At 66.1% G+C, this 222289-nt stretch carries 239 protein-coding genes and 1 pseudogene (1 of these 240 running past the window's edge); 152 read left to right on the top strand and 88 right to left on the bottom strand.

Translation table 11 applies throughout. From position 1 onward, the window contains the following. Positions 1 to 76 precede the first annotated feature (76 nt). The 7 genes from WFK98_RS21610 to WFK98_RS21640 form a co-directional block, all read right to left on the bottom strand. Positions 77 to 790 carry a hypothetical protein gene (locus WFK98_RS21610; RefSeq protein ID WP_336801976.1) on the bottom strand — a complete coding sequence of 238 codons (714 nt, stop codon included), beginning with the start codon at positions 788 to 790 and terminating at the stop codon, positions 77 to 79. Then, on the bottom strand, positions 790 to 2304 hold the full coding sequence (locus WFK98_RS21615; protein ID WP_336801695.1) for a DUF4942 domain-containing protein: 1515 nt from the start codon (positions 2302 to 2304) through the stop codon (positions 790 to 792). Before WFK98_RS21615 ends, WFK98_RS21610 begins: the two co-directional genes overlap by 1 nt. Continuing rightward, entirely contained in the window at positions 2301 to 3140 is an 840-nt protein-coding gene (locus WFK98_RS21620; RefSeq protein ID WP_336801696.1) for a hypothetical protein, read from the bottom strand. Before WFK98_RS21620 ends, WFK98_RS21615 begins: the two co-directional genes overlap by 4 nt. Before the next feature lie 104 nt (positions 3141 to 3244). After that, complete coding sequence (locus WFK98_RS21625; protein ID WP_336801697.1) at positions 3245 to 3685, bottom strand: hypothetical protein; 441 nt, start codon at positions 3683 to 3685, stop codon at positions 3245 to 3247. A 74-nt stretch (positions 3686 to 3759) separates the two neighbouring features. Next, positions 3760 to 4047: a hypothetical protein gene (locus WFK98_RS21630; RefSeq protein WP_336801698.1), complete on the bottom strand. Its 288-nt coding sequence runs from the start codon at positions 4045 to 4047 to the stop codon at positions 3760 to 3762. A 256-nt stretch (positions 4048 to 4303) separates the two neighbouring features. Beyond that, positions 4304 to 4597 (bottom strand): hypothetical protein, encoded by a 294-nt coding sequence (locus WFK98_RS21635; RefSeq protein WP_336801699.1) that lies wholly within the window; start codon positions 4595 to 4597, stop codon positions 4304 to 4306. Continuing rightward, complete coding sequence (locus tag WFK98_RS21640) at positions 4597 to 4884, bottom strand: DUF6874 family protein (protein WP_336801700.1); 288 nt, start codon at positions 4882 to 4884, stop codon at positions 4597 to 4599. Before WFK98_RS21640 ends, WFK98_RS21635 begins: the two co-directional genes overlap by 1 nt. 467 nt (positions 4885 to 5351) lie before the next feature. Between WFK98_RS21640 and WFK98_RS21645 the strand changes: the two genes are divergently transcribed. The 5 genes from WFK98_RS21645 to WFK98_RS21665 all read left to right on the top strand — a co-directional run bounded on the left by WFK98_RS21645 (position 5352) and on the right by WFK98_RS21665 (position 8445). Continuing rightward, positions 5352 to 5978 carry a hypothetical protein gene (locus tag WFK98_RS21645; RefSeq protein ID WP_336801701.1) on the top strand — a complete coding sequence of 209 codons (627 nt, stop codon included), beginning with the start codon at positions 5352 to 5354 and terminating at the stop codon, positions 5976 to 5978. 151 nt (positions 5979 to 6129) lie between these two features. Beyond that, positions 6130 to 6399 (top strand): hypothetical protein, encoded by a 270-nt coding sequence (locus tag WFK98_RS21650; RefSeq protein ID WP_336801702.1) that lies wholly within the window; start codon positions 6130 to 6132, stop codon positions 6397 to 6399. Between the two features lie 209 nt (positions 6400 to 6608). After that, positions 6609 to 7298, top strand: a complete 690-nt coding sequence (locus WFK98_RS21655) for a ParB/Srx family N-terminal domain-containing protein (protein WP_336801703.1) — start codon at positions 6609 to 6611, stop codon at positions 7296 to 7298. Next, the gene (locus WFK98_RS21660) at positions 7298 to 7525 is read left to right on the top strand and encodes an Acb2/Tad1 domain-containing protein (RefSeq protein WP_336801704.1); all 228 of its coding nucleotides are present in this window, start codon (positions 7298 to 7300) and stop codon (positions 7523 to 7525) included. Before WFK98_RS21655 ends, WFK98_RS21660 begins: the two co-directional genes overlap by 1 nt. Next, entirely contained in the window at positions 7522 to 8445 is a 924-nt protein-coding gene (locus WFK98_RS21665; RefSeq protein ID WP_336801705.1) for a hypothetical protein, read from the top strand. Before WFK98_RS21660 ends, WFK98_RS21665 begins: the two co-directional genes overlap by 4 nt. A 46-nt stretch (positions 8446 to 8491) precedes the next feature. Here WFK98_RS21665 and WFK98_RS21670 read toward each other — a convergent pair whose 3' ends face one another. Then, complete coding sequence (locus WFK98_RS21670) at positions 8492 to 9208, bottom strand: hypothetical protein (RefSeq protein WP_336801706.1); 717 nt, start codon at positions 9206 to 9208, stop codon at positions 8492 to 8494. A gap of 123 nt (positions 9209 to 9331) precedes the next feature. On the opposite strand from WFK98_RS21670, the gene WFK98_RS21675 reads away from it, so the two are divergent. From WFK98_RS21675 to WFK98_RS21835, 33 genes are all read left to right on the top strand, one after another. After that, positions 9332 to 10009: a hypothetical protein gene (locus tag WFK98_RS21675; RefSeq protein WP_336801707.1), complete on the top strand. Its 678-nt coding sequence runs from the start codon at positions 9332 to 9334 to the stop codon at positions 10007 to 10009. After that, the gene (locus WFK98_RS21680; RefSeq protein ID WP_336801708.1) at positions 9954 to 11993 is read left to right on the top strand and encodes a terminase gpA endonuclease subunit; all 2040 of its coding nucleotides are present in this window, start codon (positions 9954 to 9956) and stop codon (positions 11991 to 11993) included. The genes WFK98_RS21675 and WFK98_RS21680 overlap by 56 nt, the downstream gene beginning before the upstream one ends. A gap of 37 nt (positions 11994 to 12030) precedes the next feature. Further along, positions 12031 to 12246, top strand: a complete 216-nt coding sequence (locus WFK98_RS21685; RefSeq protein ID WP_336801709.1) for a phage head-tail joining protein — start codon at positions 12031 to 12033, stop codon at positions 12244 to 12246. Beyond that, positions 12246 to 13808 carry a phage portal protein gene (locus tag WFK98_RS21690; RefSeq protein ID WP_336801710.1) on the top strand — a complete coding sequence of 521 codons (1563 nt, stop codon included), beginning with the start codon at positions 12246 to 12248 and terminating at the stop codon, positions 13806 to 13808. The genes WFK98_RS21685 and WFK98_RS21690 overlap by 1 nt, the downstream gene beginning before the upstream one ends. Before the next feature lie 11 nt (positions 13809 to 13819). Continuing rightward, positions 13820 to 15898 (top strand): prohead protease/major capsid protein fusion protein, encoded by a 2079-nt coding sequence (locus tag WFK98_RS21695; protein ID WP_336801711.1) that lies wholly within the window; start codon positions 13820 to 13822, stop codon positions 15896 to 15898. 61 nt (positions 15899 to 15959) lie between these two features. Further along, positions 15960 to 16298 (top strand): DUF2190 family protein, encoded by a 339-nt coding sequence (locus WFK98_RS21700; protein WP_336801712.1) that lies wholly within the window; start codon positions 15960 to 15962, stop codon positions 16296 to 16298. A 101-nt stretch (positions 16299 to 16399) separates the two neighbouring features. Then, positions 16400 to 16696 (top strand): hypothetical protein, encoded by a 297-nt coding sequence (locus WFK98_RS21705; protein WP_336801713.1) that lies wholly within the window; start codon positions 16400 to 16402, stop codon positions 16694 to 16696. Then, the gene (locus WFK98_RS21710; RefSeq protein ID WP_336801714.1) at positions 16696 to 17535 is read left to right on the top strand and encodes a hypothetical protein; all 840 of its coding nucleotides are present in this window, start codon (positions 16696 to 16698) and stop codon (positions 17533 to 17535) included. The genes WFK98_RS21705 and WFK98_RS21710 overlap by 1 nt, the downstream gene beginning before the upstream one ends. After that, on the top strand, positions 17532 to 18125 hold the full coding sequence (locus WFK98_RS21715; RefSeq protein WP_336801715.1) for a phage baseplate assembly protein V: 594 nt from the start codon (positions 17532 to 17534) through the stop codon (positions 18123 to 18125). Before WFK98_RS21710 ends, WFK98_RS21715 begins: the two co-directional genes overlap by 4 nt. A gap of 47 nt (positions 18126 to 18172) precedes the next feature. Next, a complete protein-coding gene (locus WFK98_RS21720) occupies positions 18173 to 18436 on the top strand; it encodes a hypothetical protein (RefSeq protein ID WP_336801716.1) in 264 nt (87 codons plus the stop codon). 3 nt (positions 18437 to 18439) lie between these two features. Further along, a complete protein-coding gene (locus tag WFK98_RS21725) occupies positions 18440 to 18835 on the top strand; it encodes a GPW/gp25 family protein (protein ID WP_336801717.1) in 396 nt (131 codons plus the stop codon). Further along, a complete protein-coding gene (locus tag WFK98_RS21730; RefSeq protein ID WP_336801718.1) occupies positions 18832 to 19689 on the top strand; it encodes a baseplate assembly protein in 858 nt (285 codons plus the stop codon). The genes WFK98_RS21725 and WFK98_RS21730 overlap by 4 nt, the downstream gene beginning before the upstream one ends. Next, positions 19686 to 20795: a phage tail protein gene (locus tag WFK98_RS21735; RefSeq protein WP_336801719.1), complete on the top strand. Its 1110-nt coding sequence runs from the start codon at positions 19686 to 19688 to the stop codon at positions 20793 to 20795. Before WFK98_RS21730 ends, WFK98_RS21735 begins: the two co-directional genes overlap by 4 nt. Continuing rightward, positions 20795 to 23956 carry a DUF4815 domain-containing protein gene (locus WFK98_RS21740; RefSeq protein WP_336801720.1) on the top strand — a complete coding sequence of 1054 codons (3162 nt, stop codon included), beginning with the start codon at positions 20795 to 20797 and terminating at the stop codon, positions 23954 to 23956. The genes WFK98_RS21735 and WFK98_RS21740 overlap by 1 nt, the downstream gene beginning before the upstream one ends. Positions 23957 to 23966: 10 nt before the next feature. Beyond that, a complete protein-coding gene (locus WFK98_RS21745; RefSeq protein WP_336801721.1) occupies positions 23967 to 24869 on the top strand; it encodes a hypothetical protein in 903 nt (300 codons plus the stop codon). Between the two features lie 179 nt (positions 24870 to 25048). Further along, positions 25049 to 25528, top strand: a complete 480-nt coding sequence (locus tag WFK98_RS21750; protein WP_336801722.1) for a hypothetical protein — start codon at positions 25049 to 25051, stop codon at positions 25526 to 25528. A 27-nt stretch (positions 25529 to 25555) separates the two neighbouring features. Continuing rightward, positions 25556 to 26176, top strand: coding sequence for a DUF4376 domain-containing protein (locus WFK98_RS21755; RefSeq protein ID WP_336801723.1), 621 nt, complete (start codon positions 25556 to 25558; stop codon positions 26174 to 26176). A 133-nt stretch (positions 26177 to 26309) separates the two neighbouring features. Next, entirely contained in the window at positions 26310 to 27815 is a 1506-nt protein-coding gene (locus tag WFK98_RS21760) for a phage tail protein (protein ID WP_336801724.1), read from the top strand. 66 nt (positions 27816 to 27881) lie between these two features. Next, positions 27882 to 28424 (top strand): phage major tail tube protein, encoded by a 543-nt coding sequence (locus tag WFK98_RS21765; RefSeq protein WP_336801725.1) that lies wholly within the window; start codon positions 27882 to 27884, stop codon positions 28422 to 28424. A gap of 70 nt (positions 28425 to 28494) precedes the next feature. After that, positions 28495 to 28827 carry a phage tail assembly protein gene (locus WFK98_RS21770; protein WP_336801726.1) on the top strand — a complete coding sequence of 111 codons (333 nt, stop codon included), beginning with the start codon at positions 28495 to 28497 and terminating at the stop codon, positions 28825 to 28827. 26 nt (positions 28828 to 28853) lie between these two features. Then, the gene (locus tag WFK98_RS21775; RefSeq protein ID WP_336801727.1) at positions 28854 to 28982 is read left to right on the top strand and encodes a hypothetical protein; all 129 of its coding nucleotides are present in this window, start codon (positions 28854 to 28856) and stop codon (positions 28980 to 28982) included. A 3-nt stretch (positions 28983 to 28985) separates the two neighbouring features. Further along, on the top strand, positions 28986 to 31511 hold the full coding sequence (locus WFK98_RS21780) for a phage tail tape measure protein (RefSeq protein ID WP_336801728.1): 2526 nt from the start codon (positions 28986 to 28988) through the stop codon (positions 31509 to 31511). An 11-nt stretch (positions 31512 to 31522) separates the two neighbouring features. Beyond that, positions 31523 to 31942, top strand: a complete 420-nt coding sequence (locus tag WFK98_RS21785; protein WP_336801729.1) for a phage tail protein — start codon at positions 31523 to 31525, stop codon at positions 31940 to 31942. Next, positions 31942 to 32175: a tail protein X gene (locus tag WFK98_RS21790; protein ID WP_336801730.1), complete on the top strand. Its 234-nt coding sequence runs from the start codon at positions 31942 to 31944 to the stop codon at positions 32173 to 32175. The genes WFK98_RS21785 and WFK98_RS21790 overlap by 1 nt, the downstream gene beginning before the upstream one ends. Further along, entirely contained in the window at positions 32175 to 33275 is a 1101-nt protein-coding gene (locus WFK98_RS21795; RefSeq protein ID WP_336801731.1) for a phage late control D family protein, read from the top strand. The genes WFK98_RS21790 and WFK98_RS21795 overlap by 1 nt, the downstream gene beginning before the upstream one ends. A 4-nt stretch (positions 33276 to 33279) precedes the next feature. Then, entirely contained in the window at positions 33280 to 34845 is a 1566-nt protein-coding gene (locus tag WFK98_RS21800) for a hypothetical protein (protein ID WP_336801732.1), read from the top strand. 20 nt (positions 34846 to 34865) lie between these two features. Further along, the gene (locus WFK98_RS21805) at positions 34866 to 35204 is read left to right on the top strand and encodes a septal ring lytic transglycosylase RlpA family protein (RefSeq protein WP_336801733.1); all 339 of its coding nucleotides are present in this window, start codon (positions 34866 to 34868) and stop codon (positions 35202 to 35204) included. Positions 35205 to 35240: 36 nt separating this feature from the next. Further along, positions 35241 to 35456, top strand: a complete 216-nt coding sequence (locus WFK98_RS21810) for a DUF7940 domain-containing protein (protein WP_336801734.1) — start codon at positions 35241 to 35243, stop codon at positions 35454 to 35456. After that, positions 35449 to 36018, top strand: a complete 570-nt coding sequence (locus WFK98_RS21815; protein WP_336801735.1) for a lysozyme — start codon at positions 35449 to 35451, stop codon at positions 36016 to 36018. The genes WFK98_RS21810 and WFK98_RS21815 overlap by 8 nt, the downstream gene beginning before the upstream one ends. Next, a complete protein-coding gene (locus tag WFK98_RS21820) occupies positions 36018 to 36404 on the top strand; it encodes a hypothetical protein (protein WP_336801736.1) in 387 nt (128 codons plus the stop codon). The genes WFK98_RS21815 and WFK98_RS21820 overlap by 1 nt, the downstream gene beginning before the upstream one ends. A 153-nt stretch (positions 36405 to 36557) precedes the next feature. Continuing rightward, positions 36558 to 37049, top strand: a complete 492-nt coding sequence (locus tag WFK98_RS21825) for a hypothetical protein (RefSeq protein ID WP_336801737.1) — start codon at positions 36558 to 36560, stop codon at positions 37047 to 37049. After that, on the top strand, positions 37030 to 37443 hold the full coding sequence (locus WFK98_RS21830; protein WP_336801738.1) for a hypothetical protein: 414 nt from the start codon (positions 37030 to 37032) through the stop codon (positions 37441 to 37443). Before WFK98_RS21825 ends, WFK98_RS21830 begins: the two co-directional genes overlap by 20 nt. Positions 37444 to 37638: 195 nt before the next feature. After that, positions 37639 to 38094, top strand: coding sequence for a hypothetical protein (locus WFK98_RS21835; RefSeq protein ID WP_336801739.1), 456 nt, complete (start codon positions 37639 to 37641; stop codon positions 38092 to 38094). A 7-nt stretch (positions 38095 to 38101) separates the two neighbouring features. Here the strand turns inward: WFK98_RS21835 and WFK98_RS21840 are convergent, their stop codons facing one another. The 20 genes from WFK98_RS21840 to WFK98_RS21935 all read right to left on the bottom strand — a co-directional run bounded on the left by WFK98_RS21840 (position 38102) and on the right by WFK98_RS21935 (position 51412). Then, a complete protein-coding gene (locus WFK98_RS21840; protein ID WP_336801740.1) occupies positions 38102 to 39835 on the bottom strand; it encodes a recombinase family protein in 1734 nt (577 codons plus the stop codon). Between the two features lie 106 nt (positions 39836 to 39941). Then, positions 39942 to 40160, bottom strand: coding sequence for a hypothetical protein (locus WFK98_RS21845; RefSeq protein WP_336801741.1), 219 nt, complete (start codon positions 40158 to 40160; stop codon positions 39942 to 39944). Then, positions 40157 to 40579, bottom strand: coding sequence for a hypothetical protein (locus WFK98_RS21850; protein ID WP_336801742.1), 423 nt, complete (start codon positions 40577 to 40579; stop codon positions 40157 to 40159). Before WFK98_RS21850 ends, WFK98_RS21845 begins: the two co-directional genes overlap by 4 nt. Continuing rightward, complete coding sequence (locus WFK98_RS21855) at positions 40570 to 41325, bottom strand: hypothetical protein (protein ID WP_336801743.1); 756 nt, start codon at positions 41323 to 41325, stop codon at positions 40570 to 40572. Before WFK98_RS21855 ends, WFK98_RS21850 begins: the two co-directional genes overlap by 10 nt. Next, on the bottom strand, positions 41318 to 41587 hold the full coding sequence (locus tag WFK98_RS21860) for a hypothetical protein (protein ID WP_336801744.1): 270 nt from the start codon (positions 41585 to 41587) through the stop codon (positions 41318 to 41320). The genes WFK98_RS21855 and WFK98_RS21860 overlap by 8 nt, the downstream gene beginning before the upstream one ends. Further along, positions 41577 to 42233 (bottom strand): hypothetical protein, encoded by a 657-nt coding sequence (locus WFK98_RS21865; RefSeq protein ID WP_336801745.1) that lies wholly within the window; start codon positions 42231 to 42233, stop codon positions 41577 to 41579. The genes WFK98_RS21860 and WFK98_RS21865 overlap by 11 nt, the downstream gene beginning before the upstream one ends. Next, on the bottom strand, positions 42226 to 42435 hold the full coding sequence (locus tag WFK98_RS21870) for a hypothetical protein (protein WP_336801746.1): 210 nt from the start codon (positions 42433 to 42435) through the stop codon (positions 42226 to 42228). The genes WFK98_RS21865 and WFK98_RS21870 overlap by 8 nt, the downstream gene beginning before the upstream one ends. Then, positions 42416 to 42703 carry a hypothetical protein gene (locus WFK98_RS21875; protein ID WP_336801747.1) on the bottom strand — a complete coding sequence of 96 codons (288 nt, stop codon included), beginning with the start codon at positions 42701 to 42703 and terminating at the stop codon, positions 42416 to 42418. Before WFK98_RS21875 ends, WFK98_RS21870 begins: the two co-directional genes overlap by 20 nt. Continuing rightward, entirely contained in the window at positions 42700 to 43074 is a 375-nt protein-coding gene (locus WFK98_RS21880) for a hypothetical protein (RefSeq protein WP_336801748.1), read from the bottom strand. Before WFK98_RS21880 ends, WFK98_RS21875 begins: the two co-directional genes overlap by 4 nt. A 5-nt stretch (positions 43075 to 43079) precedes the next feature. Then, positions 43080 to 43589, bottom strand: a complete 510-nt coding sequence (gene ssb, locus WFK98_RS21885) for a single-stranded DNA-binding protein (RefSeq protein WP_336801749.1) — start codon at positions 43587 to 43589, stop codon at positions 43080 to 43082. Between the two features lie 11 nt (positions 43590 to 43600). Next, positions 43601 to 44692 (bottom strand): ATP-dependent DNA helicase, encoded by a 1092-nt coding sequence (locus WFK98_RS21890; protein ID WP_336801750.1) that lies wholly within the window; start codon positions 44690 to 44692, stop codon positions 43601 to 43603. Further along, positions 44693 to 44896, bottom strand: coding sequence for a hypothetical protein (locus tag WFK98_RS21895; RefSeq protein WP_336801751.1), 204 nt, complete (start codon positions 44894 to 44896; stop codon positions 44693 to 44695). Then, positions 44893 to 45483 (bottom strand): J domain-containing protein, encoded by a 591-nt coding sequence (locus WFK98_RS21900; RefSeq protein ID WP_336801752.1) that lies wholly within the window; start codon positions 45481 to 45483, stop codon positions 44893 to 44895. Before WFK98_RS21900 ends, WFK98_RS21895 begins: the two co-directional genes overlap by 4 nt. Beyond that, positions 45480 to 45749 carry a helix-turn-helix domain-containing protein gene (locus WFK98_RS21905; RefSeq protein WP_336801753.1) on the bottom strand — a complete coding sequence of 90 codons (270 nt, stop codon included), beginning with the start codon at positions 45747 to 45749 and terminating at the stop codon, positions 45480 to 45482. Before WFK98_RS21905 ends, WFK98_RS21900 begins: the two co-directional genes overlap by 4 nt. A 64-nt stretch (positions 45750 to 45813) precedes the next feature. Further along, positions 45814 to 46980 carry a hypothetical protein gene (locus tag WFK98_RS21910; RefSeq protein WP_336801754.1) on the bottom strand — a complete coding sequence of 389 codons (1167 nt, stop codon included), beginning with the start codon at positions 46978 to 46980 and terminating at the stop codon, positions 45814 to 45816. Between the two features lie 62 nt (positions 46981 to 47042). Next, positions 47043 to 47615 (bottom strand): hypothetical protein, encoded by a 573-nt coding sequence (locus tag WFK98_RS21915; RefSeq protein WP_336801755.1) that lies wholly within the window; start codon positions 47613 to 47615, stop codon positions 47043 to 47045. A gap of 56 nt (positions 47616 to 47671) precedes the next feature. After that, a complete protein-coding gene (locus WFK98_RS21920; protein WP_336801756.1) occupies positions 47672 to 48274 on the bottom strand; it encodes a 3'-5' exonuclease in 603 nt (200 codons plus the stop codon). Further along, entirely contained in the window at positions 48271 to 49035 is a 765-nt protein-coding gene (locus tag WFK98_RS21925) for a hypothetical protein (protein WP_336801757.1), read from the bottom strand. The genes WFK98_RS21920 and WFK98_RS21925 overlap by 4 nt, the downstream gene beginning before the upstream one ends. Positions 49036 to 49038: 3 nt before the next feature. Continuing rightward, positions 49039 to 49986 (bottom strand): YqaJ viral recombinase family protein, encoded by a 948-nt coding sequence (locus tag WFK98_RS21930; RefSeq protein WP_336801758.1) that lies wholly within the window; start codon positions 49984 to 49986, stop codon positions 49039 to 49041. 733 nt (positions 49987 to 50719) lie between these two features. After that, on the bottom strand, positions 50720 to 51412 hold the full coding sequence (locus WFK98_RS21935) for a LexA family protein (RefSeq protein WP_336801759.1): 693 nt from the start codon (positions 51410 to 51412) through the stop codon (positions 50720 to 50722). A gap of 59 nt (positions 51413 to 51471) precedes the next feature. Here WFK98_RS21935 and WFK98_RS21940 point away from each other — a divergent pair, with 59 nt between their 5' ends. The 32 genes from WFK98_RS21940 to WFK98_RS22095 all read left to right on the top strand — a co-directional run bounded on the left by WFK98_RS21940 (position 51472) and on the right by WFK98_RS22095 (position 70849). Next, the gene (locus WFK98_RS21940; RefSeq protein ID WP_336801760.1) at positions 51472 to 51855 is read left to right on the top strand and encodes a hypothetical protein; all 384 of its coding nucleotides are present in this window, start codon (positions 51472 to 51474) and stop codon (positions 51853 to 51855) included. A gap of 9 nt (positions 51856 to 51864) precedes the next feature. Further along, positions 51865 to 52278, top strand: a complete 414-nt coding sequence (locus tag WFK98_RS21945) for a hypothetical protein (protein WP_336801761.1) — start codon at positions 51865 to 51867, stop codon at positions 52276 to 52278. A 109-nt stretch (positions 52279 to 52387) separates the two neighbouring features. Then, positions 52388 to 52699 carry a hypothetical protein gene (locus WFK98_RS21950; RefSeq protein ID WP_336801762.1) on the top strand — a complete coding sequence of 104 codons (312 nt, stop codon included), beginning with the start codon at positions 52388 to 52390 and terminating at the stop codon, positions 52697 to 52699. Then, the gene (locus WFK98_RS21955; RefSeq protein ID WP_336801763.1) at positions 52696 to 53250 is read left to right on the top strand and encodes a hypothetical protein; all 555 of its coding nucleotides are present in this window, start codon (positions 52696 to 52698) and stop codon (positions 53248 to 53250) included. Before WFK98_RS21950 ends, WFK98_RS21955 begins: the two co-directional genes overlap by 4 nt. A 48-nt stretch (positions 53251 to 53298) precedes the next feature. Next, positions 53299 to 55500, top strand: a complete 2202-nt coding sequence (locus WFK98_RS21960) for an AAA family ATPase (protein WP_336801764.1) — start codon at positions 53299 to 53301, stop codon at positions 55498 to 55500. Beyond that, positions 55493 to 55990 carry a hypothetical protein gene (locus tag WFK98_RS21965; protein WP_336801765.1) on the top strand — a complete coding sequence of 166 codons (498 nt, stop codon included), beginning with the start codon at positions 55493 to 55495 and terminating at the stop codon, positions 55988 to 55990. Before WFK98_RS21960 ends, WFK98_RS21965 begins: the two co-directional genes overlap by 8 nt. After that, entirely contained in the window at positions 55984 to 56298 is a 315-nt protein-coding gene (locus WFK98_RS21970; RefSeq protein ID WP_336801766.1) for a hypothetical protein, read from the top strand. Before WFK98_RS21965 ends, WFK98_RS21970 begins: the two co-directional genes overlap by 7 nt. Positions 56299 to 56604: 306 nt before the next feature. After that, complete coding sequence (locus WFK98_RS21975; protein WP_336801767.1) at positions 56605 to 56886, top strand: hypothetical protein; 282 nt, start codon at positions 56605 to 56607, stop codon at positions 56884 to 56886. Between the two features lie 268 nt (positions 56887 to 57154). Next, entirely contained in the window at positions 57155 to 57334 is a 180-nt protein-coding gene (locus tag WFK98_RS21980) for a hypothetical protein (RefSeq protein WP_336801768.1), read from the top strand. Continuing rightward, positions 57334 to 57576 carry a hypothetical protein gene (locus WFK98_RS21985; RefSeq protein WP_336801769.1) on the top strand — a complete coding sequence of 81 codons (243 nt, stop codon included), beginning with the start codon at positions 57334 to 57336 and terminating at the stop codon, positions 57574 to 57576. The genes WFK98_RS21980 and WFK98_RS21985 overlap by 1 nt, the downstream gene beginning before the upstream one ends. Further along, positions 57576 to 57764, top strand: coding sequence for a hypothetical protein (locus WFK98_RS21990; RefSeq protein ID WP_336801770.1), 189 nt, complete (start codon positions 57576 to 57578; stop codon positions 57762 to 57764). Before WFK98_RS21985 ends, WFK98_RS21990 begins: the two co-directional genes overlap by 1 nt. Before the next feature lie 68 nt (positions 57765 to 57832). Next, positions 57833 to 58051 (top strand): helix-turn-helix domain-containing protein, encoded by a 219-nt coding sequence (locus tag WFK98_RS21995; RefSeq protein ID WP_336801771.1) that lies wholly within the window; start codon positions 57833 to 57835, stop codon positions 58049 to 58051. Further along, positions 58048 to 58350, top strand: coding sequence for a hypothetical protein (locus WFK98_RS22000; RefSeq protein WP_336801772.1), 303 nt, complete (start codon positions 58048 to 58050; stop codon positions 58348 to 58350). The genes WFK98_RS21995 and WFK98_RS22000 overlap by 4 nt, the downstream gene beginning before the upstream one ends. Next, positions 58343 to 59068, top strand: a complete 726-nt coding sequence (locus WFK98_RS22005; protein ID WP_336801773.1) for an exonuclease domain-containing protein — start codon at positions 58343 to 58345, stop codon at positions 59066 to 59068. The genes WFK98_RS22000 and WFK98_RS22005 overlap by 8 nt, the downstream gene beginning before the upstream one ends. Next, entirely contained in the window at positions 59065 to 59475 is a 411-nt protein-coding gene (locus tag WFK98_RS22010) for a hypothetical protein (RefSeq protein WP_336801774.1), read from the top strand. The genes WFK98_RS22005 and WFK98_RS22010 overlap by 4 nt, the downstream gene beginning before the upstream one ends. A gap of 248 nt (positions 59476 to 59723) precedes the next feature. Further along, complete coding sequence (locus WFK98_RS22015; protein ID WP_336801775.1) at positions 59724 to 60200, top strand: hypothetical protein; 477 nt, start codon at positions 59724 to 59726, stop codon at positions 60198 to 60200. A 125-nt stretch (positions 60201 to 60325) separates the two neighbouring features. Beyond that, positions 60326 to 61705, top strand: coding sequence for a DUF4942 domain-containing protein (locus WFK98_RS22020; protein ID WP_336801776.1), 1380 nt, complete (start codon positions 60326 to 60328; stop codon positions 61703 to 61705). Then, complete coding sequence (locus WFK98_RS22025; RefSeq protein ID WP_336801777.1) at positions 61702 to 62121, top strand: hypothetical protein; 420 nt, start codon at positions 61702 to 61704, stop codon at positions 62119 to 62121. Before WFK98_RS22020 ends, WFK98_RS22025 begins: the two co-directional genes overlap by 4 nt. Further along, positions 62121 to 64490: a DNA cytosine methyltransferase gene (locus tag WFK98_RS22030; protein WP_336801778.1), complete on the top strand. Its 2370-nt coding sequence runs from the start codon at positions 62121 to 62123 to the stop codon at positions 64488 to 64490. The genes WFK98_RS22025 and WFK98_RS22030 overlap by 1 nt, the downstream gene beginning before the upstream one ends. Then, the gene (locus tag WFK98_RS22035) at positions 64487 to 64753 is read left to right on the top strand and encodes a hypothetical protein (RefSeq protein ID WP_336801779.1); all 267 of its coding nucleotides are present in this window, start codon (positions 64487 to 64489) and stop codon (positions 64751 to 64753) included. The genes WFK98_RS22030 and WFK98_RS22035 overlap by 4 nt, the downstream gene beginning before the upstream one ends. Position 64754: 1 nt before the next feature. Continuing rightward, positions 64755 to 65060: a hypothetical protein gene (locus WFK98_RS22040; protein WP_336801780.1), complete on the top strand. Its 306-nt coding sequence runs from the start codon at positions 64755 to 64757 to the stop codon at positions 65058 to 65060. 185 nt (positions 65061 to 65245) lie between these two features. Then, the gene (locus tag WFK98_RS22045) at positions 65246 to 65734 is read left to right on the top strand and encodes an XF1762 family protein (RefSeq protein WP_336801781.1); all 489 of its coding nucleotides are present in this window, start codon (positions 65246 to 65248) and stop codon (positions 65732 to 65734) included. Further along, positions 65709 to 66047 (top strand): hypothetical protein, encoded by a 339-nt coding sequence (locus WFK98_RS22050; RefSeq protein ID WP_336801782.1) that lies wholly within the window; start codon positions 65709 to 65711, stop codon positions 66045 to 66047. Before WFK98_RS22045 ends, WFK98_RS22050 begins: the two co-directional genes overlap by 26 nt. Next, complete coding sequence (locus WFK98_RS22055; protein WP_336801783.1) at positions 66044 to 67549, top strand: hypothetical protein; 1506 nt, start codon at positions 66044 to 66046, stop codon at positions 67547 to 67549. Before WFK98_RS22050 ends, WFK98_RS22055 begins: the two co-directional genes overlap by 4 nt. A gap of 2 nt (positions 67550 to 67551) precedes the next feature. Further along, positions 67552 to 67866: a hypothetical protein gene (locus tag WFK98_RS22060; RefSeq protein ID WP_336801784.1), complete on the top strand. Its 315-nt coding sequence runs from the start codon at positions 67552 to 67554 to the stop codon at positions 67864 to 67866. Further along, entirely contained in the window at positions 67866 to 68315 is a 450-nt protein-coding gene (locus WFK98_RS22065) for a hypothetical protein (protein WP_336801785.1), read from the top strand. Before WFK98_RS22060 ends, WFK98_RS22065 begins: the two co-directional genes overlap by 1 nt. Before the next feature lie 98 nt (positions 68316 to 68413). Beyond that, positions 68414 to 69334: a glycosyltransferase family 8 protein gene (locus WFK98_RS22070; RefSeq protein WP_336801786.1), complete on the top strand. Its 921-nt coding sequence runs from the start codon at positions 68414 to 68416 to the stop codon at positions 69332 to 69334. A gap of 75 nt (positions 69335 to 69409) precedes the next feature. Then, entirely contained in the window at positions 69410 to 69661 is a 252-nt protein-coding gene (locus tag WFK98_RS22075) for a type II toxin-antitoxin system RelE family toxin (RefSeq protein ID WP_336801787.1), read from the top strand. 9 nt (positions 69662 to 69670) lie between these two features. After that, on the top strand, positions 69671 to 70042 hold the full coding sequence (locus tag WFK98_RS22080; protein WP_336801788.1) for a helix-turn-helix domain-containing protein: 372 nt from the start codon (positions 69671 to 69673) through the stop codon (positions 70040 to 70042). Between the two features lie 38 nt (positions 70043 to 70080). Beyond that, entirely contained in the window at positions 70081 to 70281 is a 201-nt protein-coding gene (locus tag WFK98_RS22085) for a hypothetical protein (RefSeq protein ID WP_336801789.1), read from the top strand. Between the two features lie 2 nt (positions 70282 to 70283). Next, positions 70284 to 70565, top strand: coding sequence for a hypothetical protein (locus WFK98_RS22090; protein WP_336801790.1), 282 nt, complete (start codon positions 70284 to 70286; stop codon positions 70563 to 70565). Next, positions 70562 to 70849, top strand: coding sequence for a hypothetical protein (locus tag WFK98_RS22095; RefSeq protein WP_336801791.1), 288 nt, complete (start codon positions 70562 to 70564; stop codon positions 70847 to 70849). The genes WFK98_RS22090 and WFK98_RS22095 overlap by 4 nt, the downstream gene beginning before the upstream one ends. A gap of 8 nt (positions 70850 to 70857) precedes the next feature. On the opposite strand, the gene WFK98_RS22100 is transcribed toward WFK98_RS22095, so the two are convergent. Together WFK98_RS22100 and WFK98_RS22105 are read right to left on the bottom strand one after the other, a co-directional pair. Next, complete coding sequence (locus tag WFK98_RS22100; RefSeq protein WP_336801792.1) at positions 70858 to 71655, bottom strand: hypothetical protein; 798 nt, start codon at positions 71653 to 71655, stop codon at positions 70858 to 70860. A 13-nt stretch (positions 71656 to 71668) separates the two neighbouring features. Continuing rightward, positions 71669 to 72028 (bottom strand): hypothetical protein, encoded by a 360-nt coding sequence (locus WFK98_RS22105; protein ID WP_336801793.1) that lies wholly within the window; start codon positions 72026 to 72028, stop codon positions 71669 to 71671. 566 nt (positions 72029 to 72594) lie between these two features. Here WFK98_RS22105 and WFK98_RS22110 point away from each other — a divergent pair. From WFK98_RS22110 to WFK98_RS27415, 36 genes are all read left to right on the top strand, one after another. Beyond that, positions 72595 to 73221, top strand: a complete 627-nt coding sequence (locus WFK98_RS22110; protein WP_336801794.1) for a hypothetical protein — start codon at positions 72595 to 72597, stop codon at positions 73219 to 73221. 514 nt (positions 73222 to 73735) lie between these two features. Continuing rightward, positions 73736 to 74431 carry a hypothetical protein gene (locus WFK98_RS22115; protein ID WP_336801795.1) on the top strand — a complete coding sequence of 232 codons (696 nt, stop codon included), beginning with the start codon at positions 73736 to 73738 and terminating at the stop codon, positions 74429 to 74431. Further along, on the top strand, positions 74400 to 76391 hold the full coding sequence (locus tag WFK98_RS22120) for a terminase gpA endonuclease subunit (RefSeq protein WP_336801796.1): 1992 nt from the start codon (positions 74400 to 74402) through the stop codon (positions 76389 to 76391). Before WFK98_RS22115 ends, WFK98_RS22120 begins: the two co-directional genes overlap by 32 nt. A 37-nt stretch (positions 76392 to 76428) precedes the next feature. Beyond that, a complete protein-coding gene (locus WFK98_RS22125; protein WP_336801797.1) occupies positions 76429 to 76635 on the top strand; it encodes a phage head-tail joining protein in 207 nt (68 codons plus the stop codon). Continuing rightward, entirely contained in the window at positions 76632 to 78200 is a 1569-nt protein-coding gene (locus WFK98_RS22130) for a phage portal protein (RefSeq protein ID WP_336801798.1), read from the top strand. The genes WFK98_RS22125 and WFK98_RS22130 overlap by 4 nt, the downstream gene beginning before the upstream one ends. A 13-nt stretch (positions 78201 to 78213) precedes the next feature. Beyond that, on the top strand, positions 78214 to 80289 hold the full coding sequence (locus tag WFK98_RS22135) for a prohead protease/major capsid protein fusion protein (RefSeq protein ID WP_336801799.1): 2076 nt from the start codon (positions 78214 to 78216) through the stop codon (positions 80287 to 80289). A 66-nt stretch (positions 80290 to 80355) separates the two neighbouring features. Continuing rightward, positions 80356 to 80694 carry a DUF2190 family protein gene (locus WFK98_RS22140; RefSeq protein WP_336801800.1) on the top strand — a complete coding sequence of 113 codons (339 nt, stop codon included), beginning with the start codon at positions 80356 to 80358 and terminating at the stop codon, positions 80692 to 80694. Further along, on the top strand, positions 80694 to 81101 hold the full coding sequence (locus tag WFK98_RS22145; protein ID WP_336801801.1) for a hypothetical protein: 408 nt from the start codon (positions 80694 to 80696) through the stop codon (positions 81099 to 81101). Before WFK98_RS22140 ends, WFK98_RS22145 begins: the two co-directional genes overlap by 1 nt. Then, complete coding sequence (locus WFK98_RS22150; RefSeq protein ID WP_336801802.1) at positions 81101 to 81886, top strand: hypothetical protein; 786 nt, start codon at positions 81101 to 81103, stop codon at positions 81884 to 81886. Before WFK98_RS22145 ends, WFK98_RS22150 begins: the two co-directional genes overlap by 1 nt. Further along, entirely contained in the window at positions 81883 to 82476 is a 594-nt protein-coding gene (locus WFK98_RS22155) for a phage baseplate assembly protein V (RefSeq protein WP_336801803.1), read from the top strand. The genes WFK98_RS22150 and WFK98_RS22155 overlap by 4 nt, the downstream gene beginning before the upstream one ends. Positions 82477 to 82529: 53 nt before the next feature. Further along, positions 82530 to 82835 (top strand): Acb2/Tad1 domain-containing protein, encoded by a 306-nt coding sequence (locus tag WFK98_RS22160; RefSeq protein ID WP_336801804.1) that lies wholly within the window; start codon positions 82530 to 82532, stop codon positions 82833 to 82835. A gap of 19 nt (positions 82836 to 82854) precedes the next feature. Next, entirely contained in the window at positions 82855 to 83082 is a 228-nt protein-coding gene (locus WFK98_RS22165) for a hypothetical protein (protein WP_336801805.1), read from the top strand. A gap of 9 nt (positions 83083 to 83091) precedes the next feature. Further along, complete coding sequence (locus WFK98_RS22170) at positions 83092 to 83334, top strand: hypothetical protein (RefSeq protein WP_336801806.1); 243 nt, start codon at positions 83092 to 83094, stop codon at positions 83332 to 83334. Further along, positions 83309 to 83734 (top strand): GPW/gp25 family protein, encoded by a 426-nt coding sequence (locus WFK98_RS22175; RefSeq protein ID WP_336801807.1) that lies wholly within the window; start codon positions 83309 to 83311, stop codon positions 83732 to 83734. The genes WFK98_RS22170 and WFK98_RS22175 overlap by 26 nt, the downstream gene beginning before the upstream one ends. After that, positions 83731 to 84588, top strand: a complete 858-nt coding sequence (locus WFK98_RS22180; protein WP_336801808.1) for a baseplate assembly protein — start codon at positions 83731 to 83733, stop codon at positions 84586 to 84588. The genes WFK98_RS22175 and WFK98_RS22180 overlap by 4 nt, the downstream gene beginning before the upstream one ends. Further along, entirely contained in the window at positions 84585 to 85700 is a 1116-nt protein-coding gene (locus WFK98_RS22185; protein ID WP_336801809.1) for a phage tail protein, read from the top strand. The genes WFK98_RS22180 and WFK98_RS22185 overlap by 4 nt, the downstream gene beginning before the upstream one ends. Beyond that, entirely contained in the window at positions 85700 to 88867 is a 3168-nt protein-coding gene (locus tag WFK98_RS22190) for a DUF4815 domain-containing protein (protein WP_336801810.1), read from the top strand. The genes WFK98_RS22185 and WFK98_RS22190 overlap by 1 nt, the downstream gene beginning before the upstream one ends. 11 nt (positions 88868 to 88878) lie before the next feature. Further along, entirely contained in the window at positions 88879 to 89721 is an 843-nt protein-coding gene (locus WFK98_RS22195; RefSeq protein WP_336801811.1) for a hypothetical protein, read from the top strand. Then, complete coding sequence (locus tag WFK98_RS22200) at positions 89721 to 90362, top strand: hypothetical protein (protein WP_336801812.1); 642 nt, start codon at positions 89721 to 89723, stop codon at positions 90360 to 90362. Before WFK98_RS22195 ends, WFK98_RS22200 begins: the two co-directional genes overlap by 1 nt. A gap of 22 nt (positions 90363 to 90384) precedes the next feature. After that, on the top strand, positions 90385 to 91014 hold the full coding sequence (locus tag WFK98_RS22205) for a DUF4376 domain-containing protein (protein WP_336801813.1): 630 nt from the start codon (positions 90385 to 90387) through the stop codon (positions 91012 to 91014). Between the two features lie 107 nt (positions 91015 to 91121). Then, complete coding sequence (locus WFK98_RS22210; RefSeq protein ID WP_336801814.1) at positions 91122 to 92627, top strand: phage tail protein; 1506 nt, start codon at positions 91122 to 91124, stop codon at positions 92625 to 92627. 68 nt (positions 92628 to 92695) lie between these two features. After that, the gene (locus WFK98_RS22215) at positions 92696 to 93241 is read left to right on the top strand and encodes a phage major tail tube protein (protein ID WP_336801815.1); all 546 of its coding nucleotides are present in this window, start codon (positions 92696 to 92698) and stop codon (positions 93239 to 93241) included. 72 nt (positions 93242 to 93313) lie between these two features. After that, complete coding sequence (locus WFK98_RS22220; protein ID WP_336801816.1) at positions 93314 to 93691, top strand: phage tail assembly protein; 378 nt, start codon at positions 93314 to 93316, stop codon at positions 93689 to 93691. 230 nt (positions 93692 to 93921) lie between these two features. Next, positions 93922 to 96342 (top strand): phage tail tape measure protein, encoded by a 2421-nt coding sequence (locus tag WFK98_RS22225; protein ID WP_336801817.1) that lies wholly within the window; start codon positions 93922 to 93924, stop codon positions 96340 to 96342. Between the two features lie 11 nt (positions 96343 to 96353). Next, complete coding sequence (locus tag WFK98_RS22230; RefSeq protein ID WP_336801818.1) at positions 96354 to 96773, top strand: phage tail protein; 420 nt, start codon at positions 96354 to 96356, stop codon at positions 96771 to 96773. Beyond that, on the top strand, positions 96773 to 97006 hold the full coding sequence (locus WFK98_RS22235; RefSeq protein WP_336801819.1) for a tail protein X: 234 nt from the start codon (positions 96773 to 96775) through the stop codon (positions 97004 to 97006). Before WFK98_RS22230 ends, WFK98_RS22235 begins: the two co-directional genes overlap by 1 nt. After that, entirely contained in the window at positions 97006 to 98106 is a 1101-nt protein-coding gene (locus tag WFK98_RS22240) for a phage late control D family protein (RefSeq protein WP_336801820.1), read from the top strand. The genes WFK98_RS22235 and WFK98_RS22240 overlap by 1 nt, the downstream gene beginning before the upstream one ends. Positions 98107 to 98110: 4 nt before the next feature. Further along, a complete protein-coding gene (locus WFK98_RS22245) occupies positions 98111 to 99676 on the top strand; it encodes an SGNH/GDSL hydrolase family protein (protein ID WP_336801821.1) in 1566 nt (521 codons plus the stop codon). 65 nt (positions 99677 to 99741) lie between these two features. After that, positions 99742 to 100050, top strand: coding sequence for a septal ring lytic transglycosylase RlpA family protein (locus tag WFK98_RS22250; RefSeq protein WP_336801977.1), 309 nt, complete (start codon positions 99742 to 99744; stop codon positions 100048 to 100050). Between the two features lie 38 nt (positions 100051 to 100088). Next, a complete protein-coding gene (locus WFK98_RS22255) occupies positions 100089 to 100304 on the top strand; it encodes a DUF7940 domain-containing protein (RefSeq protein ID WP_336801822.1) in 216 nt (71 codons plus the stop codon). Continuing rightward, the gene (locus WFK98_RS22260; protein ID WP_336801823.1) at positions 100297 to 100866 is read left to right on the top strand and encodes a lysozyme; all 570 of its coding nucleotides are present in this window, start codon (positions 100297 to 100299) and stop codon (positions 100864 to 100866) included. Before WFK98_RS22255 ends, WFK98_RS22260 begins: the two co-directional genes overlap by 8 nt. After that, positions 100866 to 101294, top strand: a complete 429-nt coding sequence (locus tag WFK98_RS22265; protein WP_336801824.1) for a hypothetical protein — start codon at positions 100866 to 100868, stop codon at positions 101292 to 101294. Before WFK98_RS22260 ends, WFK98_RS22265 begins: the two co-directional genes overlap by 1 nt. A 111-nt stretch (positions 101295 to 101405) precedes the next feature. Beyond that, positions 101406 to 101894, top strand: coding sequence for a hypothetical protein (locus WFK98_RS22270; protein WP_336801825.1), 489 nt, complete (start codon positions 101406 to 101408; stop codon positions 101892 to 101894). Further along, the gene (locus tag WFK98_RS22275) at positions 101875 to 102300 is read left to right on the top strand and encodes a hypothetical protein (RefSeq protein WP_336801826.1); all 426 of its coding nucleotides are present in this window, start codon (positions 101875 to 101877) and stop codon (positions 102298 to 102300) included. Before WFK98_RS22270 ends, WFK98_RS22275 begins: the two co-directional genes overlap by 20 nt. A 267-nt stretch (positions 102301 to 102567) precedes the next feature. Beyond that, complete coding sequence (locus WFK98_RS22280; RefSeq protein WP_336801827.1) at positions 102568 to 103833, top strand: hemagglutinin repeat-containing protein; 1266 nt, start codon at positions 102568 to 102570, stop codon at positions 103831 to 103833. 516 nt (positions 103834 to 104349) lie between these two features. Continuing rightward, positions 104350 to 104721 (top strand): DUF1214 domain-containing protein, encoded by a 372-nt coding sequence (locus WFK98_RS27415; RefSeq protein ID WP_442907475.1) that lies wholly within the window; start codon positions 104350 to 104352, stop codon positions 104719 to 104721. Here WFK98_RS27415 and WFK98_RS22285 read toward each other — a convergent pair. From WFK98_RS22285 to WFK98_RS22310, 6 genes are all read right to left on the bottom strand, one after another. Next, a complete protein-coding gene (locus WFK98_RS22285; RefSeq protein ID WP_266340301.1) occupies positions 104656 to 105492 on the bottom strand; it encodes a carbohydrate ABC transporter permease in 837 nt (278 codons plus the stop codon). The genes WFK98_RS27415 and WFK98_RS22285 overlap by 66 nt on opposite strands. Beyond that, the gene (locus tag WFK98_RS22290) at positions 105489 to 106361 is read right to left on the bottom strand and encodes a carbohydrate ABC transporter permease (RefSeq protein WP_266340302.1); all 873 of its coding nucleotides are present in this window, start codon (positions 106359 to 106361) and stop codon (positions 105489 to 105491) included. The genes WFK98_RS22285 and WFK98_RS22290 overlap by 4 nt, the downstream gene beginning before the upstream one ends. A 62-nt stretch (positions 106362 to 106423) precedes the next feature. Beyond that, positions 106424 to 107737, bottom strand: coding sequence for an ABC transporter substrate-binding protein (locus tag WFK98_RS22295; protein ID WP_336801828.1), 1314 nt, complete (start codon positions 107735 to 107737; stop codon positions 106424 to 106426). Between the two features lie 119 nt (positions 107738 to 107856). Next, complete coding sequence (locus WFK98_RS22300) at positions 107857 to 108609, bottom strand: SDR family NAD(P)-dependent oxidoreductase (RefSeq protein WP_336801829.1); 753 nt, start codon at positions 108607 to 108609, stop codon at positions 107857 to 107859. 3 nt (positions 108610 to 108612) lie between these two features. Continuing rightward, the gene (locus WFK98_RS22305) at positions 108613 to 109641 is read right to left on the bottom strand and encodes a tagatose 1,6-diphosphate aldolase (protein ID WP_266340305.1); all 1029 of its coding nucleotides are present in this window, start codon (positions 109639 to 109641) and stop codon (positions 108613 to 108615) included. Next, positions 109638 to 110945 (bottom strand): hypothetical protein, encoded by a 1308-nt coding sequence (locus WFK98_RS22310; RefSeq protein WP_336801830.1) that lies wholly within the window; start codon positions 110943 to 110945, stop codon positions 109638 to 109640. The genes WFK98_RS22305 and WFK98_RS22310 overlap by 4 nt, the downstream gene beginning before the upstream one ends. A gap of 161 nt (positions 110946 to 111106) precedes the next feature. On the opposite strand from WFK98_RS22310, the gene WFK98_RS22315 reads away from it, so the two are divergent. Next, a complete protein-coding gene (locus WFK98_RS22315; RefSeq protein ID WP_266340350.1) occupies positions 111107 to 111841 on the top strand; it encodes a DeoR/GlpR family DNA-binding transcription regulator in 735 nt (244 codons plus the stop codon). 75 nt (positions 111842 to 111916) lie between these two features. On the opposite strand, the gene WFK98_RS22320 is transcribed toward WFK98_RS22315, so the two are convergent. Further along, positions 111917 to 112678: an SDR family NAD(P)-dependent oxidoreductase gene (locus WFK98_RS22320; protein ID WP_336801831.1), complete on the bottom strand. Its 762-nt coding sequence runs from the start codon at positions 112676 to 112678 to the stop codon at positions 111917 to 111919. 978 nt (positions 112679 to 113656) lie between these two features. Continuing rightward, positions 113657 to 114454, bottom strand: coding sequence for an IclR family transcriptional regulator (locus tag WFK98_RS22325; protein ID WP_266340308.1), 798 nt, complete (start codon positions 114452 to 114454; stop codon positions 113657 to 113659). A gap of 118 nt (positions 114455 to 114572) precedes the next feature. On the opposite strand from WFK98_RS22325, the gene WFK98_RS22330 reads away from it, so the two are divergent. The 6 genes from WFK98_RS22330 (at position 114573) to WFK98_RS22355 (ending at position 119385) form a co-directional block, all read left to right on the top strand. Further along, positions 114573 to 115406: a transporter substrate-binding domain-containing protein gene (locus WFK98_RS22330; RefSeq protein ID WP_266340309.1), complete on the top strand. Its 834-nt coding sequence runs from the start codon at positions 114573 to 114575 to the stop codon at positions 115404 to 115406. A gap of 136 nt (positions 115407 to 115542) precedes the next feature. Then, positions 115543 to 116205, top strand: coding sequence for an amino acid ABC transporter permease (locus WFK98_RS22335; protein ID WP_336801832.1), 663 nt, complete (start codon positions 115543 to 115545; stop codon positions 116203 to 116205). 5 nt (positions 116206 to 116210) lie between these two features. Then, positions 116211 to 116867 (top strand): amino acid ABC transporter permease, encoded by a 657-nt coding sequence (locus WFK98_RS22340; protein ID WP_266340311.1) that lies wholly within the window; start codon positions 116211 to 116213, stop codon positions 116865 to 116867. An 11-nt stretch (positions 116868 to 116878) separates the two neighbouring features. Next, positions 116879 to 117646: an amino acid ABC transporter ATP-binding protein gene (locus WFK98_RS22345; RefSeq protein WP_336801833.1), complete on the top strand. Its 768-nt coding sequence runs from the start codon at positions 116879 to 116881 to the stop codon at positions 117644 to 117646. A gap of 95 nt (positions 117647 to 117741) precedes the next feature. Next, positions 117742 to 119001: a D-amino acid dehydrogenase gene (locus WFK98_RS22350; protein WP_336801834.1), complete on the top strand. Its 1260-nt coding sequence runs from the start codon at positions 117742 to 117744 to the stop codon at positions 118999 to 119001. Between the two features lie 24 nt (positions 119002 to 119025). Continuing rightward, on the top strand, positions 119026 to 119385 hold the full coding sequence (locus tag WFK98_RS22355; protein WP_266340314.1) for a RidA family protein: 360 nt from the start codon (positions 119026 to 119028) through the stop codon (positions 119383 to 119385). Between the two features lie 415 nt (positions 119386 to 119800). Here WFK98_RS22355 and WFK98_RS22360 read toward each other — a convergent pair whose 3' ends face one another. From WFK98_RS22360 to WFK98_RS22385, 6 genes are all read right to left on the bottom strand, one after another. Further along, positions 119801 to 120100: a putative quinol monooxygenase gene (locus WFK98_RS22360; RefSeq protein WP_336801835.1), complete on the bottom strand. Its 300-nt coding sequence runs from the start codon at positions 120098 to 120100 to the stop codon at positions 119801 to 119803. A 1-nt stretch (position 120101) separates the two neighbouring features. Then, positions 120102 to 121037, bottom strand: coding sequence for an ABC transporter permease (locus tag WFK98_RS22365; RefSeq protein WP_266340316.1), 936 nt, complete (start codon positions 121035 to 121037; stop codon positions 120102 to 120104). Beyond that, the gene (locus WFK98_RS22370) at positions 121038 to 122603 is read right to left on the bottom strand and encodes a sugar ABC transporter ATP-binding protein (RefSeq protein WP_336801836.1); all 1566 of its coding nucleotides are present in this window, start codon (positions 122601 to 122603) and stop codon (positions 121038 to 121040) included. Continuing rightward, a complete protein-coding gene (locus WFK98_RS22375) occupies positions 122600 to 123766 on the bottom strand; it encodes a Gfo/Idh/MocA family protein (protein ID WP_266340318.1) in 1167 nt (388 codons plus the stop codon). Before WFK98_RS22375 ends, WFK98_RS22370 begins: the two co-directional genes overlap by 4 nt. 126 nt (positions 123767 to 123892) lie before the next feature. Further along, on the bottom strand, positions 123893 to 125014 hold the full coding sequence (locus tag WFK98_RS22380; RefSeq protein WP_336801837.1) for a substrate-binding domain-containing protein: 1122 nt from the start codon (positions 125012 to 125014) through the stop codon (positions 123893 to 123895). A 43-nt stretch (positions 125015 to 125057) separates the two neighbouring features. Further along, the gene (locus tag WFK98_RS22385) at positions 125058 to 125870 is read right to left on the bottom strand and encodes a sugar phosphate isomerase/epimerase family protein (RefSeq protein WP_266340320.1); all 813 of its coding nucleotides are present in this window, start codon (positions 125868 to 125870) and stop codon (positions 125058 to 125060) included. 244 nt (positions 125871 to 126114) lie between these two features. Here WFK98_RS22385 and WFK98_RS22390 point away from each other — a divergent pair, with 244 nt between their 5' ends. Next, on the top strand, positions 126115 to 127407 hold the full coding sequence (locus tag WFK98_RS22390; RefSeq protein ID WP_336801838.1) for an ROK family protein: 1293 nt from the start codon (positions 126115 to 126117) through the stop codon (positions 127405 to 127407). 10 nt (positions 127408 to 127417) lie between these two features. Next, complete coding sequence (locus WFK98_RS22395; protein ID WP_336801839.1) at positions 127418 to 128449, top strand: substrate-binding domain-containing protein; 1032 nt, start codon at positions 127418 to 127420, stop codon at positions 128447 to 128449. 186 nt (positions 128450 to 128635) lie between these two features. Here the strand turns inward: WFK98_RS22395 and WFK98_RS22400 are convergent, their stop codons facing one another. The 10 genes from WFK98_RS22400 to WFK98_RS22445 all read right to left on the bottom strand — a co-directional run bounded on the left by WFK98_RS22400 (position 128636) and on the right by WFK98_RS22445 (position 141177). Beyond that, positions 128636 to 129685: an Ldh family oxidoreductase gene (locus WFK98_RS22400; protein WP_336801840.1), complete on the bottom strand. Its 1050-nt coding sequence runs from the start codon at positions 129683 to 129685 to the stop codon at positions 128636 to 128638. Positions 129686 to 129690: 5 nt separating this feature from the next. Continuing rightward, positions 129691 to 130719: a trans-3-hydroxy-L-proline dehydratase gene (locus tag WFK98_RS22405; RefSeq protein WP_336801841.1), complete on the bottom strand. Its 1029-nt coding sequence runs from the start codon at positions 130717 to 130719 to the stop codon at positions 129691 to 129693. A gap of 13 nt (positions 130720 to 130732) precedes the next feature. Next, complete coding sequence (locus WFK98_RS22410; RefSeq protein ID WP_336801842.1) at positions 130733 to 131899, bottom strand: M20 aminoacylase family protein; 1167 nt, start codon at positions 131897 to 131899, stop codon at positions 130733 to 130735. Next, positions 131886 to 132890, bottom strand: a complete 1005-nt coding sequence (locus WFK98_RS22415) for an ABC transporter ATP-binding protein (protein ID WP_336801843.1) — start codon at positions 132888 to 132890, stop codon at positions 131886 to 131888. The genes WFK98_RS22410 and WFK98_RS22415 overlap by 14 nt, the downstream gene beginning before the upstream one ends. After that, a complete protein-coding gene (locus WFK98_RS22420) occupies positions 132887 to 133891 on the bottom strand; it encodes an ABC transporter ATP-binding protein (RefSeq protein WP_266340327.1) in 1005 nt (334 codons plus the stop codon). Before WFK98_RS22420 ends, WFK98_RS22415 begins: the two co-directional genes overlap by 4 nt. A 2-nt stretch (positions 133892 to 133893) precedes the next feature. Continuing rightward, the gene (locus WFK98_RS22425) at positions 133894 to 134892 is read right to left on the bottom strand and encodes an ABC transporter permease (protein ID WP_266340328.1); all 999 of its coding nucleotides are present in this window, start codon (positions 134890 to 134892) and stop codon (positions 133894 to 133896) included. A 3-nt stretch (positions 134893 to 134895) separates the two neighbouring features. Continuing rightward, positions 134896 to 135735, bottom strand: coding sequence for an ABC transporter permease (locus WFK98_RS22430; RefSeq protein WP_266340329.1), 840 nt, complete (start codon positions 135733 to 135735; stop codon positions 134896 to 134898). A gap of 73 nt (positions 135736 to 135808) precedes the next feature. Beyond that, the gene (locus WFK98_RS22435) at positions 135809 to 137530 is read right to left on the bottom strand and encodes a hydantoinase B/oxoprolinase family protein (protein ID WP_336801844.1); all 1722 of its coding nucleotides are present in this window, start codon (positions 137528 to 137530) and stop codon (positions 135809 to 135811) included. Between the two features lie 2 nt (positions 137531 to 137532). After that, positions 137533 to 139554, bottom strand: coding sequence for a hydantoinase/oxoprolinase family protein (locus WFK98_RS22440; RefSeq protein WP_336801845.1), 2022 nt, complete (start codon positions 139552 to 139554; stop codon positions 137533 to 137535). A gap of 18 nt (positions 139555 to 139572) precedes the next feature. Further along, positions 139573 to 141177 (bottom strand): ABC transporter substrate-binding protein, encoded by a 1605-nt coding sequence (locus WFK98_RS22445; protein ID WP_336801846.1) that lies wholly within the window; start codon positions 141175 to 141177, stop codon positions 139573 to 139575. Between the two features lie 338 nt (positions 141178 to 141515). Here WFK98_RS22445 and WFK98_RS22450 point away from each other — a divergent pair, with 338 nt between their 5' ends. Further along, entirely contained in the window at positions 141516 to 142139 is a 624-nt protein-coding gene (locus WFK98_RS22450) for a helix-turn-helix domain-containing protein (protein WP_336801847.1), read from the top strand. 620 nt (positions 142140 to 142759) lie between these two features. Here the strand turns inward: WFK98_RS22450 and WFK98_RS22455 are convergent. The 12 genes from WFK98_RS22455 to WFK98_RS22510 form a co-directional block, all read right to left on the bottom strand. Further along, positions 142760 to 145630 carry an autotransporter family protein gene (locus WFK98_RS22455; protein WP_336801848.1) on the bottom strand — a complete coding sequence of 957 codons (2871 nt, stop codon included), beginning with the start codon at positions 145628 to 145630 and terminating at the stop codon, positions 142760 to 142762. Between the two features lie 835 nt (positions 145631 to 146465). Beyond that, on the bottom strand, positions 146466 to 147299 hold the full coding sequence (locus tag WFK98_RS22460) for an AraC family transcriptional regulator (protein ID WP_336801849.1): 834 nt from the start codon (positions 147297 to 147299) through the stop codon (positions 146466 to 146468). A 157-nt stretch (positions 147300 to 147456) separates the two neighbouring features. Beyond that, positions 147457 to 147795, bottom strand: a complete 339-nt coding sequence (locus WFK98_RS22465; protein WP_336801850.1) for a hypothetical protein — start codon at positions 147793 to 147795, stop codon at positions 147457 to 147459. Between the two features lie 199 nt (positions 147796 to 147994). After that, positions 147995 to 149017, bottom strand: coding sequence for a hypothetical protein (locus tag WFK98_RS22470; protein ID WP_336801851.1), 1023 nt, complete (start codon positions 149015 to 149017; stop codon positions 147995 to 147997). A 190-nt stretch (positions 149018 to 149207) separates the two neighbouring features. Then, positions 149208 to 149984 (bottom strand): DeoR/GlpR family DNA-binding transcription regulator, encoded by a 777-nt coding sequence (locus WFK98_RS22475; RefSeq protein ID WP_266341101.1) that lies wholly within the window; start codon positions 149982 to 149984, stop codon positions 149208 to 149210. Between the two features lie 138 nt (positions 149985 to 150122). Beyond that, entirely contained in the window at positions 150123 to 150896 is a 774-nt protein-coding gene (locus tag WFK98_RS22480) for an SDR family NAD(P)-dependent oxidoreductase (protein WP_336801852.1), read from the bottom strand. A 50-nt stretch (positions 150897 to 150946) separates the two neighbouring features. Beyond that, the gene (locus WFK98_RS22485; protein WP_336801853.1) at positions 150947 to 151771 is read right to left on the bottom strand and encodes a carbohydrate ABC transporter permease; all 825 of its coding nucleotides are present in this window, start codon (positions 151769 to 151771) and stop codon (positions 150947 to 150949) included. A 2-nt stretch (positions 151772 to 151773) separates the two neighbouring features. Beyond that, complete coding sequence (locus WFK98_RS22490; protein WP_336801854.1) at positions 151774 to 152718, bottom strand: carbohydrate ABC transporter permease; 945 nt, start codon at positions 152716 to 152718, stop codon at positions 151774 to 151776. Between the two features lie 78 nt (positions 152719 to 152796). After that, positions 152797 to 154113: an ABC transporter substrate-binding protein gene (locus tag WFK98_RS22495; protein WP_266341097.1), complete on the bottom strand. Its 1317-nt coding sequence runs from the start codon at positions 154111 to 154113 to the stop codon at positions 152797 to 152799. 48 nt (positions 154114 to 154161) lie between these two features. Beyond that, on the bottom strand, positions 154162 to 155409 hold the full coding sequence (locus WFK98_RS22500; protein ID WP_266341096.1) for an ADP-dependent glucokinase/phosphofructokinase: 1248 nt from the start codon (positions 155407 to 155409) through the stop codon (positions 154162 to 154164). Between the two features lie 537 nt (positions 155410 to 155946). Further along, on the bottom strand, positions 155947 to 156735 hold the full coding sequence (locus WFK98_RS22505; protein ID WP_336801855.1) for an acyl-CoA thioesterase: 789 nt from the start codon (positions 156733 to 156735) through the stop codon (positions 155947 to 155949). Between the two features lie 160 nt (positions 156736 to 156895). Further along, positions 156896 to 158065, bottom strand: a complete 1170-nt coding sequence (locus WFK98_RS22510; RefSeq protein ID WP_336801856.1) for an MFS transporter — start codon at positions 158063 to 158065, stop codon at positions 156896 to 156898. Between the two features lie 95 nt (positions 158066 to 158160). Between WFK98_RS22510 and WFK98_RS22515 the strand changes: the two genes are divergently transcribed. From WFK98_RS22515 to WFK98_RS22525, 3 genes are all read left to right on the top strand, one after another. Continuing rightward, the gene (locus WFK98_RS22515) at positions 158161 to 158709 is read left to right on the top strand and encodes a TetR/AcrR family transcriptional regulator (protein ID WP_336801857.1); all 549 of its coding nucleotides are present in this window, start codon (positions 158161 to 158163) and stop codon (positions 158707 to 158709) included. A gap of 450 nt (positions 158710 to 159159) precedes the next feature. Then, positions 159160 to 159603 (top strand): hypothetical protein, encoded by a 444-nt coding sequence (locus tag WFK98_RS22520; protein ID WP_336801858.1) that lies wholly within the window; start codon positions 159160 to 159162, stop codon positions 159601 to 159603. A gap of 5 nt (positions 159604 to 159608) precedes the next feature. Then, a complete protein-coding gene (locus WFK98_RS22525) occupies positions 159609 to 160211 on the top strand; it encodes an OmpA family protein (RefSeq protein WP_336801859.1) in 603 nt (200 codons plus the stop codon). A 60-nt stretch (positions 160212 to 160271) separates the two neighbouring features. Here the strand turns inward: WFK98_RS22525 and WFK98_RS22530 are convergent, their stop codons facing one another. From WFK98_RS22530 to WFK98_RS22555, 6 genes are all read right to left on the bottom strand, one after another. Continuing rightward, positions 160272 to 161393: an alkene reductase gene (locus WFK98_RS22530; protein WP_336801860.1), complete on the bottom strand. Its 1122-nt coding sequence runs from the start codon at positions 161391 to 161393 to the stop codon at positions 160272 to 160274. Positions 161394 to 161523: 130 nt separating this feature from the next. Beyond that, positions 161524 to 162687, bottom strand: a complete 1164-nt coding sequence (locus WFK98_RS22535) for a sugar ABC transporter substrate-binding protein (protein WP_266341090.1) — start codon at positions 162685 to 162687, stop codon at positions 161524 to 161526. Between the two features lie 41 nt (positions 162688 to 162728). After that, entirely contained in the window at positions 162729 to 164495 is a 1767-nt protein-coding gene (locus WFK98_RS22540; RefSeq protein ID WP_336801861.1) for a hydantoinase B/oxoprolinase family protein, read from the bottom strand. Then, a complete protein-coding gene (locus WFK98_RS22545; protein WP_336801862.1) occupies positions 164495 to 166618 on the bottom strand; it encodes a hydantoinase/oxoprolinase family protein in 2124 nt (707 codons plus the stop codon). The genes WFK98_RS22540 and WFK98_RS22545 overlap by 1 nt, the downstream gene beginning before the upstream one ends. Positions 166619 to 166633: 15 nt before the next feature. Further along, the gene (locus tag WFK98_RS22550) at positions 166634 to 167878 is read right to left on the bottom strand and encodes an acyl-CoA dehydrogenase family protein (protein ID WP_336801863.1); all 1245 of its coding nucleotides are present in this window, start codon (positions 167876 to 167878) and stop codon (positions 166634 to 166636) included. Continuing rightward, positions 167853 to 168191, bottom strand: coding sequence for a hypothetical protein (locus tag WFK98_RS22555; protein WP_336801864.1), 339 nt, complete (start codon positions 168189 to 168191; stop codon positions 167853 to 167855). The genes WFK98_RS22550 and WFK98_RS22555 overlap by 26 nt, the downstream gene beginning before the upstream one ends. Before the next feature lie 5 nt (positions 168192 to 168196). Between WFK98_RS22555 and maiA the strand changes: the two genes are divergently transcribed. From maiA to WFK98_RS22625, 14 genes are all read left to right on the top strand, one after another. Continuing rightward, positions 168197 to 168880 (top strand): maleylacetoacetate isomerase, encoded by a 684-nt coding sequence (gene maiA / locus WFK98_RS22560; protein ID WP_336801865.1) that lies wholly within the window; start codon positions 168197 to 168199, stop codon positions 168878 to 168880. Between the two features lie 170 nt (positions 168881 to 169050). Continuing rightward, positions 169051 to 170166, top strand: coding sequence for an ABC transporter substrate-binding protein (locus tag WFK98_RS22565; protein ID WP_336801866.1), 1116 nt, complete (start codon positions 169051 to 169053; stop codon positions 170164 to 170166). Further along, a complete protein-coding gene (locus WFK98_RS22570; RefSeq protein WP_336801867.1) occupies positions 170163 to 171407 on the top strand; it encodes an acyl-CoA dehydrogenase family protein in 1245 nt (414 codons plus the stop codon). The genes WFK98_RS22565 and WFK98_RS22570 overlap by 4 nt, the downstream gene beginning before the upstream one ends. A gap of 18 nt (positions 171408 to 171425) precedes the next feature. Beyond that, positions 171426 to 172715, top strand: coding sequence for an acyl-CoA dehydrogenase family protein (locus WFK98_RS22575; protein ID WP_336801868.1), 1290 nt, complete (start codon positions 171426 to 171428; stop codon positions 172713 to 172715). 13 nt (positions 172716 to 172728) lie between these two features. Then, positions 172729 to 174027 (top strand): acyl-CoA dehydrogenase family protein, encoded by a 1299-nt coding sequence (locus tag WFK98_RS22580; protein WP_336801869.1) that lies wholly within the window; start codon positions 172729 to 172731, stop codon positions 174025 to 174027. A gap of 23 nt (positions 174028 to 174050) precedes the next feature. Then, a complete protein-coding gene (locus tag WFK98_RS22585; RefSeq protein WP_336801870.1) occupies positions 174051 to 175139 on the top strand; it encodes an ABC transporter substrate-binding protein in 1089 nt (362 codons plus the stop codon). A 32-nt stretch (positions 175140 to 175171) separates the two neighbouring features. Further along, positions 175172 to 176344, top strand: a complete 1173-nt coding sequence (locus WFK98_RS22590; protein WP_336801871.1) for a sugar ABC transporter substrate-binding protein — start codon at positions 175172 to 175174, stop codon at positions 176342 to 176344. Continuing rightward, on the top strand, positions 176341 to 177915 hold the full coding sequence (locus WFK98_RS22595) for a sugar ABC transporter ATP-binding protein (RefSeq protein ID WP_336801872.1): 1575 nt from the start codon (positions 176341 to 176343) through the stop codon (positions 177913 to 177915). Before WFK98_RS22590 ends, WFK98_RS22595 begins: the two co-directional genes overlap by 4 nt. Next, complete coding sequence (locus WFK98_RS22600) at positions 177912 to 178925, top strand: ABC transporter permease (RefSeq protein WP_336801873.1); 1014 nt, start codon at positions 177912 to 177914, stop codon at positions 178923 to 178925. Before WFK98_RS22595 ends, WFK98_RS22600 begins: the two co-directional genes overlap by 4 nt. A 402-nt stretch (positions 178926 to 179327) precedes the next feature. After that, the gene (locus WFK98_RS22605) at positions 179328 to 180236 is read left to right on the top strand and encodes a LysR substrate-binding domain-containing protein (protein WP_336801874.1); all 909 of its coding nucleotides are present in this window, start codon (positions 179328 to 179330) and stop codon (positions 180234 to 180236) included. A gap of 159 nt (positions 180237 to 180395) precedes the next feature. Then, positions 180396 to 180884, top strand: a complete 489-nt coding sequence (locus WFK98_RS22610) for a flavin reductase family protein (RefSeq protein ID WP_336801875.1) — start codon at positions 180396 to 180398, stop codon at positions 180882 to 180884. 81 nt (positions 180885 to 180965) lie between these two features. Beyond that, positions 180966 to 181487, top strand: coding sequence for a cupin domain-containing protein (locus WFK98_RS22615; RefSeq protein ID WP_336801876.1), 522 nt, complete (start codon positions 180966 to 180968; stop codon positions 181485 to 181487). A gap of 114 nt (positions 181488 to 181601) precedes the next feature. Beyond that, entirely contained in the window at positions 181602 to 181997 is a 396-nt protein-coding gene (locus WFK98_RS22620) for a (R)-mandelonitrile lyase (RefSeq protein WP_266341074.1), read from the top strand. A 25-nt stretch (positions 181998 to 182022) separates the two neighbouring features. Continuing rightward, entirely contained in the window at positions 182023 to 182760 is a 738-nt protein-coding gene (locus WFK98_RS22625) for an SDR family oxidoreductase (protein WP_336801877.1), read from the top strand. Positions 182761 to 182811: 51 nt separating this feature from the next. Here the strand turns inward: WFK98_RS22625 and WFK98_RS22630 are convergent, their stop codons facing one another. From WFK98_RS22630 to WFK98_RS22640, 3 genes are all read right to left on the bottom strand, one after another. Further along, positions 182812 to 183369: a DsbA family protein gene (locus WFK98_RS22630; RefSeq protein ID WP_336801878.1), complete on the bottom strand. Its 558-nt coding sequence runs from the start codon at positions 183367 to 183369 to the stop codon at positions 182812 to 182814. A 116-nt stretch (positions 183370 to 183485) separates the two neighbouring features. Continuing rightward, positions 183486 to 184721 (bottom strand): HlyD family secretion protein, encoded by a 1236-nt coding sequence (locus WFK98_RS22635; RefSeq protein ID WP_266341071.1) that lies wholly within the window; start codon positions 184719 to 184721, stop codon positions 183486 to 183488. Beyond that, positions 184718 to 185233, bottom strand: coding sequence for a hypothetical protein (locus WFK98_RS22640; RefSeq protein WP_336801879.1), 516 nt, complete (start codon positions 185231 to 185233; stop codon positions 184718 to 184720). Before WFK98_RS22640 ends, WFK98_RS22635 begins: the two co-directional genes overlap by 4 nt. Before the next feature lie 328 nt (positions 185234 to 185561). Between WFK98_RS22640 and WFK98_RS22645 the strand changes: the two genes are divergently transcribed. Next, complete coding sequence (locus WFK98_RS22645; RefSeq protein WP_336801880.1) at positions 185562 to 186236, top strand: HAD-IA family hydrolase; 675 nt, start codon at positions 185562 to 185564, stop codon at positions 186234 to 186236. A gap of 34 nt (positions 186237 to 186270) precedes the next feature. Here the strand turns inward: WFK98_RS22645 and cyoD are convergent, their stop codons facing one another. The 4 genes from cyoD to cyoA are packed head-to-tail and all read right to left on the bottom strand — an operon-like array spanning position 186271 to position 190340. After that, the gene (gene cyoD / locus WFK98_RS22650; protein WP_266341068.1) at positions 186271 to 186657 is read right to left on the bottom strand and encodes a cytochrome o ubiquinol oxidase subunit IV; all 387 of its coding nucleotides are present in this window, start codon (positions 186655 to 186657) and stop codon (positions 186271 to 186273) included. Next, positions 186654 to 187352 carry a cytochrome c oxidase subunit 3 gene (locus WFK98_RS22655; RefSeq protein WP_336801881.1) on the bottom strand — a complete coding sequence of 233 codons (699 nt, stop codon included), beginning with the start codon at positions 187350 to 187352 and terminating at the stop codon, positions 186654 to 186656. Before WFK98_RS22655 ends, cyoD begins: the two co-directional genes overlap by 4 nt. Then, entirely contained in the window at positions 187349 to 189352 is a 2004-nt protein-coding gene (gene cyoB / locus WFK98_RS22660; RefSeq protein WP_336801882.1) for a cytochrome o ubiquinol oxidase subunit I, read from the bottom strand. The genes WFK98_RS22655 and cyoB overlap by 4 nt, the downstream gene beginning before the upstream one ends. A gap of 1 nt (position 189353) precedes the next feature. Continuing rightward, on the bottom strand, positions 189354 to 190340 hold the full coding sequence (gene cyoA, locus WFK98_RS22665; RefSeq protein ID WP_336801883.1) for a ubiquinol oxidase subunit II: 987 nt from the start codon (positions 190338 to 190340) through the stop codon (positions 189354 to 189356). Positions 190341 to 190631: 291 nt separating this feature from the next. Here cyoA and WFK98_RS22670 point away from each other — a divergent pair, with 291 nt between their 5' ends. Beyond that, positions 190632 to 192257, top strand: a complete 1626-nt coding sequence (locus tag WFK98_RS22670; protein ID WP_336801884.1) for a GMC family oxidoreductase — start codon at positions 190632 to 190634, stop codon at positions 192255 to 192257. A gap of 211 nt (positions 192258 to 192468) precedes the next feature. Here WFK98_RS22670 and WFK98_RS22675 read toward each other — a convergent pair whose 3' ends face one another. The 6 genes from WFK98_RS22675 to WFK98_RS22700 all read right to left on the bottom strand — a co-directional run bounded on the left by WFK98_RS22675 (position 192469) and on the right by WFK98_RS22700 (position 199157). Then, positions 192469 to 193482, bottom strand: a complete 1014-nt coding sequence (locus tag WFK98_RS22675; RefSeq protein WP_266341063.1) for a LacI family DNA-binding transcriptional regulator — start codon at positions 193480 to 193482, stop codon at positions 192469 to 192471. 89 nt (positions 193483 to 193571) lie between these two features. Then, positions 193572 to 194363, bottom strand: coding sequence for an SDR family NAD(P)-dependent oxidoreductase (locus tag WFK98_RS22680; RefSeq protein WP_266341062.1), 792 nt, complete (start codon positions 194361 to 194363; stop codon positions 193572 to 193574). 41 nt (positions 194364 to 194404) lie between these two features. Further along, on the bottom strand, positions 194405 to 195364 hold the full coding sequence (locus tag WFK98_RS22685; RefSeq protein ID WP_266341107.1) for an ABC transporter permease: 960 nt from the start codon (positions 195362 to 195364) through the stop codon (positions 194405 to 194407). A 2-nt stretch (positions 195365 to 195366) separates the two neighbouring features. Further along, entirely contained in the window at positions 195367 to 196920 is a 1554-nt protein-coding gene (locus WFK98_RS22690) for a sugar ABC transporter ATP-binding protein (RefSeq protein WP_336801885.1), read from the bottom strand. Continuing rightward, on the bottom strand, positions 196917 to 197909 hold the full coding sequence (locus WFK98_RS22695) for an ABC transporter permease (RefSeq protein WP_266341060.1): 993 nt from the start codon (positions 197907 to 197909) through the stop codon (positions 196917 to 196919). Before WFK98_RS22695 ends, WFK98_RS22690 begins: the two co-directional genes overlap by 4 nt. Positions 197910 to 198062: 153 nt before the next feature. After that, on the bottom strand, positions 198063 to 199157 hold the full coding sequence (locus tag WFK98_RS22700) for a sugar ABC transporter substrate-binding protein (protein ID WP_336801886.1): 1095 nt from the start codon (positions 199155 to 199157) through the stop codon (positions 198063 to 198065). Positions 199158 to 199800: 643 nt separating this feature from the next. Between WFK98_RS22700 and WFK98_RS22705 the strand changes: the two genes are divergently transcribed. The 10 genes from WFK98_RS22705 to WFK98_RS22750 all read left to right on the top strand — a co-directional run bounded on the left by WFK98_RS22705 (position 199801) and on the right by WFK98_RS22750 (position 211081). Continuing rightward, positions 199801 to 201264 (top strand): aldehyde dehydrogenase family protein, encoded by a 1464-nt coding sequence (locus WFK98_RS22705; RefSeq protein WP_336801887.1) that lies wholly within the window; start codon positions 199801 to 199803, stop codon positions 201262 to 201264. A gap of 3 nt (positions 201265 to 201267) precedes the next feature. Further along, positions 201268 to 202791, top strand: a complete 1524-nt coding sequence (gene xylB / locus WFK98_RS22710; protein ID WP_336801888.1) for a xylulokinase — start codon at positions 201268 to 201270, stop codon at positions 202789 to 202791. Positions 202792 to 202804: 13 nt separating this feature from the next. Then, the gene (locus WFK98_RS22715; protein WP_336801889.1) at positions 202805 to 203485 is read left to right on the top strand and encodes an HAD-IA family hydrolase; all 681 of its coding nucleotides are present in this window, start codon (positions 202805 to 202807) and stop codon (positions 203483 to 203485) included. Positions 203486 to 203495: 10 nt separating this feature from the next. Continuing rightward, entirely contained in the window at positions 203496 to 204338 is an 843-nt protein-coding gene (locus tag WFK98_RS22720) for a MurR/RpiR family transcriptional regulator (protein ID WP_266341055.1), read from the top strand. 50 nt (positions 204339 to 204388) lie between these two features. Beyond that, on the top strand, positions 204389 to 205093 hold the full coding sequence (rpiA, locus tag WFK98_RS22725; protein WP_336801890.1) for a ribose 5-phosphate isomerase A: 705 nt from the start codon (positions 204389 to 204391) through the stop codon (positions 205091 to 205093). A 260-nt stretch (positions 205094 to 205353) separates the two neighbouring features. Next, entirely contained in the window at positions 205354 to 206442 is a 1089-nt protein-coding gene (locus tag WFK98_RS22730; protein ID WP_336801891.1) for a substrate-binding domain-containing protein, read from the top strand. 88 nt (positions 206443 to 206530) lie between these two features. After that, on the top strand, positions 206531 to 208057 hold the full coding sequence (locus tag WFK98_RS22735; protein WP_336801892.1) for a sugar ABC transporter ATP-binding protein: 1527 nt from the start codon (positions 206531 to 206533) through the stop codon (positions 208055 to 208057). 57 nt (positions 208058 to 208114) lie between these two features. Beyond that, complete coding sequence (locus WFK98_RS22740) at positions 208115 to 209128, top strand: ABC transporter permease (protein ID WP_266341051.1); 1014 nt, start codon at positions 208115 to 208117, stop codon at positions 209126 to 209128. 206 nt (positions 209129 to 209334) lie between these two features. Beyond that, the gene (locus tag WFK98_RS22745) at positions 209335 to 210372 is read left to right on the top strand and encodes an amidohydrolase family protein (RefSeq protein ID WP_336801893.1); all 1038 of its coding nucleotides are present in this window, start codon (positions 209335 to 209337) and stop codon (positions 210370 to 210372) included. Further along, on the top strand, positions 210359 to 211081 hold the full coding sequence (locus WFK98_RS22750; protein WP_336801894.1) for an iron-sulfur cluster assembly protein: 723 nt from the start codon (positions 210359 to 210361) through the stop codon (positions 211079 to 211081). Before WFK98_RS22745 ends, WFK98_RS22750 begins: the two co-directional genes overlap by 14 nt. Positions 211082 to 211359: 278 nt before the next feature. On the opposite strand, the pseudogene WFK98_RS22755 reads toward WFK98_RS22750, so the two are convergent. The 3 genes and pseudogenes from WFK98_RS22755 to WFK98_RS22765 all read right to left on the bottom strand — a co-directional run. Continuing rightward, positions 211360 to 212427: pseudogene (locus WFK98_RS22755) on the bottom strand (saccharopine dehydrogenase C-terminal domain-containing protein); the annotation flags it as partial. A 133-nt stretch (positions 212428 to 212560) separates the two neighbouring features. Then, the gene (locus tag WFK98_RS22760) at positions 212561 to 213055 is read right to left on the bottom strand and encodes an Lrp/AsnC family transcriptional regulator (RefSeq protein WP_266341048.1); all 495 of its coding nucleotides are present in this window, start codon (positions 213053 to 213055) and stop codon (positions 212561 to 212563) included. Between the two features lie 90 nt (positions 213056 to 213145). Next, positions 213146 to 213625, bottom strand: coding sequence for an Lrp/AsnC family transcriptional regulator (locus WFK98_RS22765; protein WP_336801895.1), 480 nt, complete (start codon positions 213623 to 213625; stop codon positions 213146 to 213148). 139 nt (positions 213626 to 213764) lie between these two features. Between WFK98_RS22765 and WFK98_RS22770 the strand changes: the two genes are divergently transcribed. The 7 genes from WFK98_RS22770 to WFK98_RS22800 form a co-directional block, all read left to right on the top strand. Then, a complete protein-coding gene (locus WFK98_RS22770; protein WP_336801896.1) occupies positions 213765 to 215249 on the top strand; it encodes an aminotransferase class V-fold PLP-dependent enzyme in 1485 nt (494 codons plus the stop codon). 162 nt (positions 215250 to 215411) lie between these two features. After that, positions 215412 to 218636 carry an autotransporter outer membrane beta-barrel domain-containing protein gene (locus WFK98_RS22775; RefSeq protein WP_336801897.1) on the top strand — a complete coding sequence of 1075 codons (3225 nt, stop codon included), beginning with the start codon at positions 215412 to 215414 and terminating at the stop codon, positions 218634 to 218636. Positions 218637 to 218763: 127 nt separating this feature from the next. Then, positions 218764 to 219522 (top strand): DUF4198 domain-containing protein, encoded by a 759-nt coding sequence (locus tag WFK98_RS22780; RefSeq protein WP_442907476.1) that lies wholly within the window; start codon positions 218764 to 218766, stop codon positions 219520 to 219522. A gap of 18 nt (positions 219523 to 219540) precedes the next feature. Then, positions 219541 to 220182, top strand: coding sequence for a cobalt transporter CbiM (gene cbiM, locus WFK98_RS22785; protein WP_336801899.1), 642 nt, complete (start codon positions 219541 to 219543; stop codon positions 220180 to 220182). Further along, the gene (locus WFK98_RS22790; protein ID WP_336801900.1) at positions 220166 to 220783 is read left to right on the top strand and encodes a cobalamin biosynthesis protein CbiL; all 618 of its coding nucleotides are present in this window, start codon (positions 220166 to 220168) and stop codon (positions 220781 to 220783) included. The genes cbiM and WFK98_RS22790 overlap by 17 nt, the downstream gene beginning before the upstream one ends. Then, a complete protein-coding gene (gene cbiQ, locus WFK98_RS22795) occupies positions 220780 to 221550 on the top strand; it encodes a cobalt ECF transporter T component CbiQ (protein WP_336801901.1) in 771 nt (256 codons plus the stop codon). Before WFK98_RS22790 ends, cbiQ begins: the two co-directional genes overlap by 4 nt. Continuing rightward, positions 221547 to 222289: the 5' portion of an energy-coupling factor ABC transporter ATP-binding protein gene (locus WFK98_RS22800; protein WP_336801902.1), read on the top strand. 13 nt of this gene lie beyond the right edge of the window; 743 of the gene's 756 nt are visible here — the first part of the coding sequence; it begins with the start codon at positions 221547 to 221549; its stop codon lies beyond the right edge, outside the window. Before cbiQ ends, WFK98_RS22800 begins: the two co-directional genes overlap by 4 nt.

Below are 222289 nucleotides of genomic sequence, written 5' to 3' on the forward strand. Positions count from 1 at the left end.
TTCTTCTGCCAGCCAGCCCATCACGCCTCCTCCGCTGGACTGTTGAACAGGAATTCCAGAATGCTCTTCCTCCCGGTCATGCCGCCTCCGCGAGCCGCTCGACGTGATCCGTCCACTGCTGTGCCATGGCGTTCGCGATGCCTGGGAAGAACCGCGACCGCTCTTTCCAGCGCGCCGGACCGGGCGGCATCAGGTGGACCTTCGACCATTCCTTGTGCTCGGGCGTGCCGGCCTTGGGCGGCGTGAGCTTGTTCGTCGCGACGAGCGGCGGAAGGTTGCGGAGATACAGTCCGGTCGCCTTGAACGCGGGCTCTCCGAACCACCACGGCTGCACCGTTTGCGCGGCCGGTTGGAAGTCGACGATCCGCTCCTTCGCGTGTCGGTGCATCACCGGGTTCTCGATCGCGATGCGCTCGATCGGCGCATTCCAGCAGGCGGAGAAAAGCTCCGCGCCTTCGTCCAGCTTTCGCCACATGAAGGCGAGCCGCTCGTCGCGCGACATCTCTTCATAGGCAGCCGCCTCGGCGGCGCTGTAGTGCTCGGCGGCGAGCTTGGTCGGAGGTTCCGAGAGCCAGCGCACGCCGCTGTTGCAGAGCCGCGTGCAAGGCGGATGGGCGACAAAGAGCAGATCCCACCCGTCGTCGAGGAATTCGCGGATGTCGCCGATCAAGTGCTTGTTGCTGCGATCCTCCGCCGGCAGGAGGTCGTTTGACCACGCGTCGTGGCCAAGAGCTGCGAACGCTCGCCGGACAATGCCGGAGAATTCGCAGCCGATAAGAACGCGAGCCATCAGGGCTTTCTCACTTTCACGAACAGCGTGTTGACGTTGGTGCCGACCTCGGAGAACGAGCCCGGAGGAAGGTCGCGCCATTCCGCGCGAAGGCTTTCCATCAGCGCGCGGAAGGCGACCGCCTTGCGCGTGGTGCGGAACTCGGTTCCGGCCGACATGATCGCGATCAGGAGGCCGCCGGGCCGAAGGAACTTCAGCGCGTGGTTGACGTGGTCGATGTCCCGCTCCCGATCGAACGGCGGGTTCATCACGATCCGGTCGTAAGGGCCGGTCACGTCCGGGGAGAGGGTCAGGAAGTCGCGCGCGAACACACGGCCATAGATGCCTTCCGCTTCGAGGGCGGCGGCGAGATGCGGCTGGATCTCGACGCAGTCGACGATGGCGCGGCAGGAGAAGGAGACGCGCTCGCTGCCCTCCCAGGCCCATGAGGTCTGCTCGGCAGCGGCGAGCCTGGCGAGGTTGCCGGTTCCGGCCGAGGGTTCAAGAACGCGGAGCGGCGGCTGTCCCTTGTCGACGACCATCGGCAGTTCGCCGAGGATCTTCGCTGCGGCAAGGTCTGGCGTCGGGAAAAAGCCATACCGGCGCGCCGGGGTCGTCTTGACCTCGTTGAGCGGGTCCGCCTCCTGCGCCTGGCCGTCGCCGATCACCTCGCCGTACCATTCGGCCAAGAGCTTGTTGACCTTCTCCAGAAGGTCGTCGCGCTTGAACCACAGGTGGGCGTTCCCGTTCTTGAAGCCCCGGATCAGGAAGTATTCGGTGTCGACCTCGCTCTGCCGCGCGCCGCCGCCCCGACGATCGTGGTCAAGGGCATTGAGTGCCGAGGTGAACGACGCCTCCGGCTTGTCGTCGAGGACCGAAAGGACGCGCTCGATGTCCAGGAGCTTGTCGCGCGTCTCGCCGTAGTTGAAGCGCCCCCACTCGCTGAAAACGCGGGTGAGGATGACGCGGCTGCCGACCTTGAAGCCGTCATGGGAGCGGAAGCGGCGATCGAGCCGCGAGAAGACGTTCGCGAGCCCGCGCCGGAAGATCGTGCCGGCGTCGGCCATGAACTGCTCGATCGTCGCCGTGATGTTCTCGACGGTCGGCTCGGGCAGGCCCTTGGCGATCTCGTCGCGGTTGATGATCTCCCCGTCGCGGCTGACGCGCTCCGGGATGTAGGCCATCTGGTCGCGGAGCTTCTTTTTCGCCTCCGCGTCCATCAGACGTTCAAGGTCGGTGCGCTGGACGACATAAGCCCAGACATCGATATCGATCAGGCGGCGCGCCGTGCGGAGATAGCGCTCGCGCTCTGGCATCGACACGGCGTTCCGAAACGCCGCGACCTCGTCGGCTTGCGCGTATTTGTAGCCGTTGACACCTGGCGAAGCGCGCCGCGCCATGCCAGCCGCCGCGTCGACCGCCGCTTGTGCTTCGGCGATCTTCTCATAGGCGACGCCGTACAGCTCGATCGCCTCGTTTCGGAAGCGGACGATGTCCTCGACCGTCGCGCGTGGGAGAGGCAGGCTGGACGTCACGAGATCTCTCCCTTGGCGTCGTGCAGGTAGAGCGCGGCGACGAGGATGCGGCGCGCCTCGTCAGACAGCGCGCTCCGTCCGCCTTCGCGGTCCCAGAATGCGGTTCCTTGCGGAGCGCTCGACCAGGAAAACGCATCGGCGAGTTTGGTCGGCCCATACTCGCCGATGAGGATACCGCGCGAAATCTGCTCGCCACCCTCGAAGAACCGGAGCCCGCCGCCGACGCTTTCATAGTGGGCTCGGAGGGAGGCCGTTAGGATTGCGCGGGCGGTATCGGAGAGGCTGTCGCGATGGCTCTCCCCTTCCCAAAAATCCCTCCCTTGCGGGGTGTCACTCCAGCGAAATGCTGTAGCGAGAGAGAACGGGTCGTCTTCCTCAAGGATTGCCCGAACGCCCCGCGCCTGCCCATCGTTGAGCTGAACGACCCCACCGCTGTATTCGAGCGTCGGCCGCGTCGGTTCCGGTGCGGGCCGCCAAGCGATTGGGATGAGATAGTTGCTACCGGTTTCGTCGCCGTCTTCGTCGATGAGGGAGAAGTCGCCCCCAATGTACCGTGCGGTCTGAACGAGAAGCTTCCGCCCCGAGCCGTTGTATTCGGTCAAGACCTCGACGATCGCGCCGCTCTTGGCCTCACTGTCGATCGGACGCCAGCCGCCGCGATCTGCGTCGCCGCCGTCCTGATCGAGCAGCGCGAGCGCCTCGGCACCCTTGCGCCGGAAGCGCTCGATCTGCCGATTGCGCCAGTCTTCCATCGTCGCGGTAGATGCCGGAGGTTGCGGCTTGATCGTTGCTGCGGCGATCTCCGTCAGGATCGCGCGCAGGGCTGTGTTGCTCATGACTTTCTCCAAGGCGCTTGATCGCACCGGAAGCCGGAGGAGAGGCCCCTCCGGCTATGCGCTGCGGTCAGGCCGCTTCGAACAGCGCCTCGATGCTGCCGGGCTCAGCCATTGGCCTGGCCCTCCGCGACGCTCGCTCCCGGGCCGGTGTAGGGCTCGAACTGCCAGCTCTCGTTCCAATAGGCCATGATGGCGTGCTCGCCGTGCGAACCGTTGGCGAGCGTGGCGATCCGCAGGTCGAGCCGCGCACCGAAGCCCGGAGACCCGAATTCTTCGTCTGAGGTAAGCGCCTCGTCGAAGCCGACCATCTCCAGAACGACACACGGTTCGCCAACGCCATGAAGATTGAAGCCGGCGCGTGGGGTGACCAACTGGCCGACCTTAAACGGCTTCTCGGTCTGATAGCGGGCGAACAACTCGCGCAGCGTTTCGACCTGCGCCTCGTGGATCGGCCGGTTCTGCGGCTTCGGACGCGGGTCGTTGCCGCCGTTGCTGCCGCCGATCAGGTCCGCCATTGAAAACGGACCAAGCACCTTTACGTCCATGGGAAATCCCTTCCTGAAAACCGACGCATGATCACGTCCCGCTGCCGGCGGCTGGCGCCGGCAGGGAGCCAGGATCACCAGAGGGCGACCGAATGGGCGTTGAGGCGGTCGCGAAGGCTGCGGGCCTCGTCGACGGTCGAGCACTCCCGGAGGACCTCGAAGAGAACCGCCTGTCGTTCCGCGTCCGCGAAGCTGTAAAAGCCGGCCACTTGCAGGCCGAGCCGGACGTAACTGGTGAAGACCTCGCCCTCTCCACGATCGACCTTCACGACGCGCGGCTCGGCCGTCGCGATTGCAGCCTCGGTGTGGATCGTGTCGGTTGCCGGCCGCTCGACGATCTCGGCCTTAAGTGCGAACCCCATCTGCATGCCCTCCGTTGAACGCCTGATCGCGTCTCGATGCCGCCGGCGCGCGTCGGCATCAGGTCGCGGTCAGGGGATCGTCGGGAGGAAGGTGAGAAGGCTCACGAAGACGCTCACGCAGAGGAAGCCGGCGAAGCATCCCGAGGAGAATGGGTGTCTCTCGCAGTCGAAGAGGTAGGGGAGCATTGGTGGATCTCCTTCGACGCATGATCGCGTCCCGTCGCCGGCCTCGGTCGAGACCGGCGCTAGGCCGAGGTCAGGCTTCTCCCTTGATCCGCCACCAGTCGCATTCCGGGACGATGTAGAGGGCGCGCCATTGCGCGGGTGTCAGCTGGTCGCTGCTGTCGTTCTGCATTTCCCAGGACCGATTGAACGGCGAATAGGCGAGGTCGGCGACGCAGAAGCCGTCGCCGGCTTTCCAAGCCAGGACGACGTAGGCGCCATCGCTGCGCACCTTCGCGTCGGCGAGATCGTCGAAGGCGATCTGATGGCCGTAGTTGTCCCAAGCCTCGGCGAGGGTCGGCCACTTCTTGCGAGAGAGCTTTGCCATCACGCGGCCCTCTCTGAGGCTCGCGGGCGGAAGTTGTCGCCGAGCTTCCCCGTCGTCCGGTCCAGGTGTCGGGCGATGCCGGTGATGTCGTGGGTGAAGTCGAAATCGTCGAAGGAGAGGAGCCGGTCGAAGGCGAGGGGCGTCCCGTTCGCGTTCGTCGCCGTGAGATCCATCTCGCAATGCACCCGGTCGTAGCCCTCGAAGATCAGGCCCAGCCGGCGCGCCCGCCGGACGGCCCGGCGGGTCATTCGCCGTTCTTCCTCGCTACGCTTGAAGCTGACTTCCATCTGCGACCTCCGTTGTTCAATCGTTGTATTCTTACAATCAGAAAAAGCGAAATACAACGGGTCGCGTTGAAGTTTGATCGGAAAAAATGCAAGGATGACTGTGCCGCGAAGCAGGGCCGCTTTCGGCGATGCGCGTCGATCAAAAAGTCCATTTTGATTGGAAGATGAGCAGGTTGAGCGCGAAAATTTTCGAATTCTCAAGCTGCTGGCGGCTCACCGCAAAGCGTTGACAGTGAAGGATAATTCCAACGAATGGTGGGAAATGTCCGTTGACGGGTGAGACAAATCCACCCCATTCTCGCGCTCAATCAAGGACGGATCGCGCTCCACCCTGACCGGGCCGCTCCCTGCCCCCCTTGATTATTTCCTCTCGGATCTGTGACAGCCCTCGGCGAGCGATACCTGTTCGCCGAGGGTTCCGGTTTGGGATCGGAAAAGGCGAATTTTTCAGCCGAAAAGAGGCGCTGGTGGAACTCGAAATCCGGCTCGGGAACAACGCGATTGCGGCCTGGCAGCGGGCGTTTCGCGAGATGCCGGCGCAGGCTTCCAAAGAGCTTGCCAACGGGCTGAGCGATGGCGGCCTCAAGCTCAGGACAAGCGTGCGGCGAGCGCTGCGGACCCAAATGGGGACGAAGTCGGCCGCCCCGATCAATCTGCGGACGCCGTCGAAGCTCGATCGCGGCGGGCTCTCGTTCACGATCTACGGCAACGGCAAGGGTCTACCGATCTTTGACTTCCCGGTGAGGATGTCGCGGTCGAAGCGGGCGCTTGTCCGGTGGAGCCCCCGGCAGCATTGGCAACTTCAGCCCCGCAACGCCTCCGGCCAGTTCGGGCCGATCCGCGACACCCCCGAGGCCGCCGTCTCGGCCATGGTCTGGGGGAACATGCACGCGTTCCAGCGCTCGTTCGTCGGGCCTCGCGGCCCGCGTGCGATCCGTGGCGGAGCCAAGGGCGGCATGCGCCAGCTCTTCGGTCCCTCGGTCGCGAAAGAGCTTGGCATTGATCAATCGCTGGTCGCCTTCAAGACCGGCATCGGCTCGATCATCGAGCCCTCGATTTCGCGCCGCCTCGCCCGTCTATTGCCAACCGGCTAGGGCAGAGCGCGACCTCGCAACCTCGGCCCCGACGAACTCTCTTCTCTCACGCCGAGGAGAGACCAAAGACATATGCCCCGGGGCTCCCGGGCGGGGGCGTCCCGCCCCCAGCCCCGTCGATGCCGAGCCCCTAGCGAAGCGAGGCGACCCAATGAGCGATGAACCGGTCTACGTCCGACAGACCAAGGTCGAGAGCACCGAGCAGGCCAAGGCTTGGTGGAACGACGCTCGGCAAGCCGCCTCGGTCCAAGGCTGTGTGTTCTTCCGCTTCTCGATCCATGACGACGACCCCGACCTGATCCTGATCGAAGGCTGGCGCGCTCAACCCGACGACCAAGGCAAGCCGCGTTTCGAGACCACGTCGGCCGACGTGTCTGAGGCCGTGCCCAAGCCCAAGGCCCGACGCACGCCTCGTCCCTAGCCCGTCCGCCCCTGACCGCCGTGCACGCCCCCTGCCACGCTGCCCGCGAGGTGTCCCGAGGCGGTTCCGATCGTTGCCGATCCGCAACACCCCCCCGGGGCCTTGGGTCCTATCCAGGGGCGGCGGCCCCGCGCGGCGGCGGCAGCGCGGAATTTGCGCGCTTTTCAGCTCTGCGTGTTCCTGTTTTGATGGCATGACCGAGGCCCTGCATGGCTGCACGATCGTCCTCGCCGGCCCCGGCTGAAAAGCCGGGGGTGCCGGCCACCGAAATCGAGATGTGGGCGGTCGAGCACCTCGTCCCCTACGCTCGAAACTCGAAGAAGCATCCGAAGGCGCAGGTCCAGCAGCTCGCCGCCTCGATCACGGAATTCGGCTTTACGATCCCGATCCTTGCGGCCGAGGATGGCACGATTATCGCGGGCCACGGCCGGCTGCTCGCGGCTCAACTGCTCGGCATGAAAGAGGTCCCGGTCATCGTCGCCCGGGGCTGGACCGACGAGCAGCGCCGGGCCTACACGATAGCCGACAACAAGCTCACCGAGAACGGCGAGTGGGACGAGAGCCTCCTGAAGCTTGAACTCGGGGAGCTGGCGCTTGGCGGTTTCGATGTCGGCTTGATCGGCTTCTCGGCGCTCGAACTCGACCGCATCGTTCACGGCGGGGAAGGTTCCGATCCCAAGGACGAGTGGAACGGGATGCCGGAGTTCGATCAGACCGACAAGACGGCATTCCGAACGCTCCCGATCCACTTCCCGGACCAGGCCGCTGTCGATCGTTTCGCCGCGCTGATTGGGCAGAAGATCACCGAGAAGACCCGCTTCGCTTGGTATCCCGAGATCGAGATCGAGACCTATGCCGACAAGCGCTACAGCGCGCAAAAAGAGAGAGAAATGAGCTGATGTCCACGGTCGGAAGTGCTTCGGATGATCGCACCGCGAACAACGCAGTGCGCCATCAATACCGCGTGCTGTCGGACGAAGAGAAAGCGTCGATGGTCGCCATCAAAGACAAGGGCGCAGAGCTTCTCAGCCTGATCGAAGCTCTCGGTGGGAGCCGCGAGCTGAGCATCGCCAAGACCAAGACCGAGGAAGCCGTCATGTGGGCGGTCAAGCACATCACGGCATGAGCCTGACGCAGCCGCAGTTTCCGGTCTACATCCCGACCAAGGGTCGGCACAAATACATGATCACGTCGAAGGTTCTGACGACGCTCGGCGTGCCGCATTTCCTCGTCGTCGAGCCTCAGCAATCCGACGACTACCGGCGCGCCGTAGACCAAATGAAGCTGGACGCGACGGTCCTCGAAATGGATCTGACGTTCAAGGATCGTTACGAGCTGTGCGATGATCTGGGGCTCTCCAAGAGCACCGGCCCCGGGCCGGCGCGCAACTTCGCGTGGGAGCATTCAATCGCCGCCGGCCATGCCTGGCATTGGGTGATCGACGACAACATCAAGTGGTTCTATCGGCTCAACCGGAACCTGAAGGTGCCGGTCTCGGATGGAACGATCTTCCGGGTGATGGAGGACTTCGCGCTCCGGTACAGCAATGTAGCGATGGCTGGGCCGAATTATTTCATGTTCGCCTCGCGCAAGACCGCCATGCCGCCATTCGTGACCGGGACGCGGATCTATTCCTGCAACCTGATCAGGAACGACGTGCCGTTCCGCTGGCGCGGCCGATACAACGAGGACACGATCCTCTCGCTCGACATGCTCAAGGCCGGCTGGACCACGATCCAGTTCAACGCCTTTCTGCAGGAGAAGATGGAGACGCAAAAGCTCCCCGGCGGGAACACCGACGAGTTCTATCTCGCGGAGGGAACGAAGCGGGAGGGGCAGAAGTATTCGGACACCGGCACGGTCGCCAAGTCGCGGATGCTCTGCGATGTCCACCCGGACGTTGCGAAGATGGCCTGGCGCTTCAAGCGGTGGCACCATCACGTCGACTACGCCCCGTTCAAGGCCCGCAAGCTTGTGAGGGCCGAGGGGATCGTCGTACCCGAGGGCATCAACGACTACGGGATGGTTCTCAAGATCATCAAATGAACGAGCCCCGCCGTTGAGGCGGGGCCGGTGCCGATCGCGAGATCGATCAGGCGATGGTGATGAACTGCTTCCTGCGGTCCCAACTCAGGTCGGCCTTGGCCTCCCGAGCCGGAAAGCCGGCGGCGACGCAAGCATCGATGAACTGTTGGACGGTGGCGCCGGCGCGATAGAGCGCGAAGCGAGCGTGCGACCGCGAGCCGGGCTGCTTCGGGTTCGCGACGACCGCCGCGATCGTCGCGGTGGTGTCGAGCTTGGTGCGAGCGCTCTCGCCCTCGACCTTCTCGGTCTTCGGAGCTTTGGCTGCGCGGCTTGGCTTGGGCTCTGCCATCCGGCCGAGTTCGAGGGCGGCCCTACGCGCGCTCGGATTGCCGACCAGAGGGGCGAGTGCCGTTGCCTGCGCTGCCGCCGCCGCCGTCTCGCGGCGAAGTTCCTCGGCATTCCTGGCTGCGCGGAGACGAGCGAGGCCCGGGGACGGCTGGGACGGCGCGGGCGCGAAGGGGGCGACCTCTGCGGGGGGCTGGGCGTCGGCGGTGATAGCCGCGTCCCGCTCGTCGATCGCCTTCTTCACAAGCTCGACGGTCGGCTTCGCGACCTCGAAGGTCATGGCGAGAAGGTCCGGGGCATTCTCGACGCCGTTCATCTCCGCGATGGCGAGGAAGCGCTTCACCGCAACCTCCTTCGTCGCCGCGCGTGCCGCCACCCGGCCGCTTGTCAGGATGCCCGAGAGGGTCGAGATCTGCGCGCTGGTGAGGTTGGTCTGCATTTCGGTCTCCTTCAATCCAAACGGTTTCCAATCGCCGTTGTCTGAATACAACCCAAATCCGATGACCTGTAAAGGTGACGGGTGTAAATTTACAATCTTTTTGTGTGAGGGTGGTTGAGGCCGATGGCGCGCACGTCAGCAAAGGCGGCTGCCGAGCCGGAGGGAAGTCGTCTTCCGCCGGAGGCAGCGGCCGCACTTCTCGCGACGACGCCCGAAACGCTGAAGCGGCTTGCGCAGCAGGGGGTGATCCCAGGCACCGAGGGCGGGACGTACCCGGCCGGCCGACTGATCCAGCAGTACGTCGCTCACATCTCGTCAGACGAATGCGGCCTTCAGGACGCTTCCGAGCTGATCATGGTCTCGAAGGAGCGCATTCGGCAGCTCGTTGAGGCTGGCTACATCACCAAGCTCCGGGCCAACCGCTACAGCAAGCGCGGTGTCGTGCAGGGCTACATCCGGTTCCTGAAGGACGAGGAGCGCCGCTCTTCAAAGAGCGCCACGGCGAGCAAGGTCGGCGAGGCGCGGGCACGCGAGATCGAGCTTCGCATCGCTCAAAAGGAGCATCGGATCTGCGACACCGAGGACGCGATCGGCGTCGTCGAGGAGATCGTCGGCATGTACCGCTCCGAGCTGTCCGGTCTGCCGGCGCGTCTCGCTCGGAACGATCTCCCGCTGCGCCGAGAGATAGAGAAAAACGTGAATGGTATCCTCGACCGCGTCAGCGCAACGCTTGCGAAAAGGGCACTTGCTCTTCGAACGGGCGGCGAAGCTTTCGAAGCCGACGCCGAGGATGTTGCCTGACGAGTGGGGAGCCGCGAACCGGACCTATAAGAACGGCTCGGGCGTTCCCGGCCCGCGCGATCCGACGCTCACCCCCTACACAATCGCTTTCGGCCGCGAGGTCGCGGCAGCGAACTATTCCCGCTGCGTCCTGGCGATGTTCGCCCAAGGCGGCAAGTCCGAGATGCTCCTCGATCTGATCGGGGAGAGGATGGATCGCGCACCCGCTCCGATCCTTTACGTCGGCCCGACGAAGCAGTTCCTGAACGAGCAGTGGGAACCGCGTGTCGTCGATCTTCTGGATCAGGCGCCGGCGCTTATGTCGAAGGTCGCGCGCGGCAAGCGCATGACCAAGTCCCGAAAGGTCATCAACGGGAACCCGCTCCGCCTCGCCCACGCCGGTTCTTCAACCGCCCTCAAATCCGACCCCGCAGCGCTGGCGCTGACGGACGAGGCCGACGAGCTGATGGCGAACGTCAAAGGCCAGGGCGATCCGCTCGGCCTGATCGATCTCCGTGGCGAGACCTACGGCGATTTTGTCCACGCGATCGTCTCCACCCCGTCAGCAGGACCGTCCGAGGTGCAGCGCGATAGCGAGACCGGCCTGGAGTTCTGGGCGGAGCAAGATCCTGACGACCTGGAGAGCAAGATCTGGGCGCTCTGGCAGGACGGGACCCGGTATCATTGGGCGTGGCGCTGTCCGCAGTGCCAAGGCTACTTCATTCCGCGCTTCTCCTGCCTCGAAGTGAGCGGCAAGGATTGGAAGCAGGTCACGGTGGCCGACGCTCGCGCGAACGCGCGCGTCATCTGCCCGCGTAACGGCTGCATCATCGGCTCCTCTGACGAAAAGGAGGCGATGAAGATCACGCGCGATCTCAACGCGACCGGCGTCTACGTGGCGCCGGGGCAACGGATCGACAAGCGCGGGCGCGTCCTCGGCGATCCGCCAGACAGCGACACCGCGTCATTTTGGGTCTCGGGCCTCTGCTCTCCGTTTTCGACCTTCGGCGACCGGGCGGCCGACTACGTCGCCGCGCTGAAAAGCGGGGACCAGCAGAAGGTCAAAACCGTCATCAACGGCGGGTTCGGCGAGCTATGGGCTCCGCACGGCGGCGATGTCCCGGAATGGGAAGAGGTGCGCCGGCTTGCGTTGCCCTATTCGAAGGGAGATCTCCCCGAAGAGGTCGTGTTCCTGACCCTCGGCGTCGACGTGCAGAAAAATCGGCTCGTCTACGTCGTGCGCGGTTGGGGCGCGCGCCAAGAAAGCTGGTTGATCGACGCGGGCGAGCTGTGGGGTGAAACCTCCGGCATCATCGGAGAAGCGGCCGGCGATGGCGATCGAGCCGACGACGTGTGGACGCAGCTCGCCGAGCTGCTCTCGGCGCAGTATGGCGGCCTGCATATCCAGCGGGCATTCATCGATGCTGGCTTCCGGCCTGGCAAGGTCGACGAGGTCCCTGACCATCGCGTCTACGAGTTCTGCCGCCGGCACGCCCGGGTAGCGTTCGCGACCAAGGGCTTCGATCATCGCGACAAGCCTCTCTCGGTCAACCGGATTGACGTGACGCCGCGCGGCAAGACCTCGCGCTACGGCCTCGATCTCGTCCGGCTGGACAGTGATTTCATGAAGTCGTGGGTTCACCAGCGGCTTCGTTGGCCGGAGGACCAGCCCGGCGGTTGGCACCTCTACCAAGAGATCACCGAGGACTACTGCCGGCAGATCGTCTCCGAGGCGCGCGTGCGCAAGCCGAGCGGGGGCCATCAGTGGATCGTCAAGGCCCGCAACAACCACTTTCTGGATGCGGAGGCGCTGGCATTTGCGGCGGCCTACATGCTCGGCCTTCAAAGGCTTCCTGACACAGCGCGCCGGCCGGGCGCGAGAAGCCCGGCCCCGAAACCAGCCGCGCCAGAAGCAGCTACGGCCGAACCAACGAAGACGCCGCCGCCCAAGCGAGCCGGAGGCTGGCTCGAACGGGGCAGGGGAGGCCGAGGCTTCCTCGGATAGCGGCCCCACCGCTCAACTCGAAAATTGATGGTGAGAGATGTCGATCGCGGAAGAAGTCGCGGCGCTCCGCGAGGCTATTGCGTCTGGCACGAAGCGCGTGCGGACCAAGACGAACGGGGTCGAGCGTGAGGTCGAATATCCCTCCTTTGACGATCTGAAGAAGCGTCTCGACTACCTGAACGGGCTCGACGCGGCGCAGTCCGGTCGTCCGCTTTCGCGCGTCAGCCTCGCGACCTTCTCGAAGGGCCGCTGATGATGCGCGCGACATGGGTCGACCGCGCGATCGGCTTCGTATCGCCCCGGGCCGCCACTCGGCGTGTCCTGCAACGGGCGGCGCTCGACAGCCTGCTCGGGGGTCGGCGCGGATACGAGGGAGCATCGCAGGGGCGGCGAACCGATGGCTGGCGCTCCGCCAACTCGTCGGCCGACGCAGAAGTCTGGGCGGCCGGAACGATCCTTCGGGATCGCATGCGGGATCTGGTCCGCAACAATCCGCACGCTGCGAAGGCAATCGCGGTGCTGGCGACCAACATTGTCGGCGACGGTATCGTCCCGCGCGCGAAGACAGGTGACGACGAGAAAAACAAGGTGATCAACTCCCTCTGGGAGCGCTTCTCCAAGACCTGTGACGCCGATGGTCAGCTCGACTTCCTGGGTCTTCAGACGCTTGCGTGCCGCGAGATGCTCGAAGGCGGGGAAGTGCTCATCCGCCGCCGGATGCGAAAGCTCTCGGACGGGCTGCCGGTTCCGATGCAGCTCCAAATCCTTGAAGCCGACCTGCTCGATGCGAGCAGGACCTCGCTCTATCAGGACGGCACAGAGGTCATCCAAGGCGTCGAGTTCGACAAGATTGGTCGCCGCTCGAAGTATTGGCTGTTCACCCAGCATCCCGGGAACAACTTCGCGTTCTCTGTCGCTGGGCTTACCAGCAAGCCGGTCGCCGCTCGCGACATTCTTCACGTCTACGAAAAGCAGCGGACACAGGTCCGGGGCGTCCCTTGGGGAGCCCCGGCGATGTCGACGCTCCGCGACCTCGACGAATACGAAGACGCCGAGCTGATGCGGAAGAAGATCGAGGCGTGCCTCGTCGGTGTCGTCACCGGCGGAGATGAGCTTGATATGGGCGTCGGGATCGCGCTCGAAGAGAACCAGAAGCCGGGCGTCTATGACGCGGACGGGACGCTCGTTGAGCGCTTCGAGCCCGGCATGTTCTTGCACGCTCGCGGTGGACGCGACGTGAAGTTCAACGCGCCGGCTGCGACGAGCGGGCATGAGGCTTACAAGCGGGTGACGCTTCGCACCGTCGCCGCTGGCTTCCGCGTCCCCTACGAGCTGATCTCCGGCGACCTCGCCGAGGTCAACTATTCGAGCATCCGCGCCGGCCTGGTCGAGTTCCGGCGGCTAGTGTCGAGCGTGCAGTGGCAGATCTTCATTCCGATGTTCTGCCAGCCAGTCTGGGATTGGTTTGTCCAAGCGGCCTACTTCGCCGGCGAGATCGACACCGATCAAGTTCCAGTCGAATGGAGCCCGCCTCGCTTCGTTTCGGTCGATCCGTTCAAGGATGCGATGGCGGCCCTTACGGAGGTTCGCTCCGGCCAGCGGTCGCTCTTCGATGTGATCGCGGAGACCGGCCGAAATCCGCGCGATGTTCTGACCGAGATCGCCGAGGCAAATGCGCTGCTCGACCAGCTCGGCATCAAGCTCGACAGCGATCCGAGGCACACCGACAAGTCCGGCATCCTCCAAGATCCGGCCGTCATCGCAGCGGCGCTCTCAGACGGCGGCGGGGCCGCCTCTTCGAAGGCTAAAGCCTGAAAGGCACTTCCATGAGCAATACGACCATGCAGGTCCCGCCGCAGCGGCGGGGCGGCGAATTGCGCGCGGCCAGCTTCGACGAAGCTGAGAATACGATCGAAGTCGTCTTCACTACAGGCGCGACCGTGCGCCGGAATAGCTGGTGGGACGGTCCCTATGACGAGGAACTCGTCGTCGAGCCGGGCTCGATCCGTCTTGAGCGGCTCAACGCCGGCGCGCCGTTCCTCAACTCTCACGACAGTTGGGATCTCTCCGACGTGATCGGCTCCATCGTCCCGGGCTCTGCGCGGATTGAGGGCGGCCTCGGCATCGCGACGGTTCTGCTCTCGCGCGCCCCGGGCGACGCGGACAACGTTCAGAAGATCCGTGACGGGATCGTCCGAAACATCAGCGTCGGCTACCGCGTCCACAAGGTCGAGAAGACCGAAGCGGACGACGGCTCTGTCCCGGTTTGGCGTGTCGTCGATTGGGAGCCCCTCGAAGTCTCGGCCGTGCCTATCCCGGCCGATCCCGGCGCGCAGGTTCGCTCGGCGGATGACCGCCAGCGCTCCGACGCCAACCCCTGCATCGTTATCCGGGCCGAAGGCCCTCCCGCCGCGCAGTCGGCAACTCACGAGGAGACCGCGATGTCCAATCGCACCAATGCCGCTGCCGATGAAACGCGCAGCGAGGTCGAGCCCAACGCTCCGGCCACGATCCACGCGACGGCAAGCGAAATCCGTGGCCTCGACGTTCCGAGCCAGGCCGATATCGACGGTGCTGCTCGCCGCGCTGCCGAGGAAGCCGTTCGCGGCGAGCGCGACCGGTCGGAGACGATCCGCTCCCTCGCCGCAAAGGCTGGTCATGACGCCCTCGGTGCGGAGCACATCCGGGTGGGCACTTCGGTGGTGCAGTTCCGCGAATTCCTGTTCGACGCCATGGTCGCCGCTCAGGGCACCACCGAGATCCGAGGCCGTGTCCGCGTCGACGTGACTGCCGACGAAAGCCAGAAGCGCGGCGATGCAATCGAAAACGCGATCCTGCACCGCGCCGACCCGCAGAGCTTCCAGCTCACCGACGCTGGCCGCGAATTCCGTGGCATGAGCCTGATCGAGATCGCTCGGGATTGCCTCGAAGTTCGCGGCACCCGCTCGCGTGGGCTCTCGAAGCTCGAAGTCGCTCAGCTCGCGCTTGAGCAGCGCTCCGGCGGCCTGCACTCGACCGCAGACTTTCCGGCCATCCTCGCCAACGTCGCGAACAAGACCCTTCGCGCCGGATACGAGGCGATGGGACAGACCTTCCGTCCGCTCGTCCGTGAAACGACCGTGTCCGACTTCAAGGAGGTCAGCCGCGTTCAGCTCGGCGAGGCTCCGAGCTTCGAGAAGGTCAACGAGCACGGCGAATTCACGCGCGGCACGGTCGGCGAGGGTGTCGAGAAGTACAGCATCGCGACCTACGGTCGGATCGTCGGCATCACCCGGCAGGTCATCGTTAACGACGACCTTCAGGCGTTCTCGCGCATCCCGCGCGCGTTCGGTGTGCAGGCGGCGCAGCTTGAGAGCGATCTCGTCTGGGCTCAGATCCTCGGCAATCCGAACATGAACGACGGTGTCGCGCTGTTCCATGCGACCCACGGCAACCTCGCCGGCAGCGGTGCGGTGATTGGCATCGACAGCATTGGAGCTGGCCGCCTCGGCGTCTCGACCCAGAAGGGTCTCGACGGCAAGACCACGCTCAATCTGGACCCGAAGTATCTGATCGTGCCGAAGGCGCTTCAGACCAAGGCCGAGCAGTTCATCGGTCAGATCTTCGCTGCCAAGACCGCCGACCAGGTGCCGGAGAGCCTGCGCAGCCTGACGATCATCTCCGAGCCGCGCCTCGATAACGGCATCGCTCGCAGCAACATCGCTGGCTCGTCGACGGCCTGGTATCTGGCCGCTGATGGCAATCAGGTCGACCTCGTCGAGCTGGCCTATCTCGAAGGTCAGCGCGGCGTCTTCACCGAGACCCGCCAAGGCTTCGATGTCGACGGCGTCGAGATCAAGGTCCGCCTCGATGTTGGTGCGAAGACCATCGACTGGCGCGGCCTCTGGAAGAACCCCGGCGCCTGATCGGCCTAACGGCGGGGCGCTCAGCCCCGCCACGGCCCCCCCACTCCTTGGAGAAATCGCTATGAAGAATTACGTCAAGCCGGGCGACATGCTCACCCTCGCTGCCCCCTACGATGTTGCGTCGGGCGGCGGCCTTCTCGTCGGCTCGATCTTCGGCATCGCCGCCTTCTCCGCTCTCAGCGGCGCGGTAGTCGAAGCCAAGACGACGGGTGTCTTTGACCTGCTCGCCGAGGGCGCGGGTTCCGGTCAGGCATTCGCGGTCGGCGACGCGGTCTATTGGGACAACACCGCCAAGCGCGTGACCAAGACGACCGCGAGCAACACCAAGATCGGCGTCGCTGTGGCCGCCAAGGCAACCGCAGATGTGGTTGCCCGCGTCCGGCTCAACGGCTCGTTCTGATGAATTGGGCTCGACTTGACGCGCTCGCCGGCCGGGCCACGGCTCGGCAGTTTGGCGAACGCGTCAGGGTCGTCCCGAAGGCGCAATCCTCCGGGCGTCTCGTGGTCGGATCAGACGATCCCGAGCGCCCGCCATTCGAGATCGCGGCGACCCTCGATGTCACCGACCACTCCGAGCATATCGGCGGCGATGGGTCCCGCACCGCGTCGCGGCAAGATCTGATGCTTCAGGAGGTCGCCCTCCTGATCGAGGCGGGCGCCATCCTGCCGCCGAACGCGATGCCGAAGGCCGGCGACTACATCGTCGCTCTGGAACGCCCCGGCTCGCCCACGTTCAAGATTGCGACCCCGGCCGAGCAGAACGGTGGGCGCTTCCTCTTCATGATGGTGCCGGTCTGATGGGAATTACGTCCCTCGCCCTTCAGTATCTCACCGTCGCCGCTCTGCGGGGCGCGACGCTTGCCGGCGAGGCTGTGCAGCCCGGCGCGATCGACGCGCTCGACGTTGATCTCGCTCGCATGGCGAAGCCAGTCATTACCGTTTTCATTGGACAGGACGACCGAGAGATCACCGGCAAGGACCTGCGGGGCGGCGAGCATTCGGTTGAGCTGCTCATCCAGACGTTCTTGCCGGCCGAGATCGAGATCTCCGTCGAGGGATCGCCCCTCAGGCTGTCCTCCCGCGACGGGGGCTCGGACCTGATCACTGGAATGCTTTGGCGCCAGATCGAGCGAGCGCTGATGTCGAGCGATAGCGATGCGGCAACGCTATGGCGCATCCTCGTCGCCTCGGTGAAAACCGCGAACGCGACGCCCTTTCTTTTCCAGATCACGGATCAAGTGAGGGTCGCGGCCTGCGAAACATCCTACCTGGTCAACATCCTGCTCGATGAGCCGTCCTTCGGCCAAAGCTCCCTTGACGACTTCTGGCGGGCCGTGGTCGGTCTGTTCTCCGAAGACCCCGACTATGCGCCCATTGCGGCGTGGATCGAGGCCGAGATCAAAGCGCCGAACGGCCTCGCGCGCTGGCGTATCGATCAGGCCGACCTTGGCCTCTCCGCCGAAGCGCGCGCCGGCATCGGCATTGGGCCGGTCGACGCGCCGGGGGGATCTGAGGCCGTTCCGCCCTATCCGAACGCGGCCGACCCCGCATCGATCTCTGGCGCGACCGTCGAGGTTGAAGGCCAGGGCGAATGGGTGATCGATAGCGACAGCCCGGGTATGGGCGGGTCGCCGTGAGTTCCCTTGCCGACGTTCTCGAAGCGATCTTGGTTGATCTCGCCGCGATCAAGCGGCGACAGGACGGCCAGATCACGCAGGGCACGGTTCACGAGGTCGACGCGAAAGCGGGGACCGTGCGGATCAAGAGCGGCGAGGACGCGGACGGAAATCCGTTCCTGACCCCGCCAATCCCCTACGCGCAGTTCATGGGCGCGCTGAAGGTTCACTCTCCGCCCTCGGTCGGCCAGCAGATGACCGTTCTCAACGTCGCCGGCGACTTCAGTCAGGGCCTCGCGGTCCCGATGACCCAATCTGATGCGAACAAGAGCCCGAGCGAAAAGGGCGACGAGAACGTCGCGACCTATGCAGGGTTCAAGATCACGCTGGACGGCGGCAAGCTTCAGGTCACCGAGGGCAGCCTTACGTTCACAATCGGCGGTGGCAAGGTCGCAATCAAGGCCGATGTCACGATCGACGGCGACGTGAAGATCAATGGCAACTTCGACACCGAGGGCTCGTCCTTCACCAACAACGGCAAGGATGTCGGCGCGGAGCACAAGCACTCCGGCGTGACCCCCGGCGGCTCGAATACCGGCCCGCCCGCATAGCGACCTGCAACAGGGCGCACTCTCTTCTTCATCCATAGGAGGGCCTCATGGCCGAAAAGACGCTGTTCCGCGTAACGGGTGCGGCTGGCCAGTACGTGGCTGGCCGGAAGGTCAAGGTCGGCGCTGTGATCGCGCTCTCCGGGGCACAGGCCGAGTACGAACTGGCGCGCGGGATGATCGTTCCGCACACGCCTGCCATCTCGCCGGACACGCCCGAGGACGGCGGATCGATCGATCGGGCTACTCGCGGCCTGGAAACGGAAGAGGGCGCTCAGCGCGCGTCGCAGGCGTCGGCAAAGGGTCGGCGCTGAGCCATGCCCTCGACCGGCGTCGACCGGCGCACCGGCCGGCTCCTGACCGATTGGGATCACGTCCTCCAATCGCTTGAGGTGATCTTCTCGACGCGCTTCGGGTCCCGGGTGATGCGTCGCTGGTTCGGCAGCAACATCCCGGTCCTGCTCGGCCGGAACATGGTCCCCGAGACCTTTCTTCGGTTCTACGCCGCGCTTGGCGTGGCTCTCACGCAAGAGCCGCGCGTCGAGCTGATCCGCGTCTCGCCGCTGTCGGTCACTCGCACCGGCCGCGCCGGCTTCCTCGTGGAATTGCACTACCGCCCGCGCGGCCACCTCGGCGATTTCACCGTCGAGGGAACGAAGCGGATCACCGTGTCGCCGGGCTCCGGTGATCGCCTTGAGGTCTCGACCGCATGAGCATGATCGATCTCTCGACCTATCCGGCCCCGAACGCGATCGAGACGCTCGCCTACGAGACGATCCTCGCCGAGATTATGGCCGACACGCAGATCCGCTTCGACGGAGCTGGTATCGACTACGATGTCGGCGGGCTGGAGACCGACCCGGTCAAGGTCGTCGACGAGGCTGTCGCGTATCGCGATCTGATCCTGCGCGCCCGCGTCAACGATGCCATCCGCTCGAACCTATTGGCGTTCGCCACCGGCGCGGATCTCGACCACCTCGCGGCCTTCTATGATGCCTCCCGTATCCCGGGCGAGGATGACGAGCGCTTTCGTCTTCGCACGCTGCTGATCATTCAGGGCCGCTCGACCGGGGGAACCGCGCCGCGCTATCGCGCGGTGGCTCTTGGCGCGTCGCTGCGCGTAGCCGACGCTGCCGTCTACCGCGTGGGCACGTCACCGCTGATCGAGATCGCCGTGACCGCGACCGACAACGACGGCGCGGCCGACCCGTCCTTGCTTGCTCTCGTCAACGCCGCTGTCCAGGACGAGGCCGTGCGGATGGTCACCGACACGATCTCGGTTGTCGCTGCCGTCAAGACGGTTGTGAACGTCGCCGCCAATATCTGGCTGCTGCCCGAGGCGAGCGCATCCCTGCTGACGACGATCGGCGCGGCGGTGAAGGCCGATTGGGCGGCCGAGGGCGGTCTCGGCTTCGACCTGACGAAGGAATGGCTGTCCGCGCGCCTGATGCGTGCCGGCGTCTATAGGGTCGAAGTTCTCACGCCTGCCGCCACCATCGTTGTTCCGCCGTCCGAAGCTCTGGCTCTCGGCACCTTCACGTTGACGCTGGCCGGTCGCGACCGATGAGTGACCGCGTCCACCTTCTGCCGCCGTCCTCGACTGCATTTGAAATCGCGCTCTCTGAGGCGACGGACATTGCTCCGCGCTTCGACGGCGCCATCGAGGGTATGCACGGCATCAAATTCACGCCGCCGCCCTCGTTCCTGCCGTATCTGGTCTACGAGTACGGTCTGGGCGAGCTGACGCCTTATGTGCCGAACCTTTACGACCTGATCAATGAAGGCGTGAAATGGACGCGGCAGCGGGGCACGCCCGCCGCGCTCGATCGCGCGCTCGGCTGGCTCGGTTACACCGGCGAGGTCGAGGAAAGCCCGATCCGGCGCACCCGCTGGAACCTCTTCCAGATCGAACTCGGTCGCGTCCGCGACAGTGAGGATGACCTGGAAGGGATCGCGGGCGTTGCTGACCTCTCGACGCCGCTCCGCGCGGTCTTCTGGCGTGGCTTTCGTGGTTACGACATCCGCGCGTTGGAGTACGGGCAGAGCAGGTGGGGGCAGACCCTTTGGGGAGCCTATTCCGGCGCTCGCATTCGCTCCGATGGAGCGAAATGGTCCTTCGGTCGGGACTACTCCTCGGACCATGAGATGACCGAGGCGGAGCTTACCGCGCTCGGGGTCTGGATCGAACCAACCGGCGAGGTTGAACCGACCTGGCTCGACGTGGAGTGGCCCGACATCGCATGGGACGCGTTCTCGGGTGGATCTCGTTCCGTGATCATGCTTCTCGGCGTCCCCGTCGCAACGGCGTGGGCCTGCTTTCGCGACAGCAACGGTGCCGTGATCGGTTATCGCCGCGCGCGCGTCCACCACCGCGTGGAGCAGACGCTGGCCGGCCCGTACTCCTTCGGCGGCCTCCGCTACTCGCCACTGGCAACCGGCGCAAGTCTGATCCTGATCGAGGCGCTGACCGATTTCGGCGACGGCTACGGAAGCGCCGCTGCCTCCGTCTCCTTCATCCTATCCGGCGTGCCGGCTGATCCCACGAAGCCGGGCGCTTTGTGGCTCGGGCCGGGCGAACTCGATGCCGCTCTCCCCGAGGTGGGCGAGATGGCCGTGAACATCGAATTCGGCCGCACCGTGCGCGAGCGCGTCCGTATCCTCATGAGGTTCTGATGACCGATTTCTCGGACCCCTCCGGTCTTCCCGGAGCCTATAACCGTGCGCGGCTGAAGCCCGATTGGGCCGGCATCATCGCGCGCGAGAACAGGTTCGCGCAGGCCACGGATCTCAACGACTTCGCGACGATCGTTGAGCGGCGCAATCGGCGCGTCGGCAACCTGGTGGCATCGGACGGCGACCGCATCGCGGACGGCGACATCGTTGTCGACGTGAGCACTGGCACCGTCACGCTTGCGCCCGGCCTCATCTATGCGCGCGGCGACGTTCGCGAGATCGAGGGCGTCGTCCTGACCGGCGTTCCGATGGTCGGAGAAATCGTCGTCGGCGTGCGGATCACGTCGACCGTCGTCACCGAAGTTGACGACCCGGACCTTCTCGGCCTTCACCCGGGCACGGAAGGCGAGGGCGAAGCCGGTTCGGCGCGAACCGTCGAGGTCTCGACTTGGGGCCGCTCCGGCGATGGAAACGACGGCGATCTGATCGGCGTTTATCTCCTGCGCAACGGAACCGTGCTGGACCAGTCGCCGCCGCCGACGCTCTCGGGCGTGGTCAAGGTCATCGCCGTCTACGACTACCAGGCACATGGCAACTATATCGTGCAGGGTTGCCGCGTCACTGCGCTCGGCAAGACCGGCTCGGATCAGGTCTTCTCCATCGAGGAGGGGATCGCGAATATCTTCGGGTTCAAGACGACCCGCCAGACGGCGCTCCGCTACGCCCAGCCCGAACTCTATGACCTCGCGTCGGCGCAGAGCGAGCCGCATGTCTTTTCCGACAGCGGCACCGGCACTGCCGTAATCGCGCTCAACCACGCGCCGCTCTCGGCGATCGGCACCGCGATCATCACCAAGCAGGTCACTGAAACGAAGACGCGCGGCTCGCCGGCGAATTCGTCGGATCTGCTCGACCACGACAACGCGACGACCATCGTCGAGGTGAAGCAGGGCGGGTTCACCTATACCGCCGGCGTCGACTTCAATTTGTCGGGAAACAGCATTTCGTGGGCTCCGGCCGGTTCAGAGCCGACGCTCGGCTCCTCCTATACCGTTACCTACCTCTATCTGGTCGCGGTCACGCCTACCGCGACGACCGCCGACACCGTCACGCTGACCGGCGGCGTCACCGGCTCGAACGTCTTCCTGACCTATGACTGGAAGCTGCCGCGCGTCGATCTTCTCTGCCTCGATCAGGAGGGTCTCCCGGTCTACCTGAAGGGCCTTTCGGCTCGGAGCCGGCCGGTTCCTCCGATCCCGGCGGTGGACCTCCTGCCGCTCTGCACCGTCACCAACAATTGGGTGGCGAAGCCGGACATCGAGAACAGCGGCGTTCGCTCGGTCCCCTATTCGGAGCAGTGGCGATACTACAATCGGCTGTTCGATCTCATCGACTTGGTCGCGCTGGAGAAGCTCAAGCGGACGATCGACACGAAGGACCCGGTCGCCAAGAAAGGTGTCTTCGTCGATCCCTTCGTCGACGACTACTATCGAGATCCCGGCGCGGCTCAGACCGCCGCCGTGTTCGACGGCTCCTGCCAGCTCGCGATCGATCCGACCTTCTTCTCTGTCCCGATGGCTGGGCCGCTCCTCCTGGACTGGACGAAGGAAGTCATCATCCGCCAGGAGCTTTCGACGGGCTGCGTCCTGATCAATCCGTACCAGAACTTCACCCCGCTCCCGATCGGCGTGGCGCTGTCGCCCGCGACGGACTTCTGGACGACGACGGCGACGGTCTGGCTTTCGCCGCAAACGCAGCGCTTCGGCTCGGGCAACACCAGCCGCACGACGGTTCGGAATAACCTCGTCGACCAGCGGGAAGAGCTGATCGAGTTTCTCCGGCAGATCTCGGTTGCCTTCACGCTCTCAGGCTTCGGCCCGGGTGAGGCGCTCTCGATGCTGACGTTCGATGGCATTCCCGTCACGCCGGTTGGACCGCCTGTCGCCAATGCGGAAGGCAAGATCACCGGCTCGTTCACGATCCCGGCGAATGTCACCGCCGGCCAGAAGGCGGTCGTGGCCGTTGGCGCTTCGGGCAACAGCGGCACGGCGTCCTTCGTCGGTCAAGGCACGGTTGACGTGACCGTGATGCAGCGCATCACGACCACGCAATTCTTCAACACTCAGACCGAGAGCCCGACCTCCGGCGTCGATCCGCAGGCGCAGACCTATACGCTTGACGAGGGCCGGCAGCTCGCCGCGTTCGACATCAAGTTCTGCGCCATTGGCGACCGTTCGAATGACTGCATCCTAGAGGTGCGATCCGTCCAGAACGGCTGGCCGACCGGCGAGGTCCTCGCCGCCGTCCGCATCGACATGGACGCCGTCGTGATCGGAGCGTGGACCACTGTCGACTTCCCGATCCCGCTCTATCAGGCGCCCGGCACCGAGTTCGTGTTCGTCGTCAAGACCGACGATGCGGCTCACGCGATCTCGGAAGCCACGATCGGTTCCTATGACGCCGTCAACAATGCCTGGGTCTCCGCGCAGCCCTATACGATCGGCACGCGTCTCTCGTCGGCCAACGGCAACACATGGACGGCGCATCAGGATAGCGATCTCACGTTCCGGGCGGTGGCCGCGAAGTTCAGCCCCAACGCGAAGACGGTCAACCTCGGCAGCTACTCGCTGAACAACTGCTCCGATCTGATGATCTGCGGGACGGTCCTCCTGCCGACCGGAGATTGCAGCGTCTATTTCGAGGTCCAGCGGGTCTCGGGCGAGATCATCAAGCTCCTCCCGGATCAGGTCTATGAGTTCACCGAGTACGTGACGGAGATTGTTCAACTTCGTGCCGTCTTGAAGGGCACGGAGAAGGCGAGCCCCGTCCTGTTCCCCGGCGTGCAGCTTATCGCCGGAACGCTCCGGGCGACTGGCACGTACATCAGCCGGTCGATGACGATGGGAACCGGCGTCCGCGTCGCTACCAACCTGGCCACGAAGCTGCCGGCCGGCTCGACCCTCAAGATCGAGCACGACGCCAACAACGGCGTGTGGACGGAGGCAACCTTCGCCGCTCAGTCCCTCCTCGACGAGGGATGGATCGAACGCGAATACGCAAAAAATCCCTACACGGCGGTTGAAGGGCGACTGCGGCTGACCCTGACCGGCACGCCGGCGGCACGCCCGTCCGTTGCCGATCTCCGCTCGTGGTCGGTGTAAGGAACCTGCGATGATCGACAACCGCACCGCTAACCGGGAATACCTGCTCCCGGACGCTGCGAACAAGATGAGGAGCGAGGATCTTCCTCGCCTCATTGCAAGTCTCTTGGCTATCGACGCAGACGTGGCGGCACTCTTCGCAGGCCTTACCGGCAAGGCGAGTTCCGTTCACACCCACGAGATGGCCGATATCGTCGGCCTCGTGTTGGCGCTCGCCGGCAAGGCCGCGTTGATCCATACGCACAGCATTGGCTCCCTGACCGGCCTCGACTTCACCGGCGCTACGGCCGGGCAGTTCGTTCGATATAATGGGACCATCTGGGTCCCGGCTGCAATTGCTTCGGCGGATCTGCCCAACAAGGGCGTCACCAATGCCAAGCTGCGGGACAGTGATCCGCTGACCGTAATCGGCCGGGCCTCTGCCTCCCTTGGTACGCCCGGCGATATCTCGGCAACGGCAAACGATCGCATGCTGGCGCGCGTCGCTGATGCGCTCGCGTTCGTCCAGATGACGCTCGGCATGATCCCGGATGGGCTGATCACCTTCGCCAAGCTTGCCACCGCTGACGCGATTGCCCGGCTCAACACCGAGGGCCAGACCGTCGCGGGCGGCGCGAAGGTCACGCCGAAGAACCTCGGCAACCTCTCGGGGGCGAGCCTTGCGGTCAACTACAGTGCCCGGTCGCTTCAGTATTGCAGCAACAACGGCGCTGGCTCGCTCGTCCTCGGTTCCGAGGAGGGCACAACCGTCCTGCACACCACCAATGTGACCGGAGCCGGCGCCATCACTATGTCGGGCGTCACGATCCATGACGCCAGCGACGCCTTCGATACGACGGTCGGAAGCGAGTTCGTCACTTCGTTCGTCACGCGCGGCACCCGAAAGGTGGCGTTCAATTTCAAGGTGGCGTGATGGTTCTCTACGCGCCGCCTCTCATCCTGGGCCGACGAGCCCCGGTCCTTATCGGTACGCCGACGAAGGCCACGCAGAACGCGGGCGGGTCGCCGACACTCGCGCTCCCGACAGGGTGGGCGGTCGGCGATCTCCTGATGTGCCTTTGCACGATCGCGAACGGCACGAACGGAACGAGCATGACCGCGCCGACCGGATGGTCGACGCTGTACAACATGGTTCCGGGCGGCAATCTTCGGCGCGCCGGCTGCTTCTACAAGGTGGCGGACGGGTCGGAGGTGAGCATGAGGCCGACCAGCGGTAACGCCTCGGAATGGTCGCTGATTGGTCTCGCCATTCGAGGCGTCCGGGAGATCCCGGAGGTCTCCGCAATGGTGGCAGCTACGACAGCCGCACCGGACCCGGCGGCTGTTTCCCCGTCGTGGGGGAACAAGCGCGCAATGTTCATCGCTGCCGTCCACACGCTGCACAATAGCGCCGTGCCGGTCTCGGCGCTGCCAGCCGGCTACGGCAACCTAACCATGTGCAACAACACCGGCACAGCGAAGGGCACTGTCTCCTTCGGCAATCGCATTGCCCGGACTGCGTCGGAAGATCCGGCGGCCTTCACCATGGTCTCGTCGGCGGTCTGCGTCCCGGCGACGATCGCCCTTCGATAGAGAGAACCCATGGCTGTTGAACACGCCTTGATCCTTGGCGCGACGATCGTCCGCGTCTACCCGGCGACGCGGGCGTTTGTTGAGCTTGGCTCGCCCGAGGAAACGGTCAGTCCGTCGACGCCGGGCTGGACCAACGGAACCTATCGGATCGCCGAAGTTGTCCCGGCGGAGGAGCCGCCGGCGGGCAAGATCAAGACCGGCACGACCTATGCGCTGGTCGGCGGCGTCCCGGTGCAGTCCTTCCAGACGCAAGACGCGCCGCTGGAAGACCTGCGTGCGGCGAAGCTGGATGCCATCAGGGACCGGACCTCGCTCGCTCTTCAGGAGGGAGCGCCGGTCCCCGGAGGTCTTCACATCTCACTCGATGACGGGGCGAGGGCCGACGTTGGCTCGATGGCGACCACGGCTATCGCGGCTGCCGGCGGCTACGTGCCGTGGCCCGAGAGCTATATCCGGGGCTTCATCGCGATTGAGAACATCCGCATTCCGATGACGACACCGGCCGATGGCCTGGCTCTCGCGTCGGTGGTCGGGGATTTCTATGCGCAGATCCGGCAGCACTCCCGCGACCTGAAGGACGCGGCCGAGGCCGCGACCAGCAAGACCGCGCTCGCCGCAATCGACGAAACGGCCGGCTGGCCGATCTAGCGCAATCCGCTTTCACGCCGGACCTGCCGGCATCCGTTGGGCCGCCCTTTGAGGCGGCTTTTTGCTGTTCGCAACTCTCCGGCGGATCGCCGGGCAATCCGGCGGCACTGCCGCCTCATTCAAGGAGGCTCTGATGAGCGATCCGACTTTCGGTCTTTCTATCACCACGCTCGACAACGAGCCGCGTCCCGCGCTCACCGCCAATATGAGCGTGATCGGCCTTGTTGTGACGGCTCCCGACGCTGACGCCTCGATCTTCCCCGAGGACGAGCCTGTCACCTTCTATTCCGACGACACGGCGATGCTCGCCGCTCTCGGCGAGACCGGAACGGGCTATGCCTCGCTTGCCGCGATCAACGAGCAGCTCGGCGAATTCCAGGTCGCAGCGCAGGTTGTTCTCGTCCGGGTCGAGGCCGGCTCCACCGTCAAGGAGACGATTGCGAACCTGCGCGGCGACATCAACGCGCGAACCGGCATGTTCGCGCTGCTCGACGCACCGCACGTTCTCGGTGTGACCCCGCGCCTGATCGGCGTCCCCGGCTACACCTCCCAGGCAATCAACCAGGTCGCGGCGGCGATCGTCGTCACCGCACCCGGAAGCGCCTACGTCACCGCGCCGACCGTGACCTTCAGCGGCGGCGGCTCTGACCCCGGCAAGGTGCTGCCGACCGGCCATGCGGTTCTTGGCACCGGCGCGGATGCCGGCAAGGTCGTCGCCGTCGTCGTGGATACGCGCGGCGAGAACCTGACCGCTGCGCCGACGATTGCCTTCACGGGCGGTTCCGGCACCGGCGCGGCAGCCACCGCTACGCTCGACAGCGCCTCCAACGCGATCTGTGCCAGCCTGCCGACGTTGCTCGACCAGCTTCTGGCCTTCAGTGCGGTCGACGGCCCGGCTTCGACCCAGGCCGCCGCGCTGGCGTGGCGTGCGTCGATCGCCTCGAAGCGGATCATCCCCGTTGATCCCGCCTACAAGGTTGTCAACGACGAGGGCGATATCGTTATCGTCCCGAAGAGCCCCTATGTCCTTGGCGCGCTGGTCGCCAACGATCATGCTCACGGCGGGCTCCCGTCGCACTCCGCCGCGAACATGCCGATCCGGGGAATTGTCGGCACGAGCCGGCCGATCGCGTTCTCGCTGCTTGATGGCGCCAACGAGGGCCAGACGCTCCTCTCGCACAACATCGGCATCACCGTGCGGGGCGAGAACACGGACGGCGCAATTGCCGATGGCGGCTACGTCCTGATCTGCACCGACACCTGCTCCCCGGACACGCTGTGGCGGTTCTACAATCAGGGCCGGATGCGCGACTACATCCATCTGATCTTCATCAAGACCCTGCGCTTCTACCTCGGCCGCTTCAACCTGACCGGCCAGACGCTCCAGGCCGTGATGAACACGATCAACTTCGCGCTCCGCGACCTGAAGGCTCAGCAGGCGATCATCGACTACAAGCCGGTCAACTTCGACCGCGACCGGAACTCGCCGGAGCAGCTTCGCCTTGGTCGCTTTACGCTCGACGTGAAGTTCGAAGAGCCCGCGCCGCTCGTCTACCTCGGCATCCAGTCGGCGCGCTATCGCCCCGCGCTCGATGTTCTGCTGTCCGACCTTCAGTCGCAGCTCGCCCTCGCCGCGTAACGGCACGCGGCAGGCTCGCTCTCCGGGCCTGCCGCACCTCTACCCTTTCCCCGACTGGAGATCGAAATGGCCAACACCGTCTATGTGATGGAAGCCAGCAACCTGTTCTGCGGCGACCACGACCCCGAGAATTCGAAGCACCTGACGCTCGACGAGATCACCCTGCCGAGCCTTCAGGCCATGTATCAGGACCATCACCCCGGCGGCTCGTTCGTCGCTATGGAATTCGAGGTCGGCATCCAAAAGCTGACCTCGTCCTTCAAGCTGAAGGGTTGGGACCCGGACCTGCTCAAGCAGTTCGGCCTCGGAACCCCGCTCAAGCGCGTCTACACGGCCTATGGCGTCGTTCGCGACAAGCGAACCGGCCGCGCGATTGAGGCCAAGGCCATCATGGAAGCCCGGCTCGGTCAGGCCACGCCGGACGGCTTCACGCGCGGAAATCTCATGGGCTACTCCTACAGCCTGAACGAGATCACCCACTATGAGCTGTTCTTCGACCGGGAAGAGATCTTCTTCTGGGACGCCTTCACGAACGTCATGCGCACCGGCGGCCAGGACCAGAATGCCGAGGTGAACAACCTCCTCCGCATCCCGGGCGTCAGCTCCTAACCCGACCTCGAAAAAACGAGCCTGCCGGATCAACCGGCGGGCCTTTTCCGCTTGAGAAGGACACCAAGACATGAGCGAGAAGACCGAGGCGGCAGAGGCCGCAGCCGAGAAGCTGGCCCCCGCCTTCGACCGAGAGGCCGAGCGGTTCGAGACGGTCCCTCTCGATTGGCCCGTGACGATTGATGGCGTTCGCTACGAGAGCGTCACGGTGCGCCGAATGACTGTCGGCGAGATCGGCGACTTCCTCTTGGCGATGGCGAAGAGCGATGGGGAGCGCTTGCGCTTCCCGATGTACGACGTTTCCGATGCGGTCCTGGAACGGCTTGACGCTGATGACGGCGACAAGATCGAGGAAGCGGTGCAGCGTTTTTTGCCCCGCCGCTTCCGGACCGCGACGGTCTGACAGCGAACCCTCTCGGATGGCGCCGGATGTCCGGCGCGGTTCTCCACGCCATGCCGGGCATCACCCTCGCCGATACCCGGGCGATGGATTGGCACGAGCTGATCGCCTGGTGGGGCGAGGCACGGCTGATCATCGAAGGCCCAAAGAAAGACTAGCCGATGGCCTCCTCGACCGTCTCTGAGCTTATCGTCCGGCTCAAGGACGAAGTCTCCCAGAAGGCCGGCAGCGTCGCGAGCGCGCTGGACAAGATCAGCAAGGCCGAGAGCGGCATTCAGTCGGCGCAGATGAAGGCGCTGACCGAGCATCTGACGGCGGCTCAGGAGGCAGCCCGCCGGGTCTCCGTCTTCCGGGACGCGCAGGAAAAGCTCAAGCAGACCCGCCGGCAATTCCAAGAGGCAAAGACTGCCGTCGAGACGGCGGCGCGAACCCTTGCGGCAGCCGGCGACGAGGCATCTCGGAAGACGCAGGCCGCGATGCGGAAGGCGCAGTCGGAGGTCAAGAAGACCGCCGCCGCATACGACAGCGCCGCTGCTCAGGCGAAGGCTGCCTTTTCCGACATCGGCGGTTCGGTCGAGAAGGTGATCGGGGCAGAGGCGAAGCTCCGGGCCGAGATCGACAAGACCACCGAGGCGATCAAGGCGCAGGAGCGCGCCGACGATGCCGCCCGCGCCAATGCCGCCAGGCGTCAGCAGCGTCGCGACATCCTCGGCGGAGCTGCGAGCGTTGCCGGTGTCTATGTCGGCTACAAGGCCCGGGAATTGGGCAAGGACGCGATCGTATCGGCCGCCGACTTCGATATCGGGGTCCGGCGCCAGCGCGCCTATACCGGCACGTCTCAGGAGGATCAGGACAATCTTCTGATCCCGCAGGCGAAGCGGATCGGCCAGGAGACGCAGTTCTCGAACCTCGACATCGTCGAGAGCCAGACCTCCGTCATGCAGCGGCTTCCGCCGAGCCTGCCGCGCGCCAAGGTCGCTTACGGCATCACAGAGGAGGTGAAGAACTACGCCCTCGCCATGCAGGCCGACATGAAGACCTCGGCCGAGGGCATCACCGCGTTCCTTCAGCAGACCCAGAAGGATATCTCGACGCAGGAGAAAGCCGTCAAGGAAGCCCGCCGCGCCACGAACATGATGATCAAGATGGCGAAGATCGGCGGCATGTCCGACGAAGACATCCAGAACTACTTCAGCTATGCCGGCCCTTCCGCCACGATCGCCGGCCTTTCCGACACTACTCTCGGCGCTCTCGGCGTCGGTCTTCGCCGTTCGGGGTTCCGGGGCGATGTCGCTGGTGTCGCGCTGCGGTCTTTCTCCAGCAAGCTCGTCGCGCCCACGAAGAAGGGCCTCGCCGCGCTCGACAGCATGGGGATCAACTTCGACGACTACACGTCCGCGCCGGAGAGGATGACGACCGACGCGATCGGCGGGGCGCTCAAGCGGAACTTCGGCAAGGCGCTGAGCGACGAGGCGGCAGCCTTCATCGAGGCGGCCCTCGACAACCCAGATATCGTCAACAGCCGAGACGACTTTACCGCCACGATGCTTGAGGCCGTGGCTCCCATGTTCGGCGGCGACAAGATGGGGGCGAAGGACAGGAACTCGCTCGCAAAGATGTTCGGTGACTACCACAAGCTGTCCGTTGGCAGCGTGGACACCGAAGGTCTTCTCAATGCGATCCTGGCATCGAACCCATCGCTGGCACAGCTCAACGCGTTCTTCACCGACAAGCACGGCGGCAAGGCGGGCGTTCTTGCTTCCAACCTTGGGCAGGTCGCCGAGGATCGGAAGCTCCTTGGCGAGGTGCCGGACAACTACGGTTCGGAGATCGCCTCGGAAATCATGGGCGGTCTGGGCGGCTCGTTCGAGCGCCTGAAGGGCTCCGTCGAGAACGTCACGCTCGCCATGGGCGAGGCCAACGCGAAGTGGCTCTCCTACACCTTCGAGGGCGTCGGAAACACGATCGACGCGTTCTCGAACCTGAGCGCGCCGGTTCGGCAAGCGGCAACTGCTCTCGGCGCGGTCGCCGCCGGCGCAGGCTTCTTTTGGGGCTCGATGAAGCTCCTCGGAACCTTCTTCGGCGGCGGCGGAGCGCTGACCGGCTCGGCGGTCGCCCTCGATGGATCGGCGGCTGCACTCACCCGGGCGGCAATCGCTCTCGGTGGCTCCGGCGTCACCGATGGCCTCGGCGGTGCTGCCGGAGGCGGAAAGGGCAAAGGCGGCTTCTGGAAGAACCTTGGCGGGATGACCTTCCAGGGTTTGCTCTATGGCCTTGGCACGCAGGCAATCGACGCCGGCTTGGACGCTGTGCCTCACCCGGACTATCCCAAAGGCTACGACCCCAAGACCTATGACTTCAGCACTCTCGGGACGTTCAAGCGCCTCTGGAACGACATGCCGCCTCTCGTCGGTCGGCGCGACGGAACCACGGGCGTTGACGGCGCGGCGCTTGATCAGACCAAGGCGAAAGCCGACGCCGCCAGCCAAGCGGTCTACGGTCTCGGCATGACCGTGCGGCCGAACGTCGACACGACATCGCTTGATGACGCCCTCGGAAAACTGTCGGCGCTGAGCGTTGGGCTGGGCAACGTCAACGCGGGCATTTCGAGGTCCTCGGGCGCGATCGATCAGAAGATCCGGGCGATCCACGCCGACACTGGCGTGTCGGGCGTCGGCCACCAATAGGAGCATCCGCCTTGCTGGCAATTCTGGGGGCCGTGATCTTCGAGATCGCGCCAGTGAACCTCCATGCCGTCGAGCACGGTTCGGAGGCTCGGTTCGCCGAGAAACCGATTATGGGCCGCCGGCCCCCACTCGAATTCGTCGGAGAGGGAGCGGAGAGCTTCGGCCTGACCGTGAAGCTCTTCCCGGAGAAGCTCGGCGGCCTTGGAACTCTCGACGACTTGGCGGCCATGCGGGCTAGCGGGATCGCTCAGTATTTCATGCGCGGGGACGGCGTGCCGCTCGGCTGGTTCGTCGTCGAGAAGCTGAGCGAGAAATCGTCCTATCTCGGTGGGCAAGGCGTGGGCCGGGTGATTGACGTGGACATCTCGATCAAGCGCGCCGACGCGCCGTCCGGCTCCGACTTCTTCGCTTCAATCCTGGGGATGCTCTGATGGCCGCGACCTTCGAGCGCGTCGTTGTGGCGGGCGATGAGATCACGCTCGACCTGCTGGTCTGGCGACGCTTCAAGCGCCGAAAGGATGGGGTCGTCGACCGCATTCTCGCTGCCAATCCTGAGCTTGCGACCGGCGGTCCATATCTGGCGGTCGGCACCGTCGTCCTCATTCCGATCGACGCGCCGACGCCCGGGGCTCTGCGGGTCGAAGCCGTCCGGTTGTGGAACTGATGACCCAGACCCTTTGCGTCATCACCATCGACGGACAGGACGTTTCCTCCGGCGTCCTCCCTCGGCTCATCAACCTTACCGTGACCGACAAGGCGGGAACTAGTTCGGACACCTGTCAGATCGATCTCGACGACACGGACGGGCACCTCTTGCTGCCGCGAACGGGCGCGGAAATCGAGATCCTTCTCGGCGGAGCGGACGGTGTCTCCCAGGTCTTTACTGGCACGGTCGACGAGGTGAAGAGCCAAGGTTCGGCGTCAGGGATGACGCTTTCCATCTCGGCCAAGGGCTTCGATAGCCAGGGAAAGGCGAAGGAGCCGCACCGAAAGCATTGGGACGACAGCAGCCTCGCCGACGTTCTGTCCCAAGCCGGCAAGCTGGCCGGGTTGGCGGATATCGAGGTCACTGGAGCCCTCGCATCGCTCACCCGCAAATATTGGGCGATGCAGAACGAGAGCTTTCTGCACTTCGGCGAGCGTATCGCGAGAGAGGTCGGCGGCACGTTCAAGATCGTGGGCAAGCGCGCCGTTCTCGCCGAGCGCAGCGGCGGAAAGTCTGCCTCCGGCGCTGACCTGCCGGCGGTGACAGCGAGGCGAGGGGACAATCTGATCTCTTGGGAGATCTCTCCCACCCTCGGCCGCCCTCGATACAAGAGCGCCCGCGTTCGGCACTACGACCCGAAGACGGGAACTTACAAATACGAAACCGAAGAGATCGAGGACCCGGACGCGAAGGCCGTCCTAACCGATCGCTTCGATGCGCCCGACGCTGATCAAGCCAAGGCGAGGGCCGGCGCGCACAAGAAGAACGCCGAGCGCGAGAAGGGGGGCGGAATGATCTCGATCAACGGATCGACGGTCCCGCAGCCTGAGGCGAACGTGGTTCTCGTAGGCGCACGCCCCGGGATCGACGGTTCCTATCGGATCGAGACCGTCACGCACGACTTCTCGGCCGGCTCCGGCTGGACAACGCGGCTCGAAATCAAGCAGCCGCAGGGCGAGGCAGGCAAGGACGCTCGCAGCGGTTCGACGCCGGCCGCTGCGTCGGGAGCCGCCTCCGTCCGCGAGGCGGGCCAAGTTCCAAATTCCAACGTGGGATAGGCACATGACCATCAGTGATTACCAGGTCACCGACCTGGCGGGGCCGTTTGTTGCCGGAGTTCGAGTGCCGGCGAGCGGCGTCCTCCGGCTCTCTGCCGAGCAGGCAAGCTATCCGCTGGCCTTGGGCCAGATCGTTCTCGTCGGCTCGCCGGCCGCTTCCTTGCCGATCCCGGCCTATCTCCGAAGCGATCTTCTTTCGGTTCGGCGGAACGGCAATTCGCGCGATGTCAGCCTCGACACGTTGCTCAACGCCTCGATTTTCGCCGGCGCTGGCTTGTTGGTTGCGGCGGTCGGAACGAGCTTCGAGGACGGCGCCAGCCGCGATAGCCCGCCGCCGGCGACCAACCCGACCCGGGCCTTCTTCAACGATGGCTGGCTGTCGTGGCTTCGGATCTTGTCCGGGCAGCGCGTCAACCTTCCGGCCGAATACGTGCTCGGCGCGTCGGGCACGTCGTGGAATACGCCCGACACCGGGATCACGGCCCAGGTCGACGCGGTCTGCAAGCTCTACCCGAAGCCGAGCTATTGCATCGTCGGCGGCGTGCCGAACGATATCGGATCTCGTTCCTTTGCCGACATCAAGACGGACTGGACCGCCGGCATCGAGAAGCTGATCGCCAACGGGATCAAGCCGGTCACGGTTACGACGCTGCCGCGCGGGAGCGCGTCGCTGTCGGCCGCTCAGCTCGGCGTATTGCTGCAGATGAACCGGCATATCGTCGACTACAGCCGTTTGCGGGGGCTCGACGTTATCGATGCGTGGCGCCTGATGGCCGACCAGGCGTCGACCTCGTCGAATGCTCTTGCGGGGATGATCAAGACCTCGGACAATCTTCACCCCTCGACGATCGGGGCGTTCCAGTGGGGGAAGGCCGCCGCTGCGATCTTCAATCGCATCCTGAACGATCGGTGGGATCACTTCCTCGCGGCGGCCGACATCTACAACGCCACGACGAACAAGACCGGCAACCTTCTGTTCTCAGGGTCGGCCAACTACGGCTTGATGGCCGGCACCGGCGGCTCGCAGACGGCGTCGACCGGCCTGACCCATTCCGGCTCGCTTGCCACCGGCGTCACCGCCGTTCGTTCCGGCTCGTCGACCTGCGCCTGGACCCACGCCAAGGAGAACCCCAGGACGGACGCCGGACGAAGCTCCGGCGAGCGCCAGGTCGAGACCATCGCGGCGAACTCCGGCGGTGGTGCCGACGAGGTCTATAACCTTCGGTTCTCGCCTGCCTTCGCCAACTTCGCCCCGGGCGATGTCGTTGAGGCGATGTGCGCGATCGAGGTCCACCAGGCCCCATCCCGCTCGACGGCGCTGGAACTCTACCTGTTGGAGACGCGGCCGGCGAACTCGTACACGGCGATCGACGGCGCGCTGCAATCCTCGCTGTCCGGCTTCCTGCCGGCCGAGACTTGGTCGGGGGTTCTCCGTGCTCCGCCGATCCGCATCGAAGACGACGCGACGGCTGTTGCCCTTAACATCCGCGCTCGGCTCGACGCCTCGACGGCGGCGGCCAGCATCGGCTTCAAGGTGGGCGACGTGGCCCTCCGCAAGCTCCCCGCCTAAGCACCCTCATCATCTTGATCATGATCAGAACTCTGGCTCTCGCCGGATTGATCTCGCTCGCCTCCGCTTCGGCGCTCGCGGACCAGATCGGACATGCGTCCTGGTATGGAGCCGAAAGCGGCAACCGAACCGCCAACGGCGAGCGGTTTCATCCCGGGGGAATGACCGCAGCGCATCGAACGCTTCCGTTCGGCACCCGCGTTCGCGTCACGGTGCTCTCCACTGGCCGCTCGTGCGCGGTTCGCATCAACGATCGCGGCCCTTTCGTTCGGGGCCGCGTGATCGATCTCGCGCATGGCGCCGCTCGCGCTTGCGGGATCTCCGGCGTCGCTCGTGTGCGCCTTACCGTCCTCCGCTGACCGAAACAGCGCCCAAGCCAACCATCGGAGATATCCATGCTGCTCCCGAACTGGCGCGCCATTCTGGCGCGCGCTTGGAGCTTCCGGCTGATCGTCTCGATCGCTCTGCTCCAAGGGCTCGACTACGCCATGCCCTTCGTCGGCATGTCCCTGCCACTGCCGGAAGGCTGGCTTACGCCCGTCACGATCGTGATTGCGGTGCTCGCTGCGTTCTCGCGCCTCGTCCCGCAGAAGGGGCTCTCAGATGGCTAAACTCACGTCGACGAAGCGGGGGAAGGCGGCGATTGCCGGCATCGTCGCTATCGCCGTAGGCGGCCTGGTCACATTCTCCGGCGAGCGCGTCCCGGATGACGTCGCTCTCGCGGCCACCTATCTGACCAAGCCGTGGGAAGGCCGCCATCTCAAGGCCTATGCCGACCCGGCGACCGGCGGCGCTCCGTGGACGATCTGCGATGGCGACACTAAGGGCGTGAAGCCCGGCTTGGTGGAGACGCCCGCCGGCTGCGACAAGCGCACCGTTCAACGGATGCTGGAGTTCCGGGTGCAGCTCGTGCGCTGCATTCCCGGCTTCGACAAGAAGCCGCTGTCGTGGCGCGCGATGATGAACTCGCTCTCCTACAACATCGGCACCGGCGCGGCTTGCCGGTCGACAGCGGCCCGGCTCGGCATCGCCGGCCGCTATGTCGAGAGCTGCCAGGCTGCCACTGCGTTCAACAAGGCCGCAGGCCGCGTCTTTATCGGCCTCGTCAATCGCCGCGAGATGGGTGACGCCCGTCGCATCGGCGAGGGCGAACTCTGCGTGAGCGGCCTTTGATGGGCATCCCGTCCGTCTTCGGCGTGAAAGGCATGGCCTTGGCGCTGCTCGTGGGCACCGCCATCGGCGGCTACGCCGGCTATCGGATCACCAACACGTTCGACGAGGCCAAGGCGCTGCGCAAGGAGCGTGACGACCTGAAGGACGCCATCGCGGCGCGCGACGCGACCATCGCCAGCAACGCCCGCATCACGGCCGGGGTGAACACCATCGCGATCGGCGTCAATCGCGCCATCGCCCAACTTCGAGAGGAGGCCGGCGATGAGAGCACTACGCGCAGCGATCCCGGTTGTGATTATCGGGACGATGAGTTTGGCCGCGTGCAATCACGTATCAACCGCGCGGCTCGCCCCGGTCGGGCCGTCCCTTCCGCCGCTTCCCCCTGAGCTGCACGAGCAAGCGCCGCCGCCGGTTCCGAGCCGCAACCCCCAGACCATGGCCAACCGGGCGATTGACGCCTACGGCGTCTGCAACATCAAGCACCTTGGCACCGTGGCCGCATACGACGCCGCCGCGCTCGAACTCGGGAGCGCGCGGCAATGATCATCGCTAGGCTCTATCGTGGCGTCAGCAGTCACTTCCCGGCCCGAGCTTCCGAATGGGGGCTGGCGTCGATCCTGCTCCTCTGGGGGCTGAACGCGATGTTCACCCCGGACTACTTCGACCGCCCCCTCTGGCTGCCTCTGCGAGATATGCTGCCGGAGGAAATCGTCCTGCTCCCTCCGCCACTTTTCTGGGGCGGAGGGGCGCTCCTGGTCGCGGTCCTGCGGCTCGGGGCTCTGGTCGTCAACGGGACCTTTGCCGATACGGCATGGTCTCGGTTCTCGCCGCATGTGCGGATGCTGATGTCGGTCCTGTCGTGCTTCTTCTGGACGACGCAGGTCCTGAGCGTCTGGGCCTCCGAACAGGTCTGGTCCGGGCTCTCGACCTCGGCGGTGCTGCTCGCGCTCGATCTCTACAACATCGTCCGTACCTCATCGGACGCCCGTCACTCCGATGAGGTACGTCGCAATGGCATCACCGGCACCTGACCCCTCGTCGCTGCCGCCGCAGGTTCAGATCTTCGTCTACATCGGGGCCGGCTTGGCGGCCCTCTTCCTCTCCGTCTACGGATATTTCATCAAGGGCCGGAGGCGGCCCACCGAAGACTATGTGATCACGTCGGCCGAGATCGCAGACACGAAGCCGATGCGAGATCTCGCCGACGCTGTGAAAGCGCTCAAGCCAATGCATGAGCGGATCGCGACGGCTGCTGAGCGGACGGCCACAGCGGTTGAAGCGATGAGAGAGTTGTTCGAGCGCGAGGCCGACGAAGAGGATCGGCGACGCATTATTCAGGAAGAGGTTGCGCGCGGCGTCGCCGAGGAACTGGCTCGACGTGCTTCGCCGAGCCCCCGGCCGCGCAAGCCGCCCTCCCTTCGCTAAGGACCGGTCGCGCCTCCGGCGCGCCTTACCAGGCCCCTCGGGGCTCCTCCCAAGCAACTTAGCCCCCTCCTGCGGTTCACCGCAGCGAGGGGGCTTTTTTGCGTTTTCGGCTTGCGTCTTCGACCCGCCAATCTGCTCTATTCGTCGAGCAGGATCTCGCTATTATCATTCCACCAATGGGGGAAAGAGATCGCTATGACTACCGAACCGCGCGACGACCGAGCTTGGTGGCAAACCGCGCTCCATATCGGCTTGGCAGCGGTCCTATTCATGCCGGTGCTGGCGATCCTTGGTGCGGCGTTGGCGCTGTCGTCAATCCAAGTGCCAGCCGTGGAGTTCCTGTTCCTGGTCGGGCAGTACGTCATCACAGCCTTCATAAGCCTCTACCTGCCCACCCGGCTATTGACGCGATCTCACGTCGCGATCGCTGCGGCTATCTGGGCAACGGGGTTCGTGACCCTCATGCTGAGCGACGTTGTTCGGAATACCGGCTCGGATACGACCCTGTGGCAATGGGCGGTCATCGCCGCGATCGTCGGCGGAACAGTCGCCGGCGCGATTGCCTTCGTCTGCATTCGGTGGGATCGGGTGGAGAACATGAAGGCTGCTTGGCCGCCCGCTAAGGGTCCCGTAGCCGGTTCAGGTCCCTGAGCGGGACCTATATCGCGACGGCGCGCGCGGCAGCGGCCGACATGCTTCCGAACCCGGTCGCATACTCGATTTCGGGGTCTTTCCCCCACACCGGATAGGCGACAAAGCGGACGAGCGGGACGATCAAAAGGTTGCTATTCCGCTTGCAACCCTCCTCCGCTACCATCGATCCCCCCAATTGCTCGGCGCCTTGGCCGAGCAGGGCGGACAGATGGCCGATGACTTCGGCCGAGACCCCTCCTGACTGCGTGTCGTGCACGACGACACGATCGACGAGCGCGCGGAAGGCCTCGATCGCCCCGGCGTCGGCGCGGTCGTCAAGCTCGCTGAGGCGGCCGGCCAGATTTTCGACGGCTGCCTTGTACTGGCGGACAGCGTGCGGGTGCAGCTCGACGGCGTCAGGCATGGCGATCGTCGCGAGATCTGCCGCGAGCCGGTCCCGCTCCGCCATAAGCGGCCCATATTGGCTCTCGACAGCCTCGACCGGCAACACGCCGCGCGCCAGTGCGCCCATCAGCCTCTCCATCTGGGTTGTCAGATCAGCGACGCGCCGCTCGACTGTCGCGCGCTCTCTTGCAGCCTTGGCGGCCTCGTCCCGCCGCTCCTCACGATAGGCTCGGACGTATTCGGCCAAGAGCTCCGGATGGGCGAGCTGTTGGCGCAGGCCCGCGATCACCGCGTTCTCGATCTTTTCGAGGTTGTACTTTTTCCGGTTGTCGCAGGTGCCCCCCTCGACTGACCGCGTGCACTTGATGCGCGTCGTGCTCTTGTTCCGGTCGTGGATCGACATGCCACCGCCGCAGTGGCCACACCGTAGCAGGCCAGACAGCAGGCGCTTCGGCCGGCGGACGTACTCGCCGCCCTTGGCTCGTTTTGCTCTGCCTTCCACGATGGCCGCGACCGCCTCATAGGTCTCTGCATCGACTAGGGCCAGGTGCGGGGCTTCGGCCTCTCGCAACTCGCTCGCGTCGTTGACGCGGCTCACCCTTTTGCCGGTATCAGGATCCCGAACCATCTGAACGCGGTTCCAGACGATCTTGCCGGCATAGAGGGGATTGCGAAGGATGCCATAGCCGCGCTTGGCGGACCCGGCGATGGTGCTGGCGTTCCACGAGACGCCGCGCGGGGCGGGAACACCATCTCGGTTCAGGCCGGTTGCGATTTCACGGGCAAGGCGCCCTGCGGCAGCCTCTCCGAAGATGCGCCGGACGATCTCCGCCTCCGGTTCGTAGATCTCGAGCTCGCCCGGATGGCCGATGACGGGACGATACCCATACGCGCGGCCGCCCGCATGGCGGCCGTCCCTGACGACGCCGGCCATGCCGCGTCGCACCTTGTGCTTGAGGTCAGCCAGAAACAGGGTCGACACCAAGCCGCGAATGCCGACCTGGATTGCGTCGGCGGCGCCGTCGTGAACGGCGACGATCCTGACCCCCATGAAGGTGAGCCGCTTATGCAGCCCGGCGAGATCTTCCTGGTCGCGGGAGAGGCGGTCTAGCGCCTCGACGATGACCGTGTCGAACTTGCCGGCGCGGGCGTCGTCCATGAGGCCGAGTAATCCGTCTCGTCCGAAGACCGAGGCGCCCGAGCGCGCCTTGTCGAAGTGCTGGGCGACGACTTTGAGCCCGGAGCGGGCGGCGAACTCTCTGCACAGGGCGAGTTGGTCGTCGACGGATCGCTCGCTCTGGAGGTCGGTCGAGAACCGGGCATAGATAGCCGCTCGCGTTCCTTGGTCGTGCATTCGCCTTCACCTTCAATCAATCCGGCCCGCGCGCGATCGCGGCGAGCATCAGCCTTAGCCAAAGCGCGCACGAACGCAACCAGAAGCGGATCGGGCGGCGGAAGGCTCACGCGAGGACGCCCCCTGCTTCGAGGGAAGCCTCGATGCGCCTGTCGGTCGGGACCAGGCCGCTGGAAGCCGCATCGTGCTGGCGTTCGCGGTTGCGGCGGCGCGCTTGGGCGCCTCCCTTATCCCAGCGGACCGCGCCGCCGTTGTCCTCGCGCCAGTGCAGGAAATGATTGGCGCGGTGACGGAACGGCCGCGACTGCGTCGAGGTGCTCGTCATGCTGATGCTCCGGCAATCTGCCGCTCAATGCGAGCCAGCAGAGGCCGCGCGTCGATCACGATCGACATACGGAGGCACGGTGCGTGCTTGCATGCGTCGACGACATCGGCCGCCAAGTTCCCGGCTGCGTCGACGGAGAGCACGATCTGTGGGCTGCTGATGTCGGCCATGTGCGCATGGAGGTCATTTGTCAGACCCTTGAGGCTGGCGAGGGCATCGCTGATGCGGGGTTGATTGAGCCCAAGTCGCGCCAGCTCGCCGGCGATTGCAAAGCGGAGAGCATCGGCCTTAACGAAGCGCCGACCTTCTCCCGGCGCGGCGCGGCCGCGCACCGCGACGCCGTGGCGCGAGATCAAGAGGTCGATCTGGGCACGGCTCAAGCCGCTCAACGCGACAACATCGTGGATCGTCAGGAACATGGCTTTCCCTCATCGATGTTCTGATGCGCGACGGTGAACGTGTAGGCGGCGACCCAAGGGTTATCCTCCCAGGCGCCGGGGCCGTTGATGGCATTCCAGAGCATCAGGTAGCTGTCGTGCGCCGTCCGGCAGCACTGAGCCGGGACCTCGCGCCCTTTGACGACCATCGTCATGAAGGTGCTGATGCCATAGGGAAACCATCCGTGGTGCAGCCGTTCGACGCCTTCGGCGATAGCGTCTTCCTCGCTGATGTCCTGCAGCCGCTCGACGCGGACGTCGGTCACGGTGAGCGTCAGCCGGGATGCCCAACGCGGGAGGAACATCCCAGGCCGATAGCGACCGACCCATCCCGCGTGCTTGGGCTCCGGCTCATAGTCGGATGGGCGCCAATGGCCGTCTGCCTGGTTGGCGATCGATCCGCCGGCCTCGAAGAGGACGGTCATCTTGCGCGGCGGCAGGTCACGCGGGGGCAGCGCGTCGTAATTCTTGCTGACACGCCAAGCCTCGCGGACCCAAAGGCGGTCGCCGGGCTGATAGCGCGCATGGATTGCCGCCGTCTGGGGAAAGCCATCGTCGACATGGGTGCCCATGGCGCCGACGAAGCCGCCGTTGCGGCCTTCCCAGCGCCACGCGCCATTTGCCTGCACGATAGGCTGCGGCTTGACGGGGCGCCGTGTCTGGAACTTGGTCCCGGCGAGCAGAGCGCGGACCATTGGCCCGGTGAAGGGGATGTAGAGGTCAGCCATCGGCCCGCTCCTCGAAACGAACCGAACGCTGCCAAGCCTCATCCATCGACAGACCGAGCTTGCGCTCAAGCCACCGATCGCTACTGCAATTTCCGATGTTGGCGTGAAGGACGAACCCGAGCGGGCCGACCAGCAAGTGCCAATCGCCGCCGTAGACGTCGGCCTCGCGCTCGAACCCCAGCCTCCACGAGAGCGGGAAGAAATGAATGCTGACGCCGACGTCGCGGCAGTTTCGCCAATGCCAGTGCGGCTCATTTTCCATTGGTCGTCTCCTGGTCCGGCATCGCCTCGCGGCCGACCACGGCGCAGTTTCCGAGCCGAGTGGCTCGCATTTCTCCGGCGCCGGCGCGCTGCAGCAGATGCAGCGCCATCGGCCCGCTGAACTTCGCGCACTCGAAGCCGCCGGTTCCCATCGTCAAGAAGATGCAGCAATCCGCCTCGCCGGCCCGGCAGACGATACGCTCGGCGCCATCCGGCACGCGGGCGGAGTTGCCTCGGCCGAAGTAGAGGACGTGAGGGACCTTCTCCGTCCGATCGGCGATGATCTCGATCTCGTCCGGCGAGGCTTTGAACTCGACAAGCCGGCCGGCGAGCGCCACGAGGATCTGCTCGAAATATGCGGCGATGTTTGACCAGCCGGCATTATCGAGGCGGCTCTCGATGATGCCGCAGTCGATCTCCCGCGCCAGGATCTCCCGATCCGATCGAGGCTCCAGATAGATCCGCATCGACGGAAAATGGTGGCCGACATAGTCGTGACCGCCGCGCTTGCCGGCCATCGAGAGGATCGCCTCCCAGAATGCCGGCTTGATATCGACGGCCGAGCCGTCCGGCTGCAGCAGATCCCACGTCGGATGCGTCCATCCGTAGAACCGTAGCCGGCCAGAAACCTTGAGGAGGTCAGCCATGGTCGCGGCCTCCCATGACCTCGGCCAGCGCTGCCTCGGCGCTACGCGCGCGCATCAGCAGGCGATTGTTCGCTTCGAGGAGCTCGGTCTGGCGGCGCTCGAAAAGCGACCGGGGAACAGTATCAGCGGCGATCGCGCGGACGGCCTCGCCGACGGCGAGCAGTTGGTCGCGCAGATCCTGGTCAATCGCAGACTTCGGCATTTGCGTCCTCCCCTTCGTGCGAGCTGGCCTTACTCTTGCGGCGTGCGCCGGGATCGCGTCCGATCTTGTCCTGGCGCGCGCGTTCGGCTGCGAGCCACGCCTCGGCGCTGGCCCGAGCCGTCTCCGCTGTGGCGCTGTGGAAGACCATCGGGAGCATCTCGGCGATCGGCTTGCCCTTCGCGCCGGTGCCGGGGCCGATCAGGTGCGCCGCGAAGCGAAATGCTTCGTGGCAAGGCTCGTCGGTGCTGTAGACGATGACCTGGATCATCTGTTGCTCCCTTGGTGATCGCTGGCGTCGAGCCCCGCGAGCTTCCGGATCTCGCTCGCTCGCTCGATGGTCATCCCGTGCTGTTCGGCGAGGTGATGCGCCGGCGTGCCGTCCACGACCTCCGCGAGGGCTGCGCGCAGGCTGTCGACGAGACCTGCCTGGGCCATTACGAGCGAGGAGGCTGTCGCGCGGTGTGGCAGGTTGACCTTCTTCACTCGTGCGAGGTTCAGCAGCGCAACCCGGTATGCGTCTGCGGTCGTCGCCGAGCAGAGCGCGATCATGGTTTCGGATGGGAACTCGCTCGCCGCCCGTATCCAGAACCGGAATAGGATGGCGTCCAGGTCGTCGTTGTTGAGGTCCAGCGTCGACATGACCGTCACCGCCATTCCGGGGCGAATGGGATGTCGTCGTCGATGTCGGCCGAGTAGCCGCTCGACGGGCGCCCGCCACCGCTGTAGCTGCTGGACGACTGCCCGTTGCCACCGCTGGACGCGCTCGACCGCTGCGACGAACCGCCGGACGAGCCGCCGCCGTCGTCCTTTGAGCCGAGCAGATAGACGGTCCCTCGAAAAGCGGTGACGACGACCTTCGTCGTGATCCGCTTGACCCCGTCCTTCTCCCATTCCTCGTTCTGCAGCTCGCCCTCGACGCCGACGAGAGAGCCCTTGCGTAGGTATTGCTCGATGACGTTCTTGACCAAGGAGTTGTTGAGCACCTTGATCCGGTGCCATTGCGTCTTCTCTTTGCGCTCGCCGGTCTGCTTGTCGCGCCATGTGTCGGAGGTTGCGACCGAGAACTCGCACATTTGGTCGCCGCTCTGAAATGTCCTCATCTCCGGGTCGCCACCCATGCGGCCGACGATGATCACCTTGTTGATGCCTGCCATTTTCCGGCCTTTCAGATTGCAACGATGACGCGCTCGGCGGCGCGTGTAAGGGCGGTGTAGAGGTGCTTGGCCGCGTCTTCGCGGAACACGCGGCTCTCGTCGAAGATGAGGACGCTCTGCCACTGCGAGCCTTGGGCCTTGTGAACGCTGAGCGCATAGGCGAAATCGAACGGCTGATAGGCGCGCTGCTCCTGCCAATGGAGCTCCTTCTCCCGCCCATCGAGCCAGGCGTGATGCGTCCGCACCTCCACGGCGTTGGGCATGCCGGCGTCGATCGGCTGGACGACCATCTCGGTCTCGTCGATGTCCTGATAGGAAACCTCGTCGACTTCCCAGAGCGCTCCGTTCAGCAGGCCCAGGTCCTTGTCGTTGCGGAGCGAAACGACGCGGTCGCCGGGAACGAAGCGACCTTCGCGACCGAGAAGCCTCCGGATCCGCTCGTTGGTGACCCTGCGCGTCTTGTTCGTGCCGCAGAGAACCTGGTCGACGCCCAGCACCATCTTCTGGCCGACCTGATCGCGGCGGACGACGAGGCTGGTGCCATAGGATCCGAGCTCAAGCCTGCCGCCCTGACGCACCTTGGTCGCGAGCTGCAGCACCGGATTGCCAGCTGCTTGGCGGTGAACCTCGGTCAGCATGAAATCGGGCGCGCCGGCGGTGAAGAAGCCTTCACCGCTGACCGGCGGAAGCTGGGCCGGATCGCCCAGGACGAGGATCCGCTGGCCGAACGAAAGCAAGTCGCGGCCAAGCTCCTCGCCGACCATCGACACCTCGTCGATCACGATCAGGTCGGCGTTGCAGGCCGGGCTATCCCTCGTGTTCAGCACGAAGGTCGTCAGGCCTCTGGCGTCCTGTTCCGCGCGATAGATCAGCGAGTGGATGGTTGACGCCTTCGCGCATCCTTTCGAGCGCAGGACGAGAGCCGCCTTGCCGGTGAAGGCGGCGAAGACGACCTTACCGGCATCCTCCGCCAACCGCTTGGCGATCGTCGTCTTGCCCGTTCCAGCATAGCCGGCGAGGTAGAAGACCTGCCTAGCCGAGGGGTCGGCCAGCCAGGCCGAGACGGCCTTGATGGCGGCGTCTTGCTGCGGGGAGAGTGCCATCTATCCCATCTCCATCAGCAGCTCGTCGGCGCCGTAGACGGCAGCCTCGCCGCAAGACTGGCATTCGTATTCGCGGGCGTCGGGCTCGCAACCATCGGCTTCCTCACCGCAGGCGATGCAGAGGCCGGGATTGTCGAGGCTGAGCATCCGCCGCTCGACAGCGTGCTCGACCCGGCGGCGGGTAATGGTGGGATGCAGCTTCATTGCGCCGCCTCGGCCAGCGCTTCGTCGCGCGCGCGGTTGAGTTCGGCCATCGCCTCGGTCGAGCCGCCGGGCATATCCGGGTGCCGCTTTTTCGACAGATCACGGAAGGCATTCTCGATCGTGGCCTTCGCGATATTGACGGTCGGCACGCGCTCAAGTCCGAGGACGGTCTTCCAACTGGGCGGACCGGCCGGCGCCGGCAGTGCAGCGAAGCCAGCGAAGCTCGCTCGGACGAGCGCCAGCGTGCCGTGACGAAGCTCCACGCGTCGCGCCTCGATGATGAGGTGGATAGCTTGCAGGTTCGCTTCGACCGACACGTAGCGGTCGACGGGAATGCAGACCTGCAGGCCATCCCAGACGAACCAGACCGCGACCCCAGCGTCGGCCGGCTTCATCGCGCCGAGCGTGACGTTGGAAGAGATCACCAGACCGTCGATCCTCTTGCCGCTATCGCGGGAGAAGAGGCGAAGGCTCTCCTCGACGTTCTTCAGCGCGCCGGCAAGAGATGTCCGGAACGCGCCCTTCTCACGGTTCTTGGCTCGGGGGAAGGTGGGCGGCCAGGATAGGGGAAAGCCGGCGGCGCTCATGCTGCACCGCCCTTGAAGCTCTCTTCGCCGGTCAGGACGGCGGTGGTGATGCCCAGAACCCGAGCCGCGAGCATGAGCTGCACGGCGGTCATTGCGCTGTTGCCGCTTTCGAAGCGGGCGATCATATGGGTCGACACGCCGAGGCCGGAGGCCAGCTTGTCGCGCGACCGACCGGTCGAGGCCATGAACGCGGCCAGGCGAACGCCGATCATTCGGTTGACCTCGGGCGCATCATCCGGCCCGAGCTTCCTGTCGATTGCTGTCATGCTCGAAGTCCTGTCTGAGGAGGTGGCGCGGGCTCCCTGGCCCGCGCCGGTGGCCCGGATCGGCCTAGGCGCCGGTGAAGCCGCGCACCCAAGCGTCAGCGAGGGGCTCGAACCCCTCGGCCTTCCACTCGGGCGGCAAAGCCTTGCGGCTCATGCCCTTGGCCTTAGCTTCCTCGCCGCGCTGGAACGCGCCCTCGATCTCGGCATCGGTGAAGGTGCGGGGTTCGGCGCCGGCCGCGCCCTCGTCATCGGTCGGGCCGTCGTCGGGAGAGCGGCGGTCTTCGCCAGAGCTGATCTGCGCCTGTTCCGCCTCGGCCGCGTTGTGGGTGGTCGTCCTGCCGGAGCCGGCAGCGGGCTTCTTGTGCTCGGCGCTGTCGTCCCGGTTGGCGCTCGCGGCTCCCTCGGCGATCTTGCCGAGCTTGGCGGCCGTGCCCTTTGCAGCTTCGACCGCCTTGTCTCCTTCGACCTTCGCCGGGAAATAGTCCTCCACCTTCTGCTCGCCGCCCTTGATGGCCTTGTGCATCGCGGTGAGCGTCGCGAGCTGGTCCAAGCCGACATCGTCGAGACCGCCGACCTCCAGGGCCGCAAAAATCTGTTCGGGCTTCACGCCCCAGACGGCGAACGCCTTGATCGCGTCGTCGCGACGAACCGCCAGCGTTTTGATGTCGCCTGCGATCACCCCCTCGCACCGCTCGTAGGCCTTACGCCAGACCGCCTTCGGAATGCCTTTGAGGATGGCCTCACGCATTGCGATCGAGGCCGCCGCGTTGCCCGTCACGGTGATCATGTCGTCGTTGAAGATGCGGCCGTTCTTGTCGCTGATGCGGCGCCGGATCTGCGCGGTGCGCTTCATGCCTGTTTCGAGATCCAGGAAGACGCCCTCCGCGATCACGACCTTCTCGAACCGGTCGACGGCGACGATCCTGGAGCCGGTGTGGCAGTTGCCCCACTGGCTGGCGACGATCTCTGCGAACCGGATCGAAGGGCCCTTGATGGGCTTGCCTCCACGCGGCAGGGCATAGACGCTCTCTTTCGCCGCCTCTTCGTCGAGCGTCGCGAGGCTCATGATGTTCTGCACTGCCTGCGTGATCGATCGCGGAAACGCCTTTGCCGTCGTCACCGCCTGATTGAGCTCTGCCTGTGCCAACTGCACGGCGAGCGGCTGGGCTGTCTCGGTGAACAGGATCACTTCCCCGGTCTCGGGGTCGATCTTCTCGATGTCCTGGGCCACGTTGGGCCTCCATTTTCACGTCGGGAGGGGAAGCCGGGGCGCGATGGCGCCCTCGGCGCTGGTCATCCGGCGGCGCGGGCCTTGCGGACGGCTTTTCCGGACGAGGCCGGCGGCGATACGGCTGCCGCTTCGCCGCCCGGTGCCGGCCCTTCCTTGGTCTTCAGGACCTTGCCGCTGACCGTCTCGATGCGATCGAAGCGGGCATAGAGGGCCACAGGGCCACTCGGCCGAGCTTCGTCGGCGGCATCCGGGATAATCAGCGCGCCGTCGCTGTCGCGGATCGTGAAGCCCTCCGGCAGTTCGGACGGCATATCGGCGCTCGGCTCGACGACCGGCTCGGGCAGCACTTCTGCCTCGTCCGCATGAACGGCGCCGGCCGTGGTCCGGAAGTCGTGAAGCGTGCCGGTGGATGCGAGCCCGGCCTTGATGTCGGCGGCGCGAGCGCTCACGCGCTGCGCCTGGGACGGGTCGGTGAAGTCGATCTTGATGGCGTGCTTCAGCAGAAGCCGGCCGCTGGAGAAGCGAGCGCCGAACGCGTCCGTCTCTGCAAGCACCGCGTTGATCATCACGCCGGCGGTCGGCTGATTGGGCGTCCACGACGCGGCAATCTTTAAAGCCTGGACAGTCTTCGCCATGGGTCTCTCCTCGTGGCTGTTACAGGGCATGTCGGGGAAGGTTCGGGAGACCGGTGCTACGGCCGGTTCTTCGCGTAGTGGACCGCTGGCGCCGGCAGGGCGCCCAGCTCGTGCAGCTTCAGGAAAATGGCGAGCGCGTCTTCGGCGTCGCCGAGCGCGTCGTGCGCGCCGGATCGGGCAATGCCGAAGTGCGCGCAGCAGTCCGAGAGCTTGGGATAGCCTCGGCTGGATCCGGCCTTCTGCACCCCGAGTTTCATCATCGGCCGCATGACGCAGATATTCCGCGTCCGCTCGAACAGGTCCGGGCGACCAGACCGCCGAAGTTCGGCTCGCATCACCTTCGTGTCGAATTGGGCGTTGAACGCGACGACGACACGGCCTTCGTCAATGGCCTGCTCGTAGGTGTCGAGGATCATCTCGACGTCGGTCCCATGCTCGCGAAGGAACTGGTCGGTGAGGCCGTTGACGGCGCTCGCGCCGGCCTCCATGGACCAGCCGTTGGGGCGGACGTAGGCCCCTTTGCGTCGCGGCGTGGCGCCGACATGATCGAGGTAGATCAGGCCGACTTGAGCGAGGTGCGGCTGCCCCGGCGCGTCGGCCGGTTGGGTGAAGTCGAACAGGCCGGATGTCTCGGTGTCGAGGATCAGGAAGCCGCTCATCGGAACGCCGCCTTGGTCTCCTGGAAGACCTCCACGCCGACGAGGCTGGTGTTGCCCTTCTGGACCCGAACCATCGAGCGGATGCCCGCCTCGACGTGATCGCGGTTGAGGAACGGGCGGAGCTTGTTCAGATCGATCGCATCATAGTCGGCGATGCGGAAATCCCACTTCGCCGAGGCGGTCGCGACGCCGCCGCCGGCGACGCGAGTGCGGACGACGTCGGCAGCCGACGTGCTGCTCGTTTCGATGGCTTCCGCGCGCTCGGCAAGCGCCTCCGCGCGATCCTCGGCGCGACCTGCGACGGCGGTCCGGCCCGCCGCCTCGGCCTCCTGCGCTTTGCGCCGCGCGTCTTCTTCCTTTTCACGCAGCTTGCGAGCCTCTTCTTCGCGTTCGCGCTTCTCCTGCGCCTGCCTCTCCCGAACATACGTGTCGGCGGCGCTCTGGAGCGGCGCGATCGCAGCCGTCACCCGATCAGCCATCGCGTCGAAGTGCGCCTTGATCGACTTCTGCGCCTTGAACAGAGGGTCGGTCTCGTCCTTGCGGGCTTCCTCAACCTGCTTGCCGATCTGGCGGGCGCTGATGATCAGTTTGCCGAGGGCCTTGAAGTCCTCCTCGGTCTTGCACTTCGCCGGCGTCTTGCTGAAGAGCTCAACGGCGTCGCCGACGAGCTTTTCAAGGTCGCGAAAGTCATTCGCGAGGACGTCCGCCAGCGGCGCCTTGTTGTGGCCGAAAATCTGTTCGGCGACGGGTTTCCGTTCCATCGTCTATCGTGCCTTTTCGTTGGGGTAGCGAAGCGCGCGGATGGTCTTGGGCTCCACGAAGAAGCCGGCGCGCTTCTGCGGCTTCCATGTGATCTTCTGGCCGCCGGGGATGTGCGCGACTTGGGCGTCGCGCATCTTCGATTTGATCTCGGTATCGATCGCCTCGACCTGGCGGTTGGCCGTGGCAATCGCGTCCCGGTAAAAGGCGCGCTCGGCCACGAGCGTCGGGATACGGTTGTCCGCCGAGAGGTCGACCTCGGTTGCTTCGTCACCTTGGGCGTAGATGCGATCGAGAACCTCACCATCGCGGCGGTAGTCGACAGGAGGCTCCTCGCCGGCGGCGACCAACCGCCAGAACTCAGCGGCCTTGACTTTCATGGCCTCGACGACGCCGGGGACGAGCGGGATGTCGATCAGCGGCATCTCGAGGCCGTGGCCAATCACCAGAGGGGCAACAGCCGCCCAGGAACTGGACGTCAGATAGGCTTCCAGGGTCGCCTGCAGGGCTATCCAGAGCGGCGGCTGCGGCTCGTCGACGTCCGCGTCATGCCACTTGTGACGGAAGACCGAAGCCTCGACGCTCTTGATCTGGATGACCCCTCGACCGCGATCTGGGGCGTTGACGATGACGTCCGGGGTGCCGCCGAGCCTCGCGGCGGGGTCTCTGAAATAGATATTGGCGGCGGCGTTGTGCTCGACCTTCCACTTTGGGAAGCGCTCGCGCAGGAGCTGGACGGCGACGGGCTCAAGCAGGCGTCCGCGCTGCATTGCCGGCGTTTCCTCGCTGGATCTCGCCAAGCGGCCGGTCTTCGTGGCCCAAATCTCGAAGGTCGTCAGAAACTCGTGCTCTCCGAAGAGAGCGCCAATCTGAGAAGCGGTCACATCCTGTCCACGAGCGGCCAGCCATGCGGACCGATTGCGCGGACGGATCATTTCAATGTCGCTGGTCACTGGGCCGCTCTTCTCGCCGTCGTTTCTTGGAGGGGCTTGCACGGCCCGCGAGGCGTCGGTTTCATGGAGATCCTGGCCGGCGCCGTAGCCATCGACCGAGCCTGGCTGGAGAGCTCGGCAATAGACGCCGAGCCAAATCCGCTCGCGACCAAGATCCGAACACAGGCCTCGTCGTCTGTAAGATCAATGCTCGCGGCGCGAAGCGTTGCGGCCATCTGATCTTGAATAATCGCGCGAGTGATCGCGGCAAGATCGTCGCTTGCAATGTGGTGTCTGACGCTGTTCTTAGACATTTCTGCCCCCTAGGCTAATTATGCTTCGGCATGATGGGGCTCAGACGCGAGTATTGTCTCGCAGTCCGAATTTTATGCTGACCTTATGGTTAGCAATCTCGAAGGATGTGCTGCCGAGGGCCGGCGTCAGGCGCGGCTCGTCTGGCTTTCTGCATCGGGTCGCCTCCAATCAATCCACCCTGGCGCGCCGCAATCAGGTTCGGCGCTTCGGTCACTGATTGGATTTAAAACTCCTTAATGGAGATTAGCAACCTATTAATTGGATTTAATCCCACTGAAAATGTGCGTTACCGGCGTTGACGGTGGCGCGGTCAGGGGCTACGTGCGCGGGCTGCGCATGACACGCGGGCGGGATGCGCGCGCGGATAGAAATAAATATAATAAAAAAGGGGAAGGGGTTTATACCCCTTCCCCCTTACATAAATATTCGAATTTCTAGATTAGTTGGATGATCCAAAAACTCGGAAGGTACTAATCACGCGCCCGATGATTTCACAGTCATCGATCGGTACTGAGATCGGATCGCCTTTCAGCGGGCGGGAAGCGAGCGACTTCCCCGAAACAACCTTGATGGAGATCTCTTCAGACCCGTTTGCCTCGACTTGCTTTGCCAGCACGACGTCGCCATCGCGGGGCTGGGCCTGTTCGCCCGTTAGGATCGTGATGATGGACCCGTCAAGGATCCCCAGGCCGCCGGCATGATCTCCTCGAACGAGATAGGCCTGCAGTCGATCAGCATCGAACCGAGGATCCAGGGGGATCGGAAGCGGCGCAGTTGGAAGCCCGGCCGCGCCCGGCGCGCGCCAGGCTCCTGCCTCGGCAATGCCAGAGATTTTCAGGCCTGAAGGCGCACCGACTGGGGCGTCCTGCGTTCCAATCAGGAACTCATAGTCGCACTCCAGAGCCTCGGCGAGAGCAGGCAGCGCCTTCTCGCGGAGCATGTCCTTTTTGCCTATCAGGAGGTCATTCAGATAGCCGCGCTTGAGGTTGGCGCGTCGCTCCGCCTCGAACGGGTTGATGCCCAGATCGTCGAGCCGCGATCTGACGCGAGCGCGCAGGATGTCACCCAACATATCGCCCAATCCTTCAATCAATCCACCAATGGGGCGGATAATAATTTTTATTTGGAACAAGCGCCAGTGTGATTTATCCCCCTTGAATATTGGGATTTAATCCAATTCTATCGGCGGCCATGACACAGCCGCTTGATCCTCCGCTCATCGACGTCGCCCGCAAGGCCATCGCCGCGCTCTTCCAGGCGTACTGCAACGCGACGCGCATGCCCCTCACGCTCGTGTCTGAAGTCGTGTCGGACGACCGGGCGTTCGTCTCCCGCTACCACCGGAGCGACCTGCGTATCAGCTCCTACGACCGGGTGGTCGGGCGCTTCTCGGCACTCTGGCCCGCGCATGTCGCGTGGCCCCGCAGTGTCCCGCGCCCGCCGCCGCTGGAGGTCCCCCCTGAGCTGATGAGCAAGCTCTCGACCCGCGAGATCCGCTACTCGCGCGCGCTTCCACCTCCCTCCAGGTGGACCGCTGACATTCCTCCGCCTGCCTCTGCCAACCCCGAAACGTAGGAGGCCGCAATGGCCAAGAAGATGAAGCCTGCCGATGCCGCCACTGTTCGCGGCGTTGCCGCCTCCGATCTCAAGCGGGTGGTGAAGGACATCAACCGCCACAAGGAGAACGCCAGCGAGAACTCGGGTCTGGCAGGCCAGGCGACGAAGCAGGCGATCGAGCAGTACGGCCTCGATCGGAAGGCCCTCACGTTCGTCGTCGGCCTCTCGCGCAACGAGACCGCGAAGCAGCAAGGGACCCTTCGCGGCGTCCTCGACTATGCCGACAAGCTGGGCATGTTCGATTGGATCGACATGTTCGACGACATGATCCCCACGCTTGAGCGGATCGTGCAGCGCGCGCGCGATCGCGAGGGCGCCACCGAAAAGGGCGATCCCGTCGTGCAGGGCATGCTCGGCACGCAAGCCCCCTCGACCCACTGAACCCGCCGCGCGCACCCCACTCCCCCCTGGGAGATGGCGCGCGGCTGTGGCGGCCCCTCCCGCTCCCCTTCAGTCGGGTTGAAGCGGGAGGGGCTGGACCAAGCCGTTGATGAGCAGCGGCGGTCCTTTTGATTGCAAGGATTTCACCCGCATGATCTCTCAGGTCACTATCAAGATCTCCCAGAACGGCCAGGCCCGCGACATCTGGTTCCTGTTCGAGACCGACCACCACACCCTCTTCGACCTCAACGAGACCTTGGCTGCGGACGGCACCGTCTACGGCTCGCGAATTGATAGCGAGCCGGCTGGAGCCGGTCGCCGGCGCGAGGTGGGACGGAGGGATTGCATCCTCATCCGCGAGGCGATCGTCTCGATCATCCCCCCCGACGTCGCCCTCCTGCCGCCTGAGGCGCACGCATGAGCGCCCCGGGCAAATCGATCTTCTTCATGGACCTGGCCCGTAACGCCGGATGGTGCGAGGGCCGGGTCGGCGAGCGGCCGATCTATGGGTCGGAGCGGCTCGCTCCTGAAGGCAGCGACAGTCCGGCGGTATTCGCCGGCTTGCTCCGGTTCATCGGCGGCCGGCTCCAGGCCTTCAAGCCCAACCTGTTCATCTACGAGGCGCCTCGCGATCCGAGGCACATGGGCGGCCAGACGAACCTTGCCGCGATCCGCATGCTGATTGGTCTGCCGGCCGTTGCCGAGGCGACCGCCTACGCCTGCGGCGTCCTGGATATCCGCGAGGCGGAAGCCGCATCCATTCGCTCGTTCCTCCTGCCGCCGCGCCCGAAGGGCTCCGGCCGCCGGAAGGAAGGGGAGCTCAAGAGCGACGTTTTCAAGCAGATCGTTTCGCTCGGTTACGAGCCCAAGAACACCGACGAAAGCGATGCGATCGCGGGCTGGCTCTACGCCTGCTCGATCCTCGACGGGCGGGTCGGCGCGGCGGCAACGCCGCTCTTCTCACAGACGTGACGGCACCTCTCGCCAACGCGGGAGGGGATTGATTGACCAGGGGCACCGATGACAAACGACAGGGGCGACCAGTTCGCCCAGCACGCCAGGGCGGTCGCGGCTGATTTGTATGGAGAGCCCAACAAGCACCTCTCCAGCAAGGACGAGCTGCGCTTCGGAACCAATGGATCCCTATCGGTCGACGTAAAGGCCGGGACCTTCTTCGACCATGAGGCCAAAGAGGGCGGCGGCGTGCTCTGGGCAATCGAGCGCCAGACGGGCCTTGCAGGAGGAGACGCTGTCCAGTGGCTTCGCGATCACGGATACCACATTGAGGATCGCGACGATGGCTGGCGTCCTACCCACGGCGGCGGCGATCGCGCGCCATCGCGGCATGATCCGGCCGGAAACTGGCTGCCGCCGCAGGTCCCTGACCACGCGCGTCAGACCGCCGTCTACGACTATCGGGAAGCCGACGGCACCTTGCGATACCAGGTCGTCCGATTTGACTGGGACGATGCGGAGAATGCCAAGGGGCACAGCAAGTCCTTCCTGCAGCGCAAGCCGGACCCTTCGAAGCGGAACGGGTTTACCTGGAAGGTGAAAGGCACCGTGCCACTTCCGTACCGGCTGCCGGAGCTGCTGGAGGACATCGCGGACGGGGCCGAGATCTTCATCGTCGAGGGCGAGAAAAAGGCGGACATGCTTCGCGCGATCGGCGTGCCGGCGACCTGCAATAGTGGCGGCGCCGGCAAGTTCCCGGACGACCTGCTCGAATGGTTTCGCGGCGCCAAGGTCACGATCCTGGCCGACAACGATGTTGCCGGTCTTGAGCATCGCGGGATCGTCGGCAACAAGCTTCTCGGTGTCGCGGCCCGCGTTCGAGTGCTGGACTTGCCGGATCTGCCGCTCAAGGGGGGCGTCGATGACTGGCTCCCTGCCGGCGGCAGCGCCGAGCAGCTCTACGCGCTGGCGATCAATGCCAAGCCCTTCGAGGCCGTGCCGTTCCAGAGCCGCTTCGGCGCCGTGCAATGGCTCGACATCAACGAGCCGGGCCCGGTCTATGAGCAACTGATCAAGGGCGTCCTGACCAAGGGCGAGCTATCCTTCCTGCTGGGCGAAAGCCAGAGCGGGAAATCGTTCCTCGCCATCGACATGAACATGGCCGTAGCGCGGGGTGTGGATTGGTTCGGCCGCCGCGTCCGGCGCGGCCTCGTCATCTATCAGGCGGGTGAAAGTGCGACTGGCGTTCGCCGCCGGCGCCTGCCGGCTTATCAGCAGCACTTCGACGTCGCGAACGAGCCGTTGCCCTTCGTGCTGCTGCAATCGCCCTTGGACCTGTATTCGAGCGACGATCCTACCGACCAGTTCATCGAGGAATGCTTGTACTGGCAGAGCCACTATGGCTTGCCGATCGAGCTGATCACGATCGACACGTTCAACAAGGCCACGCCCGGCGCGAACGAGAACGACGGCAAGGACATGGGGCTCGTCCTGGCGCGCTGCGACCGGATCCGGAAGGCGACCGGTGCGCATGTGATGCTGGTCCATCATCTGAATGCTGGGGGCAGCAAGGCGCGCGGACACACCTCTCTTTTCGCGAATGTCGAGAATGTCCTCCTCTGTCGGGTGGTGCCTGACCATGCCGATGCCAGCGGGCGCAAGATCCGAGAGGCGGTCATTGCCAAGCAGAAGGACGGCGAGGACGGCGTCTCGATCCGCTTCGTGCTGCCGCAGGTGAAGATCGGCGTTGATCCCGAAGACGGCCAGGACGTGACCAGCTGCGTCGTCGCGGCGCCAGGCGGCGACGCGAGTGCGAAGCCTTCGGCGACGGGTGCCGTGCAGCTCGGCGGCACCAACGCCAAGGTCTTCCGCATCCTCTACGAGATGCTGGCGGACCAACTCGTCTACAGCCACGCGCCGGCCGAACTCGGGCTGCAGCAGGGCGCCCGGGTCGTCTCCGGCAAGGCCATGACGACGCGCTTCGCCGAGTTGGAGAAGCCCGACAACTTCGACGATCTGACCGAGGACGAGAAGGAGAAGGAGCGCGCGCGGATACGGCAGCAGATCAAGCGCGCCAGGGATCACCTCTACGCAAAGAACATCATTGGGATCCGGAACGATCACGTCTGGGCCACCGGCAAGGCGGTCATGGGTTTCGGCCTGCCGCCAGGCATTCGCCCCCGCCGCCCGCGCGCCGAGGCGACCGATGCGCCGGTCGACGACCTGCCGTTCTCTGACGACGACGTCGAGGCCTTTCTGAATGCCTGATGAGCGCGCGCTGTCGATCGAAGCGAGAGAACTTGCCGACGTCTGGACGCCGAAGATGGTGCGCGAGTGCCTGGTCGAGGCTATCCGGTGGGCGCGGTATCATGCCGGACCGACCGGGCCTGCGGCGGTTCGGTCGACCTTCCCCGCCTTCGTGGCCGGCCCCGAGGACTTCGAGGCCGAAGGCTGGGGCATCCGCGAAAGCGCAGACGATCCGACAGAGCCGCCACCAACCCGAAGGCGGCTATCGCCGCGCGAGGTCTCCCAGCTCACGGACGCGCTTTTCTGGACGACCCGGTACGTCATCGCCGAGCTGCCGACCTCTGCCCTCGTCCTGAACCTCTGGCTGCGCTGCAAGGTCTATCGCCGGAACTTCGACGACGCGATCGCCAGTCGGCAGGAAATGAGCCGCGCCAGCGCGTACCGGTATCGCGACCGGGCAACAGCCGCGATCGCCATGGGACTGACCAGGGACGGTGTCGAGCCATGGTGAGCGACGACGAGATCGAGCGCGATCTGGACCAAGGGCTCGACGAGCCGGCGCTGGCCGACGTGTTCCCTCAGAAGGTCGAGAAGCCACGCATCAACCCGAAACAGGGCCTGGCGGCCATGGTCTATTTCGTCATGGATCTGCGCCTGCGCGGGCAGACGCGTTCCGGTATCGATGCCGACGAGACCTGGGTCCTCCTGAAGCCTGCCGAGTTGGAAATGCTGGAGGATATTGCGGGAACGTTGGAATGGTTCCGACAGCAGCGGGCTATGGAGAAGGCTCGCGCCTCGGGACGTCGGTCATGGAAATGAACCTCGCTCGCTACCTTGCTGGATCCGCCTTTCATGCGCGGACGCTCTATGTCGGAGGCGGTCGGCGGGTCCAGGTCTTCGACAGAACCAAGAGATGGCGCCAGTCCGCGCGCTCGATGCGCGCCGGCGGCAGGACCGACCATCAGATCGCGCACGCGCTTGGCATAACGCGCGAGCTCCTCGATCGGGCCCTTGCATTCGGCTGGCGGTTCTAAATTTTGTTGGATTAAATCCAACTTAACGATGGACAAAAGCCGACATCCTTCGCTAACCTTCAGTCGTTGGATTGATTGAAGGAGCAGCGGAATGATCCGCATCGAAATGGAGCGCCAGCTTCCTCCGCACCTCGCCAAGGCGAAGGGGCGCAACAAGGTGGCGAAGGTTCTGATCCAGACCGAGGCCACGATCGATGAAGCCGTCGACTACGCGCTCGGAGTAGCTGCGTCGGCCGACTATCTCCCCATCATCGAGATCCGCCTTTTCGACTTCGCCACCTATTGCGGCTGGGTCCGCAACGGTGGGATCGCGCCCGCGCCGATCCGAGTGATCGGTCGCGACGAATTCTCCTTCGCCCAGACGCAGGCCTGAGCGCCATGCGTATCCCCGCCATCCAGCGTCGCATGCGCGAGCTCGCGACGGCTCACGGCCTGGCCGAGCTTGCGGACCTCGCTGACGCCCTCTCACGGCGCCGCCCTCGGCGGATCGCGCCGGCTTCCAGCACCACGATCACTCCCGCCCTACGCACGGCATTGCGCGCCTATTCCGTAGCGCACCCGCAGATGTCGCAGGTCGAAATCGCTCGGCTCTTCAACGTCAATCCGGGCCGCGTGTCCGAGGCTATCCGAGGGCTCCGGCAATGAGGCGCCTCGTGATCTCGGCCGTCGCCGCGACGTTCCTCGCCGGCTGCGTCTTCCATGCCGTCACGGCGTTCGGCGGCAGCGCCACGGCGGCCACCATCGCCTCGATCTTCGCGGCTGTCTTCACCTTCATTTTGGCCGGCTGCGAGTTGGCGCTTTCTGACGAGGAAAAACCCTGATGTGCCGTCTTTGCGAAACCCGCCTGCTGGCCGACCGCGTCGCGCGCCAGATCAAGAACATCGACGAAGGCGGCGCGGTGAGCTTGGACGCCATCCGCGAGATCCTCGGCGCGGCGTATGGCGAACTGCGGCGCACCATTCAGATCCAGCAGGTGACGATGGGGATGCTGCTGGGCGACCTCGTCGCCGAGGGCGGCGGCATTGACCTTGAGAGCGTGATCCAACGCGAGGGGCGGCACTGATGGTCGCCGCGTCCTTCTGCTCAACCCCGCATGCGATCGCGGCATTGACGGACGCGCGCGAGCGGGCTCGTCAGGGGGTGGATACGTCTGCCGCGCAGGAGGAGGCTGTCGCGTTCATCCTGGACCGTTGCGGTCCCGCGCAACGCCGGCGCGGAAAGCAATGCGTCGACGGCGGGACCGTCGAATGACGGCGCTTCCCATAGCAAGGCCTCGAGCGCCGCTGCCTAAGCCGCGCTCCACAAAGCCCGCTCGGACGGTGTCGCCGATCATCCGCGAGATCTTCGATGAGCTCGACCGGCAGGGCGTGCCCTACAGCGCCGCCGGCAAGCGCGCCGGCTTGGGCGGCCCGCAGCTCTCGCAATGGAAGCACGGCCTGCGTGCTCCCCGATTGGACGACATCGAAGCGCTTGTCCAGGCCTGCGGCTTCCGGCTGCGGCTCGAAAAAATCCCCTCACACGGACCGAAAACCAGATGAGCCATTTCCGCTCGACAATCGATCTTCGACCCGCGCAGACCGACGCCTACCGCTCGGCCGTGATGGAAGCTCTTGAGCGCGCCGGCGGCCCGCAGGGCGTGCATGACGAGGCTGCGGCGATCGCAGCCCTCGCCGCCGTGCAAGGCCATCTGATCGGCAAGATCCGAGACCGAGAGGCCCGACGCGCCATGCAGGCGATGAGCGTCAAGGTCATGGAGGCCAGCACGGCGACTTTCGTCGCGCAGCGTATCGCCGGCGATATCGATGCGCGCGCAGCCGGGAGGGCGGCGCGTGGCTGACCTCTTCCCCAACACCGGCGGCAGTCCGCGCCGCGTCCGCGTGATCGATTTCGAGACGACAGGAACGCCCGAGGACGAAGGCGCCGAAATCATTGAGCTCGGTCGCATCGATGTGGACCTCGTGACGCGCGACATCGGCAATGCCTGGACATCGCTTGCCCGCCCTCGCAGCCCGATCCCGCCCGTCACAATGGCGGTGCACCACATTACCGACGAGGACGTCGCGAGCAGCCCGCAACTGGCGACGCTCTGGCAGCCGTTCTTTGAGGGGTGCGCGCCGGAGGACCTGCTCGCGGCTCATAACGCGCAGTTCGAGCAGCACTTCCACAAGGGGAACGGCCGTGCCTGGATCGACACTTACAAGTGCGCGCTCGTCGTCTGGCCCGATGCCCCGACGCACAGCAACCAGGGCCTGCGCTATTGCCTGGGCCTTGATCTCGATCGCGAGCTCGCGTCGCCGCCTCATCGGGCGCTGCCTGACGCGTATGTGACCGCGCATATCCTCAACCGGCTGCTCGACGAGAAGAGCCCCGACGAGCTCGTCCAGATCTCGAAGTATCCCGCCCTGCTGCGGCGCATCACCTTCGGCACGAAAGCCAAGGGGCAGCTCTTTTCTGAGGCTCCGCTCGACTACCTGGAGTGGATCGCCGCCAAGAGCGACCTGAACGCCGATACCAAGTTCACTGCCCGGTACTGGCTGAAGAAGCGGGGCTGGTGATGGCCCGATATCTTATCAGCTACCGCCGGCCTGGCGAGAGCGTCGAGACTTACGAGATCAGCGGGAAGAGCGAAGCCGAGGCCCGCACTCGCTTCCTCAATCTGGGCTGGGTCGTCTTCACCGAGATCTCCATCATCGCTGCCGAACCGATACTTGCGGTTGAGCCGGCAGCGGATCCGGCGCCGCCGGCCCAGGCGCCGGTCGTTCGCACCGCGCCCCAAAGCCAGCCGCCCGTCGACTGGCGCGCCGAGTGCGACGCCCTCACCGAAGACATCGGCCGGCTGGCTGACCAAGCCCAGGCGGACGATCGCGTAGGTCGACATGCGGCGGCCAAGCGGAAGCGGCAGCGCGCCAAGGATCTCGCTGCCACCCGGGCAGCAATCACCAAGCGAAGCAAGGGGAAGTAACTCATGATCGTGCCATGGATGCTTACCTATGGGACAGATTGGCAGCCGACTGGTCGTCGACGGCATCGCATCGCCAAGATTGGGTTCTGGCCTGACCGTGAAGTGGTCATGGTCCTGCAGCTCGAATTTGAGCGCGACGAGTGGCAGGCCAGCCCGCCAAACGGCCATGTGAGGCCGGCCAACGCACATCGAGTTGCTGTATGGCGTGACGCCACCCCGACCGACCTCTTGCCGGTCGAGGCTGGGCGATGATCCTGACCGACCGCCAGCGGGTCGAGATCCTGCTGCCAGCCCAGATCATGCTCGGCGTTCTGATCGCCGGTGTGCCCGAGGACCAGCAGGCCGGACCTGAGTTCGCAGAATGCCAGCGACACCTGCTCGACGCAGCGAAGGAGCCGGTGGCGGACCTGCTGCCGGGCCAACAGCGCAAAATCCTGAACCGGGTAACGAGGGTCCACCGCGAGGTGTCCGCGCCCTTCACCCCTGAAGGTTCCGAGGTCTCGAAGTTCGGCCTGATCGCCTTCTACTGGATCAAGGCGCTGGTCGACTGCGAGTTCTTCATCTTCGCCGCCGGGTCGTCGATCGACCGGGCCATCGAGCTTTTCATCCCTGCGATCGAGCACGCGGCCCAGATCGAGGCCGTCGACCGCTCTGCGCAAAAGCAGGCCCGCCGGATGATCGGGCATTTCCAGCGTCTCGGATTTTACAGAGGGGTCGTGGCATGACGGCCCTCATCCCTCGCGCGACGGTCGAGGACATCGTTCGCTTCCGCAACGAGGCTATCGCGCTCTACGGCGTTGCATACGAGAAGATCGCGGAAGCGCAGGCGGCGGTCGAGGCGGCGTCCGGCATGGCGCGCCGCGCCTCGCCTGGCATCAACGGCTACAACTATGCCCAGGCCGACGAAGTCGTAGCGTTTCGGAACGCCGTGTCGATGCCGGAGCGCGAACGGTATCTCCGCACGGCGCGTCGGCTGATCGATATCGATGTCTGGGCCTATGTCGTCCAGCGCACCGACCTCGAGCGGCTGATGGATACCGAAGCGAAGAAGAAGCTTCGCGACCAGATGGCCTATATCCCGGAGCGCGTCAGCCGCGACGGCGAGATCATCAACGGCGACGAGATCGCCAAGGGCTTGCCTGAGCCGACCGTCGAGAACATCACGGCGACGATTGAGCAGTTCGTGGCCGACGCCGGCACGATCTTCCGGCGCGGGATCGCGAACGTCTTCTCGAAGCTCGATCGGCGCTTCCGTTCGCATGACGGGTTCAAGGTCGGTTCGCGCGTAATCCTCACCCGCGTGTTTAGCGAGTGGGGACGCTTCAGCTATGGCGAGACGCGCGACAAGCTCGTGGACATCGAGCGCGTCCTCTCTGTCCTCGACGACAAGCCGGAGGCGTCGTTCACATCGGCCCTCAATGCCCTTGAACATGACCGCCGAGGCGGCGGCGCGCGGCAGAGCGAGGTCGAGACCGAATACTTCCTGATCCGGGGCTTCAAGAACGGAAACGCTCACCTATGGTTCAAGCGCGACGATCTTCTGGAGAAGGTCAACAAGCTCTTGGCCGAATGGTACGGGGAGGTCATCGGCGACGGCCAGGCTCAGGAGGCCGATCCACTCAACGAGATTAAGACCACGCCGGCAAGGCGTTACGGCTTCTTCCCCACACCAGCGAGCGCGGCCGAAAAAGTCATCGGTGAGCTCCCTCTGTCGACGCCCAAGGGTGCGCCGGCCTTGCGGGTTTTGGAACCATCGGCCGGGACGGGCAATCTCGCCCGGCTCGCGGCAGCCGAGCAATCCACGTGGAATTGGGAAGGTCGCGAGCGCGTCGAATATGCCTGCCGCGCGATCGTCGATTGCATCGAGATCCAGCCGCACCTCGCCGCCGCCCTCGAAGCGGAAGGCATCTATGGCCGCGTGTTCGCGCGCGACTTCCTCACCCTCTCCCCCGACGTGACCGGCCTCTACGACCGGATCGTGATGAACCCGCCGTTCGATCGGGAGCGGGATATCGATCACGTCAACCACGCTTTGAAGTTCCTCCGGCCCGGCGGCGTTCTGATCGCGATCATGTCGGCCGGCACCGAACACCGCACCACGCGCAAGGCGGTGGCCTTCCGCGCGCTCATGGAAAGCCTGCGCGCCGACTGGCGCGACCTCCCCGCCGGCTCGTTCTCCGAGGTCGGCACCAACGTCAACACCCTCTTCGTGAAAGTGAAAAAGCCATGACGGACCGGACGTCACCGCGCGCGCTCGCGAGCGATGCGCTCCTCGAGAGCGCAGAACGAGTTCTTGGCTATGACATTCGGGGCGAGGCGCCGGCATATACCCTCGGGGCGTTGCTCGACCTGGTGGAAGCTATGCGCGCTGACGCAGAGCGTGAGCGGTCGCGTCCCGCTAACACGCTCGCCCTGATCCACCTGCGGACGGGCGGCGGCCCCAGCCATGGCGGCTGGCGCGTCTATCGCTATTTCGCGCTCTACCTGAACGGCATCGAGATCCGGCGCTATTCCGACTTCTCTGCCCTGGACGGCTACGCCGCCGGCCCGGAGCTCGACCGCCGCATCGCTGAGGACGTGCTGACGTTCGAGCGGGCGCTGGGCTGCAAGTCGCTGCGCGGCCGCGCCCGGTCGGAGGCGCTCTGATGGACCTCCTCTCAAGCCTGATCGATGCGCCGCCGGCGCAGGCGAAAAAGACCGCGAAGGGGCTTCCCGCGACGGGTTTCATTCGAGGCGCGCGGATCGCGCCGCCGGCAGCGCCGCCGGCCAAGGCGGGCCCGCGCAGGGTCCGCATCGTCGACAGCTTCGCCGGCGGAGGCGGGGCATCAAACGGCATCGCGCTCGCCATGGAGCAGTTGGCCGGCCTCGGCCTGCTGCCCGGTGGACATCCGATGGATGTCGACTTCGCCGTCAACCACGACGAGGCGGCGCTGGCGATGCACGCAGCCAATCACCCGACCACCGTCCACCTGCCGCACAACGTCTGGAAGGTGAACATGTGCGATCTCCTGGGCGACGACTGGTTCGGACTGCTCTGGCTTTCCCCCGATTGCCGCGACCATTCGAACGCCAAGGGCGGCCCGATCACGTCGAAGTCGGTGCGCGACTTAGCTTGGGTGCTGGTGCGCTGGTTGAAGGAGCTGCCGGACTGGCAGCGGCCTTGGTCGATCTTCCTGGAGAACGTCGGGGCCTTCTCGAAGTGGTCGCCGCTGATCCTCCAGCCGGACGGCACCTATCTGCGCGACAAGGAGCGCGAGGGTGAGATCTTCGCCAGGTTCACCCGCGCCGTCGCCGACTTCGGCTATTCGATCGGCTGGCAGGAGCTGGTCGCCTGCGACTATGGCGACCCCACGATCCGCAAGCGGCTCTACATGGTCATGCGGCGCGACGGTGGACGGACTGACTGGCCGGCGCCGACGCATGGAAATCCCAAGGGGGATGCGGTCAAGGCGGGCCAGCTGGAGCCTTGGCGGGTGGCGGCCGATATCATCGACTTCGGCCAGCCTTGCCCGTCGATCCTCATGACGAAGGACGAGGCGCGCGCCTATACCAAAGCGACGGGCAGCCGGATCATTCGGCCGCTGGCGCCCAAGACGATGGCCCGGATTGCAATGGGCGTGAAGCGGCATGTCCTCGATGCCGCCGAGGCCGACGAGGCGTTCGTCGTCACCTGCAATCACGGTGGCGCTGGCTTCCGAGGTCAGCCCCTCGACGAGCCGTTCGATACCGTGGCTCGGGCGCGTGATGCACACGGCCTTGTCGTGCCGCATGTGGCGGCGTTCCGGGGCGACAGCATCGGGCGCCCTGCGACCGAACCTGTCGCAACCGTCACCGCGAACAGCTTTGTCAAGCGGCCGGGTGGTGCGTCGCCAATCGGCTTGGTTGAGACCGCAATCGTTCCTCACCTGACCACGATGCGGAACTCGGGACGGCCGGACGCCGGCGCTGATGAGCCTGCGCGGACTGTCACCGCCGGCGGCGCGGGTTTGGGCTGGGTCGAAGCCTCGATCGCGCCGTTCGTCTCGCGCGGACAGCACGGCGGCGGCAACCGGCGGGCGGATGTCCCGCACCACACCGTCGCGGCATCTGACGGCGATCAGAACCAGGTCGTCGTGCCGTACCTGGTTCCCCGCTACGGCGAGCGCGACGGCCAAGCGCCGCGCTCGATTGGCGCCGACCGCCCTCTGCCGACGCCGGTCCCAGGCGGCAACCAGGGCAGCCTTGCGGCCGTCTATCTCGCGCAGCACAACGGGGGCGATCGAGCCCCGATTGGCCGTGATGCGTCCGAGCCGCTTTCGACTGCGACGCAGACCGGCTCGCAGCAGACTGTCGTAGCCGCGCACATGCTCTCGCTGAAGGGCAGCGATAGGCGGGACGGCTCTTGTGAAGCCCCGCACGCCGCGATCTGCGCCGGGGGCCAGCACTCGGCGGTGGTGCAGGCGGCATTCGTAAAGCGGGACTTTGGCAACTCGATCGGTCAACCGGCCGAGGAGCCTTTGGGTTCGATCACGGCAGGCGGCGGCGGCAAGGCGGACGTCGTCACGCTGCCTCTGGTGACCGCCTACTATTCCGAGGGAGGCCAAAGCGCTGCAGCCGACGCACCGATGCTCACGGTCCCGACCAAGGCGCGGTTCGGGCTCACCCAAGCAGACGCGACCCCGCCGCCGCTCAGCACCGAGCAGCTCGCCGGCGCCCGGGCCGTCGCTGCCTTCCTTCGTTCGCACGGTTGCTGGGACGACCGCGAAGTCGTCACGCTGCAGATCAAGGGCGTGACCTTCGTCATCGTCGACATCGGAATGCGCATGCTCACGCCGCGCGAGCTGGCCCGCGCCCAAGGCTTCCCCGACAGCTACGTCCTGGCGGCACCCTACAAGGGCGGCGTCCTTTCGGAGACCGAGCAGCGGCACAAGATCGGCAACAGCGTCTGCCGGCGGCCGGCAGCAGCAATCATCGCCGCGAACTATCGGCCCCCTGCGCACTGGTTCTCCGACGAAGCGCTGGAGGCCGCCGAATGAGCACCCTCGTTGCCCGCCTGAGAGAGCGCGCCGTTGCGGCGCGCGCCGAGATCACCGCAACCGGCCTCGCCGACGCGCTGCACTTCGAGGAAGCGGCCAACGAGATCGAGCGGAGAGATGCGGCCTTGAGAGAGTGTCAGGCCGTGCTCGCCATGATCATCGCGCCCAAGGACATACAGCAGACCACCGTCGTCGTCGCCTTCGCTGCTGCGACGGCCGCCGAGGCGAAGGCCCGTTCTTTTCTCACCTCGGAGGCCCGCTGAAATGGCAACCGCCCGGAATAAAGTCGACCTGCAGTTCTCGACGACGCTCACCCTCAACGAGGTGGAGATCCGCGCGCTCGATGCACTGGTCGGCTACGGCGATGACGCCTTCCTGAAGGCGTTCAAGGAGCTCCTCGGGTCCGCTTACATCCGCGACCATGAGCCTGGCTTGCGCTCCGCCTTCGAAGCCATTCGCCGCGACGTCCTCCCGGCTCTCGCCGAGATCAAGCAGGCACGCCGGGATCTCGGCGAAGCGGCGCAGCGCCGTCTCGGTGTCACCGACCGCAGGAGCGCTGACAATGTGTAACGCCTGCGGCTTCCTGTGCTGCGGGTCCGACGAGTTCGCCCGCTGTGGCTGCGATTGGTGCGACGAGCCCGATTGCCGGACCGAAGAAGAGCTCGACGACGATGACGACGGTTACGAGTGCCGTTCGGTGTCGGCGCGCGTCTTCGTTTGCGATGGGCCCGCCCTCGAACAGGGGGGTGCTGAGCATGGCGCGCCTCCGGTCATTCCCAATCGACCTAGAGGGCGCCAATGAGTTTGTCCGGCGCCACCATCGGCATCATCAGCCTGTTGTCGGGCACAAGTTCTCCATCGCAGCGGCAAGGGGCGAAAAGATCGTTGGCGTCGTCATTGTCGGTAGGCCAGTCTCCCGTCACCGCGATGACGGGCTGACGCTGGAAGTCACCCGGCTTTGCACCGACGGCGCCCGCAACGCTTGTTCGTTCCTATACGGCGCGGCTGCGCGGGCGTCGTTCGCGCTCGGCTATGCCCGGCTCGGGACATATATCCGCGCCGACGAGCCGGGGACATCGCTCCTCGCGGCAGGATGGCGAATGGTCGCTGAGGTCTCGGGCCGCTCTTGGGACACGCCGTCGCGCCCCAGAAAGGACAAAACCGACCTATCGCCGCGCCTTCTGTTCGAAGCCCCCTCCCTTACCCCGGAGCCCAATCATGACGACCGCAACACCGCAGATTGAGACGCTATGGACGGAGGACGGCGAGGCATGGGCCGCGCTGATCATCGATCCGCCGGCAGGCTTCGTTCTGCCTTCTCAGGCTGACTTCATCACAGCGGCGCGCGAGCAGGCCAAGATCGTCAGCCTCGACCTGGATGAAGCCTGCCCTGATGGCGATTTTCCTGAGGTCGAGACGCATTGGGTGGTTCGCTCCACGATCGACCCCGACATCGCGCAGGGAATGTCCGAGGACGAAACCGAGCCTCGATATTGGTGGGGCAAGGAAGGTGACGACGACGCAGTCATGGCCATTGGCATGAGGTTCACGACATGACGACCGCAATTGAGCCGAGCGCCGACGAGATCGAGCGGGTGCGAAATGCGATTGAGGAGGCGGCACGCCTTGCAAAGCCGAGGTATCACCCGCCCGGCCGAATTTTCATGGACATGATTTCCCGCGCCGCGATCCTCGCCATGGACCGCCGCGCCGAGGTGGTGGGGGAGCCGGCGGCATACATGCACAAGAATGGCGCGATATGGCGGCTCGACAATTGCCCCGCCGGCATGGATTTCAGCGAGCCGGGCTGGACGGCCCTATATCCGCACGCCTCCCCGCCCGCGCCAGCCGTGGCGCCCCAACTATCCGGAAATCCCGGAGAGTTGCCCGCGCCAGCCGTGGCGGTGCCGGAGGATGTCGAGGATCTGATCGAGCGCCTTCTCGACGCACAGCAGGATATCAACCTCGCGGCAAACGAGCATATGAGCCAGCCGCTTTGCGATGCCTCAGCGTTGATCGATGAGGTGGAGAGGGTTCTACGCAAGCTCGCCGCCGCGCCCGCACCTCCCGCCACCCGGAGCGAAGCGCCGTTCGAGCCCGCCGACATGTTGGAGGGGCGCGAGCCCTGGATCAGCACGCACGAACGGATCGGGGCGGCTGTCGCAGCTCGTTCGATCGCCAAGATGGTGATCGAGTGGTTCGCAGGGCCGAAGCCGAATGACGAAGACGCGCTTTCTCGGCTGATCGAGCGGCGCTTGTCCAGGTTCTCGCCTCCCGCCTCGCGACGCCTATCCAATCCGGTGCCGAGGTCGGCGCTGGTCGATCATCTTCGGTCGGAGTTCTCCAACACCTACGACTGCACCCGCGCCTGGAGCGCGTGGGAGGTCGGCACGATGTCGGTAGACGATTTTGAACCGGTGACGGACCGGGTCGAGCAGATCACGGACGAGCTTCTCGTCCTGCTCTCTGGCTTCCTGCCGGAAGCAGACCCGGCAGAGGTGGACGCGGCTGGCGTCCGCGCCAGTATCCAGGTGGCAACGTGGCCCGCGCCGGCGGCCGTGGCGTGGCGATATCAGCACCTCTTCGGTGACAAGCCGCTGCCGTGGCAATTGACCGATGCCGGCTGGCTCGCGGCCCGTGAGCGCGGCAAGGGGGCGAGGGTCGAGCCTCTGGGCGTGATCGATCCTGCAGCCGATCGCTTCACGCCGGCCGAGCGCGCCTTCTGGGATGCGTCCGTCGACTTCATGAACCGGCGCGTCAAGGTCGAGGACACGCTGCTCGCGGTCGCCGCCGGCAAGCGCGGGCCGATAGAGGCGGCTGAGGCCAAGGAGCTTGCGGTGCGGCTGGGCGTGCCGACGCAGCCAGGTCAGCCCGTTGAGGTGCTGTACACCAACTGGCGCGGCGTGACAGGCGTCCGCTCGATCATCCCGAAAAGCGTCTGGTACGGCTCGACGGAATGGCACCCGGAGCCGCAATGGCTGCTGCGAGCCTTCGACGTCGAGAAGCAGGCCGATCGGGATTTCGCGCTGATCGAATTCGGCGGCGGCAAGGGGACTTAAGCATGGGCAGCGTCAACAACACCGGCGGCTATGTCCTTGGCGTTCGCGAGAAGAGGGCGGACGCGCGCACCAAGCGCGCCGCCGGCGCGGATCTCAACGGCAACTATGACACCCGGCATCGCGCGGTCAGGACGACAGTCCCGCCGGGCGTCGTCGACAACCTGAGGGCGCTCGCCGTCTTCGACGACATCACCATCTCGTCGCTGCTGCGGACCTATATCGCGGATGGCCTGATCCGTGATCGAAAGCGCCTCGAGCGGGCGCGCGCGGCCGAAAGGAAGCAGCGCCAGACCGTGCGCCAGCCGGAGGACGCATAATGCGGATCTTGGTATGCGGCGGCCGCAACTATGGTCGCGTGAAGGGCAACACGTCGAAGGCGGATCGGCCGGCGGCGGAGGCTTTGGCGGCACAGCAGCGCGAGCGGGTCGAGCAGGTGCTGGCGGCCGCTGTCGAGCGCCTCGGCATGCGGGAAATCATCGCCGACAATGGCACCGGCGCCGTCGCCTGCGCTCAGGCCTGGAGCGATCGGAAAGGCTTCCCGATGGGCCTTTATGAGATGGATACCGCTCGCTACGGCAAGACGGCAGAGCCTCTCAACCACGACAGGATGATCCGCGAAGGGAAGCCCGACGCGGTGATCGTCTTCCCCGGCAAATGGGAGACGGAGGATGTGATCGAGAAGGCGACGGCGGCCGGGATCCGCGTTATCGAGATCGATCGCAAATTGCAGAGCAAGGGATCGCACCTTGATGGGCGCGGGCTTTGACAGGGTGGCTCCGTCTCTGCCTTAGCCATTCGCTCTTGCCGTGCTAAATGATGCCCGCTCGGAAGTCCGAGCATGGATTGATGGCATAGACTGGTCTCATGGTAATCGTCAGCGGAAGCGACACGAAGTTCGTTCCGGGCGTGCTGATCCTCATCTATTCAGCATGGCTCAACAATCCCGACGCGCAGTTCTACGTGATCGACGCCGGCATCAGCGCCAAAGGGCGCGACCGGATTGACGCGTTCTGTAGGCGGCACGGAATTCGCTGCGGCCTCCTGAAGGCCGACCCCGCGCTTCTGGCGCGACTGCCCGTCGCTATCCACTGGTCGCAGGCGGTCTATGCTCGCCTTCTGATCCCCGAATTGCTTCCGCAGCACAGCCGCGCCATCTACATCGATAGCGACGCGGTCGTGACAACGAGCCTCTCCGAGCTTTGGGATCTCGATCTGGGCGACAACCTGGTCGCCGGCTGCCTTGATGGGATGATGGATCCGGCCTTCCTCGCCGGCGTGGGGATGCGCGCCGACGAATATGTCAACTCTGGCGTGATCGTTATGGATCTCGACCGCTGGCGAGCCGAGCGCGTGAGCGAACAGGCGATCGCCATTCTCGATGCGCGGCCGGATCTGGGCTACCCGGACCAGACTGCGCTCAACCTGGTCACGCGCGGCCGGGCGAAGTTGCTGGACCGGCGGTTCAACTTCCTCGCCCGGGAAATTACGCGCTTCGAAAAGATGACGCCGAGCATCGTCCACTATGCAGGCCCCGACAAGCCATGGGCGAACAAGCGCTGCCCGCTTTCGGAGATCTTCGAGGCATACCGCATCGCGTCTGGCGCCGACATCCCCGAGCCGCCGCGCGGATGGGAGTTCAAGACGTTCCGCCGGACGGTCATGGGGTTGCTGTCCCTTCGGCCGAAATATTGGCGACGTGTTGCATTTGGTCGCCACTATCGGGCCGCGTTCGTCGACCCGCATATCGCCATGGTGAAGTCGAAAGCCGCAGCTCTGATGCGATAGATGGCGGGGTCAAAATTAGTTCGCTTTCTGCAAATTTCTCTTGCACCAGAATTCGCTAATTGCTAATATCTGGACATGAAAACGATCACCTTCTCCCGCGAAGCGACAAAGACCCTCTCCCGGATCCCGGCGAACGTCGCCAAGCTGATCCGGGCGAAGATTGAGCAGTACGCCGCCGATCCGGCGAGCCTCGCCAACAACGTCAAGGCCCTCAAGGGCGTGGACGCCTCGCGGATGCGGGTCGGTGACTGGCGAGTGATCTTCTCGGAAACCGGCGAAGTCATCGCCATCATCAAGGTGGCCCCGCGCGGCGGGGCCTACGACTGAGGGAACGACATGAACAAGCAGATCATCACCACCCCGGGAGGGGAGCGCCTCGTCGTCATCCCTGAGGCCGAATTTGACGCCATGCGGGAGGCGATCGAGGACGCGCAGGATGCGGCCGCCGTGGTCGAGTACCGGCGCAAGCTGGCGGCCGGCGAAGAGGAGCAGATCCCCTCCGCCATCGTCGACCGCATCCTTGCCGGCGAGAACAAGGTGCGCGTCTGGCGCGACCATCGCGGCATCTCGGCGCGCGAGCTCGCCGTGAAGGCGGCGCTTAGCACCGCCTATCTATCCCAGATCGAGACCGGCGCTCGAGCCGGCACGATCGACGTCATGAAGCGGATCGCCGAGGCGCTCGGCGTGACGCTGGACGAGTTGGCCTAGCGCTTCGCGCTGCGGCCAAGCGAGGGTAGGACGACGCCATGATCCTGATCTATGACCTGATCGGCGCCCATGTCGCCGGCGAGCAGCGCGACGCCTTCGACCACATGCGTGCGCTCGGCGTGCAATGGTCCCGGCATGAGGCCCAGCCGATCGCCGACCAGATTGTTTTCTATGACTGCGCCGCCGTGCCCGCCGAGCTTCCGGGCTTCGTGCGCGCCCCCAGGTCGAGAGGGACCTGATCATGTCGCCAGCGAGCTATGCCCCATGCGCGGTCGGCCTGCATGTCTGCGGAATGTCCGAGGATGGCACCGAAGCGGTCACGGTCCTGAACATTCCGACGCGCACCGCCGCTGAGGCTCACAGGCTGTTCTATCGCGCCAAGGCCGAGTGCCAAATCGCTGGCGAGGAGCCGCGCTCGCTGGTCGTCGACCTGTGCCTCGGCGCGAACGAGCATGGCGCCGACGACTTCAGCATGTCGCGGCAAATGCTGGATCGCCTTGTGGTGCTGGCCGCGCAATCATGAGCAGCTTGATCCTCCGCCATGAGCCCGGCGCGGCCGGCAGCGAGATCTATCGAGTTTGGAGCGGCGACGAGCGCGTCGGCACCATTCGCCGTGAGGACGTTCACGCGGCGACCTACTGGCCTTGGCACATCACCGGGCTGATCGAGACGGGCGAGCGCACCATCGGCCCCAGCGGCCGCGCCAGCTCGCGCGAGGAAGCGATGGAGCAGTTCCGCTCGGCCTTCGTTCGGCTCCTCGCCGTGCCACACCACCGGCCGGGCGATTACCCCTACAGGAAGGGGTGACCGGCGCTCTATCCAACGGATGTCGCCCGTCGCTCCATTTCGTGGATTTTTGTCCAGAGGGCTGTCACGTCGGTCCGCAGCTTGGCCGAGTATGCGTCTGCCGCAGCCTCCCATTCGACGTAGCTTTCTGCGACGCCATTTAGGGCCATCGCGAGGGATCGTTGGGCCTCATTGATGACGTCTCGGCCATCTACCGGCAGGACATCCTCGTCGCTGACCTCGATAAAGAATTGCGTGACCTGGGTCTCCAAGATCAGCACATGCTGAAAGAGCGCCGTTCTAAGGTCTGCCATCTCTCCCGGCTCAGGATTTTGTCGGAGGCATGTGGACAGTTGGAGATGCATCGAGACGAGTGCTGCGCGCGCCGCCGCGAGTTGCTTCTCGCTAACGGCCTTTTTGGGGTCGATGGTGAACCGCCCGTTCCTCAAGGAGGGTACGCGAAGTGCCCAGACATCGGGCCGCAAGGCAGTGTGAGCGACAAGCTCGGCCTCCAACGGTGCGACCACTTGCCGAAGCGTGCCGGCGGCGGTTGCTGCGGCTTGCCGGCTATTCTCCCGCATGCCTCGGAAAACCGGATAAGAGACTACTACGGCGGACACGACGGCGATCGCCGAACCCACCAGCGTTTGCCATCGCTCTAACCAATCCCAGAAGCTGCAATCGACCATGCGATCTTGCAGAACTTCGGGCTTGCAGGCCTCGGGCGGGCTCTCCGTTGAAGCCATCCCCGGTAGCGTGTTCAGCATCAGGAAGGCCGTCGCTATCAGAGCCGATCGCACCGGGCCCAAGGTACGCTTCGCGAACATCGTCGGCACTCGATCACCGGGGCTGCAAATGGGCACCGGTCAGGATCGGCGTATTGGCCCCCATGAACCGCTCGATCTTGCCGGTCATGACAGCCTTGCAGGTGTCAGCGGTGGAGCATTGCGTGATCGCGAATTTGCGGCTCTCGCGGTCGGCCGACTGCAGGTCGACCATCATCATGATGGCCTGGCCCTCGGCACCGAAGCAGGCGAGCGACGAGCTGCCGCTGGCGAACAGCCGGTCGCAGTTGATCGAGACGGTTTTCCCGACGAGATCCGGGAAGTCGACGAGCGCCTCGGCGAGCGTCATCGTCTCGGCCGACGCGCTGCCGATCGTCGCGAACAGCGCAAGTGCCCCAGCAAATACCCGCTTCATTGTCGCCTCCCGCCCTCACTTCCGGGACCCTACGCAAAGCCGAGATCGATGGCCAGTGCCGATGCGCGCGTGACGTGCAGCGTGACAACGCAAGAATGGCGCGGAACCGAGCATTGCGCCGCGCCGTGACGGCTCGCGTGACGCATTCCGTGACAGGCCGTCACGCCCAAAAAGCTAGGGTTTCTGCGGTCAATCCCCATTCGGTCGCCTGCGCCGTGACAATTCCGAATGTTGGAAATTTCCAATCGGCCGGCAAAGCTGCAGAGTTCCGCCATTTCGCCAGCGTGACGTGCGTGACATTGCGTGACATGTCACGCCTGTCACGCCAAAAACCCTCTTGCGCCGTGAGACAAATCACGGCTTTCTCTCACGCGAACAGGCTAGAGATACGCGCCCAGCAGAAATGAGGGTTGCGGAGGAGGCAGCGAGCGAGGCCCCTCAAGGGCCTCAGCGAGGCCAGCCGATACCTAGTTCCGATGATACCCGCACGAGAGCTGAAGGCTTTCGGATAGCGGTTCCGGTTCAGCTTCCGAAAAGCTGAAAATCTCCACCGAAATGGCGACACCATGGAAATCGAGATCAGCCTGAAGGGCGGAGCGCTCGAAGGATGGGCGCGCGCCTTTCGCGAAATGCCGACGAAGGCGAAACGCGAGTTCGAGAACGGCCTCAGCGATGGCGGCCTCAAGCTGCGCACACAAGTCCGGCTTGCACTGCGCGCCCAGATGAGCACGCGGACAGCCGCCCCCATCAACCAGCGCACGCCTTCGAAGCTCGATCGATCTGGCCTCACGTTCACCATCTACGGCGTCGGCAAGGGCCTGCCAATCAATGCCTTCCCTGTCCGAATGAGCCGCTCGAAAAGGGCTATGGTCCGGTGGAGCCCGCGCCAGCACTGGCGGCTGCAACCGCGCGACGCCGCAGGTCGCTTCGGCAAGATCGAAGACACGCCGGACGCTGCCGTCTCGGCCATGGTCTGGGGCAGCCTGCACGCTTTCCAGCGATCCTTCGTAGGGCCTCGCGGTCCCCGCGCTATCCGAGGCGGAGAGAAGGGGCGCGTTCGCCAGCTCTACGGCCCCGCCGTCTCGAAAGAGCTCAACCGCGATCAGTCGCTCGCCGCCTTCCAACGCGGCATCGCCGAGATCATTGAGCCCTCGATCGCTCGTCGCCTCGCGGCACTGCTGCCCGGGCGTTAGTCCCTCACCAGCCAGCACTCCGGAGCGAAGCCTTGAGCTATCGACCAATGCCTCGCGTCAAGGGCTGCCCCAACTGCGGGCAGCAGCCCTCCGTCAGGCACCGCCTGTTCCATGGCATGCGCGCCGAGTGCCGATGCGGCGTCTCTGGTCCGTTCGTCGCCTTCTCGGCCGAGCCTGAGCGCGACGCCCTCGACGCATGGGCCAAGGTCGCAGGCGAACCCGACCCGCTCCCCATGCCGCCCCCAGCGCCTCGGAAGCGCTGATCCGAGGGCGCGAGCCGAAGGAATGGCGGAAAACCGACATTCCGGCCAACCCACCCCCCTCGAAGGTACTTCCAGGGGGCCTGGCGCCCGCACTGCGGCGGCAGCGTTGATTTTGAGCGTATTCCCGCTTTCGAAAATCGGGGTTTAGTTCAGATCGGAAGGGCTTTTCCCGCCGTCTTTGCGCGCGGCCCGGTTTCTGCCGCGCTGGGAGCAAGGATCGAGAGTTCATCGTCGCCAGAGGACTAGTCCCCATGCCGAAAGTCGCGGCTGCCGCTGGCAGGGCGAAGGCGCAGAGCACGCCTGACGCCATCGCCTCAAGGATCTCGCTGACAGAGGCGGCGGCGCTCGTGGATGCGCCGGAAATCGAACTGAAGCGAGCCGAGCGCTGGGGCTACATCAAGCGGGGAACCAAGGGGCAATACTCGACGCCCAGCCTGATTGCAGGGTTCTGCCGCTACCTGGCATCGGGCGAGATGACCGTGGCCGACGCGGCGCTGCTGATTGGGAATTCGGCCGTTTGGGCCAAGAAGCTGATCGACGCCGGCTATATCGCTCGCAATACGCGGGGAAACGTCATCAGGACCGATGTCGTGCAGGGGCACATCCGCTTCCTCCGCGATGAGGAGCGCCGCACCTCCCTTGTTCAGAACGAAAGCGGTCTACGAGCAGCCCGGCAACGTGAGGTCGAATTGCGGATCGCCGAGCGCGAGCGCGAGCTCGTTCCGAGGGATGAAGCCGAGGCCGCGATGGATGTCGTGGTCGGCAAGGTCAATGCGGAGATGAACGGTCTCGCCGCGCGCGTGACCCGCGACATCGAGATGCGCACCAAGATCGAGACCGAAGTTCATGCCAGCCTCCAACGCATCTCGGAAGCCCTCGAGGCCGGATCGGAAAATCTTGCTTCGGGCGGCGCTGATGCTGCGGCCGACACCGAGGACGACGCCTGACGCCTGGGCTATCGAACACCGCGTCTATCCGACCAGCTCGGGCAAGCCGGGACCGCGCGATCCCTTCCTCACACCCTACATGGTGCCGTTCGGACGCGCCGTCGCCGCGCGCACCCATCGACGGGTGGTGCTGGCGTGCAGCGCGCAGATGGGGAAGAGCGAGACCTTTCTGGACGTCATCGGTCAGCGTCTGGACCAGGCACCGGCACCGATCCTCTATGTCGGCCCTTCGAAGCAGTTTGTGACCGAGCAGTTCGAGCACCGCATCATGGGGCTGCTCGACCAGGCCGCATCGCTGTCCCGGAAGGTGGCGCGCGGCAAGCGCATGAAGCAGACGCGCAAGCTGGTCGCCGGCGTGCCGCTGCGCCTCGCCCATGCCGGCTCGTCGACTGCATTGAAGTCGGACCCGTTCGCCCTGGCGCTGACCGACGAAGCGGACGACCTGCTTGCGAACGTCAAGGGTCAGGGCGACCCGATCAGCCTCGTCGATCGCCGAGGCGACACCTATGCGGACTTCGTTCACGCGATTGTCTCGACGCCGAGCGTGGGAGCGAAGGAAGTGACGCGCGACCCGGAAAGCGGCCTCGAGTTCTGGGCCGTGCAGGAACCCGACGACATCGACAGCAAGATCTGGTCGCTGTGGCAGGAGGGCACCCGATATCATTGGGCCTGGCCTTGCCCGCATTGCGGCGAGTTCTTCATCCCGCGTTTCGAGTGCCTCGACATCCCGCGTGGCGCTGATCCGGCTCGCGCTGGCCGCGAGACGAGGATGATCTGCCCGCGCAACGGTTGTCTGATCGAGGACAACCCGAACGGCGAGAACCTCAAGGCCGAGATGAACGCACGGGGCGTCTACGTCGCGCCCGGCCAGCGCATCGAGGCCAATGGCGAGGTGATCGGCGCGGCACCGGACAGCTCGACCGTGTCGTTCTGGGTGTCCGGACTATGCTCGCCCTTCGTGACGTTCGGCCAGCGTGCCGAGGCCTATGTCACGGCGGTTCGCTCCGGCAACGAGAGTGAAGTCCAGACGGCGGTCAATGGCGGTTTCGGCGAGGTCTGGGCGCCGGCCGGCGGTGACGTTCCGGAGTGGGAGGAGATCAAGAAGCTCGCCTTGCCATACCGGCGCGGCGACGTGCCGGACGGCGTGCTGTTCCTGACCAAAGGGGTCGACGTCCAGAAAAACCGCCTCGTCTACGTCGTGCGCGGCTGGGGCGTTCGCCAGGAGAGCTGGCTGATCGATGCCGGTGAACTCTGGGGAGACACATCGCACGATGAAGTCTGGGCCGACCTCGCAACGCTCCTCGATGGGGAGTATGGGGGGATGCCAATCTCGCGGACGTTCATCGACGCCGGGTTCCGGCCTGGCAAAAAGGACGAGGTGCCGGAGCATCGCGTCTACGAGCTCTGCCGCCGGCGTCCGCGCCAGGCCTTCGCGACTAAGGGCTTTGACCACCGGGACAAGCCGCTTTCGGTGAACCGGATCGACGTCACGCCGCGCGGCAAGACGACGAAGTACGGCCTCGACCTGGTGCGTCTCGACAGTGATTTCATGAAGTCGTGGGTTCACCAGCGCCTGCGCTGGCCGGTCGATCAGCCGGGCGGCTGGCACGTCTTTGAGTTCAAGAGCGACGAAAACCCTGACGGCCTCACCGAGGATTACTGCCGGCAGATCGTTTCGGAAGCGCGCGTGCGCAAGCCGAGCGGCGGGTTCCAGTGGATCCCCAAGTCGAAGAACAACCACTATCTGGACGCGGAGGCGCTGACCTTTGCAGCGGCATACATGCTCGGCGTCCAGCGTCTCCCGGATGCGGCGCGCCGGCCGGAGGCGCGAGCCACGGAACCGGCCCGATCGCCCCCAAGCGCCGCGCCCGAACAGCCCAAGCCGTCGCCACCGCCGAAGCGGAGCGGCTGGCTCGACGGCGGCGGGCGAGGCGGACGCGGCCGGGGCTTCCTCGGATAGCGGCGGCCCGCCGCGCAACCCAAAACCATGGTGAGAGATGTCGATCGCTGATGAGATCGCGGCGATCCGCGAAGCTATTGCTTCGGGCGCCAGGAAGATCCGCACCAAGACCAACGGGGTCGAGCGCGAGGTCGAGTACCCGTCGTTCGACGACCTCAAGAAGCGGCTCGAGTACCTCGAAGGCCTCAATGCCGGCGCTGGCCGATCCCGCGTCAGCCTGGCCTCGTTCTCGAAAGGCCGATGACGATGCGCGCAACGTTCATCGACAAGGCCATCAGCTATGTCTCCCCGCGCTTTGCCGCGCGACGCGTGCTGCAGCGGGCGGCCTTCGACAAGCTGGTCGGCTCGGGCCGGCGCGGCTATGAGGGCGCGTCAAAGGGGCGCCGCACTGAAGGATGGCGGACCGCGTCGACCTCGGCGGATGCCGAGATCGAGATGGCCGGGCCCGTCCTGCGCTCGCGCATGCGAGACCTTGTGAGGAACAACCCGCATGCGGCCAAGGCAGTGTCGGTGCTTTCGACCAACATCATTGGCGACGGCATTCTGCCGCGCGCCAAGACCGGCGACGACAAGCTCGACAAGAAGGTTAACGACCTCTGGGACGAGTGGTCGAAGCGCTGCGACGCGGACGGCCAGCTCGACTTTCTGGGTCTCCAGACGCTCGCCTGCCGCGAGATGCTGGAAGGCGGCGAAGTGCTGGTGCGGCGCCGGGCCCGAAGGGTCTCGGACGGCCTGCCGGTGCCGATGCAGATCCAGATCCTCGAGGCGGACCTGCTCGACAGCAACCGCACGCTCACGGCAGTCGGTGGCGCGAACATCGTCCAGGGCGTCGAGTTCGACAAGATCGGCCGCCGGTCCAAGTACTGGCTGTTCTCGTCTCACCCCGGCGACAACCACGCCTACACGGCGGCCGGCGTGACGAGCAAGGCTTACCCGGCCGCAGACATCCTGCATGTCTACGAAAAGCAGCGCACGCAGGTGCGCGGCGTCCCGTGGGGATCGCCGGCGCTGATCACCCTTCGCGACCTCGACGAGTACGAGGATGCGGAGCTGATGCGGAAGAAGATCGAGGCGTGCCTGGTCGGCGTCGTCACCGGCGGTGACGAGGCGGACATGAGCCTCGGCATTCCGCTCGGGGAGGATCAGAAGCCCGGCATCTATGACGCCGATGGCACGCTGGTCGAGCGCTTCGAGCCGGGCATGTTCCTGCATGCGCGGGGCGGGCGGGACGTCAAGTTCAACGACCCGGCAGCCAAGAGCGGTCACGAGGCCTACAAGCGCGTCACCCTCCGGTCGGTCGCCGCCGGCTTCCGCGTTCCCTACGAACTGATCTCGGGCGACCTGGCCGAGGTCAACTATTCGAGCATCCGCGCCGGCCTGGTCGAGTTCCGGCGGCTGGTGTCGAGCGTCCAGTGGCAGCTCTTCATCCCCATGATGTGCCAGCCCGTCTGGGATTGGTTCATCGAAAGTGCCCAGACCGCCGGGCTGTTGCCGGACGGCAAGTTCCCGGTCGAGTGGAGCCCGCCTCGCTTCGTCTCGGTCGACCCGTTCAAGGATGCGATGGCGGCCCTCATGGAGGTGCGCTCGGGCCAGCGCTCGCTGCTCGACGTGATCGCCGAGACCGGCCGCAACCCGCGCGCCGTCCTGAACGAGATCGCCGAGGCGAACAAGCTGCTGGATGACCTCGGCATCAAGCTCGATAGCGACCCGAGGCACACGGACAAGTCCGGCATCCTGCAAGACCCTGCCGTCATCGCGGCGGCGCTCTCAGACGGCGGCGGGACCGCCAACTCCAAGGCCAAGGCCTGAAAGGCAAACTCTCATGCCCCAGAACACTGTGAACGTCCCGCCGCAGCGGCGGGGCGCTGAATTCCGTGCGGAAAGCTTCAATGAGGCTGACAACACGATCGAGGTCGTCTTCACCACCGGCGCGACGGTGCGCCGCTACAGCTGGTGGGACGGCGAGTATAACGAGGAGCTCGTCGTCGACACCGGATCGGTCCGCCTTGAGCGGCTGAATGCCGGCGCCCCCTTCCTCAACACCCACGGAAGCTGGGATCTGTCCGACGTCATCGGTTCGGTCGTGCCCGGCTCGGCGCGGATCGAGGGCGGCCAGGGCATTGCCCGTATCCTGCTGTCGCAGGCGCCCGGCGATGCCGACAACGTCCAGAAGATCCGCGACGGCATCATCCGCAATGTCAGCGTCGGCTACCGGCTGCACAAGGTCGAGAAGACCGAAGCCGATGACGGCACGCTGGCACACTGGCGGGTCGTCGATTGGGAGCCGTTCGAGATCTCGGCCGTGCCTGTTCCGGCCGATCCCGGCGCCCAGGTGCGCTCTGCCGATGAGCAACAGCGCGCCGAAGCCCAGCCCTGCATCGTCATCCGTGCCGATGCTCCCCCCGCCGCGCAGTCGGCACCCAAGAAGGAGACCGCGATGGCAAATCGCACCAATGCCGCTGCCGAGGAAGCACGCGGCAACGAGACCACCGTCGACACCCGCACGCCGGCACCGGCTCCCGCCTCGACTGCGGCGCCGGCTCCGTCCGCCGACGTCGATGCGCAGATCCGTCGCGCCGTTGAGGACGCCGCTCGCGCCGAGCGCACCCGTATCGATACGATCCGGACGCTGGCGGCCAAGGTCGGCCGTCCCGATTTCGCGGACGCCCATGTGCGCACCGACACGACCGTCGAAGCGTTCCGGGTGCTGCTGATCGACGAGATCGCCGACCAGCAGGAGCGCGGCGGCAATCCGACCTCTCATGCCCGCGTCGAAGCGCAGGCCGACGAGATGGAAAAGCGGGGCGCCGCGATCGAAAGCGCGCTGCTGCATCGCTCGGATCCGCGCACCTTCGAACTCTCTGCCGCCGGCCGCGACTTCCGGGGCTATACCCTGCTGGAGATCGGTCGCGAATGCCTGGAACGTGCCGGCGTGCGGACGCGCGGCCTGTCGAAGCTGGAAGTGGCGCAGCGCGCGCTTGAACTCCGCAGCGGCGGCATGATGTCGACCAGCGATTTCCCCGGCATCCTCGCCAACGTCGCAACCAAGACGCTGCGGGCCGCCTATGAGGCAGCGCCGCAGACCTTCCGCCCGCTCGTTCGGGAGACGTCGGTTTCCGACTTCAAGCAGGTCAGCCGCACGCAGCTCGGCGACGCCCCGGGCTTCGAGAAGGTCAACGAGCATGGCGAGTTCAAGCGCGGCTCGATCGGCGAGGGCGTCGAGAAGTACGCCGTCGAGACCTATGGCCGTATCGTCGCCATCACGCGGCAGGTCATCGTCAATGATGACCTCGAGGCATTCTCCCGCCTGCCGCGCCAGTTCGGCGTGCAGGCCGCGAACCTCGAAAGCGATCTCGTCTGGGCGCAGATCCTCGGCGCCTATGCGATGGGCGACGGCAAGGCGCTGTTCCATGCCGATCACGGCAATCTCGCCGGCACCAACGCGGCCATCACCGTCGATAGCATCGGCGTTGGCCGCCTCGGCATGTCGAAGCAGACCGGCATCGACGGCACGACGCTGCTCAACATCGACCCGCAGTATCTGGTCGTGCCGAAGTCGCTGCAGACCAAGGCCGAGCAGTTCGTCGGTCAGATCTGGGCCGCAAAGACCGCCGACCAGGTGCCGGAGAGCCTGCGCAGCCTGACCATCATCGCCGAGCCGCGCCTCGATGTCGGCATTCCGAAGCTCGGCATCGCCGGCTCGGCGACGGCCTGGTACCTGGCTGCGGCCATCAGCCAGATCGACCTCGTCGAGCTTGCCTATCTCGAAGGCCAGCGCGGCGTCTTCACCGAAACTCGCCAGGGCTTCGATGTCGACGGTGTCGAGATCAAGGTTCGCCTCGATGTCGGCGCCAAGGCGATCGACTGGCGCGGCTTCTTCAAGAACGCCGGCGCTTAAGGGCGCTGGCCAGCGGCGAGGCTTCGGCCTCGCCATTCCCTCCCTCCCATCTGGAGCATCTCTTCGATGAAGAACTTCGTTCAGCCGGGTGACATGCTCACCCTCACGGCCCCCTACGATGTCGCCTCCGGCGGCGGCATCCTCGTCGGCTCGATCTTCGGCATCGCCGCCTTCTCCGCGCTCAGCGGTGCGGGTGTCGAGGCCAAGACGACCGGCGTGTTCGACCTGACTGCGGAGGGTGCGGCTTCCGGCCAGGCCTTCGCAGTGGGCGATGCCGTCTATTGGGACAACACGGCCAAGCGCGCCACGAAGACGTCGGCCAGCAACACCAAGATCGGCGTCGCAACCGCTGCCAAGGCCTCGACCGACGTCGTCGCGCGCGTCCGTCTCAACGGCGCGTTCTGATGTCCTGGGCTCGACTTGACGCGCTCGCCGGCCGGGCGAGCAATCGCCTGTTCGGGGAGCTCGTTAGGGTCGAGCCGCAGGCCAACAGCAGTCGCATTGTGGTCGGGGGCGCGGATCCCGATCGGCCAGCCTTCGAGGCGCGGGCGACGCTCGACATCACCGACCACTCCGACCATGCACGCGGCGAAGGCACCCGGACGGGCTCCCGGCAGGACGTGGTGGTCCAGGAGGTGGCTCTTTTGATTGAGGCGTCTTCCATCGTCGCCCCCAACGAGATGCCGAAAATAGGCGACTACGTCGTGGCGCTCGATCGGCCCGGCGCTCCCAAGTTCAAGATCGCAACGCCCGCCGGGCAGAACGGCGGGCGCTTCCTGTTCATGCTCGTTCCAGTGGCTCCGGTGGTCTGATGGGCATCACTTCACTTGCGCTCCAATGCCTGACAGTAGCGGCGCTGCGCGGCGCAACGCTGGCCGGCGACGCGGTCCAGTTCGGGGCGATCGACGCCCTCGACGTCAACGCCGCGCTGCTGGCGAAGCCGCTGATCGCGGTTTTCCTGGGCGAGGACGATCGCACGCTTCAGGGGCGGGAACTCGTCGGCGGCGAGCACCGGGTCGAGTTGCTCATTCAGGCATTCTTGCCAGCCGAGATCGACATCACCATCGACGGGTCGCCTCTTACGATCAGCTCGCGCCAGGGCGGCGCCGATGTGATCATGAGCATCGTGCGCCGACAGATCGACGCGGCGCTCGCGGCGAGCGACAGTGACGCGGCCTCGCTCTGGCGCATCCTTGTCGCCCAGATCGAGAGCACGTCGGCGATCCCGTTTCTCTTCCAGATCAACGATCAGGTCCGGGTCGCCGCGAACGAAGCCTCCTACATGTGCCGGCTCGGGATTTTCGAGCCCTCGTTCGGCAAGGCCGTCGAGAGCGATTTCTGGCGGGCCGTGATCGGAACCATCTCCGAGGATCCGGACCTCGCTCCGCTCGCGGCGTGGATCGAAGGTGAGATCCGAGGGCCGCAGGAGCTCCCCTCTTGGCGCGTGGCGCAGGCCGATCTCGGCTTGACGCAGGAAGGCCGCGAAGCAATTGGGATCGGCCCGATCGTCCTGCCCGAGGCCCCGTCATCGGAGGCTCCCCCGATTTCCGAGGCCGTCGTCGATACAGGCGACGGCGAGACCTGGCGGCTGCCATGACGTCGCTCGGGGACCTCTTCGAGGCGCTGTTCCTCCGTCTGGCAGCGGTCGAGCGGCGCCAGGACGGGCAGATGACGCAGGGCACGGTCGAGGAGATCGACGCAAAGGCGGGGACGGTCCGGATCAAGATCGGCGAGGACAGCGACGGCAATCCGTTCCTTACACCGCCGATCCCCTATGCGCAGTTCATGGGTGCCCTCAAGGTTCACACGCCGCCCTCGAAAGGGCAGCAGATGACGGTGCTGAATGTCGCCGGCGACTTCAGCCAGGGCCTCGCCGTGCCCATGACCCAGAGCGACGCGAACAAGAGCCCCAGCGAGAAGGACGACGAGAACGTCGCCACCTATGCCGGTTTCAAGTTCACGCTCGACGGCGGCAAGATCCAGATCACCGAGGGCGGCCTGTCGGTCACGATCGGCGGCGGCAAGGTCGCGATCAAGGCCGACGTCGCAATCGACGGCAACGTCACGATCAAAGGCAACTTCGACACCGAGGGCTCGTCCTTCACCAACAACGGCAAGGACGTCGGAGCGCAGCACAAGCACTCGGGCGTTACGCCTGGCGGCTCGAATACCGGCCCGCCGGCCTAGCCATCTTCCTTCACCGATGAGATCGCCCGATTGGGCCAGAGAAAGGACGTGTCATGCGCTTTGTCGGCAGCACTTCGGACGACCGCGTCGTCAACAACACCCTGCGTCACAGCTACCGCGTGCTGTCGGACGAGGAAAAGGCGGCTATGGCCGCGATCAAGGATAAGGGTGCCGAGTTCCTCGCGCTGATCGAAAGCCTGCGGACAGCCCCTGAGCCGCTGCTGGAGGATGACGGCGCGCCGACCCTCGACGCCGAATTGCGGCCCATGGCCATAGGCACCTTCGATCGCGAGCTCAACATCGCGGTCGAGCGCATCGAGGAAGCCGTCATGTGGGCGGTCAAGCACGTTACGGCCTGACCTGAAGGGCAATCGGACAATGACCTTCGAGCAGTTTCTTCGAGACCGAGGTCACCATGCGCCCTCAACGCTGGTGATGATCAACAAAGAGGACGACTTGCTCCTCGCGTTTTTCGAAGACGATCGCCGAACCGGCGAGAGACCGTTCCAAAAGGCTCATTTCCTGGTCCTCGGCGATCAGGTGATCGAGCTCGACGCGACCGACCCCGACTGCCTCGCCAAGGCTCGGGCCAAAGCCAACCCATAGGAGGGCCGCATGGCCGAGAAGAAGCCGTACCGCGTCACGGACGCGGCCGGGCCGTATGTCGCTGGCCGAAAGGTCAAGATCGGCGCCATCATCGACCTGACGAACGCGCAGGCCGAATATGAGCTGCTGCTCGGCACGATCGCGCCGCACAGCGCCGTCCCTCCGCTGCGGACGCCGGAAGATGGCGGCGCCGTCGATCTGACCGTTCGCGCGGGGATCGGCGGAGGTGGCGGCGGCGGGCGCAAGCGCTGATGCCATGGCGTCGACCGGCATCGACCGCCGCACCGGGCGGCTACTGACCGATTGGGACCATGTGCTCCAATCGCTCGAGGTGATCCTCTCCACGCGCTTCGGCTCCCGCGTCATGCGCCGCTGGTTCGGCAGCAACGTCCCGGTCCTGCTGGGGCGCAACATGGTCCCCGCCACCTTTGTCCGCTTCTACGCCGCCGTTGGCGTCGCGCTGACGCAGGAACCGAGGGTCGACCTGATCCGGATTTCGCCCCTGTCGGTTTCGCGCGAGGGCCGCGCCGGGTTCCTCATCGAAATGCACTACCGGCCGCGAGGGCACCTCGGCGACTTCGCGGTCGAGGGCACCAAGCGGATCACCGTGTCGCGCGGCGACGGCGACCGCCTTGAGGTTTCATCGGCATGACCACCATCGACCTCTCTTCGTTTCCAGCTCCCGAGGCGATCGAGACGCTGGAGTTCGAAAAGATCCTGGCCGATCTGATGGGCGACACCCAGGAGCGTTTCGACGTTGCTGGCATTCCCTATGATGTCGGCGGCCTTGAGACCGACCCGGTCAAGGTGGTGGACGAGGCCGCTGCCTACCGCGAGCTCTTGGTGCGAGCGCGGATCAACGCCGCGTTTCTCGCGAACCTGCTGGCATTTGCCACCGGCAGCAATCTGGACCATCTCGCGGCGTTCTACGACGCGGTGCGCCTGCCGGGCGAGGACGATGAGCGCTTCCGCCTCAGGACGGTTCTCATCATCCAAGGCCGCTCGACTGGCGGCACCGAGCCGCGCTATCGCGCGGTCGCTCTCGGCGCGTCGACGCGGATTGCTGACGCGGCCGTCTATCGGGTCGGGACCTCGCCCCAGATCGAGGTCGCAGTGACAGCCACGGACAACGACGGCGTCGCGGATCCGGCGCTTCTGGCGCTCGTCGATGCGGCCGTGCAGGCGCCGGCGGTGCGCATGGTCAACGACACGATCCGCGTCGTCGCTGCCGTCAAGGCGGTGGCCAATGTCGTCGCCCGCATCTGGCTCCTTCCAGAGACCAGCGGAACGATCATGGACGCGCTGGGCGCGGCGGTGAAAGCCGATTGGGCCAAGGAGGCAGGCCTCGGTTTCGACCTGACCCGCGAGTGGCTCGTCGCGCGCCTGATGAAGACCGGCGTGCAGCGCGTCGAGATCGTCGAGCCTGGCGCCAACATCATCGTTCCGAACTCTGAGGCGCTCGCCCTCGGGACCTTTACGCTCACCCTTGCAGGACGCGATCGATGACGATGCCCGTCGACCTTCTGCCGCCGGAGGCCACCGCATTCGAGCGGGCGCTTTCCGAGGCGATCGACATCACGCCGAGGGTCGACGGTGCCATTTCGAGCCTCTACGGCATCAAGTTCACGCCGCCGCCGCCGCTGCTTCCGTTCCTGGTCTACGAGTACGGTCTCGGCGAGCTGACGCCGTATGTCCCGAACCTCTACGACCTGTTGAAGGAAGGCGTGGCCTGGACCCGCGTTCGTGGCACGCCTGCGGCCGTCGAGCGGGCGCTTGGCTGGCTCGGCTACACCGCCGCGATCGAAGAGGCAGCCGTCCGCCGGGCGCGCTGGAACCTGTTCCAGCTCGCGCTTGATCGCGTCCGCGATGATGAGGATGACCTCGATCCGATCGACGGCGTCGCCAACCTTTCGACGCCGCTCCGCTCAGTCTTCTGGCGCGGCTTTGCGGGCTATGACATCCGTCCGCTGGAATACAGCCGGAACCGCTGGTCGCAGACGCGTTGGAGTTCTTCGTCGGGCGCGCGGCTGCGTGCGGACGGTGCCAAGTGGTCATTCGGGCGGACATATCCCTTCGACCACACCATGACCGAGGCCGAGCTGAAGACGCTCGGCGTCTGGGTCGACCCGCCGGCTGAAGGCGAGGATGTTGAGCCGGCATGGCTCGACATCGAATGGCCTGACATCGCCTGGAACGAGTTCGGCAATGCGCGATCGGCGCTGATGCTGCTCAGCGTGCCGAATGGCACCGCCTGGGCCTGCTTCCGCGACGCCGGCGGCAGCGTCATCGGCTATCGCCGGGCGAAGGTGCAGCAGCGCGTCGCCGTCGACCCGACCGGCCCCTACCAGTTCGGCGGACTGCGGTTCGCAGCGGTGCCGACCGGCGCCGAGATGATGCTGGTCGAGGCCTTGACCGACTTCGGCGAGGGCTATGGCAGCACGGCTGCGAGCGTCTCGCTGATCCTCGCGGCCGAGCCTGCGGATCCTGCCCGGCCAGGCGCGCTCTGGCTCGGCCCCGGCGAGCTCGGCGCGGGCCTGCCCGAGATCGCCGTGACCCCGCTCGATATCGAATTCGGCCGCACCGTGCGCGAGCGCGTGCGCTTCCTCTTGAGGTTCTGATGACCGATTTCTCCGATCCCTCCGGCCTCCCGGCTGCCTTTGACCGGGCGCAGCACAAGCCGCTCTGGCAGCGCGTCGTCGGGCGCGAAGACTGCTTTGCCGAGGCGTCCGACCTGAACGATATTCAGACGATCGTTGAGCGGCGGCACCGCCGCGTCGGCGACCTGGTGGCCTCGGATGGCGACCGCATCGCCGATGGCGACATCGTCGTCGACGTCGCCGGCAGCTCCGTCCAGTTGGCCGCTGGTCGGGTCTATGCTCGTGGCGATGTGCGCGACGTGGCGGCTGCCGTGCTCACCGACGTGCCGATGACCGGCGACGTCGTCATCGGCATCCGCATCGTCTCGACCGTGGTGACCGCTGTCCAGGATCCGGACTTGCTCGGCCTCTATCCAGGGTCCGAGGCCGAGGGCGAAGGCGGTTCCGCTCGGATCGCCGAGACCGTTGCCTGGGGCCGTTCGGGCGATGGCGAGGCCGGCGACCTGATCGCCGTCTACCTGCTGCGCAATGGCACGGTGCTCGACCAGAGCCCGCCGCCGACGCTCTCCGGCATCGTCAAGGTGATCGCGGTCTATGACTATCAGGCGCACGGCAACTACATCGTGCAGGGCTGCCGCGTCACGGCGCTCGGCAAGAGCGGCGGCGCCCAGGTGTTCTCGATCGAAGAGGGCATCGCCAACATCTACGGCTTCAAGACGACGCGCCTGACCGCGCTGCGCTTCGCCCAGGCCGAACTCTACGATCTCGCCTCGGCCCAGAGCGAGCCGCACACCTTCGACGATGCCGGCACCGGCACGGCCAAGATCCTGCTGAACCATGCGCCGCTCTCGGCGCTGGCGGTCGCGATGATCACCAAGGAGGTGACAGAGACCAAGGTGCGCGGCACGCCGGCCAACTCGTCGGACCTGCTCGACAAGGACAATCCCCGCGCCATCATCGAGGTGAAGTCGGGCGCGACGACCTACGCCGCCGGCACCGACTACAATCTCTCCGGCGGCTCCATTTCCTGGGCGCCGGCTGGCGCCGAGCCGAGCTCGGGCCAGAGCTATACCGTCAAGTACCGCTATCTGGTGGCGGTGACGCCGACTGCTGTTTCCGACACCAGCGTCACGCTCGCGGGCGGCGTGACCGGCACCGACGTCTTCTTGACCTATGACTGGAAGCTGCCCCGCATCGATCTGCTCTGCCTCGATCAGGACGGCTTGCCCGTCTATGTGAAAGGCCTCTCGGCGCGGTCGCGTCCGGTCGAGCCGGCGCCGGCGGCGGATCTGCTGCCGCTCTGCACCGTCACCAACACCTGGATCGGCAAGCCCGAGATCGTCAACAGCGGCGTCCGCTCGGTGCCCTATTCCGAGCAGTGGCGCTACTACAACCGGCTGATCGACCTGATCGATATGGTGGCGCTGGAGAAGCTGAAGCGGACGATCGACACCAAGGATCCGGTCGCCAAGAAGGGGATGTTCGTCGACCCCTTCGTCAACGATCTGTATCGCGATGCCGGTGCGGCCCAGACGGCCGCCGTCTTCGATGGCTCCTGCCAGCTCGCGATCGACCCGACCCTCTACTCGGCCGCCCTTGCCGTGCCGGTGCTGCTGGACTGGACCGAGGAGGTGGTGATCCGGCAGGAGCTCGCGACCGACTGCGTCCTGGTCAACCCGTACCAGAACTTCAATCCGCTGCCGATCAGCTTGGCGATCACCCCGTCGACGGACTTCTGGACGGAGACGTCGACGCAGTTCCTGTCGGCCCAGACGCAGCGGTTCGGCTCCGGCAACACCAGCCGCACGACGGTCTCGACCAACGTCGTCGACCATCGCGAGGAGATGATCGAGTTCCTGCGCCAGATCCCGGTCGCCTTCACGGTGAAGGGCTTCGGCAATGGCGAGATCCTCGCCTCGCTCACCTTCGACGGCGTCGACGTCACCCCGGCGGGACCGCTCGTCGCCGGCGCCGACGGCAAGGTGTCGGGAACCTTCACGATACCGGCCAACGTGACGGCGGGGCAGAAGTCCGTCGTCGCCACCGGCGGCACCGGATCGAGCGGTTCGGCGTCCTTCGTCGGCCAGGGCAAGATCGACGTCACCGTCATGCAGCGCGTGACGACGATCCAGTTCTGGAACGTGCAGCAGGAGGTGTTCCAGCAGACGCACGGCGTCGACCCGCAGGCCCAGACGGCCACCCTCGACGAGGGCCGGCACATCGCCGGCGTCGACATCAAGTTCTGCGCGATCGGCGATCGCACCAAGGCCTGCCTGGTCGAGGTGCGCACCGTCGAGAATGGCTGGCCGACCGGCGAGGTGCTAGCCGTGGCGCAAGTCGACATGGCGACCGTGCTGGTCAATGCCTGGACGAATGTGCGCTTCGCGCTGCCGCTCTACCAGCCGGCCGGCACCGAGTTCGCCTTCGTGGTTAAGACCGACGATCCGCAGCATGCGATCGCGGCCGCGACCATGGGCTCGTTCGATGCTGGCAACCAGGCATGGGTTTCGGCTCAGCCCTATACGATCGGCGTGCGGCTCTCGTCCTCGAACGCCAGCACCTGGACGGCGCATCAGGACAGCGACCTGACGTTCCGGATCGTGGCGGCGAAGTTCAACCCGGTGACGAAGGCGGTGAACCTCGGTTCATTCGCTCTGGTCGACTGCTCCGATCTGATCGTCAGTGCAGGCGTGCTGCTGCCGACCGCCGAGACCAGCCTCTACTTCGAAGTCGAGCGCGCCTCCGGCGAGATCATCAAGCTGCTGTCGGACCAGGTCTACGAGTTCATCGAATATGTGACCGAAACCGTGAAGCTGCGGGCGATCCTGAAGGGCTCGGCCAAGGCGTCGCCGATCCTGTTCCCGGGCGTTCAGCTCCTCGCCGGCAAGCTCCGGGGAACCGGCACCTACATCTCGCGCGCCATGAAGATGGGCACGGCGGTGCGGGTGATGACCAACCTCGCCACCAAGCTGCCGGCGGGATCGACCCTCAAGGTCGAGCACGATGCCGGCGACAACAACTGGGTCGAGGCGACGTTCCTGGCGCAGTCGGTGCTCGAGGAGGGATGGATCGAGCGCGAATACAAGAAGGATCCCTATTCCGCGACCAAGGGCCGGATCCGGCTGACGCTGACCGGCTCGCCGGCGGCGCGGCCGTCGCTGGCCGATCTTCGGTCCTGGTCGGTTTGAGGTAAGGAAGCATGCTCGACATTCGCACCGACAATCGGGAGTACCTGCTTCCGAACGCAGCAAACCGGATGAAGAGCGAGGATGTGCCTCGCCTAATCGCCTCGCTGCAGATGATCGACGCCGATATCGCGGCGATCATCACCGGCATGGTCGGGTTCGCGCCGAAGGACCATCAGCATGCCATTGCTGACATCATCGGCCTTGCTTCGGCGCTGTCGGGCAAAGCCGACTACATCCACACGCACAGCATTGGAAGCCTCGGCGGCGTCGATTTCTCTAGCGCCGCGAGTGGGCAGTTCATCAAGTACAACGGGAACCTCTGGATCCCGGCGAGCATCGTCGCGGCGGATATCTCGAACGCTACCACCATCGGCCGCGCCATCCTGTTGGCCGCCAATGCCGCCGTCGCACGCGACCTTGTCGTGCCGGACGGTACGCTCGCCTTCGCGAAGATTGCTGCCGCCGCACTCGCCGCTGCGGCTGACATCCGCGAGGCAAATGCCGGGAAGCTCCTGACGCCTGACGTCGTCCTCGCGGCGATGTCGTGGGTGCCGCTGGACGACGCGGCGACGATTGCCATCAACCACGCTGCCGGCGTCAACCGTGCCGTGACCATCGCCGGCAACCGTCTGTTCGGCGCGCCGACAAACGCCAAGCCCGGCTTCCCCTGGAACGTTCGCATCAAGCAGGACACCACCGGGTCCCGCATCCCCACATGGTCCGCCGACTTCGATTTCGGCGACTTCGGCACGCCGGTTCTCAGCACGCCGGCGGGCGCAGAGGATCTCTTGGCGTTCGTCTGCATCGCATCCGGGAAATTCGCCTTCATGGGTATGCGCCGGAGGGTCGACTGATGCTGCCAGGTTTGGCGCCTCTGATCTCCCCCCGGAAGGTCATCACTCCCTACTCGGTCACGCTGACGACAGGGTCGGGGAACTGGCCCCTGCCGGCAGATTTCAACGAGATCACGGTCGAGGGCTGGGGCGGCGGCGGCGCGGGCGGTGGCACCGTACAGGGCGGCACTGGCGGCACGACCACCTTCGGCCCTTGCACAGCCACCGGAGGGATCGGCGGCTCTATCGCCCAGGGCGCCAGCGGCATAAGCGCGGCGGGTGGCGCTGGCGGCACATCCACAGGAGGTGACGTAAATTATCCCGGAAATCCCGGCACGGACGGCCTGACATGGAACTACGCCGGAAGCGGCGGCGACGGCCCTGACGGCGGCGGCGTCGGCGCGGTCGGCAGAGTGCAGCCAGATCGAAACATCGCCGCATTGACGCCGACCACCCCTGGCGCGGGCGGCGCAGGCAAGTTCGATAGCAGCGGCTCGACTGCCTACAACGGCGGTGGAGGCGGCTCCGGGGCGAAGTTCAAGCGGGTCTTTCGGTACGGCGATCTGACCTCTGACCCCCCGTATTCGCTTGGGGCCGGCGGCACGAAAACCGGCAACGCATCTGCAGGCGCACGCGGAGAAATCCGGATCACAGTGAGCTAGGACGACAATGTATGCACGAAGGTTGAACTCGACCTGGACCGAATGGGACGGGAAGCCGCTGCCGATCGTCGGTGGCGATCCAGCGCTGAATTTCCATGTCCCGCCGCAATGGTCGGATGCCGAGAAGCGCGAGCGCTTCGGCCTGCACCTCGTTCGCGAGACCTCGGTGCCGGCAGGGAAGCGCATCATTTCCTACAGCCTGATCGACGAGGATGGTGAGCCTCGAAAGCTCGACGCGCTCGTGGATGTGGCGACCGATCCTCTCACGTTGGATGAAACGCGCGCAGCCAAATTCCTCGCGATCGTTGCGCAGACCGAGGCGCGGCTCGCCGCCGGCGCGCCGGTCGGCGGGCTGCATGTCGCGCTCGACGCGGATGCCCGGGCCGACATGGGCGCGGTGGCAACCACTGCGATTGCAGCCAGGGAGGGAGCCGTGCCGTGGCCGGAGGGCTACGCACGAGGTTTCATCACCATCGAGAACGTCCGCATCCCCATGCCTACGCCTGCCGAGGGCCTGGCCGTCGCAGCCGTCGTCGGGGACCACTATGCCGCCCTGCGGCAGCACAGCCGCGACCTGAAGGATCTCGTCGAGGCTGCCGAGACGATCGCCGACGTCGATGCGATCGACGAGAAGGCCGGCTGGCCCGGCTGACGAGACTGCGATCTCGCCGGTTCACCCGGCGCTCCACCCAGGCCGCCCTTTGAGGCGGCTTTTTCTTTGCCCTCAACGCGGCGGATGCCGCTTCCAAGGAGACCGCGATGAGCGATCCGACTTTTGGACTTTCCATCTCGACGCTCGACACCGAGCCCCGCCCGGGGCTGCGGTCGAATATGAGCATCGCCGGCCTGGTGGTAACGGCGCCGGCGGCCGACGACACGATTTTCCCGCTGGATACGCCGATCACCTTTTTCTCGGATGACGCGGCGATGCTCGCGGCTCTCGGCAAAGAGGGCAACGCCTACAGCGCGCTCGCGGCCATCAATGAGCAGCTGTCCGAGTTCGAGGTCGCCGCTCAGGTCGTGCTGGTGCGCGTCGAACAGGGCGCGACCGTCAAGGAGACGATCGCCAACCTCCGCGGCGACATCAACGCCAAGACCGGCATGTTCGCGCTGCTCGACGCTCCGCACGTCCTCGGCGTCACCCCGCGCATCGTGGCGATCCCCGGCTACACCTCGCAGGCGATCAACCAGGTCGCGGCGGCGATCGCCGTTACGTCGCCCGGCAGCGCCTATGTCACGGCGCCGACCGTCACCTTCAGCGGCGGCGGCTCTGATCCCGGCAAGGTGCTTCCGACCGGTCACGCGGTTCTCGGCACGGGCGCGGACGCCGGCAAGGTCGTCCAGGTCGTCGTTGACACGCGCGGCAAGAACCTCACCGTCGCGCCGACGATCGCCTTCGCCGGCGGCTCCGGCAACGGCGCGGCGGCGACGGCGACGCTCGACAGTGCCACCAATGCCATCTGCGCGAGCATGCCGGCCCTCCTCGATCAGCTCTTGGCCGTGGGCGTCGTCGACGGCCCCGCGTCGTCGATGAACGCCGCCGTCATCTGGCGGGCATCGCTGTCCTCGAAGCGCCTGATCGCCGTCGATCCCGCCTACAAGCGGATCAACGACGAGGGCGACATCGTGACGGTGCCCAAGTCGCCCTATGTCGTCGGGCAGCTCATTGCCAATGATCATGAGCATGGAGGTTTGCCGTCGCACTCGGCCGCCAACCGCGCCGTGCGCGGTATCGTCGGTACCAGCCGTCCAATTGCCTTCTCGCTCCTGGATGGCGCCACTGAAGGCCAGACGCTGCTCTCGCACAATATCGGCGTGACGGTGCGCGGCGAGAACACGGACGGCGCCATCGCTGACGGCGGCTTCGTGCTGATCGCGACCGACACCTGCGCGCCCGATACCTTGTGGCGCTTCTACAATCAGGTGCGGATGCGCGACTACATCCATCTGATCTTCATCAAGACCCTCAGGCAGTACCTGGGCAAGTACAACATCACCGGTCAGACGCTTCAGGCGGTGATCAACACGATGAACTTCGCCCTACGCGATCTGAAGGCGCAGCAGGCCATCCTCGACTACAAGCCGGTCAATTTCGACCGCGACATGAACTCGCCCGAGCAGCTGCGTCTCGGCCGGTTCACCCTGGACGTGAAGTTCGAGGAGCCGGCACCGCTCGTCTACCTCGGGATCCAGTCGGCCCGTTACCGGCCGGCGCTCGACATCCTGCTCTCGGATCTTCAGTCGCAGCTCTCGTCGGCCGCGTAACCGCTACTGCCGGCCGCCGACCGGCTGCCGGCTTTCCCCCTCTCACTCCTTGATGGAGACGACCGCCCATGTCGACGAACACCGTCTACGTGATGGAGGCCGCGAACTTGTTCTGCGGCGATCACGACCCCGAGAATTCGAAGCACCTCACCCTCGACGAGATCACGCTGCCCAACCTGCAGGCGATGTATCAGGACCACCATCCCGGCGGATCGTTCGTCGCCATGGAGTTCGAGGTCGGCATCCAGAAGCTCACATCGAGCTTCAAGCTGAAGGGCTGGGATCCGGAGCTGCTGAAGCAGTTCGGCCTCGGGACCCCGCTCAAGCGCGTCTACACCGTCTACGGCGCCGTGCGCGACAAGCGGTCTGGCAATGCCGTGCAGGCCAAGGCGATCATGGAAGCGCGACTTGGCCAGGCGAACGCCGACGCCTTCCAGCGCGGCAACCTGATGGGCTTCGGCTATTCGCTGAACGAGATCTCGCATTACGAGCTTCACTTCGGCAGCGAAGAGATCCTGTTCTGGGACTTCTTCACGAACGTCCTCCGCGTTGGCGGCGAGGACCAGAACGCCCAGATCAACAACATCCTGCACATCCCCGGCGTCTCGTCCTAACGGGCCGCCCAACAAGTCAGCCAGGCCGCCGGATCAACCGGCGGCCATTTTGCCTTTTGAAGGATCCTCCCCATGTCCAACGAACCCGTTCCGACCGGCCAGCCCGCTGGTGCGCCGGCGGCCGCCGTCTACGACAACGAGGCGGCGCGCTTTGAGGTTGTGCCGCTCGAATGGCCCGTCACCATTAACGGCGTCCGCTTCGAGCGGATCGTCGTTCGCCGCATGACGGTCAACGACATCGCCACCTTCATCGAGAACGCGGCGAAGTCGCCCGACCAGATCACGCGGTTTCCGATGTACGACGTTCCCGATGAAGTGCTCGGCCTGCTCGATGCCGATGACGGCGAGCGCATCGAGGAAGTCTCACAGCGTTTTTTGCCCCGCCGCTTCCGGGCCGCAAAGGCGTCGCAGCCAATCCCTTCGGATGGCGCCGTCTCTCCGCAACCGTAATGCACGCGATGCCCGGCATCACCCTGGCCGAAGTCAGGGCGATGGACTGGCATGAGCTCATCGCCTGGTGGGGCGAGGCCCGATTGATCATCGAGGGGCCTGGAAAGGAATAGGACATGGCCGGATCATCGACGGTCGCCGAGCTCATTGTCCGACTGAAGGACGAGGCCTCGAAGCAGGCGGCCAGCGTCGCCACGGCGATCGAGCAGATCGGCAAGGCCGAGGGCGGTGTGCAGTCCGCCAAGATGAAGGCGCTGACCGACGAGCTGAACAAAGCTCAGGCGGCCGCGCGCAACGTCGCCGTTTTCCGGGATGCGCAAGAGAAGCTCAAGCTTACCCGCCGCCAGTTCAACGAGGCGAAAACCGCCGTAGAGCAGGCCGCGAAGACGCTGGCATCCGCCGGCGAAGAGGCGTCGACGAAGATGCGCACCGCGCTCACCAGGGCGCAGCGCGAGGTCCGGAACACAGCGACCGCATACCAGACGGCCGCATCCAAGGCCAAAGAGGCCTATGCCGGCATAGGTGGATCGATCGACAATGTAATCGGCGCCGAGGCGAGGCTGCGAGGTTCGATCGAGCAGACAACGGCCGCCATCAGGCAGCAGCAGGCCGCCGAGCGCGAGCAGGCGGGGCTCGCCGGCCGCCGGCGGTTCAATCGCGAGGTTGCCGGCGTCATCGGCAGCGCAGGTGCGATCTATCTCGGCCAGAAGACCAACGAGGCCGTCCGCTCCTCCGCTGAGACTTATAAGGAGTTCGACGACACCCGCCGCCTGCAGAAGGCGATCCTCGGCCTGACGCCGGAACAGCAGCGGCCGTTCCTCGACCAAGCGTTCCACATGGGCGCAACGACGCGTTTCAATGACCTGCAGGTCATGGAGGCGCAGACCAGCCTTGCGCAGCGCGGCGTGAAGCGGGATTTCATCATCCCCTTCGTTGGCGAGGCGGCGAACTATGCCGGAGCCATGGGCACAGACCTGCCCGAGGCCGTGAAGACGCTCGAAGGCATCATCTTCGGCACCGGCAAGCATATCGAGGACGCCGGCGAGGCCATGGCAACCATGCGCCGGGTCGTCGACCAGTCCGTGAAGCTCGCCAAGATCGGCGGCCTCGATGACGACGACATCAAGGACTTCTTCAAATTCGGCGCGATGCCGGGATCCACCGCCGGGCTCTCCGACGAGACCATGGGCGCCATCGCGGCGCTGATGAAGCGCGCCAACATCCCGGGCGCCGAGGCTGGCGTCGCCATGCGGACCGCATCGGCTAAGCTCGTCTCCCCGACGAAGAAAGGCATCGATGCGCTCTACTCGATGGGGATCGACTACTCCGACTTTGCCAAGGGCGGACCGATCGATGCCGGCAGCGCCGAGAAGGCGTTCCGGGGGAATTTCGGCAAGAGCTTGACCCCAGAAGGACGGGCCGCGCTCGCCGCCGCTCTCGAAGATGGCGATGTGATGGGAGATCAGGGCGCCTTCGTTGAGGCGTTCACGGCCGCCGCGTCGGGCAGCTTCGAGAAGAAGAAGGACGGCTCCCTCCGAGCCTCGGATGCCAACAAAATCGCCAAGTTCGCCCAGACCTATTGGAAGAACTCGGTCGAGAGTGTCGACACCGAGGGGTTGCTCCGCGCGATCATGGCGGCCAACCCGACGCTCGCGCAGCTGAACGCGTTCTTCACCGACAAGCATGGCGGCAAGTTCTCCAAGGCATTCGGCAGCCCGGAGATGTTCGAGGACTATCGCAAGCTGCTCGCCACCGCGCCTGAGAACTTCGCCGGATCGATCAGCGATGAGCGACAGGGTGGCTTCTCCGGCGCGGCCGATCGGCTCTCGGGCTCCATCAAGAACCTTGAGACGGCAATCGGCAGAGCGTTCGACGCCAATGGCGAAGGAGGCGTTCTCACCACGGTCACCGACCTGACCGCCAAGACGGTCCAGCACCTTTCGGAAATCAACCCGAACCTGCTGGCGTTCGGTGGCGCTCTCGGGGCGATCGGCAGCAAGGTGGCCGAGTTCACAGCAGCCTGGAACTTGACCAGCACGCTGCTCGAGTTCCGGGCGTCGACGGCTCTGTCGGCCTCGGCGGCCGAGCTGACGGCTGCCGCAGGAGCTCTCACGCGGGCGGCGGGTGCGCAGGCCGGTGGGGCTGCGGTTGGCGGCGTTGGCGGCAAGGGCGGTTTCCTGTCCAACCTGCTGGGCGGCATCAGCACTGCCACGATCCTCGGAACGCTCTACTACGCGGGCTCGACCGGCATCGATGCAGGTATGGACGCCTTGCCGCACCCCGACTATCCGCAGGGCTACGACCCCAAGACCTACGACTTCAGCACCTTGGGCACGCTGAAGCGTCTTTGGAACGACATGCCTCCGCTCGTCGGCCGCCGCGAAGGGGCTGGCGCTGGTGTCGACGGATCCGCGCTTGATGAGACCAAGGGCAAGGCCGAGGCGGCAGGCGTCGCCGTCGACGCCCTCAACACGACGGTTCGCCCGACCGTCGACACGACATCGCTTGACGAGGCGCTGGGCAAGCTAGCGGCGCTGAGCCGAGGGCTGGGCGGTCTGAGTTCTGCCGCGTCGCGCGTCTCCTCAGGCGTCGACCAGAAACTTCGCGCGATCCATGCCGACACCGGTGTGACGGGCGTCGGTCATCAATAGGAGGGCGCCCTTTGCTGGCAATCTTGGGAGGCGTGGTCTTCGAGATCGCGCCGGTCAATCTCACGGCGATGGATCGGAGCACCGAAGCTCGGTATGCCGAAAAACCGATCCTCGGCCGCCGCCCGGCGCTGGAATTCATCGGCGACGGGGCCGAGACGTTTGGCCTGACCGTGAAGATCCTTCCGTATGAGTTCGGAGGGCTCGACGGGCTGACCAACCTGGCGGCCATGCGCCAGAGCGGGATCGCTCAGTATTTCATGCGCGGCGATGGCGTACCCATGGGTTGGTTCGTCGTCGAGAAGGTCGGAGAAAAATCGTCCTACCTGGGCGCCCAAGGCGTCGGCCGGGTGATCGATGTCGACATCGCGATCAAGCGTGCCGACGCCCCGACCGGATCGGACTTCTTCGCGTCGATCATGGGGATGCTGTGATGGCCACCACTTTCGAGGAAGTGAAGGTCGCCGGTGAGTTCATCACCATCGATCTCCTCGTCTGGCGCCGCTTCAAGCGTCGCGCAGACGGGATCGTCGACCGGATCCTGATGGCAAATCCCGAACTCGCGACGGCCGGCGCCTACCTGCCGGTCGGAACGATCGTGAAGATCCCGATCGACGCGCCGACGCCTGGCGCCGTGCAGGTCGAAGCAATACGGCTGTGGAGCTGATGACCCAGACTTTCTGCGTGATCACCATCGACGGGCAAGACGTCTCGTCCAACGTCCTGCCTCGCCTTCTCAATCTCTCCGTCGTCGACAAGGCCGGGTCTAGTTCTGACACCTGCTCGATCGAGCTGGACGACACCGGCGGCGTTCTGCTGCTGCCGCGAACCGGCGCGGCGATCGAGGTTTCGCTCGGCGCCGCTGGCGTCTCGACCGTCTTCACCGGGACGGTCGACGAGGTGCAGAGCCAAGGCTCTGGATCCGGCATCACCCTGACGGTCTCAGCCAAGGGCTTCGACAGCCAGAGCAAGGCGAAGCAGCCGCAGCGGAAGCATTGGGACGAGAAGTCGCTCGGCGACGTCTTGAGCGAGGCCGGGCAGCTTGCGGGCATCGGCGATGTGCAGGTCGCCGGAGCGCTTGCATCCCTCACGCGCAGGTATTGGGCGATGCAGAACGAGAGCTTCCTGCACTTTGGCGAGCGGATCGCGCGCGAGGTTGGCGGAACGTTCAAGATCGCCGGCAGCCGGGCAATCCTCGCAGAGCGGAACGGCGGCACTTCGGCGTCCGGAGCGGCGTTGCCGGCAGTCGTCGCGGCCTGGGGCGACAATCTGATCTCCTGGGACATCTCTCCTGTTCTAGGCCGCCCGCGCTTCAAGGAAGCCCGGGTTCGGCACTACGACGCCAAGGCCGGAAAATACGTCTACGAGACCGAGCAGGTCGAGGATCCGGATGCGAAGGCGATCCTGACCGACCGCTTTGACGCGGCCGATGCCGACCAGGCGAAGGCAAAAGCCAAGGCGCACAAGACGAGCGCAGACCGCGAGAAGGGCGGCGGCACGATCGTCATGAACGGGACAACGACGCCCCAGCCGGAGGCAACCGTCACCCTCGTCGGAGCCCGGCCCGGTATCGACGGCACCTACCGGATCGAGACCGTCACCCATCAATTTGACGGTAACGGCTGGACGACGCGGCTTGAGGTCAAGCAGCCACAGGGCAGCGCCGGCAAGGACCGACGCGAAAGCACGACGCCGGCGGCGGTGTCGAGCTCGAGTTCGGGCAGCGTCCGCGAGGCGGGCCAAGTTCCAAATTCCAACGTGGGATAACCCAATGGCAACCAGCGAATACCAGGTCACCGACCTGGCGGGGTCGTTCGTCGCAGGCATGAGGGTGCCCGACAGCGGCGTCCTCAGCCTGTCGCACGAGCAGGCGAGCTATCCGCTCATCCTCGGCCAGATCGTTCTCGTCGGCTCGCCGGCGGCGGCCATCCCAAGCCCCGCCTACCTGCGGACCGACCTTATCGGGGCGAAGCGCAACGGCATTGAGCGAGCCATCAGCGTTGACACCATCCTGAACGCCTCGGCCTTCGCGCGAGCCGGGCTGCTGATCGCGGCGGTCGGCACCAGCTTCGAGGATGGCGCCAGCCGCGATACGCCGCCGCCGGCCACAAACCCGACGCGCGCCTTTTACAACGATGGCTGGCTGTCGTGGCTGCGGATCCTCACCAATCAGCGCGTCAATCTGCCGGCCGAATACGTGCTCGGCGCGTCGGGGACGTCGTGGAATACGCCCGACACCGGCATTACGGCCCAGGTCGACGCCGTGTGCCGTCTCTATCCGAAGCCGACCTATTGCATTGTCGGCGGCGTGCCGAACGACATCGGCGCTCGCTCCTTTGCCGATATCCGGACGGACTGGACGGCGGGCATCGAGAAGCTGATCGCGAACGGCATCACCCCGGTGACCGTGACGACGCTGCCGCGCGGAAGCGCATCGCTGTCGGCGGCCCAGCTCGGCGTGCTGTTGCAGATGAACCGACACATCGTCGACTACAGCCGCCTGCGCGGGATAGATGTCATCGACGCATGGCGCCTCATGGCCGATCAGGCATCGACCTCGTCCAATGCGCTCGCCGGGATGATCAAGACCTCGGACAACCTGCATCCTTCGACGATCGGGGCCTTCCAGTGGGGCAAGGCAGCAGCCGCCGTCTTCAACCGTATCCTGAGCGATCGCTGGGACCACTTCCTTGCGGCTGCGGACATCTTCAGCGCGACGACGAACAAGACCGGCAATCTGCTGTTCTCCGGCTCGGCCAACTACGGCCTTATGGCGGGAACCGGTGGATCGCAGACCGCGTCGACGGGCCTGACCCATTCCGGCTCGCTGGCCGCCGGCGTCACCGCCGTGCGCTCTGGCTCTTCCACCTGCGCCTGGACGCACGCCAAGGAGAACCCGCGCACCGATGCGGGCCGGAGCTCTGGCGAACGGCAGGTCGAGACGATCGCGGCGAACTCCGGCGGCGGTGCTGATGAGGTCTACAATCTTCGGTTCTCCCCGGCCTTCGCGAACTTCTCGCCGGGCGACGTCGTCGAGGCCATGTGCTCGATCGAGGTTCACCAGGCCCCGGCGCGCGCGACGGCACTAGAGCTCTACCTGCTGGAGACGCGGCCGGCCAACTCCTACACCGCGATCGACGGCGCGCTGCAGTCCTCGCTGTCCGGCTTCCTGCCGGCCGAGACATGGTCCGGCGTGCTTCGCGCGCCGCCCATCCGGATCGAGGACGACGCCACGGCCGTCGCGCTCAACATCCGGGCCCGGCTCGACGCCTCGGCGGCGGCCGCCAGCATCGGCTTCAAGGTGGGCGACGTGTCCCTCCGCAAGCTCGCTGCCTGATCGCAGCCGCACCACTCCCTGAGAAATCCAGACCCATGCTCAGAACTCTGGCCATCGCCGGGGCGATGTCGATCGTCCCGGTTTGGGCGCTCGCCGACCAGGTCGGTCATGCCTCTTGGTACGGCGCGGAAAGCGGCAATCGCACCGCCAACGGCGAGCGCTTCCATCCCGGTGGCATGACGGCGGCGCATCGGACCCTGCCATTCGGAACGCGCGTCCGGGTCACGGTCATCTCGACCGGGCGCTCGTGCGCGGTCCGCATTAACGATCGCGGCCCCTTCATTCGGGGCCGCGTCATCGATCTCGCCCATGGCGCCGCGCGCGCCTGCGGGATCTCGGGCGTCGCTCGCGTGCGCCTGACCATCCTTCGCTGAGCCCTCGGCGAACATTTCCCACCAACCGGAGAAAATCCATGCTGCTCCCGAACTGGCGCGCAATCCTCGCGCGCGCCTGGAGCTTCAGGCTGATCGTGGCGATCGCTCTGCTCCAAGGTCTCGACTACGCCATGCCGTATGTCGGGATGTCGCTCCCGCTTCCCGAAGGCTGGCTGACGCCGGTGACGATCGTCATCGCGGTGCTGGCCGCGTTCTCCCGGCTCGTCCCGCAGAGGGGGCTCTCCGATGGCTAAGCTCACCGCGACGAAGCGAGGCAAGTCCGCGATTGCTGCTGTGATTGCCGCCGCCGTCGGCGGGATGGTGGTGATGTCCAGCACGGTCGTCCCTGACGATGTGGCGCTCGCCGCCCAGTATCTCAACGGCCCATGGGAGGGCCGGGAGTTGCGGGCCTATCCCGATCCGGCCACCGGCGGCGCGCCGTGGACCATCTGCGACGGCGACACCAAAGGCGTGAAGCCCGGCATGGTCGAAACGCCGGCAGGCTGCGACAGGCGCCTCGTGCGCCGCATGGAGGAGTTCCGGGCGCAGCTCGTCGCCTGCATCCCTGGCTTCGACAAGAAGCCTCTCTCCTGGCGGGCGATGATGAATTCGCTCTCCTACAACATCGGCACCGGCGCCGCTTGCCGGTCGACGGCGGCTCGGCTCGGCATCGCGGGACGCTTCGTCGAGAGCTGCAACGCTGCGACCGCGTTCAACAAAGCCAATGGCCGCGTCTTCGTCGGCCTCGTCAATCGCCGCGAGATGGGCGATGCCCGCCGCATCGGCGAGGGCGAGCTCTGCGTGTCGGGTCTGTGATGGGCATTCCCTCTGTTTTTGGCCTGAAGGGAATAGCAGCCGCGCTGGTGATCGGCGCGGTCATCGGCGCCTATGCCGGCTATCGCGTGACCAACACCTTCGACGAGGCCAAGGCCCTACGGAAGGAGCGCGACGACCTGAAGAATGAGGTCGAGGCGCGCAACGAGACCATCGCCCGCAACGCTCGGCTGACCGCCGGCGTCAACGACATCGCGATCCGCGTGAACCGCGCGATTGCTCAACTGCGAGAGGCGGACCCCGATGACACCGAACCAGCTTCGGGCAATCCCTGCAGCACTTACTCTGATGCTGATTTTGAGCGGGTGCAGCAGCGGATCCGGCGGGCGGCCGGCGCCGGCCTTGCCCTCTATCCCTCCGCTGGCTCCGGAAATCTCGGAGCCGGCGGCGCCGCCAAAGCCCAGCCGTGACATGCCGACCATGGCGAACCGCGCGATTGACGCCTATGGCGTCTGCACGATCAAGCATGCGGGGGCGGTCGCCGCCTATCGCAGCGTCGAGCTCGAGCTGGGGGCCCGGCGATGATCATCCTTCGGCGCATCGCGACCGGCATCACCAGCCACATGCCGTCCAGGGCATCCGAATGGACCCTCGCGGCAATCCTCCTGAATTGGGGGCTCAACGTGGCGATGACGCCGGGCTACCTGGACCGCGAATACTGGACGACGCTTCGCGACCTGCTGCCGAGCGAGCCCTTCTCGCCGGTCGTCTTCTGGGGCGGCGGCGCCATCGTTGTCGCCGCGCTCAGGCTGCTCGCTCTGGTCATCAACGGGACGTTCGCGACCACCGCATGGTCTCGCTATTCACCTCATGTGCGAATGCTGATGGCGACGTTCTCATGCTTCTTCTGGATGACCCAAGTCCTTAGCGTCTGGACGGCCGAGCAGTTCTGGACTGGGCTGTCGGCGTCGGCGTTCCTGCTGCTTCTGGATTTCTACAACATCGCTCGGACCTCGACCGACGCACGCCACTCCGACGAGGCCCATCGCAATGGCATTGCAGGCACCTGATCCTTCTTCTCTCCCTCCTCAGGTGCAGCTCTTCGCATACATCGGGGCAGGCGTGGCGGCCGTCTTCCTCTCGATCTACGGCTACTTCTTCAAGGGCCGAAAGAGCGCCACCGAGGACTTCGTGATTGCCGGCGCAGATCTGGCCGATGCCAAGCCGCTCCGCGATCTGGCAGCGAGCGCCCAAGGCCTGTTGGCGCTGTCGGAACGATCGGCCGTGGCCCAGGAGCGATCAGCCGCCGCGCACGAGAGGATTGCCGGCGCGGCCGAAGCCATTCGTGAGCTTTTCGAGCGCGAGGCTGATGAGGAGGAGCGACTTCGCGTCATCCGGGACGAGGTTGCGCAGGAGTTCGCCCGTCACCCGCGCGCGCCGGGCCACCGGCAGAGAAAGCCCTCACCGCACCGTTAGGATTGGACGCGCCCCGCGCGCCCTACGACGCCCCCATGGGGCTCCTCCCTAAGGCAACTTGCCCCCTCCCAGGCTCCGGCCTGGGAGGGGGCTTTTTGTCGTTTCTGGGTCCCGCTATGCCGGTTCAGGTCCCGGCGAGGATCCAAGTCGCGCACCTTGATGGGGCGCGCCCGATGTCGAGCGCTTGATCGGGACCGGGCCGTGAGCGATCCTATTCGTGACGCATCCCTCTTTCAGAGGGTGATGATCTCGGGGGGGGGAGAGCCTATGAAGATCACGGAGATATTTACGCCGTTCGATACGCCTACCGTGACATATGTGGAGCGCGGCGAACACAAGTTCGAAGCCCGGCTCAGGGATGCCTATGACATTCCTAAGATGGTGCTTTCCCTATCTGGACCGTCAAAGTCTGGCAAAACCGTCTTGGTCAAGAAGGTTGTTCCGGAAGAAAATATCATAACTATTTCGGGCGCCAGCTTGTCGACAGCGGATGACTTGTGGATCAAAGCTCTGCGCTGGATGGATGTTCCTTCGACAACCGCGAAGTCAACCGAGCAGGCAAGTTCGAAGTCATTGAGCGGATCGGTCAATAGCGGCGTCTCGTTCCTTGCGAAGGCTGAAGTCACCGCCGGGGGCGAGCTCGCAAAATCAACTGGATCTAGCGAGGTTTCTACCTACGAATACGTTTCGATGGAAGACGTCGCCCGGGAAATTGCGGGAAGCGATTATGTGGTCTTCATCGACGACTTCCACTATATCAGACCCGAACTGCGCAGCGATGTCGGCCGGCAAATCAAGGCTGCTGCCGAAGCCGGCATAAGGATATTCACCGCGTCGGTACCGCATCGGTCGGACGACGTCGTGAGAAGCAATCCCGAACTTCGTGGAAGAGTAGTAGCCCTCGATCTGCCCTACTGGTCGGAACACGAACTCTCGCAGATTGCGGAGAAAGGCTTCGCTGAACTGAAGGTCAGTTTGGGCGACGGAATATACCGCCGCCTGGCAGCTGAAGCGTTTGGATCCCCTCAACTGATGCAAAGCATATGCCTGAGCCTTTGCCAGGTATTGGGCTATAGGAGCCCACTGACCGAATTAATGACCCTCAATGATCTTCCCGATGGTGCGTTCAACGACGCGATGCTGGCGACCTCTTCATTTGCTGACTTCTCGAAGTTGGTGTCGGCTCTTCACATCGGCGCCAAGACACGAGGAACAGAGAGGAAGATCCACTCATTCAGCGACGCCACCAAAGGCGACGTGTACAGAGCGGTTTTGCTCGCGATTACATTGGAGCCGGCGTCGCTTTCACTGCCTTACGACGAAATTCTCTCGCGCGTGAAAGGCATCTGCATAGGCGACGCCCCAGTGGGATCCAGCATCAATTCTTCTCTCGAACAGATGGTAGCTATCGGAGAAGACATATCGCCTGGAACCAACCCGATTGCCTGGGATGGTGATCGGCTCGACATCACCGACCCCTATTTCCTTTTCTATCTCCGCAACTCTGACAAGCTGAGCTTGCTCGCGAGGTAGAGACCAGTCCGACAGCAGCGGGCGGCCGCTTACGCCGCCCAATGTCCGAACGAAATTGGCTGGGGGGATCGGTGTGTACGGCCCTCCGCTACCAACACCCCTCCATGCGAGTTCGCCGGCGTCCAGGACGCGGCGAAATCCGTCGATCTCCCGCCATTTGTCGTCCCGTGCAGGGTTTGGCTGTCGCCGTGCAGCCAGGCGGCCGACAGGGTATCGGGCAGGGTAGCGAGGCATTCGCGAAGCGTTTGATGTCCTGCGGCGGAGGCGATGGCGCTTACGGATGCTGCGCGCAGGAACGCCAAGTCTGCCGAAAGAGGCTTCAAACTCCACGATTCCTGCCGGCTCTATGCGCTGGTTCGCCCCGATGGGTCAAACTCCGGCGCCTTAACTACAGATTTCAGGGTAAGGCCAAGACCCTCTCCATCGGCGCATAGCTGATGGCGAAGGAAGGCCGCTGACGGGCAACGATCGTCATGCGCTGCTCTTCGGGAAGGACAAGCTGCTGCGGGCCGCGTTCTGGTCGATCCCCATGCGCGACATGGACGGCTCCAGGCGCCCAATGTCATCAACCGCTTCGGCATCGGCGGTTACGACAAGCTGACCCTCGACGAGGACGGCCCGCTCGGCAGGCCGGTACAGGCCGCATCGCCAGGCGCGGACAAGGAGGCGAACTGGCTTCCGGCGCCCAAGGGACGGTCCAGCCCAGCATGCGGATCTGTTCGCCGCGCGTCAGCGACAATCGCTACGTCCTGCATTTCGCCAAGGACGAGATACCGCCGGTTCTCGGCTGCTGGCCGCTGTCCCGGTCAATCGTCTGCAGGGCTATTCTTTGACCGCGCCTTGGGTGAGCCCGTCGATGATATGACGCTGAAACAGGAGGACCAATAGCACCAGCGGGATGGTCACGACGATCGACGCGGCGGCAATGTCGCCCCAGGGAATGTAGTGCAGGTTGGTGAAGTTCGCGATTCCGACCGGCACAGTCTGATGGTCGATGTTCGACGTGAAGGCGAGCGCGAACATGAACTCGTTCCAGGCGGCGATGAAGGCCAGCAGGCCAGTCGTCACCAGGCTTGGCGCCGATATGGGCAGGATGATGCGCCAGAAGAGACCGAAGGAGGAACAGCCGTCCATCCGCGCCGCCTCGTCAATCTCACGCGGCAGCGTGTCGAAGTAGCCGAACATGACCCACGTAACGAGGGGGACTCCAAGCGCCACATAGGTAATGGCGAGGCCGGCATATGTATCGAGAAGCGAGAATTCGGAAGCGATGAGATAGAGAGGGCCCACGATCGCGATCTGCGGGAACATGGACACCGAAAGGATCGTCGCCAGAATGCCGAACCGACCGCTTATGTCGAGCCGCGACAGCGAAAAGCCGGCAAGTGCCCCCACCGCGAGGCAGAAAAAGGTGGTGAGACCGGCAACAATGAGAGAGTTGCGCAAATAGAGCTGGAAGCTCTTCTCGACGAAGATGTTGAAGTAGTGGTCGAGTGTCAGTGGCGACGGAATGAAGGACGGGGTAGCCGCTGTCAATTCGACATCGTTCTGGAATGAGGTGGAAAGCTGCCAGAGGAAGGGAGCCGCCGACCAGAACAGGATTAGGAAGCCGCCGAGATAGATGAGGGCCACCTGCAGACGAGTGCGTTCGTAAATCATCTCGGCATCCGCATCTTGCGCATGATGAAGAATCCGAAGCCGATCGCGATCAGCATTTCGGTGATGAACATCGCCGTAGCCATGGCCGAGCCATAGCCAAACTGCAGCGCCGAGAAGAGCGTCTTGTAGGACAGGGTCGACAGAGTCTCCGTCGCATCTGCCGGACCGCCCCCCGTGAGCACGTAGACAAGATCGAAGACCCGGAAGGCGTCCAGCGCTCTGAACATCCCTGCAATCAACAGGGTCGGCATGAGAAGGGGCAGCCGCACATGGAAGAAGGTAGCGACGGCGCCGGCGCCATCCATGCGAGCCGCCTCAATCAGCGATTTTGGGATCGTCTGCAAGCCTGCCATCAGCAGAAGCGCCATGAAGGGCGCCGTCTTCCAGACGTCGGCAATGATGATCGTCGTCATCGCATGGTCAACCGAGCCGTACCAATTGATGTTTTCGGCGATGAGGCCCGTGCTGCGCAGCACCCAATTCACGACGCCATACTGGCCATCGAACAGCCAGCCGAACATCTTGGACGTCACGACGGTCGGCATCGCCCACGGTACGAGCATCGCGGCGCGCACCAGCGAGCGACCGGCGAAACGCTCGACGAGCAACAGGGCCATGATGAGGCCGAGAGCGGTTTCGGCCAGCGTGGAGACGAAGGTGAAATAGACGGTGTGCTGCCAGGCATTCCAGAAGAGTTCGTCGCCGAGCAGCTGCGCGTAGTTCTCGATGCCGACGAAATCGTTTTCCTGCGTCACCAGCGAGGTGTTGGTGAACGATAGCCGAATGCCGTTCAAGATCGGATAGAGCGATACCGTCCCAAGCGATACGGCGATCGGCAGCAGGAAGAGCCAGGGGGTGAGGCGCGGCATGTACCGGCCGATTCCCCGAAGGGAACCGGCCGGCGTCGCGGCAGGGAGGGTCCGCGCTGTCATTACTTCGAGACGATCGCGTCGATCTTCTTGCTCGCCGCTTCCAACTCTTCCTTGACCTTGCCGGTGACGAGGGCGCGGGAGATGCCGGACTGCGCGGCAAGTGAGACCTGCGGATATTTCGGTGTCTTGGGACGCGGCGTGGCGCCGGTGAATACCGGCTTGAGGGACTGCATGAAGGGTTGCTCCTTGCCCAGGGTCGCGTCGTCGAATACGGCGGGTCGGGTCGGGGCGATGCCCATCTTGAGCGCGAAGCGCAGCTGCGTCTCCGGCGACGCCATCCAGGTCAGAAATTCGACGGCGGCCTCACGCTGCTTCGTATTGGCATTGATGCCATACTGGTAGCCGCCGAGGCAGCCTGCGCTTTTTCCGCCGGGGAAATGCGGCAGCGGGGCGACGCCCACCTTGCCGGCGACCTTGGAGGCCTTTTCGTCCTGAGCCAGCACATAGACATAGGACCAATTGCGCAGGAAGGCCGCTTCGCCCCCGGTGAAGGGTGCGCGCGACGGTTCCTCATCCCATGACAGGACGTCAGCCGGGCTGATCTTGTATTTGTTGATCGTGTCGTGAAGAAACTGGATCGCCTCGACGGCCTTGTCCGAGCCGAGCGTCGCAGAGCGCCCGTCGGCCGACAGGATCGACGCATTGTTGGAGGCGAGCACCGAGACGGCGTCGCACACCAGCACCTCTGCCTGCTTGCCCTGCCACAGGAAGCCGAATTTGGTCTTCTTGTCTGCCTGAAGCTTCATGGCCGCGGCGACCATGTCGGCCCAGGTCTCGGGCACCTTGGCGCCGATCTCGTCCAGCAGGTCCTTTCGGTAGAACAGCATCCCCGAATCGATACCCCAGGGCAGCGCCGTCAACTTGTTGTCATAGGTGCAGGCGTCGATCGTACCGTCGAAGAACTGGCCCTTCACGGAACCGAAATATTCGTCGAGGGGCAACGCCCAGCCGGCCGCGGCAAACTCGGCGATCCAGATGACGTCCTGCGTAAAGACATCCGGTGAACCGTTCTTGCGCGCGAGCTGCTGCACCAGGCTCTGATGCACCTCGGTCGAGGAACTTGGCGGCGGAAGCTCGATATATTTGACGAAGATCCTGCTCTGCGACTCGTTGAAGGTGTCGACGACGTTCCCGATCGTCTCGGTCCCCTGGAACTTGGCACTGGCAAAACTGATTTCGACGCGGTCGGCAGCGCGCGCAAAGCGTGGCATTCCGATCGCAGCGGTACCCGCGGCAAGACCTGCCCCCATCATAAACTGGCGACGGGCGATACCGCGGCTCCCTCCAGAGGAGGTCTTCGTTATCTTGGTCATTCCTCTCTCCCTGCTATGCCGACGATCCTTCGCCGGCTGTTTTTTGCATTATGCTCGCCGCGCTCCTCCGCGAGTCAAGCATAAAGACGCAAAATTATGCAAATATACGCTATGCGTGCCTAGAAGGCCCCGAGACCTCCGTTGATCTCCATGATCTCTCCGGCGATGAAGCCGGCCGCTGGCGAAGCCAGATAGAGCACGGCGCCAGCCACATCGGCCGGTGTTCCCTCGCGCCGCACCGGCGTGCGGTCGACCGTCGCCTTGCGGCCCTCCGGCGTCGAGAACCGATCATGGAACTGCGTGCCGATCAGGCCTGGCGCAACGCCATTGACGCGGATTCCATCGGGGCCGACTTCTTTTGCGAGCGCCCGGACGAATGTGGTCACGCCCCCCTTGGAGGCCGCGTAGTGGGAGGCTCCCATGCCGCCGCCATCATGAGCGGCGAGCGAACTCATCAATACGATCGCACCCGACTTGGCCTCGGTCATCTGCGGCAGCACCGCGCGCGCGAGCAGGAAGGCGCTGGTGAGATTGACGGCGAGTGCGTCATTCCAAAGCGAGATCGGGCAATCGATGACCTTGCTTCGCTTCAGCAGGCCGCCCGCATTGGCGACGGCAATGTCGATGCGGCCGAAAGCGGCGTTGGTACGGGTGACGGCGTCGGCGACGGCCGCCTCGTCGGTCGCATCCGCCGGCACGGCGAGCACGCGCGCTGCGCCATGGATGCCGACGATCTCCGCAGCGGCGTCGCCGCTTGAGACATAGGTGAATGCGACGCGCGCGCCCGCCTCGACGAACGCCTCGACGATTCCCCGGCCTATGCCGGAGGCGCCGCCGGTGACGAGCACCGTCTTTCCTGCGAAATCCGGCACGCCTCAGCCCTCCTGCCAGCTGGAGTACCAACCGTCGGGGAAGGTGGCGGCGAGTTGGTCGCCGGTGACGGCCGGCAGATAGGGACGCCCGTGGCGGCGTGTGACCTCGGTAAGTTCGGCCAGGCGCGCGGCCGCCTCGTGCGCCGCGATCGAGCGGGCCGCGGGATCACGGGTCGAGACGGCGTCCTGCCAGATCGAGCGGCCGCCCAGGAACCCGGATGCGCCGGCATCGCAGGCGACCTCGACCTGCGTGCGAAACTCCTCATAGCCGACGCCTGCGGAGAGGATCACCCAAGGTTGGGCCATGCCGTCGTTGAGGCGCTGGCAGGCCTTGGCGGCGGCCCGCCGTCCCTCTGGCGTCGAGACGTCGCCTGGAAACTCGACTTTCAGCATGTCTGCGCCGAATTCCGCGGCGATATGGGCGGATTCGATGATCCCTTCGACGCGGCGCTCGAGCCAGGCCGTGCTCTTGGTGTCCTCACCCGGCAACGCATACCAGATGGGCTCGACCACAAATGGTATCGACTGCTCCGCGCACTCGACGACAAGGTCGCGGACAACCTGTCGCTGCGCTTCGGCGGTCTTCGCATCGGAACGATAGAACCACAGCAGCTTCACCATATCCGCGCCGAGCAACTTGATCTTGCGCGTGGTCCAGTGATTGCGGAATCGCGTGCGCCGCTCGCCGTCGACCGTGTCGAAACCCTCGCCCTCGATCGACGAAATGAGGCCGACCGAGCCGGGCAAGGCACGGGACGCGATGACCTGCGCCAAGCTGAACTGCGCCTCCAGCAGAAAGGCGCTGGCCACTGGCGCGACCGCGCGCACGAGCTCCAGTTTTGCGTCCACCGCCTGCTGGTAGCTGACCTTGGAACGGTCGTCGGCCAGGAGGTCCTTGAAAGAGATCAGATGATCGAGCGCCAGCACGACGAAGAATCCATCGGCCGTGCTGATACGCTGCAGCCCCCGCATCTTGCCGGGATCGAGCGAGGGTATGGAGCCCTGGAGGCGGGAAGGGACAGGCGACGTCAAGTGCTTAGCTCCTTGATGGGATGGTCCGGGAATGAATCGTCGTTCAGGCCGCTGCCGAGCGGCTGGGAAAGCACCAACATCGTCCCCGCGAGGAAGGTGTCGCCCAGCCCGATCGTGCTGGCCGGACGCCGAAGCCACGGCGCGGGGCAGGCAATGGTGTGGAAGTCTTCGGCAGCAGCGCCAAAATCGGGCAATCGGGAGAAGACGGCCTCGTCCGCCACGGCTGCGGGCAGCACTGGCTGGCCGGCCGCGGCTCGTGCGCCGGCCAACAGGCAGCCAGTGAGCAGGGCCAGCTCTTCCCGCTTCGGATCCCCCGCCGTCACCGCCAGCGCGAAATCGTCGGCGTGAATGCACAAGCGCGAAAGGCCGTGGCGACGAGCAAAGCCGGCGAGCGCCACCGACTCGACGGGTTGCCCACCACCGATCACCTTCCATTCGGAGAGGCTCATGCCGACCGAAGTCGCGATGCCCGAGAGAGCCTCGAGGATCCGCATCGGCAGATGTGGACGGGGACCGTAGTCGGCGAGTTCGATGTGAACGAGCCCGAGCCCGGCCGAACGCCAGCTTCGGGCAAGGCCGGCAACGCGAGCCAGCACCGTGGGGAGAATGGCATCGGGCGTTGAGACGAGGCTCGACAGAGCGGCGGCGCCGCAATCCGCCGCCATCATCGCGCTGAGGACGGCGAAGTCGGGGTCGTTTTCCGGCGCGTCGTCAACGAGACGCACGATAACGCGGGTTGAGCGCTGCACGGTCTCGCCGGCTATTTCGGCGCCAGCCGTCGATTCGAAGATCCAGTGACGGGCCTTCGCATGGCCGGGGTCTGGCGCAACCTCGGCAAGGCGGCGCGGGCCTCCGCGCTCCGCGACGAGAATGTCGCCGGAGAGAACGTCGATCTGGGCGGGGCTTCGGTCGGCGAGCGCGAGCAATACCGGCGCGCCGAGCAGGGCGAGGGCCTTGGCGAGCTGGGCCGAGGTGCCGCCGGCGCCTGTGCTGTGCGCCAGGTTGGCCGCGAGCCACGCATCGCCAGAGGGCCAGTCGATGAGATATTCGCCGCCCGTCCCGGAGCGCAACCGCGCCACCAGTTCGCCGGCAAGCCGCACAGCCGGTTCCGGCGCATCCGGCGAGAAGAGCGCCGCCGCATCATCGAGGCGCACATAGGCATCCACGAAAGCCGAATAACCTGCCAGCACCGGTCGGGCCGACGCGGCAAGAGCCGGCACGCTGGCCAGCAGCGAAGCGTAGCGGCGGCGCCAGTCCCGATCGTGGTCCCTCGGGCCCACGCTATCCAATTCCGAGGCATCCATGGTCGGCTCAATGCATGTTTATATTCTTGTTTGCGGTATTTTGCTGTTTTATGACGAGACAGTGGTGTCGTCAAGCGAGTTCCGCTAGCATGGCCAAAAAATGGAGTTACAACATGCCAAGACGACCGGCCGCAGTTCTGCCGCTCAGTCGGCGTACGGAAATGACGCGACTTGTATCCGAGCGGGGTAGCGCTTCCGTGCCCGAGCTTGCTGATTTGTTTCGTGTCTCGACCGACACAATCCGCCGCGATCTCGATGCGCTCGCTGATGATGGGGCCGTCCTGCGCACCCATGGCGGGGCCGTGCGCGCGGATACCAGCAAGATCGTTCCCGTCGCGGACCGAATCATCGCGCAGGCTGACGCGAAAACCCGCATCGCTGCGGCGGCGGCCGCGTTGGTCGACAGCGGTGAGACGCTCATGGTGAATGGCGGCTCGACCACACTGGCCTTCGCCAAGATGCTACCGCCCGATCGCTCGCTCGGCCTCATCACCAATTCGGTCTCGATTCTCGATCAAGTCGATACGACTGCCTTCACCAACGTCTATGCGATCGGCGGTGAACTCCTCAGCATATCCGGCGTGATGATCGGTCCCGTCGTGTTTCCGCATTCTGATCGCATTCACGTAGATACCGCCGTCATCGGTGTCAGGGCGGTGCATCCCACGCGGGGCATCTCAACCGCAACGGTAGCGGAAGCCGCGATGATTTCCGACATGATGCGCGCCGCGCGCCGCACCATCGTCGTTGCCGATTCCACGAAGTTTTGGCAAAGCGCGTTCGCGACCATCGCGCCGCTGTCGGACATTCACATACTGGTCACCGACGAAGCGCCGCCGGCACCGCTTGTCGAGGCGCTCGATAAGGCCGGTGTGCAGGTGATCATCGCTCGCTGAACGTGGCCTCAAGCGCGCCGGTCCGGGCCGGGCGCGCCTCGGAACGCCGCCCCTCGGCGGCTTTCGCCGTTGCCCTCAGACCCAGCCGCCGTCGACGACGTAGGATTGGTTGGTGCAGGCGGAGGCGTCGTCGGAGGCGAAAAAAAGTACGGGACGCGCAATGTCTTCGACCTGCAGCTTGCGCTTTAGGCATTGGCCCTGCATCAGGTCGGCTTCGCCTTCGGGCGTGAGGTAGAGACTCACCTGCCGCTCCGTCATGATCCATCCCGGCACGACAGAGCAGACGCGGATATTGAACGGGCCAAGATCGCGAGCGAGCGCACGAGTGAGGCCGACTACCGCAGATTTTGCGGAGGTGTAGGCGGGCATGCCGCCGCGGGACTGCATCCAGGAGTTAGAGCCGATATTGATGATGGCGCCCTGGCCGGCGGCCTTCATGTCCTCCATCACCGCCTGGGCCGCGAAGAACTGATGGCGCAGATTGACCGCGTAACGCTGGTCCCAATATTCGGGCGTCACATCCTCGATGGCGTGGCGCGCGTCATGGGCGGCATTGTTTATCAGGATTGTCAGGGGGCCGAGCGATGCCCGTACCCGCCCGATGGCCGCCCGTAGCGCTGCGATGTCAGTGAGATCGCACGGCTCGAAGTGCACGGTTCCCTCGGTGGCCAAGCTTGCAACGAGCCTGGTGGAGCTATCGACGTCGACGTCCAGGAACCCGACCCTGGAGCCTTGGGCAACGAAATGCCTTACGATGGACGCTCCAATCCCCCCTCCGCCGCCCGTGACAAGGACGTTCCGACCTCTCAAGCTCGGATACACCGCACCTGTGCTCATGCTTCAGTCCTTCACGTTGCGACCGGAGTGGATTGGAAACGCGAACCTTGCCTGTCGAGTCTGCGCCGTTTCTCTTTTAAGAGCGGTTTCGCTGAAATAGGCAATCAGGCAATCGCATATTTCTCAGTTTATATGCCAGTTTATGCGTCAAATTGCATTTTTGTGAACGAGTTCTGTGTCGCGTCGACCCGTGCGGTGCGCCGCGGCTGGAACGGCGCAATACTCCTCCCCCGGCAACCGTGCGAGCGCCTGGCCGCCTCTGAAAAAACATGAGGCCAATGTGAATCATCGGCTATGCCTAGCGAATCTGCTGCATATAACTTGTGACTCTTCGCCCGAAGGCGAAATTCTTACTATATTTCCAATATATATTAAAGAATAGCCCGAAATTTTCGATGAAATCTAGCGACAACTTCATACTATTGACGTAAGTGTCGCTAAATCTGCCAGGCGACATCTACTTCAAGGTGGGATGGATTGGCGCTATCGGAGTCTCGGCCGAGAATACCGTTCTGACCGGCGATTTCACCAGGGGCTGCTACGCTTGGGATTTTTCGTTGTCGAGAACCGCCGTCGGCGCTTCATGAGGGGCCGACCGGCTTCATGACCGCGTTGGCATTCGAGCTCGGCGTAGTCCTCCTTGCGATTGCGGCGGGCCGAGCGCCCCGTGTCCAAATGCCATTGGCACCGGCGATGGGTCGGTCAAATAATTATATGTGGTGATCTCGGCAGTGAAATAATGGATGGTGGCCTGCGACTATCCGCCAGACCGCCGACAAATATTCAGGCGGCGGTGGGGAGTTCAATAATTTCGGTGGCCGGCGTTTGAAAGCGCCCTGACAGGCCGAGATACTATCCGCGTAGATCGCATATACGAGCTCTCTCAAACATGTCGGGAAGTTGGAGCCCTGTCGGCCGCAGCTTTCTGAGCAGATTGAAGAGCGTTTGCGCTGGACGTAGAGGTGTGGAACTGACTCGTCAGGCTTTCGCGTTCTTTATCTTGTCATACGCGCTTTGTCCCAGATCCCAGGGAGTCAGCTTGAGGAAATCGCTGATCTGTTCGGCGGTTCGTCTGAGTCTGTCGACGAGATTCTGTACGTCGGACTCCAGGTGCGACGTGGGCATGACGATGCTGACCGCTCCGATGCGCTCGCCCCTCTGGTTGTAGACGGGCACGGCGATCGTGCTCACGAAGTCGTCGATCAGCTTGTAGCCGACGAAATAGCCATCTTTCTTGGCTTGTTCGATCTCTGCCACGAATTCGTCCAGCGAGACCCGGTTGCCGGAGTTCAGGGTGAAATCGCTGGCGGGTACATGCCTTGCGATGATCGCAGCCGGGATGTCGGTGAGCAGGACACGCCCGGCCGCCGTGGCTGGTACCGGCACCATGGCACCTTCGACGGTGCGCAAATAGCTGTGCTCCTTGAGCGTGGCCGACAGAACGATCAACTGCTTCCAATTGTCGATGATGTTGAGCTCGATGACTTCGCCGGTCTCCTTGGCGAGATTGCCGATGATCTCGCGGGCGATCTGCTCGAACTTTGCATGGCGCGCGTAGGCGAATCCCATGCGAGCAAATTTGTTTCCCGGCGAAATCTGCCCATCGGAAGTCTGGTTCAACCAGCCGCGGTCGATCAACGTATCAACAAGCGTATAGAGCGTTGAGCGCGGACAGGAGATGGCCCCGGCGATGGCGTTTCTCGTCACTGGCCCATCCGAATTCTCGAAGAAATCGAGAATGTCCAGGATGCGGTCCGTTCCCTTTGCGCGCTGCATCTGATTCCCCCTGTCGGCTCCATTTTTCACAAACGCGCTTGACATGCCATATCCCCTATAGTGAATACTTGCCCTTACAAGGACATATGTCTCTTGTAAGAGAAAGAGGGGACGTGCAATGAAAAAAACGCTCGCAGCAACCTTGATCGCAGCCGCAGCCGTGGCCGCATCGGGCAGCGTGGCTTTCGCCGGCAAGCTCGAAGAAGTGCAGAAGCGCGGGAAGATCATTGTCGGCACCGGCAGCACCAATGCGCCGTGGCACTACATCGACGAGAAGGGCGAGCTGAAGGGCTTCGACGTCGCGGTCTCGAAGATCATCGCGAAGAGCCTGTTCAACGACGACACCAAGATCGAGTTCGTCGATCAGTCGGCCGACGCGCGCATCGCCAACCTCGTGACCGACAAGGTCGACATCACCTGCCAGTTCATCACGGTGACGCCGCAGCGCGCGCTGCAGGTCGAATTCACCGCGCCGTACTATCGCGAGGGCGTCGGCCTGCTGGTCAGCCCGAAGTCGAAGTACAAGACGCTCGAGGAGCTGAAGGCCGCCGGCAGTTCGGTGACGGTCTCCATGCTGCAGAACGTCTTTGCCGAGGAGTTCACGCACAAGGCGCTGCCCGAGGCGACCGTCGACCAGTACGAGAGCCAGGATCTGGTGGCCCAGGCCGTGAACAGCGGTCGTGTCGACGCGGCCGTCATCGACGCCTCGAACATCCGCTGGCTCGTCAAGCAGGATCCGGAGAAGTATATCGACATCGGCTATTACTGGCAGCCGATGACCTATTCCTGCGCCGTCAAGAAGGGTGATCAGGAGTGGCTGAACTGGCTGAACACGACCATCCAGGAGGCAATCGCCGGCGTCAACTTTGACGACTATGCCAAGGCCTATAACGAGTACTTCGGCATCGAGCTGGCGCCGCCGGCCATCGGCGTGCCCGTCGAATTCCGCTAGGCGGAACGGTTCGCTGTCCGGCCGCGTCACTTTGGCGTGACGCCCGGCAGGACTGAAGCATGCGTGGGCGCCGCTCTCCCCGTTGCGGGGAGGGCGGCGCATCCGGTCACCATCGACAGCTTCGACGGAAACCTGAATGAACTACTCCTTTGACTTTGTGCCGATCTGGCGCAACTTCGACACCCTGCTGTATGGCCTCGGGATCGGTCTCTCGCTGGCGGCATTGTCGATTCTGATCGGCATCGTCATCGGCGGCGTCGTCGCATTCGGCCTGGTTTCGAAGAACAAGCCGACGGCTTGGATCGCTGGTCTGTATGTTTCCTTCATCCGAAACATCCCCATCCTTCTCGTCATCTTCTTCATGTTCTTCGCCCTGCCGCAGCTGGGCATCCGCTTCAGCAAGATCACGTCGTTCGTCGCGGCATTGTCGATCTACGCCGGCGCCAATCTGGCGGAAGTGTTCCGCGGTGGCCTTCAGGCGATCCCGAAGGGCATGACCGAGGCGGGGCTGGCCGTCGGCCTGCGCCCGATGCAGATCCGCCTCTCGATCATCATTCCGCTGATGCTGCGCTCGACGCTGCCCTCGATGGGCAACGCGTTCATCTCGCTCTTCAAGGATACGTCGCTGGCGGCCGCGATCGCGGTTCCGGAGCTGACCTTCTACGCCCGCAAGATCAATGTGGAGAGCTTCCGCATCATCGAGACGTGGATCGTGACCAGCCTGCTCTACGTGACGGCGACCTTCACCATCGCCTCGCTGCTCCGCCTCGTCGAGGCGCGTCTGGTCATCAAGAGGTGACGGTCATGGATCTTTCCGCCTTCTTCGCCGAACTGGCCAATGTCTGGCCGCGCCTGCTGCAGGGCTCGATCGCGACGATCACCGTCTCGTTCCAGGCCATCGCGATCGGCAGCGTCTTCGGCTCGCTGCTGGGCCTGGTGATGTTCTACGGCCGCATGCCGACGCGCATCTGCGGCTGGATCTATCTCGACTTCATCCGCGGCACGCCGGTCCTGGTGCTGATGCTGGCGAGCTTCTACATCGTGCCGCTCGTGGGGCTCGGACTGTCGTCGACAGGCGCCGGCATCCTGGCGCTGTCGGCCTTCTGCGCCGCTCATGTGGCGGAAGTGTTCCGCGGCGGCCTGGCGGCCGTTCCGCCGGGCCAGGCCGAGGCCGCCAAGAGCATCGGCCTGACCTTCCCGAAGATCCTGTTCTACGTGCTGCTGCCGCAAGTGCTGCGCCAGGCCCTGCCGGCCTGGATCAACGCGGCGGTCGAGATCGTCAAGGCGTCGTCGCTCCTCGCCGTCATCAGCGTTCCCGAACTTCTGCTCACGACGCAGCAGATCGTCTCGCGCAACTTCATGAACGCCGAGTTCTACCTGGTCTGCGGCCTGATCTATTTCGCCATCAACCTCACCCTGTCGAAGTTCGGCAAGCTGGTCGAAAAGCGTCTGGCATTTTGAGGAAATCCATCATGAACAGCATTCTCGAAATATCAGGCCTGCGCAAAAGCTATGGCCCGCTCGAGGTCATCAAGGGCGTCGACCTGTCCATGAAGCCGGGTGAGGTCGTCTCGATCATCGGCTCCTCCGGTTCCGGCAAGACGACGCTGCTGCGCTGCATCAACCTGCTTGAGGAGTTCCAGGGCGGCGATATCCGCATCGACGGACAGCTCATCGGCTACAAGACCAGCAACGGCAAGCGTATCTCGCTGCCCGAGCGCGAGAGGGCCAAGAACCGCGCCCTGACCGGCATGGCGTTCCAGCAATTCAATCTCTTCCCGCACATGACGGCGCTTGGCAACGTGACGCTCGGCCTGCGCAAGACCCGCGGCATGGGCAAGGACGAGGCGATATCCGTTGCCGAGAAGTGGCTGGAGCGCGTGGGCATGTCCCAGCGCAAGAACCACTATCCGATCCAGCTTTCCGGCGGACAGCAGCAGCGCGTGGCCATTGCCCGGGCGATCGCCATGAATCCGAAGCTGATGCTGTTCGACGAGGTCACCTCGGCGCTCGATCCGGAGTTGGTCAACGAGGTCCTGAACGTCATTCAGGATCTCGCCAATGACGGCATGACCATGCTTCTCGTCACCCACGAGATGCGCTTCGCCTACCAGGTGTCGAGCAAGGTCATCTTCATGGAGCACGGCGTGATCGCCGAAGAGGGCGATCCGAAGGAAATGTTCCACAGCCCGAAGTCGCAGCGCCTGGCCGAGTTCCTCGGAAAGTCGAAGTTCCAATAGCCGCGGCGGCGCGGGGCGGCTGCCCCGCGTTTGCCAATCCGGCCCGGTCTCCTGGGGCGGTTTCTCCGAGCACAGTTCATTCTGGAGTCTTTCATATGCGTATCATTGTGCTCGGTGGCGGAGTCATCGGCGTCACGACGGCCCATGCCCTTTGCCAGGAAGGACATGAGGTCGTCCTCCTGGAGAAGGAGCCCGCCGCCGGTCTCGGCACCAGCTACGCCAACGCCGCCCAGATCTCGCCGGCGCTGTCCGCTCCCTGGGCGGTGCCTGGCCTGGTCGGCAAGGCGCTGCACTGGATGTTCGAGAAGTATCCGCCGCTCATCATCAGCAAGTTTCCCGATCCCGAGATGGTCCGATGGCTGTGGCGCATGTGGCGCGCCGCGTCGCCGGAGCAGTATGAGCGCTCCAAGCGGGCGATGGTGGCGATTGGCGAGTACAGCCGCGACCGTTTCCGCGAGCTGCGCAACACCATCCCGATCGACTATGACGGGCGCGATCGCGGCACGCTGGTGCTCTTCCGCTCCGAGAAGCAACTCGGCATCTACGAGCGGGACATGAAGACCCTCGCGGCCATGGGCGTGCCGGCGGAGACGCTGCGTCCGGATTCTTTGGCACTGCGCGAGCCGAACCTCGCCATCCGGGAGAATGGCATCGTCGGGGCCGCCTTGCTGCCGGGCGACGAGACGGGCGACTGCCACCGGTTCACGCAGGCGCTGGCCGCGCTCTGCGCGCAGGACGGCGTCATCTTCCGCTACGGCGAGATGATCCGAGAGCTGAAGGTCAGCGGCGATCGCGTCCGCTCCGTGATCACCGACAAGGACGAATATACGTGTGACGCGGTCGTCACCTGCCTCGGCGTCGGAAGCGCCAGGCTGCTGGCGCCGCTTGGGATCAGGCTGCCGATCTATCCGCTCAAGGGCTATTCGCTGACCATCCAGGCGGACAGCGATGCGATCGGGCCGCACTCGACCGTCTCGGACGAGACGCACAAGATCGGCGTCACCTATCTCGGCGATCGCATCCGCGTCGGCGGAACCGCCGAACTGGCCGGCTACGACCTTTCGCGCCCGGAGCATCGCTACAAGGGTCTCGAATATGTGGCGCAGGCGCTCTATCCGAAGATCCCGCGCGAGGCGATCGCCAATGCCGAGCGCTGGAGCGGCCTGCGTCCGATGACGCCGGATGGCCCGCCCGTCATCGGCAAGACCGGCATCGGCAATCTCTACCTGAATACCGGGCATGGGACGCTCGGCTGGACCATGTCCTGCGGCGCAGCCGGCATTCTCGCCGACCTGGTCGCCGACCGTCGGCCGGCCGTCGACATCTCAGCCTTTTCGGGCACCCGTTACCAGTAACCCTTGAACGAGAGAGGACATTTCATGATCAACCGTCTGCACCAGAACCAGCGCATGAGCGGCGTCGTCACCTGGCCCGCCAATGGCTCGATGGTCGTCGTCTCCGGCCAGGTCGCCGACGACAGGTCGCTTGACGTCGCCGGCCAGACCGCCGATGTGCTGGCGAAGATCGACCGCTTGCTTGCCGATGCCGGCGTGTCGAAGGCCGATGCGCTCTATGCCTATATCTGGCTGCCGGACATTGGGGATTTTGACGCCATGAACAGCGTCTGGGACAAGTGGATCGTCCCTGGATCGGCGCCAGCCCGCGCCTGCGTCGAGGCCAAGCTCGCCGATCCCGCGCTGAAGGTCGAAATCCAGGTCTTCGCGCACAAGGCGTCGTAAAAGCGACGTGTGGTTAGCCGGTCCCGATGCGCGGCCGGCTAACCAAGCAAAATGATTCGATCACGGGCGGAATGGGCGGCGACCTTGGCGGTCACAAGGCAAGCTCCTTGTCCGATCAGGGCGCCTTGGGTGGCCGGGCCGGTGCGTTCAGCAACCTCCGGGAATCCGGAAGAACAGCCGCTTCCGCATCGGCTTTCCGCATGCCGATTGTGATGCTCCAGCTGGAGCATCAAGTCAGTATTCTCCGAGCAGCTGGGCACCTAAATACGTGGACAGATGTCCAGCCGCTCGGTCTTAACCCGAACGGTCAGCAGTTCTTCGTCCGTCGCTCAAGGAAGGAGCGATTTGCGAAGAGGTGGAGAGGCTCAAGTTCCGTTCTGGAGCCACAAGGCGTGGCGCCCGGGCGCGAACTCCCTCAGGCCAGATCGCTGATCATCGTCAGCCTGCGGACATCGACCGGTTCGGCCAGCAGGGCATCGGCCTGCTTCAGGAGAGGCTGCAGATGCGGCATCTTCATATGCGCCTCGAGGTCGGCGTCGCTGCGCCAGTTCTCGTAGAAGACGAAGACGCAGGGGTCGGCCGCATCGACATGGAAATCATAGTTGATGCAGCCGGGCTCCGCCCGCGTCGGCGCCACCATGGCGGCGAGGACGCCTTGCAGCTCATCGCGCCGCTCCGGGCGCGCCTTGAGGGTGCCGATGACGGTGATGGCCATGTCAGGCTCTCTTCTGGCTGAGGGCGACGGCGAGGATGATGATGCCGCCGCGGGCGATCAGCTGCTGGCTGAATTCGAGGCCCATGAGGATGAGGCCGTTATTGATGAGACCGATCATCAGCGCGCCGACGATCGTCCCGATCACCGTGCCCCGGCCGCCGAAAAGGCTGGTCCCGCCCAGCACAGCGGCTGCGATCACCGAGAGTTCGTCACCCTCGCCAAGCTGGAACCGGCCGGATTGCAGGCGGCCGGCATAGAGCATTCCGGCGAGCGCCGCGGCCATGGACGAGATGACCAGCACCTTGAACTTGATCGCCTTGGTGTCGATTCCCGAGTAGCGCGCTGCCGTCTCGCCGCCGCCGGTCGCCAGGACCCGCCGGCCGAAGCCCGTGCGGCGCAGGACGATGTGGCCGATCGCGCCGAGGATCACCATCCACAGCAGCAGGACCGGGACCGGCCCGACATTGCCGCCGCCGAACAGCCAGGAATAGCCGGGCGAGAGGATCGGCACGGCCGCCGTCGCGGAGATCCACATCGCGACGCCCTTGGCGATTCCCATCATCGCGAGCGTGGTGAGGAAGGAGGGAATGCCGACGCGGGTGGTGAGCCAGCCATTGAACATGCCGACGGCAAGGCCGGTGGCAAGGCCGGCGATCACGCCGACGACCGGCCCGCCCACGGCGATCGCCATGGCGACCGTCACGGTGCTGAGGCCGGCGACGGCGCCGACAGACAGGTCGATCTCGCCGGCCGAAAGCACGAAGGTCATGGCGATGGCCATCACGGCGATCATCGCCGTCTGGCGCACGATGTTGAGCAGGTTGTTGGGGTTGAGGAACCCCTTGTCGGCCAGCGTCGCCGCGAAGACAACGAAGATCACCAGGAAGCCGATATAGATGATGTTCTGACGCCAGTTGGCGAAGAAGGCGCTAGCCATTTATTTCTCCTGAACCGCGAGGGCCTTCTGGATTTCGATCTGCAGCCGCTGTTCGGCTGCCTGGAGACGGTGTGCGAGGTCATCGGCGGGGACGTTCGGATCGTCCAGCGCCTCGCGCGGCATGTCCTGATGCACGCGCCCGTCGGCCATCACGAGGATGCGGTCGCAGGCTGTCAGCAATTCCGACAGTTCGGAGGAGATCATGATGATCCCTTTCCCGGACGCCGCCAGTTCACGCACGAGGCGGATGATCTCGGCCTTGGAGCCGATGTCGATGCCCGCCGTCGGCTCGTCGAGAATGAGGATGTCGGGATCGGTGGCGAGCCACTTGCCGATGACGACCTTCTGCTGGTTGCCGCCGGACAGCGTGGCGACGGCATGATCGCGGCTGGCCGTCTTCACCTTCAGGCGCTCGATATTCGCATCGGTGAGCGTGTCGGCCGCCTTGGTGTCGACGAAGCCGGCCTTCGACAGGCGGTCGATGACGGCGAGGATCATGTTGGACGCGACGGAGTGGGCGGGAATGATGCCCTGCGTCGCGCGCGCTTCCGGCACCAGCGCGACGCCGGCCGCAATCGCGTCGCTCGGCTTGCGGATGGCGACGGCCTTGCCCTTGATGCGGATCTCGCCGCTGGCGACGGGATCGATGCCGGCTACCGCGCGCGCCAGCGACGAACGGCCCGAGCCGAGCAGGCCGGCAAGACCCAGCACTTCGCCGCGATGCAGCGTTAGCGAGACATGCTCGGGCTTGTGGACGCCGCTGACATCCTTCAGTTCGAGCAGCACCTCGCCCTTGTCCGCCTGGACGCGCGCGACATCGGAAAGCCCCATCGAGCGCTTTCCGACGATATGCTCGATCATCGTGTCGATCGGCAGTTCGGAGAGCGGCGCCGTGATGACATGGCGGCCGTCCCGCAGGATGGTCGCGCGGTCGGCGATGCGGGCGATCTCGTCCATGCGGTGGCTGACATAGATGATCGCGACGCCCTTGGCCTTCAGCTTGCGCAGGAAGACGAACAGCCGCTCGACGTCGGAGACGGCGAGAGCCGTCGAGGGCTCGTCGAGCACCAGCACCTTCGCGTCCTGCGAGATCGCCTTGGCGATCTCGGTCAGCTGCTTCTGGCCGGCCCCTAGATCGCCGACGATCGCCTTCGGGTCCACGAAGACCTCGAGCATCGCGAAGATTTCCGCGGCGCGGCGCTCGGCCTCGGCATCGTCGATGAAGCCGACGCCGTCGCGCCATTCGCGCGTCAGGAAGATGTTCTGGGCCACGGTCAAGGTCGGGACCAGGCTCATTTCCTGATAGTTCATGGCAATGCCGGCGGCCCGTGAGGCCTCCGGCGTATGCGTCGTGAGCGGCACGCCGCCGACCTCGATCGTGCCCTGATCGGGGCGATGAACCCCGTTCAGGATCTTGAGGATCGTCGACTTGCCCGCACCATTGCCGCCGAGCAGCGCATGGACCTCGCCGGGAAGGACTTCGAGGTTGACGTCGTCAAGCGCCCGCACACCCCCAAAAGCCTTGGAGATGCCGGTCATGCGGACAGCGGCGGCAGTGGCAGTCATCCAACCTTCTCCCAGACGCCGCTTTCGCCCGAACGGATGAAGGCGTCGGCGACGAGTTCCGTCAGCAGGCCGTCGTTGAAGTTCGGGCTCGGCTGCTGCTTCTTCGCGATTGCGGAGAAGAAGTCATAGCACTCGACGATCTTGGTTTCCGAATAGCCGATGCCGAGTCCGGGGATCGGCCACAGGCCGGAGCCGTAGGGATGGGCCGGGCCGGTATAGATCGTGCGGAAGCCGCGCGCATCGGCCGGATCGTCGGCGAACATCACCTGCAGCTCGTCGCGGCGCTCGTAGTTGAAGTGGATCGAGCCTTTGGTGCCGTGGATTTCCAGCGTGATGAAGTTGTTGCGGCCATAGGCGTTGCGGGTCGCCTCGAGGCTGCCGATGGCGCCGTCCCTGAAGCGCAGCATCGAGACGAGTTCGTCGTCCACGTCGACTTCGCCGCGCTCCGCGTCGGCCGACTTTTCGGCGGCGCCCAGCTTGTCGACGCCGCCCTGCTGCAGCGGACGGGTCTTGTTGTAGGTCGGGGTCATGGCGATCACCTCGGCGATCGGTCCGACCAGGTAGTGCGCGAGATCGACCACATGCGTGCCGATGTCGCCGACGGAGCCGGAACCGGCGATCTTCTTCTGGAAGCGCCAGGACAGCGGCGAGTCGGGATCCGCGGACCAATCCTGCAGATAGGTGCCGCGGAAGTTCAGGATGCGGCCGATCCGGCCTTCCTCGATGAACTTCTTGGCGAGCGCCACGGCGGGCGTACGCCGGTAATTGAAGGCGACCATGTGGATGACGCCGGCGGCCTTGACGGCCTCGACCATCGCCCGCGCCTCATCGACGGTGCGCGCAAGCGGCTTCTCGCAGATGATGTGCTTTCCGGCCTTGGCCGCCGCGATGGCGATCTCGGCATGGACGTTGTTGGGCGTGCAGATGTCGACGACATCGATATCCGGCCGTTCGACCACGGCGCGCCAGTCCGACGACGCCTCTTCGAAGCCGTAGCGGCGGCGTGCTTCCTCGGCCGCGCCGTCGGTCACGTCGACCACGACCTTGCGATGGGGAATGGCCGGGGCAGGCCAGAAGAACATCGGCATGGAAGCATAGGCCATGGCATGCGCCTTGCCCATGAATCCGCCGCCGATCATGGCGACGTTCATCACTTTGGTCATCGGTTTTCTCCTGAAAGAGAGCGGCTTTGGCAAGCAGCAGCCTTCCGCCGCTCTGGCTGAGGCCGGTGCAGGTCGGACCGTTCAATGCGGCACGGGGCGCACAACGGCGCCCCGTGCGCCCGGGCCTTACTGGCCGAGGCTCTTCTTGACGTTGTCGGTCGCTTCGGTCGAATAGACTGCCTTCCAACCGTCGAGCAGCGTGTCGCGCGTCACCGGGAGAGCCGGAAGCGCGACGAAGGCGGGCGCCTCCTTGCCAAGCAAGCCGTAGCCGGCGAGCTTCGCCTCGACGACGCCGGCGTCATAGGGACGCTGAGCGCCGAGGCCCTTCACGAAGCCGTTCTGGGCCATGGAGATCGCGACATTCTCGCCGAGGTCGATCGTCGTGATGACGAGGTCGTCACGGCCGGCGTTGCGCGCCGCCGAGATCACGCCCTCGGCCGGCACGTCCCAGACAGCCCAGATGCCCTGGACGTTCGGGTTGGAGGTCAGGATCGCCGAAGCGGCCTTCTCGGCGTCGCCCGAGAAATCGGGGCCGCCGATGCCTTGCTCCGCCACGATCTTGATGTCCGGATAGTCGGCGGCGATCGTCGCCTTGAAGGCGTCGTAGCGCTGCTTGGTGACGAAGAAATCAGCAGCATGGAACACCACGCCGATATCGCCCTTGCCGCCAAGCGCCTTGGCCATCAGATGCGCGGAGGCAACGCCGTTGCCGTAATTGTCGGCCGAAACCACGGACACATAGTCCTTGCCGCCCACGAAGCCCGTCGGGACATTGTCCATGAAGACGAGCTTGGTTCCGGCTTCCGCCGCTGCCTTGTAGGCCGTGGCGGTCGCGGTCGGATCCGTCGGGATCGAGACGATGATGTTTGGCTTCTGGGCCAAGATCGTCTCGATATCGGCGACCTGCTTCTCCGGCTTGAAGCCGGCATCGGTCACCGCGAGCACCTTGATGCCCATCTCGGCGAACTGCGTCTGCAGGCCGTTGATCTGGGCGCGCGACCAGTCATTGCCGCCGTAGTGCATCACGATCGCGGCGGTCGCGTTCATGCCCTTGATCTTGGCGAGCTCCTCCGGCGTCAGCACGACGCTGGATGCGGGCGAGGGGGCCTCGCCCGAGGGGCCCTTGGAAAGAACCGTCTTCTGCAGGTCGGCAAGCGCCTGGTCCGGATCGGCGAATGCCGGCCCGGCACAGGCCAAGGCGAGCGTCAGCGCGGCGGCCGAACCCAAAAGGGTGCGTCTGGAAATCATCTTTAGTCCTCCCGGAAGTGGGGCCTCGCCCCGGTCGCGGCCCTCAGGCCGATTCGAGATAGCGCCTGCTGGCCTTCGCGCCCTCCAGCGGATCAGGCCAGGAATCAAGCTCCGTGCACACCCAGCCGTCGAACCCGATCTCGCGAAGCGCCGCGATGATCGCGTCGGTCGGAACATCGCCCCGGTCGAGGGGGGTGAAGGCGAAGGGCTCCCTCTGGAGGCCCTTGAGATGCACGTAGGAAATGCGCGCCGCATGCTCGCGGATCAGCGCGGCCGGATCGCCGCCGGCGCCGGCGAGATGGGCTGTGTCCGGGCAGAAGTCGATGCCGGTCAGCTCGAAGATCTTGCGCACTTCCTCGGGCCCCTCGACGATGGTCGACAGGTGCGGGTGATAGTGAGCGGTGAGGCCGCGCTCGTCGGCGATTTCCTTGACCCGGTCGAGCGCCGCGGCAAGTCGCGGGTAATCCGTCTCACGGATGCCGTCGAAGCGCTTGGCGCCGCCGCCGATGACGAGGTGAGGCGCGCCGAGCTCGGCTGCCCGGTCCGCCGCGCGGATGATGCGGGCCAGCTCTTCCGGCAGGATGTCGTCGAAAATGAGATTGCCGCCAGCATAGGTCGCAACGAGCGTCAGCCCGTTGTCAGCGAGGAGATCGCGCATCTCATCGGCGGTGAAATCGAGAAGGTTGCCGTCGAAGAGCTCGACGCCCTGATAGCCGGCCGCCGCGATGTCGGCAAAGGCCTGACGCATGTCGCCGAAGGTGCGGTAGGTGAGGTTGGTGATCGACGTGACGCCGACGGCGTCCCCGCCGAGCTTCCCCCAGCAATTCGCATGATAGGCGAGCTTGAAGCTCGACATCGGCATCTCCTCCCAGTGCTTCCACGAACTATGCCGATGGCTTAAGGCGGTAAAAAATCGATGTCAACATTTTAGAATCATATAAGCTGCCACTTCTGCAGATTTAATGCATAAGTGTGTCGTTGCCAGCCGAAACGGCCGGTCTTATGAAGGAGCAAACGCGACGTCGAGGAGAGGACGAGACATGTCGACGCCGGCCCTTGCGGAACCCGCTTCCCCTCCGCGCCGGAAAGGCCGTCCGCGCGTGTCCGAGACGGCCTCGCCGAGCCTCGTCCAAATCCTCAATCTGGTCCGTTCCGAGCAGGCCACCACGCGCCAGGAAATCGAGCGCTACAGCGAATTGGGGCGCGCCGTCGTGGCGGATCGACTCGGCACGCTCTGCGAACTCGGGCTGGTCAACGAGAGCGAACTCGGTGCCGCGACCGGCGGCCGCGCCCCGCGCCTGGTGCGGTTCAGCGCGGATCGCGGCAGGATCCTCGTCGCGACTCTCGATCAGACGGCGCTCGGCGTCGGGATCGCCGATCTCGACGGCGCCCTGATCATGGAACATCACGAGGCGAGTGAACTCACACAGCCCGTATCGGCGCTTGCCGAGAGGCTGACCGCGCTGTTCCGCTGGATTCTCGAACGGCAGGGAAACCCGCCGCTCTATGGCATCTCGATCTCGGTGCCCGGTGCCGTGCCCGACGGCGGCGAGGCGCTTTTTCTCGGGACCACGCCCGCAATCCTGCCCGGCTGGGAGAGCTTCCCGCTTGTCGAAACGCTGGTCGAGGCCTTCGACGCCCCGGTCTGGCTCCGTTCCAGCGTGGAGACCATGACGATGGGTGAACTGCATGCCGGGGCCGGAAGTGGCCACCGGACCATGCTGTTCGTCAAAGTCGGCAAGCGGATCGGCGCAGGCCTCGGCAGCGACGGTGCGCTGTTCCGCGGCGCGCAGGGCGCCGTCGGCCTGATCGGGTCCGTTCCCGTTTCGGCGGCAGGCGGCGCCGGCACGCTCGAAGCCATGGCAGGCTCGGATCATATCGCCCAGGAAGGCAGAAGCGCCGCCGAGCGCGGGGCCAGCCCGGTGCTTGCCGAACATCTGCGCCGCGGGGGCGAGATAACCGCTCTCGAGGTGGCGCAGGCGGCGCAGATCGGCGACGCGGCCGCGATCGAGATTCTCTCGCAAAGCGGCCGGTTGATCGGTCAGGTCGTTGCGACGCTCGCGAACATGCTGAACCCGGCGCTGATCGTCCTCTCCGGCTCGATCGCCCAGACAAATGACATCCTTCTCGCCTCCGCGCGCGAGGCGATCTATGGCGCCTGCCACCCGCTGGTGAGCCGGGACCTGCAGGTCGTCCGTTCCCAGATGGGAAGCTCGGCAGGCCTTGTGGGCGCGTCCATTGTCGCGGTCGAAGGCATGTTCTCCCCATCCATCCTGAGGGACTGGATCATGGCGGGACGGCCCCAGGCGCATCCGCTCTTCCAGCGGATGAAGGACGAGATCGCGCGGAAGCGGGACGTGCAGGCGAGCACGATCCGGCCGCCGGAGGCGTGAGGAGGAAGCAATGACGATTTCTGGTCTCGGCCCTCACGGGGAGCGGGCGTCGGCTCCCGAACAGATCCTTCTCCTGCCGGAGGACATCGTAAAGGCGCGGGCGGGCGGCTTCCGCGTTGCGATCGTGCTGCACACATTCGCGAGCGACTGGGCCAAGCAGCAGCTCTCGGGAATGATCGGCATGTTCGGCGACTGCGGTGTCGCGGTCATCGACGTCGTCGACTGCTCCTTCACGCCGGAGGTGCAGATCGATGCGCTCGACCGTCTCATTGCCGAGGCGCCGGACGCGATCGTCTCGCTGCCGGTCGCCAACGCCAAGGTCGCGGCCGCCCATGCGCGCGTCGCGGCGGCCGGCATCAAGCTGGTCCTGCTCGACAACGTGCCAACCGGCCTCCTGCCCGGCAAGGACTACACCTCGCTGGTCTCGGCCGACAATTTCGGCCTCGGCAAGATCGCGGCCGAAAGTCTGTCGCCGCACGTCCCTGAAGCCGGTGAGGTTGGCGTCCTCGGCTATGAGGCGGACTTCTTTGCGACCAACGAGCGCGAAATCGCGTTCCTGAAGTGGATGCGGATCAACCGCCCCGATGTGCGGCTGCACGTTCGGCGCTTCCCGTCTCTCGCCGACGCGGGCCGCGTGACGCGCGCGCTTTTCGACGATCATGCCGCCATCGCCGGCCTCTTTGTCGTATGGGACACGCCGTCGATTGCCGCTGCCGGCACGCTGACCACGATGGGTCGTACAGTTCCCATGGTGACCGTGGATCTCGGCCAGGACGCCGCGATCGGCCTGGCCGCGAACAATTCGCTCGTCGCTATCGCGGCCCAGCAACCGTTCCGGCAGGGAGAGACGGCGGCTTCGGTCACGGTCAGCGCCCTTCTCGGACGCCTGACACCGGATTGGGTTGCGCTTCCCGGCCTTGCCGTCACGGCCGAGAACGTCGTCGAATGCTTCCAGACCGTCTGGCGCAGGCCGGCCCCCCGAGAGGTGCTGCAGATGCTGAGCCTGGTCAGTCCAGCCCTGCAGCGAGCCATGCCGCCGTAACGAAGGCGGAGCGCTGGTTGTGTCAAACCTCTTGCGATGCGACCCCGCAGATCATGATCACGCGGCGGAGGCTGCGTTGGCAGCCACCGGTGCGTCAACGAACACGCCAAGGGCGATCGTCAGACTGCCAGATGCGAGAGTTGGCACGCGACGCCTCAGCCAAATGGGCACGATAGGGAAGCCGGATCAGGCGCCATCGGCCCGTCGACGCAGGTCCTCCAATTGCTGCAGGGGCATCACGATCCCGTCGCGCAGACTGCGCCGCCTCGTCACCTGGCGCCGGTCACCGGGCAGCCGGCTGACGCCGCTCATGCGCAATTGCTCGACGAGCCCGTTCACGCGCCTTCCGAAACTGCTGTCTCGCCGGCCGAAATCCGGCGAGATCACGATCAGCACCTGTCCGGTATGGGGGGTCTGCGCCCCGCTATGGGTCGACCAGTCGACTTCGAAGGAGAACTTTCCGCCGGTCAGGGCCGCCCCGAAGATCTCGATCATCATCGAGATCGTGCTGCCCTTGTAACCGCCAAAGGGCAGCAGGGCGCCGCCGTTCAGCACGGCTGCGGGGTCGGTGGTGGGACGGCCGGCACTGTCGACGCCATGCCCAGGGGGCAGGGAGCGCCCCTCGCGGAAAGCGATCTGCACATCGCCATTGGCCATGGCGCTGGTGGCGAGATCCGCCACCAGCGGAGGCGCATCGGCGCGCGGGGCGGCAAAGGCGATGGGGTTGGTGCCGAAGACGGGAGAATGGCCGTTGAACGGGACCGTGCAGGCGAAGCTGTTGACCATTGTGAGAGCCAGCAATCCCGCTTCCGCCAGCGGCTCGACATCGGGCCAGAGGGCGCTGAAATGATGCGAGTTGCGGATCGACAGCAAGGCGATGCCGTCATTGGCGGCTTTTTCGATCAGGATGGGCGTCACCAGCTCAAGTGCGGGCTGCGCAAAGCCGTTCATGGCGTCGACACGCACGACGGCGCCTTCGGCGCTTTCGATGCGTGGTTCGGCCCTGGCATCGACCCAGCCACTGGCGATCGATGCGAGATAGCCCGGTATGCGGAACACGCCATGCGAGGTTGCGCCGTCGCGCTCGCAACCCGCACAATTGGCCGCCAGCAGGCTGGCCACCGTGGGGCTCGCGCCCGCGTGGCGAAATATCGTCGCCAGCAGTTCTGCCAGATCGCCATAGGAAATCGTGGCCGTGTTGCGCGGCGTTCCGAAAATCTCTGGGTTTGCTGTCATGCTGTTCAGGCACCGGGCCAGGTGTCGCCAACCCTGTAGCCCCTTGGGAACGGATCGGACGGATCGAGCAGGAGCTGTTTGGTCTCGGTGATCCAGGCTCTGCCGGAGATGGAGGGAATGATCGCGGGAGTGCCGGCCAGGCTGGTGATCGCTTCGATCCGGCCGTCGAACCGGGTGCCGATGATGGAAAGTCCGCGATAGGCTTCGCCTTGCTCGAGCAGCCCGCGCCGGTGGAGCACCGCCATGCGGGCCGAGACGCCGGTGCCGGTCGGCGAGCGGTCCAGCTTGCCCGGCTCGATCGCAACCGTGTTGCGGCCGGTCTTGATGCCGTCCACGACTTCGACGGGGCCCGTGAACTGGGTGAAGGATATGTGCGACCAGTCCGGATGCTCGGGATGAACAAAGCCGAGTTGTTCGGTCGCCGCCCGGGTGATCTTCATGCCGGTTGCGGCGAGGTCGGGCGCTTCGTCCGGCGTAAGATTGAAGCCGAGCGACCGGGCATCGACCAGTGCGAAGGTGTCCCCGCCATAGGCGGTGTCTACGCGAATCGTGCCCAATCCGTCGACTTCCAGCCTGGCATCCAGTTGACCGACAAAGCTCGGATGGTTGGTGACCCGGATGGAGCGGGCTTTGCCGTCTCGGCATTGTGCGACGACTTCCACCAATCCCCCCGGGGCCTCCAGGAAGAAGCGCGTCTCGGGCTCGGACATCGGCACCAGGCCGATATCGAGCGCGACCGTCGCCACGCAGATCGAGTTGGAGCCCGACATTGGCGGCGTATGGACCGGCTCCATGATGATGAAGCCCGCCGCGGCGCGCGGGTCCTTGGCGGGGACGAGAAGATTGACGTGGCGGAAGAGCCCGCCTCTGGGCTCATTGAGGACGAAGTCGCGCAATTCGCCGTCGGCGGCGATGAACCTCGATTGATCCCACAAGGTTTCGCCCGGCGGCGGCGCGACGCCACCGGTAATGACGTCGCCAACCTCTCCCTCGGCATGGCAGCCGACGATGTGAATGACCTTGCTCGAACGCATGACGAGGCTTTCCTTACAGCGATGAGGACGAGGCGGCCTGGACCAGCCGCACCCAGTAGGCGACGCCGAGCGGGATCAGACGATCGTTGAAGTCGTACTGGACGGTGTGCAGCGCAGCGGTATCGCCGTTTCCAACGAAGACGTAGCTGCCGGGCCGATGGTCGAGCAGATAGCAAAAGTCGTCCCCGCCCATCAGCGGATCCATGTCGGTCGTCACCTTTTCAGCGCCCACGAGCGCTGTCGCGACGTCGGCGCAGAACGCCGTCCGCGACGGATCGTTGGCCACGGCGCCGCAAATCCGATCAATCGTGACCGTCGCCCGGACGTTGAGCGCAGCCGCAATACCTTCGCTGATTTCGACCAGCCGCTTCTCCACCCGGTCTCGCACGCCCGTGTCCAGCGCACGGAACGTACCGGACAGCCGCGCGGAATCGGGCATGACGTTGTAGGCGCTTCCCCCCTCGAGCCGCGTCAGGGACAACACGGCCGACTTGAGGGGGTCTGTCTCGCGGGAAACGATGGTCTGCAGCGCGGCGATGATCTGCCCTGCCGCAACGATCACGTCCGCGATCGTGTGAGGCCATGCGGCGTGGCCGCCCTTGCCCTCGATGACGATGTCGAACGTGTCGGCTGAGGCCAGGATGGCATTTGGCCGGGTGATGAAATGCCCTTCCGGGACGCCGGGCATATTGTGCAGAGCGTAGACCTCCTCGATCGGCCAGCGCTGGAACAGGCCATCCTCCGCCATGGCGCGGCCGCCGGCGCCTCCCTCCTCGGCCGGCTGGAAGATCAGCGCGACGCTGCCGGCGAAGTCACGCGTCTCGCTCAGAAATTTCGCCGCGCCGAGCAGCATGGCCGCATGGCCGTCATGACCGCAGGCGTGCATGCGGCCCGGATAGGTCGAGGCATAGGGAAGCCCCGTCGCCTCGGTCATCGGGAGGGCGTCCATTTCAGCCCTGAGGCCGATGGTCTTGCCAGGCCGATTTCCGTGCACGATGCCGACGACACCGGTGACGCCGATGCCGGTCGCGACTTCGTCGACCCCGAAGCCGGTCAGGAGCTCCGATATACGGGCCGCCGTGCGGTGCACCTCGTAGAGGACTTCCGGATGGGCATGAAAATCGTGACGCCAGGCGGCGGCTTCGTGAGCCAGATCGGCGATGCGGTTATTGAAGGGCATGTTCAGGCCTCGGCAGGATGTCGTCGCGGATGCAGGCCTTGAAATGGCCCGGTCCGGCCTCGGCGAGAGGCGGCACGGCCGCCGCGCATGCCGGCAGGGCATAGCGGCAGCGGGTACGCAGCACGCATCCGGACGGTGGATCGATGGGAGACGGAACGTCGCCTTGCATGACGATACGCTCGCGCCGTTGCGCAGGGTCGGGAATTGGCGCCGCTGAGAGCAGGGCCTCGGTGTAGGGATGGCGCGGCTGCGCGAAGAGAGTCTCGCGCGGCGCCAGTTCCATCAGCCGGCCGAGATACATCACGGCTACCCGGTCGCAGAAATGCTCCACCACCGCCAAGTCGTGGCTGATGAAGAGTATCGTGAGGTCGAGTTTTTCCTTGAGATCCTGGAGCAGGTTGAGAACCTGTGCCTGCACGGACACGTCGAGCGCGGATACCGGCTCGTCCGCCACCAGCACGTCCGGCTTGACGGCAAGGGCGCGCGCGATGCCGATACGCTGACGTTGGCCGCCCGAGAATTCGTGCGGAAATCGGTTGGCCGCATCGGAAGGCAGCCCCACGAGGTCCAGCAGGCGGGACACCTCGGCGCGTTGCTCGGCCCGGGTGCCGATCCGCTGTATCTCCAGGCCTTCGGCGATCAGGTCGCCCACCCTGCGCCGTGGGTTGAGGCTGGCGAAGGGATCCTGGAACACCATCTGGATGCGGCGGCGGACCGACAACAGCTCCGCCCTCGTGCCTCCGCCGATCTCCCGCTCGTCAAACAGAATGGTTCCCTCGGTGGGCTGTTCGAGCCCCATGATCATGCGACCCACCGTGGTCTTGCCGGAGCCGGATTCGCCCACGAGGCCCAGCACCTCTCCCTTTGCCAGTGAGAAGGAGACGGATTCCACCGCATGGACCTGCCGGCGCGGGCCGAAGAGACCGGATGGCGCGGCGAAACGCTTGGTCAGGCCGACGGCTTCGAGCAGGGGACGTCCCGGCCTCGTCATCGCTTCACCTCCTGCCAGCGAATGCACCGCGCCTTGTGTCCCGGCGCCACCTCGGTCAGCTCCGGAACGCCGGAAAGGCACGCGTCGACCGCCAGCGGGCAACGCGGCGCGAAGCGGCAGCCGGCTGGCCGCGACATCGGGCTGGGCGGCGCGCCGCCGATTGTCGGCAGCCGCCGATCGGCGGTCGGCTTCGCCGTTCCGGGAATGGAAGCCAGCAGGCCGGCCGTATAGGGATGGAGGGGAGTGGCAAAGATCTGCGCGACAGGGGCCTCTTCCACCACCTGGCCGGCATACATCACCGCAACCCGGTCCGCGATCTCGGCGACCACGCCCAAATTGTGGGTTATGAACAGAACCGACATGCCGATCTCGGCCTGCAGACGGCGGATGAGATCGAGAATCTGCGCCTGTATGGTGACGTCGAGCGCCGTCGTGGGCTCGTCGGCGATGAGCAGGCCGGGCCGGCAAGACAGGGCGATGGCGATCATCACCCGCTGGCGCATGCCGCCGGAGAGCTGATGCGGATAGTCGTCCACCCTCCGCTCCGGCGCCGGAATGCCAACCAGCCGCAGCATTTCAATGGCCTGCTGTCGGGCTCGCGACCGTCCCGCACCCTGATGCAACCGCACCGATTCTGCGATCTGGGCGCCGATCGACCACACAGGATCGAGCGATGTCATCGGTTCCTGGAAGACCATGGCGATGTCGCGGCCGCGCACTTTTCGCATCGCCGCCTCGGGCAGCGTAGCCAGATTGATGACGTCGCCGTCGCGGCCCTTCAGCGATATGGTGCCGCCATCGATCCGCCCTCCGCCGCGCTCGACCAGCCGCATGAGCGAGAGGCTGGTGACGCTTTTTCCGGAGCCCGATTCCCCCACAAGGCCGAGGGTCTGGCCGCGCGCTATGGAAAGGCTGACGTCGTCGACACTGACCACCTGGCCGGTTGGTGTGTCGAATACTGTCCGGAGATGGCTCACGTCGAGCACGGGGCGATCCGACATCTTCAGCTCCGTCTCACGCGGGGGTCGACATAGCCGTAGAGCAGGTCCACGGCCAGATTGACCACGATGTAGATCATCGCGGAGAGCAGGATGAAGCTCTGCACGACAGCATAGTCCTGACGTGTGATCCCCTCGATCACCAGCGTGCCGATGCCCGGCCAGGTGAAGATCTGCTCGACCAGCACCGATCCCCCGATGAGCTGTGCCAGGATCAGGCCGCCGGCGGTCAGGGTGGGGAGGAATGCATTGGGCAGGATGTGCCGGAAATGGGTGTCGACCGGTGCGACACCCTTTGAATGCAGCACCGTGACGAACGGTTCGTGCACGACGTCGAGCAGATTGGCGCGCAGCAGGCGCACCAGATAGCCGAAGGATCCGAGCGCGAGGGCAAAGGCGGGCAGGGCCAGATACCACAGCGCGCGCACCGCGCCCGGCACGTCGCCGGCCAGCAGGTAGTCGATTGTATAGAAGCCCGTGACCAGGCTGGGAGCGGGGCCTCGGCCCACCGGGCCCGGAAACCACCCCAGGCGCTCGAAGAAGAACATCAGAAGGAGCAACGAGATCCAGAAGGGTGGCACGCCGACGCTCATGAAGGAGACCATGCGCAACATGCCGTCCAGCAGGCGCGAACCGGTGAAGCTCACCAGCACGGTCAGCAGCACGGTGGCGGCGAAGGCGCCGATGAAGGCCACGACGGCGAGTTCGGCGCTCGCCGGCAGGCGCTCCATGATCAGAGGGAGGACCGGTTTGCCGGAACCATAGGAGAAGCCCCAGTCGCCGCTGAGGAAGTTCAGGATGTAGTTGAGGTACTGAACCACCAGCGCCTTATCGAGTCCCATCTGAGATCGCACCGTGTTCAGCACCTCGTCCGTGGCGAACGGGCCGGCGATCAACCGGGCGGGGTCCGTCGGCAAGGCGCGCAGGACGATGAAGGCGAGGATCGAGGCGCCCAGAATGGTAAGGATGGCCGAGCCGATGCGCTCGAGGACGAATCTGGCCATGGTCTAGCCTCTCATTCCAGATCTCGGGTCGTAGAGGTCGCGCATCCGGTCGGCGATGACATTCCCGGCAACCGCGAGGGCGAAGATGCCGAGGCCCGGAAAGACGCCCAGCCACCACTGGCCGGTCAGCGCATAGGCCAGCCCCTCGGTGATCATCGTTCCCCATTCGGGAACAGGCGGCTGGATGCCGAGCCCGACGAAGCCCAGCGCCGCCATCGTGATGATCGAGAAGGAAAATACCGACGACGCCTGCACGAGAACGGTGGAGAGCGTCTGCGGCAGGATGTGGAGGCGGATGAGGCGCATATTGGTGGCGCCGAGGGCGCGCGCGCTCTCGACATACATCAGCCCGCGCAGGCGCATGACCTCACCGCGCAGCAACCGGAAATACCAGGGTATGGCGGCCAGGACGACGCCGATCATCGCCGAGACCATGCCGGCACCGAGGCCGATGGCGACCGCCATCGCCAGGATCAGCGGCGGAAAGGCAAGGACGGCATCCATGATGCGGGACAGGACGGCATCCACCCAGCCCCCGGTGAGGCCGGCGAGAAGGCCCAGCAGCCCGCCGATCACCGTGCCGACCAGCGTGACGGTCAGCGCCACGCTCATGGAGACCTGCGCGCCCCATATGAAGCGGGCGAACACGTCCCTGCCCACGTCGTCCGTGCCCATCGGATGCTGGAGCGAGGGCGGGGCCAGGGAATCGAGGACGCTGACCGCGAGCGGATCGACACGCCAGAGCAGGGGGCCGAGCACCGCGATGAGGATCAGCGCCACCAGGATCAGAAGGCCCAATGCCAGTTCGGGGTCGCGCAGGGTCTGGACGATCAATCGCGGCACAGGTGCGGCTTTCCGTTGCTCGGGATGTGGCGAGGAAGGGCAGCGCGGAAGCGAGGCCGCGCTGCCCCGAACCTTAAGCGAAGGCGTGAGGATAGTGCCGGCGGGCGAACGCCTCGCTGATGTAGCCTTCGGCGATGTCTTCCAGCACCGCCTCGACCGGACGCTCCGTTGGATCGCCGTAGCCGCCCCCGCCGCCGGTGCGCATGTTGAGCACGGTGCCCTTGGGCATGTGGAAATGGGTGGCCTTGGAAATCAGCTGCTGCTCGCCGTCCGGCATGGTGGCGAGGCACTGGTTCGGCCTTGCCTCCTTGCCGCCCAGGAGGCCCCAGGGAGCATTGAGGGTGCGCTCGAAGACGGTGGTGATCAGATTGTCCTCGGTCATGCGAATGTCGAGGTTGAGACCGGGGCCTCCGCGCCACCGGCCTGGCCCAACCGAATCCTCGGCCAGTGCCAGTTGCTCGACGATCCAGGGGTTGCGGTGTTCCCAGACTTCGGCCGGGGTGAAGCGGGTGGCGGACTCGGAGATGTGCAGCATGATGCCGCCATCGCCGCCGTTCCAGGCGCCCTGTCCGGTCGGCAGGGGGGTGCCATCGGCCCAGGGGTCGCCGCTCTCCTCGCGGTGGCCCCACGCCACGAGCGAGCAGATGCAGCCGCCGGAGCAGGCCGGGACTGCCGTGGGCATGGCGCTCGCCACCGCGTTATAGATCACCTCGATCGCCTGCAGTCCCGGCCAGCCATAGATGAAGGACGGCGCCGGCGGCAGCGGGTCGAACATGGAGCCGGGCCGGGTAATGACCTTGAGCGGCCGGAAGTGACCCTCGTGCGGCGCCTCGCCATAGCCGGCGAGCATGGTGATGGCGACGCGGCTGGCCGAGATGGTCGTGGGCAGCGGTGAATTGGTTGGGCCACCCTGCTGGTCGGGGACGCCGGAGAAGTCCAGCGTCACGTCGGATCCCTTCACGTCGAGCACGATCTCGAAGGGGATGCGATCCTTGGTGACACCGTTATTGTCCATTTCGCCGCGGCCGACATAGCGGCCATCGGGGATCTTCTCGAAATAGGAGCGGACGATGCGTTCGCCATGGTCGAACATGTCGTCGACCGCGGCCATGTAGGTATCGAGGCCGAAGCGCTCCACCACTTCGAGCAGCGACTTGACGCCGACCCGGCAGGCGGTGACCTGGGCGTCGAGATCGCCGCGCACCATCTGCGGCACGCGGGTGTTGGCCATGATCATGCGGAAGATGTCCTGATTGAGGACGCCCTCCTTGTAGATCTTGACGCCGGGGAAGATGCAGCCTTCCTGGAATACGTCGGTGGTGTCGGTGCAGTAGGGATCCTTGGCGCCGATGTCGAGCCAATGGCCCTTGATGGCGGTGTAGCCGATCAACTCGCTGCCGAGAAACGCCGGCATGATGATGACCATGTCCTGCGGGTGCGACCCTGTGCCGAACGGCCAGTTGTAGATGAGCGCATCACCGGGGTTGAGGCTGTCCGGGCCGCCATTTTCCTTGACCGCGAAGTCGATGCAGAACGAGAGCGTGCCCATGAACATCGGCAGGGACGGCGCCTGGCTGAGCAGGCGGATGTCCTTGTCATAGATCGCGACGGCGAAATCGAGGACTTCGTAGATGATGGGCGAGAAGGACGTGCGGATCAGCGCGCGCTTCATCTGGTTGGCGGCCGAGTTGAGGGCATGGCGGATCACCTCGGTGGTGATCGGATCCGCCTTGGCCTCGGTGATGCGGCCGAACCTGCCCGCATTATGGACGACGGGCTCGTATGTCTTGGCCATGATTATGCAATCCGCTCCAGAATGAGTTCGCCGGCCTTGCCGCTGGAAACCGTCCATTCCACGTCGACATAGGTCGTGCAGGTTTCTTCCGTGATGATGGCGGGGCCCTTGACCTGTCCCAGGATCCGGCCGCGGGGAATGATGCGGAAGGGGACGCGCGCCTTCCGTTCGAAGGAGTAGACGTCCATCATCCGATCGTCGGCGCCATCGGCGCGTTTCGGCGTGTAGCTCAGCTCGCGGCGCGGCAGCAGAACCGTCGTGGAGGCGCGGGTCGAAACCAGCTCCACGTCCTGGTTCATCGTCGAGCCGAAGGTGCGGGCATATTCGCTGATGAAGTGGTCGAGAACGGTCGGTTCCGTTTCCGAGAGCTTGCCGCCCTCGACCGCGACTTCAATGGAGAGCGTATGCTCCTGCCCCTTGTATCGCAGATCGAGGCGGGCCGACTTGATCGAGCCCTCGGCATGCGCGGTGCTGCGTTCCTCCAGCGTGGCGAAGAGCTCACCCAGAAGGGCATTCACCGTCTCGAAGGCGCCGGGCACGAGATCGAGCACGCGGGTCCTTGCCGCCGATTGCACCATGTCGGCGCCCAGCAGGCCCCAGGCCGAGAAATTGCCGGCCAGTGGCGGAACCACGATGTGGTTCATGCCGAGTTCGTCCGCCAGAAGCGTGCCCATGAGGGGGCCGGCTCCGCCGAACGGCAGCAGGGTCATCTCGCGCGGATCGAGGCCCTGGTCGAGCGAGATCTCGCGCATCGCATTGGCCATCGCGGCCGAGGAAATGCGCATGACGCCGGCGGCCGTCGCCTCGGTGTCCTGCTCGATATGCACGCCGACGCTGTTGATGGCAGCCTCGGCCTTGCCGATGTCCAGATGGATGCCGGAGGCGAGATCGCCGGGGCCGAGCATACCGAGCCAGGCGGCCGCGTCGGTCATGGCCGGCTCGACGCCACCCTTGCCATAGCAGGCCGGGCCCGGCACGGCGCCCGACGATCGGGGGCCGACGCGCATAAGTCCGCCGGCATCGATGTGGGCGATCGATCCGCCGCCCGAACCGATGGAGCGCACGTCCACCCAGGGGGACTGGATGGGCATGTTGTCGATCATGCCCTCGAACAGCACCTGCGGCTTGGTGTCTATGACCAGCGCGGTATCGAAGGAGGTACCGCCGACATCCGCCGTCACCAGTTGCTGGATGCCGAGCATCTTGGCGAGTTCGGAGGCACCCTGGGCGCCGCCGACCGGGCCGGACATGATCGTCTCGAACGGCCGGTCCTCCGCCTCCTCGAAGGTCATGGAGCCGGAGCCTGAGCGCGTGATCAGCGACGTGCCCTTGAAGCCGAGCTCGCGCAGCTTTCCGTCCAGGCGGCGCAGATAGTTGGCCATGCGGCCGCGCACGAAGGCGTCGATGCACGTGGTCGACGTGCGCTCATATTCCCGATACTCGCCGGAGATCTTATAGGACAGCGAGATGCCACCGGCGAACCCGGCCGCGCGTATCATCGATTCGATGCGGATCTCATGTGCCGGATTGGCATAGGAATTGATGAGACATACGGCGATGGCGTCGACCTTTTCCGCCATGAGCGTTGCGATGGCGGAGGCGACGTCGTCTTCATCGAGCGGAGCATATTCAGCACCCGAGCCGAGCATGCGGCCGCCCACTTCCAGACGCAGGCGCCGCGGCACAAGCGGCACCGTCTGCTTCCAGAACAGGTTGTACATCTCGGCCCGGTCGCCGCGACGAATCTCCAGGACATCCCGGAAGCCCTTCGTCGTGATGAGGCCCACCTTGGCGCCGCGGCGCTCCAGCAGTGCGTTGAGGCCGACCGTGGTGCCGTGCAGGAAGAACTCCGCCCGGTCGATGACCTCTTTCGGCACATGCCCCGTGATCGCCGCGACGACGCCCTCCTCGGGCGCCGACGGGACGGTTGGGACTTTGCCTTCCACGGTCTGGCCGGTCGCCTCGTCGAAATAGACAAGGTCAGTGAACGTGCCGCCGATATCGACGCCAATACGAGTAGCCATTGAAAGGAATATCCTTGCTTACTTCTTCGCCCAATAGCGGTAATCGGGCAGCGGCGAGAATGTGAAGCTGGTCACGGCATCGCTGAGAACAACCACGGGCTTGTCTTCGTAGAACAGGATCTTTGGATACTGTTCGCGCCACATGGTGGTGACCTTGTCCATGATCTCCTGGCGTTTTGCCGTATCGGAAGACGCGCGCATCTCCGCTATGAGCGGATCGGCGGCCGGCAGGCAGGTGTCGGTCAGGTTGAACGAGATCCCGCAGATCAGGTCATATCCCCAGTAGTAGCCGGTCTCGAAGACGCCCGGGCCGTCGAGGCGCATGAAGGCGGGGATCTTGTGGCCCTGGGTCAGGTCCTGGAACTCGGCCGCCGGCGCGACGCGGATCGAGAGGTCGATGCCGATTTTCGCCCAGGTGCTCTGGACGATGGTGGCCAGCTGCTGCTGGGCGGCGTCGCCTTCCTGGATGGTCAGCTCGGCCTTGATCGGGGTCGCGACGCCGCTCTCGGCGATGAGCGCCTTGGCCTTCTCGATGTCGAAGCCGAGCGGCTTGGAAAGCTCCGCATTGAAGCCGGGCAGGCTCGGCGGGATCGGGCCGTAGTAGGCCGTGCCCCAGCCATAGGCCAGCTTCTTGACGATATCGTCATAAGGTATCGCGAGAGCCGCGGCCTCGCGCACCTTCACATTGTCCCAGGGCGCCTGCTTGTTGTTGATCATCAACTGCTGCACGAAGGGATTGGAATAGGCGATGACCCGGGTGCCGGAATTGCCTTCGAGGGAGCGTGCCGCCTGCTTGGAGAGGTCGAACGTGATGTCGGCCTGCCCGGTACGGGCCTGCAGCAGCAAGGTGGGGGCGGCCGAGATCCAGTTGACGTTGATCGCGGGCGATGCGGGAGGCGTGCCGGCGAAGCCGGGGTTGGCCACCATGCGGGCCTTCTGGTTGGGCGAATAGCTCTCCAGCAGGAAGGGGCCGGACGGAGCCACGTTGGACGACATCCACTCGTTCGGTGCGCCGGCCTTCACTCCGCCATTGGCTTCAACCAGCGACGGATCGACAATGGAGCCCGCATGGGTCGCCAGGTCGCCGAGCATGTTCCCGTTCGGGGCATTGAGCGTAATCTTGACCGTCTTGGGGTCCACGGCTTCGATCTTCTCGATGATCACCGGGTCCAGGTGGCCGTCGGTCAGGAAAAAGCGGCCGCAGCCGGCCATGTCCAGCACGCGTTGCAGCGAGTAGCGCACTGCCTCGGCGTCGACAGGCTTGCCGGACGGAAACTTGAAGCCGTCCTTGAGGTGGAAAGTATAGACGAGGCCGTCGCTGCTCTGGTCCCACGAGGTGGCGAGATAGGGCTCGATGGTGGAGTAGTCGACTTCCTTCGTATTCTGCGGCCCGTCCTTGACGCCGTGCTGCACGAGGCGAACGTAGAAATTCTGCAGGAAGCTGATCTCGGGCAATCCGCAGGCCCAGGCGGGATCAAGCGTCGACGGGGCAACGCCAGCATTGACGACCAGATCAGAAGACTGCGCGAAGGCACCTGGGGCGGGCCAGGCCAGGCCCGAGGCCAGTAGAAGGCCGACGGAAGCCCGGACGGCAGGGTCCTTGATTCTGCGTAGCGACGACATGAACGATCCTTTCAGGAGCGATTTCGACTGACCTAGGCCGCCGGGGTTGCATCCGGCACATCGTGATCTGGAAACAATTTTTCCGATACGACAAATTTACGGCATAGTTCTTTGGTGCTGTCAATTCTGAAAAGTCGTTCCCTGTCTACCGAGGGGCACGAATATTTGTTGTCTAGATGCGATCAGGCATGGTCCGAAACGGGAATTCGTGGCACAGCTTGGACAAGTCGGGTAGCTTGCGTCGCGGAATAATTTTCATATGATAAAATTTTCAGCATGGTGGCTATGCGCTATGCATATCGCGACGTTCTAGATCGGCAGTGAAAGGTACTTGAATCATGTCCGACGACGCTTCCGCCCCTGCGGCCGTCTCTTCCCTGAGGCGGCGCGGGGAGCGATCGATTGCCAAGACGCTTCGGGCCTTGCGCAAGCGAGCGGATTTGACGTTGAACGACCTGGCTCAGCGCGCGGGTCTGGCCGTCTCGACTCTCTCCAAGATCGAGAACGACCAGATGTCGCCTACCTACGACACGCTACTGGGTCTGGCGGAAGGGCTGGATGTCGACATCAGCGAACTGGTGACGGGAGGGCGCGGCGTCTCGGTCAGCGGTCGTCGTGCGGTGACCCGCAAGGGGCAGGGCGTCGTGCATTCCACGTTGCTCTACGACTATGAAATGCTTTGCAACGACATCGCCAATCGACAGTTCGTGCCGCTGCTCGCCGAGGTCAAGGCGCGGTCCCTGCATCAGTTCGAGGGACTCCTCAGTCACCCCGGCGAGGAGTTCATCTACGTCCTCAAGGGCAAGATCGAGCTCCATACCGAACACTATGCCGTCACCTTGCTGGACGTCGGCGACTGCGCCTATTTCGACAGCACGATGGGGCATGCTCTCGTCAATCCCGCGGACGATCCCGCGCAGGTGCTTTGGATCTGCTCGCGCGTCGTGGCGCCGTTGGCTTGAGGTAGGCAGAGTCTCTGCTTTGGCCCGCGGTCGAAAGTCCTGTCTCGAATTCTGAGGGCACGACTTTCAACGGGGGTGGATGGGGCAGGGCCGCTACCGCCCGGGTAAGTCGTGCTGGTGTCCCCGGCGCGGCGCGGGCGTCGAGGGCATCCATGCTGGATCGGGCGCGTGGCAGTGCCAGAACGGATGGCAGGGCAACGTCGGCCGTTGCTGCCAGATGGATTTTCGTCTCGATACTTCACATGGCGATGCACATGGTGTTGGTGACCGATGGCGGGATAGCGCCGCTGGCGTGGTTCTGCTGGTCGCCAGGCTCCGGGGTGGCGCTCCGGCGGTATTCGCTTTTGCGGTCAAGCTGTTCATGCCAGTCTTGGCGCTGGTCGCTTTGGCCAATCTCTGGGTCGGCGTGACGCGCGCCGGCTATTCGGTGAAGCAGGAGCTGCCGATCCTTGTCATCGTCTTCAGGGTGCCGGCGGCGCCGGCTCGGTCGCCGGCCAGGAGGCGCAATAAGCGACGGCCACCACGGAAGCGGCCGGTGCGGACGCGGAGCCGGTTGCGACCCGGGATAAAAGGAAGCGGCCGGGCATGGCCCGGCCGCTTTCCGTTTTCGCGGGCGCGGCTCAGAAGCCGATATTGAGCCCGAGCGTGCCCTTGTAGGCGTAGGAGCCGTCGAAGCTGGTCGAGGCGAGCGCCTCGCCATGCAGCGCGTATTTCTCGTTGCCCCAGTTATAGGTGCCGCCGAGGCCGAACTCGGCGCCGAACTTCTGCGGTTTCGCCACCAGGTCGACGCCGGAGACCGCGACGGTGGCGCCGTCCAGGAACTCGTAGGTCAGGCTGGTGATGCCGTAGAAATGCGTGCGCGCCACGCGGCCCTGATCGTCCTGCCAGTTGGCGTCGCGGCCGAGCGCGGCGCCGATCCGGCCCTTCAGGCTCTCGCCCTTCGAGAGCGATACCTCGGCGCCAAACGGATCGACAAAATCGTCGAAATCGGCAGAGGCGTAGGAAAGCTGGGCCTGCGGCGTCACCGTCCAGCCCTCCTTCACCGCGAACTCGCGGCCGGCCTCGATCGACAGCGCGTAGCCGGTGCCGTTGTTGCCATCGACGAGCTTGCCGACCTCATCGGCGGAAAGGTCGGTGTCGAACCAGGCCACCTGTGCCTGGCTGTCGACATAGACGCCGTTCGCGCCATACCAGGTCAGCGTCGCGCCGATGCCATAACCTTCGGTGGTGTTCGAGCCGTTGCCGAGATCGGAGGAGACGCCGGCGCTGGCGCGGCTGTACTGCGCCGTGATCCCGGCGACGAGGGCACCGGAGGCGCTCTCCAGCACTTCGCCGTCGAAGCCAACCTGCAACTGGAACAGATCGCTGTCATAGGACGCTTCGGTCGTCGAGCTGTCCGCCTTGACGCGGGAGTGCACACCCTCGATCCGGGTCCAGAGCGCGGTGTCCGCCGTGTCGCCGGCCTTGTCCGGCCGGCGGTCGCCGACGCGCTGCTGCAGGGTCGGCAGCGAGATCAGGCCGAGCATGACGGCGGGATAGCTCTCATAGGTCGGCAGCGTCGGCGCGAGGCCGTCGGTGCGCAGATACCAGTCGCCATCGTCCTGGGTGCCGGTCACGTCGTTCTGGAACAGGTTGTAGCGATAGGCGCCGGCGATCGCCGGGCCGGCCAGCACGAAGGCGTCGGCGGCCGAGTCGCCATCGACCTGCACGATCCGGATGCCGTCGCCGGCGGTCAGCGCCCCCGCGCCGCCGAGATTGACGACCCGCACCTGCGTCGCGCCGGTGCCGCGCACGCTGTCGCCGATGATGTAGAGCTCGTCCGTCGGCGAGTTGTCGGTTCCCAGCACCGCCTCGATCTCGAGGACACCGCCATTGCTGGTGTAGTCGCCGGCGACCGTCAGCGTGCCGATCGAATTGCCCGGCGCGATCACGCCGCCCGCATAGTTGGCGGTATCGCCGACCATGCCGGTGCCCTGCAGGCGGCCGCCGCGCACGTCGACCGTGCCGCCGAGGGTGCTGTTCACCTCGAGGGTGCCGCCATAGACGGTGGTCAGGCCGTAGAATCCGGCCTGGCTGGCGTCGAAGATGGTGTGGCCGGCGATCTGGTTGATCGCGCCGTCGCCATTGATGGGCGTGTCGAAGACATAGTCCGTCTCCGTGTGGTTGAAGTTGATCTCGGCGCTCGCGGCAAGCGTCACGGCCGAGGCTTCGAGCGTGCCGGCGGCGGTCGCCGCCTGGCCGACCGCGCCGCCGATGTTGAGTGTGGCGTGGCTGTCCGCGAAGGCGCCGCCGACGGTGAGGGCCGAATTGCCGCCGTTCACCACGACGCGGCCATCATTGGCGATGGTGAGGCTCCCGGTGCGCCGCGTCGCAAGGGTGATGGCGTTGGCGCTCAGCGTCGACCCATCACCGGAGACGAGGACGTCGAAATCGGCGGCGACGGCGTTGGTGTTGGTGGCGATGCTCACCGTCGCGGCGCTGACGACGCCGCCATCGAGGATGGAGAGCGACCCCATCTGCATCGCGAGCGCTCCGCCGGTGTCCCACCGGGATCCCTCGCCGGAAACGATGGCCGTGACGCTGGCATTGGCATAGGCGTTGTTGGCGTTGAGGCCGCCGAAACTGGTGCTGCCCGTGATGTCGACCACGCCGCCGTCGAGAACGTTGATGTAGGTGGTGCCGTTGTAGGAGCCGAACGAGCCGGCCTCCAGCGTCGAGCCATCGTCGCGGACCGTCAGGTTGGCGATGCCGCCGCCGGCCGCAGTGTGCGCGTTGACGGCGCGGTCGGTGATGTATTCGCCGCCGTCCTCGATCGTCAGCGTCGCTTCGACCGATGCCGAGCCGCCCAGGACCGTCGCGTCGGTGCCGGCGGTGGCCACCCGCGTACCCGCGCCCGAGATCGTCAGGCTCGCAACCTCTCCGGCCTGCACGGCGATGCCGAGCTGAGCAAGGGAGCCGCCGCTCGACGTGCTCAGGGTGATGTCGCTGCCGCCGGTGATCACGACCGTGCCGGCCTCGACGCCGAGCCGGGTGACGTCGGTGCTGGTCACGCCGTCGAGCACGAGCTCGCCGGCTCCCTTCTTGCCGATCAAGCCGGTGTTGAGGACGCCGGTGCCGTCAATGTTGCCCGAGATCGTCAGGCTTGCGCCGCTGGCGACGTCGAAGACCCGACCCGTCGTGTAGGAGAGCGTGTTCGCGCCGGTCTCGATGGTGATCGCCTTGCTCGAAATCGCGGGCAGGGCGCCGCTGAGCGAGAAGCTGCCGGTCAGCGTGATGGTCGAGCTTGCGTCGGGGCTCGCCTGCGCGTCGGTGATCGCCTGCGCGAGCTCGGTCTCGTTGGCGGCGGTGTAGGTCGCGGCCTCGGCCGAATGCCCGAGGCCGACCGCCAATCCTGCGGCGAGCGCAAGCTGGGATGCGTTGGACCGAAGCCGCCGGCCCAGCGTGCCGCTCGATCGAACCGATCCTGCGTCCGGCATGGAGTTCAATGTCATCAATGTCAGCCCCATTGTCGCCCAAGGCGCGACCAGGGGCGCCGTCAACGCATGTGGAATTAGTTCAAAACGCGAACTAATGCGTTGCAACGACGACAGAATCCGGCCCCACGCCCATTCGGCCGACACCTTATGTCAGACTTATCGATCCCGTAAGCGGACAAAGCACATCCGATCACAACCCTTCCGTGCTGTTGCGGATGGGCAACGGTGGCGGCTGTGGCACGGCAACGGGGAATGGGGTTCGTGTCTACCGCGAGTTTCGAGCCGCTTCCGGGACACGCCCGGCCATCATGGCCTGGGCAATGGCGACCATGAGTGGATCTATGGCGCGATCCTCCAGATGCATGCCGCGCATGCCGCGACTTTCGTGAAATACCCCAAGAAGGATGTCGGCCTCGCCGTCGGGGGGCTATCCGCGATAGCGGTGCGCCTCAACCAGGCTCGGTCCCAAGGCCGCCCCCCCGGGGCGGCCTTTTTGCTGGACGCTGCCGCGCCGAGGCGGCTCGACAGGCTTCTCGCGATGGTCTGGCGCTGCGCCGAAAAGCCTTGTCCATCGCGCCCGCCCAGGCACGCGAGGTGCCCGCTAGCCCAGGGCTCCAGGACTAGCGGGCTGTGACTGCCATCCAGCCGGGGTGGGCAAACGCAGCCACAACTCATAGGTAGCATTTGTTCGGAAATAGCAACCCATGATATTGGCTGCGCGCCGGGAATATCCCGGTCGCAGGCAGGCCAGATCCGCTTCAGCGTTTCGCGCAAACGCAGAGACGATCTAGCTCCTTGTCTTGCCGGGCTTTCTTCGCGCGAACCGGTATCCCCCTCGCTCGAGAACGCTCTAGCTGCGGATCGGAATCCAGATCTCGACCTCTCCGTTCCCCGTCGTCGCGTCGAAGCGCTGGTCGTAGAGCTCGAAGTCCGACGAATCCGCGACCTCGTGGCCGGATTCCGGCAGAGAGCGGTTCCAGATCGTGTAGACCGTCTTGCGGATCCCGGCGATGTGGCCCCGATGGACGAACACCAGGTAGCGCTGGGCCGGGATGCGCAGGCTTACAAGCTCCGGGCCGATATCGGCATCGTCGGCGACCTCGACGCCGGAGATGTAGTCGAAGCCGCAGGCGTCCTCGAGGCTGCGGCAGACCCCATAGCTCGTCCATCCGATCTGCCCGGATATGTTGCCGAAATGCGGCGCGAAGCGCTGCCATTGCGCTGGAATGCCCTGGTTCGTCTCGAAGGTGTAGCGGCCGGAAAGGCCGGCGATCCGCAGCGGGCGGCCTGCCTCGACGCGCGGGGCGTCGAGGTCGACGAGAAGCGATTCATCCATCTGATACGGCTCCAGAAGTTCGAGGTTGTCGAGATGACCCTGCATGCGGACCTGCTCCGGCGTCAGGCCGAACAGGTCGCGGAAGGCCCGGGAGAAGGCTTCGTGGGAACCGTAGGAAGCGTCGAGCGCCACCGAAAGTATGTCGGGTGCGCCGCCCGACAGCGCCCGCGCCGCCTCGGTGAGGCGACGGCGGCGCAGATAGCCCATCACGGTGTGGCCCGTCGCCCTGCCGAAGCTGCGCGACAGGTCGAAGCGGGAAACGCCGCTCGCCTCGGCGATCTCGCCAAGCGTGATCGCCTCCGCGAAATGGCTCTCCATGAACCAAAGGGCCTTGCCTACCGGATCCATCGTTCCTCCCTGACCTTCGTCCTCTATGGACGGTTCCGGATCCCTCCACTTGATCGCCGTTGCGGAGGGCGCGGTCCTCGTTGCGGCGCGGGCCGTCGGGGGGGCAGGATGACGGGAGCGGTCGCGACGGTCGAGGGGAGGGTGGGGGCGCGCTTTACTACCGGAACTGGACGATGGCGAGGCCGACGAGGATGAAGCCGCCCGGCAGTGTGCCGAAGCGGCCGACATCGATGCCGCCGAAGCGGATCCGCGTCGCGCGGAGGCCGAGCGCCACGCCGAGCGAAATGGTCAGCAGGCTGCCGATCGGGGCCGAGAGGGCGATCGCGAGCGGCGGCATTTCCATCAGCCCGGCGCCGACGGCATTGGCAAGCGCATCGGCCGACAGCGCCACGCCGAGGATCAGCGCCTCGACGGGGCCGATCTTGCCGCCCTCGACGGCGATCACGCGCGAGAGCCAGCGTGCGACCTCGGCATCGCCGGTGCTGGAGCAGGCCATCGGGCCGGGCGCAGCTCTATATCGGCGCCGGCGGACGAAGACCCGGAGATCGACGGCCCCATCGAAGCCTTCCGTAAATTATGCCTGTCCAGGACGGTAGATGGTCGCCTTGCGCGACCATCTCTGTTTCTGGCATTGCCGACCGCCATCTCGGAGAGGGCGGCGGGCCGCGCTCCGGTTCTTCTTGCCGGGTCCGGCGCTAGGCTGCCTTGCGGATCGCCGCCTGCTTCAGCGGCTCCTCGGTGATGACAAGATCATCGTCCAGGCTGCGGATCGGCGTGATCGAAAGCTTCTTCAGTTCGCCGTGATAGGCGCGCACGGCTTCCTCTGCGGTAAGGTCGCCATCGGCAACATGGCGCATCATCGCAATGATCGTCCGCTGCGATTCCGCCAGATTGATCTTGCGGCCGAACAGGGCCAGGCGCCCACCATGCCGTTCGGCCTGGGCGATCAGTTCGAAGGTGTCGCGCGTGGTGCCGGCGCCGCCGCCAAGCACGCCGACGACAAGGCTTGGATCGAAGGAGGCGAGTTCCTCGAGGGCTGCGGGGCCATTGAACGGGATCTTCAGGAATTGCGGCCGGTCCGGCTTCATCACGCCGCCGAGCACGCGCAGGATGCTGTCATTGACGAATTCGGCTGTCGCCTGGCGGTCGAGGCCAATATCGGTGTTCGGGTTGAAGACCTCCAGGAAGTACTTGAAGCCATTGCGTGCGGCGTCGGCCCGGAAATCGGCAAAGGCCTCGCCCGCGGCGCGGTCCATATCCACGTCGTTGACGAAGGTGACGGAGTAGAGGCCGAGATCGGTTCCGATGGCGGGCGCCCGCTCGACAAGGCGGCGCAGGTCGGCCGAGCGATGCGGCTGCGAGGGCGACTTGGTGTAGCGCTGATGGCGCACGCCGCCCCAGCAGTCGGTGGCGTCGTTGGCGCGGATCGCCGGTTTCACCCGGCTATCGCTGAAGGTTCCACGCTCCTGCAGCAACTCCAGATTGGAGGCGGACACCAGCATGATATCGACGATGTCCTGTTTCACCACCTTGGCAATCTGATCGAGGAACTCGGCGCGGGTGCGGTAGCGGGTCCAGGAACCATCGCGATTGCGGTTCGGCGCCGTGCAGGTGATGCCCGAGCCCATGTCGCCATCCTTGGCGTCGGCAATGATGAAATCCGATCGGCGGTACTGGCCGTTGCGGATCCTGGCTAGCTTTTCGTCGAGGCGGGTCAAGGGGCGGTTCCTTTCTGCAGCTCGAGGTTGGGCCGCTCGCGGACGATCCCTCGAACTTTTGTTGACGCCGGTCCGAACCATCGCCACCCGATGGAATGCTGTCGCCATGGTTGACCGTGATTGATCCTAACATGATCAAACTCTATCAATCCATACCAAAACATTCCGAAAATGAGCGTGAACGTTCCAGTCAGCTCATGCTGGCAGAGCCGTTCGCGTTGACCGGAACCACCGTCACCTTGACGCTGAAGGCGCGTAGCGCCGCCAGATGTTCCGGCGCGATGCCGTCATCGGTGATGACCTCGTCGATGTCCTGGATTTCGCAGAAAGTACTGAAGGCCGGCGCCTGGAATTTGGAACTATCGACGAGAAGAAGAGTCCGGCGCGCGGACTGGATCATCGCCCGCTTCAGCGAGGCGACCTCGATGGTCGCGTCCGTCAGCAGGCGACCGGTGACGGCATAGGCGCCGATCAGGCAGACGTCGACATGAATGGTCTTGAGGAATGCTTCGCCCGGTTCCCCTACCATACTGCGCGTGGTGGGGCGTATCGTGCCGCCCGGCATGATCACGCGCCAGGACGGGCATTGCGAGCAGACGAGGGCGGACTCCAGGTTGTTGGTGACCGCCGTCAGCGGAATGTCGCGCAGGACGGCGGCGCGGGCCGCCTCCAGCACGGTGGAGCTGGAATCGAAAATGACGCTGTCGCGCGGATTGAGCCGTTGGGCGGCCACCTGGCCGATGGCAATCTTCTGGTTGTGCTGAAGCTGCGCGTCGAGCGAGGGTTCACGCTCGAAGGTCGAGCGGAGCGGCGGCACCAGCAGCACGCCGCCATGGGTGCGCTCCAGATAGCCTTCCTCGGTCAGCTGGTCGAGATCGCGGCGGATGGTGGATGGCGAGGCGTGAATCTCGTCGGCCAGTTCCTGGATCGTGGCAGAGCCGTTCTGGCGCACGCGTTCCAGTATCATCGCGCGCCGCTTCGCCGGAAGGATCTCGACGCGTCTGCTTGGAATATCCATGTGCATGGCCCTGTTTTCGGATGGTGGCCGTCGCGCGGGCGACAGCCACCAAACGGCCATGCGACCTGTCGCGACGGAGTCCTTCTACTACCAGATCGTGTAGCCGCAATCGACGACGACGATAGATCCGGTCATGGCGCTCGAGGCGTCGGTGGCCAGGAACAGGATGGCCGAGGCGATCTCGTCGGCCCGCGCAACGCGCTTCATCGGGGTGTTCTCCATCCAGATCGGGAACAGGGTCGGATCGGTGAAGCCGCCACGCGACATGACGGTGTCGACATAGGTCGGGGCGACTGAATTGACGCGAACCCCACGCTCTGCCCATTCGCCCGCCAGCGAGCGCGTCAGGTGATGCACGCCGGCCTTGGCCGCGTTGTAGTGCGCCTGGCGCTGCGGCTTGTTGGAGATCAGGCCCGACATGGAGCCAACCGTGACGATCGCGCCCCTGCCACGCTCCAGCATCGCCCGCCCGAATTCGCGGCACGACCAGTAGCAGCCGTTCAGGTCGATATCGACCACCTTCAACCAGACTTCGTCGCTCATGCTTTCCCCGCCCGTGTCGGGCCAGGCGATGCCGGCATTGGCGACCAGAATGTCGATCCCGCCATGCCTGGCGTTGGCCTCGGCGGCGACGCGCGCGACATCGGCGGAATTGCTGACGTCGAGCACCATCGTGTCGACCGTGAATCCTTTTGCGGAAAGCTCGCTGCGGCCGGATTCCAGGACGTCGGGATTGATGTCCGAGATGACGACGTTGGCGCCGGATTCGAGCAGCGCCTGTGCTGTGGCCAGACCGATGCCGCGTCCGCCGCCGGTGATGAAGGCCGTCTGTCCGTCCAGCTTGTACTTGTTGATATACATGGGGATCGCCTGTCTGATGAGTCGTTCAAATAGCGTTCGTCTTGTTTGGTTTACTTCACCGCCCCGAACGTCAGGCCGCGGACCAGCTGCTTCTGCGTCAGCCATCCAAACGCGATGATCGGTCCGATGGCGAGTAGTGACGCGGCCGACATCTTGGCCCAGAACAGCCCTTCGGGACTGGAGAAGGACGCGATGAAGGCCGGCAGGGGCGTTGCCCGCCAAGCGGTCAGGTTGATGCTCCAGAAGGCCTCGTTCCAGGTCAGGATGATGGCGAGGAGGGCGGTCGATGCGATGCCGGGCGCCGTCAGCGGCAGCAGCAGGTACAGGATCTGAAGCAGGGGGGAGGCGCCGTCGATGCGGGCGGCTTCCAGGATTTCCCGCGGCACTTCCCGCAGAAAGGTGAACAGCATCCATACGATGATCGGCAGGTTGATCAGCGTATAGATTGCGATCAGCCCGGTGACGGTGTCGAGCATGCCGGTCTTCTGGAACATGAGATACATCGGCACCAGCACGCCGACGGCCGGCATCATCTTGGTGGACAGCATCCAGACCAGTAGGTCACGCGTCTTGGGGCCGGGATGAAAGGCGAGCGCATAGGCGGCGGGCAGGCCGATCAGGATGCCGAGCGCGGTCGAGCCAACGGAAACCAGCACGCTGTTGGTGAAGAAGTGCAGGTAGTCGGCGCGCCGAAGCACGGCAATGAAATTCTCGAGCGTCGGTGTGAACCACAAGATCGGCGGCGAGGCTATCGCCTGCGTTTCGGTCTTGAACGCTGCCATTGTCATCCAGAGGATCGGAAAGAACATCAGCAGGGTTGCACCCCAACCGAGCGTGGTGATGAGCGCCTGACGTCGGAAGGATTGCTCCAGCATGATCAGCGCTCCAGATTGTGTGCGATCGAACGGATCAGGAAGAATGCGACGATGTTGGCCAGGATGATGGCGAACACGCCGCCGGCCGAGGCTCCGCCAACGTTCCAGTCCTGAAGGGCGATCTTGTAGATCAGGAAGGGCAGTGTCATCGATTGCGTGCCCGGGCCGCCGGAGGTCGTGACGAGGATTTCGGCGAAGATCGAGAGCAGGAAGATCGTTTCGATCATCGCGACGATCGTGATCGGGCGGTAGAGATGCGGCAGGATGATGTGGCGGAAAAGCTGGAAGCCGCGCGCGCCGTCGATGTTGGCGGCCTGCATCTGCTCGTGATCCAGCGACTGCAGTGCCGTCAGCAGGATCAGTGTGGCGAAGGGGATCCATTGCCAGGCGACGATGATGCCGATCGAGAACAGCGGATAATTGGTGAACCAATCGATCGCCGGTAGCCCGAGCAGCGACGCGATCCAGGCGAACAGGCCATTCACCGGGTGCATGAGCAGGTTCTTCCAGACGAGAGCGCTCACCGTCGGCATCACGAAGAACGGGGCGATCGCCAGCAGGCGGCAGAGATTGCGACCGGGAAAGCGCTGATCGAGAAGGAGCGCGAGCAACACGCCGCAGACGACCGAGACAATCAGAACGCCGCCGACGAGCAGGACCGTGTTGATGACGGCACCGAGAAGGGCGGGATCGCGAAGCAGATATTCGTAGTTTCGAAAGCCGACAAAGCCGCCGATGCCAGGATTGAGAAGATTGTATCGCTGGGTCGAAAACCACAGCGTCATGGCGAGCGGAACGATCATCCAGATCAGTAGCAGCACTACCGAGGGCGTCAGCAGAATGCGGGGATTCACCCCCGGCGCATTGGCTTCCGGCTTCTGTTTCGGCTTGGCGATGGAGAGCTTGCGGTCGAATTGCGTCGCCGTCGGGATCGGTGCCACGGTCATGGTCGGCCTCGATGGAATGGGACGGATTTGGAAGGGGCAGCGGCGGGGGGAGGGTCCCGCCGCTGCCAGCGGGGCCGACTACTTGATGTAGCCCGCCTGATCCATGGCGCGCAGGGTCGAGGCTTGCGCGGATGCCAGGGCTTCATCCACCGTCTTCGAGCCGGCGATCACAGCGGCGACTTCCTGGCCGACCGTCGTTCCGATGCTCTGGAACTCGGGAATGCCGACATAGGAAATGCCGACATAGGGCACTTCTTCCTGCGTCGCGTCGTGCGGGTTCGCCGTCTCGATGGTCTTGAGCGTCAGCGCGGCGAAGGGAGCCGCCTTCAGATATTCCGGGTTCTCATAGGTCGAGGTGCGCGTGCCGGGCGGGACGGTGGCCCAGCCGGAGCGTTCTGCGACCAGCTTGATGTAGTCCTTCGAGGTCGCCCAGTAGATGAACTTCTGCGCGGCTTCCTTGGACTTCGAGCTCACCGGGACCGAGAGCGCCCACGACCAGAGATAGTGATTGCCCTTGTTGAACTTGCCATAGGGCGGCAGCGCGTAGCCGACCTTGCCGACCACGGTGCTGTGCTGCGGGTCGGACAGGAAGCCGGCGGAGACGGTGGCGTCGATCCACATCGCGCATTTGCCGTCGGCGAAGAGCGCGAGATTTTCATTGTAGCCATTGGAGGCCGCGCCGGGCGGGCCGAACTTCTTCAGGAGATCGACATAGGTGGTGAGGCCTTCCTTCCAGGCAGCGGTTTCGAGCTGTGGCTGCCAGTTCATGTCGAACCAGCGGCCGCCATAGCTGTTCACCACAGGCGAGATCTGGCCCATGTTCTCGCCCCAGCCGGGCTTGCCGCGGAGGCAGATGCCGTACACGCCCTTGTCCGGCGCATGAACCTTGGCGGCGGCGGCGCCGATATCGGCCCAGGTCGGCTGCTCCGGCATGGTGACGCCGGCGGCGTCGAACAGGTCCTTGCGATAGAAGGTCATCTGGCTTTCGGCATAGAAGGGCAGCGAATAGAGCTTGCCGTCATGCGAAAGGCCGTCGCGCACCGACTTGAAGACATCGTTCAGGTCATAATCGGCGGGGACGTTGTCGAAGGGCTCCAGCCAGCCGCGCTCGCCCCACATGGGAGCTTCGAACAGGCCGATGGTTAGGATGTCGAATTGACCGCCGCCGGTGGCGATGTCGGTCGTAAGCCGTTGGCGCAACGTATTTTCTTCGAGGATCGTCCAGTTCAGCTTGATGTCGGGGTTCGCTTCTTCGAACTTCTTCGACAATTCCTGCATGATTACCATGTCGCCATTGTTGACTGTGGCGATGGTGACGGTTGTCTGCGCCAGGGCGACACTCGACATCAGGCCGGCCGAGGCAAACGCCAGGACAGCCGAAATTGACTTCCTCATGGTAGCTCCTCCAGTTTTTATCGTGAGCCGGACGGAATGTCCGACGGCTTATCCCGACGCTTCGGCCGAGGCCGATGAAGCGGGGCATTGTCCGAGGATCAGCAGGCACCCTCCGGTGAAGCTGTCCCCTAGTCCCAGGGTGGTCGCGGGAGTGTCCAGATAGGGGGTGGCGCAGGACAGGAGCGTCCAGTCGCCGATCCGTTTTGGCGTGTCGAACGGACCTTGGTGGAATACCGCCGCGCTGGGCAGGGCGGTCGGTCGGACCGGCTTCCCTGCCTCCGCCCGAGCGGATGCCAGCAGGGATCCCGTCATGAGAGCCTCCCGCTCCCTGGTGCCGTCGCCGAGCGTCGCTGCCGCCGCCCAGTGGTCGGCATGCACGATGAGGCGCTGCAACTCCAATTCCCCGGCCAGCCGGACCATGCTGGTTGCGAGGTCGCCATCGCCGCTCAGCGCGACGAATTCGGAATGGCTCATGCCGAGCGTGTCATAGGCGCCCTTGAGCCCGTGAAGCGTTGCCAGGCATGAATCGATGCTGTCGAAGCCGCCGAGCTCGAGATAGACGGTGCCGAGGCCACGTGAACGCCAGGTGCGGGAGAGTGCGCCGACACGCTCGATCTCGCCGTTGAGGCGCTCCCGGGCCACGCCGCTGAAGCCAGAGATGAGGCCTGCTCCGGCCTGCTCGGCCATGGTGGCGGTCAAGCTCGCGAAATCCTGATCATTCTCCAGATCGGGATCCGTGAAGCGGACGATGATCCTGGATGAGCGAGGTGGCGAGGCTCCGCCGAGTTGCATCCCGGCAGTGTATTCGAAGATGAAGATCTTGGGTCGCGGTTCGCCGCGCGGCTTGATCGCGCCGACGGGCACGGTCTGGCCGCGCTCGACGACCAGGATATCCGAGGGGATGTGGCGCACCATGTCCGCGCTGCGATCCTGCAGCGCCACCAGGGCAGGAGCGCCGACCGCGGTCAGCACCCAGGCGGCATGCGGGCCCGTGCCGCCCAGCGAGGATCCAAATGGCAGATTGTCGGTCAGCCAGGCCGGGCCCTCCGGCCACTCTACCCTTATCTCGCCGCCCACGCCCCGATGCGCGCGGTCAACGAGCATGTCTATGAAGCTGCGCGCGTCAGCCGGAATTTCGGACGCCAGAAGCGCCGCGGCATCCTCCATTTCGATCCTTGCGTCTATGCAGGATCCCATGCCGCAGAATGTGAGGCGCGAACTGGCGATGAGCTGGGGCAAGCGCCCCAACAATCCATCATATTCGCACGCCCAGAATCCATCCTCCTCCCGAACCATCGCTTCCTCCTTCGATGGCCTCGTTCATTTTCCAAAGTTTTCCAAAATATCCCAATAAGTGTCAAGCGATATCGTGCGCGTGCCATTTTGGCGGTCACGGGAGCCCATCAACCGCGTCCCGCGGCTGGGAGCCGGCACTTCATTGTCGCGTGGCTCAGCCGTCCGTCGGTGGCGGCTTTGCGACTTCAGGGTCGTGGCCGCAGGCTCAGGCGCTCGCTCGTCGGCGCGGCCGGTGCCTCCTGACCGGAGGTTCGCCGTCATCGTCCGGGCTGGCACACGGAGGGAGGCGGCGGCTTCGATCTGTATTGGTGAGAACAGACTGCAGGAACCGCTTGTCCGACCACGACCGGGTCAGCGCTTGGTGCAGCGCAGTGGGCTCCGGCAGATGTCGGCGGCGTTGGTCTTTCCGAACGAGCCGGCAACAACGCCGAAATGCGCCGGCTTTCACCAAACCGTTCGGTCGGGCGAAAGTCGTGCGCGAGTGGGGCGCTGATCCGCGCCGATGGAATCGCCGGTGCGGCGCGATCGAGACCGCGCCTAGGCGGCCTCGCCATCGACCGGCTGCGGGCGGCCGTTCGCGTCGACGGCGACCATGACGAAGCTGCCCTGGCCGCTGCGCCGGCGCTCGCCGGTCGTCAGGTTTTCCGCCCAGAGCTCAACGGCGACCGTCAGCGAGGTCGTGCCGACCTTCTCCACCCGGCCGATCAGTTCCATGACCTCGCCGTTGTGGATCTGGCTGCGGAAATCGACCCGCTGCGAGGCGGCCATGACGACGGCCTTGCGGCTGCGCCGGGTGGCGGCGACGAAGGCGGCCTTGCCCATGGCGGCCAGCGCGTTGCCGCCATAGAGGCTGCCATAATGGCTGGTCACGTGGGGGAAGACGAGCTCGACCATCCGAAGGTCGGCATCGGGTTCCTCGGGCCGCGCCTCGGGCATCGGCGGAAGGCGCCAGCCCTCGCGTTCCGGCTCGTCGCCGATTGCGACCATGTTGAACATGCCGCGCGTGCAGAGCCGCCGCTCGCCGGTCAGCGGGGCCTCGGCGGTCATGTCGACCTCGACGCTCAGCGACCGCCGACCGACGCGGGTCAGCCGCCCCGTCAGCTCGACGATCTCGCCGAGGCGGGCAGGGGCCTTGAAATCGATCCGCTCGCAGGAGGCCGTCACGAAGTCGACATGGGCATGGCGCGCGGCGACGATGAAGGCGACCTTGTCCATGTGCGAGAGGCCGACGCCGCCGAACAGCGTGCCATGATGATTGGTGTCGCCGGGAAACACGATGTCGATCAGGTGCGTGACCGCGCCTGCTTCCGAATATGCATTCGTCACGCTGGGATACCTCATGATGCTGGCCGCGCCCCGGGGGGACGGTTGCGGCCGGAAAGCGGGCGCGGGCCTGCCGGCTGCGCCGGCGTCGTTCTAGCCGATCCGTGCGCCCGCGTATGCGCGCAGTTTGCCGCCGGCCGCAAACGTGCGCCGGTTCGGGCGGCTATCGCGGCCGGCGGAGGGCCAGTGTGGAGATGGCGGCCGTGACCACCAGTATCAGCACGATCAGCATGGCGCCGCGAAGCCCATAGGTTTCGCCGACGAAGCCGAGCATCGGCGGGCCGACCAGGAAGGCGACATAGCCGCAGATCGCCACCAGCCGGACGCGCTCGGCCGGGTTGGGGCCGGAATCGCCGGCGGCCGAGAGCGCGACGGGAAAACCGAGCGAGGCGCCGATGCCCCAGAGCAGGACGGCGGCGCCGGCCAGGATCGGATTGTGCGAGAAGATGACGGTCGCGAGACCGATGGCGCCGATGACCGCGCTGCCGCAGAGCACGGCGGCGCGGCCGTAGCGGACGATGAAATAGCCGCCGCTGAACCGGCCGATCGTCATCGCCGTCGCGAAGACGAGGAACACCAGCGATCCCGATGCCGCGTCGAAGCCGAATTCATCGACCATCAGGATCGGCAGCCAGTCGTTCGCGGCGCCTTCGGCCAGCGCCATGCCGAGTACGATGAGGCCGATGAAATAGAGGCGCGGGTCCTTCCAGGCCGAGGCGGCGCCGTCCGCCGCCGGCGTGTCGCTGCCGGGGATGCCCGCTCTTCCGGTATCGGCGGGGATATATCGGATCAGCGTCACGATGATCGCGATGTCGATCGCGGCGATGATCAGCAGATGGCCGATGACGCTGAAATGGAGGGCGTTGAAGAACAGGCCGACGGCGCCGCCGACCACCGTGCCGAGGCTGAAGAAGCCGTGCAGCGCGTGGATGAGGGGACGCTTGGCGATCGCCTCGACTTCGGCGCCTTCGATGTTCAGCGCGATCTCGGCGCCGCCGCCGCCGAGGCCGAACAGGAACAGTCCGAAGGCGACGACGGGCGCCTGGCCGAGCGCGACACCGACGCTCATCGTGGCGAGCGACAGCACGACCAGCCAGAGGCCGATCTGCGTCGTCCGCCGCGCGCCCAGCCGGCGCAGCAGCCAGCCGGACGAAAGAATCCCTACCATCGAACCGACGGACAGCCCGAACAGCACCATCCCCATCTCGGCGATCGAGGCGCCGATGGCGTCGCGGATCGCCGGCGTCCGCGTCACCCACGCCGCGATCGAGATGCCGAAGAGCAGGAAGAAGGCGCACAGCGCGAGCCGGCGGCGTTTGACGGCGATGTCCATGGGATGTTCCAAATTTTGTACGCCTGTACACGTATGGAACAGATGTACACAATAGGCCCGCAGGAATTTTCCGCCGAGGCTTCGTAGGTCGAGCGATGCAGATCAAGGCCCAGAGACGTTTCGAGCCCGATCGGCGCGGCCGCATCGTCGAGACCGCGCTCGACGTGATCGCCGAGCACGGCGTCGCCGGTACGACGCATCGGCGGATCGCCGAGGCGGCGTCGGTGCCGCTCGGCTCGATCACCTATTATTTCGACGGCATCGACGCGCTGATCGCCGAGGCGTTCCAGAAGCTCTCCGACGACATCGCCGGCCGTTACCGGGCTGCGCTGGAGGCCGCGACCTCGCGCGAGGCGGCGATCGAGGCCGTGGTGCAGCTCGCCTGCGGCGGCTTCTGGCAGACCCAGCGCAACATGACGCTGGTGTTCGAGCTCTATGCCTACATGGCGAGGCGGGCCGAACTCCGGCAGCTGGTCGCCAAGTGGATCGACAGCAGCCACCGGGCGCTGGAACGGCATTTCGATCCCCGGACCGCCCGGGCGCTCGACACCATGCTGGAAGGGATCTCGATCCAGAACTTCGTAGAGGCGGAAACGCTTCCCGAGGACGAGGTCCGCAGCATTATCGGGAAGCTCGCCGGGTGACCGGCGCATCCGGCCACCGAGCGTCGCCCGGACTCGCGGCAGCTTTCACCTTTTGGGAGGGGGCAATCCTGTTCCGTCTCGTCCCCGGTGGCGCCGTTTTCCCTTGGCGCCGCCACTTGCCATGCCGGCTATATCGATGACGTCGTCGCGCGATGCCCGCCTGGCGTGTGCATTTCGCGATCGTCACCGAAATTGATGCCGACTTCGCCGAATCTGTGCGTAAATGGCGCGCATGCCGTAGGGGAGCGCGACGATCCGGCTGGGACGGAGCGGGTTTTCCGTGCGGCATCACGGGGTCGTGGACGGCAATCGGTATCGAGGGACTAGCGGGCGGGGCCGCGGAGGCCGCGCCGCCGGTGTCGGATTGTCGCCAGGATCCATGTCAGAGTGGAAATGTCGGCCGCCGCGCGGGCATCTACCCGCACGTCGCGGCGACGGTTTAGCGGGGGAATGGCAACCATGCGTTTTTCAAGTCGAGGGCTGGTTCGCGCCGGGTTCGCGGCCGGGCTCTTGTTGGGCCTGGCCGGCGCGGCATCGGCGCAGACGATCAGCTTTTCAGAAGCGGGGGCTCTGCTCGCCCAGAGTTGCGGCAAGGACATCGAGAAGTACTGTCCCAAGGTCAATCTCGGCGGCGGGGCGCTGAAAGACTGCCTGGCGCAGCGCGCCGACAAGATCAATCCGCAGTGCATCACCGACTACAAGACAGTGGTGGCGTCGCTCGATGCGCGCCTCGCGGCGCAGGCGGCCGTGACCAAGGCCTGTCGCGGCGACGCGACGCAGTTCTGCCAGGGCATGGTGCCGGGTGACGCGCATCTGCTCAGCTGCCTGAACGCGGCCAAGAAGGTTGTCAGCAAGCGCTGCACCGCGGCCATCACCAACGCCGGCTGGAATTGAGCGTCATGTCGAGATCGATCCGGACTGTTTTCGCCCTTTCGCTCGCCCTTGCCGCCATCGGCACGCTGGCTCCCGCCAGCGCGCAGACCTCGCTGACCGGCAGCCAGATCGTCCAGACCATGGGGAGCGCCGCCCGCGCCGCGCCGCCCGGACTGTCGGCGGCGTTGATCCGCCAGGCGGTGCAGCAGCACATGATCGATAATCCTGGCCTGCCGATCACCTGGAAGCCGCTGGAACTGCTGAACAATCTCGCCCAGATCGACGTCCAGATCCAGTTCGCCCTCAATTCGGCGATCATCCGGCCGGAATCCTATTCGACGATCGGCTCGATCGCCGATGCGCTGCATCATCCGATCCTGGGCGGATACAAGTTCGTCGTCACCGGCAACACCGACACCACCGGCAACCGCAAGGACAATCTGGCGCTGAGTCAGGCCCGCGCCGACGCCGTCGTCGAGGCGCTGACGACGACCTTCCATGTCGATCCCGCCCGCGTCGAAGCGGTCGGTCTCGGCGAGGAGGCGCTCGAGGACGTCAAGAACCCGAAGAACCCGATCAACCGGCGCGTCCAGTTGATCAACATCGGCAAGTACCTGCCGGGCAAGTAGCCCCGCGCCAGAACCGCCTGAGTCCAAGACCGGCCGCGCCGAAAGGGCGGCCGGATCCTCTCAGGCGAGCGTCGGATAGTCCGTGTAGCCGCGCTCGTCGCCGATGTAGAAGGTGTCGGGATCGGGCGCATTGTAGACCGGCTCGGCGAGGCGGAAGCGCGCCACCAGGTCGGGATTGGCGATGAACAGCCGCCCGAACGCGATCGCGTCGGCGCGGTCGTCGCGCAGCACGGCGCTGGCCCGCTCCAGGGTGAAATCCTCGGCCAGGATCAGCGCGCCGGAGAACCGCGCGCGCAGCCGCGGCGCGAAGCGCTTTTCGGCCGGAACCGCGTCCGATTCGATCAGATGCACATAGGCGATGCCGCGCGCGTCGAGCGCCTGCGCGACGTGGTCGTAGAGCGCGATCGGGTCGCTGTCGTCGATGCCGTCCTGGGTGAAATGGGGCGAGAGGCGGATGCCGACGCGACCGGCGCCGAAGATGGCGATCGCGGCATCGATCACCTCGAACAGGAAGCGCGCCCTGTTCTCGATCGAGCCGCCATAGCGGTCGTCGCGGCGGTTGGCGCCGTCGCGCAGGAACTGGTCGATCAGGAAGCCGTTCGCCGCGTGGATCTCGACGCCGTCGAAGCCCGCCTCGCGCGAGAGCTCTATGGCGGTGCGGAATTCCTCGACGAGGTCCGGGATCTCGTCGAGCGCGAGCGCCCGCGGCACGGGGAAGGGCTTCGGGCCCTCCGGCGTCGGCACCTGGGCGTCCGAGGCGATGGCCGAGGGGGCGACCGGCGGCAGGCCGCCCGGAATGCGGGTGGGATGCGCCTTGCGGCCGAGATGGAACAATTGCTGGAAGATGCGGCCGCCGGCGGCATGCACGGCGTCGGTGACGGCGCGCCAGGCGCGGGACTGGGCGGCATTGTGCAGGCCCGATCCGCCCGGCCGGCTGACGCTGAGCGGCGAGACATGCACGGCCTCGCTGATGATCAGTCCGGCCGAGGCGCGCTGCGCGTAATAGGTGGCGACCCGGGCGCCGGGCTCGCGCTCGGGCTCCTGCGAGCGGGCGCGGACGAGGGGCGGCATGACGATCCGGTTGGGCAGGGTCAGGTCGCCGAGCTGCAGCGGCGCGAAGAGCGACGCCGCGCCGGTGTCGGCGCCGGGCTTCGGATCGGCGGAGGAGCGGGGGTGGGTCATGCTCGGATTCCTGTTCGGAGGCGGCGCCGCCGCGAGGGGCGGGGCGCGGTCCGGGTGCGCGCCCGGGGGCGCGATGTCGTCGGGGAGGGATCCGCGCCGCGCCGGCGCGGATCCCGGGCCGGAAGGCGCGCTACTGGAGCTTCCACACCGGCTTGAACAGCGCGCCGTAGTCGATGCCGTACCAGTTCAGGTCATTTTCCTTGGAGACGTCGAGGCCCTGGACGTTGTCGTGGGTGAAGATCTTGTAGCCGATCTTGTAGTCGTGGATCGGCTCCTCGCCGGTCAGCACGCGCAGCACGTTGTCGACCACGGCATAGCCGAGCCAGACATTCGGGCCGCCGAGGTCGATCTGCAGCGGCGTGCCGCCCTTCTGCAGGTTCTGCATCTGCGGGATGATGGCGTTGAAGCCGGCCGTCTTCACCTTGGCGCCGGCCGGGCCGAGCTGGGCGAGGCCGGTCTGCGCGAACAGCGCCAGGCTGTCGAAGGGCGGGATGACGTAGTTGATCGAGGGGTCGCGCAGGATGGCGGTGCTCACCGCATTGGCCACGTCCGCCTGTAGGTTCTGGCCATAGCTGGTGGCGATCTCGGTGAACTTCGCGCTGGTGCCGAGGCGGGCGAGTTCGTCCTTGAAGCCCTGCAATTCCCACTGCGAGCTCGGAATGCCCTGGAGATCGACCAAGAGCGCGTGGCCTTCGCCGTTCGAATCCGCCACGAACCAGTCGGCCAGAAGCTTGCCGGCCTCGGGATAATTGTAGGAGATGTCGGCGACGAGCCCTTCGACGCGCGGTTCGGTGTCGGCGCCGAGCGGGTGGCTGACGACGCTGAAGACCGGGATGCCGGCGTCCTTGGCCGCCTTGACCTGCGCCGCATAGGCGAGCGCGGCATGACCGTCGGCCAGCACGATCGCGTCCGCCCCGGCGGTGATCGCCAGGTTGAAGCCGCGCACATGCTCGGGCGCCGACGCGCCGGGATCGAACAGGTTCAGCTTGATGCCGGCGAGCGCGGCCGCTTCCTTGGCGGCGTCGGCCCATTGTTCGGTGATGTTGCTGCTCTGGTCGGCGATCCACCAGATCGTCTTGCCCTTGGCCTTGCTGATGTCGAAGGCCGGCGGAGCCCAGAATTCCGGCGACTTCAGATGCGCCTCGACGATCCCTGCGGCTTCCTTGACGGCGGCCGCCGGGTCGGCATGCGCGGCAAGCGGCGCGGCGGCGATGAGCACGGCGGTCGAGAGGCCGGCGAGCCAATGGCGCGCGTGGCCGAGCCCGCCCGTGAAACGGGGCAAGTGGATGGACATGGAAAACTACCTTTCGTTGGAAATCGGTTCGGGTTCGAAAATCAGGCGGGCACGGCTTCGCGGATGACGCCGGTGGGCCGGCTGCGCTGGCTGGCCGTGGCCTCGGCATCGATCTCGGAAGTGCCGGGCCTCAGGACGACGCCGTAGAGGTCGCGGGCGGCGGCCTCGGAGACGACGCCGTTGCGGACGTCGCCGGCGACCTCCAGCGCGTCGCGACGGAGCGGATCGCCGAAACCGCCGCCGCCGGCGGTGTGGATCTCGACGACGTCGCCGCGATTGAGCTTGACGATCGTGTTGATCAGCACCGGCTCCGCGCGGTCGTCGGCATAGTGGATGCGGGCCCAGCTCGGCCTGGCGGCGGCGCCGCCCCCGAGGCCGAACGGCGCGCTCGCCTCGATGCCGCCCGAGCCGTAGCAGACGACGCGCAGGTCATCCTGGTCGACGCGCCAGAAGGTGACGCTGCCGAGGCCGCCGCGCCATTCGCCCGCGCCGCCGGAATCGATCTCGTATTCGTGGCGGATCACGGTGCAGGGCGCCCCGCGCTCATGGATCTCGACGTCGGCGGCGCGCATGCCACCCATGGTGACCGGCGTGCCGATGCTGTCCCAGCCGTCGAAGCCCGCCGTGGCGCCGGAGCCGCCGCCGGTGAAGGCGAAGGCGGCGAAGGGCTGGCCGGTCCGCTCGCTCCGGCCCGACACGCCGAACGACCAGGAATGGCACCAGCCGGCATTGGAGATCTCCGGCGCGGCCGTGCCGAGGGCGAGCCAGATCGAATCGATGATCGCCTCGCAGGCGGAGAGCGTGCAGAGCGTGGTCGCCGCCGGCTCGACGGCGTGGGCGATCGTGCCCGGCGTCGTCAGCACGCGGATCGGTGCGATCGAGCCGCTGTTGCGGCGGAGCGTCGGATCGACGGCGCCGAAGATGCCGATGAGCGACGAGGCGATGGTGTTGGCCAGCGTCGAGTTGGCATAGCCGACGACTTGCGGATCGGAACGGCGGAAGTCGAGCGTGACTTCGCCGTCCCGCTTGACGAGGTCGAGGCGGAAGGCGACCGGCGCGCGGTGATAGGCGCCGCCGTCGTCGATAAAGCGCTCGGCCGTATAGGTGCCGTCCGGGATCTTGCGGAGCTCCGCCTCCATGTGCTGGCGCGAGGCGAGCAGGAAGTGGTCGATCGCCGCCTGCACTTGGTCTGGCCCGAACGCGTCGAGCAGCGCGCGCACCTCGCGCGCGCCGACCTCGGCCGCGCCGATCTGGCATTCGAAGTCGCTCTGCACCAGCGCGCGCAGGGGGATGTTGAGGAGGATCAGCTCCCAGACGTCCTTCTGCAGCACGCCCTTGTGGTAGATGCGGACCGGCGGGATGCGGAGCGAATCCTCCCAGACGTCGCGGGCATAGGGGTTGTATCCGGCGACGCCGCCGCCGCCGACATCGGCGTTGTGGCCCTTGGTCACGGTCCAGAAGCGCAGTACGCCTTCATGGAAGACCGGCTTCAGGATGCTGACATCCGGCGGATGATTGTTGCCGTGGTAGACGTCGTTCAAGATGAAGACGTCGCCGTCATGGATGTCGCCGGCGAAGCGGTCGGCGATCGCCTGGTAGGCGCTCGGCAGCGAGCCGGCGAGGACGGGGATGTAGTCCTTGGTCGCGACCCACTGGCCGCTGGCGGTGAAGATGCCGGTGACGAAGTCGCGCACCTGGAAGATCAGCGAGCGCGAGGTCAGGAGCATCGTCTCCGCCATCTGGGTGGAGATGGCGATAAGCCGGTTCTCGATCACCGTCGCCAGGATCGGGTCTACGCGGGTGCTCATCAGTGGGGCGCTCCTGTCGCGGATGCGGCCGGGCTGAGCCGGGCGCGGATGGCGTCGAGCGACCGGGAGGCGTCGTGCAGCAGGTAGTCGCCGGTGGCGGCGACGACCAGGCGGAACGCCTCGGGCACGACGATCGTGCTGGTGGGAAGCTCGACCAGGGCGGGGCCATCCACGGCGGCGCCGGGATCGAGCGTCTCGCCGTCGAGGACGGGCACGTCGCGATAGGCGCCGCCGAACCAGGCCGATCGCCGCGAGGGCGCGGTCGTCGCGCCGGAGGGCGCGGCGATCTCCCCCGAGGGCGCGGCCGTCACGGCGCCGCGCGCCAGCAGGCGGATGTTGACGATCTCGACGGCATCGGCCGGCTGCGAATGGCCGAAGCGCTCGTGGTGGCTGCGGTGGAACTGGGCGACGAGCGCGGCTGCGTCGGTGAACGGCACCGCCACCTCGTGCACCTGGCCGATATAGCGCAGATCGGCCGAGCGGATGAAGGAGAGCGCCTCGCGGTCGATGCCCTCGGCGGTGAATTCGCGGATCGCCAGCGCCTCCAGCGCGGCGAACTCGCTTTCGAGGTCGAGGCGCGGATCGTGCGGGTCGGCGATGGCGAGCGTGCGCACGTAATAGCGCGCATAGTCGGAGAGCAGCATGCCGCCGGCGCAGAGCACCGAGGCGTTGCGCGGCACGATGACGAGCGGAATGTCGAGGTCGCGCGCCAGCGCCGCCGCGTGCAGCGGGCCGGCGCCGCCGGCCGCCACGATGGCGAAGCCGCGCGGATCGAGGCCCCTGCGGATCGTCGCCAGGCGCAGGCTGTCGGTCATTTCGGCATTGATGGTGCGATAGATGCCGTCGGCCGCCGTCTCGATGCCGAGGCCGAGACGGGCGCCGACCGCGCCGACGGCCTCGCGGGCCCGGCCGACGTCGAGCGCGACGCTGGCGTTGAACTTGTCGGGGTTCAGGTAGCCGAGGACGAGATTGGCGTCGGTGACGGTGGCCTCCGTGCCGCCGCGGCCATAGCCGGCCGGCCCGGGCGAGGCGCCGGCGCTCTGCGGACCGACGCGCAGCAGCCCGCCCGCCGTGATCCAGGCGATCGAACCGCCGCCGGCGCCGATGGTGCTGATGTCGAGGATGGGCGTCGAGATCGGGTAGCCGTCGATCTCGCCGCCGCTGGAAATCTCCGTGCGGCCGCCGCGCGACAGGCTGACCTCGAAGCTGGTGCCGCCCATGTCGATGGTCATGACGCTGTCGATGCCGAGCGCGGCGGCGCGGCTGGCCGCGGCCGGCGGCGCGCCGGCCGGGCCGGATAGCAGCGTGTTGACCGCGCGCGCCGCCGCGTTGGCGAGGCTCACCACGCCGCCATTCGACTGCATGATGTAGAGCGGGCGATCGAAGGCATCCTCGGCGAGGCGGGCGGAGAGGCGGTCGAGATAGCGCTCCAGCACCGGGCCGACGGCGGCGTTGAGCACGGTGGTGCTGGTGCGTTCGTAGAAGCGGACTTCCGGCGCGACGCGCGACGACAGGCTGATGAAGACGCCCGGCAGCTCGGCCGCGAGGATCTCGCCGGCGCGCCGTTCATGCGCATCGTTGAAGAAGGAGAAGACGAAGCTGACGGCGACGGCGGCGACGCCCTCGGCCCTGAAATAGGCGGCCGCCGCCCGGACCGCCGCCTCGTCGAGGGCGAGCGTCACCGTGCCGTCGCGGTCGAGCCGTTCCGGCACCGCCACCACGAGCGCGCGCGGCACCAGCGGCTTCGGCGGCCTGGCCTTGGAGTTGAACTGGTCCTCGCGATGGCCCTGCCGCGCCAGCAGTATGTCGCGAAAGCCGTCCGTCGTCAGCAGGCCCGTCTTCGCCGTCGCCCCGGTCAAGAGGGCATTGGTGGTGATGGTGGTGCCATGGACGATCGTGTCGACCCGCGCCAGCAGGTCGCGCCGGGAGGCGAGGCCGAGATCGCCGGCGATGAGGTCGAGGCCGGCGAAGAAGCCGTCGGAGGGATCCTGCGGCGTCGAGCTGGTCTTGTAGGTGCGCTCGCGGCCTGTCTCGTCGCGCAGGACGAGGTCGGTGAAGGTGCCGCCGATGTCGATGGCAAGGCGCAGCGGGCGCGTCCGGCCGGTGGGGAAGGGGGCGTTCATGCGGTTTCGGGCGCCTTACGCGTTGGAGGGGCTGGCGGGCGGCGCGGCGGCGACAAGCGCGGCCCTGCCGGCGTTGAGCAGCGCGAAATCGGCCTGCGGCGTGTGGATCCGTCCGGTCAGCGCGTCGCGGTGATGCCGCTCGAGCGGATTGTGGCGGCTGTGGCCGGGATTGCCGGTCAGCTCCAGCGCGGCATTGGTGATCGCGATGGCGTTGCTGGTGACGAGATGCTTGAGCAGCGGCGCGAAGGCCCGGGCCTGGCGCTGCTCGGCCTCCGTGCCGGCGTCGATCGCGGCGGCGACATCGTCGAGCAGGCGGTCGCTCGTCTGGCGCTGCAGCTCGATCTGGCCGACCGCGGTCTGGAAGCGCGGCAGCGTCGCGAGCGGCGCGCCGAGGCCCGACGGCGTGCGGTGGTTCAGATAATGCAGCAGCCAGTCGCGCGCCGCGCGGGCGACGCCGTTATAGAGCGAGGCGACGAGGACGCAGGCCCAGCCCTGGCGGCGGGCGTCGTAGAGCGGCCGCGACGAGGGGCCGTCGGAGACGACGAAATCGGCCGGGATCTCGACATCCTCGAAATGGACGTCATGGCTGCCGGAGGCGCGGAGGCCGATATGGTCCCACGTCGCCTCGACGCGAATGCCGGGCTGGCGGGCGTCGACCAGCACGATGCCGGAGCGCTGGCCCTTTTCGTCGTCGAGCGTGACCGAGAGCAGGATCCAGCGCAGCACCGGGATGCCGGTCGCGTAGATCTTGCGGCCGTCGAGCCGCCAGGAACCCCCGGCGTTTCGGACCGCACGTGTCGTCGGAAGGCCGCCGCGCGCCGGCGTGCCGAGCTCCGGCTCGACGTTGACGGCATTGATCCAGGCGCCTTCGTCGCGCACCGAAGCGAGCACGGCCCGGCGCGCCGCCTCGGGCCAGCCATGATCCTCGCGCGCCAGCTCGGCCAGGAAGAGCAGCTGCCAGACGGTCACCAGCGCGACCGAGGGATCGGCGGCGCCGAGCCGCTCCACCACCTGCCGCGCCCGCGCCAGGTCGAGATTCCAGCCGCCATGCGACTGCGGCGCCGTCAGCCTCGGCACGCCGAGCGCGACCAGCTTCGGGAATGCCTCGGCGGGAAACGTGCCGTCGCGGTCATGCCGGGCCGCACCGTCCGCGAGTTCGCGCAGCAGATGCTCAAACCCGGGTTCGAAGCCCGGCGGCCAATCGGCGCCGTCAGGACGCGGGACCAGGCCAGCGTCACGCGCTGCCGCACCAAAAGCCATGTCGTCTATCCATCTGCGGCGCCCGGAGAGCGGCGCCGTTCCTCATCGAGGCGAAGATAGGGAAGACGTATTCAGGCGCAATTTGAAAGTTTTGTCCCGACAGTTTTGAAAAACTAAACTGTTCCACCGGAATGAAGCGCGTTGTCTTTGTTGCAATCCGGTATTCAAGGGATGAAATGAGCGACAATTGATGATTTTTGCTAAAGTACGACTGCAAGAATACCAATTTGACGGAAAAATCAATTCGCCCTAGCGATCCCATACGGTCGCATTCGGCTTGGTCGGCGGCCTCCCGATCCCCTTTCGTCAGCATGCATCATGAACATCAGCCAAACTCCGGTCGTCCCGTCGAACGCAAGCCATGCCGTTCCGATCGCGCGCGTCTTCGACAATGACCGCTCGTCCGCCGCCTACCGGCTCCGCATCGCGCTGCATCTGAAGCAACTCGACCCGAAGCGGGACCCGGTCGTGATCCATGGCGCGGCCGCCACCCATCGCGAGCCGGTCTATGCCGGCATCAATCCGCAGCGTCTGGTTCCGGCGATCGAGCTCGTCGACGGCACGGTACTAACCCAGACGCTGGCGATCATCGAATATCTGGACGAGCTGGTTCCGGCGCCGCCGCTTCTGCCGAAGGGCGCCGCCGCGCGTGCCGCCGCGCGCTCCGTGGCGCTTGCGGTCGCCTGCGACATCCATCCGTTCGGCACGCCGCGCGTCGGCCTCTATCTCGGCGAGACCGCCGGTCTCGCCGCCGACGCCGTGCGCGACTGGACCCGCCATTGGGTGGGGGAAGGGCTCGACTCGGTCGAGCGCCTCGTCGCCCTCCACCGCAAGGGCCGCTACGCGATCGACGATGCGCCGGGGATCGCCGACATCTTCCTGGCGCCCCAGGCGCTGGTCGCCGAGCGCCTGGGGTTCGACCTCGGGCGGTGGCCGATCCTCGCCGAGGTCGTCGCTTCGCTCCGCCGTCTGCCGGCCTTCAGCGAGACGGCTCCGGCCTGAGGCTGATGCGGCGGCGCCGTCGCGAGGGCTTGTCCGGCGCGCCGGGGCGGCACGGATGATTTTTCCGCTTGTCGCTCGCAACGTGGCAATTCTGATTTTGTCTATCAATTTAATCGTTATTACGTTCGGCCTCACTCAGTCCAACGTCCTGGATGAATTGGTGGCTTGCTTTGTCCGATAGGCAAATCTGGTATACGCGCTGCCCGGTGCCGACCGCGCTCGGTGTCGCGGTGCGGCGCGGGAATCTCGACTTGGCGCTGGCGCATCTCGGTGTCGGCTTCGCCTCGATCCAGCTCTCCGGCGATCGCGTCAAGCAGGCTTCCCACTTCACCCATGTGCTGCCGGATTCGATCCGGCACGGCGGCAATACGCCGGCCATCTTCGCCCGCTCGCAAGGCGCCGATACCCGCGTCGTCGCCCTTTCCTGGACGCCGACCGCGCATCCGATCCTGACCCTGCCGCAGAGCGGCATCCGCTCGGTGCGCGATCTCAAGGGCCGTCGCCTCGCCCTGTCGTCGCGGCCGAACGAGCCGATCGATTTCTGGCGCGCCGCCGCGCTCGCCGCCTATGAAACGGCTCTGGCCAGCGAGGGGCTGACGCTCTCCGACGTCGAACTCGTCGACCTCTCCGTCGCGCGCGCCTATCTCGACGATGGCCGCCTGCTTCCCGGACGCCTCGCCGCCGGCGGCGACCTGCAGCGCGAGGAAGTGTTCGCGCTGATCCGTGGCGAGGTCGACGCGATCTATTCGCAGTCCTCCTTCGCCGCCGAGGTCGTGTCGTTCACCCGCGCGCAGGTGATCTACGACGTCGGCAGCCATCCCGATCCGCTGGCCCGCGCCAACAACGCGCTGCCCGAGGCCTTCACCGTCTCGGCCTCTCTGATCGAGCGGGAGTTCGAGGCCGTCGCGACCATCCTGGCGCATTCGCTCGCCGCCGCCGAATGGGCTGCCGGCCATCACCGCGAGGCGGTGCGCATCGTCGCCTCCGAACAGCGCGTCGCCGAGGAGACCGTCGAGGTCGCCTATGGCGACCAGCTCACCGGCCGGCTCGACATCGACCTGTCGCCGTTCCGCCGCACCGCGCTGGCGCGGCGGAAGGATTTCCTGCTGCGGCACGGCTTCATCAGGGCCGATTTCGATCTCGACGGCTGGATCGATCCGCGTCCGCTCGAGCGCGCGCGGGAGATCGTCGCTTCGTGGCGTGCGGACGGACTGGAGCCCGGCGAACTGCCGGAGCCGCCCTTCGTCGCCACGCCGGAGGCCCGCGAACGGGTGCATCTCGCATGAACCAGCATGTTTCCCCGCCGGCCGGGGCCGGAACCGACGCCTTCGATGCCGCCAGGGTCCTGCCGCCCGCTTCGGTCGATGCGGCGGCGCCCGTCCGGTTCGCACGCGCCTTCGGCGCCCATCTCGCCCGCCAGGCCACGTCGCGCGAGCGCGCCGGTGTCCGGCCGACCGAGGAAGTGGCGATCCTGAAGTCGAGCGGGCTCGTCAACCTCCTGATCCCGGAACGCTTCGGCGGCCTCGGCGCGACCATACCGACGGCGTTGCAGGTGCTGGTCGAGCTCTCGCGCGGCGACGCCTCGATCGGCGCGCTGCTCTGCTATCACTATACGAATTCCGGCGTCGGCCGCCTGTTCGACATCGACGGCGACGCCGAGGCGCTGGAGCGCCGTTCGGCGGCGGAGCGCTGGTTCTGGGGCAATGTCAGCCAGCCCGGCGCGCGCGGCCTGAAGGCGCGTCCGGATGGCGACGGCTTCCGGCTGAACGGCGTCAAGCACTGGAGCACCGGCCCGTCGCTGGCCGACGTCACCACGGTGCTGTCGCACCGCGACGACGTCGCCGAACTGCTCTATGCCTATATCCCGGCCGATCGGCAGGGCCTGCGCTACGAGAACGACTGGGACCATCTCGGGCTCCGCCGCGCCGAGACCGTGACGATCGGTTTCGACAACGTCGAGGTTCGGCCGGAGGAAGTCTTCAAGTCGAGCTACGGGCCGGTGACTTCGTTCCCGCCGCTCTACGTGGCGATCGGCGAGCTCTATTTCGCCAGCGTCTATCTCGGCTCGACCCTTGGCGCACTCGACGCGGCTTCGGCCTATGCGCGCGAACATGGCCGCCCCGCGCCGGGTTCGGGCGTCGAGCGGGCGACGGGGGACCCCTATGTCCTGCATCAGTTCGGCTCGTTCTGGACCGATGCCGAGGCGGGCACCGCCTTCCTGCGCCAGGTCGCCGGGGAGGTCCAGGACGGTTTCGACCGCCGTCGCACGATCACCGCGCCGGAGCGCGCCGCGCTTGGCGTCCGCGCCAGTGCGGTTCGCGCCTTCCTGACCAAGGTCGGCCTCGACGTGACGCCGCGCGTCTACGAGCTGACGGGCGCGCGCGCCTCGCACAATGATCTCGGCTTCGACCGCTTCTGGCGCGACATCCGCATCCACACCCTGCACGACAGCCAGCACTACAAGCTGCGCGCGATCGGCGACTTCGCGCTGAACGGCGAAGCGCACGAGCCGCCGTCCTTCGCCTGATTGCCCGGATCCCCTGCGATGACCATCCAATCCCCCATCAAGATCGCGGCGCGCCCCCTGGTGCCGCCGCGCAATGACGATCACCTGCGGGCGCGCTCGCTGTTCGACCGGCCGCATTCGCCGCTGGAGGCGAAGTGGCTCGCCGTGGCGCGCGAGGTCTCGGCCGAATTCACCGCTGCCGCCGTCGAGGGCTACAAGACGCGCCGCCGCCCGACGGCGGAGATCGAGCGGCTGAAATCCTCCGGCCTCTCGACGCTGCTGATCCCGGAAGCGCAGGGTGGCGGCGGCGGCGACTGGCGCCTCGTCGTCGAGGTGATCCGCGAGATCGCCGCCGGCAACGGCTCGCTCGGCGTGCTGCTGACGCACCATTATTTCGGCATCGAGGGGCTCGGCTCGCTGCCCGAGCCGGCGCGCAGCCGCGCCTATGCCGAGGCCGTCACGACCAAGCCGTTTCGCGGCGTGATCGCCAATCCGCGCGATCCCGAGATCGTCGCGACGCCGATCGGCGGCGGCAAGTTCGCGCTGAACGGCCGCAAGAGCTTCTGCACCGGCGCCGCCTTCGCCGACATCATCGGCGCGCAGGTGCGCCGGGCCGATACGCGGCAATATGTGCTGGCGGTGCTGCGTCCGCCGCTCGAAGGCCTCGTCCATCAGGGTGACTGGGACAGCATCGGCCTGCCGCAGGGCGACAGCGGCTCGTTCACGCTCGACAACGTCATCGTCGACGAGAGCGACCTGCTCGCCTTCGGCCCGGCGCCCGAGGGTGACGAGACGCCCGAACCGAGCCTCGGCCCGCTTGGCGTGCCTTCCGGCAATCTCGCCTTTTCGAACGTCTATCTCGGCACCGCCGTCGGGGCGCTCCGCGCCGCGCGCAGCTACATCCAGAACGAAACCCGGCCCTGGATCCTGTCGCCGGCCGACCGGGCCGCCGACGATCCGCTTGTTATCAACGCCTTCGGCGATCTGTGGCTGCAGCTCGAATCGGCGCTCGCGGTCGCCAATCATGCCGCCGAACGGGTGCAGGCCGCCAAGAACCTGCCGCGCGAGGCACTGACCGAGGAACAGCTCGGCGAGCTTCGGGTGGTGGTGGCGGCGCTCAAGGTCGCCGCGACCCGCGCCAGCGTCGACATCACCTCGAAGATCTTCGAGCTGATGGGCGCGCGCGCGGCCGCCAACAAATACGGCTTCGACCGCTTCTGGCGCGATGCCCGCACCTACACGCTGCACAGCCCGGTCTTCTACAAGGTCCGTGAGCTCGGCGAATGGGGGCTCAACGGCGCCTATCCGCCCGCGACCTTCTACACCTGAGGGGAGGCGGGCCATGAACAGGCATCAGAGCTTCGACCGTCTGCCCGGCTCCTATGACGCGGCCGAGCGACGTGCGCTCGCCGCCGAATATCGCGGCAGCTTCCTGCCGACGCGGCGGTCGCCCGTCCTGGACGATCCGGCGGAGGCGGTGCAGGTCGCCCGCCAGTTCGCCGCCGAGATCACTGAGACCTCGGCCGATCGCGAGATCGAGCCGATCCCGCCTTTGGTCGAGCTGGAGCGCGCCTCGGCGCTCGGCCTGACGAGCCTGTTCGTGCCGCGCTCGCATGGCGGGCCGGAGGCCGGCTACTGGACGCTCGCCCAGGTGATCCGCACCGTCGCCGAGGCCAATCCGAGCGTCGCGCAGATCCTGATCGCGCAGTATTCGCTCGGCGACGTCATCACCGACCAGGGCACGGTCGCGCAGAAGGACCACTTCCTGCCGCTGATCGTTGCGGGCGCCCGCATCGCCAACGCGCTGACCGAGGCGCGGACGAAATCGGCGGCCGATTTCACCACGCGGCTGTCGCGCCGACCCGAGGGCGGCTGGCGGCTCGATGGCGAGAAATTCTATACGACCGGCTCCTATGTCGCGCATTTCTTCCCGGTGCTCGCCACCGACGAGGATGGTGCCGTCGTGTTCGCCTTGGTGGCGCGCGACGCGGTTGGCCTCACCATTCTCGACGACTGGCGCGGCGTCGGCCAGCGCGCGACGGTGAGCGGCACCGCCCGCTTCGACGGCGTGCCGGTCGAGGACATCGCCGTCATCCGGCCGGACGGGCCGTCGCTGCCGCATAGCGGCAATACCTTCGCGCAGCTGCTGCACGCGGCCGTCGATGTCGGCATCGCCGAGGGCGCGCTCGCCGCCGCCGCCGATTTCCTGACGCAGAAGGCGCGCGCCTGGCCGGAGGCAGGCGTCGAGCGTGCCTCGCAGGAGCCGCACACCATCCGCACCTTCGGCGAGCTGAAGGTGCTCGCGCTCGCCGCCGACGCGCTGGTCGAGCGGGCGGCCGGAATTCTCGACCGGCTGCGCCGCACGCCGCGCGATGCGGGGCTGCAGACCGAGGCGGTGCTCGCCGTCGCCGCGGCGCGCGCGGCGGCCGACCATGCCGCGCTCACCGTCTCGAACGAGATCTTCGCGCTCGGCGGTGCCCGCGCCTCGCTCGAGGCCTGGAACCTCGACCGCTTCTGGCGCAACGCCCGCACCCACACCGTCCACGATCCGATCCGCTGGCGCCACCACGCTATCGGCGACTTCCACCTGAACGGCGCCGTGCCGCCGGACAATGCCCGTAGCGCGCGCCGCGGTTCGTGACCGGGGCGAGAGCAGGAGGTTTCATGGCTAAGGAAATCAGGCCGGGCAGAGCGGTCGATACGATCTGGTACACGCGCTGCCCGGTTCCGACCGCGTTCAGCCTGGCGATCCAGTCGGGCGCGCTTGAACGGGAATTCGCCGCCGACGGCATCCGCATAGCCTCGCTGCAGCAGGTGGCCGATCGCAGCGTGCTGCAATCGCACTTCAATCACAGCCTGGAGGACTCGTTCCGCTATGGCGGCAACATCCCGCCGATCTGGGCGCGCTCGGAAGGCGCCGACACCAAGCTGATCGGGCTGGCGCTGATCGACGCGCCGCATGTGGTCCTGACGCTGCCGGAATCGGGCATCCGCACGGTCGCCGATCTCAAGGGCAAGCGGCTCTCCGTGCCGCGCCGCGTCAACGACCAGATCGATTTCTGGCGCGCCGGCGCGATCCGAACCTATGAGGTGGCGCTGGCGAGCGAGGGGCTGAGCCTCGACGATGTCGAGCTCGTCGACGTGCCGATCGCCCAGGGCTACATCGACCCGAATGGCGGTTCCGCGCTGACCGGCTCGATCTTCGCCTCGGCGCGGGGCAGGGGACCGCTCTCGGGCGACCTGTTCGCGCTGGTGGAAGGCCGCGTCGACGCGATCTTCACCGAAAGCTCGTTCGCGACCCACCTCCGCCGCTTCCTCGGCGCGCATGTCGTCTACGACGTCCACAGCCATCCAGATCCGCGCGTCCGGCACAACAACGCCATCCCGCAGGCCTTCACCGTCAGCGCCGCGCTGGTGCGCGACCGGCCGGATCTGGTGGCGCGCGTCGTCGCGCAGGCGATCCTGGCGGCGGAACGGGCGCGACGCGAGCGCGAGCACGTCATCCACGTCACGGCGCTCGAGGCCAATGTGCCGGAGGAGGTCGCCGACGCCACCTATCCGCTGCTCGAACAGCAGCTGGCGACGTCGCTCTCGCCCGAGCTTCGCGACCTGATCCATCTGCGCAAGCAGTTCCTGCTGAGCCACGGCTTCATCCGCACGGATTTCGATCTCGACGACTGGATCGATCCGCAGCCGCTCCGCGATGCGCATGCCCTTCTGGCCGAGCGCGGCCTCCTGCGTTCCGCCGCCTGACCCTTCCCTCCAGCACCACGGATCTCCGCATCATGTCCGCGACCTTGCCTCGGTCTCCTTCCACCCGCGCCCGGCTGCTGCGGCTCGCCGCCGCGATCGTCGCGCCCGCGCTGCTTATCGGCGCGGCGGCGGGCGCGCGCGCCGACGACGCCGCCACGGCCAAGGCGGCCGCCGAGGCGGCGAAGATCGTCGAGGCGCATCGCGGCACGCCTGAATTCTGGGCGCCGCCGGCCTTCGATGCCACGCCGGCGCGCGGCAAGACGGTCTGGTGGATCTCCGACTACAAGACCAACATCCTGAAGCAGTGGGCGCTGCAGGGCGAGACGGCCGCGGCCGAGGCGGGGCTGAAGTTCCACCTCTATGACGGCGGCGGCTCGGTGCCCGAGCAGGTGCGCGGCTTCGAGCTCGCCATCGCCGCCAAGGCCGATGCCATCGTGCTCGGCACGGGCTATCCGGCCGTCGCCTTCACCGCGCAGGTGGCGCAGGCGAAGGCGGCCGGCATCCCGGTCTTCTCGATCAACAGCCATCCGCTCGGCCCGGACGCGCCGCCGCGCGTCGACGGCCACGTCGCCGACATCTCCTATGACTACCCGGCGGCCGGCCGGTTGCTGGCCGACTGGTTCGTCGCCGATTCCGGCGGCAAGGGCCACGTCCTCCTGGTCGACATCACCGGCCTGCCGAGCGCCGGCTGGACGCTGGACGGGTTCCGCGCGGAGACGAAGCGCCTCGGCGTTCCCGTCACCATCTCGGAGGCGGCGACCAGCCTCGGCCCGTCGGTGCAGACCGACCTCGCCAATCTGGCCGGCACGTCGCTGCTGCGCGATCCGTCGATCGGCTACATCATCCCGCCCTTCGACGATTTCGCGCTGTTTATCCAGACCGGCCTTTCGCAGGCCGGCGCTTCCGGCGCCAAGGTGAAGACGGCCGGCTTCAATGCCGTGCTGACCCAGGTCGGCAACCTGAAGCGCGGCGGCACGCAGCTCGCCATCGATCTCGGCGGACCGAACCAGTGGTTCTCCTACGCCGTCATCGACAATGTCCTGCGCGTGCTGTCCGGCCAGCCGGCGATCCACGACTACCGGATCGGCTACAAGGTCTTCGATCACGAGAACACGCAGTCGATCGATGCCACCAGGGAGGTCGCCACCGACTGGTATGGCGTCGATTATGGCGCGCGGTTCAAAGAGCTCTGGGGCGCGAAGTGACCGTCGCCGGGCTTGCCGTCGACCACGGCGCGGGCGGGACGCCGGCGCTGCGCCTCGCCGGGGCGACCATGGCCTTCGGCGGGGTGACGGTGCTGCGCGATGCGGCGATCGGCCTCGGGCGCGGCGAGATCCGCGCCCTCGTCGGCAAGAACGGCTCCGGCAAGTCGACGCTGATCAAGATCCTGTCCGGCTATCATCGCCCGCAGCCGGGCGCCGTGCTGGAGATCGCCGGCCAGCGCTACGCGTTTCCGATCCGGCCGGAGCGGCTTCGCGCCGCCGGCCTTTCCTTCATCCACCAGGATCTCGGCCTCGTTCCCGAGGCGAGCGTGCTCGACAATGTGCTGGTCGGCCGCTTCGCCGGCGGACGGGTGGCGCCGATCGGCTGGCGCGGCGAGCGCGAGCGGGTGCGCCGGGTGCTGGCGCGCTTCGAGCTCGACGCGCCGCTCGACCGGCCGGTGCGGCTCCTGTCGCCGGTCGAGCGCGCCTTCGTCGCGATCGCGCGCGGCTTCATCGACGCCGAGGCGCAGGGCGGCGTGCTCGTGCTCGACGAGCCGACGGCGTTCCTGCCGCAGGAGGATGTCGGCCGCCTGTTCCAGGCGATCCGCGGCCTCGCCGCCTCCGGCCAGGCGATCCTCTATGTCAGCCACCGGCTCGACGAGATCCTCGACCTGACCCACACCGTCACCGTGCTGCGCGACGGCAACATCGTGCATGACGACGTCACGGCCAACCTCACCGAGGACGAGCTCGTCCGCCACATCCTCGGCGAGGACGTCCGCACCTTCTATCCGGCGCTCGCCGCCGCGAAGGCGGAACCGGCGCTCGCCGTCGACGGCCTTTCCGGCCGTGGCGTCGCGGACGTCTCGTTCGCGTTGAAGAAGGGCGAGATCCTCGGCGTCTCGGGCCTGGCCGGCGCGGGCTGGGAGACGCTGCCCTATCTGCTTTCCGGCGCCACGCCGGCCCGCGCCGGCACGATCCGCACCGAGGCGGGCCGCACGGACGCCGCCGCCCTGCGGCCGGATCGCGCCCGCCGGCTCGGCATCGCGCTCTTGCCGGCCGACCGCCAGAAGGCGAGCGGCGCGCAGGCGCTGTCGCTGCGCGAAAACGCCAGCCTGCCGGTGCTCGGCCGCTATTTCCGTCGTGGGCTGATGCGGCGGGGCGCCGAGCGCGCCGCGACCGCCGAACTGCTGCGCAGCTTCCAGGTCCGCCCCGCCATTCCCGAGGCGCCGCTCCGGACGCTTTCCGGCGGCAACCAGCAGAAGCTGCTGCTCGGCAAATGGATCCAGACCAAGCCCGGCGTGCTCGTGCTGCACGAGCCGACGCAGGGCGTCGATGTCGGCTCCAAGCAGGACATCTTCCGGAAGATCGAGGAGATCGCCGCCTCCGGCGTCGCGGTGATCCTCGCCAGCGCGGAGAGCGAGGACCTGGCGCGTCTCTGCCATCGCGTGCTCGTGCTCCGGCGCGGTGCGGTCGCCGGGATCCTGGAGGGCGACCAGCTCTCCGAAACCGCCATCAACGATCTGAGTTTCCGCGGCCACGGCGCAGGCGGGGCAGCTGGAGGTACGCAATGACCGACGATACCATCGCCATCGGCCGCCCCACCGGCGGCACCTTCGCCTTCGCGCGCGGCCTGCTCGATTTCGAGCGCTACGGCCTCGTCTATGTCTGGCTGCTGCTGATCCTCGTGTTCAGCCTGTTCGTTCCGTCCTTCTTCCGCCTCTCGACCTTCCAGATCATCCTCGGCTCGCAGGCGACGCAGATCATCGTCACCCTCGCCGTGGTGGTGGCGCTGCTCGGGGGCGAGTTCGATCTTTCGGTCGCGAATGTCGTGGCGGTGGCCGGCACGGCGACCGTGACGCTCAACACCGATTTCGGCTGGCCGATCGGCATCACGCTCGTCGCCGTGCTGGCGGCGGCGATCGCCTTCGGCGCGCTGAACGCCTTCGTCTCGGTGGCGGTCGGGGTGCCGTCGATCATCACCACGCTCGGCTCCGGCACGCTGCTGATGGGCCTTTCGACCGGCTGGGCCGGCTCGGCGCCGCGCGGCGGCGTCGATGGCGGCTTCGTCGCGCTCGCCTCCGCGCCGATCTTCGGCCTGCCGCTGTCGATCTACACGACCTTCGCGATCGGCATCGCGCTCTACTACGTGCTGGAGCACACGCCGCTCGGCCGCGCCTTCGTCTTCGCCGGGCAGAATGCCGAGGTCGCGCGCCTCGCCGGCATTCGCGTCGACCGGCTTCGCGCCGCGTCGCTGGTCTGGTCGGCGGTGTTCTCGGCGCTGGCCGGCATCCTGCTGGTCGGCATCACGGGCGCCTCGGTGCCGGCCGTCGCCAGCGGCTACCTGCTGCCGGCCTTCGCCGGCGCCTTCCTCGGCAGCACCGTGATCCGGCCGGGCCGCTTCAACGTGCCGGGTGTCTTCGTCGCGATCTATTTCCTCGTCACCGGCGTCACCGGCCTGCAGCTGCTCGGCTATACCGGCTGGGTCAACGACGTCTTCTACGGCGCCTCGCTGGTGATCGCCGTGCTTCTGACCCAGATCGTGGCGCGCCGGCGGCGCAACCGGGCATTGGCCGGCGGCTGATCCGACGCCGAAACGGATCCTTGCCAGGGCGCTTCGTCGTTTCGCGCGAAACGGGAAGCGCCCTGCCGCGTTTCAGAACGGGGCGTTCCGGTCCGGCACGACGATTTTTCAGCAGTCGTCCGTAGTCGTTCGCGCCCGGTTCGCTGGAAAACTATGTCCCGGTCCCGCGATCATTTGGTAATTCTTCCGTTACATCGGCTATTCTTGATAAATTCTCATAGGATCGTGTCAATTAACAAAATTGACCTCAATCAGGATCTCTCGTCTATTGGCGCGGCTCAACGATCGGGGCGAGATCTCGTCCTTGGGGCCGATCGTCCAGCCGGGGCCCGCCGGCGACCACGGCGCCGGGTAGTTCCTTTGGGAACGCTCGCCGCTTCTTCCGTTCGACAGGGATGACCCATGCGCCTGCCGCCCAATCTCGACATGGATGTGCTGCGCAGCTTCGTGCTCGGCATCCAGCTGAACAGCTTCGCCCAGGCGGCGCAGCGCATCGGCCGGTCTCAATCGGCGGTCAGCCTGCAGATGCGCAAGCTGGAACAGCAGGCGAATTGCGAGGTATTCCGCAAGAACGGCCGCGGCCTGCAGCTGACCGAGGTCGGCGAGACGCTGTTCCGCTATGCCCAGCGCATCCTCGAGCTCAATGACGAGGCGATCAGCGCCGTCGATCGCTCCGACATGTCCGGCCGGATCTCGATCGGCATGCCGCCCGATTTCGCCGAGACCTGGCTGCCCGGCGTGCTCGGCCGCTTTGCGCGGGTGCATCCGAACGTGCTGGTCGAGGCGCGGGTCGATCGCGGCGCGACGCTGCTGGAGGATCTCGGCGCCGGCCAGATCGATCTCGTCCTGCTCTGGGGCGACACCCAGGCCGAACCCAACCGGCCGGGGCGGAGCCTCGCCGAGTTTCCGATCGTCTGGGTGGGGCCGGAAGGTTTTGATCCCGACGCGGCCGATCCGCTGCCGCTGGTGATGATGGGCGCGCCCTGCATGTTCCGCTCCGCCGGCATGTCGGCGCTCGACGCCGCCGGCCGGCCATGGCGCCTGGCCTTCACCAGCACCAGCCTCTCCGGCCTCTGGGGCGCGGTGACCGCCGGCCTCGGCGTCACCATTCGCACGCCGGAGGGCATTCCGCCACATCTGAGGATCCTGCGCCATCCGTCGCTGCCCGATCTCGGCCGCACCCGCCTCCGGATCCACACCACGGCGAGCCCGTCGCCGCCGGTCAAGCGCTTCACCTCGATCCTGGAGGAATACATGTCGATCCATTTCGCCAAGACCAACCTGCTGCCGCGCCTCGCCGCCGTCGGCTGAAGGGGGCAGGGCCGTCGGGCTTCGCCGCGCCGGCCTTGCATTGGAACCGCTGCCGCGCTGCACTGCGCGGACCCGCCGCCGCCGGGACCCGGCACCGAACTTCAGGGAGACCCAAGCCATGTCCGAACCCTTCCGCCAGCCTCGCCCGGGATCCGGCGCATGACCGGGCAGGCCGCGATCGATCCCGGCACGTTCTGGAAGGTGCTCGGCGAGCGCGCCATCGGCATGACGCTGGTGACGACGACAGGCAGCGAGGGGCCGATCGGCTTCATTGGCCTTTCGGCCGCGCATGTCTCGGCCTCGCCGCCGACCCTGCTCGTCTCGCTCGACCACAAGACGGCGGCGCGTGCGCCCATTTTGGAACGGCGCCATTTCGCGGTTCACTACCTAGCCCGCGAGCATCAGCCGCTGGCCGAGCTCTTCGCCGATCGGCAGAGCGACCGGGCGGCCCGCTTCGCCTCGCCGGACTGGTCCACCCTCGGCACCGGCGCGCCGGTGCTGAAGACGGCGCTCGGCGTCTTCGATTGCGCCGTGACCGACGTGGTCGAGCGCGAGAACACGACGGTCGTCTTCGGCCGGGTAGTCGACTGGCTCACCCGCGGGAACGGCGATCCGCTGATCTATTTCCGCGGAAAACACCTGGCGTGATCGGCCACCGGCCGTCGGGCACGCCACGCGGCCGCCGCTATCCCTTTCCCGCTTGCGGGACCCTGTTCGAAAGGACCCACCATGAGCCACGACAGCCACGGTCACACGCACGACCATGACGCCCATCCCGATCACGACCATGGCTCCGGGCGCTGGAAGCATGACGGCGTGCGCGTGATCAAGGGCGACAAGCTCGATGCCAACACCGCCCAGACGCCCGGCATGCTGCGGCAGGCGGCGATCAACCAGGCCCGCGTCGGCGCGCAGAAGATCTGGGCCGGGACGGTGCGCATCGAGCCGAACGCCAAGACCGGCGTCCACCATCACGGCGAGCTCGAAAGCGTGATCTATGTCGTCAGCGGCCGGGCGCGCATGCGCTGGGGCGATCGGCTCGAATATGTCGCCGAGGCGGAGGCGGGCGATTTCATCTTCGTGCCGCCCTTCGTCCCGCACCAGGAAATCAACGCCGACCCGACCGAGCCGCTGCAATGCGTGCTGGTGCGCTCGGACAATGAGGCGGTGGTGGTGAACATCGATACGGTCGACCCCGTCGAGAAGCCCGAGGCGGTCTACTGGGTCGACCCGATCCACAAGCACCCATAGCCGACGCGGGGGGCGGATCCATCGCCTCTCACGATGGCGTGCGGGTCATACCTAGCCAGCCGCCGGGTGGCGCCTTAGGTTTTCCCTCACCGTCATCCGTCGAGAGGAACGACCATGGAAATCAGACGATCCGGCTCCCAGCCCTCCGGCAAGGGACCGGCGGATTGGTTCACGGGCAGCGTGCGGGTCGACCCGTTGTTCAACGGCTTCGATCCGGCGCGCGTGCAGGGGGCGCATGTCACCTTCGAGCCCGGGGCGCGGACCGTCTGGCACACGCATCCGCTGGGGCAGACCCTGATCGTCACCTCGGGACGCGGCCTGGCCCAGCGCCTCGGCGGCCCGGTCGAGACCATCCTGCCGGGCGACGTCGTCTGGTTCCCGCCCGGCGAAAAGCACTGGCACGGCGCGGCGGCGACCACCGGAATGACGCATATCGCCATCCAGGAGGTGCTCGACGGCAAGGTCGTCGACTGGATGGAGCCGGTCACCGATACGCAATACGGCGGCTGAACGCCTTTCGTCCGGGAGGAACGCCATGACCCAGAACATCGCCAACAAGGTCGTCGTGATCACCGGCGCCAGCAGCGGCCTCGGCGAGGCCGCTGCCCGCCAGCTTGCCAGCCATGGCGCCAAGCTCACGCTCGGCGCGCGCCGTGTCGACCGGATGCGGGCGCTCGCCAGCGAACTCGGCATTGGCGAGAAGGCCGCATTGGAAACCGACGTCACCGACCGCGACCAGGTCAAGCGCCTGGTCGATCACGCGGTGGCGCTGCACGGCCGGATCGACGTCATCATCAACAACGCCGGCCTGATGCCGAGCTCGCTGCTGGAGCGGCTGAAGGTCGACGAATGGGACCGGATGATCGACGTCAACATCAAGGGCGTGCTCTACGGCATCGCGGCGGCGCTGCCCTACATGCAGGCGCAGAAGAGCGGCCACGTCATCAACGTGGCGTCGGTCGCCGGCCACAAGGTCGGGCCGGGCGGCGCCGTCTATTCCGCCACCAAGCATGCCGTGCGGGTGATTTCGGAGGGGCTGCGCCAGGAAGTGAAGCCCTACAACATCCGCACGACGATCATCTCGCCCGGCGCGGTGGCGACCGAGCTGACCCATACCATCACTGATCCGCAGGTGAAGGCGGGGATGGACAAGACCTACGAGCTGGCGATCCCCGCCGATTCTTTCGGTCGGGCGGTCCTGTTCGCGATGAGCCAGCCCGACGACGTCGACATCAACGAGATCCTGTTCCGCCCGACGGCGCAGGTCTACTAGCACCACCAGCGCAGGTTCGGGCGAGGTTCCGCCCGTGCCTGTCCGAACGACTCAGCCGACCAGCTTGCGCACCCAGGCGGAGACCTCGTCACCGCTGCTCATGTCCGCCTGCACCAGCCCGTCGATCAGGAAGGTCGGCGAGACGTGAATGCCGTTCTGGCGGGCATATTTGCAGTGCCACTTCACCTCGCGGTCGAGGTCGGTAATGGCGAAGGCAGCCTTGAGGGGCACGCCGCTATAGGCTTCCATCCGCTCCAGGATCTGGTTCGGCGTTGTGTCGAGGTTCGGGCCGCCGCAATGATGGTCGAACTCGAACTCCTCGCGATGCGCGCCGACGGCGGCCATGACCTTCTTCGCCGTCTCCTTGCCGCCCGCAAGCGTCGACGCCGCGACGATGGCGCGGGTGATCACGCCGGAATAGAGGTGCCAGGGCTGCGACTGCAGGCGGATCTTGATGGTGATGCGGTCGGCGCCGGCCTGCTCCAGCAGCGCGTCGAGCTTGCCGAAGGCCCGCATCGAATAGGGACAGGTCGGCTCGAGGAAGACCTCCAGCACGCGCGGGCCCGTGCCCCAGGTCAGCGGATCCGCCTGCCAAGTATTGCCAGTCATGCGACGTCTTTCCCTGCTCGAGATAAAGTCATGCAGCCTTGGTTATCCGCCCGGACAGGGTGCGGTCAATCGGCGGCGACGGAGGACGTTCGCCACCGGACGAAGGGGGGCGCGCTTCAATGACCGCCGGAGAACACCAGCGTTTTGAAGGGCAGCACCAGGGCCTGGATCCGCAGCACGATGGCGTGGACCACGCCGACCGTGTCGACGACATGCAGGGCGATCGATTCGAACGTGCCGACGTCCTTCTCGGCCAGCCGGTCGTGATTGTCGGTATAGGCGTTGACGAGGCAGGTGCTGCCCGGCGGAATGCCCTCGAAGCCGCTCTCGTAGAGGGGTTCGAGATAGGCGGTGATCGTCCCCGGCTGCGCGACCTGCTGGACGTCGATCAACTGGTCGGATGCCCGGATCTGGCCCGAGGCGATCAGGCCCTGGACGTTCGACACCACCATCGGAATGATCTTCAGCGGATTGGTGACGCAGGAGGCTTCCGCCAGCATGCCGCGGCGGATGACCTGGGCCTCCAGCTGGTTGAAGCCGGCGATCAGCCCCCATTGGCCGGCCTCCGACGGGATGAGGACGCCGGCGGGGCGCATCAGCGGGTTGACGATGTCGCCCTTGCGAAGGGTGAACTGCTCCAGCCGGCCGTCGACGCCGGCCCGGACTGTCGTCTTGTCGAGATCGACCTGGGCCTCGGCGGCCTGGGCCCTGGCGCTCTCCTGCTGCGCCGGCAGGACCGAGGCGATCTGCGTCTCGGTCGTCTGCTTGCTGGCGACCGCCGCGGCCACCGCGGCCTGGCGACCATTGGCGATGTTCTGCAGCCGCTCCACTTCGCGCGGCGCCACCGAGGGAGAGCCGCGCGACAGCAGCGTCGTTTTCGTCTCCAGTTCGTCGAGGGCCTGCTGATAGGCGCTCTGCGCTTCCTGGATCTGCGCGTCCTGGACCACCAGCTGGGATTTGGCCAGCGTGATCGCCGCGTCGACCTCGGCGAGCCGGCGTTGCGCCGTCTCCAGCGCCGCCGTCTGCTTGGTGCTGTCGAGCAGGAAGATCGGCTCGCCTGCCTTGACGGTGTCCTGGACCGAGACCAGCACCTTTTCCACCCGGCCCGATCCCTCGGGCAGGATCGGGACCGTCCGATAGAACGAGATGGCGTTGGTCGCCGAGGGGTGGAAGTAGAGGATCATCGTGAACAGGGCGATGGTCAGGAAGACGCAGGCCGTGATGCCGTATCGAAGCTCGAACCAGATCGAATAGAGCGTGATCTCCCGGCCGAGCCGCTTGCCCTGGACGAAGCGGCGAAAGAGATAGTCGGGAAGGATCGTGACCAGCGAGCAGAGAAGCAGCTCGATCATGTTTCGCGTCCCTTGTCCGGACCTGCGTTCCCGTCCGTTTCGATCGCCGCTGCCGCGGGGGCTTCCGGTCCCCTGGCCGGGGGCGGCGGTTCCGGCGCCGGACTGGCCGAGACCGCGCCGGCGGCGGGAGGCGGCGGCGCGTCGGGCGGGGCATTCCTGCGGCGCCAGCCGGCGATGTGGGAGAGCGAATTCGCCATGCCGGCGAATGGCGTGTACAGGTCCGGGATCGGAATCAGCGCCAGCAGCAGGGCTGCCACCCAGAACGTCGTGTTGTGGGTAAACAGCCCGAGCAGGGCAAGCACCGCCACCACCTCGAACTGGAGCTTCCCGGCATTGCCATGCGCGATGTGCTCCGGCAGCGCGTGCAGCCGGAAATAGAGGGTGCCGAGGGCGAACAGCAGCACGACCAGGAAGATCGCGCAGCCGATCAGGAAATAGTCCGGCTGGCCGGGCTCGGTGATGAATATCGGCAGGATATGCGGTGCGGCCGGGTGAGTCGGGAACGAAGACATGCATGCCTCCCAGTCCGAATCTCGATCGGACGATGTGACCCTTGCGCAGCGCACCGAAATATGGCCGGCGGTTGCCGGGCCGCAGGTTCGGGGCCGTCCGAAAGCCAATCCTTATCCAATTTCGCGGCGCTCTCAAGAGAGACCGCGATCGAAACTTCCGTAACGTCGCCCGGAGGTCCCTTCGGGGCCGGGGGCGGGCGCGCTGCCTCGGGCGAGCGCAATTTCCGCTTGTGGGGCTGACAGCGGCGCGCGGCGCGGTTAAGGGTCGCTGCGACGGGTCCCGGTGCCGCGCTCGGCCGCGCCGCCGTATTTCATCATGAGGGTTTCGATGACGACTGATGCGCTGTTCGGCGGACGATCCTTTGCCGCGTTCCTGTTCGACATGGACGGGACGTTGCTGACCTCGATCGAGGCGGCCGAGCGCGTCTGGTCGGACTGGGCGCGCCGGCAGGGGCTCGACGTCGAGGCCTTCCTGCCAACGCTGCATGGCAAGCGCGCCATCGACACGGTGCGCCAGCTTGGTCTGCCCGGGATCGATGTCGAGGCGGAAGCCGAGGCGATCCTGCAGGCCGAGATCGACGACGTCGACGGCGTGCGCGAGATAGGCGGCGCGGCGGGCTTCCTCTCGGCGCTGCCGCCGGATCGCTGGGCCGTCGTCACCTCGGCGCCGCGCCTGCTCGCCATCCGCCGGCTGGAGGCGGCCGGGCTGACGCCGCCGGCCGTGTTCGTGACGGCAGACGATGTGACGATCGGCAAGCCCGAACCGGATTGCTACCTGCTCGCCGCCAGCCGGCTCGGCGTCGCGGCGTCGGATTGCCTGGTGTTCGAGGACGCGCCGGCCGGCATCGAGGCGGGCGAGCGGGCCGGGGCCAGCGTGCTGGTCATCCAGGCGACGCATACGGCGCCGGCGGCGACGGTTCATCCGGGCGTTGGCAGCTATGACGGCCTGCGGGTCGCGACCGACACCGAAGGTCGGCTGATCCTGGAGCGCGAGGCCGGCTAGGGTCCGCGGGCGCGCGGCCGCTCCGGCGCGGCCCTCACATGTTCTGCATCTGCTCCATCATCTGGGCCGGCATCAGGTTGTGGTTGAGGTTCGCCATGATCCAGAGCGAACCGGCCAGCACCAGGAAGACGATCAGCACGCCGAAGGCCAGCGCCAGCACGTTGTTGGTGCTGTCCGGCGAGGTCGTGATGTGCAGGAAGAACACGAGGTGGACGCCCATCTGGGCGATCGCCAGCACGACGAGGCCCATGGCGATGCCGGGTCCCCAGAGCAGGTCGGATTTGGCGACGTAGAAGGAGATGGCGGTCAGGAGCACGGCGAGGATAAAGCCGACGAGATAGCCGCGCACGCCGCTCGCGATCGTTTCCGAGATCTGTTCCTCGCCGGGGGCGACGTCGTGCTGGTCGGGATGTGCGGTCATGACGTCGTTCCGATCAGGTAGACCACGGTGAACAGCGCGACCCAGATGATGTCGAGGGCGTGCCAGAACAGGCTGAAGCACATCAGCCGGCGCAGGATGCGGGGATGGAAGCCCTTGACCGCCACCTGCGCCATCATCGTGCCGAGCCAGAGCAGGCCGGAAAAGACATGCAGGCCGTGCAGCCCGACCAGGGCGAAGAAGGCGGAGAGGAAGGCGCTGCGCGTCGGGCCGGCGCCTTCGGCGATCATGAGCGCGAATTCCTGCACTTCGAGCACGAGGAAGACCAGGCCGAGCAGGCCGGTGGCCAAGAGGCCGATCTGGGTCCAGAGATGGTTGCGGACCTGGCTGGCGATCATGGCGAGGCCGCAGGCGAAGCTCGACGTCAGCAGCGCCGCCGTCTCGATCGCCACGCGCGTCAGCCCGAACAGCTCGTGTCCCGTCGGGCCGCCGGCCGTCGCGTCGACCAGCACCGCGTAGGTCGCGAAGAAGGCCGAGAACATGACGATGTCGCTGAGCAGGAAGATCCAGAAGCCATAGGCGACGACGACTCGCTTCGAGGCCGGACCGCCCTCGCCATGGCCGGTGGCGTCGTCGCCATGGTGGCCGTGACCATGACCATGGCCGTGGCCGGGAGCGTGGGGGTGATGTCCGACCCGGTAGGGGTCCGTGCCGGGGCTGACCGCGACGTCGCTCATGCCGGTTGCCTCAGGGTTGCGAGCGCTTCCTCGCGCTGGCGCCGCCGCTCGCGGTCGAGGCGAGCCACCTCCTCGGCCGGGATCTCGTATTCATCGACATCGCGCCAGGCGAAGACGACGAAAGTGGCGAAGGCGCCGACCAGGCCGAGCAGCACCATCCACCAGATGTGCCAGATCAGCGCGAAGCCCATGATCGTCGTGAAGAAGGCGGTGACGACGCCGGTCGGCGAATTGCGCGGCATCTCGATCGCCTCGTAATCCGGCTCCTGGACCAGTCGCTGTTCGGCGAGCGCCCGCTGCTTGATTCCCCAATAGGGCTCCTCGTCCTCGACATTCGGCAGCACGGCGAAATTGAAGGCCGGCGGCGGCGAGGTGGTGGCCCATTCCAGCGAGCGGCCGTCCCACGGATCGCCGAACACGTCGCGCAGCCGGTTGCGATCGCGGATGCTGACAAAGAGCTGCGCCGCCTGGGCGACGATGCCGGCGAGGATGAACAGCGCGCCGACGGCGGCGAGCAGAAGCCAGGGCCGCCATTCCGGCACGTCGTAATGCTGCATGCGCCGCGTCATGCCGAGCAGGCCGACGACGTAGAGCGGCATGAAGGCGAGGTAGAAGCCGACGATCCAGAGCCAGAAGGCGAGCTTGCCGAGCCTCTCGTCGAGAGTGAAGCCGAAGGCCTTGGGGAACCAGTAGGTATAGCCGGCGAAGGCGCCGAACAGCACGCCGCCGATGATCACGTTGTGGAAGTGGGCGACCAGGAACAGGCTGTTGTGGACGAGGAAATCGGCCGGCGGCACCGCCATCAGCACGCCGGTCATGCCGCCGATGACGAAGGTCACCATGAAGCCGACCGTCCACAGCACCGGCGAGGTGAAGCGGACGCGGCCGCCATACATGGTGAAGAGCCAGTTGAACACCTTCACCCCGGTCGGCACGGCGATGATCATCGTGGCGATGCCGAACACCGCGTTGACGTTGGCGCCGGCGCCCATGGTGAAGAAGTGATGCAGCCAGACCAGGAAGGAGAGCACGCAGATCGACATCGTCGCCAGCACCATCGAGCGGTAGCCGAACAGCGGCTTGCTGGAGAAGGTCGAGATCACTTCCGAGAAGATGCCGAAGACCGGCAGGACGAGGATGTAGACTTCCGGATGGCCCCAGATCCAGATCAGGTTTACATACATCATCATGTTGCCGCCGGCTTCATTGGTGAAGAAGTGGAAGCCGAGGTAGCGGTCGAGCGCCAGCATCGCGAGCGTGGCGGTCAGCACGGGAAAGGCGGCGACGATCAGCAGGTTGGAGGCGAGCGAGGTCCAGCAGAACATCGGCATGCGCAGATAGCTCATGCCGGGCGCGCGCATCTTCAGGATGGTCGTGACCAGGTTTATGCCGGTCATCAGCGTGCCGGCGCCGGATATCTGCAGCGCCCAGATGTAGTAGTCGACGCCGACGCCGGGCGAATATTGCAGCTCCGACAGCGGCGGATAGGCGAGCCAGCCGGCTTGCGAGAATTCGCCGACGACGAGCGAGACGTTGATCAGCAGCATGCCCGAGGCGGCGAGCCAGAAGCTGACGGAGTTCAGCGTCGGGAAGGCGACGTCGCGCACGCCGAGCTGCAGCGGGATGACGACGTTCATCAGCCCGATGACGAACGGCATCGCCACGAAAAAGATCATGATCGTGCCGTGGGCGGAGAAGATTTGGTTGTAGTGCTCGGGCGGCAGGTAGCCCTGCGACTGGAACGCCACGGCCTGCTGCGTCCGCATCATCAGCGCGTCGACGAAGCCGCGCAGCAGCATCACCATCGCCATCAGCGTGTACATGACACCGATCCGCTTGTGATCGACGGAGGTGATCCATTCGCGCCAGAGATAGGGCACATGGCCCTTGGCCACGACCCAGACGAGCACGGCGAACGCCACCACGATCACCAGGGCGGAGGCGAGCAGCGGGATCGGCTGGTCGAAGGGGATCGCGGCCCAGGTGAGCTTGCCGAGCATCCTATCCCTCCTGCTTCGACGATAGGGACGCCGGCATCATGGAGTGCGGCGCTTCGGCATCCGGCATTCCCGGCGTGGCGGGCATTTCGACTTTTGGCGCTTCGGCGCCGGCGGGCGCGGCGTGCATCGGACCGGTGGCGGGTCCGGGGCCCGGGGGGAGCTTCTGCGTCAGGATCGACCGGAAAAGCTCCGGCGAACCGAGCTTGTAGATCGTCGGCGGCACGTTCTGGGTCGGATGCGACAGCGCGATATAGGCCGCGTCGTCGAGCACTTTGGTCGATTGCTGCGCCGTCTGCGTCCAGCTCGCGAAATCCGCCGCCGGGATGGCGCGGACAGTGAAGTGCATGCCGGAAAAGCCGTTGCCGCTATAGTTGGACGACAGGCCGTGGAACTCGCCGGGCTCGTTCGCCAGCAGGTTCAGGTTCGTCCGCATGCCGTTCATCGTGTAGATCATGCCGCCGAGCTGCGGCACGAAGAACGCGTTCATCACCGAGGACGAGGTGAGCTCGAAATGCACCGGCGTCGCGGCCGGGATGACCAGCTGGTTGATCGTGGCGATGTTCTGCTCGGGGTAGATGAACAGCCATTTCCAGTCGAGCGAGACGACCTGCACCTCGAGCGGCTTGACGTCGGCGACCAGCGGCTTCGGCGGGTCGAGGTCATGCGAGCCGATCCAGGCGATGCCGCCGAGCAGCACGATGACGAGGATTGGAATGGCCCAGACGATCAGCTCGACCTGGCCGGAATAGACGAACTCCGGCTGGTATTTCGCCCGCGTGTTGGAGGCGCGGAACCACCAGGCTACGCCCAGCGTGACGAGGATGGTCGGGATGACGATCGTCAGCATGATCGCCACCGAATTGACCAGGATCAGCTTCTCGGCATGGCCGACCGGCCCCTTCGGGTTCAACACGCCGATGCAGCCGCTCAGGGTCAACGCGACACCCGCCAGGGCAACCCATCTGAGGCCGGCGTTTCGGCGTCGCATCCACTCCGTCATTCAAGCGCTCCCGTGCTGTTGCGTGCGTGGGATCGGTCCGGAAGGCAGACAAACGGCATCTGGCTCGGCGCTGACGGGGCGCTGGCATGAGGCCACATAGGGGGCGGCCTTCGACCGGCAAGGGAGATGCGCCGCGTGTCGCAGGGCGTCGTCCTGACCGATAGCGCTTTCTTGCCGCGAACCGCTTTCCACCCGGCCTGAAAACGCTCTACGCTTCGCGGGATCGGCGCGGCGGCGGGGGGAGACTGCCGGCGCGCCGGAACCGATCGGAGGAACGGAATGCCGGACTACATCATCGTCGGCGGCGGCTCCGCCGGCTGCGTCATGGCCGCCCGGTTGAGCGAGGATGCCGATGTCTCGGTGCTGCTCATCGAGGCCGGTCCGCGCGATACCGACCGCTACATCCATATGCCCGTCGGCTTCTTCAAGATTTCCGCCGGTCCGCTTTCCTGGGGCTACGAGACGGAACCCGGCCGCGCCATCGACGGCCGCACCATCCCCTATCCGCAGGGGCGTGTGCTCGGCGGCGGCAGCTCGATCAACGCGCAGGTCTTCACCCGGGGCTGTCCGGAGGATTATGACGCCTGGGCCGAGGAGGAGGGCTGCGACGGCTGGTCGTTCCGCGAGGTGCTGCCGCTGTTCCGCCGCTCCGAGGATAACGACACCTTCGCCGGTCCCTTCCATGGCCATGGCGGCCCGCTCGGCGCCAGCAGCGGCCATCCGCATCCGCTGACCCGCGTCTTTGTACAGGCGGCGCAGGAGGCCGGGCTGCCGTTCAATCCGGATTTCAACGGCGATCACCAGGCCGGCACCGGCTTCTACCAGACGACGACGCGAAACGGCCGGCGCTGCAGCACGGCGGTCGGCTATCTGAAGCCGGCGCTTGGCCGGCCCAATCTCGCCGTGCGCACCGACGTGCTGGTGCGGCGGATCGTGGTCGAGGCGGGCCGCGCCGTCGGCGTCGAGATCGCCACCGACGGCCGCAGCGAGATACTGCGCGCCGACCGCGAGGTGATCGTCGCCGCCGGCGCGATCGGCTCGCCCAAGCTCTTGATGCTCTCCGGCATCGGTCCGGCGGCGCCTCTCGCCGGGCATGGCATCGCGGTCGTGCATGACCTGCCGGGCGTCGGGCAGAACCTGCAGGACCACACCAATATCGACATCGTCTACCAGCTGAACGGGCCGCACAGCTTCGATAAGTACAAGAAGCCGCACTGGAAGCTGATGGCGGGGCTCGAATATCTCGCGCTCGGCAAGGGACCGGTGGCGTCGAACATCGTCGAGGGCGGCGCGTTCTGGTGGGGCGACAAGGCGGAGAAGACGCCGGACCTGCAGTTCCATTTCCTGCCCGGCGCCGGCGTCGAGAAGGGCGTCGGCTCGGTGCCGGGCGGCAATGGCTGCACGCTGAATTCCTACCACCTGCGGCCGCGCTCGCGCGGTTCGGTGACGCTCCGCTCGGCCGACCCGGCCGCCGCGCCGCGCATCGACACCAACGCCTTCGCCGATCCCTACGACCTCGACCGCGCCGTCGATGGCGTGAAGATCAGCCAGGAGATCATGGCGCAGGAGGCGTTCCGGCCGTTCATCGCGGCCGAGCATATTCCCGGCAAGGGCGTGCGCAGCCTCGCCGAATACCAGGCCTTCGCCCGATCGGCGGCGCGCACCGCCTATCACCCGGTTGGCACCTGCCGGATGGGGCACGGCGAGGACGCCGTCGTCGATCCGCAACTGCGCGTGCGCGGCATCGAGGGGCTGCGCGTCTGCGACAGCTCGATCATGCCGCGCCTCGTCTCCTCCAACACCAACGCGCCGACGGTGATGATCGGCGAGAAGGCGTCCGACCTGATCCGGGGCAACCGCACCGGCGCAAGGCAGGCCGCGCCGGGCGAGGCGGTGGGGGCGTAGGGCGGGGGGCGGCGCAACGCCTGAGTTCGGGGCTACCCCCGCGTGCCTAGCTCGCCGTCATCCCGGCCCCCGAGCCGGGATCCATGCGGCCGGGTTGTCGGTCGCGCTAGGCTGCCGATGGCGCGGCTGCGAGGATCCCTGCTTCCGCAGGGATGACGACGGAGGACAGCGAGACAGGGCCGGGGAACACGCCGAGGAGGGCGCGCCTCCGTCAGCGCCGCGTCGTCGCCCGCTCGGCGAGGCGGACCGGCACCGTGGTGGTGACGCCGTCGGCGGGGTCGGTGCCGCTGTCGGTCATGCGATCATGCAGGATGGCGATCGCGGCGGCGACCATGGCCTGGTGGTCGTGCACCACGGTCGTCAGATCGAACGAGCCCCATGTTGCTGCCGGCACGTCGTCATAGCCGGCGACCAGCACGTCGTCCGGCACGCGCCATCCCGCCCGCCGCAGCGCGTCGAGCGCGCCGAAGGCCATCATGTCGTTGGCGCAGAACAGCGCGTCCGGCACCAAGCGCTGCCCGGTCATCGCCTGGGTGGCGGCGAAGCCGCCCTCATAGGCATAGTCGCCGCGCGCGGTCTGCACCTCGTCGAAGCCGTGCGTCGCGAGGCGCTCGCGAAAGCCGCGCAGGCGTTCGTCGCTCGCATAGTCGCCGCGCATGCCGCCGATGAATCCGAACGAACGGGCGCCGCGCAGGACGAAGAGATCGGCGACCAGCGCGCCGCCGCCGGCATTGTCGGAGCAGACCGAGGAGACCCACTGGTTCCGGGCCGGCGTGTTGAAGGAAACCGTCGGGATGCGGATGCGCGCGAAGGCCTCCGCCGCCTCCCGCGTGACGACGGGCAGCGCGCTGACGATGGCGTCGACGCGATAGCTGGCGAGGCGCGGCAGGACGCCGTCGAGCGCGTTGCCGCCGCCGACGCTGAACAGCAGCACCTGGTGGCCGGTCTCCTGCAGCGCCTTCGAGAAGGCGTCGACCGCGACCGCGTAGAAGGAGTTCGCGCTGTCGCTGATGACGATGGCGACGAGGTCGGAGCGATGCTTGCGCAGCATGCGCGGCAGGAAGTTCGGGCTGTAGCCGAGCTGCTTCGCCGCCTCGAACACCTTGCGGCTGGTCTCTTCCGAGACGCTGGTGCCCTTGTTGAAGGCGCGCGAGACCGCCGATTGCGAGACGCCGGCAAGGCGCGCCACATCCGTCGACGACGGGTACTTTCTCGGCGATTTCATGGTTGCAACCACAGTCGGAAATGACGGGCACCTGCGTAGCGCCCGTCAGCGCGTCGTTCAACGGAAACCGGGTTTCCGTATCGATGAATTCAGATCGTCTTCAGCATGCCGCCATCGACGAAATAGGTGGAGCCGACCGAATAGCTCGCCCGGTCGGAGCAGAGGAAGACGAAGAAGTCGGCGACCTCCTCCGGCGAGGCGAAACGGCCGATCGGCGCGTTTTCGCGCGCCAGGCCGTCGAGATAGCCCTTCCAGTCGCCGCCCTTGTCGGCGGTCAGCTGCGTCGCCGTCTTGATCCAGTCCGGCGTCAGCACGAAGCCCGGATTGACGGCGTTGACGCGAACGTTGTCCTTGATGAACTCGGTCGACATCGTCTTCGAGGCCATGATCAGCGCCGCCTTGGTGACGTTGTAGATCGGCTCGTACCAGAGCGGCTGGGTGGCGCAGATCGAGGCGTTGTTCAGGATGACGCCGCCGCCGCGCCGCTTCATCGAGGGCACCAGCCCGCGCGCCAGGCGGATCGCCGCCATCACGTGCAGGTCCCAGTAGAACTGCCACTTGTCGTCCGGCGCATCCATGATGGTCTCGTTGCTGCCGGTGCCGGCATTGTTGACCAGGATGTCGGCGCCGCCGAAGGCTTCCTCGGTAGCCGCCAGCAGGCGGTCGCAGCCGACCGCCGTCGCGACGTCGCAATCGACCGCGAGGACCTGGACCGGGTGCGCGCCGAGGATCTCGTCGCGCGCAGCGGCGAGGCGGCCCGCGTCCCGCGCCGCGATGACGACATGCGCGCCTTCCGCGGCAAACCCCTTGGCGACCGCCAGGCCGATGCCGATGCTGCCGCCGGTGATGACGGCGACCTTGTCGCGCAGTCCGAGATCCATGCTTTTGCTCCTTTTTGTTGGCCGATGGATGCGGGTGAAACCTATTTGACGATCGGGATCTTCGACCGGTCGATGGTGATGGCGACGGCCGCCACCAGCACGACGCCGAAGACGATGTTCTGGGCAAAGATGTTGACGCCGAGGAACGTCATGCCGATCCGCACGACCGAAATGATCAGAGCGCCGACGAGCGTGCGCCAGATGCTGCCGACGCCGCCGGTGATCGCCGTGCCGCCGACGACGACGGCGGCGATCGACGGCAGCAGCAGTTCGCTCGCCAGCGTCGGTGAGCCGCTGGCGAGGCGGCCGACGAGGACGATGCCGGCCAGGGCCGCGCAGGCGCCGGACAGCACGAAGGCGATCACCTTCTGGCGGTCGACCTTGACGCCCGAGGCATAGGCGGCCGGTTCGCCGGCGCCGATCGCCGCGCTGTAGCGGCCGAAGCGGGTGCGGCTCTGCAGGACATGCGCGATGACGAGGACGACGAGGCCGATGACGACGACGTTCGGCACGCCGAACAGCGTGCCGGTGATCCAGCCGAGATAGCCGCGCTCGCTTTCGCCGAGCGTGATCGAACGCTCCTTCGAGATGACGAGTGCCGCGCTGTAGAGCACGCCGCCCATGGCGAGCGTGGCGATGAAGGAGGGAATGCGCAGCTTCACATGGGCGATGCCGGAGAGCAGCCCCGCCAGGATGCCGAGACCGAAGGCGAGGGCGAAGGCGCCATAGCCGAAGCGGGCGAGCGTCAGCGCCACGACGACGCTCGAAAGCGACGCCATCGACTGGATCGACAGGTCGATGCCGCCGAGCATGATGACGAAGGTGACGCCGGTCGCCAGGATGAACAGCACCGCCGTGTCGCTGGCGAGCTGCAGCAGCGTGCTCGGATCGAGGAAGGCTGGCTGGAAGGCGCCGACCAGGATGACGAGGATGACGAGCGTGGCGAGCGGCAGCCATTGCCTCAGCCCGTCGGAGCGGAAGGTGTCGAGGATGCTGTTCATCGTCAAACCATGTGTCCGATGAGATCGACCTGCTGCGGCTTGTGGCCGGGTTCGGCGCCGACACGGTGGGTGATGGCGCCGTCGCGCATCACCAGCACCGTGTGGCTCAATCCGATCGTCTCCTCCAAAGTGTCCGAGGTCAGGATGACGGCGACGCCTTCGGCGGTAACGGCCCGGATCAATTCGTAAACCTCCTCCTTGGCGCCGACGTCGAGGCCGCGCGTCGGGTGGTCGAGGATGAGGATGCGCGCTTTGGCGTTCAGCCACTTCGCCAGTACGACCTTCTGCTGGTTGCCGCCGGAGAGGTTGAGGCAGAGCGTGTGGATGCCGGGGGTGCGGATCCTCAGCTTCTGCACCCAGTTCTGGGCCAGCCGCTTTTCCTCGCGCGTGTCGATCAGTCCGTTCTTCGTCAGCGTGCCGAGGTCGCCGAGCGTGATGTTGGCGGCGACGGGCAGGAACAGCACCAGCCCCTCGACCCGGCGCTCGCGCGGGATGTAGCCGATGCCGATATCGACGGCCTCGGCCGGCGTGCGCAGCTTCACCTCGCGGCCGGCGGCGAGCAGCCGGCCGGCGTCGTGCGGCGCGAAGCCGGCGAGGGTACGGGTCAGTTCCTCGCGGCCGGAGCCGATGACGCCGGCGATGCCGAGGATCTCGCCGGCATGCAGCTTGAAGCTGACATCGCGATAGGCGCCCTGGTGGCCGAGCCTGTCGAGCTCCAGCACGATTTCGTCGCGATAGGGCTTCTGCAGCGGCTCGCGATAATATTCGGCCTGCAGGCTGCGGCCCACCATCCAGTGGTGCAGCTGCGTGACGTCGGCCTCCGCGGCCGCGAGTTCGGCGACGACGGCGCCGTCCTTCATCACATAGATGCGGTCGGAGAGTTCCAGCACCTCGTCGAGCCGGTGCGAGACGAAGATGAACGAAGCGCGGGCCCGCAGCGCGCGGACGCGGGCGAACAGGATGTCGATCTCGGCCCGCTCCAGCACCGAGGTCGGCTCGTCGAGCAGGATGACGAGATGGCCGGGCGCGTTCTCCTCCAGCGTCAGCGCCTTGGCGAGCTCGACCATCTGCCGCGCCGCGAAATCGAGATCCTCCGCCCGCGTGCGCGGGTCGGCGTCGATCTGCACCTTGGCGAGCTGGCGCGAAGCGGCGGCGTAGAGCGCGCGCCAGTCGACGATGCCGAAGCGGGTGAACTGCGCCTCGTTGCCGAGATAGATGTTCTCGCCGACGGTCAGGTTGGTGAGCAGGGACTGCTCCTGGAACACCATGCCGATGCCCTGGCGCATGGCGTCCGAGGCGCTGACGAAGCGGGTCTTCTGGCCATTCAGGCGGATCTCGCCCGAATCCGGCTGGTAGACGCCGCTGAGGATCTTCATCAGCGTCGATTTGCCGGCACCGTTCTCGCCGACCAGGCCGACGACCTCGCCCGGACGGATCTCGATCGAGACGTCCTTCAGCGCATGGACGCCGGGAAAGCGCTTGTCGACATGGTGGAGGGCAAGCGCCGGCGGCGTGTCGGAGCCGGGCGGGGCGGGGCGGATGATCGGCGCGCTCATTTGACGATCCGCATGCGCTTGCGGTCGATCGAAAGCGCGACCGCCGCGATGATCATCAGGCCCTGCACGCCGATCTGCACGCTGGGCGGCACGCCCATGAGCACCATGCCGTTCGACAGCACGACGACGATCAGCACGCCGACCAGCGTCTGCAACACGCTGCCCTGGCCGCCGGAGAGGGCCGTGCCGCCGACGACGACGGCGGTGACGGTGGTGAACAGGCGGCCATTGCCGATCTGGGCGTTGCCGAGGCCGAGCTGGGCCGCCGCCAGAACACCGCCGACGGCGTAGAACACGCCGGCGAGCGTGAAGGTCAGGATGCGGACGCGGCCGACCGGGATGCCGGAAAGCGCCGCCAGGTCCTCGCCGCCGCCGAGCGCGTAGATGTAGCGGCCGAGGCGGGTGTGATTCTGGATCACCAGCGCGACCAGCAGGCAGAACAGCGCCAGCCAGACGCCCCATGGAAAGCCGAGGAAGCGCTCGATGGCGAGGCTGCGGATCATCGGGTCGTTGATGCGGATCGCCATGCCGCCGAGCAGCGCATTGGCGGCGCCGACGCCGACGAACCACATTCCCAGCGTCACCATGAAGGAGGGGATTTTCAGGCGGACATGGATGACGCCGTTGGCGAAGCCGACGCCGGCGCCGACGAGAAGCACGATCAGGATGCCGAAAACGCCGAAGGCGTTCGCGTTGGCGCCGTTCAGCACCAGCATCGACAGGATGACGGCGGAGAGCGTCAGTCCGCCCTCGACCGACAGGTCGATCGAGCCCATCAGGATGATGAAGGTGGCGCCGAGGCCGAGCACCAGCGGGATCATCGCCGCCTGGCTGATGCGGACCATGTTGCCGAAGGTCATGAAATTGGGATTGATCGCGGTGATCAGGCCGCAGAGCAGCACCAGCACGATCAGCGGCGCCCAGGCGGCGATGCGCCAGCGGCGCCGCGGCGCGGGCTGGCTGGCGGAGATGGAAGCATCGATGGTCATCGGCAGGAACGCCTCATGCGAAATCAAGCGGGAGCGCGGGCGCGGCGAACGCCGAGGCTCGCGGAGGACGCCGCGCCAGGTCGCCGGCTCCGTTACGCAGGAGCCGGCGATGGGCGCGCGGAGGTCGTCAGGCGGCGCGCCCGCCCCGGGAGGTCAGTCGTAGGCGATCTGGCCCGTCACCCGGCCCCAGATATCCGACCAGTCCATCTTGGGCTCGGAGGCGATGTTCTCGTCGTAATAGGCCTTGGCGTTGTCGGCGGTGATGATGACGCCCTTGCCGTAGAACTCGCGATGGTCCTTCGGCTCCTTGGCCGGGTCGAAGACGCCGGTCTTGGCGGCGTAGCCGATGGCCAGGCCCATGCCGCCCTGCCAGTAGGGGTCCCAGGCGACGGTTCCGGCGAGTTCGCCCTTCTGGATCGCCTCGACGGCGAGCTGGATGCCGTCGATGCCGGTCACCGGCACCTTGCCGGCGCGGCCATCGGCGCGCAGCGCCTCGACGGCGGCGAGCGCCATGTCGTCATTCGCCGCCCAGATGCCGCCGATCTGGTCGCCGAACTGGGTGAGCCAGGCATTGGTCTTCTCGAGCGCCTCGGTCGCCGACCAGTTGGCGACCTGGTAGTCGAGCAGCTTGATGTCCGGATTGGCGGCGAGCGCCTCCATCAGGTCCTTCTTGCGCTCGATCGCAGGGATGTTCGATTCGATGCCGCCGAGAGCGACGATGCCGCCCTTGCCACCCATCTGCTTGATCAGCGTCTCGGCCATCGCCTTGCCGTAGGGCACGCCGCTGAAGGAGATGTGGGCGACGTAGTTGGGATCGAAATCCCAGGGATGCAGGTCGGCCGGCTTGTTCCATTGCGTGACGACATAGGCGCCGGCGGCCTTGGCCGCCTCGACGATCGGGCGGGCGTCCGGGCTGTCGTTCGGGTCGACATTGATCACGGCGTTGCCGCCCGTCTTGGCCAGGATCGCCTTGATGTCGGCGATACCCTTCTCGCTGTTGCCCTCGGTAACGAGGGTGACGTAGTCGGCCCCGACCGACTTGGCGAAGGCGGCGCCGCCCTTGTTCCAGGTCGCATGATAGGGATTCGAAAGCGACCGGATCGAGTTGACGACGGTCGGCTTGTCGGCAGCGAAGGCCGGCCCCGTGAGGATGGCCGGGAACACGCCCGCCATGCCGATCAGGCCTGCGCCCTTGAGGATGTCGCGCCGCTTGATGCCTGGCGCGCCGGAGATGAGCTTATGGACCATGAACCACTCCTCCCTTGATGGAGCGCCCTGGCCGCCGGGGCTCCGTTCTTGTCGTCTCCGGCTGTCCGTCTTCCCTCGTCTTGATGATTCCGCCCGCCGGCGAATAGGCGTTGGCGCGCCTGTCCTCCGGCTCCAAAACCCGGCGGCTGTCTCTCGGACTTTCCGCAACGACCCGTTATGTTTTGTGGCCTTGCATAGCTATGCACGCGATGCCGGGACTGTCAATCGGCCGGCGAGCGCCGCGCGCCCCCGGGAGGCGGCGGCGGTTGCGACGCGGCGCCTCCTTCAGGGATGGCAGCGCCGACATCGTGCCACGGCGATAGAGAACCGGCTTCCCGACGTGTCTTCGTAGTAAAACTATAAATCTGGCTAGCGATTGGTTCTGAAGCGGCCCGAAACCGCCCGGGAACCGTTGGTGCAGGGGGCGGGACCTCCTCGCCGAACATGCTGAAAAACCGATGCAATGCAAAGATTTGGCTGATCAGACCCAGGGCGTCTCACCGCTTCCACAACTCGCTCGGCCAGTGGCCTTGTGCTTGCGTAGTAATGCTATATTCTGACCGAATGTTCGGCTCCGATGGAGCTTTGTCGCGACGGGTTTTGGCTTGGGCGGGCCGTTCGCCGGGCCGCAGGGACGGATGCAATGATCTCGGAATTGAGTGGAAAGCTGTTCATCGGCGGTCGCTGGAATGCAGGCGCCGGTGCGCGCATCGCCGTGACGAATCCGGCGACCGGCGAGGTCATCGGCGAGATCGCCGCGTCGACCGCGGACGAGATCAACGACGCCGTCGCGGCGGCGCGTTCGGCGTTTCGCGGCTGGGCCGATTTGCCGGCCAAGGCGCGCTCCGCCGCGCTGCACCGGCTGGGTGATGTGATCGCCGCCGATGCCGACCGCATGGCGCGGATCATGACGATGGAGCAGGGCAAGCCGCTCAACGAGGCGCGCGGCGAGATCCTGAAGCTGGCCGAGGCCTGTCATTTCTATGCCGAGGAGGCGGTGCGCGTGCATGGCGAGATCGTGCCGGGAGACACCACCGATCACCACAGCCTCGTCCTCCGCGAGCCGATCGGCGTCGTCGGCGCGATCACGCCGTGGAACTATCCGGCAGAGCTGGTCGGCTGGAAGCTGTGCGCGTCGCTCGCCGCCGGCTGCACCATCGTCATCAAGCCGGCCGATCTGACGCCGTTCACGGCGCTGGCGATCGCAGAGAAGGTCGAGGAAGCCAAGATCCCGGCCGGCGTCGTCAATGTCGTCACCGGGCCGGGTTCGGTCGTCGGCCAGGCGCTGGTCGAACATCCCGGCGTCGACAAGATCGCCTTCACCGGATCGAGCGGCGTCGGCCTGCGGATCCAGCAGTCGGCCACAACCGTCAAGCGCATGTCGCTGGAACTCGGCGGCAATTGCCCGATGATCGTGACCGAATCCGCCGATCTCGACGCGGCGGTGAAGGGCGCGGTGCGGCGATCGTTCCGCAACATGGGCCAGATCTGCATCGCGATTAACCGCGTCTATGTCGCCCGCCCGGTCTACGAGGCGTTCCTCGCCAAGGTGAAGGTGGCGGCGGAGAAGCTGACCATCGGCAACGGCCTCGACAGGCCGGATGCCGATCTCGGCGCCATGGCCTCGGCCGAGCCGCTCGCCAAGACGAAGGACCATCTCGCCGATGCGCTCGCCAGGGGCGCGCGGCTGGTGACCGGCGGCGCGGCGCCGGAAGGCGACGAATTCGCGCGCGGCCACTTCTTCCGCCCGACCGTGGTCGCCGACTGCACGCACGACATGAAGGTGATGAGCGAGGAGACGTTCGGGCCGCTGCTCGGCGTCGCCCCCTATGACGGCCTCGACGAGGCGATCGCCCGCGCCAACGACACGCCCTACGGGCTTGCCTCCTATGTCTACGCCAAGGGCATGGACGAGGTGCGCTACCTGACCACCCGGCTCGACTATGGCAATGTCGCCGTCAACAATGTCGATGCCGGCGTCATGAACGCGCCCTATGGCGGCCGCAAGCAGAGCGGCGTCGGCTATGAGCACGGCCGCGAGGGCATGCTCGAATATTTCAACTTCAAGCACGTCCGCATCCGCCATGACGAGCCCGAGGGGCGATAGGCGATGACGACGGCGCTTCTCGGCATCGATATCGGCACGTCCGGCTGCAAGGCGCTCCTGATCGACGCCGACGGCTCGGTGCTGGCCAGTTCGACGGCGACCTACGGCCTGTCGCAGCCGCGTCCCGGCTGGACCGAGCAGGATCCGGCGCTCTGGATCGAGGGTGCCCGCCAGTCGGTCGCCAGCGTGCTCGCCGAGCGGCGCGACGTCGAGATCGCGGGCATCGGCCTGTCCGGCCAGATGCACGGCCTGACGCCGCTCGACGAGGCGCATCGCGTGCTGCGGCCGGCGCTGCTCTGGAACGACCAGCGCAACGGCGCCGAATGCGCCGAGATCACGGAGAAGGCGGGCGGCCTCGAGGCGCTGCTCGCGCTCACCAACAACCGCATGCTGGTCGGCTATACCGGCGGCAAGATCCTCTGGATGCGCCATCACGAGCCGGAGCTCTATGCGAAGCTCCGCCATGTCGTGAACCCGAAGGACTATCTGCGCCTGGTGCTGACCGGCGAGATCGCCACCGAGGTATCGGACGCCTCCGGCACCGGCCTGTTCGATGTGCGCAAGCGGACATGGTCGACGCCGCTGCTCGACCGGCTCGACATCGGCCCGGCGCTGCTGCCGGCCTGCCATGAATCGCAGGTTGTCACGGGGCGGGTGAACCGGTCCGGCTCTGCCCTTTTCGGCCTGCCGGAAGGCATACCGGTTGTCGGCGGCGGCGGCGACAGCGTCATCCAGACGCTCGGTTCCGGCGTGATGATGCCGGGCGAGTTGCAGACGACGATCGGCACGGCCGGCATTGTCGCCAGCGCCCTTGAAGCGCCGGAGGATAATCCTGGCGGCCGGCTGCAGGTGTTCTGCAATGTCGCGCCGGATAGCTGGCACTGCATGGGCGTCTCGCTCAATGCCGGCGGCGCGATGTCGTGGTTCCGCGATGCGATGGGTTCGCTCGGGCAGGGGGCGGAAAAGCCCTCCTTCGACGAGATCGTGGCGCGGGCGGCGGCGAGCCCCGCCGGCGCGAAGGGCCTGTTCTTCCTGCCCTATCTCTATGGTGAGCGCTGCCCGCATCCGGACCCGATCGCGCGCGGCGCCTTTGTCGGCCTGACCGCCCGGCATGATGGCGGCGACATGGCGCGCAGCGTCATGGAGGGCGTCACCCATGCGCTCCGAGACATTCATGGCCTGATGCAGCGGATCGGCATGCAGCACAGCGTCATCAAGGCTTCGGGCGGCGGCGCCCGCTCGTCGCTGTGGCGGCAGATGCAGGCCGACCTGTTCGACTGCGAGGTGGTCACCACCGAGGGCGCGGCCGAGGGGGGCGCGTTCGGCGCGGCGCTGGTCGCCGGCGTCGGCACCGGCATCTGGCCCGACGCGAAGACGGCGGCGGCGCTCTGCCGGCCGCTGACGCGCCAGCTTCCCGACCGCGAAACCGGCGACACGCTGCGCCGGGCCTTCGCCATCTTCGAAGGCCTCTATCCGGCATTGTCGCAGAGCTTCGCGGCGATCGCCGAGGCGAGGCTCGACGCGTGACTGAGAGACTGACATGACCAAGCCGCTCGCCACCTTCGGGGCGCTTATCTTCGACCTCGACGGCACGCTGATCGACAGTGCGCCGGACATCGCCGCGGCGGTCAACGCCTATCTGCGCTCGCGCGGCTGGCCGGAGCAGGAGACGGAATTCGTCGAGCGCTTCATCGGCAATGGCCCGCGCCGGCTGCTGCTCGACATGCTCACCGAGCTCGGCCTGCCGAGCGACGACGCGACCATCCGCGCCGCGCACGCCGCCTATCTCGCCCATTACGGCGAGGCACCGGCCCGGCTGACGAAGTTCTACAGCCATGTCCGCGAGGACCTGGCTGCGCTGAAGCAGGCCGGATTCCGGCTCGGCATCTGCACCAACAAGCCGCATGCGCTGACGCTTCGCGTGCTCGACCTGCTCGGCATCGCGCCGCTGTTCGACGCCGTACTCGGCGCCGATGCGGTGCCGGCCTGCAAGCCGGACCCGGGCCACCTGCTGGCGGTGGCGAAGCGGATGCAGCTTGCCGATGGCGGCTGGGCCTATGTCGGCGACACGGGGGTCGACCAGGCGACGGCCGTCGCCGCGAACGCTCCGTTCTTCGTCGTTCCCTGGGGCGGCGGCAAGCTGGTTTCGACGGAGCCCGGGCAGCGACTGGAACGGCTGCTCGATCTCATGGCCTATAGGCCGGTCCAACAGGCGATCTGAGGGAGCCCCGATGTCGACCAACAGCCTGCTGCAGCGCATCCTCCAGGAGCACGACCGGATGGGCCCGGCCGAGCAGCGGCTCGGCGATTTCGTCAAGGCGCATCCGGGCCAGGTCATCCACATGAGCATGGCGCGGCTGTCGCAGGAATGCGACGTCAGCGACCCGACCGTGATGCGCTTCTGCCGGCGCTTCGGCTTCGAAGGCTACCAGGATTTCAAGCTCAACCTGGCGCAGAGCCTCGTGCCGTCGGCGCCGTTCGCCTATGAGCAGATCGTGCCGGGCGACTCGATCGAGAACATCGTCCGCAAGACGGCGCGCAATTCGCTGAACGCGATCCAGCGCGCGCTGGAGGACCTGCTGCCGGCGCAGATCGAGGAAGGCGCCAAGCTGCTGCAGGCGGCGAGCTGGGTCGGCATCTATGCGACCGGCATTTCCGAGGTGACGGCGGTGGACGCCGAGCACAAGTTCCAGCGCCTCGGCATGCGCTGCGCCGCCGTCATGGGCCGCACCAAGCAGTGGCTGCACGCGGAAGCCTCGCGGCCCAACGAGGTGGCGCTGATCTTCTCGCAGTCCGGCCATACCAAGCAGATGATCGAGCTCGCCATCGCGGCCCGCACTGGCGGCGCCCGCGTCGTCTCGATCACGGCAGCGGAGAGCCCGCTCGCGCGCGTCTCCGACGTGCTGATCGCCGTGACGCCCTATGACCGCACCGAGCTGCTGACGCCGCTCGCCTCGCGGCTCAACCATCACCTGGTGATCAACATGCTGGTCACCTCCATCGCCGTGACCAGCGGCAGCGAATTCCCGGACCAGCTTCCGGCGCTCGATTCCTGGCAGACCGACAAGATCTGAGCCGGGCCGCCGGCGCGCCGCACCGATAAATTTCATACCGAGGACAGGACATGACCGCACAGGATGAGGCCAAGAAGGTTGCCGGCCGCAAGGTGATCGAGGAATTCGTGCGCGACGGCATGAAGCTCGGACTCGGCTCCGGCACGACGTCGCACTTCTTCGTGCGCGAACTCGGCAAGCATGTCGCCGCCGGCCTCAAGGTGACCTGCACGACCACGTCGCGCGCCACCAACGACGTCGCCCGCGAAGTCGGCATCAAGATCACCGACCCGAACGACATCGGCGAGCTCGACCTGACCGTCGACGGTCCCGACGAGATCGACCGCCAGTTCCGCATGATCAAGGGCGGCGGCGCCTGCCTGCTCTGGGAGAAGATCGTCGCCCATGCCTCGAAGCGGATGATCACCATCTGCGACGAGACCAAGATCGTCGACCAGCTCGGCGGCTTCCCGCTGCCGGTCGAGGTGGTGCAGTTCGCCTGGAAGCAGACCGAGCGCATGGTGTCGCGGCTGCTCGCCGAGCACGGCATCGCCGACGCCGTGATCGTGCGGCGGATGCGCGACGGCCAGCCGGTCGTCACCGATAGCGGGAACTTCATCCTCGACTGCCGCTGCGCCGCGATTCCCGAGCCGGAGCGGCTGGAGATCGAGCTGAACCAGATTCCCGGCGTCGTCGAGAACGGCCTGTTCACGCGGGAATCGCAGGGCATGGTCGTCGGCTGCTTCGACGGCACTGCCTATGTGGCCATGCGGTGATGTAGTAAAACGAAAATCCCGCAGGGCCACGACATCGCTACGTCAACGGCGCCGCCTCGCTCCAGCGGGACGGCAAGGGTTTCCGCTTGTCCGGAAGTTCTATAAATTTGGCATTCAAATCAAGTATTTGACTAGAAAAATCCCCTTGTGCGACGGTGTCTATCCGCCGCCGTGCCATTGACAGTTCATCGTCATGTAGTGAAACTAGATATAGACCGGTCGGCAGGGAACAGGGAGCCGACGGGACATGGGAGGATTGAGTGACAAACGTGAACAACCTCAGCCGCCGCGGCCTGCTCAAGGCGGGCGCGGCCCTCGGTGTCGGAGCCATGGTGGGCGGGAGCAACAGTGCTTTCGCGGCCGACCGCGTCTTCGTCCCCTACAGCAACAAGAGCCTCGACTACTACTTCTTCGTCATCCAGGAGGAGGCGGTGAAGCGGGCGGTGCAGGCGAATTCCTGGGAATTCCAGGCGACCAACGCCAATTTCGACAATACCCGCCAGCTGGAGCAGTGGCAGAGCCTGATGCTCTCCGACCCCTCCGCCATCATCAGCGACCCGATCGACAGCCAGGCGATCGTCTCCGCCATCCGCCGGTATAACCAGAAGGGCATCCCGGTCGGCATCATCGACACCCCCGCCGATGGCGGCGACGTGGCGATCACCGTTTCCTTCGACAACTACCTCGGCGGCCAGATGGCGGCCCAGGAGATCATCAAGCGCCTGACCGCCAAGTATGGCAGCCCGAAGGGCACGGTGCTGAACTGCTTCGGCGCGCTGCAGAGCGTGGCGTGGCGCCTGCGCAAGGAAGGCATGGACGCCGAGTTCGCCAAGTATCCGGAGATCAAGTATCTCGCCCGTCCGACCGAAGGCGCGCTCGACCAGATGCTGGCCGTGACGCTCTCGACGCTGTCGGAATTCCCGGATCTCGACGCCGTCCACGCCCCATCCGACTCGCCCTCGCGCGGCATCGTCACGGCGCTGCAGCAGAAGGGCCGCTGGAAGAAGGTCGGCGAGGAAGGCCACGTCATCTTCGTCAACATCGACGGCGAGCCGGTGGCGCTGAAGTGGATCCAGGACGGCTTCATGGATGCCTGCGTCTCGCAGGACCCGATCGCCTATGGCCAGATCGCGGTCGAGATGCTCGGCAAGTACGCGATGAAGAAAGAGGCCGTTCCGATCGGCCCGTACGAGAACAAGAAGTACTTCTGGGAGAAGGGCGAGATCGTCGCCGGCAAGACCGGCCCGACCCTGATTATTCCCCCCTTCATCATCGACAAGTCGAATTCGGCCGATCCGCGCCATTGGGGCGCGATCGCCGAAATCGAGTGGAAGATCCCCTACACATAGTCGGGCCATGGCGTCGCGCTCTTCGGGCGCGACGCCACCTTCTGTTTCAGCCGCGCTCGCTGCGCGGCCGTTCCGTTTTTGACAGGAGATGCGCTTGACCGTGCCGATGACAGCGGGATCGCAGGCCGCGAACGACCATGTTCTGCGGGTCGAGAACATCAGCAAGGCCTATGGCGGCGCGGTGGCGCTGCGCGATGTCAGCCTCGCCATCCGGCGCGGCTCGATCCATGGCCTGCTGGGCGAGAATGGCGCCGGCAAGAGCACGCTGGTCGGCATCATCTCCGGCCAGCGCCAGCCGACGACGGGCACGCTCTATCTCGACGGCGTCGCGCTCGCCCATGCCGACGTGCCGTCGATGGAGGAGGCCGGCGTCTTCCTGGTGACCCAGGAGCCGATGATCATCGATCACCTCTCCGCGGCCGAGAACCTGATGCTGGGGATCTGGCCGCGCCGCTTCGGCTTCGTGAACTGGCGCAAGCTGCGCCAGGACGCGGCGCGCATGCTGGCCGGCACCGGCATCGATCTCGACACGCCGGCCGGCAAGCTCGACGCCGTGGCGCGCCGCAAGCTCAACATCCTCCGCGCCATGTTCAGCGGCGGCAAGGTCATCATCCTCGACGAACCGACGGCGGCCCTGACCGTCGAGGACCGCCAGCAGCTGTTCGATTTCATGCGCCGGCTCAAGGCGGACGGCGTCACCTTCATCTTCATCTCGCACTACAATGACGAGATCCTCGACATCTGCGACGCCGTCTCGGTGCTGCGCGACGGCGTGCTGGCCGGCGGATCCGAGGATGTCGGCAGCCTGACCTCGGCGCAGCTCTCGGAGCTGGTGCTCGGTCGCGGCCTGGTGCTGTTCCAGCGCGAGCGCCGCAGCTTTGCAGACGATGCCCCGGCCGTGCAGCTGCGCGACGTCGTCGGGCCGAGCGTGCGCGTGCCGGCGCTCGACATCCGCCCCGGCGAGGTGGTCGGCTTCACCGGCCTGCCCGGCGCCGGCGCCAAGGAACTGGCGCGCTGCATCTTCGGCCTGACGCCGGTGCAATCCGGCACCATCCGCTTCGCCGATGGCAGCGCGCCGCAGGGCCTGCCGACCCATCCGCGCGACGCCTTCGAGGCGGGCATCGCCTTTCTCTCGGACGACCGCCGCCGCGACGGCGCCATCGGCCAGATGTCGATCGGCGCCAACATCTCGCTGTCCTCGCTCGCCTCGGTCGCCCGCTCCGGCTTCCTGAGCAGGGACGCCGAACTGCGGCTCTCCGATCGCTATTTCGCCGCCATGGGCATCAAGGCCGCCTCGGCCGCCGTCGCCGTCGACACGCTTTCCGGCGGCAACCAGCAGAAGGTCTGCCTCGGCCGCGTGCTCGCCACCGGGCCGCGCGTGCTGATCCTCGACGAGCCGACGCGCGGCATCGATGTCGGCGTCAAGCAGGACGTGCTCCGGATCGTCGACGAACTGAGCCGGACCGGCGTCGCCGTGATCATCGTCTCGACCGATACCGACGAGATCACCCGCGCCGCCGATCGCGTCTGCATCTTCGAGAACGGTGCCATCGCCCGCGAGCTGACGGGCGCCGAAATAACCAATGACCGGCTCCGTGGCCTCGAGCCGGCCTAGGGTTCCGCTGGAACCCGGGCCGGACGCCCCGGACGCCATGATGACAACGAGGACAAGATGAGCCGCACGATGACCGTTGCCGCCAAGACCGCGAGCCCCGCCGGCGCCGCCCCGACCGCCGGGAAGGGCGGTCGTTCCGTTCTCGGCTGGGTGCTGCACAACGTCGTCTGGATCTGGCTGATCGCGCTGGTCGTGATCTTCGGCCTGTTCAACCAGTTCTTCTTCACCGTCAACAACATGCAGAACATCATGGTGCAGGCCACCGTGCTCGGCATGCTGGGGCTGGCGGTGGCGCTGCCGCTGCTCGTCGCCGAGATCGACCTGTCGCTGCCGGCCAATCTCGGCTTCTCCTCGGCGATCGGCGCCATGGCCTATTCCGACTGGGGCCTGCCCTGGTTCCCGGGCATGCTGGTCGGCGTCGGCGTCGCCACCTTCATCGGCTTCTTCAACGGGCTCTGCATCACCAAGCTGAAGATGGTGTCGCTGATCCAGACGCTGGCGATGATGATCATCCTGCAGGGGGCGCTGCTGGCGCTCACCCAGGGCCGCACCATCACCAACCTTTCCGACGGCTATGTCTGGATCGGCCAGGCGACGATCGGCGGCTGGCCGATCATGCCGTTCATCTTCGTGGTCGCGCTGGTCGGCGTCGGCATCCTCCTGACCCGCACCGTGTTCGGCCGCCGCGTCTATGCCGTCGGCGGCAATCCGGTCGCCTCGAATTCCGCCGGCATCCGCGTCGACCGGGTCAAGATCCTGACCTACACGCTGGCGGGCTTTCTCGCCGGCTGCGCCGGTTTCCTGCTGGCGTCGTGGCAGATGGCGATCACCTCGAACCAGGGTTCGAGCTACCTGCTCTATGCCATCGCGGCGCCGATCATCGGCGGCGTCAGCGTGTTCGGCGGTCGCGGCAATGTCGTCGGCGTGCTGGGCGGCGTGCTGCTCCTGACCATCATCCAGGTCGGTCTCGCCATCATCTCGGTGCCGTCCTTCTATGTCGGCATGATCGGCGGCGTGATGATCTTCATCGCGGTTGCCATCGACGCCATTCGCGTCCGATACTTCAGCTGAGGAAGCATCGCGGGTTCGCCTCTCGCGGCAATTCGCAGTGCGACAGAATTCGGGAAGCAGTGCAGCATCGCTGGACCGCTTCTCGACTTGACCGGGCCCGGGATAGACCAGGAAGGCGCGAAGGGCTGCGTGTCGTCGGGATGCCGGCTCGTATAATCGGTGTCGCGCGGCCAGGTCTCTGCCAGGAGGATTCGAGGGAGGGATAGATGTTTGTCACGCCGGAGGGTGAGCGCGTTCTTGTCGTCGATGGCCACACTCATCTCTGGGATGGGCGGCCGTCGAACTGGCGCAACGATTATGGCCGAACCTTCATCGATACGTTCTGGAGCGGCCATGTCGGCTTCACGCCGACCGACAAGCGCTGGTCGCAGGAGCAGTTTCGCTATTACGGCGCTGAAAAGGCGGCGCGCGATCTGTTCGTCGACGGCTATTGCGACGCCGCCATCATGCTCCCCGTCGATCTCCGCGATTTCTACAAGGACGGCTTCAACACCACAGACCAGTGCAGCGAGCTGAAGGCGCTTTGCCCGGAGCGCGTCGTGCTGAACGGCCGGATCGATCCGCGCGAGGGGGCTCGCGGGCTGGCGCGGCTTGAGAGCGACCACGATCGCTTCGGCTTCAAGGGCGTCAAGCTCTATACGGGCGAATGGAACGGCATCTCGCGCGGCTATCGCCTGTCCGATGATTTCGTGAGGCCCTATCTGGAGAAGTGTCGCGAGCTCGGCATCGACATCGTGCACGTCCACAAGGGGCCGACGACGCATCCCCTCGACTATGACGCCTTCGACGTGCGCGACGTCGACCAGGTCGCCACCTCGTTCCCGGACCTGAAATTCGTCGTCGATCATTGCGGCATGCCGCGCATCGACGATTTCTGCGCCGTCGCCGGGCAGGAGCCGAATGTCTATGGCGGGCTGGCGCTGGTCACCTCGTTCATCCGCGCCCGGCCGCGCCACTTCAAGGCGATGCTGATCGAGCTGCTCTGGGGCGTCGGCCCGGACCGGCTGATCTTCGGCTCCGACTACGCGATCACCAGCCCGGACTGGATCATCGAGGCGTTCATGGCGTTCGAGCTGGACGAGGCCGATACGACCGAGGCTGGCCATGCGCTCGATCTCGCAGCCAAGCGCAAGATCCTCGGTCTCAACGCCGCCAGGCTCTACGGCCTCGACGTCGACGCGCTGATGAACCTGCCGCCGGTCGACCTGCCGGCCGCCGAGGCGTCCCGTCATGCGGCCGAGTGAGGGTGCGCCGCTTGCTCCTCTGCCGGACGCGCTGACCGCCGCGCGGATTGCCGAGGTGCATGGCGCCCTGGAGGCGATCCGCGATCCCGAGCTGGACGAAACCGTCACGGCGATGGGTTTCATCCGGTCGATCGAGATCGACGGCGGATCGGTCGCGGTGGCGTTCCAGCTGCCGACGCAATGGTGCGCGGCGAACTTCGCCTTCCTGATGGCCGTCGACATCAAGGCGGCCGTCGCGGCCTTGCCCTGGGTAGGCTCGGCCAAGGTCGTGCTGCGCGAGCACTTCGCCGCGCGGCGGATCAACGAGGCGGTGGCGCAGGATCTCTCCTTCGTCGAGGCATTTCCGCAGAAGGCCGAGGGCGAGCTGGACGGCCTGCGCCATACCTTCCTCGACAAGGCATTTCTGGCGCGCCAGCATGCCGTTCTCGATATCCTGCCCAAGGGTGGGAACCTGCCGCCGCCGGCGATGTGGAGCATTGCCGAGCTGGAGCGGATGGCACGGGAAGAGCGCTCCCTGGCCGAGCCGGTGGCGCGCTATCTGGCGCTGCGCCGGAACCTGCCGGGCGAGGCCGCCTTCGTCGCCGCGCATGGCGAGCCGGTCGACCCGGCGCAGTGGCCGGCGCACTTACGCGAACTCCGGGGAACGGCGGTCACCCTTGCCGCCAATGCCGAGCACTGCCGCGTGCTCGCCGCCGCCAATCCTGGTTGACGCCGACGCGCGGGGGATGCGGCGCGGGCGGGACAGGGGCTCGACTACCGTTGCGTTGGTCAGGGCGGGAAACCGGAAAAACCACCCTGTTCCCCATGCCGCCACGTCCGGTTGACGCGCGCCGCATCCGCAAGGCCAACCCCGCAGCAACGCAATGGTTCCAGCTTTTCGCCTTAGGCGGGCAGGAGGCCCGCCGCCTTGTTCGGGCGGCGGGCGCCTTCGGCAGGATGCGGCTCTGCCGTCTTTTCCTGCCTCCCCTGGCCGTTGCTGGAGCCGGATTCGTCCGGCCGGTAGATTGCGCCGAAGCGGTTGGCGAGGAACGCCGCCATCGGGATTTCCTCCTGCCGGACCAGGCCGCGCTGCGGTGATTGTCCGGAGGCGAGCAGGTCGAGCACGGCGCAGGCCGCCGAGGCGGTCGTCAGCTGGATGGCGCTGCATTCGGCGTGGCTGTAGATCTTCTTGGCGTAGATCTCCTCGACCAGCCGGCCTCCCTTCATGCCGCTGACCGTGACGAAGACGACGACGACGTCCTGACGGGTCGTGGGCAGCGCCTGCTCGAGGATGTCCTTCAGCAATTCGCGCCGGGCGCCGAGGCGGAGGTCGTCGAGCAGCACCTTCATGATCGCGGCATGGCCGGGATAGCGCACGGTCTTGTAGTTGAGGCGTCGCACCTTGCCTGCCAGCGTCTCGCAAAGCGTGCCGAGACCGCCCGATGTGTTGAACGCCTCGTAGAGCACACCGTCGAGCGAGAATTCCTCGCGTTCTTCCAGCGGCGGCACCGAGACGAGGCGGCCATTGGCGATCGCCTCGCAGGGCTCGCAATATTCGTTGATGACGCCGTCCGTGCTCCAGGTCAGGCTGTAGTTGAGTCCGTTGGAGGGAAACTGCGGCAGCGCGCCGACCCGCATGCGGATGCTGTCGAGGCTGTCGAAACGGCTGGCGATGTCGCTGGCGACGATCGAGATGAAGCCGGGCGCGAGGCCGCATTGCGGGATGAGCGCCGCTTTGGCATTCGCCGCCATGCTCTTCACGAACCGGGTGCTGGCGACGTCCTCGGTCAGGTCGAGATAGTGCACGCCCGCGTCGATCGCGGCCGAGGCAACGGCGGTCGTCAGATGGAAGGGCAGGGCGCTGATGACGGCGAAGGAGCCCGCCAGCATGTCGGCGAGCGCGCCCCTGGCGGTTACATCGACGACGTGATGTGTCACGCCCAGGCGCACCGGCAACCCATCGAGGCTCGCTTCGCTGCGATCGACCAGTTCGACGCGATAGTCGCTCGTCTCCGCCAGCATGGCGGCGATCGTGCTGCCGATCTTTCCAGCTCCGACGACGGTGATTGTCTTCATGGCGGCGGCTCCCCTGATCCTCGGAGCCGATTGTTCCGTTCACGTCATGCGGCCGCCAGCGTCGAAACTGCGCTTTCCTAGGTCCCGATCCGACGAAATGACGGCCGCGGCGACGAAATGACGGGCGGGCTTGTCAGGCCTTGTCGAAATTGGTGGTCATGATGATCGAGCTGCGGCATCGCTCGACGCCGGGCAGGTTTATGATCTCGTCGAGCACAGCGTCGAGATCGTCCATCTGCGGCGCCTCGATCATCAGGGCGAGGTCGAAATCGCCGCTCACCGTGTGGCAGGTCAGCACCTCGGGCAGGCGCCGCAACCGCTCCATCACGGCCGACTGCATGCGCTGCACCAGGCTGAGCATGACGATCGCCCGGCTCGTCGGTGCGCCGGGATCGCGCGAGAGAATGGTCGAATAGCCGAGGATGACGCCGTTCGCTTCCAGCTTGGCGATCCGTTCGTGCACGGTGGTGCGGCCGAGCTTCAGCTGGCGCGCCAGGTCGGAGATGGAGGCGCGCGCATTCTCCTGCAGCAGCGCGATCAGCTTGCGATCGATGCCGTCGAGGGTCGCCTTCCTTTCCCGCGTGCGGGCTTCGGTGGCCGCAGGCTTGCCGCTGTCGGGCGTATCCATCGGCTCGTCACCCTCCCTGGTCGTCGCGCCCGCTGCGCCAATTGATAGCCCCGCGCCGGCCATCGTCAATCGGCGCGGGTGTCCCGCCTGCTAGCCGCCGGTGTCGCGGATCGGCAGCGGCCGCTGCTCCTCGATCGCCTCCATGGCGAAATAGGAGGTGACGGTGTCGAGCTCGACCTTCTCGATCAGGCGCTGATAGGTGCGGTCATAGCTCGCGAGGTCACGCGTCACGATCTTCAGCATGTAGTCGTAGTCGCCGCCGATCCGGTAGAAGTCGATCACTTCCGGCATCGAGCGCACATGCTGGCGGAAGGTCTCCAGCCATGCCTTGGAGTGGTGGCGGGTGCGGATCATGACGAACACGACGACGTCGAGGTCGACCGCGGCGCGATTGAGCCGGACCGAATAGCCCTGGATCACGCCGGACTGGTGGATCGCCTGCAGGCGGCGCCAGCAGGCGTTCTGCGAGAGGTTGACCGTCTCCGCCAGCTCGCGCTGCGACAGCGATGAGTCGTTCTGCAGGGCGCGCAGGATGCGCAAGTCCATATGATCGAATTTTTGCTTCGTCATTCGATCAAATGATCGACCCGCGTCGATAAAGTCAATCAGGACGGTGGTAATTCCGCGATCCGGAGGTGGGAATGTAGCGATCGCTGACCGCCCGGCGCCTCGCCGTCGACGGCGCCCCAGTCGAGGAAGGCACGCGGACATGAGTGGCGATCGCAACACGATTGAAGTCGACGGTGCGACGCCGCTGTCGCGTTTCCGCGCCGGCCTCGCCGGCGACGATCCGGTGCGGGACCTCCGCGCCGGGCTGATCGGCGAGGGGCGGCCTATCGAGGGCCCGTTCGGTCCGAAGCCGCTTGTCTATGCCGACTACGTCGCCTCGGGCCGGGCGCTGCGCCAGGTCGAGAACTTCGTCATGGAAGAGGTGCTGCCCTTCTACGCCAACAGCCACACCGAGGCCTCCTATTGCGGTTCGGCGATGACGCGGATGCGGCGCGAGGCGCGTGCTGTCATCGCGGGTCTCGTCGGCGCCGATGCGGGCTGCACCGTGATCTTCACCGGCTCTGGCGCCACCGCTGGGATCAACCGGCTTGTGAGCCTGTTCGGCGTCGCCGAGGCGGCGCGGCGCGGCGAGGCGCCGCTGGTGCTGGTCGGACCGTATGAGCATCACTCCAACATCCTGCCCTGGCGCGAGAGCGGCGCCGAGGTGATCGAGATCGCCGAGGCGCCGGCGGGCGGCCCCGATCTCGCCGAGCTGGAGGCGGCGTTGGCGCGGACCGGCGACAGGCGGCTGCGCATCGGCGCCTTCTCGGCCGCCTCCAACGTGACCGGCATCCTGACCGACACCGACGCCGTCACCGCCATCCTGAAGCGCCATGGGGCGCTGGCGGTCTGGGACTATGCCGGCGGCGGTCCCTATCTCGCGATGCGGATGGCGCCGGCGGCCGGTCTGGAGAAGGACGCGATCGTGCTGTCGCCGCACAAGTTCGTCGGCGGACCCGGCGCGTCCGGCATTCTCGTCGTGCGGAAATCCGCCGTCGAACGGCAGGCGCCGAGCTGGCCGGGCGGCGGCACCGTCAGCTTCGTCTCGCCCTGGCGGCACGACTACGTGCAGGATCTCTCCGCGCGCGAGGAGGCGGGGACGCCGAACGTCATCGGCGACATCCGCGCCGCGCTCGCCTTCCTGGTCAAGGATGCGATCGGCCAGGATTTCATCGACCGCCGGCATCGCGAGCTGAACGCGCGGGCGCTGGCCGTCTGGGAGCGCAATCCGGGGCTGCAGCTGCTCGGCGTCGACAAGGCGCAGCGCCTGCCGATCTTCTCGATGCGGGTCGGCGACGGGAAGGGCGGCTTCGTCCATCACCAGCTCTTCACCCGCATGCTGAGCGATGGCTTCGGCATCCAGGCCCGCGGCGGCTGCGCCTGCGCCGGGCCCTATGCGCATCGCCTGCTCGGCATCGACGAGGACGCCTCTGACGCCATCCGCGCCGGGATCGCAGCCGGCCGCGAGATCGAGAAGCCGGGCTGGGTGCGGCTGAATTTCAGCTTCCTGCTCGACGACGCCAAGGCGGATTTCATCATCCGTTCCGTCGATGCGCTGGCGCGCGACCCGTCCGCCGCCTCGGCCTATCGGGAGGACGCGGCGACGGCCCGCTTCCGGCCGGCCGGATCGGTCCGCGCCGCCTAGCCGCGCCGCCCGCGAACCGAAAAAGTCCACCGCGCGTCGATCGGCGGGGACGGGCAACCAATTGTTAACCATAGTTTAAGTCGTCTCGCGTCACCTATCGTCGGGGGCCCGGATGCCGTTTCGAGGCGGTTCGTGTCCCGGGAAGCGATGCGGGGCGACGACATGGTTGGGCGACGAGATCAGAGTTCAGGGCGGGATGCAGCGGATCGCCTTGCGGCCGCCCGCCGCGCGGCGCGCCTGCGCCGCCTGGCGCTCGGCTGCGCGCCGCTCTGGATCGGCCTCGCGCTGCCGGTCTCGGTGCAGGCGGCTTCCGTCCGCGAGTTCAACGGCAGCGAATCGGCCGGCTCGGAGCAGATCACCGCGAATGACGGCGATAGCGTCCGCTTCAACGACACCAGCACCGCCGACCAGGCCAATATCATCACCAATTCCGGCGGCTCGAGCTATTTCTACGACGACAGCACCGCCGCCGACGCGATCCTGACCAACAACGGCACCGGCAGCCTCTCCTTCGGCGACAACAGCACGGCCGGCAATTCGACCATCGTCAACAATGGCGGCGCCTCGTTGGGTTTTAGCGGCACGGCGACGGCCGGCACGGCCAAGGTGACCAACAACGGCACGACTTTGTTCAGCGGTTCATCGACGGCCGGCGGCGCCACCTTCGTCACCAATGCCAGCGGCACGCTGACCTTCGCCGACGACAGCACGGCCGGCACCGCGAAGCTGACCGTCAACGGCAAGATGGAATTCACCGACGCTTCCAGCGCCGATGCGGCCGAGATCACCAACAACACCACCGGCGTGGTCGATTTCCTCGACGCCAGCACGCTTTCGAGCGCCTCGCTCAACAATAGCGGCATTGTCAATTTCTCCGGCAGCAGCCGGGCCGGCATCGCGACGCTGACCAACAACGCCACCGGCGCCATCATCTTCTCCGAGCAGGCCTCGCTCGACGCCGTGGCGCTGCTCTCGAACAGCGGCCAGGTGACGTTCAAGGGCTCCAGCACCGCGGGCACCGGCTTCGTCGCCAACAATGAAGGCGGCTCGATCGTCTTCACCGAGACCAGCACGGCCGGCAGTTCGCGCATCGGCAATAGCGGCTCGGTATCGTTCTCCGGCTCGAGCTCGGCCGGCAGTTCCGACCTGATCAACAATCTCGGCTCGGCGATCGCCTTCTCCGGCGACAGCACGGCGGCGCAGTCGACGATCAACAATGCCGGCACGCTCGCCTTTTCCGGTTCAAGCTCTGCCGGCGAGGCCCAGATCACTACGGGCGGCGGCGGGCTTACCACCTTCGCCGGCAACGCTTCCGGCGGGACCGCCTATCTGATCGCCGACCAGGGCGCGACGGTCGACTTCTCGCAGGTCACCAGCGGCATCTCGGTCGGCACGATCGAGGGCGCCGGCACCTTCCGCCTCGGCGGCAAGGTGCTGACCGTCGGCAGCGGCAATCTCTCGACCACCGTCGACGGCGTCATCGAGGATGGCGGCATCGGCGGCGGCACGGGCGGTTCGCTGGTCAAGGTCGGCACCGGCACGCTCAGCCTCGGCGGCGTCAGCCTCTATACCGGCCGCACCGAGGTGCAGGAAGGCACGCTGCAGGCGGCGGCCGACGACGCGCTGGCGGAAAAATCGGCTTTCACTATCGCCGCCGGCGCTACGCTGGATCTCGCCGGCTTCAAGGCGACGATCGGCTCGCTGGCTGGTGCCGGCGCGGTGACGCTGAACGCGGCGACGAGCGAGCTCTCGGTTGGCGGTGACGGCACCTCGACGGTGTTTTCCGGCATGATCTCGGGCGAGGGCGGGCTGAACAAGTTTGGCTCCGGCACCCTGGCGCTCACCGCCGACAACAGCTACCAGGGCACGACGACGATCACCGGCGGCACGCTGCAGGTCGATGGCAGTATCGCGGATTCCTCGGTTGTCGTCGGCGCCAACGGCACGCTGTCCGGCATCGGCACGGTCGGCGCCACCACGGTGGCCGGCATCCTCTCCGGCGGCAATGCCGCCAACCCCGCCGGCACCATCACCATCAAGGGCAACCTCGCGCTGCAAGCGACGGCAACGCTGACGACCACCGTCACGGCCAATGGCATGAGCCAGGTCGCCGTCGAGGGCGACGTCGATATCGACGGCAGCACGCTGAAGCTGGCGATTTCGTCGGTGCCGCTGCAGGTCGGCACCTCCTACACCATCCTCTCGGCGACCGGCACGATCACCGGCACCTTCGGCAATACGCTTTCCGACTACGCCTTCCTCGATCCGACGCTCGACCAGACGACGCAGATGATCAGCCTGACGCTCGATCGCAACGACACCACCTTCGCCTCGGTCGGCGCGACGCCGAACCAGAAGGCGACGGGCGGGGCGGTGGAACAGCTCGGCTCCGGCAATGCCGTCTATGACGCGGTGTTGCCGCTCGAGGTGGCGACGGCGCGCCAAGCCTTCGACAATCTCTCCGGCGAGATCCACGCCACCGCGCTCGGCACGCTGCAGGCGCAGAGCGAGCAGACGCGGACGACGCTGCTGAACCGGATGCGCAATTCCGGCTGGGTCGAGGGCTATACGCCGTGGCTGAGCGGCTATGGCCAGCGCTCGGATTTCGATGGCGACGGCAATGCCGCCGGCGGCTCGCGCAATTCGGCCGGCGTCATGGCCGGCATCGACCGCACCACGGAGAATGTTCGCGTCGGCATCGCCGCCGGCATGGACAAGGGCAAGATCTCGCTCGACGACCGCGACAGCTCGGCCGACCTGCAATCCTTCATCCTGGCCGGCTATGGCCAGTGGAACTACGACGCGCTGCGGGTTCGTGGCGGCGTCGCCATGGCGCTGCACCAGCTCGACGTCGAGCGGCACATCAACGTCTCCTCGCTCTCCGGCACGGCGAAGAGCAGCTATGACGGCTGGACGGCGCAGGCCTTCGCCGAGCTCGGCTATGTCGTGCGCTTCGGCGCCAGCGAGGTCGAGCCGATGGCAGGGCTCGGCTGCGCCCGCACCGATCTCGACGGCTTCACCGAGGATGGCGCCGGCGACGCCGATCTGAGTTCGTCGGGCGGCGACCTGTCCGGCTGTGTCACCACGCTCGGCCTGCGCGCCAGCCATCGCTTCGCGCTGGACAACGGCCTCTGGATCAAGCCGCGCGTCGCCGTCGCCTGGTCGCATTCGCTCTCCGATGCCACGCCGACGATCGGTATGGCCTTCGCCGGCAGCGACAAGTTCGAGATCGCCGGCGTCGGCCTCGCCAGGGATGCCGCGACCGTCGACGCCGGCTTCGATTTCGGCGTGACCTATGGCGCCAGCGGCTTCGTGAACTATGCCGGCCGCTTCTCTTCCGGCGAGGACAGCCACGCCGTGCAACTCGGCATGCAGGTTTCGTACTGACGAGAGCCGGTTGTAGAAACACGCTCCATGCGAACGAAAACGTGCATGGCGCGCTTGACGCGTATGATGTTCTGATCCACTCCTCACATGAGTTGCCATGCCATGCGGGGATTGGGACGTGCGGTTCATTCGAGTTGCGGCGCTTGCGGCAGTAATACTTCTTCCAGCCGCTGCGGCTCAGGCCCATTTCCAGGAAATCCTGCCCTCGACCGACAATTTCGGCGCGGAGGACAAGGAGCTGGCGCTCGATTTGGTCTTCACCCATCCGATGGATCGCGGCCCGACCATGGACATGGCGAAGCCGGCGCGCTTCGGCGTCGTCACGTCGGCTGGCGAGACCGACCTGCTCGGCACGCTGGTCGAGGCGCCGCGCGACGGCAAGTCGGCCTGGAGGGCGAGCTACAAGCCGGCCAAGCCGGGCGCCTACACCTTCTTCGTCGAGCCGAAGCCCTATTGGGAGCCGGCCGAGGGCAAGTCGATCATCCACTACGCCAAGGTCGTCGTCGATGCGTTTGGCTGGGGCTCGGACTGGGACCGGCCGGTCGGCTTTCCCGTCGAGATCGAGCCGCTGGTGCGCCCGAATGGCCTGTGGACCGGCAATCTCTTCAGCGGCGTCGTGCGCCGCAACGGCGAGCCGGTGCCGTTCGCTGAAATCGAGGTCGAGTGGGTCAATGATGGCTCCGTCACCGCGCCGGCGGATGCCTTCGTCACCCAGGTGGTCAAGGCCGACGGGCAGGGCGTCTTCCACTACGCCATGCCGCGCGCCGGCTGGTGGGGCTTCGCCGCGCTGGTCGACGCCGACTACCAGTTGCCCGATCCGGACGGCAAGCCGATGCCGGTCGAGCTCGGCGGCCTGATCTGGGTCCAGGCCCGGGACATGAAATAGCGCCACGGAGCATCCAGCATGGCCCATATCCCGGATGGCGTGCTCTCGGTGCCGGTGCTGGTCGGCGGCGGCGTCGTGACGGCCGCGTCGCTTGGCTATGCGCTGAAATCGCTCGACGAGGACAGGCTGCCGCGCGTCGCCGTGCTGGCGGCGCTGTTCTTCGTCGCCAGCCTGATCAGCGTTGCCGTCGGGCCGACCAGCGTGCATCTGCTGCTGTCGGGGCTGATGGGGCTTGTCATCGGCTGGGCCGCCGTGCCGGCCGTGTTCGTCGGGCTGGTGATGCAGGCCGTCTTCTTCGGCTTCGGCGGCCTCACCACGCTCGGCGTCAACACGATGAACATCGCACTGCCTGGCGTGCTCTGGGCGGTGCTGTTCGGACCGCTGCTGGTTGACGCCACGCCGCGCCGCGCCGCCTGGGTGGGCGCCGTCGTGGCGGCGCTCTCGGTCGCGAGCACCGCCCTGATGGTGGCGCTGGCGCTGACCCTGAGCGATACCAGCTACACGCTGTCGGCCCGGATCGTGCTGCTCTCCTATGGGCCGCTCCTGGTCGGCGAGGCCATCATCACCGGCTTCGCCTGCGGCTTCCTCGCCCGCGTCAGTCCGGACATGCTGGCGGCGCGCGCCATGCGGCGGGGAGGACGGATTGCCGTTTCGTCCTGATCCGCTGCGGGCCGGCCGCTTGGCCCTGCTGGCGACGGCGGCGCTTCTCGCGGCGGCCGGGCCTGCCTCGGCGCACCGGCTGAAGGTGTTCGCCTCCGCCATCGGCAGCAGCATCGAGGGCGAGGCCTATTTCGTCGGCAGCGGCCCCGCCGCCGGCATCGACGTCACGCTGCGCGACAAGGCCGACAAGCTGCTGCAGAGCGGCAAGACCGGCCCGGACGGCAAGTTTGCGCTGCCGGCTTCCGGCAGCGGCGACATCACAGTCACCGTCGACGCCGAGGACGGGCATGTCGCGCGCTTCACCGTCGCGGAATCCGAGCTCGATCCCGCCCCGCCATCGTCGCCCGTCGCCGCGCCGGCCGCCATGCCCGCTTCGGACAGTTCCGCCCCGGTCGTCGCCGCCGTCGCGCCGAGCGTGCCGATGGCCGATCTCGAAATCGCTGTCGCCCGCAAGGTCGCGCCGCTCGCCGCCCAGATCGATGCGCTGCAGTCCGCCCTGCGGATCCAGGACATCGTCGGCGGCATCGGCTACATCGTCGGCATCTTCGGTCTGGTCGCGTTCCTGAAATCGCGCCGCCCCGCCAAGGATCGCCGGTCATGAGCGGCAAGGCGAGCGCCGCCGCCATCTTCGCGGAAAACCGCGATGTTGGTCCGCTCGCCTCGATCGATCCGCGCGTCCGCCTCGCCGCCGCGATCACCTTCCTGGCGCTGCTGGCGCTCCTGCATTCGGCCGCGGCGCTGGTGGCGGCCGTGCTCGCCGCGCTCGCCGTCGCCGTCTTCGCCCGCCTGCCGCTCAAGCCGACGCTGCGCAGGCTGACGGCGGTCGAAGGCTTTCTGCTGTTCCTGCTTTTGACCCTGCCGCTGACCATGCCGGGCCATGCGGTGTTCAGCCTGTTCGGCCTGCCGGTGTCGGAGGAGGGGCTGCGCCGGGCGATCGTCATCATCGTCCGGGTCAATGCCGGCGTGCTGATGGCGGCGGCGCTGCTCTCGACCATGGGGACGATGCGGCTTGCCGGCGCCATGAGCGGCATCGGCATCCCGCTGCGCATCGCGCATCTGTTCCAATTGACGGTGCGATACGTCGCCGTCTTCCACGAGGAATATGCGCGGCTCCGCCGCGCGATGCGGGCGCGCGGCTTTCGCGCCGGCAGCAATCGCCATAGCTGGCGCAGCCTCGGTCATCTGCTCGGCATGCTGGTGCTGCGCAGCGCCGAGCGATCGGAGCGGGTCGCCTGGGCCATGCGCGCGCGTGGCTTTTGCGGCCGCTTTCCGGCCTTCGTCCAGCGCCGGCTGGAGCGGGCGGACCATCTTTTTATCCTCTTCTGGCCGGTGCTCCTGATCGCGCTCGCCTGGCTGGAGTTCTCATGACCGCGCCCGCGCCGCTTCTCCGCCTTTCCGGCATCGTCGCCGGCTATGCCGCCGCCAAGCCGGTGCTCGACGGCGTCGACCTCGCGCTCTATCCCGGCGAGCGCATGGTGCTGCTGGGCGCGAATGGCGCCGGCAAGAGCACGCTGCTGCACGTCGTCACCGGCTTTATCCCGGCCCGCGCCGGCACGGTCGAGGCCTTTGGCGAGATCCGTCGCAGCGAGGCGGATTTCCGCGCCGTGCGGGTGCGCGCGGGACTGGTGTTCCAGGATGCCGACGACCAGCTCTTCTGCCCGACGGTGATCGAGGACGTCGCCTTCGGCCCGCTCAATCTCGGCCAGTCGCGCGAGGAGGCCTACGAGACGGCGCGGGCGACCCTGCGCTCGCTCGAACTCGGCCACCTCGCCGAGCGGATCACGCACCGCCTCTCCGGCGGCGAGAAGCGGCTGGTCTCGATCGCCGCCGTGCTGGCGATGCAGCCGGAAGTGCTGCTGCTGGACGAGCCCACCGTGGGACTCGATCCGGACGCCTATGCCCGCCTCAGCGCCATCCTCGACGCGCTGCCGCAGGCGATGATCATCGTCGCGCATGACGCGCATTTCATGGCCCGCTTCGCCACCTGCGCGCTGCTGCTCAAGGACGGCCGCAGCCATCGCGGCCAAGTGCACCAGCACGCCCACAGCCACAGCCACGCGCATGTGCATTTCGAGCATGACGCCGGCGGCGAGATCGAGGTTGGCGT

The sequence above is a fragment of the Kaistia sp. MMO-174 genome (assembly GCF_037147815.1).
Taxonomy (GTDB): domain Bacteria; phylum Pseudomonadota; class Alphaproteobacteria; order Rhizobiales; family Kaistiaceae; genus Kaistia; species Kaistia nematophila.

What these genes read in the sequence shown, in the direction of transcription:
- WFK98_RS21610 (WP_336801976.1), bottom strand. Translation starts at nt 790, where the DNA reads ATGGCTCGCGTTCTTATCGGCTGCGAATTCTCCGGCATTGTCCGGCGA.
- WFK98_RS21620 (WP_336801696.1), bottom strand. Translation starts at nt 3,140, where the DNA reads ATGAGCAACACAGCCCTGCGCGCGATCCTGACGGAGATCGCCGCAGCA.
- WFK98_RS21625 (WP_336801697.1), bottom strand. Translation starts at nt 3,685, where the DNA reads ATGGACGTAAAGGTGCTTGGTCCGTTTTCAATGGCGGACCTGATCGGC.
- WFK98_RS21630 (WP_336801698.1), bottom strand. Translation starts at nt 4,047, where the DNA reads ATGGGGTTCGCACTTAAGGCCGAGATCGTCGAGCGGCCGGCAACCGAC.
- WFK98_RS21635 (WP_336801699.1), bottom strand. Translation starts at nt 4,597, where the DNA reads ATGGCAAAGCTCTCTCGCAAGAAGTGGCCGACCCTCGCCGAGGCTTGG.
- WFK98_RS21640 (WP_336801700.1), bottom strand. Translation starts at nt 4,884, where the DNA reads ATGGAAGTCAGCTTCAAGCGTAGCGAGGAAGAACGGCGAATGACCCGC.
- WFK98_RS21650 (WP_336801702.1), top strand. Translation starts at nt 6,130, where the DNA reads ATGAGCGATGAACCGGTCTACGTCCGACAGACCAAGGTCGAGAGCACC.
- WFK98_RS21655 (WP_336801703.1), top strand. Translation starts at nt 6,609, where the DNA reads ATGGCTGCACGATCGTCCTCGCCGGCCCCGGCTGAAAAGCCGGGGGTG.
- WFK98_RS21660 (WP_336801704.1), top strand. Translation starts at nt 7,298, where the DNA reads ATGTCCACGGTCGGAAGTGCTTCGGATGATCGCACCGCGAACAACGCA.
- WFK98_RS21665 (WP_336801705.1), top strand. Translation starts at nt 7,522, where the DNA reads ATGAGCCTGACGCAGCCGCAGTTTCCGGTCTACATCCCGACCAAGGGT.
- WFK98_RS21670 (WP_336801706.1), bottom strand. Translation starts at nt 9,208, where the DNA reads ATGCAGACCAACCTCACCAGCGCGCAGATCTCGACCCTCTCGGGCATC.
- WFK98_RS21675 (WP_336801707.1), top strand. Translation starts at nt 9,332, where the DNA reads ATGGCGCGCACGTCAGCAAAGGCGGCTGCCGAGCCGGAGGGAAGTCGT.
- WFK98_RS21685 (WP_336801709.1), top strand. Translation starts at nt 12,031, where the DNA reads ATGTCGATCGCGGAAGAAGTCGCGGCGCTCCGCGAGGCTATTGCGTCT.
- WFK98_RS21690 (WP_336801710.1), top strand. Translation starts at nt 12,246, where the DNA reads ATGATGCGCGCGACATGGGTCGACCGCGCGATCGGCTTCGTATCGCCC.
- WFK98_RS21695 (WP_336801711.1), top strand. Translation starts at nt 13,820, where the DNA reads ATGAGCAATACGACCATGCAGGTCCCGCCGCAGCGGCGGGGCGGCGAA.
- WFK98_RS21700 (WP_336801712.1), top strand. Translation starts at nt 15,960, where the DNA reads ATGAAGAATTACGTCAAGCCGGGCGACATGCTCACCCTCGCTGCCCCC.
- WFK98_RS21710 (WP_336801714.1), top strand. Translation starts at nt 16,696, where the DNA reads ATGGGAATTACGTCCCTCGCCCTTCAGTATCTCACCGTCGCCGCTCTG.
- WFK98_RS21720 (WP_336801716.1), top strand. Translation starts at nt 18,173, where the DNA reads ATGGCCGAAAAGACGCTGTTCCGCGTAACGGGTGCGGCTGGCCAGTAC.
- WFK98_RS21725 (WP_336801717.1), top strand. Translation starts at nt 18,440, where the DNA reads ATGCCCTCGACCGGCGTCGACCGGCGCACCGGCCGGCTCCTGACCGAT.
- WFK98_RS21730 (WP_336801718.1), top strand. Translation starts at nt 18,832, where the DNA reads ATGAGCATGATCGATCTCTCGACCTATCCGGCCCCGAACGCGATCGAG.
- WFK98_RS21735 (WP_336801719.1), top strand. Translation starts at nt 19,686, where the DNA reads ATGAGTGACCGCGTCCACCTTCTGCCGCCGTCCTCGACTGCATTTGAA.
- WFK98_RS21740 (WP_336801720.1), top strand. Translation starts at nt 20,795, where the DNA reads ATGACCGATTTCTCGGACCCCTCCGGTCTTCCCGGAGCCTATAACCGT.
- WFK98_RS21745 (WP_336801721.1), top strand. Translation starts at nt 23,967, where the DNA reads ATGATCGACAACCGCACCGCTAACCGGGAATACCTGCTCCCGGACGCT.
- WFK98_RS21750 (WP_336801722.1), top strand. Translation starts at nt 25,049, where the DNA reads ATGACCGCGCCGACCGGATGGTCGACGCTGTACAACATGGTTCCGGGC.
- WFK98_RS21760 (WP_336801724.1), top strand. Translation starts at nt 26,310, where the DNA reads ATGAGCGATCCGACTTTCGGTCTTTCTATCACCACGCTCGACAACGAG.
- WFK98_RS21765 (WP_336801725.1), top strand. Translation starts at nt 27,882, where the DNA reads ATGGCCAACACCGTCTATGTGATGGAAGCCAGCAACCTGTTCTGCGGC.
- WFK98_RS21770 (WP_336801726.1), top strand. Translation starts at nt 28,495, where the DNA reads ATGAGCGAGAAGACCGAGGCGGCAGAGGCCGCAGCCGAGAAGCTGGCC.
- WFK98_RS21775 (WP_336801727.1), top strand. Translation starts at nt 28,854, where the DNA reads ATGTCCGGCGCGGTTCTCCACGCCATGCCGGGCATCACCCTCGCCGAT.
- WFK98_RS21780 (WP_336801728.1), top strand. Translation starts at nt 28,986, where the DNA reads ATGGCCTCCTCGACCGTCTCTGAGCTTATCGTCCGGCTCAAGGACGAA.
- WFK98_RS21790 (WP_336801730.1), top strand. Translation starts at nt 31,942, where the DNA reads ATGGCCGCGACCTTCGAGCGCGTCGTTGTGGCGGGCGATGAGATCACG.
- WFK98_RS21795 (WP_336801731.1), top strand. Translation starts at nt 32,175, where the DNA reads ATGACCCAGACCCTTTGCGTCATCACCATCGACGGACAGGACGTTTCC.
- WFK98_RS21800 (WP_336801732.1), top strand. Translation starts at nt 33,280, where the DNA reads ATGACCATCAGTGATTACCAGGTCACCGACCTGGCGGGGCCGTTTGTT.
- WFK98_RS21805 (WP_336801733.1), top strand. Translation starts at nt 34,866, where the DNA reads ATGATCAGAACTCTGGCTCTCGCCGGATTGATCTCGCTCGCCTCCGCT.
- WFK98_RS21810 (WP_336801734.1), top strand. Translation starts at nt 35,241, where the DNA reads ATGCTGCTCCCGAACTGGCGCGCCATTCTGGCGCGCGCTTGGAGCTTC.
- WFK98_RS21815 (WP_336801735.1), top strand. Translation starts at nt 35,449, where the DNA reads ATGGCTAAACTCACGTCGACGAAGCGGGGGAAGGCGGCGATTGCCGGC.
- WFK98_RS21820 (WP_336801736.1), top strand. Translation starts at nt 36,018, where the DNA reads ATGGGCATCCCGTCCGTCTTCGGCGTGAAAGGCATGGCCTTGGCGCTG.
- WFK98_RS21825 (WP_336801737.1), top strand. Translation starts at nt 36,558, where the DNA reads ATGATCATCGCTAGGCTCTATCGTGGCGTCAGCAGTCACTTCCCGGCC.
- WFK98_RS21830 (WP_336801738.1), top strand. Translation starts at nt 37,030, where the DNA reads ATGGCATCACCGGCACCTGACCCCTCGTCGCTGCCGCCGCAGGTTCAG.
- WFK98_RS21835 (WP_336801739.1), top strand. Translation starts at nt 37,639, where the DNA reads ATGACTACCGAACCGCGCGACGACCGAGCTTGGTGGCAAACCGCGCTC.
- WFK98_RS21840 (WP_336801740.1), bottom strand. Translation starts at nt 39,835, where the DNA reads ATGCACGACCAAGGAACGCGAGCGGCTATCTATGCCCGGTTCTCGACC.
- WFK98_RS21845 (WP_336801741.1), bottom strand. Translation starts at nt 40,160, where the DNA reads ATGACGAGCACCTCGACGCAGTCGCGGCCGTTCCGTCACCGCGCCAAT.
- WFK98_RS21850 (WP_336801742.1), bottom strand. Translation starts at nt 40,579, where the DNA reads ATGTTCCTGACGATCCACGATGTTGTCGCGTTGAGCGGCTTGAGCCGT.
- WFK98_RS21855 (WP_336801743.1), bottom strand. Translation starts at nt 41,325, where the DNA reads ATGGCTGACCTCTACATCCCCTTCACCGGGCCAATGGTCCGCGCTCTG.
- WFK98_RS21860 (WP_336801744.1), bottom strand. Translation starts at nt 41,587, where the DNA reads ATGGAAAATGAGCCGCACTGGCATTGGCGAAACTGCCGCGACGTCGGC.
- WFK98_RS21865 (WP_336801745.1), bottom strand. Translation starts at nt 42,233, where the DNA reads ATGGCTGACCTCCTCAAGGTTTCTGGCCGGCTACGGTTCTACGGATGG.
- WFK98_RS21870 (WP_336801746.1), bottom strand. Translation starts at nt 42,435, where the DNA reads ATGCCGAAGTCTGCGATTGACCAGGATCTGCGCGACCAACTGCTCGCC.
- WFK98_RS21875 (WP_336801747.1), bottom strand. Translation starts at nt 42,703, where the DNA reads ATGATCCAGGTCATCGTCTACAGCACCGACGAGCCTTGCCACGAAGCA.
- WFK98_RS21880 (WP_336801748.1), bottom strand. Translation starts at nt 43,074, where the DNA reads ATGTCGACGCTGGACCTCAACAACGACGACCTGGACGCCATCCTATTC.
- ssb (WP_336801749.1), bottom strand. Translation starts at nt 43,589, where the DNA reads ATGGCAGGCATCAACAAGGTGATCATCGTCGGCCGCATGGGTGGCGAC.
- WFK98_RS21890 (WP_336801750.1), bottom strand. Translation starts at nt 44,692, where the DNA reads ATGGCACTCTCCCCGCAGCAAGACGCCGCCATCAAGGCCGTCTCGGCC.
- WFK98_RS21895 (WP_336801751.1), bottom strand. Translation starts at nt 44,896, where the DNA reads ATGAAGCTGCATCCCACCATTACCCGCCGCCGGGTCGAGCACGCTGTC.
- WFK98_RS21900 (WP_336801752.1), bottom strand. Translation starts at nt 45,483, where the DNA reads ATGAGCGCCGCCGGCTTTCCCCTATCCTGGCCGCCCACCTTCCCCCGA.
- WFK98_RS21905 (WP_336801753.1), bottom strand. Translation starts at nt 45,749, where the DNA reads ATGACAGCAATCGACAGGAAGCTCGGGCCGGATGATGCGCCCGAGGTC.
- WFK98_RS21915 (WP_336801755.1), bottom strand. Translation starts at nt 47,615, where the DNA reads ATGGCGAAGACTGTCCAGGCTTTAAAGATTGCCGCGTCGTGGACGCCC.
- WFK98_RS21920 (WP_336801756.1), bottom strand. Translation starts at nt 48,274, where the DNA reads ATGAGCGGCTTCCTGATCCTCGACACCGAGACATCCGGCCTGTTCGAC.
- WFK98_RS21925 (WP_336801757.1), bottom strand. Translation starts at nt 49,035, where the DNA reads ATGGAACGGAAACCCGTCGCCGAACAGATTTTCGGCCACAACAAGGCG.
- WFK98_RS21940 (WP_336801760.1), top strand. Translation starts at nt 51,472, where the DNA reads ATGACACAGCCGCTTGATCCTCCGCTCATCGACGTCGCCCGCAAGGCC.
- WFK98_RS21945 (WP_336801761.1), top strand. Translation starts at nt 51,865, where the DNA reads ATGGCCAAGAAGATGAAGCCTGCCGATGCCGCCACTGTTCGCGGCGTT.
- WFK98_RS21950 (WP_336801762.1), top strand. Translation starts at nt 52,388, where the DNA reads ATGAGCAGCGGCGGTCCTTTTGATTGCAAGGATTTCACCCGCATGATC.
- WFK98_RS21955 (WP_336801763.1), top strand. Translation starts at nt 52,696, where the DNA reads ATGAGCGCCCCGGGCAAATCGATCTTCTTCATGGACCTGGCCCGTAAC.
- WFK98_RS21960 (WP_336801764.1), top strand. Translation starts at nt 53,299, where the DNA reads ATGACAAACGACAGGGGCGACCAGTTCGCCCAGCACGCCAGGGCGGTC.
- WFK98_RS21965 (WP_336801765.1), top strand. Translation starts at nt 55,493, where the DNA reads ATGCCTGATGAGCGCGCGCTGTCGATCGAAGCGAGAGAACTTGCCGAC.
- WFK98_RS21970 (WP_336801766.1), top strand. Translation starts at nt 55,984, where the DNA reads ATGGTGAGCGACGACGAGATCGAGCGCGATCTGGACCAAGGGCTCGAC.
- WFK98_RS21975 (WP_336801767.1), top strand. Translation starts at nt 56,605, where the DNA reads ATGATCCGCATCGAAATGGAGCGCCAGCTTCCTCCGCACCTCGCCAAG.
- WFK98_RS21980 (WP_336801768.1), top strand. Translation starts at nt 57,155, where the DNA reads ATGAGGCGCCTCGTGATCTCGGCCGTCGCCGCGACGTTCCTCGCCGGC.
- WFK98_RS21985 (WP_336801769.1), top strand. Translation starts at nt 57,334, where the DNA reads ATGTGCCGTCTTTGCGAAACCCGCCTGCTGGCCGACCGCGTCGCGCGC.
- WFK98_RS21990 (WP_336801770.1), top strand. Translation starts at nt 57,576, where the DNA reads ATGGTCGCCGCGTCCTTCTGCTCAACCCCGCATGCGATCGCGGCATTG.
- WFK98_RS22000 (WP_336801772.1), top strand. Translation starts at nt 58,048, where the DNA reads ATGAGCCATTTCCGCTCGACAATCGATCTTCGACCCGCGCAGACCGAC.
- WFK98_RS22015 (WP_336801775.1), top strand. Translation starts at nt 59,724, where the DNA reads ATGATCCTGACCGACCGCCAGCGGGTCGAGATCCTGCTGCCAGCCCAG.
- WFK98_RS22020 (WP_336801776.1), top strand. Translation starts at nt 60,326, where the DNA reads ATGGCGCGCCGCGCCTCGCCTGGCATCAACGGCTACAACTATGCCCAG.
- WFK98_RS22025 (WP_336801777.1), top strand. Translation starts at nt 61,702, where the DNA reads ATGACGGACCGGACGTCACCGCGCGCGCTCGCGAGCGATGCGCTCCTC.
- WFK98_RS22030 (WP_336801778.1), top strand. Translation starts at nt 62,121, where the DNA reads ATGGACCTCCTCTCAAGCCTGATCGATGCGCCGCCGGCGCAGGCGAAA.
- WFK98_RS22035 (WP_336801779.1), top strand. Translation starts at nt 64,487, where the DNA reads ATGAGCACCCTCGTTGCCCGCCTGAGAGAGCGCGCCGTTGCGGCGCGC.
- WFK98_RS22040 (WP_336801780.1), top strand. Translation starts at nt 64,755, where the DNA reads ATGGCAACCGCCCGGAATAAAGTCGACCTGCAGTTCTCGACGACGCTC.
- WFK98_RS22045 (WP_336801781.1), top strand. Translation starts at nt 65,246, where the DNA reads ATGGCGCGCCTCCGGTCATTCCCAATCGACCTAGAGGGCGCCAATGAG.
- WFK98_RS22050 (WP_336801782.1), top strand. Translation starts at nt 65,709, where the DNA reads ATGACGACCGCAACACCGCAGATTGAGACGCTATGGACGGAGGACGGC.
- WFK98_RS22055 (WP_336801783.1), top strand. Translation starts at nt 66,044, where the DNA reads ATGACGACCGCAATTGAGCCGAGCGCCGACGAGATCGAGCGGGTGCGA.
- WFK98_RS22060 (WP_336801784.1), top strand. Translation starts at nt 67,552, where the DNA reads ATGGGCAGCGTCAACAACACCGGCGGCTATGTCCTTGGCGTTCGCGAG.
- WFK98_RS22065 (WP_336801785.1), top strand. Translation starts at nt 67,866, where the DNA reads ATGCGGATCTTGGTATGCGGCGGCCGCAACTATGGTCGCGTGAAGGGC.
- WFK98_RS22070 (WP_336801786.1), top strand. Translation starts at nt 68,414, where the DNA reads ATGGTAATCGTCAGCGGAAGCGACACGAAGTTCGTTCCGGGCGTGCTG.
- WFK98_RS22075 (WP_336801787.1), top strand. Translation starts at nt 69,410, where the DNA reads ATGAAAACGATCACCTTCTCCCGCGAAGCGACAAAGACCCTCTCCCGG.
- WFK98_RS22080 (WP_336801788.1), top strand. Translation starts at nt 69,671, where the DNA reads ATGAACAAGCAGATCATCACCACCCCGGGAGGGGAGCGCCTCGTCGTC.
- WFK98_RS22085 (WP_336801789.1), top strand. Translation starts at nt 70,081, where the DNA reads ATGATCCTGATCTATGACCTGATCGGCGCCCATGTCGCCGGCGAGCAG.
- WFK98_RS22090 (WP_336801790.1), top strand. Translation starts at nt 70,284, where the DNA reads ATGTCGCCAGCGAGCTATGCCCCATGCGCGGTCGGCCTGCATGTCTGC.
- WFK98_RS22095 (WP_336801791.1), top strand. Translation starts at nt 70,562, where the DNA reads ATGAGCAGCTTGATCCTCCGCCATGAGCCCGGCGCGGCCGGCAGCGAG.
- WFK98_RS22100 (WP_336801792.1), bottom strand. Translation starts at nt 71,655, where the DNA reads ATGTTCGCGAAGCGTACCTTGGGCCCGGTGCGATCGGCTCTGATAGCG.
- WFK98_RS22105 (WP_336801793.1), bottom strand. Translation starts at nt 72,028, where the DNA reads ATGAAGCGGGTATTTGCTGGGGCACTTGCGCTGTTCGCGACGATCGGC.
- WFK98_RS22110 (WP_336801794.1), top strand. Translation starts at nt 72,595, where the DNA reads ATGGAAATCGAGATCAGCCTGAAGGGCGGAGCGCTCGAAGGATGGGCG.
- WFK98_RS22115 (WP_336801795.1), top strand. Translation starts at nt 73,736, where the DNA reads ATGCCGAAAGTCGCGGCTGCCGCTGGCAGGGCGAAGGCGCAGAGCACG.
- WFK98_RS22120 (WP_336801796.1), top strand. Translation starts at nt 74,400, where the DNA reads ATGCTGCGGCCGACACCGAGGACGACGCCTGACGCCTGGGCTATCGAA.
- WFK98_RS22125 (WP_336801797.1), top strand. Translation starts at nt 76,429, where the DNA reads ATGTCGATCGCTGATGAGATCGCGGCGATCCGCGAAGCTATTGCTTCG.
- WFK98_RS22130 (WP_336801798.1), top strand. Translation starts at nt 76,632, where the DNA reads ATGACGATGCGCGCAACGTTCATCGACAAGGCCATCAGCTATGTCTCC.
- WFK98_RS22135 (WP_336801799.1), top strand. Translation starts at nt 78,214, where the DNA reads ATGCCCCAGAACACTGTGAACGTCCCGCCGCAGCGGCGGGGCGCTGAA.
- WFK98_RS22140 (WP_336801800.1), top strand. Translation starts at nt 80,356, where the DNA reads ATGAAGAACTTCGTTCAGCCGGGTGACATGCTCACCCTCACGGCCCCC.
- WFK98_RS22145 (WP_336801801.1), top strand. Translation starts at nt 80,694, where the DNA reads ATGTCCTGGGCTCGACTTGACGCGCTCGCCGGCCGGGCGAGCAATCGC.
- WFK98_RS22150 (WP_336801802.1), top strand. Translation starts at nt 81,101, where the DNA reads ATGGGCATCACTTCACTTGCGCTCCAATGCCTGACAGTAGCGGCGCTG.
- WFK98_RS22155 (WP_336801803.1), top strand. Translation starts at nt 81,883, where the DNA reads ATGACGTCGCTCGGGGACCTCTTCGAGGCGCTGTTCCTCCGTCTGGCA.
- WFK98_RS22160 (WP_336801804.1), top strand. Translation starts at nt 82,530, where the DNA reads ATGCGCTTTGTCGGCAGCACTTCGGACGACCGCGTCGTCAACAACACC.
- WFK98_RS22165 (WP_336801805.1), top strand. Translation starts at nt 82,855, where the DNA reads ATGACCTTCGAGCAGTTTCTTCGAGACCGAGGTCACCATGCGCCCTCA.
- WFK98_RS22170 (WP_336801806.1), top strand. Translation starts at nt 83,092, where the DNA reads ATGGCCGAGAAGAAGCCGTACCGCGTCACGGACGCGGCCGGGCCGTAT.
- WFK98_RS22180 (WP_336801808.1), top strand. Translation starts at nt 83,731, where the DNA reads ATGACCACCATCGACCTCTCTTCGTTTCCAGCTCCCGAGGCGATCGAG.
- WFK98_RS22185 (WP_336801809.1), top strand. Translation starts at nt 84,585, where the DNA reads ATGACGATGCCCGTCGACCTTCTGCCGCCGGAGGCCACCGCATTCGAG.
- WFK98_RS22190 (WP_336801810.1), top strand. Translation starts at nt 85,700, where the DNA reads ATGACCGATTTCTCCGATCCCTCCGGCCTCCCGGCTGCCTTTGACCGG.
- WFK98_RS22195 (WP_336801811.1), top strand. Translation starts at nt 88,879, where the DNA reads ATGCTCGACATTCGCACCGACAATCGGGAGTACCTGCTTCCGAACGCA.
- WFK98_RS22200 (WP_336801812.1), top strand. Translation starts at nt 89,721, where the DNA reads ATGCTGCCAGGTTTGGCGCCTCTGATCTCCCCCCGGAAGGTCATCACT.
- WFK98_RS22210 (WP_336801814.1), top strand. Translation starts at nt 91,122, where the DNA reads ATGAGCGATCCGACTTTTGGACTTTCCATCTCGACGCTCGACACCGAG.
- WFK98_RS22215 (WP_336801815.1), top strand. Translation starts at nt 92,696, where the DNA reads ATGTCGACGAACACCGTCTACGTGATGGAGGCCGCGAACTTGTTCTGC.
- WFK98_RS22220 (WP_336801816.1), top strand. Translation starts at nt 93,314, where the DNA reads ATGTCCAACGAACCCGTTCCGACCGGCCAGCCCGCTGGTGCGCCGGCG.
- WFK98_RS22235 (WP_336801819.1), top strand. Translation starts at nt 96,773, where the DNA reads ATGGCCACCACTTTCGAGGAAGTGAAGGTCGCCGGTGAGTTCATCACC.
- WFK98_RS22240 (WP_336801820.1), top strand. Translation starts at nt 97,006, where the DNA reads ATGACCCAGACTTTCTGCGTGATCACCATCGACGGGCAAGACGTCTCG.
- WFK98_RS22245 (WP_336801821.1), top strand. Translation starts at nt 98,111, where the DNA reads ATGGCAACCAGCGAATACCAGGTCACCGACCTGGCGGGGTCGTTCGTC.
- WFK98_RS22250 (WP_336801977.1), top strand. Translation starts at nt 99,742, where the DNA reads ATGTCGATCGTCCCGGTTTGGGCGCTCGCCGACCAGGTCGGTCATGCC.
- WFK98_RS22255 (WP_336801822.1), top strand. Translation starts at nt 100,089, where the DNA reads ATGCTGCTCCCGAACTGGCGCGCAATCCTCGCGCGCGCCTGGAGCTTC.
- WFK98_RS22260 (WP_336801823.1), top strand. Translation starts at nt 100,297, where the DNA reads ATGGCTAAGCTCACCGCGACGAAGCGAGGCAAGTCCGCGATTGCTGCT.
- WFK98_RS22265 (WP_336801824.1), top strand. Translation starts at nt 100,866, where the DNA reads ATGGGCATTCCCTCTGTTTTTGGCCTGAAGGGAATAGCAGCCGCGCTG.
- WFK98_RS22270 (WP_336801825.1), top strand. Translation starts at nt 101,406, where the DNA reads ATGATCATCCTTCGGCGCATCGCGACCGGCATCACCAGCCACATGCCG.
- WFK98_RS22275 (WP_336801826.1), top strand. Translation starts at nt 101,875, where the DNA reads ATGGCATTGCAGGCACCTGATCCTTCTTCTCTCCCTCCTCAGGTGCAG.
- WFK98_RS22280 (WP_336801827.1), top strand. Translation starts at nt 102,568, where the DNA reads ATGAAGATCACGGAGATATTTACGCCGTTCGATACGCCTACCGTGACA.
- WFK98_RS22285 (WP_266340301.1), bottom strand. Translation starts at nt 105,492, where the DNA reads ATGATTTACGAACGCACTCGTCTGCAGGTGGCCCTCATCTATCTCGGC.
- WFK98_RS22290 (WP_266340302.1), bottom strand. Translation starts at nt 106,361, where the DNA reads ATGCCGCGCCTCACCCCCTGGCTCTTCCTGCTGCCGATCGCCGTATCG.
- WFK98_RS22295 (WP_336801828.1), bottom strand. Translation starts at nt 107,737, where the DNA reads ATGACCAAGATAACGAAGACCTCCTCTGGAGGGAGCCGCGGTATCGCC.
- WFK98_RS22310 (WP_336801830.1), bottom strand. Translation starts at nt 110,945, where the DNA reads ATGGATGCCTCGGAATTGGATAGCGTGGGCCCGAGGGACCACGATCGG.
- WFK98_RS22315 (WP_266340350.1), top strand. Translation starts at nt 111,107, where the DNA reads ATGACGCGACTTGTATCCGAGCGGGGTAGCGCTTCCGTGCCCGAGCTT.
- WFK98_RS22320 (WP_336801831.1), bottom strand. Translation starts at nt 112,678, where the DNA reads ATGAGCACAGGTGCGGTGTATCCGAGCTTGAGAGGTCGGAACGTCCTT.
- WFK98_RS22325 (WP_266340308.1), bottom strand. Translation starts at nt 114,454, where the DNA reads ATGCAGCGCGCAAAGGGAACGGACCGCATCCTGGACATTCTCGATTTC.
- WFK98_RS22330 (WP_266340309.1), top strand. Translation starts at nt 114,573, where the DNA reads ATGAAAAAAACGCTCGCAGCAACCTTGATCGCAGCCGCAGCCGTGGCC.
- WFK98_RS22335 (WP_336801832.1), top strand. Translation starts at nt 115,543, where the DNA reads ATGAACTACTCCTTTGACTTTGTGCCGATCTGGCGCAACTTCGACACC.
- WFK98_RS22340 (WP_266340311.1), top strand. Translation starts at nt 116,211, where the DNA reads ATGGATCTTTCCGCCTTCTTCGCCGAACTGGCCAATGTCTGGCCGCGC.
- WFK98_RS22345 (WP_336801833.1), top strand. Translation starts at nt 116,879, where the DNA reads ATGAACAGCATTCTCGAAATATCAGGCCTGCGCAAAAGCTATGGCCCG.
- WFK98_RS22350 (WP_336801834.1), top strand. Translation starts at nt 117,742, where the DNA reads ATGCGTATCATTGTGCTCGGTGGCGGAGTCATCGGCGTCACGACGGCC.
- WFK98_RS22355 (WP_266340314.1), top strand. Translation starts at nt 119,026, where the DNA reads ATGATCAACCGTCTGCACCAGAACCAGCGCATGAGCGGCGTCGTCACC.
- WFK98_RS22360 (WP_336801835.1), bottom strand. Translation starts at nt 120,100, where the DNA reads ATGGCCATCACCGTCATCGGCACCCTCAAGGCGCGCCCGGAGCGGCGC.
- WFK98_RS22365 (WP_266340316.1), bottom strand. Translation starts at nt 121,037, where the DNA reads ATGGCTAGCGCCTTCTTCGCCAACTGGCGTCAGAACATCATCTATATC.
- WFK98_RS22370 (WP_336801836.1), bottom strand. Translation starts at nt 122,603, where the DNA reads ATGACTGCCACTGCCGCCGCTGTCCGCATGACCGGCATCTCCAAGGCT.
- WFK98_RS22375 (WP_266340318.1), bottom strand. Translation starts at nt 123,766, where the DNA reads ATGACCAAAGTGATGAACGTCGCCATGATCGGCGGCGGATTCATGGGC.
- WFK98_RS22380 (WP_336801837.1), bottom strand. Translation starts at nt 125,014, where the DNA reads ATGATTTCCAGACGCACCCTTTTGGGTTCGGCCGCCGCGCTGACGCTC.
- WFK98_RS22385 (WP_266340320.1), bottom strand. Translation starts at nt 125,870, where the DNA reads ATGTCGAGCTTCAAGCTCGCCTATCATGCGAATTGCTGGGGGAAGCTC.
- WFK98_RS22395 (WP_336801839.1), top strand. Translation starts at nt 127,418, where the DNA reads ATGACGATTTCTGGTCTCGGCCCTCACGGGGAGCGGGCGTCGGCTCCC.
- WFK98_RS22400 (WP_336801840.1), bottom strand. Translation starts at nt 129,685, where the DNA reads ATGACAGCAAACCCAGAGATTTTCGGAACGCCGCGCAACACGGCCACG.
- WFK98_RS22405 (WP_336801841.1), bottom strand. Translation starts at nt 130,719, where the DNA reads ATGCGTTCGAGCAAGGTCATTCACATCGTCGGCTGCCATGCCGAGGGA.
- WFK98_RS22410 (WP_336801842.1), bottom strand. Translation starts at nt 131,899, where the DNA reads ATGCCCTTCAATAACCGCATCGCCGATCTGGCTCACGAAGCCGCCGCC.
- WFK98_RS22415 (WP_336801843.1), bottom strand. Translation starts at nt 132,890, where the DNA reads ATGACGAGGCCGGGACGTCCCCTGCTCGAAGCCGTCGGCCTGACCAAG.
- WFK98_RS22420 (WP_266340327.1), bottom strand. Translation starts at nt 133,891, where the DNA reads ATGTCGGATCGCCCCGTGCTCGACGTGAGCCATCTCCGGACAGTATTC.
- WFK98_RS22425 (WP_266340328.1), bottom strand. Translation starts at nt 134,892, where the DNA reads ATGGCCAGATTCGTCCTCGAGCGCATCGGCTCGGCCATCCTTACCATT.
- WFK98_RS22435 (WP_336801844.1), bottom strand. Translation starts at nt 137,530, where the DNA reads ATGGCCAAGACATACGAGCCCGTCGTCCATAATGCGGGCAGGTTCGGC.
- WFK98_RS22440 (WP_336801845.1), bottom strand. Translation starts at nt 139,554, where the DNA reads ATGGCTACTCGTATTGGCGTCGATATCGGCGGCACGTTCACTGACCTT.
- WFK98_RS22445 (WP_336801846.1), bottom strand. Translation starts at nt 141,177, where the DNA reads ATGTCGTCGCTACGCAGAATCAAGGACCCTGCCGTCCGGGCTTCCGTC.
- WFK98_RS22450 (WP_336801847.1), top strand. Translation starts at nt 141,516, where the DNA reads ATGTCCGACGACGCTTCCGCCCCTGCGGCCGTCTCTTCCCTGAGGCGG.
- WFK98_RS22455 (WP_336801848.1), bottom strand. Translation starts at nt 145,630, where the DNA reads ATGACATTGAACTCCATGCCGGACGCAGGATCGGTTCGATCGAGCGGC.
- WFK98_RS22460 (WP_336801849.1), bottom strand. Translation starts at nt 147,299, where the DNA reads ATGGATCCGGTAGGCAAGGCCCTTTGGTTCATGGAGAGCCATTTCGCG.
- WFK98_RS22465 (WP_336801850.1), bottom strand. Translation starts at nt 147,795, where the DNA reads ATGGCCTGCTCCAGCACCGGCGATGCCGAGGTCGCACGCTGGCTCTCG.
- WFK98_RS22475 (WP_266341101.1), bottom strand. Translation starts at nt 149,984, where the DNA reads ATGATACTGGAACGCGTGCGCCAGAACGGCTCTGCCACGATCCAGGAA.
- WFK98_RS22480 (WP_336801852.1), bottom strand. Translation starts at nt 150,896, where the DNA reads ATGTATATCAACAAGTACAAGCTGGACGGACAGACGGCCTTCATCACC.
- WFK98_RS22485 (WP_336801853.1), bottom strand. Translation starts at nt 151,771, where the DNA reads ATGCTGGAGCAATCCTTCCGACGTCAGGCGCTCATCACCACGCTCGGT.
- WFK98_RS22490 (WP_336801854.1), bottom strand. Translation starts at nt 152,718, where the DNA reads ATGACCGTGGCACCGATCCCGACGGCGACGCAATTCGACCGCAAGCTC.
- WFK98_RS22495 (WP_266341097.1), bottom strand. Translation starts at nt 154,113, where the DNA reads ATGAGGAAGTCAATTTCGGCTGTCCTGGCGTTTGCCTCGGCCGGCCTG.
- WFK98_RS22500 (WP_266341096.1), bottom strand. Translation starts at nt 155,409, where the DNA reads ATGGTTCGGGAGGAGGATGGATTCTGGGCGTGCGAATATGATGGATTG.
- WFK98_RS22510 (WP_336801856.1), bottom strand. Translation starts at nt 158,065, where the DNA reads ATGGACATCGCCGTCAAACGCCGCCGGCTCGCGCTGTGCGCCTTCTTC.
- WFK98_RS22515 (WP_336801857.1), top strand. Translation starts at nt 158,161, where the DNA reads ATGCAGATCAAGGCCCAGAGACGTTTCGAGCCCGATCGGCGCGGCCGC.
- WFK98_RS22520 (WP_336801858.1), top strand. Translation starts at nt 159,160, where the DNA reads ATGGCAACCATGCGTTTTTCAAGTCGAGGGCTGGTTCGCGCCGGGTTC.
- WFK98_RS22525 (WP_336801859.1), top strand. Translation starts at nt 159,609, where the DNA reads ATGTCGAGATCGATCCGGACTGTTTTCGCCCTTTCGCTCGCCCTTGCC.
- WFK98_RS22530 (WP_336801860.1), bottom strand. Translation starts at nt 161,393, where the DNA reads ATGACCCACCCCCGCTCCTCCGCCGATCCGAAGCCCGGCGCCGACACC.
- WFK98_RS22535 (WP_266341090.1), bottom strand. Translation starts at nt 162,687, where the DNA reads ATGTCCATCCACTTGCCCCGTTTCACGGGCGGGCTCGGCCACGCGCGC.
- WFK98_RS22540 (WP_336801861.1), bottom strand. Translation starts at nt 164,495, where the DNA reads ATGAGCACCCGCGTAGACCCGATCCTGGCGACGGTGATCGAGAACCGG.
- WFK98_RS22545 (WP_336801862.1), bottom strand. Translation starts at nt 166,618, where the DNA reads ATGAACGCCCCCTTCCCCACCGGCCGGACGCGCCCGCTGCGCCTTGCC.
- WFK98_RS22550 (WP_336801863.1), bottom strand. Translation starts at nt 167,878, where the DNA reads ATGGCTTTTGGTGCGGCAGCGCGTGACGCTGGCCTGGTCCCGCGTCCT.
- WFK98_RS22555 (WP_336801864.1), bottom strand. Translation starts at nt 168,191, where the DNA reads ATGCTGACGAAAGGGGATCGGGAGGCCGCCGACCAAGCCGAATGCGAC.
- maiA (WP_336801865.1), top strand. Translation starts at nt 168,197, where the DNA reads ATGAACATCAGCCAAACTCCGGTCGTCCCGTCGAACGCAAGCCATGCC.
- WFK98_RS22570 (WP_336801867.1), top strand. Translation starts at nt 170,163, where the DNA reads ATGAACCAGCATGTTTCCCCGCCGGCCGGGGCCGGAACCGACGCCTTC.
- WFK98_RS22575 (WP_336801868.1), top strand. Translation starts at nt 171,426, where the DNA reads ATGACCATCCAATCCCCCATCAAGATCGCGGCGCGCCCCCTGGTGCCG.
- WFK98_RS22580 (WP_336801869.1), top strand. Translation starts at nt 172,729, where the DNA reads ATGAACAGGCATCAGAGCTTCGACCGTCTGCCCGGCTCCTATGACGCG.
- WFK98_RS22585 (WP_336801870.1), top strand. Translation starts at nt 174,051, where the DNA reads ATGGCTAAGGAAATCAGGCCGGGCAGAGCGGTCGATACGATCTGGTAC.
- WFK98_RS22590 (WP_336801871.1), top strand. Translation starts at nt 175,172, where the DNA reads ATGTCCGCGACCTTGCCTCGGTCTCCTTCCACCCGCGCCCGGCTGCTG.
- WFK98_RS22600 (WP_336801873.1), top strand. Translation starts at nt 177,912, where the DNA reads ATGACCGACGATACCATCGCCATCGGCCGCCCCACCGGCGGCACCTTC.
- WFK98_RS22605 (WP_336801874.1), top strand. Translation starts at nt 179,328, where the DNA reads ATGCGCCTGCCGCCCAATCTCGACATGGATGTGCTGCGCAGCTTCGTG.
- WFK98_RS22610 (WP_336801875.1), top strand. Translation starts at nt 180,396, where the DNA reads ATGACCGGGCAGGCCGCGATCGATCCCGGCACGTTCTGGAAGGTGCTC.
- WFK98_RS22615 (WP_336801876.1), top strand. Translation starts at nt 180,966, where the DNA reads ATGAGCCACGACAGCCACGGTCACACGCACGACCATGACGCCCATCCC.
- WFK98_RS22620 (WP_266341074.1), top strand. Translation starts at nt 181,602, where the DNA reads ATGGAAATCAGACGATCCGGCTCCCAGCCCTCCGGCAAGGGACCGGCG.
- WFK98_RS22625 (WP_336801877.1), top strand. Translation starts at nt 182,023, where the DNA reads ATGACCCAGAACATCGCCAACAAGGTCGTCGTGATCACCGGCGCCAGC.
- WFK98_RS22630 (WP_336801878.1), bottom strand. Translation starts at nt 183,369, where the DNA reads ATGACTGGCAATACTTGGCAGGCGGATCCGCTGACCTGGGGCACGGGC.
- WFK98_RS22635 (WP_266341071.1), bottom strand. Translation starts at nt 184,721, where the DNA reads ATGATCGAGCTGCTTCTCTGCTCGCTGGTCACGATCCTTCCCGACTAT.
- WFK98_RS22640 (WP_336801879.1), bottom strand. Translation starts at nt 185,233, where the DNA reads ATGTCTTCGTTCCCGACTCACCCGGCCGCACCGCATATCCTGCCGATA.
- WFK98_RS22645 (WP_336801880.1), top strand. Translation starts at nt 185,562, where the DNA reads ATGACGACTGATGCGCTGTTCGGCGGACGATCCTTTGCCGCGTTCCTG.
- cyoD (WP_266341068.1), bottom strand. Translation starts at nt 186,657, where the DNA reads ATGACCGCACATCCCGACCAGCACGACGTCGCCCCCGGCGAGGAACAG.
- WFK98_RS22655 (WP_336801881.1), bottom strand. Translation starts at nt 187,352, where the DNA reads ATGAGCGACGTCGCGGTCAGCCCCGGCACGGACCCCTACCGGGTCGGA.
- cyoB (WP_336801882.1), bottom strand. Translation starts at nt 189,352, where the DNA reads ATGCTCGGCAAGCTCACCTGGGCCGCGATCCCCTTCGACCAGCCGATC.
- cyoA (WP_336801883.1), bottom strand. Translation starts at nt 190,340, where the DNA reads ATGCGACGCCGAAACGCCGGCCTCAGATGGGTTGCCCTGGCGGGTGTC.
- WFK98_RS22670 (WP_336801884.1), top strand. Translation starts at nt 190,632, where the DNA reads ATGCCGGACTACATCATCGTCGGCGGCGGCTCCGCCGGCTGCGTCATG.
- WFK98_RS22675 (WP_266341063.1), bottom strand. Translation starts at nt 193,482, where the DNA reads ATGAAATCGCCGAGAAAGTACCCGTCGTCGACGGATGTGGCGCGCCTT.
- WFK98_RS22680 (WP_266341062.1), bottom strand. Translation starts at nt 194,363, where the DNA reads ATGGATCTCGGACTGCGCGACAAGGTCGCCGTCATCACCGGCGGCAGC.
- WFK98_RS22685 (WP_266341107.1), bottom strand. Translation starts at nt 195,364, where the DNA reads ATGAACAGCATCCTCGACACCTTCCGCTCCGACGGGCTGAGGCAATGG.
- WFK98_RS22690 (WP_336801885.1), bottom strand. Translation starts at nt 196,920, where the DNA reads ATGAGCGCGCCGATCATCCGCCCCGCCCCGCCCGGCTCCGACACGCCG.
- WFK98_RS22695 (WP_266341060.1), bottom strand. Translation starts at nt 197,909, where the DNA reads ATGACCATCGATGCTTCCATCTCCGCCAGCCAGCCCGCGCCGCGGCGC.
- WFK98_RS22700 (WP_336801886.1), bottom strand. Translation starts at nt 199,157, where the DNA reads ATGGTCCATAAGCTCATCTCCGGCGCGCCAGGCATCAAGCGGCGCGAC.
- WFK98_RS22705 (WP_336801887.1), top strand. Translation starts at nt 199,801, where the DNA reads ATGATCTCGGAATTGAGTGGAAAGCTGTTCATCGGCGGTCGCTGGAAT.
- xylB (WP_336801888.1), top strand. Translation starts at nt 201,268, where the DNA reads ATGACGACGGCGCTTCTCGGCATCGATATCGGCACGTCCGGCTGCAAG.
- WFK98_RS22715 (WP_336801889.1), top strand. Translation starts at nt 202,805, where the DNA reads ATGACCAAGCCGCTCGCCACCTTCGGGGCGCTTATCTTCGACCTCGAC.
- WFK98_RS22720 (WP_266341055.1), top strand. Translation starts at nt 203,496, where the DNA reads ATGTCGACCAACAGCCTGCTGCAGCGCATCCTCCAGGAGCACGACCGG.
- rpiA (WP_336801890.1), top strand. Translation starts at nt 204,389, where the DNA reads ATGACCGCACAGGATGAGGCCAAGAAGGTTGCCGGCCGCAAGGTGATC.
- WFK98_RS22735 (WP_336801892.1), top strand. Translation starts at nt 206,531, where the DNA reads ATGCGCTTGACCGTGCCGATGACAGCGGGATCGCAGGCCGCGAACGAC.
- WFK98_RS22740 (WP_266341051.1), top strand. Translation starts at nt 208,115, where the DNA reads ATGAGCCGCACGATGACCGTTGCCGCCAAGACCGCGAGCCCCGCCGGC.
- WFK98_RS22745 (WP_336801893.1), top strand. Translation starts at nt 209,335, where the DNA reads ATGTTTGTCACGCCGGAGGGTGAGCGCGTTCTTGTCGTCGATGGCCAC.
- WFK98_RS22750 (WP_336801894.1), top strand. Translation starts at nt 210,359, where the DNA reads ATGCGGCCGAGTGAGGGTGCGCCGCTTGCTCCTCTGCCGGACGCGCTG.
- WFK98_RS22760 (WP_266341048.1), bottom strand. Translation starts at nt 213,055, where the DNA reads ATGGATACGCCCGACAGCGGCAAGCCTGCGGCCACCGAAGCCCGCACG.
- WFK98_RS22765 (WP_336801895.1), bottom strand. Translation starts at nt 213,625, where the DNA reads ATGACGAAGCAAAAATTCGATCATATGGACTTGCGCATCCTGCGCGCC.
- WFK98_RS22770 (WP_336801896.1), top strand. Translation starts at nt 213,765, where the DNA reads ATGAGTGGCGATCGCAACACGATTGAAGTCGACGGTGCGACGCCGCTG.
- WFK98_RS22775 (WP_336801897.1), top strand. Translation starts at nt 215,412, where the DNA reads ATGGTTGGGCGACGAGATCAGAGTTCAGGGCGGGATGCAGCGGATCGC.
- cbiM (WP_336801899.1), top strand. Translation starts at nt 219,541, where the DNA reads ATGGCCCATATCCCGGATGGCGTGCTCTCGGTGCCGGTGCTGGTCGGC.
- cbiQ (WP_336801901.1), top strand. Translation starts at nt 220,780, where the DNA reads ATGAGCGGCAAGGCGAGCGCCGCCGCCATCTTCGCGGAAAACCGCGAT.